The organism is Vibrio tasmaniensis, assembly GCF_024347635.1.
GTDB classification, from domain to species: domain Bacteria; phylum Pseudomonadota; class Gammaproteobacteria; order Enterobacterales; family Vibrionaceae; genus Vibrio; species Vibrio tasmaniensis.
Genome location: NZ_AP025510.1, coordinates 3,055,775 through 3,226,267, shown reverse-complemented (window position 1 = coordinate 3,226,267; position 170,493 = coordinate 3,055,775). Strand labels below are relative to the sequence as shown.

Genomic DNA, 170,493 nt, shown 5'->3' with positions numbered 1-170,493 from the left:
GGTGCCCCACTCTATTTAAGTTATATGAAATGACCGTTAATTTTACCTGTTGATAAGTCAGATCACCAGCAATTGATCACAGATCCAGTGAATAAGATCCAAGTTATTCACAATAATTTTGTAAATAATCGGTGGATCCACACATCTTGCCCCTAATTTACTCACACAATGATCCACTTATGCCCGGATCCTTGCTAGTTATCCCCAAATCGAGAATGCGATCTGGTTATGGTTAATAACATCTGGTTATTTATTCTATTGAGCATTTTCCCAGTAACATCCAACCCTATAAATATAAGGAGTTACCAAATGAATAACTGGATTAAGGCTGCAATTGCGGCTATCGCACTCTCTGCTGCTACTGTTCAAGCCGCGACTGAAGTTAAAGTCGGCATGTCTGGTCGCTACTTCCCGTTTACGTTCGTTAAACAAGACCAACTACAAGGTTTTGAAGTGGATTTATGGGATGAGATCGGTAAGCGTAACGATTACAAGGTTGAATACGTAACGGCAAACTTCTCTGGTCTGTTTGGTCTTCTTGAAACGGGTCGTATCGATACCATTTCAAACCAAATTACAATGACGGATGCACGTAAAGCGAAATACCTATTCGCAGACCCATACGTAGTAGACGGTGCACAAATTACCGTTCGTAAAGGTAATTACAGCATTAAGGGTATCGAAGACCTTGATGGCAAGACGGTTGCGGTAAACCTAGGTTCAAACTTTGAACAACTGCTTCGCAGCTACGACAAAGATGGCAAAATCAATGTAAAAACCTACGATACAGGTATTGAGCATGATGTCGCTCTTGGTCGTGCAGATGCATTCGTAATGGATCGCCTATCAGCACTAGAGCTTATCAAGAAGACAGGGCTACCATTACAGCTAGCAGGTCAGCCATTCGAAACCATTGAAAACGCTTGGCCTTTCGTGAACAACGACAACGGTAAAAAACTGCAAGCAGAAGTAAACCAAGCATTAGCAGCAATGCGCGCAGATGGTACGCTAGAGAGCATCTCTCAAAAATGGTTCGGTGCGGACATTACTCAGAAGTAATTACTCACTTTCTCCATTCAAGGCCCACTGCTTTACACAGCGGTGGGCTTTTTGCTTTTGTGCACTGATTAAAAGCCTGATAGAACAGTATTTCCAAATAGAACAACACTTCCAATATAAATACGAGATAGATTATGGGATTTGACTTTAATTACATGCTAGAGCTGTTGCCAATACTACTGAAGTATTTAGGCACCACGATGGAGATGGCGACTTGGGGCTTGTTCTTTGCTCTGATCCTGTCTCTGATACTGGCGAATATTCGTGTATTCAAAATCCCAGTACTCGACCAACTGAGCCAGCTGTACATTAGCTTCTTCCGAGGCACACCACTGTTGGTACAGCTGTTCCTTCTATACTACGGCCTACCGCAGGTATTTCCGTGGATGGTTGGACTCGATGCGTTTGGCGCGGCCGTGATTGGTTTGACCCTGCACTTTGCCGCTTACATGGCTGAAAGTATTCGTGCCGCGATTATCGGTATTGATCGCAGCCAAATGGAAGCCAGCCTTTCGGTCGGTATGACAACCAGCCAAGCGATGCGCCGAGTGATCTTGCCGCAAGCAACTCGCGTGGCACTGCCTTCTTTAATGAACTATTTCATTGATATGATTAAGTCTACTTCACTTGCCTTCACCCTAGGTGTAGCCGAAATCATGGCCAAAGCTCAAATGGAAGCTTCTTCAAGTTTCCGCTTCTTCGAGGCTTTCTTAGCGGTAGCGCTGATTTACTGGGGCGTGGTGGTTATCCTCACTCGTATTCAAATCTGGGCCGAAGTGAAACTGAATAAGGCGTATGTACGATGATCAAATTACAAAATATCCACAAGCAGTTTGGTGACACCGAAGTATTGAAAGGGATCGACCTCGAAATCAAGCAAGGTGAGATAATTGTCATCATAGGTTCAAGTGGTACGGGTAAATCTACCCTGCTGCGTTGTGTGAATTTTCTAGAGCAAGCTGATCAAGGTACTATTTCGGTTGATGATATCAGGGTTGATGCTCAGAAACACACCAAAGCAGAGGTGCTTGCACTGCGTCGTAAGACTGGTTTTGTATTCCAAAACTATGCACTATTTGCTCACCAAACCGCGAGACAGAATATAGCTGAAGGTTTGATTACCGTTCGTGGTTGGAAAAAGAAGCAAGCCCATGAAAAAGCACAACAAATACTCGACGACATTGGCCTAGGAGAGAAAGCTGATAGCTACCCTGTCGCGCTCTCTGGTGGCCAGCAGCAACGGGTTGGTATTGGCCGTGCAATGGCTCTACAACCAGAGCTTTTATTGTTTGATGAGCCGACTTCAGCGCTCGATCCTGAGTGGGTTGGCGAAGTGCTTAACTTAATGAAAAAACTGGCAAATCAGCATCAAACCATGCTGGTGGTTACGCACGAAATGCAGTTCGCTAGAGAGGTCGCAGACCGAGTGATCTTCATGGCTGATGGTCACATTGTCGAACAGGGATCTCCACAGGATATTTTTGGTAATCCACAGGATCCTAAATTAAAGAAATTCTTAAATAAGGTCGGGATCGAATAAGGATCCTTGTGATTTTAGTTATTCTACGTATAATCCCCCGACCGGAATTTTAGTTAACCCAATCATTGACACTTTTTGTGACAGTGATTACAATTCCGCCTCTTTGTTGAGAGGCGTCGGTTTTCCTTTCTTATATAAAGAAGAGAAAAAATGCCCACGCCGGGTTTAACAAAAACCTAAAACTACTGATCAGTAAGGTAATTACAATGAAACGCACTTTTCAACCTACAGTTCTAAAGCGTAAGCGTACACACGGTTTCCGTGCTCGCATGGCTACTAAGAACGGTCGCGCAACAATCAATGCACGTCGTGCAAAAGGCCGTAAGCGTCTTTCTAAGTAATCTTTGATTATTTTGAATAAGCTAGCCTTCGGTCGGGAGTTACGCTTGTTAACTCCCGAACATTATCAGAATGTCTTCAAGCAAGCTCATCGAGCAGGCTCCCCTCATTTCACCATCATTGCCCGAAATAACTCTCTTTCAAATCCTCGCCTTGGATTAGCTGTTCCGAAAAAGCAGATTAAAACCGCCGTTGGTCGTAACCGATTCAAGCGTCTTACTCGTGAAAGCTTTCGTAACACTCAACACAAACTTCCTAACAAAGATTATGTTGTAATCGCTAAGAAGAGCGCGCAAGATTTAAGCAATGAAGAAATGTTCAAGCTACTCGACAAATTATGGCTTCGCCTGTCTCGCCCTTCGCGTGGATAGCGCTAATACCCATCTATTTATATAGATGGTTTATTAGTCCACTCATCGGCCCACGCTGCCGATTTACTCCAACCTGCTCTTTATATGCGATAGAAGCGTTGAAAGCTCACGGTTTTGTAAAAGGGTGTTGGTTATCAGGCAAACGTCTATTAAAATGCCATCCTTTGAACGAAGGGGGCTTTGACCCCGTTCCACCAGTCCAAAAACAAGACAGAGATAAATAACGATGGATTCTCAACGTAATATCCTGTTAATCGCATTGGCTTTGGTTTCTTTCCTACTGTTCCAACAATGGAACGTAGCTCAGAACCCAGCTCCACAAGCGGTTGAGCAGGCACAATCTGGCAGCACCCTACCAGCGCCATCTTATGCAGATGATCTAGACCCGGCTCCTGGCCAAGTTGCTTCTGCTAAAACTATCACAGTAACAACTGATGTTCTGACTCTGTCAATTGATACGGTTGGTGGTGATGTCGTTACAGCAAACCTAAACGATTACTCTGCTGAGTTCGATTCTGAAGATACTTTTGTTCTTCTTAAAAACGAGCCTGGTCACCAATTTATCGCTCAAAGCGGTCTAGTGGGCCCTCAAGGTATCGACCTAAGCAGCACAAACCGCCCTAGCTACACAATTTCAGCAGACAGCTTCACACTTGCTGATGGTCAGGATGAACTACGCATCCCGATGACTTACCAAGCGAACGGCCTTGAGTACACGAAAACATTCGTCCTTAAGCGTGGCAGCTACGCAGTGGATGTTGAATACGATGTAGTCAACAACTCTGGTAACAACGCGACATTCGGCATGTACGCTCACCTACGTCAGAACGTTATGGATGACGGCGGTAGCCTAACAATGCCAACTTACCGTGGTGGTGCTTACTCTACGGAAGATACGCGTTACAAAAAATACAGCTTCGACGACATGCAAGATCGCAACCTGTCTCTTAACCTAGCAAACGGTCAAGGTTGGGCAGCGATGATTCAGCACTACTTTGCAAGCGCTTGGATCCCACGCGACGAAGCAGGCAGCAACCTTTACACTCGTGTCATTGGTAACCTTGGCGACATCGGTGTTCGCATGCCGAACAAAACCATCGCAACTGGCGACGAAGCAAGCTTCAAGGCAACGCTTTGGGTTGGTCCTAAACTTCAAGACCAAATGGCTGCTGTTGCACCAAACCTAGACCTAGTAGTTGACTACGGTTGGTTATGGTTCATTGCTAAACCACTTCATACTCTGCTTTCGTTCATTCAAGGCATCGTTGTGAACTGGGGTCTGGCAATCATCTGTCTAACTTTCATCGTTCGTGGTGCTATGTACCCACTAACGAAAGCTCAGTACACGTCTATGGCGAAAATGCGTATGCTTCAGCCTAAGCTGACTGCAATGCGTGAGCGTATTGGCGACGACCGTCAACGCATGAGCCAAGAAATGATGGAGCTTTACAAGAAAGAAAAAGTAAACCCACTAGGTGGCTGTTTACCTATCCTTCTTCAAATGCCTATCTTCATTTCACTATACTGGGCACTAATGGAGTCTGTTGAACTGCGTCACTCACCGTTCTTCGGTTGGATTACTGACCTTTCAGCACAAGACCCATACTACATCTTGCCACTTCTGATGGGTGCTTCAATGTTCCTAATCCAGAAGATGAGCCCGACAACTGTAACGGATCCAATGCAGCAGAAGATCATGACCTTTATGCCGGTTATGTTCACATTCTTCTTCCTGTTCTTCCCTTCAGGTCTGGTTCTTTACTGGCTAGTATCGAACATCGTAACTCTGATTCAGCAAACGCTTATCTACCGCGCGCTGGAAAAGAAAGGCTTACATTCTAAGTAAGTTCGATAATAGAAAGAGATAAAGAAAGGCGACCAAAAGGTCGCCTTTTTGTTTTTAGCTGATTACAATTCAGCTAATTGATTAATAGTGAACGCCCCTTTTTGGCTTTCACATGCTAGCAGGCACACCTATGACTACAGATACGATTGTTGCTCAAGCGACCGCGCCAGGCCGTGGTGGCGTCGGTATTATCCGCGTTTCCGGCCCATTGGCGACTCAGGTTGCCCTAGAAGTAACAGGAAAAACACTCAAGCCTCGCTACGCGGAGTACCTACCGTTTAAATCTGACGATGGCATCGAACTCGACCAAGGCATCGCGCTTTACTTCCCTAACCCGCACTCGTTTACCGGCGAAGACGTATTAGAGTTGCAAGGCCACGGCGGCCCAGTGGTGATGGATATGCTAATCAAACGCATCCTAGCCATTTCAGGCGTACGTGCAGCGCGTCCAGGTGAGTTTTCAGAACGTGCCTTCTTGAACGATAAGATGGATTTAACTCAAGCCGAAGCGATTGCTGACTTAATTGATGCCAGCTCAGAAGAAGCAGCAAAATCGGCGCTTCAATCGCTACAAGGCGAATTCTCTAAACGCATTAATACGCTTGTAGATTCTCTTATTTACTTAAGAATCTACGTTGAAGCAGCGATCGATTTCCCAGAAGAAGAAATTGATTTTCTTGCTGACGGTAAAGTCAGTACTGACTTACAGGCTATCATCGATAACCTCGAAGCTGTGCGCCAAGAAGCGAATCAAGGTGCGATCATGCGTGAAGGCATGAAGGTCGTGATTGCAGGTCGCCCAAATGCCGGTAAATCGAGCCTATTGAATGCATTGTCAGGCAAAGAATCTGCCATTGTGACAGATATTGCCGGCACTACGCGTGATGTACTGCGTGAACATATCCATATTGACGGCATGCCACTGCATATTATTGATACCGCAGGTCTACGTGATGCCTCTGATGAAGTAGAAAAAATCGGTATTGAACGCGCTTGGGAAGAAATTGCTCAGGCAGACCGAGTTTTATTTATGGTTGATGGCACAACAACAGACGCAACAGACCCGAAAGATATCTGGCCAGATTTCGTTGATCGTCTACCAGACAACATCGGAATGACGGTAATTCGTAATAAAGCGGATCAAACCAGTGAAGAGTTAGGCATTTGTCATGTTAACGATCCAACCCTGATTCGCTTATCAGCAAAAACAGGCCAAGGTGTCGACGCTCTGCGTAGCCATCTCAAGGATTGCATGGGCTTTGCTGGTGGTCATGAAGGTGGCTTTATGGCGCGCCGCCGCCACTTGGATGCACTAGAACGCGCATCGGAACACCTTGATATTGGGCAACAGCAGCTTGAAGGCTACATGGCCGGAGAGATATTAGCAGAAGAGCTTCGTATCACCCAACAGCACCTCAATGAGATCACGGGTGAGTTCAGTTCAGACGATCTTTTAGGTCGCATCTTCTCTTCATTCTGTATTGGTAAATAACCTTAAAAGGCCGGCTCATGCTGGCTTTCTTCTTTAGTAAGGACAGCTTAATGATCCACATTATTACAGGCAGCACCTTAGGTGGTGCAGAGTACGTTGGCGATCACCTTAATGATCTTCTTGAAGAGCAAGGTCATGAAATAACCCTTCATAATCAGCCTAAATACGATGATATCCCTCAACAAGGCTTTTGGTTGTTGGTGACTTCAACTCATGGTGCTGGTGAATTTCCAGATAATATTAAGCCGTTTGTCGACGCATTGACCCAGCAATCTCCAGATTTAAGCCAGGTTCGCTTTGCTGTCGTGGCGCTTGGAGATTCGAGCTACGATACCTTCTGTTTGGCAGGTAAATCAGTCCACAGCCAACTGGAAGAACTCGGAGCTCACCCTATTTCAGCCTGTTTTACCATCGATATACTTGAAACTCCGGTGCCAGAAGACGCCGCTGAAGAGTGGTTTAACGATCATAGTGACCAGTTTTAACCCCTCTCTTCTCTCAAAAAGCGGCTTATGCCGCTTTTTTTGTCTCTGTACATCGCAATTGTGAATAACTTTTTTTCAAAAATATCTAAAATTCGCGATCTATTTTCAATTTCTGCTGTGGATAAGATCATACATATACGGTGATTAACCTATAGTTATCCAAATAACAAGTTTTCGGACAATTTCCTCCTGTGAATAAGTAGCCATTTTGATCCCAGCTAATCCTCATCATGATCAAAGTTAGATCACATCATTTGATCCAAAAAAGATCCATGATCTTGTTGATCATTTTTGACTTATCCACAGATACTCTCGATCCTAATAATAGATCTAATAAAAGATCTCTTTAAAGATCTTATCTATATTAATTAAAAATCGCTTTTTCGAAAAATCCCAAAAACGTTTTCTCAGGCTATGAAAACAGGTAGAATATCGCTCCTTTTTATCAATCTAGAAAACGTTTGAATACCTGAGGTCGGTTCATGCTTTATCACGAAAAATTTGACGTCATCGTTGTTGGTGGTGGCCATGCAGGAACGGAAGCCGCACTCGCATCTGCACGTACTGGTCAAAGTACGTTATTACTTACTCATAATATCGATACATTAGGACAAATGTCCTGTAACCCAGCCATTGGCGGGATCGGTAAGGGCCACTTGGTAAAAGAGGTCGATGCTATGGGTGGATTAATGGCGCAAGCTATTGATCATGCAGGTATTCAGTTCAGAACATTGAACGCATCAAAAGGCCCTGCAGTTCGTGCAACTCGTGCACAAGCTGACCGCGCACTTTACAAAGCCTTTGTTCGTAACGTTCTTGAAAACACGCCAAACCTGACTTTATTCCAACAGTCGGTTGATGACTTGATCGTTGAGCAGGATCAAGTGGTGGGTGTGGTAACGCAGATGGGCCTTAAGTTCCGCGCAAGCGCTGTGGTCTTGACTGTGGGGACATTCCTAGGCGGGAAGATCCATATTGGTATGGAAAGTTCTTCAGGCGGCCGTGCTGGCGATCCACCATCGATCGCACTGGCTGACCGTCTTCGTGATCTTCCATTCCGAGTTGATCGCCTGAAAACAGGCACACCTCCTCGTATCGATGCTCGTAGCGTTGATTTTTCTGAGCTTGAGGTTCAGCACGGTGATAACCCTACGCCTGTTTTCTCATTCATGGGGAACCGAGCTCAGCAGCCGCGTCAGATTCCATGTTACATCACGCACACTAACGAAAATACGCATGACGTTATTCGTGCCAATCTCGATCGCAGCCCGATGTACGCTGGTGTGATTGAAGGTATTGGCCCTCGTTACTGTCCGTCGATTGAAGACAAAGTGATGCGTTTTGCTGATAAAAACAGTCACCAAATTTTCATTGAGCCTGAAGGCCTAACGACGCACGAGTTATACCCGAATGGTATTTCAACCAGTTTGCCATTTGATGTTCAGGTAAAAATCGTTCACTCAATGAAAGGTTTTGAGAACGCACATATCGTCCGTCCTGGCTACGCGATTGAGTACGACTTCTTTGACCCTCGCGATCTTAAACTGACTTACGAGACCAAGTTTATTAAGGGGTTGTTCTTTGCGGGGCAAATCAATGGCACCACTGGCTACGAAGAAGCTGCAGCACAAGGCTTAATGGCCGGTTTGAATGCGAGTTTGTTTACGCAAGGCAAAGAGGGCTGGAGCCCACGCCGCGATCAAGCTTACATGGGTGTACTTATAGATGACTTGTCGACAATGGGTACCAAAGAACCGTACCGCATGTTTACATCTCGCGCGGAATACCGCTTGTTGCTTCGTGAAGACAACGCTGATATCCGTTTGACTGAAAAGTCACGTGAACTTGGCTTGGTCGACGATGCTCGTTGGACGCGATTCAACGAGAAGATGGAAAACATGGAGAAAGAGCGTCAACGTCTTAAAGAAACATGGATTAATCCAAAATCTGAAGATATTGATCAATTGAACCAGATCCTGAAAACACCAATGTCTCGTGAAGCGAGTGGTGAAGATCTTCTTCGTCGTCCTGAAATGACTTATTCACAGCTAACGTCGTTGGATCGTTTCGGTCCTGCACTGGAAGATCAACAAGCCTCAGAGCAAGTTGAGATCCAAGTTAAGTACGATGGCTATATCCAGCGCCAACAAGATGAAATTGAAAAATCACTGCGTCATGAAAACACCAAACTGCCGGCTGACATCGATTACAGCAAGGTAAAAGGGCTTTCTAACGAAGTGGTTCTAAAACTAACTACCGCTAAACCAGACTCAATTGGTATTGCATCGCGAATCTCAGGTATCACACCAGCTGCAATTTCAATTCTGTTGGTTTACTTGAAAAAACACGGCCTGTTGAAAAAAGGTGAGGAAGCATAATGAGCGCATTACGCGAAAAACTGGATCACCTGATTGGCCAGACTGAACTTGAAGTATCTGAAAAGCAACGCAGCCAATTGGTTGGCTACGTTGAGTTACTAAACAAGTGGAACAAAGCATACAATCTGACGTCAGTTCGTGATCCGCAAGAAATGATGGTGAAACATATCTTAGATAGCATCATTGTTAGCACTCACTTACAAGGCAAGCGTTTTATTGACGTTGGCACTGGCCCAGGTCTTCCTGGGATTCCGCTCTCAATCATGAATCCTGACTGCGAGTTTTACTTGCTAGACAGCTTGGGTAAGCGTATTCGTTTTATCAAGCAAGTGATTCATGAGCTGGGTATCGACAACGTGGTGCCGATTCAAAGTCGTGTTGAAGAATTTCAACCAGAAGAAAAGTTTGATGCCGTGCTCAGTCGCGCATTTGCATCAATGACAGACATGGTAGAGTGGTGTCATCATTTACCTAAAGAGCAATCCGGTGTATTTTTGGCTCTTAAGGGACAACATCCTAGAGACGAAATCGACCTGTTACCTGAATGGTGTTCAGTGACAGACATTAAAGCTTTGCAAGTGCCAGAGCTTGATGGAGAGCGTCATCTAGTTACTTTATCGCGTCAGGGATAATCAGCGAGGCCATAGTGGGTAAAATCGTAGCAATTGCCAACCAGAAGGGTGGCGTAGGAAAAACAACAACTTGCATTAACTTGGCAGCATCAATGGCGGCAACAAAGCGCAAGATATTGGTTGTTGACCTCGATCCTCAAGGTAATGCCACGATGGCGAGCGGTGTTGACAAGTATCAGGTTGAAGCAACTGCTTACGATTTGTTGGTTGAAGACACCCCATTTGATGAGGTAGTTTGCCGAAGTACATCTGGCAACTATGACCTTATCGCCGCAAATGGTGATGTTACAGCGGCAGAAATCAAATTGATGGAAGTGTTTGCTCGTGAAGTTCGCCTAAAGAACGCGTTGGCACCCATTCGTAGTAACTATGATTTCATCTTTATCGATTGCCCACCGTCATTAAATCTTCTTACAATTAATGCGATGGCTGCGGCCGATTCCGTATTGGTTCCTATGCAATGTGAATACTTTGCTCTGGAAGGTTTGACTGCGTTGATGGATACCATCAGCAAGCTCGCTGCGGTGGTCAACGAGAATCTGAAGATCGAAGGTCTTCTGCGTACTATGTACGATCCTCGTAACCGCTTATCGAACGAAGTATCTGATCAACTCAAAAAGCACTTCGGTAGCAAAGTCTATCGAACTGTGATCCCTAGAAATGTGCGTCTGGCAGAAGCGCCGAGTCATGGCAAGCCAGCAATGTACTACGACAAATATTCAGCTGGAGCTAAGGCATATCTTGCTCTTGCTGGCGAAATGTTGCGTCGTGAAGAAGTCCCAGTATCGGTCTAACCAAAGGAATTCGCTCAATGTCTAAGCGTGGTTTAGGAAAGGGGCTAGATGCATTGCTTGCAACTAGCTCATTGGCTCGTGAAAAACAGCAAGTCGCTTCTTACAGTCAGGCGTTGTCGGCTGATGGTGAGCTTATCGAATTGGCTGTTGGTTGCTTAAAGCCAGGTGTATATCAACCGCGTAAGGATATTGCGCCGGAAGCGCTAGAAGAGCTGGCAGCATCAATTCAATCTCAAGGCATTATTCAGCCAATTGTTGTACGCCCACTAGCGCACGACCAGTTTGAGATTATAGCTGGCGAACGTCGTTGGAGAGCGGCTCGTCAAGCTGGCCTTAAGCAAGTGCCATGTCTGATCAAAAGAGTTGAAGACAAAGCTGCGATTGCGATGGCATTGATCGAGAATATTCAGCGTGAAGACTTGAATGCTATCGAAGAAGCACAAGCGTTAGAGCGCTTACAGAACGAATTTGAGCTGACACATCAACAAGTCGCTGAAGTGATCGGTAAGTCGAGAGCAACAGTTAGTAACTTATTACGTCTAAATCAGCTCGAAAATGAAGTAAAAGGTTTAGTTTCCAATAAACATCTGGAAATGGGGCATGCTAGAGCATTGCTTGCGCTTGAAGGCGATACCCAGGTTGAGGCAGCAAACACTGCGGCAACCAAAAAAATGACCGTGCGTCAAACTGAGCAACTTGTTAAAAAGTGCTTAAAGCCAGACGTTGAATCAGAATCGAAGCCTGAAGACACTGAAGCTATCGAACTTTCACGAAGACTCACGGAAAAATTGCAAGCAAACGTTTCAGTTACTCGTTCTGTTAGTGGGAAGTCAAAAGTGACAATTACTCTTGATGAGCCTCACAAATTAGATCAACTTATTGCTAAATTAGAGTACTAAGTGAGATAATTGATTTAGGTCAATTATGTAATGAACAAGTGACCTTGTACAAAAGTTGTCGGTTTGTATACAAAAATGTAAATGATTGCTGCATTCTTATTGCAATCAATTTGGCTGAACGTATAATTTTCGCCAATTTCTCAGCACGCTTTTAAGCGAGTATCAAAGTAGGCTTAAAAGAGGAACGAATACATGGTAGCGGCGTTAGCAAGACCAGGACGAGTGCTTGCAAAGCAAATGTTATTGATCGAGCTTAGCGCGGTTATATTAGTGGCGATAGGGTTAGGTTTAGCTGTTAATCCTGATTGGGGTTTTGCTGCATTAATTGGTGGCGGTATTTTTGTCATCGCGAATGTGGTTTTTTGTGTGTGTGCTTTCCTATTTTGTGGAGCTCGCGCAACTAAGTTAGTTGCGGCGTCGTTCTATGCAGGTGAAGCGCTAAAAATCTTAATCACAGTTCTACTATTCTCTATCGTCTACATGTATATGCAGGTGGAATTAATTCCCCTCAAACTGACCTATTTACTGGTTCTAGGTATTAATATCTTTGCGCCAGTGCTTTTCATTAACAATAAAAAATAGGATGAGTTATGGCTGCGCCAACAGCATCCGGATACATTGAACACCATTTACAAAACCTTTCTTTAGCTAAGTTTGGTCTTGTAGAGGAGACAAGTTTCTGGAACGTACATATAGACAGTCTGTTTTTTTCTGTGCTGACAGGGGTGTTATTCCTTTGGGTTTTTCGCTCAGTCGCTAAGAAAGCAACAGTAGGTGTACCTGGTAAGCTTCAGTGTTTTGTTGAAATGGTAGTGGAATTCGTTGGCGACAACGTTAAAGAAACTTTCCATGGCCGCAACCCTCTGATTGCCCCACTAGCACTGACTATATTCTGCTGGATTATCATTATGAACTTGATGGACTTAGTGCCTATCGATTTCTTACCGTATCCTGCAGAGCATTGGCTAGGTATCCCTTACTTGAAAGTGGTTCCTACAGCTGATGTTAATATAACAATGGCAATGGCTTTAGGTGTTTTTGCTCTGATGATCTACTACAGCATCAAAGTGAAAGGTCTGGGCGGATTTGCTAAAGAATTGGCACTGCATCCATTTAATCACCCAATCATGATTCCATTTAACTTGGTACTTGAGGTAATTTCGTTACTCGCGAAGCCACTATCTCTAGGTATGCGTTTATTTGGTAATATGTTTGCGGGTGAGGTGGTGTTTATTCTTATCGCGGCAATGCTACCGTGGTATTTACAATGGGTAGGTGCACTACCTTGGGCTATCTTCCATATCTTGGTTATTTTGATTCAAGCGTTTGTTTTCATGATGTTGACAATCGTTTACTTATCAATGGCTCATGAAGATAGTGATCACTAAAAAATTTTTAAGCTTTATTCTAACTATTAATGTTAATCGGAGAACGTAAATGGAAACTGTACTAAGTTTTTCAGCAATCGCTGTTGCTATCATTGTTGGTCTTTGTGCCGTAGGTACTGCAATTGGTTTTGCTATTCTTGGTGGTAAATTCCTAGAAGGCGCTGCGCGTCAACCTGAAATGGCTCCAATGCTACAAGTTAAGATGTTCATCATCGCTGGTCTATTGGATGCTGTTCCAATGATCGGTATCGTAATCGCACTACTATTCACGTTTGCTAACCCATTTGTTGGTCAACTAGCAGGCTAATTAACTTCTAAATAGTTAATTAAATTTTTGTAGTTGATTCTTAACGAGGGGTAGCTGTTGTGAATATGAACGCAACTCTGCTAGGTCAAGCAATTGCTTTTTCACTGTTTGTTTGGTTCTGCATGAAATATGTATGGCCACCAATCATGCAAGCAATTGAAGAACGTCAGAAGAAAATTGCTGACGGTCTAGTAGCCGCTGAACGCGCTGCTAAAGACTTGAACCTGGCACAAGCCAACGCTTCTGAGCAAATGAAAGAAGCAAAGCGCACTGCAACTGAGGTTATTGATCAGGCAAACAAACGTAAAGCTCAAATTATTGATGAAGCACGCGAAGAGGCTCAGGCAGAACGCCAGAAGATCTTAGCGCAAGCTGAAGCAGAAATTGAAGCAGAACGTACACGTGCCCGTGATGACCTGCGCAAACAAGTCGCAACTCTGGCTATAGCTGGTGCTGAGAAAATCCTTGAACGTACAATCGATAAAGATGTACACGATGATCTTCTTAACAACATTACTGCAAAACTTTAAAGCAAGGGGCTGTATATGTCTGATTTGACTACAATCGCACGCCCCTATGCTAAAGCAGCGTTTGACTTTGCGGTAGATAAAGGTGAGCTAGACCAATGGGGTCAAATGCTTACTTTTGCTGCCGAAGTGGCACAAAATGATGATGTTCACAATTTATTAAGCGGTTCTATGACTGCTGAAAAATTAGCTGAAGTATTCATTGTAATTTGTGGCGAACAATTTGATGAATTCGGTCAGAACTTAATTAAAGTGATGGCAGAGAACGGCCGCTTGATGGCTTTTCCTGATGTTTGTAAAGAGTTCTTTATACTCAAAAAAGAGTATGAGAAAGAGATCGACGTTGAAGTAACTTCAGCGGTAGAACTTTCTGAAGAACAACGTGCAGAGATCAGCAGCAAATTGGAACAGCGCTTAGCGCGCAAAGTTCAGCTGAATTGCAGTATAGATGAGACTCTACTTAGTGGAGTTATTATTCGAGCCGGAGACCTAGTCATCGATAACTCAGCGCGCAGTCGTTTAGACCGCCTGAGCGATGCATTGCAGTCTTAATGGGGATTGGAGCATGCAACTTAATTCCACTGAAATTAGCGATCTAATTAAACAACGTATTGAATCTTTCGACGTTGTTAGTGAAGCTCGCAATGAAGGTACTATCGTTTCTGTAAGCGATGGCATCCTTAGCATCCACGGCCTAGCGGACGTGATGCAAGGTGAAATGATCGAACTACCGGGTGGCCGTTACGCGCTAGCACTAAACTTGAACCGTGATTCGGTTGGTGCTGTTGTAATGGGCCCGTATGCTGACCTACAGGAAGGCATGAAAGTTACAGGTACTGGTCGTATTCTTGAAGTACCAGTAGGTCCTGAAATGCTTGGTCGTGTTGTAAACACGCTAGGTGAGCCAATTGATGGTAAAGGTCCTATCGAAGCGAAACTAACTTCGCCTGTAGAAATTATCGCACCAGGTGTAATCGACCGTAAATCGGTAGATCAACCTGTTCAAACTGGTTACAAGTCAGTTGACTCAATGATCCCTATCGGTCGTGGTCAACGTGAGCTCGTAATCGGTGACCGTCAGACTGGTAAAACAGCAATGGCGATCGATGCGATTATTAACCAAAAAGATTCTGGTATTTTCTCTATCTACGTAGCTATCGGCCAAAAAGCGTCGACTATTGCTAACGTAGTTCGCAAACTAGAAGAGCACGGCGCATTAGCAAACACTGTTGTTGTTGTTGCATCTGCTTCTGAATCTGCAGCGCTGCAATACCTTGCACCGTATGCTGGTTGTGCGATGGGCGAATACTTCCGTGATCGCGGTGAAGATGCACTGATTGTTTATGATGATCTATCTAAGCAAGCTGTCGCTTACCGTCAAATCTCGCTACTACTTAAGCGTCCACCAGGTCGTGAAGCGTTCCCAGGTGATGTTTTCTACCTTCACTCTCGTCTACTAGAGCGTGCAGCTCGTGTAAGCGAAGCATACGTAGAAAAATTCACTAACGGCGAAGTGACAGGCAAGACTGGTTCTTTAACTGCTCTACCTATCATCGAAACGCAAGCTGGTGACGTATCTGCATTCGTACCAACGAACGTAATCTCGATTACTGATGGTCAGATCTTCCTACAAACTGAGCTATTCAACGCGGGCGTACGTCCAGCTGTTGACCCAGGTATCTCAGTTTCTCGTGTAGGTGGTTCGGCGCAGACTAAAATCATCAAGAAGCTATCTGGCGGTATCCGTACTGCTCTAGCTCAATACCGTGAACTTGCAGCATTTGCTCAGTTCTCTTCGGATCTTGATGAAGCGACTAAGAAGCAGCTAGACCACGGTCAAAAAGTTACAGAACTGATGAAGCAGAAGCAATACGCTCCTATGTCTGTATTTGACCAAGCTCTAGTAATCTTCGCTGCAGAGCGTGGATACCTTCAAGACGTTGAACTTTCTAAAGTTCTAGATTTTGAAGCTGCTTTACTGTCGTTTGCTCGTGGTCAATACGCTGATCTAGCAACACAGATCGACGCAACGGGTGCTTTCAACAAAGAAATCGAAGCTGAGCTGAAGAAGCTTGTTGACGATTTCAAGGCAACCCAGACCTGGTAATTGGTAGGTGGTCTTAGGGCCACCTCATACCATTAACGGAGAGTAACGATGGCCGGCGCAAAAGAGATACGTAATAAAATCGGTAGTGTTAAAAGCACACAGAAGATTACGAAAGCAATGGAAATGGTAGCAGCTTCAAAAATGCGTCGTTCTCAAGACGCAATGGAAGCTACTCGTCCATATGCAGAAACAATGCGTAAAGTGATCGGTCATTTGGCTAATGGTAGCCTCGAGTATAAGCATCCTTATCTTGAGGAACGAGAAGCCAAACGTGTTGGTTATATCATCGTTTCTACAGACCGTGGTCTTTGTGGTGGTTTGAACATTAACTTGTTCAAAAAAGCCATGAATGACATGAAAGATTGGTCTGAGAAAGGTGCTGATGTAGAGCTTGCAATTGTAGGCTCTAAAGCAACAGCATTTTTCAATAACAGCGGCGCGAAAGTAGCAGCTCAAGTTTCTGGTCTGGGCGATCGTCCAAGCCTTGAAGACTTGATTGGCTCTGTAAGCGTTATGCTGAAGAAATATGATGAAGGCGAACTAGATCGCCTGTTCGTAGTGTTCAACAAGTTTGAAAACACTATGGTTCAAGAACCAACGATCGATCAATTACTTCCTTTGCCTAAATCAGACAGCGAAGAAATGAAACGCAGTCATTCTTGGGACTACATTTATGAGCCCGAGCCAAAACCACTACTAGATGCACTACTGGTTCGCTATGTCGAATCTCAAGTGTACCAAGGTGTGGTTGAGAACCTTGCTTGTGAGCAAGCGGCTCGAATGATTGCAATGAAATCAGCAACAGATAATGCTGGTGACATTATTGATGACTTAGAACTTGTGTATAACAAAGCCCGTCAATCGGCGATTACACAAGAACTTTCTGAGATCGTTTCAGGCGCAGCTGCGGTTTAAGCTTAGGTAAAACTAAATAGTTAGAGGATTAACGATGGCTACAGGTAAGATCGTACAGATCATCGGTGCGGTAGTCGACGTAGAGTTCCCACAGGGCGAAGTACCTCGTGTATACGATGCTCTGAATGTTAATGAAGTGAAAGAGCGTCTAGTTCTTGAAGTTCAGCAACAACTTGGCGGTGGCGTAGTTCGCGCAATCGTAATGGGTAGCTCTGATGGTTTACGTCGTGGTTTGACAGTTGAAAATACTGGCGCTCCAATCTCAGTACCAGTAGGTACTAAGACATTGGGTCGTATCATGAATGTCCTAGGTGACGCGATTGATGAGTGTGGCGAGATTGGTGCTGAAGAGCATTACGCCATTCACCGTGAAGCTCCAAGCTACGAAGAGCAGTCTAACGAGACAGCTCTTCTAGAAACTGGTGTTAAAGTAATCGACTTGATTTGTCCATTCGCTAAGGGTGGTAAAATCGGTCTATTCGGTGGTGCTGGTGTAGGTAAGACCGTTAACATGATGGAACTTATCAACAACATCGCACTTCAACACTCAGGCCTATCTGTATTTGCAGGTGTAGGTGAGCGTACTCGTGAAGGTAACGATTTCTACTTTGAAATGCAGGAAGCAGGTGTTGTAAACATCGAAAAACCTGAAGAATCAAAAGTAGCGATGGTTTACGGTCAGATGAACGAGCCACCAGGTAACCGTCTACGTGTTGCACTGACTGGTCTAACAATGGCAGAACGCTTCCGTGACGAAGGTCGTGACGTTCTACTGTTCGTTGATAACATCTACCGTTACACACTAGCAGGTACTGAAGTATCAGCACTTCTAGGTCGTATGCCTTCTGCGGTAGGTTACCAACCTACACTAGCTGAAGAGATGGGTGTTCTACAAGAGCGTATCACGTCAACTAAAGCTGGTTCTATCACGTCTGTACAGGCGGTATACGTACCTGCGGATGACTTGACTGACCCGTCTCCAGCAACAACGTTCGCTCACTTGGATGCAACGGTTGTACTTAACCGTAACATCGCATCTATGGGTCTATACCCAGCGATCGACCCGCTAGATTCTACTTCACGTCAACTGGATCCATTGGTAGTTGGACAAGAACATTACGACATCGCTCGTGGCGTTCAGTCTACTCTTCAGCGCTATAAAGAGCTGAAAGATATCATTGCTATCCTAGGTATGGACGAGCTATCTGAAGAAGATAAGCAAGTCGTATCTCGTGCTCGTAAGATTGAGAAGTTCCTAACTCAGCCTTACCACGTAGCGGAAGTATTTACAGGTGACCCAGGCGTTTACGTACCTCTTAAAGAGACTCTACGTGGCTTCCAAGGTCTTCTATCTGGTGAATACGATGACATTCCAGAGCAAGCGTTCATGTACTGTGGTGCAATTGACGAAGCTATCGAGAATGCTAAGAAGCTATAAGGCTAACTAGGAGGCGATATGGCAGCAATAACCTTTCACCTAGACGTTGTAAGTGCCGAGAAACAAATTTTCTCTGGTCTTGTTGAGACGTTTCAGGTGACCGGTAGTGAGGGTGAGCTTGGTATTTTCCATGGTCACACTCCACTGCTGACCGCTATCAAGCCTGGTATGGTGCGTATTGTTAAGCAGCACGGTCACGAAGAAATTATTTATGTTTCTGGTGGCATGGTAGAAGTTCAGCCTGGTACAGCGACTGTACTGGCTGATACAGCTATCCGTGGTGAAGAACTAGACGCAGCAAAGGCGGAAGAAGCTAAGCGCAAAGCTGTGGAGAATATCCAAAATCAGCATGGCGACATAGACTTCGCACAAGCGGCCGGTGAACTGGCTAAAGCCATTGCTCAGTTACGAGTTATCGAACTGACAAAACAGCGTCGTTAATCTTTTATAAGATTAGTGACTCTGAGATAAAGGCGACCTAAGGGTCGCCTTTTTGCATTTTTGGATTCTCAAAAATGTTCCTTTTACATATCAATACCTGTTAAATGGTTATTGCGATTTAATTTTTTGGCCAAAAACGGTTACAATATCGGCTTAATAAAAAATAATGTTGGATAGGTTTACAATGAAGTTTAGCGCGGTAATTCTCGCAGCGGGCAAAGGCACTCGCATGTATTCAAACACACCAAAGGTTCTGCATACGCTTGCGGGTAAGCCGATGGTTAAACATGTTATTGATACCTGTAACGGCTTAGGCGCTCAAAACATCCATTTGGTCTACGGCCATGGTGGTGAGCAGATGAAATCTACGCTAGCGAGCGAGACGGTTAACTGGGCACTGCAAGCTGAACAGCTCGGTACTGGTCACGCGGTCGATCAGGCTTCTGCGCATTTCGCTGATGATGAAAAAGTACTTGTACTATACGGTGATGTTCCGCTTATCTCGCCAGAAACCATTGAAAACCTATTAGACGCTCAACCAAACGGTGGTATCGCACTGCTTACTGTCGTTCTAGATAACCCTATGGGTTACGGTCGTATCATTCGTCGCAACGGTCCTGTTGTGGCAATCGTTGAACAGAAAGATGCAACCGATGAGCAGAAGCTTATCAAAGAGATCAACACTGGCGTTATGGTCGCAACAGGTGGCGATCTTAAGCGTTGGTTATCAGGCTTGAGCAATGACAACGCACAAGGTGAATACTACCTGACTGACGTTATTGCAGCCGCTCATGATGAAGGTCGTGCCGTTGAAGCGGTTCACCCTGTCAACCCAATTGAAGTTGAAGGCGTGAACGATCGCTCTCAACTGGCTCGTCTAGAGCGTGCTTACCAAGCTGAGCAAGCAGACAAGCTATTAAAGCAAGGCGTAATGCTGCGCGACCCAAGCCGCTTTGACCTACGTGGTGAGCTTCAGTGTGGTATGGATGTTGAAATTGATACCAACGTAATCATTGAAGGCAGCGTAAGCATTGGTGATAACGTGGTTATCGGCACTGGTTGTGTACTGAAAGACTGTGAGATTGATGACAACACTATCGTTCGCCCATACAGCGTAATCGAAGGTGCGACAATTGGTGAAGACTGTACGGTTGGTCCTTTCACTCGCTTACGTCCTGGTGCTGACATGCGTAACAACTCGCACGTGGGTAACTTTGTAGAAGTGAAGAACACCCGTCTTGGTGAGGGCTCTAAAGCCAACCATCTAACGTATCTAGGCGATGCTGAAATTGGTCAGCGCGTAAATGTGGGTGCCGGTGCTATCACTTGTAACTACGATGGCGCTAACAAGTTTAAGACCATCATTGGCGATGACGTATTTGTTGGATCAGATAGCCAACTCATCGCACCTGTTACTATTGGTAACGGAGCAACTGTTGGTGCAGGCTCAACGGTGACTCGTGATGTTGCTGAGAACGAGCTTGTTATTAGTCGTGCGAAAGAACGTAAAATTGCTAACTGGCAGCGTCCGACTAAGAAAAAATAGTCTCGCAATAAATAATATGACTTCAATGAAAGCCAGTAGCACCGCTACTGGTTTTTTTAGGTGTATATAAATAGCAAAAGAGCGAGTTATCTCGCTCTTTTTTGTTTTCTTAAGCTAGAAGCTAGAAGCTAGAAGCTAGTCTTGGTTGTCTTCTGTTACTACGCGAGAGTTATCTGGTGCAACAAAGTGGTCAGACAGTTCTTTGTTCGAAACAATATAGCCAACCCACAATGCACCTAAACAAATCATTACCGCGATACCTGTTGCGCTTAGTGCTTGGCTTGCCATTGCTGCCACCAATGCACTTGCTAGGCCACTAATACTTATTTGCAGGCTGTTTTGTAAACCAGCCGCTGTCGCAGGGCTCTGTTTCGCACTTGATAGAGCACGGTTTACTACGATTGGGTAAAGTGCGCCATTCGCTACGGCAATTAGACAGAAAGGTGCTAGTAGAGGCCAGATTGATGTCAGTTCCCACTGTGATGCAATGAAAATCAATAATGCGGCAACGCTGAATAAACCAATAAGATTTCTTAGTACCACACCATCGCCATACTTCTTCACCGCTTGCTTACCGAAGTAACCACCAGCCATAAAGGCGATTGTCTGTGGAATGAAGCTAAGGCCTATATCTTTTGCTTCATAACCCAGCTGAGCCATGATTTCTGGCATACCCGTTAGGTAAGCAAAGAACGCTGCTGACGCTGAAGCAAACATCAATACATTGCCCATGTAAGGCTTTGAATGAAACAGTGCTTTGATATCAGTTTTGATCGATGTTTGTTTTACTTCTGGCGCTTCTTTTGGTTGAGCCATGGTCGTTGCGATCAACAATGCGCCCATTAGCGTCAATGTAATAAAGATACTGTGCCAACCAAAGCTGTCTGCTAGCAACACACCCAGTTGAGGTGCTAATGCTGGAGATAGCGCTACTAGAGGCATGATAGTCGCAAAAATCTGCTGGCTGCTGCTTTGAGAGTAACGCTTAATAACCATTGCTTGCCAAATTACCGCAGGCGCACACACACCGATCGCTTGAATGAAGCGCAGCGTTAGTAGGTGCCATACCTCGGTACTGAATGCTAAGCCGAATGAAGCTGCAGTAAAGATAACAAGACCAACCGCTAGCGTATTACGGTGACCATACTTGTCACTCGCCAGACCCCAAAGAAGCTGACCCATTGCCATACCACCAAGGAACACGGTTAGAGACAGTGCGATTTGTTCTGGCCCGGTTGCAAAATCGACTTCCATTGCCTTAAATGCAGGAAGGTACATATCGGTCGCAATAAAGCCAAGCATGGAAAGAACTGCAAGGTAGACCAATTGAAATTTAGAAATATTCATAAGATGCCATTAAGCTAAAGGTAGTGATGTTTTTATCATCAAAAAAATTGTTAGATACTCAGGAGTAAGAACCCCTGTTTATTTATGCTGACATTCTATTTTTCAGAGATGATAAAATAAAACGCTAAAATATGTAGTTATCAATCAAAAAATTTGAAGGCTTATGTTCTCTAAATCCTCGTTAGAAATGCTTGATACCGTTGCTCGCTTGGGCAGCTTCACTGCGGCTGCAGAGCAATTGCACAAAGTACCATCGGCGATCAGCTATGGGGTTAGGCAGGTAGAGCAAGAGCTTGATGTTCTACTTTTCAGACGCTTACCAAGAAAAGTAGAGCTGACGCCTGCTGGGGAGTTGTTTATTGAAGAGGCTCGTCAACTGCTGAGACAGATGGAAGAACTCAGTGCGCAAACTCGCCGAGCTGCGCGTGGTTGGAAGAAAACCTTACGTCTAACCCTTGATAACGTGGTTAAGCTCGACAAGATGAAGCCTATGATTGAAGAGTTTTATCAAACCTTTGAGTTCGCTGAGCTGCAGATCAACATGGAAGTGTTTAATGGTTCTTGGGAAGCCATTGCACAGGGCAGGGCCGATGTCGTGATTGGAGCCACTTCGGCGATTCCGGTTGGCGGTGACTTTGAAGTTAAGGATATGGGGCGGTTAGATTGGGCATTTGTGATGTCACCCAGTCACCCGTGTGTGCGAGAGCAAAACCTTAATGAAGCCTTTGTTAGTCAGTATCCCGCGATCTGTTTGGATGATACCTCTAGCGTACTGCCAAAGCGACACACAGGGCACTTTTCGAATCAAAGACGACTGTTGTTACCTAACTGGTATAGTGCGATTGAATGCCTCAAAAATGGCGTTGGTGTAGGTTACATGCCAAGGCACATTGCTGCGCCTATTATCGAGCAAGGCTTGCTGGTGGAGAAAATACTGCCAGAACCAAGCCCGCAGAGTCATTGCTGTTTGGTGTGGCGAAAAGACGATAACCATAAATTGATCGAATGGATGGTGAAGTATTTAGGATCGAGTGAGCAACTTCACCAAGATTGGTTGGATCATCGAAAGGCGATCTAATGATCTCTTTATAATATGATCATTTTCAAGCTTGAGCAGAATATTCACCAATAAAAAGAGCGAGTAAATACTCGCTCTTTTTGGTGCGATATCTTAACTCTTAAGACAAGAAGAACTTGTAGGAAGGGTTATCGGTTTCATCTTTGCATTGGTAGCCAAGTTCTTCTAAGTGTGTAGAGAACTGAGCCAAATCGTCATCACCAAGCTCAAAACCACAAAGCACACGACCGTAATCAGCACCATGGTTGCGATAGTTGAATAGGCTGATATTCCAGTGAGTCCCTAAGGTATCAAGGAATTTAATCAATGCACCTGGATACTCTGGAAACTCAAAGCTGTAAAGGCGCTCTTTCAGTGGTTTCGATGGTTTTCCGCCAATCATGTAACGAATATGCAGTTTTGCCATTTCATCATCAGAGAGATCGACAACCGGGTAGCCGCCCTCACGTAGGTCATTGATGATGTGTTCGAGCTCTTCTTGACCACCTTGCAGACGTACACCAACGAAGATATTTGCTAGGCTTTCGTCGTTGTGGCGGTAGTTAAACTCAGTCACTGCTCGACCACCAATAATGTTACAGAACTCTAGGAACGCACCTTGTCGCTCTGGAATCGTCACCGCAAGTAGACCTTCTCGCTTCTCACCCAGCTCACAACGTTCAGAGACATAACGCAGACCGTGGAAGTTGGTGTTCGCACCAGAAAGGACCGTTGCCAATTGCTTATCTTGCAGTTTGTTTTGTTCAGCAAACTTCTTCAAGCCAGCCAGAGCAAGCGCTCCTGAAGGCTCGGCAATTGCGCGAGTATCTTCAAAGATGTCCTTTACCGCAGAGCAGATTTCATCGCTAGAGACGGTAATATGGCCATCGATGTACTGCTGGCAAAGGCGGAATGTCTCTTCACCAATACGCTTAACCGCAACACCATCAGCAAACATGCTGACCTGATCCAGTACCACAGGTTCACCAGCGTCGAGTGCCGCTTTCAAGCAAGCCGAATCTTCTGGTTCTACCGCAATCACTTTAATTTCTGGCATCAGTTGTTTGATTAATACAGCAACACCAGCCGCTAAGCCACCGCCACCAACAGGCACAAAGATATAATCCATGTGGCCGTTTTGCTGAAGCATCTCCATACCCATGGTGCCTTGCCCAGCAATCACCAATGGGTGATCGAAAGGAGGAACAAAGGTGTAGCCATGTTCAGCCGAAAGGCGTTCCGCTTCCGCTTTCGCTTCATCAAAGTTGCTGCCGTGCAGAACCACGTTACCGCCAAAGCTACGTACTGCATCAACCTTGATGTCCGGTGTGGTTTTTGGCATCACGATCGTGGTCTGAATACCTAGCTTAGAGCCGGACAGCGCCATGCCTTGAGCGTGGTTACCCGCCGATGCCGCAATCACACCTGCGGCTTTTTGCTGTTCAGAAAGGCTTGATACCATGTTGTAGGCACCGCGCAGCTTGAACGAGTGTACCGGCTGGCGGTCTTCTCGCTTAAGCTGAACCTGATTGCCAATTCGAGCACTCAAGCGTGGCATATCCTGTAGAGGTGTCACAATCGCCGCTTCGTAAACCGGCGCTCTCAGGATCTGACGCAGATAATCTGCGCCACTTTGTTTTTGGGGACTGGAGGTGTCATCACTCATAGTTAGCCCTCAAGCTTAGACTTATCACGCACAGCGCCTTTGTCGGCACTGGTTGCCATGCTTGCGTAAGCTTTCAGTGCGAACGACACTTCACGTTGACGGTTTTCTGGTTTCCAGCCTAATGCATCTTGTTTTTCACGACGAGCTGCTAGTTCATCTTCAGCCACATCAAGCGTGATAGAACGGTTAGGGATATCGATAGTGATGATATCGCCTGTGTTCACTAGACCAATCACACCGCCACTTGCTGCTTCTGGAGAAGCGTGACCGATAGACAGACCTGATGTACCACCAGAGAAACGTCCGTCAGTCAGTAGAGCACAAGATTTACCTAGACCCATAGATTTTAGGTAAGTGGTTGGGTAAAGCATTTCTTGCATGCCCGGACCACCTTTTGGACCTTCGTAACGAATAACAACTACTTCGCCTGCTTTAACTTTACCGGCTAAGATACCTTCTACCGCTGTATCTTGGCTTTCAAATACGATTGCTGGACCTTGGAATTTAAGGTTTTCTTCATCAACACCCGCAGTCTTAACGATACAACCATCAACCGCGATGTTACCTGAAAGTACCGCTAGGCCGCCTTCTTGGCTGAATGCGTTTTCTTTGGTACGAATACAACCTTCTTTGCGGTCGTCATCAAGACGATCCCAACGGCAATCTTGTGAGAAGGCTTTAGTGGTACGAATGCCTGCAGGACCTGCACGGAAAAACTTAAGCACGGCTTCGTCTTCTGTCTGCATGATGTCGTATTGAGCGAGCTGCTCTTGCATGCTTAGGCCAAGTACAGTGCGAGTTTGGTTGTTCAGTAGACCTGCACGATCAAGCTCACCTAGGATAGCCATTACGCCACCAGCACGGTGAACGTCTTCCATGTGGTATTTTGGTGTTGAAGGAGCAACCTTACATAGGTGTGGAACGCGGCGAGACATCTCGTCGATATCACCCATATCAAAATCAATCTCACCTTCTTGAGCCGCCGCTAAAAGGTGAAGTACCGTGTTACTCGAACCACCCATCGCGATATCTAGCGCCATTGCATTATCAAATGCTGCGCGGTTAGCGATGTTGCGTGGTAGTGCTGATTCGTCATCTTGCTCGTAGTAACGCTTGGTTAGATCAACGATGCGCTTACCGGCATTGATGAATAGCTCTTCACGGTCTGCGTGCGTTGCTAGCATAGAACCGTTACCTGGCTGAGAGAGGCCAAGCGCTTCTGTCAGACAGTTCATTGAGTTCGCTGTGAACATGCCTGAACATGAACCACATGTCGGACATGCAGAACGCTCTACTTGCTCACTTTGCTCATCAGAAATGGTTGGATCGGCACCTTGGATCATTGCATCAACAAGGTCGAGCTTGATGATTTGATCTGAAAGCTTAGTTTTACCCGCTTCCATTGGACCGCCTGATACAAAGATCACTGGGATGTTTAGGCGCATTGCTGCCATCATCATTCCCGGAGTGATTTTGTCACAGTTAGAGATACACACCATCGCATCCGCACAGTGTGCATTAACCATGTATTCCACTGAATCCGCGATAAGCTCACGTGATGGTAGTGAGTACAGCATGCCGCCGTGACCCATTGCGATACCATCATCAACTGCTATGGTGTTGAATTCTTTAGCGATACCGCCTGCTTTCTCGATTTCACCCGCAACCAGTTGACCCATATCTTTAAGGTGAACGTGGCCTGGTACGAATTGAGTGAAAGAGTTTACAACCGCGATGATTGGCTTACCAAAGTCATCATCTTTAACGCCAGTTGCACGCCATAAAGCGCGCGCACCAGCCATGTTGCGTCCGTGGGTAGTCGTTGCTGAACGATAGATTGGCATTGCTTAAATCCTTATAAAATATTTGGCTGTTGCTTACTTAGTTGTTTGCGTTTGGCTTGCTGAAACGTGGTCTGCTGGATAAACGTAATCTAACCAGCCCCACTTATCTTCAGTGGTTCCATTGAATAGACCAAAGTAAGCCGCTTGAACTTTTTCAGTGATAGGGCCGCGTTTGCCTTCACCAACTGTAATTTTGTCTACGCTACGAACCGGAACGATCTCGGCCGCTGTGCCTGTCATGAACACTTCATCGGCAAGATATAGCGCTTCACGAGCAATGTTCTCTTCACGGATCTCATAACCCATGTCTTTTGCTAGTGTCATGATCGAATCACGAGTGATACCCGGCAGTATTGCGCTGGTTGCAGGTGGTGTTGATAGCACGCCATTGCGAATCACAAAGATGTTCTCGCCTGCACCTTCTGAAAGGTAACCATCGACGCTCAGTGCGATACCTTCATCGTAACCATGACGACGAGCTTCACCACCAACCAGTAGTGAAGATAGGTAGTTACCTCCGGCTTTTGCTGCGGTTGGGATCGTGTTTGGTGCTGCACGGTTCCAGCTAGAAATCATCGCATCAACGCCATTTTCTAGCGCTTCTTCGCCCAGATAAGAGCCCCAAGGGAAAGCAGCGATGATCAAATCCATCTCAGTGTTTTCTGGCGGGCAGACACCCAAACCAACGTTACCAACGAAACCTAGAGGGCGGATGTACGCTGACTCTAGCTTATTTTGACGTAGCGTTTCGCGAGTCGCTTCCATAATTTCTTCCTCAGTGTAAGGAATAGGGAAGCGGTAGATTTTTGCTGAATCTTTTAGGCGTCTGGCATGCTCTGGGTGACGGAAGATAACCGGCCCTTTTGGCGTGTTGTAACAACGAACACCTTCAAATACAGAAGTACCGTAGTGCATTGCGTGAGTCAGGACGTGAACGTTCGCCTCTGCCCAAGGAACCATTTCACCGTTAAACCAAATATAGTCTGCTGTTTTAGCTGTCATGTTTGCGGTTCCTTATGCGTTTATCTTTTGTTGTAAGTTATTGTTTGGCAGTTCATTACGGCTGATAGAGATAACGTCAACGGTACGTACATCCCACAGCTTTTCGATTTGATTAACCAAGAAAGAGATCGGACGGTCACTGTCGACAATGATCTCAACACTCGCGACTTTACTTTCTTGGTTTTGGGTCCCTGCCACTTGTTTAACGATGAAGCCACGGTGGCGGATAACACGAAGAACACGCTCTAGTAGTACAGGCTTATCATCGGCTTTGATGTCTAGTAAGTATCTTTTCATGTTATGTGTTCTCCAACATCTCACTGTTTGAAGCACCTGGCGGTACTAGTGGCCATACGTTTTCTTCTTCATCGATTATGACATGAAGTAGGTAAGCCGTTTTGCTCTCTAGCATTTCTTTCAATGCTGGTTCTACTTCTTCTTTACGCGTGATGGTTTTACCCGGGATATCGAACGCTTTCGCGAGCATGACGAAGTCTGGGTTGTCATCCAAGATAGTTTCACTATGGCGACCATCAAAGAACAGCGATTGCCATTGGCGAACCATACCTAAGCGAGAGTTATTCAGAAGCACCATTTTTACTGGGATTTGGCGACGTTTCAGTGTGCCAAGCTCTTGTACGTTCATCATGAACGAACCGTCACCAGAGATAAGTATAGATTGGTCATCAGGACGGCCAACCGATGCTCCCATAGCAGCTGGTAAGCCAAAGCCCATGGTGCCTAATCCAGCAGAGGTGATGAAGTTTTGTGGATCGCGTGGTTGAATATGCTGAGCTGCCCACATCTGATGTTGGCCAACATCGGTAGAAACCATAGAACTCGCAGGCATCATGTCAGATAGTTGCTTCAACAGCAGTGGAGCAAAGATCAGATCGCCTGGGTGGTCGTAACGCCATTTAAACGAAGTACGTAGCCCTTCAGAGTGGTGAACCCAAGATGAGATGTCTTGGCTTAGCTCCAGTTGAGGCATGATCTTGTTGATGTCACCACGAATTGGCGCATCGGCCAGACGTAGTTTGCTGAACTCAGCTGCATCGATATCGATATGGATAACTTTCGCGTGTGGTGCGAAGGTATCAAGCTTGCCGGTTACTCGGTCATCAAAACGAGCGCCAACAACAATCAACAGGTCACTTTCTTGAACCACTAGGTTAGCGGCTTTGGTGCCGTGCATACCCAGCATACCCAGGTAGTGTGGGTCGTCACGTTCAATGGTGCCTAAGCCTTTTAGTGTGCTTACTGCAGGCATTGGATTTAGACGTAAAAACTCACGAACTGCATCGGTTGCTTTCGCCAGTTGAACGCCACCACCTACGTATAGAACAGGACGAGTCGCTTGAGATAGGAAGTGTTGTGCTTGTTCAATCGCGTCAGTTGTCGCAACAGGAATGGCTGGTGGCGTAAATTCAGGAAGAATTTTAACTGGGGACTCTGCTAATTGAACATCTTTGGCGATGTCGACAATAACCGGGCCTGGACGACCTGATTTTGCAACGATAAATGCTTCAGCGAGTGTTGGAGCAAGATCTTCAATATCGGTAACGAGGTAGCTGTGTTTAGTACATGACAGAGACATACCAATCACATCCATTTCTTGGAATGCGTCGGTACCGATGTGGGAGCTCGCAACTTGCCCTGTGATGGCAACCAGTGGGATGGAATCCATAAAAGCATCAGCAAGGCCTGTGACTAGGTTTGTTGCACCTGGGCCTGAGGTTGCCATACAAACCGCCACGTCTTGCGTTGCTCGAGCCATACCGATAGCGGCCATTGCAGCGCCTTGCTCATGGCGGCATAGGATATGTTCAACCCCGCCGTCATAGAGTGCATCGTAGATTGGCATGATGGCACCGCCTGGGTAACCAAATACGGTCTCAATGCCTTGTTGCTTGAGTGCGGATACGACCAGTTCTGCGCCTTTCATCGTAATTCCTCCGTATTACCTTTATTTTGGTAATTGTTTCCATTGTCTCTGCACATCTTGTGCTCCCATTCTTCCTGTAAATCGGCAAAGCCGAAAATGTTTCAAAATATAAAATCGAATGTTTAAATTAGAAAAAACCCCCGGACTTTTCAGTGCGGGGGTTTTTTCTAATTCGTGGTTACTTTTTTCCCACTCGCCCCCGCGCAGTCTCAATAATGACTACGATAATCAGGTTAATCAGTGCGTAAATGCGAGCGTTAAATGTCATAAAAGTCGAGTTTTCTCGTTTATTGTCTTAAGTAAAAGTCTACATCTCTAGTGTTATCACACAAATCTGCTGCATGACAAGGAAAATGTCATTCTTTTTTCACATTAAAACACCATTCCACCACGCTATATAACAACCTTATCGCTTTGGTGAGCAATGAATATCCAGAGCGAATACTTTTAAATCAAAGACAAAGGAAAGTTATGGGACTCGCGATAATTCATAGCCGAGCTAGTGTGGGTGTAGAGGCACCAGAAGTGACCGTGGAAGTGCATATTAGCAACGGAATGCCCGGTTTTACGCTGGTGGGTCTACCTGAAACGACGGTCAAGGAATCTAAAGATCGAGTGAGAAGCGCGATCATCAATTCTCGCTTTGAATTTCCATCAAAAAGAATCACGGTCAACCTTGCCCCAGCAGATTTGCCCAAAGAGGGAGGTCGTTTCGACTTGCCTATAGCGCTTGGGATTTTGGTGGCATCTGACCAGCTTCCTACATCAAAAATAGCTCAGCATGAATTCATCGGTGAATTGGCGTTGTCAGGAGAGTTGCGTTCAGTAAAGGGCGTGCTGCCAGCGACATTAGTCGCCGACAGTGTCGAACGATGCTTAGTGGTTCCACACCATAATGGCGATCAGGCAGCCTTAGTCGGTAAGGGTGCGCATAAATCAGCACAAACCCTGCTAGAGGTGTGTGCTGACATGTGTGGGCAGGCTCAGCTTGGCTTGTATCGAACGGAACATCATCAGCCTGATGTTTCAGAGCTCCGCGATCTACAAGATATTATTGGCCAGCAGCAAGGTAAGCGAGCATTGGAGATTGCCGCGGCTGGTAACCATAACCTGCTTTTTCTCGGTCCGCCCGGAACTGGAAAAACCATGCTGGCTTCTCGACTGCGTGACCTTTTACCCGAAATGAGTGATGACGAGGCGATGGAAACCGCTTCGGTGGCTTCTTTAACGCAACAAGAAATAAATCAGTACAACTGGAAGCAACGACCTTTCCGTTCCCCACACCATTCGAGTTCGATGGCAGCATTGGTCGGTGGTGGCTCGATACCTCGCCCCGGTGAGATCTCTTTGGCGCATAATGGCTTATTGTTTCTTGATGAGATGCCAGAGTTTGAGCGTAAGGTACTTGATTCACTGCGAGAGCCGTTAGAGTCGGGTGAAATCATTATCTCCCGTGTCGCGGGTAAGACGCGTTTTCCTGCGCGCTTTCAATTAGTCGGTGCACTTAACCCAAGCCCAACAGGTTATTACGAAGGCAATCAAGCGCGAGCGAATCCGCAAATTATCCTGCGTTACCTGAATCGCTTATCTGGGCCGTTGCTGGATAGGTTCGATATGTCATTGGAGATCCCATTGCTTCCCAAAGGCATGCTTGCGGAAGGCGGTGACCGCGGTGAAACCACTCAAGTGGTTAAGCAAAGGGTTAAGCAGGCTCGTGAGTTGATGTTATCTCGAAACCATAAATCGAATGCACTGTTAGGTAGCCGAGAAATTGAAAAGTATTGCCCGTTGCGACGCGAGGATGCGGAATTTTTAGAAACAGCGCTGCATCGATTGGGCTTATCGATTCGTGCTTATCATCGCATTATTAAGGTAGCACGAACCATTGCAGACTTAGAGGGGAACGAGCAGATAGAAAAGAAGCACTTATCGGAAGCGCTTGGTTATCGAGCTATGGATCGATTGTTGAAACAACTCTCTGCGCAAGCTGTGTAGTCATATCAATCACAGTAAAGAGCTGGTCATTTATTTACAGTGATTGATGTAAAAACAAGAAAGCCTGCTTAGGTGCAGGCTTTCATTTGATATTTAAATGGTGTCGGTTGGGTTAGAACTTGTAGTTCAGGCCGACGGAGACGATGTATTGCGACTCATCGTAGAAGGTAATATTCGAATCGCTGACACCATAACCGGCTAGAGAAATAAACGACCAGTTTTCCCAATCCATGAATTGCTCATACTCATAGGCGGCAAACAGGTTGATATTGTCGTCACTGCGTTTCTTATTGTAGATTGGGTTGCTTGCGTCGTAAGAGCGTTGGTTGTAACCCGCTGTCAGAGCGTACTGGTGACGGCCTATGCCACCAAATAGACTCACTTCACCACCAAACTGTTCGTAAGACTCAGCGTTACCGTCGGCATCCCTTGATTGGTAAATCAATGATGGCGCTAACATCATGGTGCGATTGATTGGTTGACGGTACTGACCTTTCAGGTAGAAAGTATTGGCATCACGCTGTAGTTCTTCTCTAACTCGATCATCTTTTACATCTTTGGTGGCGTAGGCCATGTCTAACGAGAAAGCTGAGCCCGCAATGCTACTTAGTTTCAAACGAAAGGCATTGCCTGCTTCATCCGTTTTGGTGCGACCTGAAGTGGTGTTGTACGGATCGGCCCAAGTCTCACCAGACATGATAGTCGGCAAAAGTGAAGCGTCGATGGTCATGCCAGACTCTAGTTGGTATTTATAACCAACCTCAAGCACGACAGTACCGGTTGCTACGTCATCACGAGTAGTACCTGTGTATACCTGATGATTTAATTTATCGCCGAAGGTGTAAGCAATACTGCCCAAAGGTGCGACAAGAAATGAGCTCTCAGATGAGGCTTTCTGGTTAATGGACGAAATGGTGCTATCTGCATCGGTATTAAAGTTTGAGGTGGAAGAGGTAACCCCTGTATTAATCGATATTTCACCACTGAAACCTTGTTGGTCTGCAAGCTTGGCAAAAGCCGGGGAGGCTGCAATGCTCAGTGCCAAAAGCGTTATTTTCATTTTCATTCAAAGGCTCCTTGCCTACCAGTTCTTAGGACTGGATATAAATATCAGTAAAGCACAACGTTTTCAGGATGATTGTTTATCTATGAAAATTTTTGAACTAGTGCAAAAAAGGAAGCCGAAGCTTCCTTTTATCAATACGTTACTTCTTAATTAGGAAGTTAACGAGCTCGAAGTACTCATCAAGAGAGCTGATACCTTGAGCGTCTACTAGGTAGCGGTTGTTAACTACGACCGCAGGAACACCAGAAAGACCGCTGTCTTTGAATGCTTTGTCGAAGCGGCGAACCATAGAATCGACTGCAAAGCCGTTGTATGCCGCATCGAATTTCTTAGCATCAACGCCTTCGTCTAGGAATATTTGACGCAACTCTGCTTCATCGCGTGGTGGCTTGTTCATGGTGTGGATACGGTTAAACATCACTGGCACCATTTTATCTTCAACTTTCAGAGCAATCATGGTTGCGTAAGCTTTGCTCATTGGTAGACCCATGTTGCCACCCATGAATGAAACATGGTTCTTCTGTAGCTTAGCGTCTTTTGGTAGCTGTTGTTTTAGCTGCTGGATGATTGGCTCAAAGCTATTACAGTGTGGGCAGTAAAAAGAGAAGAACTCTGTCACCATTGGTTTTTTTGATGCTTCTAGATCGAGAACTTTGTAGTGTTCACCTTCGTTAAATTTCGCAGCGTGAGCTGAAAGGCTCAACATGATCAATGAGAAAAATGCGAATAGCTTTTTCATTTATCCAATCTCCATTATGTTTGAATTTTTATCTAGTTGTGTTGCGATTGTTGTTACCACTGAGGCATTAACGAAAGTGGTGGCTCTTGCAGGGTAGCAATTTGCTCTTTACAAGCAAGTACTTGTTGCTCCCAATATTTTGGATCATTAAACCATGGGAAGGCTAGAGGAAATGCAGGATCGTGCCATCGTTTTGCCAACCATGCCATGTAATGCACCATACGTAGACCGCGCAGTGGTTCGATTAGTTTCAGTTGCGCGGTATTAAAATCGCAAAATTCTTGATAGCTCTCTAGCAGAATGTCCAGTTGCATTAGCTTATCTTGACGCTCACCGTTAAGCAGCATCCATAAATCTTGTATCGCAGGGCCGTTTCGTGCGTCATCAAGATCGACGAACATTGGCCCGTCGCGCCATAATATATTACCTGGGTGGCAGTCACCATGCAGGCGGATATTATCAATGTTGCTTGGCCACTGGCTCTCTAGCTCTTTGATCAGAAGGTCAACGTCATTGAAGAAAGCGTTCTCTAGGTGGGTCGGGATAAACTGAGAGTTCTCTAGAATCTTACGTGGCTGATAAAGGTATTCATCTAAGCTGATGGTCGGGCGATGCTGGAATGTTCTTCCCGCGCTGGCTTTATGAATACGACCAAGAAAACGCCCAACGCCTTCCAATTGGTCTAGATTGTCGACTTCGTACTGTCTGCCGCCAACACTTTCAAAGAGGGCAAATAGGTAGCCTTGATATTCATGTAAGGTTGCGCCGTTGACTCGCATAGGTGGAGCGACTGGCATCTCTTGTTCGATTAGCTCTAACGCGAAGTCGTGCTCTTCTTGGATCTGTGCTTTGTTCCAGCGCTGCGGACGATAAAATTTAACGACGTAGCGTTTACGGTCTTCATCGGTGAATTGATACACTCGATTTTCGTAACTATTGAGAGCGAGAAGCCCGGATTCAGCACGAACTCCAATGCTCTCCAGTGCGTACCACATGAAGTCAGGAGTCAGGTTATCAAAGTTAAAGGCTTGCATCGTCATAGAATAAAAAAGGCTCATTACTGAGCCTTTTTCCATTTATTGGGTTGTTATACCAAGCAGGTAAGGTGACTGGTATCAGAGCTTCTTGATAAAGCGGCTTTCGACTTCCATCGTAAACTCTTCATTATCCGAGAGTATAAACTGAATTGTCGAAACTGGTGAGCTCAGTTTTTCTGGATCAACGCCTAAACTGATAGGAAGATTTAAAACCTCACCTGGCTCTACGGTAATGGTTTGTTTACCGTACCAGATCGATTCTGGAAGCCCACTCACATCAAGTTTGTACTCTTGCTCTTGCTGAGTTTTGTTGATGACTTTCAAGTTGTAAGTATTTTCGACAAGCCCTTGGCTATTGATTCTAAATAGTTGGTTTCTATCGCGCAGAACGCTTAAGCCTGCAGGATCAACACTCGCTATCTGTGCAAAGAACAAACCCAGCATGATGATCAGTATGGCACCATAACCTAGCAGCTTAGGACGCATCACCTTGGTTGTGTGACCATCGAGCCTGTGTTCGGTGGTGTAATTGATTAGGCCTTTCTCATAACCCATACGTTCCATGGTGTTGTCACAAGCATCAATACACGCGCCACAGTTAATACACTCGTATTGCAGACCATCACGAATATCGATACCCGTTGGGCACACTTGAACGCATAAATTACAGTCAATACAGTCGCCTAGGCCAAGCTCTTTTGGATCGGCTTTACGAGAGCGAGGGCCGCGGTTTTCACCACGTTCTGTGTCGTAACCCACGATGAAGGTATCTTTATCGAACATAGCTGATTGGAAGCGCGCGTAAGGACACATGTGCAGACAAACAATTGAACGCATCCAACCTGCATTGGCATAAGTACAGCCCGCAAAGAACAGTACCCAAAATACAGGCCAGAAAGTCGAGTTAAAGGTAAAGAAGCCAACCACCAACTCTTTGATAGGGATGAAGTAGCCAACAAAGGTTAAGCCCGTCGCAATAGCAATCGCCCACCATGCGATATGTTTGAGGGTTTTTCTGATCATTAAATTGGTAGTCAGTTTGCCCGAGTCTTGTTTTCTTCGTTTATTGGCTGCACCTTCCAGTTTCTCTTCGAACCAGATGTACATGAAGGTCCACACAGTTTGAGGACACAGGTAGCCACACCAGACTCGTCCTAAGAAGGTGGTTATGAAGAATAAGCCAAACGCAGCAATCATAAATAGGATAGCGAGTAGGGTCAGATCTTGTGGGTATAACGTGGTGCCAAAGAAATTGAACTGCTGGCTACCGATATCGAGCAAGATCGCTTGTCGTTCACCAAATGGAATCCATGGGATAAGCGCAAAAAGTAAAAGTAAGAACCAACCGCCGTAACGACGAAGTTGTTGGAATTTACCTTTGCTTTCTCGAACATAGATTCGGTTACTTGGGTTAAATCGATCTCCATTACCTTTATGCGTTTTTGGGTTAAAGGTTTTAGGAGTCACATCTTTGATATCGATTTTATCCTGACTCATGGACTATCCTTTTTGTGGCTTGTTTGCCCGGTTAACTCGGGCATGACGACATTACTTGAAAGTATGGTTTAGAGAACCTGTAGAAATTGAGCTTGGTGCATTTGTTGGTATCGCACTCACTCTTATTATTTTAGAAGATTCTTATAGATGGCGATTATAGCGACAATCTTGTTCTCATTTCTTTAACGCTATCAACCTTTAACAACAAAAGTCATAACAGTTGTGACGAAAAAATAGCGAACAGAAACAAAAAAGCGACCGAGTGGTCGCTTTTAAACATTGAAAGTTTTATCTATACGGCAATTGAGCTCTAAATAAATAGGCGACTAAAGAAGGCCACGCGCTTTTAGAATTGCGGTTTTGAAATCATCTTCTTGGTCTTTTTTAAGACCCGGGATCATTTCATCTTTTTCGCTATTACGCATTTTTAGATGGTAGATAAGAACATCATCAGTCAATTCTTCAAGCTTACCTTGGTAGCCCGCTTCTTTTGATAGCTTAATGATGAACTCTAACAGGTTAAGCTCTTGATCTTTCTGCCACTCAGGCTCCATTAGTTCAAGCAGTTCCTCAATGCGATGACACTTCATACTTTTTCTCCACAAATTTTATAATGATTTGTGGTTAAGGTATCAAATTGGGTAGGGAATACCAATGCGTAAACACATTTCAAAGCGGGATAGAGAAAGAAAAAGCGCAGTAAAAACTGCGCTTTTTGTTAAGCGGCTTTAATCACTTTTGCTGTAGTCGGTGCTAATAAAGCAGCCTTCTCAACGAGAGTCATTGTAGGAGCCAATTTCTTAGCCGTTGGAGCAGCAACAAAGCCACTACGACGACGCATCGCACTACGGTTGGTGTGCGAGAACCTGACAGCTGTTGGGCGCATTAATTTACCTAACGGTCAGGCATATCCATTGCCAATCTAATGGCCTGATTTATCATGAGATCCTCCTCAATTGCTTGAAGAGTCACTCGTCTGGCTTTCGCCAATCCGAAAAATAAATCAGGATAATGATATGCATGCATATCAAGGCTTAGATTATCACTATCTAAGTTATCGATCGACGCCTGAGTGATAATTAAACGATATTAGAGCTAAAATAGTGTGAGCAGTATATTTGAGTTTGAACCTCTTTCAGGCTTAAGATGATGCTTTAAAGGAGGTGCATATGTCGTTCTTAAAGAAAACGTTAGCAAGTTTTGGAATTGGATCTGCCAAGGTGGATTCTGTATTGCAACAGGAAGTGCTTTATCCAGGTAAGAAGGCGAGCATTATTGTACATGTCTACGGAGGCGCTCAGCCACAGGAGATCGATAACATTGATCTCAACTTGTGCTGTCGCTACGTCAAAGAAGTTACCGCGAACTCGCAAGGGCAAGAGGGCGGTCATAAACGCCGAATGCACCAGACGTACTCGCTGGCAAAGTGGAGCTTGCCGTATGCTTTTGTGATTCAGCCGGGTGAAACCCGTGACTTTGAATGTGAGTTTGATGTGCCGTTGAACACACCGGTCACTATTGGTGATTCAAAGGTGTGGCTGGAAACTGGGTTGGATATTGCGATGGCGATTGACCCATCGGATAAAGACATCTTAACGGTTCGTCCCGATCCGCTGCTCGATGGTATTTTTAACGAGCTTGAAGCTCAAGGCCTACGCATTCGTCAAGTGGAATGTGAAGCGGTCAAAGGCTTTGAACTGCCGTTTGTACAAGAGTTTGAGTTTGTGCCGACGACGGGCCCTTATCATGGCCGTTGGCGTGAATTGGAAGTGGTGGCTCATCGTGATGAAACAGAGCTGAAGCTGTGGTTCGAGATTGATAGAAATCGTAATGGTGCCAAAGGTATGTTGGCGAGCTTACTCGGCGTTGGTAAGCTCCAGCGTCAATTGAGTGTGCCACTGGATACCTCACCACAAGATGCTGGCAAGATGGTACTTGAATATCTAGATAACGCCTCTTAGTTCCTATAACCCTTTAATTAACTCTTTGGTTATTTAGTTTTGGATCTTTTAGCCTCATTACATATTTCAGGCGTCATTAATGTCATAAAAGGTGTCATAAAAATTTAAGCTTACACGTGTAAGCTTAATGTGCAATACTGGGGCAATCGAACATTTACTCTAGTAGGATACTCATGTCTGCATCATCAGCCAGCGAATACAGTGACATCGAAGAGCGCGCTAATGCGATAACCCATGGTTTGGGCGTCGTACTTGGCGTAGTGGGCCTGATCTTGCTGCTGATTCGTGCGTTTGATTATCAAGCCGACATGCTTACTGTTGCTAGTATGGCGGTGTATGGCAGCAGTATTATTCTGCTCTTTCTCGCTTCCACGTTGTACCACTCGATAACCACTGAGAAAACCAAGCGCTTACTCAAAACCCTTGACCACTGTGCGATTTATTTGTTGATTGCGGGCAGTTACACGCCGTTTCTCTTAGTGGGCTTAAGAACTCCATTAGCGATGGGCTTGATGGCGGTGATCTGGGGGATTGCGCTAGTGGGCATCATAATGAAGATAGCCTTCGTTTATCGATTCAAGCGTTTATCACTGTTCATTTACTTAGCGATGGGGTGGCTATCTTTGATTGTTGTTTATCAATTAGCGATGAATATCGATATAGGTGGTTTGGTGTTACTGGCAGTTGGCGGGGTGATTTACTCGCTGGGTGTAATTTTCTATGTGGCAAAACGCATCCCTTATAACCATGCCATCTGGCACCTGTTTGTATTGGCGGGCTGCGCTTGCCATTTCTTCGCTATCTATCTGTTTGTGACACCGGTTTAGTTTGATTGAACCGGTATGCCCCTAACGGGTAGAAACGTCAGTGATCTCCACGTCTATTTTATATTCAGGATACTTATCAACATCGATCGCTAAGTATTTACCTTCTGCCGAAGTTTGTGGTCGAAGGTAGGTATCAGCTAGGCGCTTAATGGATTGCCAAGTGTTGATACTGCCTTGATGCAGCAGTTCACCCGTTGGTGAGTAGACTGTGATATTTAGCGTAACTAGCACAACGGCTTCTGTGCTTTGGTTAGTGACTGAAATAGGTAAGATTAGCTGTTCATTCTCGTAGAGTCCTGCCCCAATCAAAACGTCCACACCTGATTTGGAAAGCTGCATGCTTGGCTTGGTGTCTCCTATTTTGATTGTGGTGCCGCGTGTGTTTTTGGCTACAGGAATACTCGTCAATGCCAACTCTGCATTCGATGATGCGTTACTCACATACTGCCAAGTAAAATCATCTTTGAGTAACACTTGCTTGCCATCAGGCAATGTGACCATTTGATCAGCAAAGGCAGAATTTACGAATACTGAGTTTGCTAGCAATGCGCCAGCGAGAAGTACGTATGATTTCATCTGTGTTTCCTTGATTTTGTGCTTGGTTAGCGTCGCCAAAAGGCTGGAAAAAATAGAACAATGAGCGTCAGTATCTCGAGTCGCCCCATTAGCATGCCTAAACTTAGCAACCATTTAGCGGCGTCTGGCAGTGGGGCAAAGTTCCCGGTTGGACCGATCACGCTACCCATTCCCGGGCCCACGTTGGCAACAGCTGTGATAGCGCCAGATATACTGGTTACAGGATCAAGTCCCATCGCGCTCAAGCCGCCTGCAATTAAGATAATCGTGATAAAGAACATCAAACCAAATGCGACGAGTGAACGCACAATATCGTCATTCACAGGTCGCTGATTGTAGCGTTGAACAAACACGCCCGATGGGTGAATTAGCTTCATCATTTGTTTGTGGAGCATGGTCATCGCGATCTGGAAACGGAAGATCTTAATACCGCCAGAGGTTGACCCCGAGCAAGCTCCTGCCATCATCAGGAAGGCAAATAATGTGCTTGGCAGTGCGCCCCATGCAGTGAAGTCTTCTAAGCCAAAACCGGTTGTGGTGACGACTGATACAATGTTGAACATCGAAACGCGCATCGCATCCATGACAGTGTAGCCATCTCTAACCACCAACCATGTCGATATTACGGCACTAGTGACCAAAAATAGATACGTGAACCCTCTCACCTGTGCATCTTTATAGAGGATTGAGAGTTTTCTGCCTCGCAGTGCGCTAACGAACAATAAGAACGGCAGACCGCCAAGGAACATGAATAGTGTTCCCACCCAGTGAGCACTGTTGGAGAAGTGGTTCATTGATCCATCTGATGTTGAGTAACCCCCCGTCGACAGTGTTGTGAACGCGTGATTGATTGCGTCAAAGATGCCCATGCCAGCAAACAAATAGCTAATGATGCACAAACCAGTCAGAACCAGATAAACCGCCACGATGTTCTTCGCGACGGTTTTTGCTCGTGGGCTGCTTTTATCTGACCAATCAGATGATTCGGTTTGGAACAGGCGCATACCACCGACGTTGAGCATTGGTAGAACGGCTACTGCCATCACGATAAAGCCGATGCCACCTAACCATTGCAAGATAGAACGCCATAACAGGATGCTTGGTGCCATGCTGTCTAAGCCGCTTAATACCGTTGAACCTGTTGTGGTGATGCCCGACATGGTCTCAAAGTAAGCGTCAGTGAAGCTGATATGGTTGATGAACACAAACGGCAATGCAGCGAAGGCACTGGCAATGGTCCACACCAGAGAGGTGATAAGGAACATATCCCGCACCCCTAATCGAAACTCAGCAGAGCGGCCTAAACTCAAGCAGATGAACGCCACAATGTGCGTGATCACTACCGATTTTCCGAACTCGAGAAAGCCACCGGTGCCAGTAAAGAAGGCAACCAATGTGGGGATGTACATGAAAAGGGCGAGTTTTGATAACACTAACCCTATCACTAATAATATCGGACGAAAGTTGACCATAGCTTAATAGACCATAGCTTTAATAGATTACAGCTTTGTGCCGGAGCGTTGTTCTCACAAAAAGAAAGTTGCGAGAACGATGCTTACGAGAACAAGGCTATAAGAAGAACGGGCTCGGTTGGAATAGAGACTCAACATCCGGTACGTATTTCTTGTCCACCAGGAACATCACTACGTGGTCATCTTGTTCGATCACGGTTCTATCGTGCGCGATAAGTACTTCTTCTCCGCGAACAATCGCACCAATGGTAGTGCCCGGTGGCAGTTTGATGTCGCCAATCGCTCGGCCAACAACCTTAGAGGTGGTTTCGTCACCGTGAGCAATGGCTTCAATCGCCTCTGCAGCGCCGCGACGTAGAGATGATACGTTTACGATATCAGCACGACGAACGTGAGTAAGTAGCGCAGAAATGGTCGCTTGTTGTGGCGATATCGCAATATCAATCACGCCACCCTGAACAAGGTCGACGTAAGCACCACGCTGAATCAGCACCATTACTTTCTTGGCACCCATTCGCTTCGCCAGCATCGCTGACATGATGTTGGTTTCATCTTCATTGGTTAGGGCAATGAACACGTCCACCTGATCGATGTTCTCTTCGGTTAGCAGCTCTTGGTCGGCTGCATCGCCACAGAATACGATGGTGTTTTCTAATTCTTCAGACAGCTTCTCGGCGCGAGTGTAGCTGCGCTCGATAAGCTTGATGCTGTAGCTCTGCTCAAGGCGTTTCGCTAAGCTTGCACCAATGTTACCACCGCCAACAATCATGATGCGTCGGTACGGTTTCTCTAGGCGTTGCAACTCACTCATTACTGAGCGGATATGGTTACTCGCTGCCACAAAGAAAACCTCATCATCGGCTTCAATGATGGTAGTGCCTTGTGGGCGAATAGGACGACCTTGACGGAAGATAGCGGCAACACGAGTATCAATGTGCGGCATGTGCTCACGTAAAGCAGACAGTGCATTACCAACCAGTGGACCTCCGTAGTAGGCTTTTACCGCTACTAGGCTCACTTTTTGCTCAGCAAAGCTCACAACCTGCAATGCACCTGGATATTGAATCAGGCGCTCAATGTAACTGGTCACTAACTCTTCGGGTGCGATCAGATGATCGACTGGAATAGCTCCTGATTTGAATAGCGCTTCTTTCTCTTCCAGATATTCTGGAGAACGAATACGGGCAATTCGGTTTGGGGTATTAAACAGAGAGAAGGCAACCTGACATGCGGCCATGTTGGTTTCATCCATATTGGTTACGGCAACCAACATGTCGGCATCTTGCGCGCCCGCTTCACGTAGTGTGTTCGGGTGGCTGGCATAGCCGTTTACAACCCTAAGGTCGTATTTGTCTTGAAGTTCACGCAGTCGGTCGGCATTACGGTCGACGATCGTGATGTCATTGTTTTCACCCACTAGGTTTTCAGCAAGGGTACCGCCAACTTGTCCAGCACCTAGAATAATGATCTTCATAGCCTTTCTCTTATTTTTTGCCGTTGTAATTCTAGTGATCTCATTTCGCATTTGATAATGCACTAGAAAGAAACAGCGGCTAAGAAATTAATTCTTAGCCGCTGTTAATTGTTATGCCTGTTTTACTAGAACTGCGTAGTAGAAGCCATCCATATCTTCTTCACCAGGTAGTATTTGACGACCCGGTTTTTCGATATCAGACCCAACCAGCGTTGCGTTCTCGGTACGCTCTAAGAATGCTTTCACTTGCAGCACGTTTTCTTGCGGTGTGATAGAACATGTCGCATAAACCATGGTGCCGCCTTCTTTTAGCTGGCGCCACATTGCATCCAAGATCTCGCTTTGTAGCTCTGCTAGTGCATCGATATCAGAGGCACGGCGTAGCCACTTAATGTCAGGGTGACGGCGAATTACACCGGTCGCTGAACAAGGTGCATCAAGTAGGATGCGGTCGAACTGACTGCCCGTCCACCACTCTTCAGGGTAGCGAGCATCACCACAGATTACGTCGGCACGCAGTTGTAGGCGTTCAAGGTTATCGTAAACGCGGTCTAGGCGTTTAATATCACTGTCAATCGCAACCACTTCAGTGTCTTGAGTATGTTCAAGAATGTGTGCAGTTTTACCGCCAGGTGCTGCGCAGCAGTCTAGGATTAGCTCACCATCTTTTGGTGTTAGGTAATCAACAGAAAGTTGAGCTGCAGCATCTTGTACTGATACCCAGCCTCGGTCGAAACCAGGAAGCAAAGTAACATCACAAGGTGACGCTAATTTTATGGCATCAGCCGCTTCAGGGTGCAGTGTGTATTCAATGTTTTCGTTTTTAAGTAGTTCACCATACTCGTCACGAGTGTGGTGTTGGCGGTTTACGCGCAGCCACATTGGTGCCTTGCTGTTGTTTGCTTCAACCAATTGCTCCCACTGATCTGGGTAGCTTTCTTGAAGCATTTTTAGGATCCAGCTTGGATGGCTGTATTTGCCCGCATTGTGGCTAACGGCTTTCTCATCTAGCTCTTCTTGATCGCGCAGGTAGCTGCGAAGCACTGCGTTGATCAAACCACTCAGGCTTGGGCCGCGCAGTGTTTTGGTTGCTTCAACGGTTTCAGCAACGGCAGCATGCGAAGGAATGCGCATAAAGCTCAACTGGTAAATGCCTACTAAGATCAGGTGATGGAATACGCGCTTTTTACCTTTAAGCGAGTTTTCCATCAGTTCGTTAGCGATTGACTCTAAGCGAGGCAGGTAACGAAGTGCGCCGTAGCAAATCTCTTGCAGTAGAGCGTGGTCTCGCGGGCGGATCGTTTTTTGAGCCGCAGGGAGAGCGTGTGAAAGAGAGTGGCCTTTATCGACAACTTGGAATAGGACATTTGCAGCAGCAGCGCGAACATTCATGAGAGGGGTACCGAATATTTATTTGAATACATGAGGACATCTCTGCCCTCGTAAAGGTTTTCTAAACTGTGTTTTATAAGCTACACGTTTTTAAGTGCATATTGAGTAGCTTTAAAGCGGTTAAGAAAGTTGAGTACCAACTTCAAACCAGCTTGCACGTGAGTTCAAGATGTCTTGAACTGACATGGCTTTTTTACCTGGTACTTGTAGCTGTTCCAAAACCAGTACTTTGTCGCCAGTCGCAACATAGATACCTGTTTTATCTGCTTTGATGATTGAACCAGTTGGCGCAGACGTTGATTCTTGGTCAACACGTGTCTGCCAAACTTTAATGCTTTTTTCATCATTAGAGCTGCTATCAACAACCGCAAAGTGGCTCATTGGCCATGGATTGAAAGCGCGCACACAACGTTCGATGTGTTCTGCACTGTCATTCCAATTAATTTTAGCTTCGTCTTTGCTCAGCTTCTTCGCGTAGTTAGCAAGTTCGTCGTCTTGCTTTTCAGCAACGGCTTTACCAGAAGCGATGTCAGCTAAACATTCAACAAGAGCATCAGGGCCAAGGCCAGCTAACTTCTCGTACATTGACGCGCTAGTATCTGTCGCTTCGATTGGCAGCGTTGCGATGCTTAGCATATCACCGGTATCTAGGCCGATATCCATCTGCATGATCGTCACGCCTGTCTCTTTATCACCCGCCCAGATAGAGCGTTGAATCGGAGCAGCACCACGCCAGCGTGGCAGGATTGAACCATGCACGTTGATACAACCTAAGCGAGGTGTATCTAATACAGCTTGTGGTAACAGCATACCGTAAGCGACAACAACCATGATGTCAGCATTCAAATCTGTTAGCTCTTGTTTAGCTTCATCTGACTTGAAATTTTCTGGCTGGTAAACTGGAATGCCGTGCTCTAATGCAAGTTGCTTTACTGGTGGCGCAGACAGTTTTTTACCTCGACCGGCTGGGCGATCTGGGTTGGTGTAAACTGCAATAACTTCATGCTCCGAAGACAACAACGCCGCCAAATGACGGGCGGCGAAATCCGGAGTACCTGCGAAGACAATTCTTAAAGATTGACTCAAGGTAGACTTCCTTCTTAATTTAGTAATAGCAGCGGTTATTAACCTTGTTTCTCGTTGAAACGTTTAATCTTCGCTAGCTTATCTTGAATACGTTTGCGCTTTAGTGGCGATAGGTAATCAACAAACAACTTGCCTTCTAGGTGGTCAAGTTCGTGCTGAACACAGATAGCCAGAAGGTCGTCAGCGTCGAATGTGAATTCGTTGCCTTCACGATCTAATGCTTTAACCGTTACTTCTGCAGCGCGAGGTACTAGAGCTCGAGCGCCTGGTACAGATAGACAGCCTTCTTCGATACCATCTTCGCCACGTTTGTCGGTAATTTCAGGGTTGATCAGAACCATAGGCTCGTCACGTGTTTCTGAAATATCGATAACAACGATGCGCTGGTGGAAATCTACTTGCGTTGCAGCAAGGCCGATACCTTCTTCGTCGTACATGGTTTCAATCATGTCATCAACGAACTTTTGAATCTCTGGGGTAACTTCTTTTACCGGTTTCGCCACGGTACGTAGACGATCATCTGGTAATGTTAATACTTGTAATACAGACATATACACTCGAAATATTGAACTGTGCCGAAACAGCTTAAACCTTGTTGGCTCAATTCTAGACATTTTAGAGGTCAAATGACAGCATCCTGAAGGTAATTCTCTAATCAGATGTCATATATTCAGACCAAGGAACCTAGGTCATGCGTCATTTTTTCCCCGTTTTATCTCTTATTTGTGCCTCGCTTTCGTTCGCCACTATGGCTGAAAATAGTGAACAACCTTTAACCATTAAACAAGGAGCACCCGAAGCGTATGTGGTGGTTAAGGGGGATACCTTATGGGATATATCCGCTATGTATCTCGACAGCCCATGGCTGTGGCCAAGGTTGTGGCAGGTAAATCCTGAGATAGAAAACCCTCACCTTATTTACCCTGGAGATAAATTGTCTTTGGTTTGGATTAATGGCGAGCCTGTATTGAGCCTCAAACCCGTCATCAAGCTAAGCCCTAAGATTCGTGTCTCTGAGAAGAAAGCGGTGCCTACCGTGAATGAAGGGCTTGTTTTGCCATATCTACAATCTGATCGCTTGGTTGAGCAGCAAGATATCCAATCTGCTCAGCGAGTGTTGGGGACAAGTGATGGCAAACGTTTCTTATCGGGTGAAGACCGACTATTTATCTCGGGCAACCAGCAACATCAAAAATGGGGTATTTACCGTTCTGTCGAAACTTACCAACGACAGCAACCTCAAGCGAGTATGACTTCTTTGCGTTTAGTCGCCACGGCGCGCTTGAAAGAGGTGGATGCTGAGTTCAGTAGTTTACAGATAGAGACTCAACTGCAAGAGGTGTTACTTAATGACCTCGTGTTACCAGAACTTGGCGTTGGTCAGGTGAAGCTCTCAACTACGTTTTATCCTGCACCTAGTGCTGCGGGGCAGTTTGCTAATATCTTGGGTTCGTTGGATGGCAGCCAATACAGCGCAAAGAATCAGGTCGTGGTTATTAACAAAGGCTCGCAAGACAATCTTCGCCAAGGTTCCATGTTTACCCTCAGTGAAAGCGGCGCTGTGGTGTTTGGTAAGCAAGGTGAATACAGCTACAAAGAGTCTGCAGCGAGCGATAAGGTGCAGTTGCCAAGTACCTCACTCGGTAGTTTGATGGTCATTCGTCCTTATGAGTATTTTAGCTTGGCCTTGATCACTCAGAGCTCTAAGCCTGTTAGCAATGACATTCTGGCGGTATCGCCTTTGGACCTTGCTTTGACAGAAGAGGTTAAGGGCACCGAGTGAATGAGCAACAACTGAGCGCTTGGCTAACTCTAAGTTTTGTTCCGCAATTGGGTGGCAAGCGCCTTTCTCGTCTGCTGAGTATTGATTCCCCTTCGAATATTGCTGGTTACTCAAGTCAGCAACTGCAAGCGCTTGGTTTGTCTGCCAAGCAAATTGCCTATCTAAGAGAGCAGGCCCCAAGAGACATGGAGACTTGCCTAGAGTGGCAAGCAAGACAACCCAACCATCACATCATTACCCCGAATTGCTCGCATTATCCCAAACTGCTGAATGAGACCGCCTCTGCGCCAAGCGTGCTTTTCGTTAAAGGTCACGTTGAAAAACTGATTGAGCCTCAAATCGCGATGGTTGGTAGTCGTAACGCCAGTCTCGAAGGGCTGCAAACTGCGAAGTCCTTCGCCAAAGAGTTCGTCCAAAACGGTTTGATTGTCACCAGTGGCTTAGCGCTTGGTATCGATGGCTATGCTCATGATGGTGCTCTAGATAAAGGAGGGGAGACTTTTGCTGTGTTGGGTTCAGGTTTGGATTCCATTTACCCAGCGCGACACAGAAACTTAGCCGATAGGATCTGTGAAAATGGCGCATTGATTTCAGAGTTTCGCCCTAGTGCTAAACCTCGACCTGAACATTTCCCTCGCCGTAACCGTATTATAAGTGGGTTGTCGCTTGGAACTTTGGTGGTTGAGGCCGCTGAAAAGAGTGGCTCTTTGATTACAGCTCGCTATGCCATGGAGCAAGGCCGAGAGGTGTTTGCGTTACCAGGCTCTATTCATAGTCCAACCAGCCGTGGCGGCAATAGCTTAATTAAAGCTGGTGCATGTTTGGTGCAAAATGCTCAAGATGTTCTGATCGAAATAAAGAGTCTGTTAGACTGGTCTATAGATCAGCAGCCCAGTTTGTTCGAGCCTACGTCGAATGAGGGGGAAAATGAACAATTGCCATTTCCACAGCTGTTAGCTAACGTAGGATTAGAGGCGACACCCGTTGATATTTTGGCACAGAGAACCCATATACCTGTGCATGAGGTCATGATGCAGCTTTTAGAGCTTGAGCTCTCAGGGCATGTTGTTGCAGTTTCCGGTGGCTATATTCGAAAGGGGAGAGGCTAAGCTATGATGATGGACATACTGATGTACTTGTTTGAAACCTACATCCATAGCGATTCTGAATTGCAGGTGGATCAAGATGAGCTGGAAGATGAGCTTCTTCGAGCAGGGTTTCACCAAGATGATATTTATAAGGCCCTCCATTGGTTAGAAGATCTTGCGGCATTGCAAGATACCGAGAACCAAGCGGCGATTAGTGTGTGTTCCAATACCTCGATGCGTATTTATACCAGTCGAGAGATTTCACGCATTAATATGGAGTGTCGAGGTTTCTTACTGTTCCTTGAGCAGATCAACGTACTCACGACAGAGATTCGTGAAATGGTGATTGATCGTGTGATGGGGCTTGAGACAAACGAATTTGAATTGGATGATCTGAAATGGATTATCTTAATGGTGCTATTTAATGTGCCGGGTAATGAAAGTGCTTACACGCAAATGGAAGAGCTGTTGTACACCAAAGAGCAAGGTATCTTGCATTAATACAGGCTTGTCATGAGTAGTAAGATTGATAATCAGCTTTTTTCAGCACATGAACATGCATTAGAGCATGAACCATGTCCACAGTGCGGTGGAGAGCTTCAGCTTCGCCATGGTAAGCACGGCCCATTTTTAGGCTGTAAGCAGTATCCGAGCTGTGATTACATCAAGCCTCTGCATCAGAACGATGGTCACGTAGTGAAAGAGTTGGGTGTGCCGTGCCCTAAATGCCAAAACGAATTGGTATTAAGGCAAGGTCGCTTTGGGATGTTCATTGGTTGTAGCAGTTACCCAACGTGTAATCATATCGAATCTTTGGACCAACCAAAAGAACAACCTGAAGAGCAGCCACTTGTTGCTTGCCCTGAGTGTGGCAGAGGCCATTTGGTTGAGCGTAAATCTCGCTATGGCAAAACCTTCTATGCGTGTGATAACTACCCTAAGTGTAAGTTCGCAGTAAACCAACCACCTATTCTCGGTCGTTGTGAAGAGTGCCAGTTCCCGTTGTTACTTGAGAAGAAAACAGCCAGTGGAACCAAGAAACAATGTGCTGATCGCAAGTGTCACCACATTCAATCTCAATAACCTGCTGTTATAGACACAAAAACGGCGCTCAATGAGCGCCGTTTTTATATTAAATCCACAATGAAAGCTTACTTCAGTTGCTGTGCGAATTCATGCACAGCAGGGTAGGCTTGTTTGTCGAGAATGTCTGCCAGTGAGCATAACGCTCTTTGCAGCTCTGCGTTGTAGTCAGCGCTCACGTTAATGTGGCCCATCTTACGACCTGCACGCTTCTCTTTACCATACCAATGAACATGGCAACCACCTTGAGCAAGAATTGCTTCAGGTAGGGTATCTTCACCAAGGATGTTGATCATTGCGGTTGGACGAATCAGCTTAGTGCTGCCTAATGGCATCCCACATACGGCACGTAGATGGTTCTCAAACTGACAAGTTTCAGCGCCTTGTTGTGTCCAGTGGCCCGAGTTATGAACACGTGGTGCAATCTCATTCACCAGCAGCGAACCTTGAACATCAAAGAACTCTAGCGCGAGTACGCCAACGTAATCCAAACGCTCTGCAACTGCGATGAACATGGTTTTTGCTTGCTCTTGTAGTTCAATATCGTCAATGGCTGTAGATAAGCTCAACACGCCATCGGTGTGAACATTCTCAGCCAGTGGGTACACTTGAATCTCGCCATTGGTACCACGAGCACCAACCAGTGATACTTCGCGGTCAAATGGAACAAACTCTTCAGCCACAATGGCTTGGTTGTCTGTTGCGGCAATGCACTCAGCCATTTCTGTCCAAGTCGCGTCAACATTGTCTAATGTCTTTAAGCGCCATTGACCTTTGCCATCGTAGCCACCAAGTGTGCTCTTCAATACCATTGGTAAGCCAACGTGAGCGATCGCAGCGTCAAAGTCTTCGCGAGAGTTAATCACGTAGTACTTAGCATTTTTCACGCTTGCTTCGTCTAACAGCGCTTTTTCAAGGCGACGGTCACCACCGGCTTTGATTGCTTCTGTTGTCGGTAAGAATTTACCGCTGCGCTCGCATACCTCAAGAACATCGTGAGGGATATGCTCGAACTCGGCAGTAATCACATCCGCACGCTCAATCGCATTTTCTAAGCCGTTGCCCAGAATCGCTTGCGTTAATGGGTGAACAATATTTTTGCTGCCAACATCAAAAGCAGAAATTTCAATATTCAGCGGTGCCCCAGCTAGGGACATCATGCGAGCAAGTTGGCCCGCGCCTAACACAAGAACATGCATGGGAATTAGTCCTCTGCAGGGTTAGGATTAGCAAGAACCGTTTCTGTTTGCTCAGAGCGGAACGCTTCTACTTTTGCCATTACTTCTTCATTGTGTGTACCAATGATTTGAGCTGCTAGGATGCCTGCATTGGCAGCACCAGCTTCACCGATAGCCAAAGTACCTACCGCGATACCTTTTGGCATTTGTACGATAGAAAGCAGTGAGTCCATGCCCTTCAGTGCTTTAGACTGAACAGGAACACCTAAAACAGGTACGCTTGTGAAAGCTGCAGCCATGCCCGGAAGATGCGCAGCACCGCCAGCACCAGCAATAATTACTTTAATACCGCGCTCTTTCGCACTGGTTGCGTAGTCAGCAAGCAACTGAGGTGTGCGGTGAGCAGAAACCACTTTTGTTTCGTACGCCACGCCAAACTGATCCAACATTTCTGCAGCTAGCTTCATTGTTGGCCAATCAGATTTAGAACCCATGATAATACCGACAGTCATCTCAAACTCCTTCAGGTACGATTTAATTAGTGATTAGATATTTTGCGCGCATTATACGGGTAAAATTGCTCAAGGAAAACGTTTGCGTCAGTGTAAGTTGTTAATTGATACATTTTATAAACAAATAGCTTTAGTCACGGTGAATGATAATTTGTACACTTAGTGAGTTAGATAACTGAATTAATGAGGCAACCCGTGGATAACTTTCAACATACTTTGCAGGCATTACAACAAGGTGAAGTCATTGCTTACCCGACCGAAGGCGTTTTTGGGGTCGGTTGTGATCCTGATAATCCACAAGCCATCAAGAAATTGCTCGATTTAAAACAGCGACCGATGGACAAAGGGTTGATCCTAATTGCTGCGAGTTACGAGCAGTTGCTGCCCTATATTGACGAAAGCCAGTTGACGGAAGCGCAGTTAGCGACCGTAAAAGCAACATGGCCGGGCCCGGTCACTTGGATTATGCCAACCAGTAGTAAAGTAACTGATTGGGTCAGTGGCCAGTTTGATTCCATCGCGGTACGAGTGACGGATCACCCTTTGGTTCAAAGAATGTGTAATGAGTTCGGCAAGCCGTTAACCTCTACCAGTGCCAACCTGACTGGCGAGCCGCCTTGTATGACGACTGAAGAAGTTCAACAGCAGCTGGGTCAACATTTGGTGGCTATTCTCGAAGGTCAAACGGGTGGTCGTGAGAAGCCAAGCGAAATTAGAGATGCAAAAACGTCGAAAATATTAAGACAGGGTTAAACCCTGCAAAGGAAGAAAGATGTCAGCAATTGATAAAGAAGCAGTAAAACAGTTTTTACTGAGCCTACAAGATTCGATTTGCCAGCAGCTTGAGCAAGCTGATGGCACTGCACTGTTTGAAGAAGATGCATGGGAGCGTGAACCTGGCGAGCGCCTGGGTGGTGGTGGTCGAACTCGTGTGATGACCAACGGTGCGGTATTTGAGCAAGGTGGGGTTAACTTCTCTCACGTAGCGGGTAAGGCGATGCCTGCCTCAGCAACCGCTCACCGCCCTGAATTAGCCGGACGTAAGTTTGAGGCGATGGGGGTTTCATTAGTTATCCACCCTAAAAACCCATATATCCCAACCTCACACGCGAACGTTCGATTCTTCATCGCAGAAAAAGAAGGGGAAGACCCGATTTGGTGGTTTGGTGGTGGTTTTGACTTAACGCCATTTTATCCTTTCGATGAAGACTGCCAATCTTGGCATCAAACCGCTAAAGACCTGTGTGCGCCGTTTGGTGATGACGTTTATCAAGAACACAAGGAATGGTGTGATAAGTACTTCTATCTGCCTCACCGTGATGAAACACGTGGTGTTGGTGGTCTGTTCTTTGATGACTTAAATGAGTGGGGTTTCGATAAGAGCTTTGCTTATATGCAGGCTGTCGGTGAAGGTTTTGCAGCCGCTTATCTACCAATAGTTGAGCGTCGTAAAGCGACACCTTATGGTGAACGTGAGCGTGACTTCCAGCTTTATCGTCGTGGTCGCTATGTTGAGTTTAACTTAGTGTATGACCGAGGCACCTTATTTGGCCTGCAAAGTGGTGGTCGCACAGAGTCTATATTGATGTCGATGCCACCGTTGGCTCGTTGGGAATATCGCTATGAACCACAAGTGGGCTCACCAGAAGCTCTGCTTTATAGTGACTACCTAAAGCCTCGAGTTTGGTAGTTCTTCCTTCCTTATAGGGATAGTGATAGGGTCATCTATATAGAAGACCCTTTTTTATTTCTGTTAGGTAAGGATATGACACAGCAAGTAGATCGTTATGCCGTTTTCGGTAACCCTATTGGGCAAAGCAAATCGCCATTCATTCACACATTATTTGCTCGCCAAACCAGCCAACAACTTACCTATACAGCATTACAGCCAGAACATGGTGAATTTATCACTGCTGCGAAAGCCTTTTTCAGCGAAGGTGGTAGAGGATGTAATGTCACAGCACCTTTTAAAGAAGATGCGTATCAGTTCGCTAATCGCCTGACTGAAAGAGCTGAACTCGCAGGTGCCGTAAACACACTTAAGAAGCTCGATGATGGAGAGATCATTGGTGATAACACCGATGGTGAAGGTTTAGTTCAAGATCTTCTTCAACATCAAGTAGTCCTAGAAGGGGCTCGCGTTCTTCTACTTGGTGCTGGTGGTGCTGCTCGAGGAGTGATTCAACCTCTACTCGACCAAAAGCCACAACAGTTGGTAGTCGCTAATCGAACCAGTTCAAAGGCTCAACTTCTGGCTGAGATGTTTTCTTCACATGGAAACATCAAAGGAATGGGGTTAAGCGATGTTAATGAAGGGTTTGATGTCATCATTAACTCAACCTCGTCTGGTCTAAGTGGTCAACTTCCTGAAGTTTCTGAGATTATCTTCAATTCGAATAGCGCCGTTTATGACATGGTTTACGGATCGGGCACCACGGTATTCAATCAGTGGGCATTCGATAATGGTGTTCATACTGCTTATGATGGCTTGGGTATGTTAGTGGGGCAGGCAGCTGAGAGCTTTATGCTGTGGCGTGGTCTTCGCCCAGGAACAAAACAGATTTTAAGAGAACTACGCAAAAACCTAGAGATGTAACAAGGTATTTATAAAAAATGAATCAATCAATTCTATTTCCTGATATCCAAGATTGGGATGAAGAAAATCAATCAATCATCTTCCCAGCACAGCAGTCTGGCGCATTGATTGAGTGTGTTATGTCTATTGAAGAGCTGTCTCGATTGGCAGGTAAAGATATAGAAGAAGGCGATCAAGCTTTAGTTATCTTTTCAGAGTTACGTTTTGATATTGAAGAGCTAGCTGAAGAGTTAATAGAAGAAGAGGAGTATGACTCCTCTAATCGGATTCAGATCAAAGTGCTTTAGACTGGCAACACAGAATCTAAATAGTCGTTTTTATTCTGAACATAGTTGTCAGCTGACTTCTGTAAAAAGGCACGCTCTTTATCATTTAATGGGCGTGCTTGTTTTACTGGGCTTCCTACATATAGATAACCGCTTTCAAGTACCTTATTAGGCGGAACCAAGCTACCAGCACCAATCATCACATCTTCTTTAATAACCACGCCATCGAGCACGATAGCTCCCATACCAACAAGTACGCGATCTTCAATGGTGCAGCCGTGCAGCATTACTTTATGCCCGATAGTGACATCATTACCTATTAGTAGAGGATAACCCTCAGGGTTTTCTGCATTTTTATGGGTGACGTGCAAAACGCTACCGTCTTGGATATTCGTTCTATCTCCAATATGAATGTGGTTCACATCCCCTCGAGCTGCAACTAAAGACCACACACTAGAGTCGTCACCGATTTTGATATCACCAACCAGAACAGAACTTGTATCTATATAGACACCTTGTCCAATCTGAGGGGATATTCCTTTATAACTGCGTATTGAACTCATAAATCCTCCTTTATATAGGCACCTTAAGCCTTTAATTAAGAAGAATACTAGTGGAAATGGGGTGTTCTGAACAAAAAACGCTCGAACAATCAAAAAAGTAAGAAAAACTTCAAAAAGGGCTTGCCAGTGTGATCGAAATCTCTATAATGCGACCTCGTTGAAACGGGAAGGCTTCTTAGGAAACCAACACGAATCAGCAGGTCAAATTAGCCAAGCTAAGCGCTTGAAAAAAGTTTTGAAAATAGTGGTTGACACTAAAACTTAAATCGCTAAAATGGCCGTCCGATTTGAGCGAAGCTCAAAAAGGAAAAGCTCTTTAACAATTTAAACCTATCAATCTGTGTGGGCACTCGTTGATGAATATCAAAACGTTATTACTTAGGTAGTAACAGTTACTTCGGTAACAAAATTGATTTCAATGAACTGAGTGACCAATACGAATAACTTCGGTTATTTGGCACAGTCAATTCATTACCATTCTGTTGGAATGGTAATAGCTTTAGAATTACATGTTCATGTTTACATGAATATTAGTTTTGAAGTCAGTATTCGTTGAGTCACAAAATCTTAAATTGAAGAGTTTGATCATGGCTCAGATTGAACGCTGGCGGCAGGCCTAACACATGCAAGTCGAGCGGAAACGACACTAACAATCCTTCGGGTGCGTTAATGGGCGTCGAGCGGCGGACGGGTGAGTAATGCCTAGGAAATTGCCTTGATGTGGGGGATAACCATTGGAAACGATGGCTAATACCGCATAATGCCTACGGGCCAAAGAGGGGGACCTTCGGGCCTCTCGCGTCAAGATATGCCTAGGTGGGATTAGCTAGTTGGTGAGGTAATGGCTCACCAAGGCGACGATCCCTAGCTGGTCTGAGAGGATGATCAGCCACACTGGAACTGAGACACGGTCCAGACTCCTACGGGAGGCAGCAGTGGGGAATATTGCACAATGGGCGCAAGCCTGATGCAGCCATGCCGCGTGTATGAAGAAGGCCTTCGGGTTGTAAAGTACTTTCAGTTGTGAGGAAGGGTGTGTAGTTAATAGCTGCGCATCTTGACGTTAGCAACAGAAGAAGCACCGGCTAACTCCGTGCCAGCAGCCGCGGTAATACGGAGGGTGCGAGCGTTAATCGGAATTACTGGGCGTAAAGCGCATGCAGGTGGTTCATTAAGTCAGATGTGAAAGCCCGGGGCTCAACCTCGGAACTGCATTTGAAACTGGTGAACTAGAGTGCTGTAGAGGGGGGTAGAATTTCAGGTGTAGCGGTGAAATGCGTAGAGATCTGAAGGAATACCAGTGGCGAAGGCGGCCCCCTGGACAGACACTGACACTCAGATGCGAAAGCGTGGGGAGCAAACAGGATTAGATACCCTGGTAGTCCACGCCGTAAACGATGTCTACTTGGAGGTTGTGGCCTTGAGCCGTGGCTTTCGGAGCTAACGCGTTAAGTAGACCGCCTGGGGAGTACGGTCGCAAGATTAAAACTCAAATGAATTGACGGGGGCCCGCACAAGCGGTGGAGCATGTGGTTTAATTCGATGCAACGCGAAGAACCTTACCTACTCTTGACATCCAGAGAAGCCAGCGGAGACGCAGGTGTGCCTTCGGGAGCTCTGAGACAGGTGCTGCATGGCTGTCGTCAGCTCGTGTTGTGAAATGTTGGGTTAAGTCCCGCAACGAGCGCAACCCTTATCCTTGTTTGCCAGCGAGTAATGTCGGGAACTCCAGGGAGACTGCCGGTGATAAACCGGAGGAAGGTGGGGACGACGTCAAGTCATCATGGCCCTTACGAGTAGGGCTACACACGTGCTACAATGGCGCATACAGAGGGCAGCAAGCTAGCGATAGTGAGCGAATCCCAAAAAGTGCGTCGTAGTCCGGATTGGAGTCTGCAACTCGACTCCATGAAGTCGGAATCGCTAGTAATCGTGAATCAGAATGTCACGGTGAATACGTTCCCGGGCCTTGTACACACCGCCCGTCACACCATGGGAGTGGGCTGCAAAAGAAGTGGGTAGTTTAACCTTTCGGGGAGGACGCTCACCACTTTGTGGTTCATGACTGGGGTGAAGTCGTAACAAGGTAGCCCTAGGGGAACCTGGGGCTGGATCACCTCCTTATACGAAGATACCACGATGAGTGTCCACACAGATTGATTAGGTTTAGAAAAGCAAAGAGAAGAAGAACTCCCAAGGTTCTTCGAAGTTTGTTTCTACTTTTAAAGTGGAGATAAATTAGCAGTGTCCCGTTCGTCTAGAGGCCTAGGACACCGCCCTTTCACGGCGGTAACAGGGGTTCGACTCCCCTACGGGATACCATTGGGTCGTTAGCTCAGTTGGTAGAGCAGTTGACTTTTAATCAATTGGTCGCAGGTTCGAATCCTGCACGACCCACCATTTCCTCCCAAGGAAATAAAAATATGGGGCTATAGCTCAGCTGGGAGAGCGCCTGCCTTGCACGCAGGAGGTCTGCGGTTCGATCCCGCATAGCTCCACCATTCCTTCCATAAGGAATTAAAACTTTATGGGCGATTAGCTCAGTTGGGAGAGCACCTGCCTTACAAGCAGGGGGTCACTGGTTCGAGCCCGGTATCGCCCACCATCTTTAAGCATTCTCGTAAGAGAGTATTTAAAGATGGGTTTGAAAGTTTAATGCTTAAAACTCTTGCTCTTTAACAATTTGGAAAGCTGACTGATTAACTGACTTACGAGTCATATTAATCAAATTTAAAAGTTCTCAATGTTTATCTTTCATTAGATAAACACAACAAACACATTCAAGTGTCTTGTATTCGAATCAAACGTTAGTTTGATTCACAATTGAGTCCGGCAAACAGTCATTGAGAATTAACCCTTCTTAATGACAACCAAAAACCTTGGTTAGTTGCCATACACTAAGACCCTTTCGGGTTGTATGGTTAAGTGACTAAGCGTACACGGTGGATGCCTTGGCAGTCAGAGGCGATGAAAGACGTAATAACTTGCGATAAGCCCAGATTAGGTAGTAATAACCTTTTGAGTCTGGGATTTCTGAATGGGGAAACCCACGTGCATAAGCACGTATCCTGTTGTGAATACATAGCAACAGGAGGCAAACCGGGGGAACTGAAACATCTAAGTACCCCGAGGAAGAGAAATCAACCGAGATTCCGAAAGTAGCGGCGAGCGAAATTGGATTAGCCCTTAAGCTTTTAATGAGACAGATGAAGGCTCTGGAAAGTGCCGCAATAAAGGGTGATAGCCCCGTAATCGACATCTCATAATCAGTGAAAACGAGTAGGGCGGGACACGTGATATCCTGTCTGAATATGGGGGGACCATCCTCCAAGGCTAAATACTACTGACTGACCGATAGTGAACCAGTACCGTGAGGGAAAGGCGAAAAGAACCCCTGTGAGGGGAGTGAAATAGAACCTGAAACCGTGTACGTACAAGCAGTAGGAGCACCTTCGTGGTGTGACTGCGTACCTTTTGTATAATGGGTCAGCGACTTAATTTTAGTAGCAAGGTTAACCGTTTAGGGGAGCCGTAGGGAAACCGAGTCTTAACTGGGCGTACAGTTGCTAGGATTAGACCCGAAACCAGGTGATCTAGCCATGGGCAGGTTGAAGGTTGAGTAACATCAACTGGAGGACCGAACCGACTAATGTTGAAAAATTAGCGGATGACTTGTGGCTAGGGGTGAAAGGCCAATCAAACCTGGAGATAGCTGGTTCTCCCCGAAAGCTATTTAGGTAGCGCCTCGGACGAATACTACTGGGGGTAGAGCACTGTTAAGGCTAGGGGGTCATCCCGACTTACCAACCCTTTGCAAACTCCGAATACCAGTAAGTACTATCCGGGAGACACACGGCGGGTGCTAACGTCCGTCGTGGAGAGGGAAACAACCCAGACCGCCAGCTAAGGTCCCAAAGTATAGCTAAGTGGGAAACGATGTGGGAAGGCTCAGACAGCCAGGATGTTGGCTTAGAAGCAGCCATCATTTAAAGAAAGCGTAATAGCTCACTGGTCGAGTCGGCCTGCGCGGAAGATGTAACGGGGCTAAGCTATACACCGAAGCTGCGGCTACGTACCTTAGGGTATGTGGGGTAGGGGAGCGTTCTGTAAGCCGTTGAAGGTGGTCTGTAAGGGCTGCTGGAGGTATCAGAAGTGCGAATGCTGACATGAGTAACGATAAAGGGAGTGAAAAACTCCCTCGCCGGAAGACCAAGGGTTCCTGTCCAACGTTAATCGGGGCAGGGTAAGTCGACTCCTAAGGCGAGGCCGAAAGGCGTAGTCGATGGGAAACGGGTTAATATTCCCGTACTTCTTACAATTGCGATGGGGGGACGGAGAAGGCTAGGTGGGCCTGGCGACGGTTGTCCAGGTTCAAGTACGTAGGCGGAAAGTTTAGGTAAATCCGGACTTTCATTAACGCTGAGATACGATGTCGAGCTACTACGGTAGTGAAGTCATTGATGCCATGCTTCCAGGAAAAGCCTCTAAGCTTCAGATTGTAAGGAATCGTACCCCAAACCGACACAGGTGGTCGGGTAGAGAATACCAAGGCGCTTGAGAGAACTCGGGTGAAGGAACTAGGCAAAATGGTACCGTAACTTCGGGAGAAGGTACGCTCTTATCAGTGAAGTCCCTTGCGGATGGAGCAGACGAGAGTCGCAGATACCAGGTGGCTGCAACTGTTTATTAAAAACACAGCACTGTGCAAAATCGTAAGATGACGTATACGGTGTGACGCCTGCCCGGTGCCGGAAGGTTAATTGATGGGGTTAGACTTCGGTCGAAGCTCTTGATCGAAGCCCCGGTAAACGGCGGCCGTAACTATAACGGTCCTAAGGTAGCGAAATTCCTTGTCGGGTAAGTTCCGACCTGCACGAATGGCGTAATGATGGCCACGCTGTCTCCACCCGAGACTCAGTGAAATTGAAATCGCTGTGAAGATGCAGTGTACCCGCGGCTAGACGGAAAGACCCCGTGAACCTTTACTACAGCTTGGCACTGAACATTGAACCTACATGTGTAGGATAGGTGGGAGACTATGAAACCGCGTCGCTAGATGTGGTGGAGTCGTCCTTGAAATACCACCCTTGTAGTTTTGATGTTCTAACGTTGGTCCCTGAATCGGGATTACGGACAGTGCCTGGTGGGTAGTTTGACTGGGGCGGTCTCCTCCCAAAGAGTAACGGAGGAGCACGAAGGTGGGCTAAACACGGTTGGACATCGTGTGGTTAGTGCAATGGCATAAGCCCGCTTGACTGCGAGAATGACAATTCGAGCAGGTGCGAAAGCAGGTCATAGTGATCCGGTGGTTCTGAATGGAAGGGCCATCGCTCAACGGATAAAAGGTACTCCGGGGATAACAGGCTGATACCGCCCAAGAGTTCATATCGACGGCGGTGTTTGGCACCTCGATGTCGGCTCATCACATCCTGGGGCTGAAGTCGGTCCCAAGGGTATGGCTGTTCGCCATTTAAAGTGGTACGCGAGCTGGGTTTAGAACGTCGTGAGACAGTTCGGTCCCTATCTGCCGTGGGCGTTGGAAAATTGAAAGGGGCTGCTCCTAGTACGAGAGGACCGGAGTGGACGAACCTCTGGTGTTCGGGTTGTCATGCCAATGGCATTGCCCGGTAGCTAAGTTCGGAATCGATAACCGCTGAAAGCATCTAAGCGGGAAGCGAGCCTTGAGATGAGTTTTCCCTGGCACTATAAGTGTCCTAAAGGGTTGTCGTAGACTACGACGTTGATAGGCAGGGTGTGTAAGTGCTGCGAGGCATTGAGCTAACCTGTACTAATTGCCCGTGAGGCTTAACCATACAACACCCAAGGGGTTTTGTGGACTCAATAGAAAGACCAGACCTTGAATGCGTTTGAAGAGACTTTTAAATCAGTTTTCCGAATTATTAATTGCCGCTAGCGCGTCAATTAAACAAAATTTGCTTGGCGACCATAGCATTGTGGACCCACCTGATTCCATGCCGAACTCAGAAGTGAAACACAATAGCGCCGATGGTAGTGTGGGGCTTCCCCATGTGAGAGTAGGACATCGCCAGGCTTTAAATATCGTTACCTGTGTATACATGTAACAACATCTACAGTGTACTAATCTGTTGATGACAATTTGTTGGAGGGATGGCTGAGTGGTCGAAAGCACCGGTCTTGAAAACCGGCAACCGTTAATAGCGGTTCTAGGGTTCAAATCCCTATCCCTCCACCACCATTGAAAAGCCCGCTGAGAAATCAGCGGGCTTTTTTCTTATATGTAATATAAAAAGAGAAGAGCACTGACGTGCCCTTCTCTTTTTGTTTACCGGAACCTTATCATTGCTAGTCTGTTAAATATTTACCCTCTGCAACTTGCCAAAATGCTCTTATTAGAGGGTTATCTAGCTGAGAGCGTTTACAGCAAACGCCTAATTCAAAGGGTTTTATAGGTTCTATTTTTAAGCGATCGACTTTGTCTCTCACAGGGCTGTTGTTGATTACAACATCTGGCGCGATACCAACTCCACAACCTAGTGCCACCATACTTACGATGGCTTCATGACCTGATACCTGAGCGTAAATGTTGGGCTTTATCTTCATCTTTTTGAACCACGCGTTCGCACGTTCTCGTGCAGTACCTGCTTCTGGGATGATAAAAGGCACTTCATTCCAGTTTGGTTTATCTGATTGAAGCTGCTGGCTAAAACTACTCACACCGGATGGGATGATCACTGACAGTGGTATATCGCTGATGGTTTCAAATTCTAATCTTGAAGGCAAAATGTCAGGTTTAGCTGAAATAGCAATATCAGCCTCATCATTCAGTATTTTGTCGATGGATTGAGCTGGATCGCCTGTAGAGAGCTTAAATTCAATGTACGGATGAATAGCTCTGAATTCGGTTATGAGCTCAGGTAGGTGGCTGTAACTAGCGGTTACCGAGCAAAATATGCGGATCTCACCCTTAAGTTCTTGCTCACCACCTTTCAGGTGAAGATTGTATTGCTGCCACTCCCCTACAATGCTTAATGCTACTGGCAATAGGTGCTTTCCTGCTGGAGTGAGATCGACACTGCGATTATCCCTGATAAGCAGTTCTTGCCCTGTTTCTTCCTCAAGCTTTTGTATTTGACGACTAAGGGCAGAAGGACTGACGTGCATAGCTGCAGCGGTTTTGCTGAAACTCTTGCTGTCACATAAATGTATAAATAATTGTAGAGATTTTATGTTCATGTTCTGCGAACGTTTCCATGTTGCATTTATTGCAATAACTAATTGTGAATATATCACTTTCAGCAACGGAGTGTCTGTTTTAGTATGAAGTCATTCGGTAGACAGATATCGACCTTACGGACTTATTTTTAAAGGAGTGCCCTACAATGGCTAACTATTTCAATACATTAAACCTTCGTGAACAACTAGACCAATTAGGTCGTTGCCGCTTCATGGATCGTGAAGAATTCACGACTGAAGCTGAATATCTTGAAGGCAAGAAAATCGTCATTGTTGGTTGTGGTGCTCAAGGCCTAAACCAAGGTCTGAACATGCGTGATTCTGGTCTAGATGTATCTTACGCTCTACGCCAAGCGGCAATTGATGAAAAGCGTCAATCATTCAAAAACGCTGATGAAAACGGCTTTGTTGTGGGTAGCTACGAAACGCTAATCCCTCAAGCAGATCTAGTTATCAACCTTACTCCAGACAAGCAACACACTAATGTTGTTGAGACAGTAATGCCTCTAATGAAAGAAGGCGCTGCTCTTGGTTACTCTCACGGCTTTAACGTTGTGGAAGAAGGCATGCAATTACGTGCTGACCTTACTGTAGTTATGGTTGCACCTAAGTGTCCTGGTTCTGAAGTTCGTGAAGAGTACAAGCGTGGCTTCGGTGTTCCAACACTGATCGCTGTTCACCCAGAAAATGACCCTAAAGGCGAAGGCTGGGATATCGCTAAAGCTTGGGCTGCTGGTACTGGTGGTCACCGTGCAGGTTGCCTAGAGTCTTCATTCGTAGCTGAAGTTAAATCTGACCTTATGGGTGAGCAAACCATTCTATGTGGCATGCTTCAAGCAGGTTCTATCGTATCTTACGAGAAGATGATTGCTGATGGTATTGAACCAGGCTACGCAGGTAAGCTTCTACAATACGGTTGGGAAACGATCACTGAAGCACTTAAGTTCGGTGGCGTAACTCACATGATGGATCGTCTATCTAACCCAGCTAAAGTTAAAGCGTTTGAGCTTTCTGAAGAACTTAAAGACCTAATGCGTCCGCTTTACAACAAGCACATGGATGACATCATCTCTGGTCACTTCTCTAGCACAATGATGGCTGACTGGGCGAACGATGATGTGAACCTACTGGGCTGGCGTGAAGAGACAGGCGAAACGGCATTCGAAAACTACCCAGCTTCTGACGTAGAAATCTCAGAGCAAGAGTACTTCGATAACGGTATCCTAATGGTTGCTATGGTTCGTGCCGGTGTTGAGCTAGCATTTGAAGCTATGACGGCATCTGGCATCATCGATGAGTCGGCTTACTACGAATCTCTACATGAGCTTCCACTAATCGCAAACACAGTTGCTCGTAAGCGTCTTTACGAAATGAACGTTGTAATCTCTGATACTGCTGAGTACGGTAACTACCTATTCGCTAACGTAGCAACACCGCTGCTACGTGAGAAGTTCATGCCTTCAGTAGCAACAGACGTAATCGGCCGTGGTCTAGGTGAAACATCTAACCAAGTTGATAACGCTAAGCTAATTGAAGTAAACGAAGCTATCCGTAACCACCCTGTAGAGTACATCGGTGAAGAGCTACGTAGCTACATGAGCGACATGAAGCGTATCGCTGTAGGCGGTTAATTAGTCGCTTAGATACTGATAAATTTGCAGAAAAAGCGAAGCAGTATCACCAACTCCTTACAGGTTGGAGTTATAAATAAGCAACACAACATCTAATAAAAAGGCTTGGTCGCCGTTGACCAAGCCTTTTTGCTTTTAGTAACAAAGTCTTAAAAATCAATTAAATGAACATTGTTTGAACAGTCTTCGTCGACTTTCAGTTCTTGATTGATCTTCAGAAATACAAAAGGGTTGGTGCTTTCACACCAACCCTTTCAGTTTTCGCGCTTTACGCTTACTTGTCGGCAATCTTTGCTTCTAAGTCCGTTAGCTTTTGTTCCATTTCAGTCAGCTTTTGGCGAGTGCGCAGTAGTACTTGTGTTTGAACATCAAATTCTTCACGGCTTACAACGTCTAGCTTGTTCAGTTGGCCTTGGATAACCTGACGAACTTTTTGATCTACGTCTGAACCAAGCTCTTTTACTGGTTGAGGCATAGAATCGTGGATCTGCTTAGCAATCTGCTCTAGTTTTTTTGGATCAAACATATCAATTAAAACTCCTGAATATTTACCACTATTCTATTTAATCACACTTGAGATGTCGCCTATGGCGTACAAAAAAAGGCTACCGAAGTAGCCTTTTTATTGTTATTACGACTTAGTGATTACTTATTATCAGCTAATTCTCTGTGTGCTGCTTTTGCTTCATCGACGCGAGCTAGTTTTTCTAGGTCTTTGTCTTCAACAAATACAGGTAGAGGTTTGTGTTTTTCAGCCAAGTAGCTGTAAATCACAGGCAGTACAAATAGCGTGAAGAGAGTACCAATTGCTAAACCAGCAACGATTACGATACCAATACTGAAACGCTGAGCCGCACCCGCACCACTTGCGTACATCAGTGGGATTAGACCCGCGATCATCGCAGCGGTTGTCATCAGGATTGGACGAAGACGAACCTTCGCAGCTTCCATTACCGCTTCAATACGAGTTTTTTGATTGTGCAGCTGCTCTTCTTTTGCAACTTCACAGATCAAGATACCGTGCTTGGTAATCAGGCCGACTAAGGTGATCAAACCAACTTGCGAGTAGATGTTCATCGTTGCCGCGCCCCAAGCCAGAGCTATTAGGGCACCACAGATCGCCAGTGGTACAGATACCATGATAACCAGTGGGTCTTTCAGTGATTCAAACTGAATCGCCAATACCAAGAAGATGATTGCCAGTGCTAAACCAAAGGTCGCGTAAAGTGCGCTACCTTCTGTTACGTATTGGCGTGCTTCACCCATATAGTCATGGTTGTAGCCACTTGGAAGCTTATTCGCTGCCGTGTCTTCAAACCACGCAATTGCATCACCCATTGCAGCGCCTGGAGCCGGTACCGCACCAATCGTAGCCGAGTTCAATTGGTTGAAGTGAGGAAGAGAGCGAGGCTCTGCCACAACATCAATCGTAATCAAACTGCCTAATGGTACAGCATTACCGTCTGCAGCACGTACGTAGTAGTTGTTCATTGACTCTGGGTTCAAACGGAATTTACGTTCAACCTGAGGGATAACCTCGTAAGAACGACCATTCAAGTCGATACGGTTTACGTAGCCATCAGACATCATGGTACCGAGCGTGATACCGATATCTTGCATAGTCACACCGTATGCGCCCGCTTTATCCTTGTCGATGTTGATCTTCATGGTTGCTGAGTCGTAGTTCAGGTCGAGATCTGAATATACGAACAACGGGTTTGAAGAGACATCAGCCAGAATGTCTGTGGTAATTTGGAACAAGCTTTCAAAACTGTTTGGCGTTGTTATGACAAACTGAATCGGAAGGCCTGAACCCGCACCTGGTAGTTCTGGCATTTGGAATGCAGTTACCGCCATTCCTGGAACATCTTTCACCAAATTACCAACGCGGTTTGCTACGTCTGATTGGCTTGCTTCTCGTTCGCTCCAAGGAACCATAGATGCGATACCAAATGCTTGGTTTGCATTTGGCACACCTGTAAATACCTGTGCGTAAGCAACTTCTGGCTGATCAGACAGAATTTTGTTTACGTCGTTCATGGTATTTTGCATGAAGTCTAAGTTCGCATTCGACGGTGCTGTACCCATTAACATGATTACACCTTTATCTTCTGAAGGTGCTAGCTCACTAGGGATGAATTTGAACAACAACGGTAAACTTGCAAATACGATGATAGCAAAACCAATAAATACTGGACGATGTTGCATTACCGCACCAAGCATACGCTCGTAACGGTTAGTCATGCCATCCAGCACGCTATGAACTTTCTGCTCAAACTTACTCGGCTCAGCGTGAGCTTTCAGCATTTTTGAACACATCATTGGCGAGAGCGTTAGTGCCACAATGCCTGATACGAAAACCGAACCAGCTAGGGTTAATGCAAACTCTTTAAATAGTGAGCCTGTAATACCACCCATCATCGCAATTGGAGCATATACCGCACCTAGCGTTAACGTCATTGCGATAACAGGCACCGCAATTTCACGGGTACCGATAATCGCCGCACGGAAAGGGGACTCACCGAGCTTGATATGCCTGTCGACGTTTTCAAGTACTACGATCGCATCATCTACCACTAGACCGATGGCAAGTACCATTGCCAGTAGTGTCATTAGATTCCAAGAGAAGCCCATTGCCTGCATTACCATTGCCACACCAATCAAAGACAGTGGGATAGTAATGATAGGGATCAGTACCGCTCGGAATGAACCTAAGAATAAAGTAATCACGATCAATACGATTAATGCCGCTTCAAGGATAGTCTTAATAACTTCTTGAATTGACTCGTTAATCGCAATGGTTGAATCGTACATTACGTTCATTGAGATGTTGCTTGGTAGGTTCTTCTCTAGTTGAGGAAGAAGTTCCAGTACATCAGCAGCGATGTTGATTGGGTTCGCACTTGGCGCCGCATTGATCGCGGCTACAACCGCCTCTTGGCCGTTAGCACTTGCTCGGTAAACATCGTGACTTTTCTCAAGAGAAACCTTCGCGATATCGGATAGGCGAATGATCTCACCTTCTCCGCTTTTCACGACTAGATTCTCGAGTTCTTCAGTATTTGATACCTGAGTATCGGCACTGCCGTTGTAAAGCACGAACTCACCGGTCGCTTGACCCGTAGCTGATTGGTAGTTGTTAGCGTTCAGTACCGTCATTACATCAGATGCAGTCAGACCAATCGCCGCCATTTTTGATGGGTCTAGCCACACGCGCAGTGCGTATTTCATACCACCATATAGGTCAACTTTAGATACACCATTAACCGTAAATAGCTGCGGGTTGATTACACGCTCTAGATAGTCGGTAATTTGGCTAGACACCAACTCGTCACTGGTAAAACCAATATAGAGTACAGCGGTTGTTGAACCGGTAGACATGGTTACGGTTGGATCTTCAGCCTCTTTAGGTAGCTGAGAACGTACCGAGTTTGTCTTGGCCAGTATGTCAGACAATGCCGCATTCGGATCGGTGTTCAACTTCATGTTCACGGTAATCGTAGATTTACCTAGCACAGAAGAAGATGTCATATAATCGATATTATCCGCTTGAGCCACAGCCTGTTCGAGGGGCTGGGTGATAAAGCCTTGGATAAGATCGGCACTTGCACCATAGTAACCAGTTGAGACTGTCACCACGGTATTCGTCATTTCAGGGTATTCACGCACCTGCATTTTGAAGATTGCTTGTAAGCCAAGCAGAGCAATCAAAAAGCTGATGGATACCGCTAGAACTGGACGTTTAATAAAAACATCAGTAAAGCGCATTGTGCCTCCAGTTACAGCTTAGGTGTTTCAGATGGTGGAGTGATCGCATCACTTTCAACAATCTTAACTTTGGCACCGTTACTTAGACGTACTTGGCCAGAAGTTACAACCGTATCGCCAGCTTTAACACCATCAAGGATGTGTGCAATATCAGTAGTACGCTCACCTACTTTTACAACATGTTGAGCAACACGTTGAACGCCGTCTTCTTCAGTCAAGATGTAAACGTTGTCACCGTATAGAGTGAAAGTAATCGCGGTTTGAGGAAGAGTTACTTGGTTCTCTAGTTTAGGCAGAATGATGTTAGCGCGAGCGAACATACCGCTACGAAGCTTGCCATCATTGTTTGGAATGTCTGCTTGAACTTGGATAAGACCACTTTGAATGCTAACCGCTGGTTCAATTGCACTGATAGAACCTTCAAATGGCTTCTCTGGGTAGGCATCAACAAAGATGTCGATAGCTTGACCCACATGGATGCGAGAGATATCAGTTTGAGAAACCGTGAAGCGCAGGCGCATTACACTGGTATCTTCTAAACGAACGATATCCGTACCTGATTGCAGGTATTGACCTAGGTAAACGTTACGAATACCCACTTTGCCATCGAAAGGAGCTCGAATTTCACGACGTGCGATAGATGCTTTTAGGCTTTCAATATCAGCAGATAGAGAGTAGAAGTTTGCTTCCGCTTCATCGTATGCTTCTTTAGAAATAGAACCTTTCTTAAAAAGACCTTGGTAGCGTTTGTATTTTGCTTTTGCCGCAGGTAGGCGAGCTTCAGAGCTCTTTAGATTTGCCTTTTCTACGCCAGAATCAAGACGAACAAGAAGTTGGTCATTTTTAACATCAGTACCAGAACCAAAAGATATTTGGTCAATAACACCGCTGGTTTCGTTCGCTAGTGTCACACCTTGATTAGGTTCGATGAAGCCGATAGCTTCGATCACTGGAACCCAGTCGATAGGCTGAACTTCTGTTACCGTTACTGGAAACTCTGGCTCAGGTCGGTTAGCCATAAACTCAGCAATTTTTTGTTGTTTAAACATGTTAAACCCAATAACGCTGCCGAAAAGTAGTACAGCGATGAGTAACATGAAGAAAGTCCACTTTTTCATTCTAGTTAGAACTCCAAATTAGTGTGTAATAATCGCATCCCAACTTGCTTCAATCGCCGCTTCAATGGCTTTTTTATCAAGCTGGTAATATCCAAGAGATTGCTTACGGGCCAGCGTGACACTGACTTCTAAGCTAAGTGCTGCTAAAACAGGGTTTTCTAGAGGCTTAAACACCCCTTGCTCTCTACCTTCAGTAAAGAGTTGATCTATTTTGTGGAACATTTTTCGTTCAATCTCTTTGGTCTCATGGCTGCGAATACAAGGCAAAGAGTCGTATTGAGCTCTATTCTTTAAATTGCAGATGTTTGATCCCGAGAGCTCGAAAATGTTGAGCCACATTTTTCTAAATCGTTCTTTTAGACTCATCGAATCTTCAACACCTTGCTGAATTAAACCAGCATTTCGTTGAGAGACAGCTAAGCGAACTTGTTGTAATAGTTCTTCTTTGTCTGAGAAGTAGCGATAAATCGTTCCTGCCGCAACTCCTGCTTCTTTGGCTAGTTTATGCATAGAAAGACCGTGAAAGCCCGATTCAGCAATCAGTTTTTCGGCGGCATCTATAATTTGTTGTCTTTTATCTATCATAGAATAAGAACCAGACAGTGATAATATACTCACTAATGAATGAACGTTCATTCATTATAGCCTAAGACCCACACATATGTGCAACATAGTTTTTCATATGTGATATAAAATTCTTGCATAAGAGAGCGTAGCATTCGTGGTGTTGCAGCATTATTATAGGCGCGCAATTGAATTCGCTCCGATAGACCAAATTGAGAACCAAATGAAACTGAACCCAAGACAAGATGAAGCCGTGAAATATGTTTCGGGCCCCTGCTTAGTATTAGCGGGCGCTGGATCCGGTAAAACACGTGTTATCACGAATAAGATTGCTTACTTGGTTCAAGAGTGTGGCTATAAGGCGCGTAATATTGCAGCGGTAACCTTTACCAATAAAGCGGCACGCGAAATGAAAGAGCGTGTGGGGCAAACTCTGGGTAAAGGTGAATCGAAAGGTCTGATCGTTTCAACGTTCCATACCATGGGTTTAACCATCATTCGTCGTGAATATAAAGCGTTGGGTCTGAAAGCGGGCTTCTCTCTATTTGATGACCAAGACCAGCTAGCTTTATTAAAGGAACTAACAGAAAAGCAAATCGATGGTGATAAGGATTTGCTGCGCGCTTTAATGAGCACCATTTCGAATTGGAAGAATGACATGCTGACGCCTGATCAGGCCAAAGCACGCGCTCAAGGCGAACAAGAGCAGTTGTTTGCATTCTGTTTTGAGATGTACCAGAAACAGATGAAGGCATACAACGCGCTCGATTTTGATGATCTGATTGCGATGCCAGTATTACTTCTGAAAACCAATCAAGAGGTGCGCGAGCGCTGGCAGTCTCGTATTCGCTATTTACTTGTCGATGAGTATCAAGATACCAACACCAGCCAATATGAATTGGTGCGTCTGCTTGTGGGAGAGCGTGGTCGTTTGACGGTCGTAGGCGACGATGACCAATCTATTTACTCATGGCGTGGTGCAAAACCGCAAAACTTGGTGCTGTTAGGTGAGGATTACCCGAACTTACGCTTGATCAAACTAGAGCAGAACTACCGCTCAACGAGTCGAATTTTGCGTGCAGCGAATATCTTGATCGCTAATAACCCACACGTTTATGAAAAGTCACTGTTCTCAGAGATCCCGGACGGTGAAAAGCTCAAGGTACTGAATGCTAAGAATGAAGAGCATGAAGCAGAGCGTATTACCGGTGAGATCATCGCTCACAAGTTTTTGAACCGCACTGAATATAAAGATTACGCAGTGCTGTACCGTGGTAACCACCAATCTCGCTTGATTGAAAAAGCGTTGATGCAAAACCGTGTGCCTTACAAAATTTCTGGCGGTACGTCTTTCTTCGCTAGAGCTGAGATTAAAGACATCATGGCTTACCTCCGCGTGTTGGTGAACCCTGATGATGACAACGCGTTTCTACGTATTGTAAACACACCACGTCGTGAGATTGGCCCGGTGACGCTTGAGAAGTTAGGCAGCTACGCCAACATGCGTGGCAAGAGCTTGTTTGAAGCGAGCTTTGAGATGGGTTTAGAGCAAACTTTGACTGGTCGTGGTTTAGAAAACCTGCGCCGTTTCAGCGATTGGATTGTTCGTATTTCTGATAATGCTGAACGTGGCAATACCGTTGAGGCTGTTCGCTCTTTGGTTCGTGATATTAACTATGAAGATTGGTTGTACGAAACCTCGGCAAGCCCGAAAGCTGCAGAGATGAGAATGAAGAACGTTTCTGATCTTTATAGTTGGATCGTTGCTGACCTTGAGGGTGACAACTACGACAAAGAAGAGAAGACCCTACGAGAAGTGGTTCAACGTTTAACGCTACGTGACATGATGGAGCGTGGTGAAGATGATGACGATGCAGACCAAGTTCAATTAATGACATTGCATGCATCGAAAGGTCTAGAGTTTCCGTATGTGTTCCTGATGGGGGCTGAAGAGGGTATCTTGCCACACCAAACCAGTGTCGATGAAGGTAACGTAGAAGAAGAACGTCGTCTTATGTACGTAGGGATTACTCGAGCGCAGAAAGAGCTGACCTTCACTAAATGTCGTGAACGTCGTCAGTATGGCGAATTGATAAAGCCAACACAAAGCCGATTCCTTGATGAACTGCCGCATGAAGATGTGGAGTGGGAAAGCGTGAAGAAGCCTCAATCCGCAGAAGAACGAATGGAGAAAGGACAGGCACACATTGCCAACATTCGTGCGATGTTCAATAAGAAGTGATGTTTGGCTCTAAATCGAGACCAATAAAAAGGTGACCATAAGGTCACCTTTTTTGAATTTGGCATTTTTAATTACAGACCGGCAATCATGTGCTCGATAGCATCTTTGATTTCATCGTCTGAACAGTCCATACATGAACCTTTCGCTGGCATAGCATTGAAGCCGTTGATTGCGTGGTCAGCTAGGATGTCGCGACCTTGGGCAATACGAGGACCCCAGTCACCAGCATCACCTGTTTTAGGTGCACCACTTACGCCAGAAGCGTGACAAGCGATACAAAAGGTACCGTAAACTGCTGCGCCATCACGAGGGCCTGTTGGTTCTGCGGCTACTGGCTCGCTGCCGACTAGGTAAACTTGGCCAACTGGTTTGATGCGTTCAGCAATAGCATCTTGCTCTGCTTCGCTTAGGCCTGAAGCCATAGCGCCAGTTGAAAAGGTTAAAACTGCGATGACAACGCTTAAAATTCGACGAGACATATCCATTAAACTCACTTTACATTCCCAAGGTAAGTACATGCTTACCAATTTATAGTGTTGGAAGGGTGTTTTGGCTTTATCAGCAAAGAGCAACTGTTAAACCAATGTAAATAATGGGTGATTATATCCCGATAAGTTGTTGCAATAAACAACAACTTATAAGCTGCGGTGGGTTGTAGTACTCAAATAAGGGGTTTATCACATATTAACTGTCGAAAAAGAGACCAAACAGAAAAAAAAGTTAAAAAAGTACTAGACGGCATAAGGTGATATACGTATTATTCCACTCCGCCGACAGGGCATGCGCCTGTAGCTCAGCTGGATAGAGCGTTGGCCTCCGGAGCCAAAGGCCGAAGGTTCGAATCCTTTCAGGCGCGCCATCCGGTCTCTTACTTAGGTAAGTGAGAATTGGCAAAAAGAAATAATGGTGGCTATAGCTCAGTTGGTAGAGCCCTGGATTGTGATTCCGGTGGTCGCGAGTTCGAATCTCGTTAGCCACCCCATTCTTTCTTTACAAAATATCGGTAGCTTCGGCTTCCAGTGTTGATTCATTATTCCCAAGAGTCGATACAAAACTAGTCGGTGAATAGCGCAGCTTGGTAGCGCATCTGGTTTGGGACCAGAGGGTCGGGGGTTCGAATCCCTCTTCACCGACCACTATTTCAATAATCGCTTTTAAGCGGTTATATAAAAAATTAGTGGTGGCTATAGCTCAGTTGGTAGAGCCCTGGATTGTGATTCCGGTGGTCGCGAGTTCGAATCTCGTTAGCCACCCCATTAATTTTGGTAGCTTCTTTGAAGTTCCCAGTTTGAGAAATCAAACGAAACGTCTCGGTGAATAGCGCAGCTTGGTAGCGCATCTGGTTTGGGACCAGAGGGTCGGGGGTTCGAATCCCTCTTCACCGACCACCTTTAAGAAAGCTCATCAGAAATGATGAGCTTTTTTTTCATCTGTAGATCACTAGATTGGAACCCAAATGGGGTTCGCCTGATGTTCAAAGGATGTCTCTTCACTGGCCACCTTAAGAAGCCTCAACTAGCCGTCCGTGTCAGGAATGACGGGGCTTTTTTACATCTCTCATTTCAGTAATCCTCAATTTTTAATGCTGGGACCTCAACCGCTTCGACATCTTGCCTGATGTCACCTCCGTAAATCTCCTCCTTCCATACAATAAGATAGGCTTTTACCCTTTATCTCCATTATGGTGTTTATACGGAGCAGTTTGCTTTATCAAATGTGCAGATCGATATCTGATTTTATATAAAATTTACCACCAATCATTCGACAAATTAATAGGTTTGGTCTAAGGATTTTTATGAAAAGTGAAATTTGACGTTAAATATGTTCTCTAAGGCCTATATCTGACAGATTTCTTCGAATCTTGTTGTTTAAAAAATCCTTTGATTTATTAAGTCTTTCGTTTTTCTTGTTTGTATTTATCAAAATAATTCATATGGTTGAATGTGTGGTTAGGTTGGTTTTATCTGGTTGTTTTGTTTGCTTAAATTGGTAAAGTTAGCGTTTGTTTCTATAGTGTTAATTGTTTTTTGGAATAATTATTTGATCTTGGTGGCTGGTGGGGATATGTGCTTTGAATGATATGTTTAACTCTACAAGTACGCAGTAGTAAGGGGTTTGTGAGTATTTATTATTGGAAATATAATGCTGGTTTTCATTACTATATGCTCTTCGAGTGAATACTTATGTGGCATTTTTACTTGCTAAGCGTTTAATGTCGACTTTTTATCCTATTTTTGTTGCTTTTCTGTGAATTATTTGCCAAATTGTCAACCGTATAAAATATCAGAACAATATTCTGGTAAGAATGGATTCAATTTTGCAGACAGGGCAGAGAGCTGCCAAAGCAGTAGAGGTCTGGTAATGTCACTTTTAGAAGTAAAAAATCTTCGTATCGAATACCCATCACGTCATGGTGTACACGCTGCAGTAAAATCACTGTCGTTTAGCATTGAACGCGGCGAGATTGTCGGTGTTGTTGGTGAATCTGGCGCTGGTAAATCAACAGTAGGTAATGCTGTGATCGATTTGCTAAGCCCTCCTGGTCGTATTGCGAGCGGTGAAGTGTTCCTTGATGGCGAAAAAGTATCGGGTTTATCTCCGGAAGAGATGCGTAAAGTTCGCGGCTCTAAGATTGGATTTATCTTTCAAGATCCAATGACTTCTCTTAATCCTCTATTTACCGTAGAACAGCAATTAAAAGAAACCATCCATGCCAATATGAAGGTAACGGATGCAGAAGCTTATCAGCGTTCATTAGACTTAATGAACCAAGTGGGTATCCCACAACCTGAAAACCGCCTTAAACAGTATCCGCACCAATTCTCTGGTGGTATGCGTCAGCGTGTGGTTATCGCGATTGCATTGGCAGGCGAACCTGACCTGATCATCGCCGATGAACCTACAACCGCACTGGATGTTTCTATTCAAGACCAGATCTTGGGTTTGATTCGCGACCTATGTATTAAGAAGAATGTAGGTTGTATGCTGGTAACACACGATATGGGTGTGGTATCTAATGTTACCGATCGCGTAGCCGTTATGTATCGTGGTGATTTGGTTGAGTTTGGTCCGACGGCGAAAGTCCTTGGAACTCCTGAACACCCTTACACGCATAGCCTTATCTCCGCGGTTCCGCGTTCAGATCGTAAACTTGATCGTTTTCCTCTTGTGAGCTATATCGAAGAAGCACATGAGATGGAACCACTTGATGTGAAAAACCACTGGTTAGGTCAAAGCCAAGACCACCGTGATTACACTGGTCCACTGTTGAATGTTGAAAACGTAAACTTACGCTTTACTACCAAGGATTCTTTCTTTGAGAGTCGTCGTGAGTACGTTCAGGCGTCAAACAACGTGAGCTTTGAAGTACACGAAGGTGAAACTTTTGGTCTTGTTGGTGAATCTGGTTCGGGTAAATCAACGATTGCTCGTGTGATTGCTGGTTTGTACGCACCTAACTCAGGCAAGGTAACGTTTGAAGGCGTTGATCTTACGGGACTTAAATCTGAAAAAGAACGTCGCCCAATGCGTCGTCAAATGCAGATGGTTTTCCAAAACCCTTATACATCAATGAACCCTCGAATGAAGATATTCGACATCATTGCTGAGCCGATCCGATTCCATAAACTTACGCGTAACGAGAATGAAACTCGTCAGATCGTTCACGACCTGCTAGAGCACGTTGGTTTAGGCGTAATGGCAGGGGTTAAGTACCCACACGAATTCTCAGGTGGCCAACGTCAGCGTATTTCTATCGCTCGCGCCTTGGCAACTCGTCCCCGTCTTTTGATTTGTGATGAACCAACCTCGGCACTGGATGTGTCGGTACAGGCTCAGATCCTTAACCTACTAAAAGACTTACAAGACGAGCTCAACCTAACCATGCTGTTTATCAGTCACGATTTACCGGTTATTCGCCAAATGTGTGATCGTGTAGGTGTGATGCAAATGGGAGAACTATTGGAAGTAGCGCCAACCGAGCAGCTATTCCAATCGCCTCAGCATGAATACAGCAAGCATCTAATTTCTTTAATGCCTGAATTTACAGGTTTAAGAGAAGAAAAAGCAGTGGCACAAGCCGCGGTATAAAAATCAGCAGGCTGGAGTTTGGCTTGCTAAAAACAATAAACAGACGCAAATACAACAACTAGGGATCTGGATTCCCGCATGAAGGAGTTATGCAATGAAAACCATGAAAAGCAAATTAGCAGTAGCTTTAATGGCAGCTGGCCTAAGCTTTAGTGCAGCAGCAGCAGATATTACCGTTGGCTACGCAGCTGACCCGGTATCACTTGACCCGCACGAGCAGCTGTCTGGTGGCACACTGCAAATGTCTCACATGGTGTTTGACCCTCTAGTACGTTTCACTCAAGAGATGGATTTTGAAGGCCGCCTAGCATCTAGCTGGGAGCGTGTTGATGATACGACTTTCCGTTTTAACCTACGTGAAGGTGTGAAATTCCACTCTGGTAACGAACTGACTGCTGATGATGTTGTGTGGACTTTTGAACGTCTACAAGCTTCTCCAGACTTTAAGTCTATCTTCACGCCATACGAAAAAATGGTAAAAGTGGATGACTACACAGTTGAGCTAGTATCAAAAGCGGCTTACCCACTAGTACTACAAACAGCAACTTACATCTTCCCAATGGACAGCAAGTTCTACTCTGGTCAAACAGCGGAAGGTAATGACAAATCTGAGCTAGTTAAGCACGGTAACTCGTTTGCTTCGACTAACGTTTCTGGTACTGGTCCATTTATCGTAACGCAGCGTGAGCAAGGCGTTAAAGTAACGTTCGAGCGTTTCAACGATTACTGGGACACAGAAACTGAAGGCAACGTAGACAAGCTAACACTTGTGCCAATCAAAGAAGATGCAACGCGTGTAGCAGCACTTCTTTCTGGCGACGTTGATATGATTCACCCTGTTGCGCCAAACGATCACAAGCGTGTTAAAAAAGCGAAGAACATCGATCTAGTCACGCTACCTGGTACTCGTATCATTACGTTCCAAATGAATCAAAACAGCAACGAAGCACTGAAAGATGTGCGCGTTCGTCAAGCAATCGTTCATGCGATTAACAATGAAGGTATTGTTAAGAAAATCATGAAAGGTTTCGCGACAGCTGCTGGTCAGCAAAGCCCAACAGGCTACGCGGGTCACAACGAAGATCTAGTTCCTCGTTACGATCTGAAAAAAGCGAAAGAGCTGATGAAAGAAGCGGGCTACGAAGATGGCTTTACACTAACTATGGCAGCGCCTAATAACCGTTACGTGAACGATGCGAAAGTAGCGCAAGCGTCTGCGGCAATGCTGTCTAAGATTGGTATCAAAGTTGATCTTAAAACAATGCCTAAAGCACAGTACTGGCCTGAATTTGACCTATGTTCAGCAGACATGATGATGATCGGCTGGCACTCAGATACAGAAGATTCAGCTAACTTCAACGAGTTCCTAACAATGACTCGTAACGAAGAGACTGGCCGTGGTCAATACAACTGTTCTGGCTACTCAAACCCAGAAATGGATGCGATTGTAGAAGCTTCTAACACTGAAACTGACCCAGTTAAGCGTTCTAAGATGTTGAAAGGCGTTGAAGCAACACTTTACAACGACGCAGTATTCGTACCTCTACACTGGCAAAGTGAAGCGTGGGGCGCGAAATCTAACGTAGGTGCAGCAGACGTAGTAAACCCAATGGTTATGCCTTACTTCGGCGACCTAGTTGTAAAATAATCTAGCTTGCTAGAATCGAGAGCCTGAAGCTTTCAGGCTCTCAATATTATTAAGATATAGATTTAAGTTTCGGTATTTGGTCTTCCTTCAGTCTGGCTAAATACCTTTTTTAAGACTGAATTTTTTGTTGTCTAGTCGCGGATTTCGATTAGATAGTCATGGATAGATAAGGGGCAAGGAATGGTTACGTTTCTGGTCAAGCGCCTGTTTCAGGCACTGATAGTGATGTTTGTGATCAGTTTGGTGGCGTTTGCCATTCAGGATAACCTGGGCGACCCGTTACGTGAGTTAGTCGGTCAATCTGTTTCAGAGGCGGAGCGTCAAGCGCTACGCGATGAACTCGGCTTAAATGATCCCTTCGTTACAAAATACTCTCGCTTTGTAGGCGCAGCTCTACAGGGTGATCTTGGTACTTCATACTTCTTTAAGCGACCTGCAGTTGATGTGATTCTAGATAAACTAGTGGCAACTCTGGAGCTGGTATTTGGTGCTTCTTTAATTATTGTTTGTATGTCGATCCCACTCGGCGTTTACTCTGCGATTCACCCTAAAAGCTTTTTTACCAAATTGATTATGGCAGGAAGTAGTGTCGGTATCTCGGTGCCTGTTTTCTTAACTGCAATCATGCTGATGTATGTGTTCTCTATTGAGCTCGGTTGGCTGCCATCATTCGGACGAGGTGATACGGCCAACTGGTTTGGTTGGGAGTCAGGCTTCTTAACGCTAGATGGCCTTGCACACTTAGTACTGCCGAGTATTGCTCTGGCATCTATCATGCTGCCGCTGTTCATTCGTCTAGTGCGTTCTGAAATGCTAGAAGTTCTAAGTTCTGAATACATTAAGTTCGGTAAAGCGAAAGGCCTAGCGCTAAACAAAATCTATTACCAACACGCATTGAAAAACACCATGCTACCGGTTCTTACTGTTGGTGGTGTTCAGATTGGTACTATGGTGGCATACACCATTCTTACTGAAACGGTTTTCCAGTGGCCAGGTACAGGTTTCTTATTTTTGGAAGCGATTAACCGAGTGGATACTCCACTGATTACCGCATACGTTATTTTTGTTGGTCTTATTTTCGTAGTGACTAACACGATTGTTGATTTGCTTTACGGTGTTATCAACCCAACCGTTAACATCACAGGGAAAGGAGCATAATCATGGAACAGACATCGACAGTGCCGTCTCGCTGGGAACGTTTTAAGCAATCAGACATTGTGTATTACTTCTTACGCGACAAAGTGGCAATGGTGAGTTTCGCCATTTTCTCAATCTTCTTAGTGATGGCACTAGCAGCACCTATTCTAGCGCCAACAGACCCGTACGACGTGACATCGATTGATATCATGGATTCAGAGCTGCCACCATCATGGATGGAAGACGGCGAAGAACGTTTCTTGCTCGGAACGGATGAGCAAGGCCGTGATATTTTATCGACTATGCTTTACGGTTCGCGCTTATCTTTGACCATTGGTTTCTTGGCGGTAGGTCTACAACTGACGCTTGGTATTATCATTGGCTTGTCTGCGGGTTACTTCGGTGGCCGTATTGATAGCTTCTTGATGCGCTTCGCTGATGTTCAGCTTTCATTCTCAACCATGATGGTTGCGATCATTGTCTCGGCCATCTTTAAGGCAAGTTTCGGTAGTGATTTCTATGCACAATACGCTGTGGTGATGCTGGTGGTGATCATTGGTATCGCAGAATGGCCGCAGTATGCGCGTACTATTCGTGCATCAGTATTAGCAGAGAAGAAGAAAGAGTACGTAGAAGCGGCACGTGTGATGGGTTTTAGAGCTCCTCGTATCATGTTCCGTCATATTCTGCCTAACTGTTTATCACCGATTTTGGTTATCTCTACAGTACAGGTGGCAAATGCCATCATGTCAGAAGCGGCACTTTCTTTCCTAGGTTTAGGCCTTCCAGTCGACCAACCGTCACTGGGTGCTCTGATTAGTACTGGTTTTAACTACATCTTCTCAGGAGCATGGTGGATCACTGCATTCCCAGGTGTGCTTTTGGTGACATTGGTTCTAGTTATCAACCTACTAGGCGACTGGTTACGTGACGTGTTTAACCCGAAAATCTATAAAGGGTGATAGTTCAGTTTGATTTTTAGTAAAAAAAATCACTAAACTAAGAGTCGTAAGCAATTACGGCTCTTTTTTTGCTTAATGAATTTGGAACTTAGTACCATTGATAGAGTCAATAGTACTTAAAATGGAATTCATGTTTTATCGACATTTGTTCGGTAATAATTAACCCCTAGAGGGTTTAAGTGGTGGTTATGAAGTTGACAATGAATGTTGTATGTCGTGCTGTGGTTAGAAATTATCGTATGGGGCTTATTGCTGCATCCCTGTTGGTATCAAGCCAAGTTAATGCCGAATCGGTTCTATGCGATGCGACTCAGGCAAGCACCAATCAGTTACCACAGCTAGAACAATCATGTCCGATTGGTAAAGGTGTTTGGGGCAGTAAAGCGCCTAAACATCATTCAGATAATGAGCTGTTTTGGGTTCAATGTGGTTTGTTGAATAAGCCTTTGTCACTGAGCAAAGCAAAGCCATTGTATGAGAAGATTTCAACTAACGTATGGATGAAGCCCGAAGGTGGAGACTATCGCTGCCTAATTGGCCCTTATTCTACTTTTTCTGATGCGAGAAAAGACTTAGCTCAGGTACGTAAGGTTTCTGGGTATGGCGAAGCATTTATTCGTATGGTTGATAAATCGAAGACTTCTTCTTCGCAACCGGTCGTGACCAAAGCAATGAAGTCAAAAACGGCAGAGCCAAAAACGGTTAAGCATCAAGCCCCAGTTAAGGCTAAAGTAGCAGCGAAACCAGCGCCGAAGCCGATAGCTGCTGCTCAAAAAGCGGCAGTCGCGAGTGCTGCTGCCATTCAAGCTTTCCCTAGTCATGGTGCAAATTCAGACAATGATCTGAACATTGAAATACGCATGACAGCGAGTGTTGCGGGTAGTAAATATGCGATTCCTTATCTTTTAGGTGATGAACAACAGTTTTATATGGAGCAAGGGAAACCTTGGAGCCGACTCGATTACGACAGTGCCGAATTAGTATGTGATAAGATTAATATGACGCTGTTGAGTGAAAAGCAGTGGCAAAGTCTCTTAGGGTCGAAGGTCATGGAAAATCAGAACTGGCCAATGCATCTACCTTATTGGGGAGCGGATAAAAAAGGCCTGTTTACTAACGGTAACGTAAACCAGCTTAAAGGCTCCTCACTACTTAATGTGATGTGTGTGAAATAACGAAGACGTGCGTAATACCAAATAAGCCTCAGCCATTGCTGGGGCTTTGTTGTTTATACGCCTTTCTTTTCAATATCAGGTCTATTTCCGGATACTCGGATTTTCAATACAAATTTGATTAAAAATAGCTAAAAATTGTTCAAATAGAGCAGCTGGTGCGTAGAAAACCATAACTCAAGCAATAAGGTGATTGAGATTATGAGTTTGAAGAAACGATTAGAAGACGTAGCCCCGCGTTTTGAAGCCGGAGGTAAATACGAAAAGCTTTACCCTGTCTATGAGGCGTTTGCCACCATCTTTTATACGCCCGGCAACGTAAACCGAGGCTTGACCCATGTTCGAGATAGTATCGATCTCAAGCGAATTATGATTTTGGTGTGGCTAGCGACTTTCCCTGCTATGTTCTGGGGTATGTATAACGTCGGGCACCAAAGTGTCTCGGCACTAACATCCACTTATCAACTTAACGAACTTACCTCGGTTATCGAGAGTAGCTGGCGCTTGTCGTGGGCATTTGGTGATACGCAGTCATTGATAGTAAGTAGCTGGGGAAGTCAGATGCTGCTCGGGGCTCTCTACTTCTTACCCGTTTACGCGACAGTTTTCGTCGTCGGTGGTTTCTGGGAGGTGCTGTTTGCCGTTGTACGTAAGCATGAGGTCAACGAAGGATTTTTTGTTAGCTCGGTTCTCTTTGCCTTAATTCTTCCACCGACTATCCCGTTATGGCAAGCAGCGCTAGGTATCACCTTTGGTATCGTTGTCGCGAAAGAGCTGTTTGGTGGCACAGGGCGAAATTTCCTTAATCCAGCGCTTGCTGGTCGAGCCTTTCTCTATTTTGCCTATCCTGCCAATATGTCGGGAGGTTTAGTATGGGTGGCAGCCGATGGTTATTCTGGTGCAACACCTTTAAGCCAATGGTATGAAGGTGGTAGCGCGTCACTCATCAATAACATGACTGGCGAGGCGATCACTTGGATGGACGCCTTTATCGGTAATATTCCGGGTTCGATGGGCGAGGTTTCTTCATTGCTTATCATGTTGACGGGTCTGATTCTGATTGCCATGAAGATCGCCTCTTGGCGCATTGTTGCCGGTGTGATTATCGGTCTCGTCGTGACTTCGAGTTTGATGAACTGGATTGGCTCTGATACCAACTCGATGTTCTCGATGCCGTTCTACTGGCACTTTGTATTGGGCGGTGTTGCCTTTGGCACTTTCTTTATGGCAACCGACCCAGTTTCTGCCGCGTTTACTAATCAGAGTAAGTGGGCTTACGGGATTCTGATCGGTGTGATGACGGTCGGTATTCGAGTGCTCAACCCTGCTTATCCAGAGGGCATCATGTTGGCGATCTTGTTTGCTAACCTGTTTGCTCCGCTGTTCGACTTTGTAGTGAAAGAGCAGAACATCAAACGCAGGCAGAAACGAACATTACGCTGATTTCAATGCGGAACAGGGAAAGTTACTCCCATAAGAAAGGCTTGCATCATTGCAAGCCTTTCAATTTTTATCGCGATTGATTTGAAGTTGATTTAACTCCACTTCAAATCAATCTCGAACGGTTGGGTGTTACCACAATGCTCACCGCACATCTCGTCGTATGCACTGTTGTGTATCAGCATTGCTGACGATACGCCTTGATCACTGAAGTGATCGCGGGCTTGGTTAACACTCAAAAACTTCATTGGGTGCTGGTGGTCGTCTTTGATTAACTGCTTTTGCTCGCCAATGATTTGGTAAGCCAGGTAGATCCCGCCTTCAAATGATTCGATGAGTAGATTCATAACAAACTCCATGTTGTTCTCGATAGTTCTTTGTTTCTGTATCTACGTTGATGGTTGTTTGAAGGTTCATGTGTGTTAAAAATGAAAAAACCAGAAGCTCAGCTTCTGGTTTATTAATAAGTAATCAAATTAACTCAAAGGTTAGTTGATTTTTTGCATGATGCTCACACGGCCTGTTGTTGATCCGTCTGGAGTCATTTTACGGCGAGTTAGCAACCCTTCATCCCAGTTAGTACCTGCTGGCTGATACTCCCATTTAATGATGTATTCTTGATTATTACCTTTTGCATCAACAGGACATTTATCTCCTGAACCAGGAATATAACCATTGTCAGTATCATCACAGAAGCGCACAACTGAGTTTAGATCTGTCAGTGTTGCTTTTGATTCACGTCCTGAAATGTTAAACCACCAATAGTCAATCGCAGCAAGCTCTTCATAGGTATACTTCTTGCCTGAGTCTTCAAGATCTGCCGGTGAGTTTGCATTGCACTCTTTCCCTGATACGGTAGCGCCCTCAGAATCAAATACCATTCTCATGACAGCATTTTGTCCATCAGCGCAAATCTGAGTGGTATCCCAAGACCCAGTGAAGTCTACGTACCTTTCGTCATTAGGTGTTTCTACGTGATAGTAGAAATTCAAACTTTCTTCGATACGCTTTATTCGACTAGAGTCATCTGATGGGTCGTCTAGCTGTGTTTTTGAACGAATTTGTGTGTATATTTTTGTAATCGGGTCATAGCTGCCAGAAAGGGTTTCATATTGGTATGAAGGGTCTGCATCGCCTTCATTTCGGTCATCTTCCAGTTTGTTTGGCGTGTAGTGGTTGAGGACTTGTTGATTCCCTTCAATGAAAGGTACCCAATCGTAACTTTCTGGTTTAGGTGTGGTATTTTCTTTGCTTTTATCAAGCAGAAGGTAAGAAAACGGAGCGTTTAGGGTGAAGTCTGGGTGAGCTGTTTGACTGCAGCCTGAAGAACTTCCCGTCAATACACAGCTGATATACTCTTCAGCGTCTGAGCCTGACAATAAAGAGTCGCTGTCACTTACAGCAATAAGACCATTGGCTGAATCTTGATAAGTGAAGTAAGGCGTGCCACGTGTATGTTCAAACACAGCTTTAGGAAGCATTTTGTCAGCGTGAACTAACATTGTTTTGTCGTTAGGGCGGTTGTTTGGATCGTTAATATCATACTGTCTCACCATGATTGAGCGAATGAATTGCCCATTTTTCGCTACAAATGGATTGGCATCAGTGCTGCCGCGAACAGTCCCTGATTTTTCTCCGAATGCTTTCTCCATATGAGCCAATGCTTCAGATTCACTTGTAATTGAAGTGACTTCCATCGCTGTCAGGAAGTCTGTAACAGAATCACGGTCATCTAGACTTAGGTTTTTCATCTTCGCTAACGTCGCAGCATCAGGTTCGCGCAGCGCATCTGGAATTGTCAGTACTTCATCAGAAGCGTTACCAAATTGATTATCTAAAGACTGAAGCAGAATTGCTAAATTCAGAGCTCGGTCGTATTTGCCCGCCGCTTCAAATGGCGTCAGTACATCACGGTTTGATGCTGCCCCTACTTTCAAGCCATTTTCACCACCAATGAAGAAGGTCACCGTGTCGTTAGACTTAGCGGTAAATTCGCCCTCGCTGTTTGTGATGCCCTTTGAACCAGAGCTAGTGCTGTAGTAGATACCTTCTACAGCGGCATCGATAAATTTATTGGTTGTTGTGGATGGTTCAGTCGGTGTTGTGACACCTGAATTAGAACTGTCGCTACCACAACCGGTTAAAGCCACTGCAATCGCTGCTGCGAGAATACTCACTTTTTTCATTACTCGTACATCCTTCATGTATTAGAGCTAATTGTTTTTTTATGCGTGTATTTTTATAGCGCGCGATTGTAGTTTGATCTTGATTCCAAGTTAAGTATGTAAAATGCTGTTCGGTTAATAAATATCCCAACCATACGGTAAAAAACAAAAAAAGCCGACATAGGTCGGCTTTTGTTTAATATTTCTTTGACTTACAGTGGTTTAGCGCATAGTGACAAATTCTTCGCTGCCCGTTGGGTGAATAGCCACAACAGAGTCGAAGTCTGCTTTGGTTGCGCCCATTTTCATTGCAACGCCGAAGCCTTGAATCATTTCATCAACCGTGAAGCCGATGCCGTGTAGGCCGACGACTGTCTCTTCTTCGCCAGCACACACTAGCTTCATCTTACAAGGTTGACGGTGCTGAGTGACAGCAGTGTACATTGCAGTAAAACCAGACGTGTATACCTTGATGTTGTCTTTGCCGTATTGCTCTTCAGCTTCTTGAGTCGTTAGACCAATAGTGCCGATAGGTGGGTGGCTGAATACAACAGTAGGAACGAGCGTGTAGTCCATCTTTGCGTTTGTTTGACCGTTGAATAGACGCTCAGAAAGCTGACGACCGGCTTTAACAGCAACAGGTGTTAGTTCGATACCGCCTTCCATGATGTCGCCTACACAGTAGATACCAGGAACGTTGGTTGCTTGGAACTCGTCTACTTTGATGTAGCCACGGTCGTTGGTTGCAACACCCGTTGATGCTAGGTTGATAGCGTCAGTCGCTGGGTGGCGGCCGATAGCCCAAATTAGGTGGTCAACGTTTTGAGTGTTGCCGTTCTCTAGGTGCAGAGTCAGCGTGCCATCTGCTTCTTTCACTACTTCTTTAGGAACAGAGTGCGTGTGAAGTGTTGGACCTTCCGCTTCCATTACTTCAACCAGTGTTTCAACAATCATTGGGTCGAAGCTGCGAAGTGGTGACTCTTTACGACAGAACAGGTGTGTTTCTGTGCCAAGTGCACTTAGTACGCCTGCGATTTCTACTGCGATGTAGCCCGCGCCGATAACAGCAACACGTTTAGGTTGCTCCATCAGGTCGAAGAAACCGTTTGAGTCGATACCGTGCTCTGCGCCAGGGATGTTTGGAATGGTTGGACGACCACCTACTGCGATCAGGATGTGATCTGCAGTGTAGTGTTCACCGTTAACTTCAACGGTTTTTTCATCAATAAACTTAGCAAAGCCTTTGATTACGTTTATTTTGTTGTTACCCAAAACGCGATCGTAAGATTGGTGGATACGACCAATGTACGCTTGACGGTTTTCAACCAGTTTGCCCCAGTTGAAGCCTTTTACGTCAACGTCGAAGCCGTAGTCTTTTGAATATAGGTTGATCGCTTCAGCAACTTGAGCACCGTGCCACATAACCTTTTTAGGAACACAACCAACGTTTACACAAGTACCACCAAGGTCTTGAGCTTCGATAAGTGCAACTTTTGCACCGTGCATTGCTGCGCGGTTAGCTGATGCGATGCCGCCTGAACCGCCGCCGATACAGATGTAATCAAAATGAGTCGCCATTACTTTCTCCATTTATTGAAGGCTGTGGGTACAGTGAGCGCACTGAACACCTACGTCCTATAGATTCTTAAATTGTCTAATTATTATATTGAGGGCAGATCGGTTGAACTCAATCTCCCTGTTTAAAATTTATTCGTGTACGTCACAATCTGCTGAATATTCGTCAGAGCATGACGTTAAGTTCGAGATTACTCGGGTACGATCCACTCTACTTTGAAGTGACCGGTCGCCGGCGCAATTGCTTCCTTCAAGAATGGAAGAATTTCGTTCATTTGGCTTTCTAGCTTCCAAGGCGGGTTGATAACAATCATGCCTGATGCTGTCATGCCACGCTCATTAGTGTCTGGTGATACGCCAAGTTCGATTTGTAGAATCTTGTTAATGCCTAGGCCTTCAAGTCCTTCAATCATGTCTTCGATATCACAGCGGTTTACCACTGGGTACCAAATTGCGTAGATACCAGTTGCCCAGCGTTTATGACTCTGAGCAATAGCAGTCACAACATCACGATACTCTTTTGCAAGCTCGTAAGGCGGGTCGATCAGTACTAAACCACGACGTTCTTTTGGTGGCAGGCTACCCTTCAAGCGCTTAAAACCATCTTCTTTATAGATAGATACCTGACGATCGCGGTGGAACTCTTGCTCAAGCAGTGGGTGATCGGCTGGGTGAAGCTCGGTTAATACCATGCGGTCTTGGTCACGTAGGTGTGCGCGTGCAACACGTGGTGAACCTGGGTAGAAACGCAGTTTCTCGCCATTGTTGAGTGTTGAGATAGACTCAAGGTAGCTTTGAATGTCATTAGGAAGTTCTGTTTGTGCCCAGACGCGTGCAATACCTTGTTTGTATTCGCCGGTTTTTTCAGACCATTCATGCGTTAAGTCGTAACGACCTACACCAGAGTGAGTGTCATGATAAACAAAAGGCTTATCCTTTTGTTTCAAAGAATTAAGAATAAGGCTCTGTACGATATGCTTTACTACGTCGGCATGGTTGCCCGCGTGGAAGCTGTGGCGATAACTTAACAAATTAAACTCTCGTAACACTCTCGAATTAGAGTGTGGTTAGTGTAGGTGGGGTTAATCAGACTATTATAACCCTCAATGGACCATAAATTCTCGAACAATTCAGGAACAGTCGCTAGCAATATGCAGTTAGTTATTGGTTCTACTATTGAAATTTGCCTTCATGGGCACTATTTAATAACTATTCGCAGGTGATTTTTTTAGGGCGATCCTTAGCCTGATGACTGTAAGACGACCTCATTACAAAAAAGACGAAAGTCTCTAAAGCCAAAGGAATGTTTATATGTCTAATCCGCTATTAACCTTCACGGACTTACCTCCGTTTTCACAAATCAAACCTGAGCACGTTAAGCCAGCGGTTGAGCAAGTGATTGAAGAGTGTCGCAACAAGATAGAACAAGTACTTGAAGGTAATACTTCACCAAGCTGGGACAACCTTGTTGCTCCGATTGAAGAAGTGGATGATCGTTTAGGCCGTATTTGGTCACCAGTAAGCCATATGAATTCTGTGATGAACAGCGATGAGCTGCGTGACGCTTATGAGAGCTGTCTGCCTGTGCTTTCTGAGTACGGCACTTGGGTGGGGCAACACAAAGGTTTGTTTGAAGCGTATAAAGCGATCAAGGCGAGTGAAGCATTCCCGGCATTAGACCAAGCTCAACAGAAAACCATTACTGACGCACTGCGTGATTTCGAGTTGTCAGGTATTGGTTTACCTGCAGACGAGCAGCACCGTTACGGCGAGATCAGTAAGCGCCAATCTGAGCTGGGCTCTCAATTCTCAAACAACGTACTTGATGCAACCATGGGTTGGAGCAAGCAGGTAACAGACGTGACTGAACTGGCCGGTATGCCTGAATCGGCATTGGCAGCAGCACAAGCGGCGGCGGAAGCTAAAGAGCAGGAAGGTTACCTACTGACTCTGGATATTCCTTCATACCTACCAGTGATGACCTACTGTGATAACCAAGCGCTACGTAAAGAGTTGTACGAAGCTTACGTAACACGCGCTTCGGATCGTGGTCCAAATGCCGGTAAATGGGACAACACTGAGATCATCACTGAACAGCTTAAGCTGCGTCACGAGATCGCACGCATGCTTGGCTTTAGCACTTACAGCGAGAAATCTCTGTCGACTAAGATGGCAGAAACGCCAGACCAAGTACTTGGTTTCCTTAACGACCTAGCAGTAAAAGCCAAACCACAAGGTGAGCGCGAAGTAGAAGAGCTACGTCAGTTTGCAGAGAAAGAGTTTGGTGTCTCTGAGCTAAATCTGTGGGACATCGCTTACTACAGCGAGAAACAAAAACAGAACCTGTTCGAGATCTCTGATGAAGAGCTTCGTCCATACTTCCCTGAGTCGAACGCAGTTTCTGGTCTGTTCGAAGTACTAAACCGTGTGTTTGGTATGTCTGTGACTGAGCGTGAAGGCGTGGATACATGGCATGATTCAGTGCGCTTCTTCGACATCTTTGATGCAACAGGAACATTGCGCGGTAGCTTCTACCTAGACCTATACGCACGTGAACACAAACGTGGCGGCGCTTGGATGGATGACTGTCGTGGTCGTCGTATTACTCAATCAGGCGAACTACAGACGCCGGTTGCTTACCTAACGTGTAACTTCAACAAGCCTGTTGGTGATAAACCAGCACTGTTTACTCACGATGAAGTGGTCACTTTGTTCCACGAATTTGGCCACGGTATCCACCACATGTTAACGCAAGTTGAAGCGGGCGCAGTCGCGGGTATCAACGGTGTGCCTTGGGATGCGGTTGAGCTACCAAGTCAGTTCCTAGAAAACTGGTGTTGGGAAGAAGAGGCATTGTCGTTTATCTCTGGTCACTTCGAAACGGGTGAAGCGCTACCAAAAGAGATGCTAGAGAAGATGCTAGCGGCGAAGAACTTCCAGTCTGCAATGTTTATCCTACGCCAGTTAGAGCTTGGTTTGTTCGACTTTACGTTGCACACAGAATACGACCCAGAAGTGGGTGCTCGCGTACTAGAAACGCTAGCCGACGTGAAGTCTAAGGTTTCTGTATTGCCAAGCCTTGACTGGAACCGCTTCTCACACAGCTTTGGTCACATCTTTGCTGGTGGCTACAGCGCAGGTTACTACAGCTACCTGTGGGCAGAAGTATTGTCTGCAGATGCGTTCTCAGCATTTGAAGAAGAGGGTATCTTCAACACTGAAACGGGCAATCGCTTCCTGAACAACATCCTTGAGATGGGTGGCAGTGAAGAGCCTATGGAGCTGTTCAAACGCTTCCGTGGTCGTGAGCCTCAAATCGATGCGATGCTTCGTCATGCGGGCATTCAAGCTTAGGTTTGTGATTACCTTATTGCTAGCTGCATCGCTTATATTAGGTAACAGAGCTTAGATTCGAGACGACATAAACTAGATAAATTAAAGGCTGAACATTGTGTTCAGCCTTTTCTTTTTTGGTCACCTAAACATAATTCTAGTGTCTATAGATTATGGGTTCACGTTGCGGTTGATAGGGTTTTGCAGTGAAATCAAAGTCTCAGTTGATTGAACCTCGTCGATCGCCTGCAATTTATCAATTAGCACGAACTGTAACTCTTCTATCGATTTACACATCAACTTAACGAAGATGTTGTAGGCGCCAGTGGTGTAGTAAGCCTCAACAACTTCGTCTAAGGCGTTCAGTTTTGCAATGGCTGAATGGTAGTCGCGGGCTGCATTGAGGTTGATACCAATAAAACAACACACGTCGTAACCAAGCTTCTTGGTGTTTACCACAACCTCGGTTCGCTCAATGATGTCTGCCGATCTCATTTTTTCGATACGAACGTGAATCGTCGCGGGGCTGACATCAAATTTCTTTGCCATTTCAGCATAAGGTGTGCGCGCATCTTCCATCAAGGTTTTGAGAATGGCACGGTCTAGATCATCCAGACGAGCTGTAGTTGTGGACATGCATAATCCTTAAGGTGAATAAAAAACATACCGGCTTTAGTACACATCATAGCCAAGGGTGATAATATTAGCAGCAACTATAGTGTTAGGGTGAATTCAGTGCGATTTTCGTTGTTTTTGATTGTTATGTGTTGGAGTGTTTTCGTTTCAGCTCAAACAAAAGATGTGTTGGTTATTCATTCTTATCATCAAGGTTTTTTCTGGACTGATGATTTCCACAAAGGATTATCAGAAGAGCTAGATCGCGATGGGTTATCGTATCGAGTTGTTTATTTAGATAGTAAACGTACTCAAAACCCAGAATATTTAGAGCGCGTTTATCAGCTTTATCACACCAAGTTGATGCATGAAGAATTTGCAGCGGTTGTGGTGAGTGACAATAACGCCCTTAATTTAATGAAGCGTCTTGCGCCCGATCTCAAAGATACGCCAGTCATCTTTGGTGGCATCAACAATTTTTCCCCTGAAATGATTGAAGGATTGAACGCGACGGGTATTACTGAAGATATTGATTTAGTCGGTAATATTGAGCTAATTAAGCGCCTTCAAGCAAGTGTAAAGAAGATATACATAGTTACAGATCACTCAGTCACGGGTGATGCTATCCGCTCACAAGTCGATCGTTCTATTGAGGCCCACCCCAATTTTTCCGATTTGGTAGAGCATTATGTGCCTGACTCTTACCAAGAGTTAATAGCGTTTTCTCAGCGAACCGATCTGGATCAGAGTTTACTTTTTTGGGCCTATTATCAGCGATGCTGAAGGTAACGTGAGTAGCGTTGAAGACTGGCGAAAATTGAATATAAAAACCCAAATGCCACTGTATATGGTGCATGATTTGGGATTGGGTTTTGGTGCGATAGGCGGTGTTATTCAAAGCGGTGAAACGCAAGGTCGAGATACGGGACGTGTTTTATTGAAGGTACTTGCGAACCCAAATGCCCCTCTGCCTTTGGTCGCTCCTGGCGCATCGGAAATTAAACTCGACTACCAACAAATGTCACGTTGGGATCTGGGAGCTGAGACTGAAGCCTCTGTTACCTTCCTTAATAAACCTAAGTCATTTTTGATGCGCTATCGCGATGAAATTCGAACAATAGTTCTACTTTTTCTAGTGATGTCGAGTGTTATCGCGACCTTGATTTACTACCTCAACCGCCTGAAGAAAAGTGAGCGAGCCAGCCGACAGAGCCAACTGTTACTGGAGTCGATATTCGATCAAAGCCTACAGTACATGGGCATTCTTGATAAAGGTGGAGTCCTGCTGTCGAGCAACAGTAAGCTGCATGAGCTTCTTTATAATCAAGGTTATAAATTGGGAACACCTCTCCAAGAATATTGGGATGATGCCGCTGGCGAAGTGCTGAAGGAATACTTTGCTGAAAGGGATGAGTATCCAACCCTACGATTTGAGGCTGAGGTATGGTGCCGTGATCGTGGTGGAATGGTGCTAGATATCTCTTTGAAGCCGATGCCGAGCAGTGAAGAGGACACGATTCAGTTCCTATTTGAAGCTCGTGATGTTACCTCGCGAAAGCTTGCTGAGAACAAATTGTTCCAACGTGAAGCGAATCTCAAACTGTATTACGACAAGCAGCCGGTGATGATGATTACACTGGATGTCAATAATCGTATTCAGCAAGTGAACCAGTTTGCTGAAGAGTTACTAGGCTATCCACTTGATCAGCTTTTGGGACATCGCCCTAGAGAGTTCTATGTGGATGAAAATGCGATGATTCCACGTCATATTTTGTTGCAACCACAGCATAAAATACGCGGCGTGTGGCGTCGTGATATCGAGTATCGTCATGTGGATGGTAGAACGATCTGGATTCGTGAAAATATTCGTCCACTGGTCGACTCGGGTCAGCTGTTGATTGTTGGAGAGGATATTACTGAAACACGCGAACTTTCTGAAAAGTTAGAGTACCAAGCGCGTTATGACCTGCTTACTGACACTTTCAACCGCAACCACTTTGAGCAAGAGCTACAAAAGGCGCTGAAAGAGGTCGAAAGTCATATGAGAACTCATGCGATGTTGTTCTTAGATTTGGACCAATTGAAGGTACTGAACGATACAGCAGGGCATGAAGCGGGTGATGCCGCGATCTTATTTAGCGCTAATCTGATAGAAGATGTGCTTCCTTATAATGCTGTTTTAGCTCGAATGGGGGGAGATGAGTTTGCGGTATTAATCAAAGACTGTACTGAGCGAGATGCTGTTAATGTCTGTCACAGTATTATATCTATGATGAGTGAGAATCCATTCTTATGGGGTGATATTCATCTCAATCTTACCTGTTCTATCGGAATTCGATTGATTGATCATACTGCCGCTTCATCACAAATGGTGCATGCACAGGCAGATGCCGCTTGCCATGCCGCTAAAGAGGAAGGTCGTAATCGTTATCACCTTTATCATCTAGATGATGAAGATCTTCGCCGCCGCCATTTAGAAATGGAATGCGTTAACTTGGTACATGAAGCCTTAGCTAATGATCGTTTAGAGCTGTTTGCTCAACGTATTCTTGGCCTAGAGGAAAATAGCAACAAAATGCACTTTGAGATACTGGTGCGCATCAAGAACGTCCAAGGTGAGTACATTTCACCGGGGATCTTCATGCCAGCGTCTGAGCGCTATAACATCGCGCATTTGATTGATCGCCAAGTCGTCAGTCAAACGTTGAGTTGGTTGGAGCAACGCCCGCATCTCGTTGATGATTTGGGGATGTGTTCGATAAACCTTTCTGGTCACTCGATGGGTAACCGAGAGTTTGTTGAATTCTTGATTGAAAGTTTGGCGAACTCATCAGTGCCTTGCCATAAGATTTGTTTAGAGATCACTGAAACGGCCGCCATGAGTAATATGAAGCAGGCAATCAAGTTCTTTACTCGAATTAAAGAGCTCGGCTGTTTGATTGCTCTGGATGATTTTGGTTCAGGCCTATCGTCATTCGGATATTTGAAGGCATTACCCGTTGATATTGTGAAAATTGATGGCCTGTTTGTGCGTGATATTGATGTTAACGAGATGGACTATGTGATGGTTCGTTCGATCAATGATTTAGCGAAGCAGATGGGCAAGCACACGGTAGCTGAGTTTGTTGAAAATACTCAGGTTCTCGATAAGTTGATTGAACTCGGTGTTAACTATGCTCAGGGCTATGTTATTGGCCGACCGAAGCCATTGGGCGAGCTTGTTGAAGAGTTAAGGCAAGAAAGAGAGATCGAATAATCGGTTTAGGTAAGCCGACTTTAGCTGTGAATACTTTTCACCGTTAATATGTATTGTTGAGGCAATCAGGTAAACTGGTTGCCTCTTTTGTTTTGAATACTACTGTCTGTTGGAGACGACCTTGCAACTACAACTGATTTGCGAAGATGCTACCCAAATCGATCATTTAAATGACTTAGCGACCCGTTGGAATTTATCTCATGATGAAAGCAGCGATTTTGCTTTGGTACTGACTTGCGAGCGACTTGAGCTACGTAAAGTCGATGAACCTAAGCTTGGCGCTATTTTTGTTGATTTAGTCGGCGGAGCGGTTGGCCATAGACGTAAGTTTGGTGGCGGTAAAGGTCAGGCAATTGCCAAAGCAGCGGGTTTAAACAAAGGCGCAACGCCAACTATTCTTGATGGTACTGCAGGCTTAGGGCGTGACGCGTTTGTATTGGCTTCGTTGGGCTGTAAAGTGCAGATGGTCGAGCGACATCCAGTTGTGGCTGCATTATTGGATGACGGCCTGCAGAGAGCACAAAAAGACCCTGACATCGGCGGTTGGGTTAGCGAACGTATGAAGTTGATTCACGCTTCAAGTCACGACGCGCTGGATAAACTCAGCAACGACCCTCACTTCGAACAGCCTGATGTGGTGTACCTCGATCCAATGTACCCACACCCAGAGAACAAGAAAAAGTCGGCTTTGGTTAAGAAAGAGATGCGTGTATTCCAATCTTTGGTTGGCGCCGATCTGGATGCCGATGGTTTATTTGAGCCTGCGATGAAGCTGGCAACGAAGCGCGTTGTGGTCAAAAGACCGGATTACGCAGCATGGTTAGACGAGCAAAAACCGAGCATGGCAATCGAAACTAAAAAAAATCGTTTTGATGTGTATGTGAAAGCATCAATGACCTAGTTAAGACATCAATTGCTCAGTTAAAGCATCAATTACTCAATGAAAGCATCAATAACTTAGAGGCGCGCTAAGAAAATTTCCCGTCATAAATACGATAAATCACCATTTAACACTTGCGATAGTCGCGTTACGGATGTATATCTAACTAAGAATCATTATTATTCTTAGCTGGAGTTGTAGCATGGCTAAACGCTTTTGTAAGTTAAACCGTCGAGATATCACTGAACACCTAGGAGAGATCCACAGCTTGGTTACTGAACCTAAGTTTGTGTGTCGTTCTTGTGCGCGTTCTTCAGCGGATCAAGCGAACCTATGCAAACCAACAGCAATTCCACCTCTTGGTTGTCAAAACAAACCCGTTGAAGAAAAAGCCGCATGCGGCCTGTTAGCGGAAACCTTACCTGCACCCGAGCTATCACTTGCTGAAATCAACGAGACTCTTGAACCTGTTGTTCAAATGTTCGATCCGGCCGTTGCTGATATTGCCGCTGATGTCATAGATAAAAAAGCATCACAGAAAAAAGCCAAACTGAAAAAACGAATCGCTAATGCGAGTGGTGATGAAAAAGCCGATCTCAAGCGAGCGAAGAAAGCGGCCAAAAAACAAGAGAAGTACAACAAAAAGCTCGCGAAGATGATTAAGAAGCAGCAAAAGCTGTTTAAGAAAAGTCAAAAACTGGAAAGCGACCTTGAACGTATCAACCTACAACTTGATGACGTAGCTTTCACTGAAACCAAGACTCAGGTAGTGAGCCATAGTCACATTCACTGAAACAGATACAAATAGCTTATTGCTACAACGATGATTAAAAAAGAGCGACCTTATTAGGTCGCTCTTTTGCTTTTTGGGGTTATCCGAGCCAATTCATTTAGCTCTGTTCACTTAGCTTAGTTTAGTTCACTTAGCTCAGTGAAAGCGGTTAGGCGTTGCTTGTGGATCTCGCAACACGCTTTTTGACCCATGTCTCATTGACGAACAGAGAGAACAAGATAACCGCGCCGCCAATGGCCAATCGAACCAAATCGACGTCTCTGTTCCAAATCAGGATGTTCACCACAAGGCCAGCTGGAACTAAGGCGTTGTTCATTACAGCCAGTGCACCAGCATTCACCATGCATGCACCTTTATTCCACATAAAGTAACCTAGCCCTGAAGCAATCAAGCCAAGGTAAATCAGGATGCCCCATTGAAGCGTGGTTGTTGGCAGCTTCTCAGGGTTACCTAAGAGTATGAAAGCAACCGAAGCGACGCATAACGCACCCAAATAGAAGTAACCAAATACTGTGCGCTGAGGTAACTCTGTCGATTCCTTCTCCATCACTACTTTGTAAGCAACTTGGCCGATAGCAAAGCACAGGTTTGCACCTTGGACTACGAGGAAACCGACTAAAAAGTTTTCGTTGATACCCGCGAATTTAATGAATACAGCGCCCAATACAGCAATCGCCGCTGTCACTAAATACCACGGAGAGAATTGTCCTTTGAGGAAGTCATAAATAAGCGTGACGTAAATTGGGGTAAAAACGGTAAACAGAAGGACTTCAGGAACGGATAGCAGCAAGAAAGACTGGTAATAGAAGCAGTACATCAGCCCAAGCTGGATACCACCAATAGCCATCAACTTAGCGATCAGCTTGCGCGAGATACCTCGAAACTTCAGGAAAGGAAGAAATACAATGCCAGCAAGGGCAACACGCATTAATACAGAAAACCAAGAATCAACCTGACCAGCAAGGTACACGCCGATCAGGCTAAAAGAGAAGGCCCATAAGAGGGTAACACTAGCTAAATAGCTCATATAAAAACTTCGTTAATAAGATATGAGCTGTATGTTACCTAACCTTAATTCATTAGTCTTCTGAATCTCTTAGAGGCACGACCAGCATATCAACCGGCGAGGCATTGATCAGTTGTCGTGTTGAAGAGAGCAGCTTGCTCCAAAAATCTTGGTGGTGACCACAAACCACTAAATCAACATTGAATTCATTGATGGTGTCACACAGTTCATGGCTCAGGTCGCCGCTGCCCACTAAGGTGTGGGTAATAGGGTATTGAGCGTGTTCTGCGAAATTTTGCAGCTGAACTCGAGATGCTTCCATCGCGTTGTGCTGGGTTTCTGCCATGTTGATATCAATTAGGCCAGTATAGAGCTCTGCATAATTAATATCGATATGGATAAAAGAGACTTTGGCTTCCAATGGTTTAGCCAATGCTACCGCTTTATCCACAAGTAATTTGCTGTCATCTGATAAATCGACTGCGACCAAAATATGTTTGTAACTCATATCGCTACCTCTTCTATTCATTGCCTAACTAAAGATTAGCACTATGCAATGCCTTTTTTTGCTGAAGTGATCTCATATCCATTGTCTTGCGTAATGTTTGCTCGAAATATTGGTTAACTAATGGCCTGCGAGATATTCATAAAATAGTGATATAGTAGAGAAAACTGAAGATGTAATTAGGAGTCTTAAATGCTATCAAAAACTATGGTAGAGCAACTGAACGATCAAATTAATCTAGAATTTTTCTCATCCAACCTATACTTACAAATGAGTGCTTGGTGTGAAGACAAAGGATTTGAAGGTGCAGCAGAGTTTCTGCGTGTTCATGCAGTAGAAGAAATGGAACACATGCAGCGTCTTTTTACTTACGTAAGTGAGACAGGTGCAATGCCAATTTTAGGTGCGATTGAAGCGCCAAAACATGAATTTGATAGCCTTGGGGCTGTGTTCCGTGAAACTTACGAACATGAACAAATGATTACTCAAAAGATCAACAAACTGGCTCACGTTGCTTTCAGCACACAAGATTACTCTACCTTTAACTTCCTGCAATGGTACGTTGCAGAGCAACACGAAGAAGAGAAGTTGTTTAAAGGTGTATTGGATAAGCTAGAGCTTGTTGGTGAAGACGGTAAAGCACTGTTCTTTATTGATAAAGACCTAGCGCAATTGGCAAAAGATGGTTCATCTTCAATTATGGAAGCTCCTGCCGTTTAGGTAGTACGAGAAAGACACTGATTATCTTTTTCTTTTGAGTTTTCTTATGAAGATGTAGGGAGGAAAGGATGATCAGCGGCGACACTATTCTATTTGCACTAATGGTTGTGACTTGCGTGAACTGGGCGCGTTATTTTACTGCGCTAAGAACACTCATTTATATTATGCGAGAAGCGCATCCTCTGCTATATCAACAAGTAGACGGAGGCGGTTTCTTCACAACTCATGGCAATATGACCAAGCAGGTTCGACTGTTTAGTTACATCAAAAGCAAAGAGTATCACCATCATCACGACGAAGTTTTTACGTCGAAGTGCGATCGTGTAAGACAGTTATTCATACTTTCTTCTGCTCTGCTAGGTGTAACGTTGCTGTCTTCTTTCATCGTCTAAGTTATTTAGTACGTGTGAAGTAGAGCTTAGGTTTTTGGTGTAAAGCTTCGGTTGTTGATTCGCTGAGCTAAGTAGTGGTTTGCTGCTGTCTGCAAATTGTACAATTGAACATCAATTGCAAAGTTTAAAATTGCCGCTAAAATAGCGAGCAATTAGTAAGGATGTGCTGTTTATGCACATCCTTTTTTATTGATGGCATGTCGAGAACAGGGCGTACTCGGGGTGCAAAAGTGAAGAAAGCAGAACCCCAATGAGTGAAAAGTTTGATGTAATCGTAATTGGTGCGGGCGCCGCGGGCTTAATGTGTGCTGCGGAAGCGGGAAAACGCGGCCGACGAGTGCTGGTGGTTGATCATGCAAAGAAACCAGGCAGAAAAATTTTAATCTCAGGTGGCGGCCGTTGTAATTTCACTAACTATGATGTTTCAGCCAACAACTTCCTATGTAACAACCCTCACTTCGTGAAGTCTGCTTTATCTCAATACACCAACTGGGATTTTATCTCGATGGTGAGCAAGTACGGCATTGAGTTCGAAGAGCGCGATCATGGCCAACTGTTCTGTGTCAATGACCATACGGCAAAAGACATTGTGAGTATGTTGCTTGAAGAGTGTCAGCAGGCGAAAGTTGAACAGCGCTACCGTTGTGATGTTCACTCAATCGAAAAAACAGACGCTGGCTTTAAGATGCACCTTAATACCGACGAGGTTGAGTGTGACTCACTTGTTGTAGCAACGGGTGGTTTGTCGATGCCTAAACTAGGCGCAACCCCATTTGGCTATAAGATTGCTGAGCAGTTTGGTTTGTCTGTGATGCCGACTACTGCGGGTCTAGTGCCATTTACTCTGCATAAAGAAGACAAAGAAGCTTTCGCTGAGCTTTCAGGAATCGCGATTCCTGCGGAGATCACAGCGCAAGACGGTACCTTATTCAAAGAAGCGTTGCTGTTTACTCACCGCGGCTTATCTGGCCCTTCGGTACTGCAAATTTCTTCATTCTGGAAAGCGGGTCAGTCGGTTTCGATTAATCTAGTACCAGAAGTGGATGTGGCGGAGTTACTGGCTAACTCTCGCGAGAAGCACCCAAATCAGAGCCTGAAAAATACCTTAGCTAAAGCACTACCAAAGCGTTTCGTAGAGGTGCTGATTGATCGTAAAGAACTGGAAGACAAGCCGCTCAAACAGTTCAACGAAAAGCAGCTAAATGAAATTGTAGAACATCTAGAGAACTGGAAAATTGCGCCAAACGGAACCGAAGGCTACCGAACTGCCGAAGTGACTTTAGGCGGCGTCGATACTAACCACCTATCTTCAAAAACCATGGAGTGTAAGAGCGTGTCTGGCCTCTACTTCATCGGTGAAGTGATGGACGTAACAGGCTGGTTAGGAGGCTATAACTTCCAATGGTGCTGGAGTTCTGGCTTTGCAGCAGGCCAGTGGGTTTAAGCGTGTGTAGAGACAATAAAGTTCGCCCGTAAGCACTAAAGCTCGCCCGTAAGAACATTTTTAGACAATAAAGTTTGCCCGTAGTGGCCCTGCTTACTATGATTCATATAGGCAAACTTTGTTGGATTTAGCATGGGACGTGGACGAAAGCTAGAATCGTTTAAAGATTTTGAACGAGCATTAAAGAATAAATACGGGATTGGGCAAGGCTTTAATTACAAACCTTGGCTTAGGATTCAGGATGTAAAATCCAAAGGTACACGTTCACTGATCTATGGTAGAAAGTCTCAACGAGATCACCATATGATGTCTTCAATTGAAAGTGAGCATTTCTACCTTGCTGAGTTTTCAAATAGTGTGGTTGATATTAGAGAGCAATTTCCACTTCTTCCTTTAAATTACACGCAAAAAATAGCTAAAACACTTGGTGTAGAGCACCCTAAACACCCTCAATCTAAAGAGCCTATTATCATGACAACGGATCAGTTGCTCACGATAGACTCCCCTCAAGGCACTACATATCATGCAATTTCTGTAAAACCCGAAGATGACTCGGGTGATCTACGCGTACTTGAAAAAATAGATATCGAGCGAGTCTGTTGGGAATTGCTTGGAGTTAAGTTTAGCTACTTTACGGGAAATGAATTAACGAGAGTTCAAAGTAGTAACCTTCATTGGGCAACATCCCCTTTTCGTGAGAACCCGAAAGTTTTTTCTAGTGATCAGGTTGATTGTGCTCTCTCTGTTCTGGCTATTGGGCAACACTTTATTGAGGATCTATGTAATCAGCTAATATCAATGAATATTACATCTGATGATGATGCTCTATTGTTAATTCGTTTCCTCATAGCTGATAAATTTATTGATGTAGATCTATCGACTAACATCTCTGAATCTGGGCTTATTGATGTGAAGTATGTAGCCGAACACCAAGGAGGCATTCTATATGGAGCTTACTAGAAATAGCGTTTGGAGTGTGAATGATTCGGATCTGCTTGAAGATGGGCTCTATCGTTTGCTGGATATCATGCAAGATGTTGAGTCTGTCATTTTATATTCGCTTACTGATACTTCAACAACGGTAAGGCCTATAGCAGTTTCACTAGAAAGCTTTATTGAACTCGTTTCTAGCCGTAAAGCCAAAAAAGCACATTATGAGTTGCCAACGTATCTTTTGGTTGATGAAGGCAATATTTCAGATGCACATATTGGTCGCCGAGATAAAAATTATGGTTACATCAAAGGTATTGTATTCGATCGATCCTTTGTTTTTGATTATGCGACTAAGAAACGCGTACCTCAGCTTGCTGAATATGCTAAAGACGTGGGTGTCGACCGTAAATCTCTATCTAGATTACTGACCTTATATTGGCGAAATGGACAGGACAAAATGGCTCTCTTGCCTGCCTTTTCGAAAAGTGGTGGCTCTGGGCGAGACAGAGAGCCAACAACTAAACCCTTGGGAGCACCAAAACAACCAAGAACTATAGCTGTTAATCGAGCAGACAAGTTTATTGTCAGTGATGGCGACAAGAAAAAATTCAAAAAGGCGTTAAAGAAATATTACCTCAAAGAATCAGGACTGACGCTGGCAAAAACTTATGACAACTTGCTCAAGGATAGCTATTCAAAAGAGATAAAATTAGCTGTAGCTTGTGGTAAGCCTCCTTTAGTCCCAACCCAAAAGCAGTTTAGTTATTGGCGAACAAAGCTATTTAGTAAAGAACAAATAATCAAACTACGAACCTCAGAGAATGATTACCTCAGAAATAAAAGAGGGGTGCTAGGCAGTATAATTGATCGAAGTTATTTACCTGGAGCTCACTTTGAAATTGATGCAACAGTTGCTGATGTACATATTGTCTCCGAACTTAGATCTCAAAGTGTCTTAGGACGCCCGACGATATATATCGTTGCAGACAGAGCAAGTCGGATGATAGTTGGTATGCATGTGTCACTCTATCATGCTTCATGGAGAGCGGCGCGTCAGGCATTAACAAATAGTTTCTTACCTAAATCTGATTACTGTAAGGGCTTTGGTATAGATATAGAGGATTCAGAATGGCCTTGCGCGCATATCCCTAAAGAGCTGGTTTGTGACAATGGCGAAATGATTGGGGTACAACCCAAAAAAGCGCTGACGCCAATGACTCAATTATCATTTACTCCACCATATAGACCTGACTGTAAAGGGGTAGTAGAGAAGCGATTTGATATTATCAATAAAGAAGTTCTTCATGAGCTATTGGGTACAACTAGAGGTGGTCAAGTTGTTAGAGGTAGTGGAGACCCTAGAAAAGATGCGATTTATACACTCAAAGAAGTTACGGTTGAAATAATAAAAGCTGTACTAGAACATAACCGTTCGATTCTTGATGGTTTGGCTTATTCTAGCCCTTTACTTATCGAGAATGACTTATCACCAACGCCGCTCAATTACTGGAAAATACATGTCGCAAAACATAGGCATGAACTTCAATCAGCTAATAGTGATGATGTTATTGCTAGATTATTACCTTCAGCAGAAGTCAGCATGACTCTAAATGGAATATGCTTCAATAGGATGTACTATTCATGTTCAGAAGTCGAAGAGCTTAATTTGGCATCCGTTGCAAGGTCATCTGGACGTTGGAAATTAGAAGCTCGTATTGACGAGAACACAACTAATTACATTTATGTTCGCTTAGATAAAAACAGAGAATTTGTTAAATGTAAGTTGTTACCTCGGAGTCGAATGTTGAGTGATAAATCTATGTTTGAATCAGACTTTATTCAGGATTGGATCGATATTAAGAAAGAGGTAACGCCAATATCGACAGCCTCAATTGATGCTCACAAGCACCGTCAGGATGCTACTCGACAAGCAAAGCGCAGAAGCGAAGATGCAGAGAAAGTCTCTTTTAGAGATAAAACTGTTAATACTCGTCAACGTCGAAAAGGAGAGCTAGAAGCAACCACAAATATGATTGCATCAACACCAGAACCTTCAACCAAGAATAAAGTGTCTGCTCCCTTATCTACCGGTAACAAAGTTATTCCGTTGCCAAAAGGTAGAAAAAGAAGAACAAGCAAAGGTGAGTCATGAGAATTGAACCTGCTTCATATAAAGATGCAATTCTTCCTGAGCATCGAGGCAATCCACTTATAGAAGCTCTCCCAGTTAAGGAAACCTGGGAAAGTGTCATGGAGGTCTTTAGCAATTACCCTGACTATTCAGAAGAAATTGCTGAACACCCAGATCCATTGGTTCGCGATGAATACCTAAATCGTATTGAAGAAATCAGGCAGCCGCTGACCGATTATGAAGAATGCTTCCGTGCTGTTGAAAGAGCTATAAAAAAGGGCTACTCGGCCAAGAATCCATTGAGCCCTTCAACTGCCCAATTCTTGCATTATTTGGTTGATGAACGACCTAATATAAAGCCGAGAACTGGGTACTTTAAACCCAAAGGAGATGGACTTACTCTAATTGGCGAAAGTGGTGTTGGTAAAACCTCAATGGTGGAGCAAGTCCTAGAATATTTTCCTACAGTAATTGTGCATGAGTCTTATAAAGGCCATCCACTCGAACTAAGAAAACAAGTTGTCTGGATAAAAGTAGACTGCCCTAGCAATTCCAGTGTTAGGGATCTCTGTGAGGAGATACTCTCTACACTCGACTTAACCCTAGATAGGGAAAGAACAAAACCAGCAGGGACAATTGGAGAGTTAATTAGGCAGCTAGAGCGGTCAATCAAATCAAGTTTTCTAGGTATGCTCGTGATTGATGAAATGCAAAATCTAAAGTTTAAAAGAACAGGTGGAGAGAACAATCTATTAAAATTCTTACATCGACTAATGAACAAGTTAGGTGTTCCACTTTTCTTTGTCGCAAACCCCCCGTTTGACAAGTCTCTAATTAAAGAGCTCAAAGCTGCTCGCCGCGCTGAAAGCGGTTATCACCATACTATGTCTGTTTTGACAAGAAACAGCATTTCATGGAACGCGTTTATAGACCAACTCTGGCAATACCAATGGACCAACGTTTATACAGAGCTTACAGAAGAGCTTAATGATGCACTTCATACACTTTCGGTTGGCAATATAGATATGGCGAGCCGTACTTACCGAGAAGCACAACGGTTAGTTATTGGAGCTGATGATGAGCGTATTACGCCTGCAACATTAGAATCAGGTAATGCTGTTGCATGCGGGCTTTCAAGACAAACTGAAGAAGTGAAAAATCTCAAAGTGGCCATTTCGCTACCCAAGGGTAGGAAACGTAGTACTCGGAGTATAGAAAACCCAGTGGTAAAAACTGTCGATAAAACAGGTGATATCACCAAACCACAGCACCCCGAGTTTACTTCTAAGCTTATTGAATTAGTTGAAGCTGTTGATTTAAAAGCTCGAATTGATGACCCTAACCTGTTCCAGCAAGCTGCAGGATTAGAGGACCCTATGCGTTACCTAAGATCTCGAAATATCGTTCTTGACGATCCACTCTCAGAACTCGCCTATAGTTAATTAATAGGTCTTATCTAAACAGGAGGTTCATCATGCAGCTGCCTAAAGCACTACCTGATGAGTCTCTCTTTAGCCGTATATGCCGTTATTTGGCTATTTGTGAATGTACCCTTGAACAAGCTCTGCAACAACTTGTAGGTGATGGGAGAGCTTCCATTCATCCTTACTTAACATCAAACATTCGAACCACTGCTCAGTTCACAGAAGAATCACCAGAAGTGCTTTTATCACGTCAAACTCTCCGCCCTCTATTTGCTTATTATTTACCACAATATTGTACTGTTATTGAGGACGTCACTGCTGGTTCAAATGACATCATAAGAGCGAGCCAACTCTCTACATTTCGTGATAAAGAACGTTTATCTGTAAAGCACTGCCCTTTATGCGCTAAAGATGATGTATACAATTTTGGTGTTGCTTATTGGCACCTTACTCATCAGGTTCCAGGTGTCGAGGCGTGCCCAAAACATGGCACTTGGTTAGTTCACAATGAGCTCTCAGATCGTAGCCATGCTAATGGTCATTTACTTCCTGATACCGGAATACAACCTATTAGTTGTAATGAGCTAGCGAGTGCGTTCTCACTGTTTGTATTCAACAAAGTAAAAAGTATTCAGCGTGAGAAACGAAGCGGTGAGGTTTGGTCTGATACTTACCTTCGACAGCTGCATACCAATGGTGGTTTAACACAAAGTGGTCGAGTCAAAAGGAAAAAGATAGCCAAAGAGTTATTTGAATTATCAGAAGAGTTGTTCCCCACTGATTTCGATCTCTCCCCCAAGTTTTCAGAAGACTATCGTTTTGTTTCATCTCTGCTTTCTGCGCAGTACCCTCAACATCCATTTAAGCATCTATTGTTCGAGTTCTATTTATCTCGCTGTCAGTCCGAAGATGAATCTGAAGCTAGTATCTTGAACGTTCAGGAAGTTCAAACAAACAAAGAGGAACAATGTTGTGATTTGTTGAAGTCTGGATTATCAATGGCAGCAGTAAGTCGAGAGATTAATAAAAGTAGGTGTTATGTGAAAAGCATCGCTTTGAAGAACAACATTCCGGTTAACTTGAAACCTAAGATAATCACCCCAAGCCTTAAAGCTGCTGTAGTTAAGTTGGCTAAAAAAGGTTTTCATCGTGATGTATTGGCTAAACGTCATGGTATTTCAACAGGTAGTATAGAGCTGATTATCTCTACGACAGCAGGGCTAGTTGAATGTCGAAAAAGGTTTAAGGCTGAATCTTTACGGCGTAGATATCGTTGTCAAATATTGCGATTTATTGCTGCAAATCCGAATGCTTTCCGACAAGAAGTTAAACGCGCTCTTGAAGCTGCATTTTATTGGTTGTATACCCATGAGCGCGACTGGCTTGAAAGTGTACTTCCTGCTGCTATTCAAACTCAACATGTAGACCGAGTAGATTGGCATCTGCGAGATGAGGAACTTGTTGGAGAGGTTCGCGAGTTGATAATTTCTTCAAATTCTAAATTGTCCCGTACCGAATTGGATAGATGCTTAGGTGGGCACGGTTGGTTGACCTCCAAGCTTACAAAGCTGCCTCAGACTAGTGCTTTCCTTCGAGAGGAAGGCTTAATTCCATTGAATAAGTAGTTCGGTGATTCTGAATGGAAGTCTTGCATGAAGGTCAGTATTGTATTGTGCTATACATTATTGAGAACCATGCCTGAATGAGAGTTAGATCATGACTAAAAATAAATTGTCAGAAAGCAAATCGCTCGAGCCAAATGAAACTTTTAAGGTCATGGTGATAGACTACTGTGCATCGGGTGAAGGCAGACATGTATTCATCAAAACAGGCACGGAAGAATCACTCAGAGAGAACGTTGATGAATGGCTTTATCAAGGAGCAGATGTATGCACTATAGAGTTCTGGTTAGAGCTTGATCAAAACCCAGACAGTAGTAATTATCAGAGCTCTAATATAGTTACACTTAAAACCTTTGCTCCGGTTTTGTGGGGGGCAATGAAAGAGGGGGTGGCAATGACTGCCGATATTGAATATCACTGGAATGAGAGTTAATGGTCATCTGACTAGAGATAATTTGATGGTATATCACTTAATGATGTAACTTGGCATTCCTCTTATCTGAGATAAGCCCCACTAGTGTTACCTTTCCCCAAGAATTATTGCTAAATACTTCTCTTCTTAATTGAACTAAGAAATCTTTTAACTCTCAAATCATCCATGTGACTTAATGCAATGTAATCTAACGCATATTTGATACCATCCATTCATTTGTCGAATGTGAGTCGGTGCTATGTTTATTAGTGAGCTTTGTATAGAAAATTTTAGATGTTTCGGGCAAGGGCAAGATAAGTTGGTTATGCCTTTACAGCTGGGGCTTAATACTTTGGTTGGTGAAAATGATGCAGGTAAAACCGCAATTATTGACGCCATTCGTATGCTTTTAGGTACTAGGGATCAGGAAAGTTTTAGGCCTAGTATCGATGACTTCCATTACTCTGAGTCAAAAGAGCAAGCTAAAAGTCTCTCTATTAGTGTTACTTTTTTAGGTCTAACACTTTCTGAACAGGTTAGCTTTGCTGAATACCTTACTTATCAGCCTGAGGACATAGAGCACCCTGTCGTATTGAAGGTTACCTTACAATCAGTGTTACGAAACGATAAAGTTCGTACGACTATATTCTCTGGCCTTCCGACTAGCTCCAATGGTCTTAAAGAAATTGATATAGATACAAGGGATAAGCTGCGCTCAACTTATCTTCGACCATTGAGAGATGCAGAAAAAGAAATGGATGCGGGAAAGAGTTCGCGAATTTCTAAGATATTAAGAAGGCAAGCGGCGATTGATGAAGGAAAGTCGATACTAGACTTTTCAGCGGTGTCAGAAGATAAGTTTGGTGAAGTAATAGAAACGCTAGGTGTTGTCGGCATTGCACGATTAGTCAACCAGCTACTAGAAGGTCATCCCGCTGTAAATTCGACCACAAATGATTTAAACGTTAACTTTCTCAGACCTCTTCAAATGCTGGGAGATAATCTTCAAGCAAATCTGGGTATTGGTCCCAATGCTGATGATGAAATGATGAAGAAGCAGATGCTTGAGAAAATAGGCATAGCTTTAGATAACGTTGGTGGTAAGCGTGGACTTGGCTCGAATAACTTATTATATATAGCATGTGAAATGCTATTACTTTCTGATTCTAAAGATGAAATTGCGTTATTGATTATCGAAGAGCCGGAGGCGCATTTACACCCTCAAAGACAATTGAAGTTGATTCAATATCTACAAGATAAAGTGAACAAGCATAAGCAAGATCACGAGGTTCATCTACAAGTTTTATTGTCAACCCACAGTCCGACTCTAGCTTCTAAACTACCTATAAAGTGCATGACAATGGTACATAAAGGTAAGGTGTTACCTCTTAGCATGGCTGGTAGTACAGACAGTGACTATACATTTCTTGAACGCTTTATAGATGCGACAAAGTCGAATTTATTTTTCTGCAGGGGCCTGATGATTGTAGAGGGAGATGCAGAAAACCTGTTACTACCTTCAGCTGCGAAAATACTAGGCCTCGACTTTACAGAAAACGGTGTATCAATAGTGAACGTAGGTCACACTGGCCTCAGTCGCTACGCTAATGTTTTTTCGGGTACGATCGAGTATCCAAACCCTGGAATTAAAGTGGCGTGTTTACACGATTTAGATTTAATTCCTTATACAGCAGCACGGGAACTTGACCTGAAGTCGGTAAAAGGAAAACTTGATCTCTCTGCATTGTGGGATAGCTCTAAACTTTCTTCAGAGGCTGAGGAACCTGTTGATTTTGAAAGCCTTAATTCATTGTTGCCTAAGAATGTTATTTCTTTCTTCGAACAAGACCCCTTTGACACAAACAAGATGCTCAATGCCAATAGGGACTATCAAGGGGATTTTGTTAAAGGGTTTTACTCTGGTCCTTGGACGTTAGAGTATTCACTTGCATTTCATGGCTTAGGGAAGGAGGTTACGACCGCAGCTTGCCTTGCCAAAGCTGAACCATCTGCACGCTACGACCCATCTCAACATGAACAAATAGTTTCAGTTGCCGAAGATTATTATGAGTACTTGACCAGGACATACAGTGAAAGTGAAGTCTTGGCAGGTAAGGTTTATGAACTCTTTCTATCATCTGTTAACGTTTCAACGCATATTGAAAACGAACATGCTGGTTTAGTTCTTAGCGGTAAAGCATCTAAAGCCGCAGCTGGACAACACCTTGGTCAGTTGCTCGAAATGATGGACCAAAAGTTAGAAAGTGATGGTTACACACAAAGGGATCGAATCGAACATTGGAAGGGTTTACTTCCAATTGCAGTGGTGGAAGCAATTGAACATGTAATCCCATTAGTGTTTTCGGAGACTGAAAGTGAGTAATATTCGAGAGCTTTTGAGCTGCAATCAAGATTTAGGCGCAAATCCATTTACGGATGATGATATCCAGTGGGTTGAAGGTATTCTCGGTCTGAATAATGGGTTTGACGAGCATCAGTTGCGTGTTCTACAAAGGCTTGATGATTTAGATGTAGAGGCATGCCCTGGGAGCGGAAAAACCACAGTATTAGTGGCAAAGTTAGCGTTATTAGCTAGGTACTGGAACTCAAAAACACAAGGTATTTGTGTGTTGTCTATGACTAATGCCGCTAGAGAGGAGATTCAGGAGAGACTTGGGGGGACTGCAGAGGGCCAAAAATTACTAAGTCGCCCACATTTTATTGGGACGATACACAGTTTTTTCAGTGATTTCTTAGCGAAGCCGTATTTGAACTCTAAAGGTATTGCGATTGTTAATATTGATGACGATTTCTGCCGCTCTCAGCGGCTTAGAACACTTCAGAAAGATAATTACAGTGAGGTGGCAGATTATCTTGTAGCTCAGCAGGTTGAGAAGAAGACTCGCATCGTGACAACTAAAAGAGAGCATACTCAGGAGCATAAAAAAGCCGCTGCATGGCTAGCTGAGTATGAAGCGAAACCTCTAGAAGAAAGGAGGTATGGAATTCCTTCAAGTTGGAAAATTACTGATGAGGCATATAGCTTGGTCAGCGTTAACTTTGGCAAGGAATCTGCTCTTGATCTGCCAGAGCCAATGGAGAGCTTGCTAAAAGAGTGTATTAAGGAAGTAGCTCACAAGGGGATATTTTGCTTCAGTGATTTATTTGTATATTCAAAGGCTCTGATGAAGTCTTCGAGGAATGTATTCCAAATTCTTAGGAAACGATTCCCATTGCTGTTTATAGATGAAGCCCAAGATACATCTAGCTCACAAGCTCTTATGCTACATGAATTGTTCTCGTCCTACATTCATGAGCTAGAACCGGTTACTAGACAGCGATTTGGTGATGCCAATCAGACAATTTATACATTTGAGCCACCAATGCCAGCGGATGGAATAGATCCATACCCATCACCTGACATTGGTAGGCTCACGCTTCCAGTGAGTCATCGATTTGATATGAGTGTGTCTGATATAGCATGTAAGTTCGAAACTCACCCTCTTAACCCTAAAATGCAAGGTGTAAGGCAGGATGATAAAGGGGGAAGAGGTCATTGTATCTTAGTATTCAATGAGGACTCTAGAATGGCTGTGATTCCGGCATTCGCAGAACTTGTTGCTAGAGAAATGGAAGAGCTTAACCTTGACCTAGCAAAATTAAGAATTTGTTCTCATATACAGAAGGAAAAAGATACAGCGGTTTCTGAAGGTGACTACGCTAGAACGATTAGAGATTACTTTACCCCTTATATAGCGGACAAGATGACGAAAGATTACCAGCAACATAAAGATCTGATTAGTTATTTGCGTCATGCCCGATATTTGGTTAGAGAGACTAAATGCTTAAGTTCTGGTCTCGAAAAAGTATCGGAAGGCATCTTAAAAGGGTGTTATTTAATAAGTGTAGATGGTGCACAAGCTAAACGGACTCGTTTCGCCAGAATTAAATCAGCTCCTAATAAGTACAGGGCACTCGTTAGAGAGCTTAATGAAGATTGTGCAAACGATTTTTCAAGTAAAGTTATTAGAGCACTTACAGCAAAAACGGGCATACCTGAAGCGGAGTGGGCTGCAATTACCTTAATTGTGACTGATATTATTCAATCGCTATTAGGGATCGAAGAAATTGACTCGTCTTTTGAGTTCCTAAAATGGGAAGGTGAAGATGACACCCCTCAGAGCTGTGATACTGGAGAAGTTGATAGAACCAATATCTATAGACATCAGCTTCTGCCATCGAGGAAAATATTAGATTTCAAATTAGGCACTATCCACTCTGTTAAAGGGCAAACACATACAGCTACATTGTTGTTAGATTGTACAAATAGAGGGCCTATTTTAGGCCAGCTCAAACCATTCTTTCTTGGTTCAAAACTAACATCAGAAGCAACCACTCAGCAAAAAAGCTGGTTAAACACTTTATACGTAGGCTTAACTCGACCGACACATTTGATTTGTGTTGCGATTCCCGAATCGCATAAAGGGATAAGAGGGAGTACGCTTTCTTGGGGGGAAGATGATTTTAATATACTAAAGGGTAATGGGTGGAAAGTTGCAAGAGTGCGAGAAGATTCATCTTTGGAATACATCTGAGCGTTTGGTTTTGGAGATAACTATCAAAAAATACCCCGGAAGCCCGGGGTATTAGAGTTAACGCTAAAGGAAGCCTTTTATTGCTAGCTTCATAGTTTCTGCGACACCAGTGGCTAATGCCTTGGCGGGCGATTTTTTAATTTCATCAATTAAGTTATCCCTCACCTCACTTTGAGTTAGATCTTCTAAACGTTTATGACCGATAGTTGTTAGCCAAAGCATTTTACAATTAAGGTCAATGTCGTAAGCATCTCCAAACTCATCAAACAAAATACCGATATCTTCCATTGTCTTAAAGAGGGTCAAGTCATGGTCGACAATCAATTCTTCCTCAACTAGAAGTTGGATGTGAAACATAAATTTTGAATCCAACCGGCATTCGTGTTTTTCATTGTTTACATAAACCTGAATGCCTCGGGCAATAAGGTCGAAAACGGTTAAGTAAGGTTTGTCGTTTTCTTCGAAAGCTACAAATAGCTTCAATAGGTAGTTTTTATCAATGTGCATATTAATTTTTTATTTGCACAGATTTAATAGTGATTTTTTGGTGCCGCTGTCAAACAGATCGGCAAAAAAATGAAAAAAAATTTTGTAACGATCACTGAGAATTTTTATTGAAGACTGCTAACTTGCAAAAAATTGTAGGGGATTTTTTTAGTGCTGCCTAGAGGTGTAAGCGTGACGTTTTGTAGTGACTGTGACATAAGTGTCTCATTTATCTATTCCCATATCTCGTTAGCTCCCTATCTACAAGGTACTGTTAACTAAGAGCCTTTTAATGTTCTTAGTCCATAAAATGGAAATATATATAGCGCAGTGTGACATTATGAGTTTGTTAGAAGATATATTGAAGAAAACAGGACCGTGTTTAAGCTCGGATTTGGTACAGGAATTGGTCGAAAACCACCACTTGTCTCATGATGCCGCTCGGAAAAGAGTTTCACGGGCAGGGAAGGATATTTATCGCCTTGAAGGCTTGCCTTTGCCTAGGAATATTAAGTTTGTTTACTTAAGAAAAGATTACCGTTCTCCTTTTTTCTGGGCCGCATTGTATAAGGCATTTAAAGATACAAATTCTGCCTACTGGCATGCTATTGCTGCGCTTGAGGAGCGTGGTGGAGTAATGCTTTATGAGCATTTTCTTATTTCATGTGGAGCGCCATTAAGACAGAAAAAACATACCCCACCAGAAAAAATTTTAGAGCGTTTAGAGATGCATGAGATTTTATCAGTGAGAGATATTGATGGCTTTGGGCGATGTGTCCTTCTTACTCAGTACGAACAAGAGCTTTCATTTATCCTTCCAGAGATCAGAGCGCGGCTAGTAGCAGAGAAAATCTTGATGAGTGCTATTTCTCAGTGGGCTAAAAACCTTGGTTTGGTGAGTTACCATCTGTTTAGAGATCGAGATGCTGAAGACCTACCCTCAGTGAGTACTACGCTATGGGATATGGCGGGGCCATCATATATATACCCATTAGTTAATATTGGGCAGGACGAAGCTTCCAAGATTAAGCCTGGCTTTTTTGCCTGTGATATTTTGTTAAACAAGAAAATTAGTGAGGATGGAATACAGCCTTTTCTTCGAAAATGTAGAACGCTACGTGGATTGCCTAATGTTGGGCGATGTATACAAATGTTTGTTGCTAATGAATACCACAAAGAAGCGTTCAAGCAGGCAAAAGAAGCTGGCGTATTACCTGCGACTATAGAAACACTTTTTGGGCATGACGTTGCTAAGGGGTTAACAACCCTACTTCGAACATTGGAGAGTGCAGCTCATGCTGTAAGCATAGAGCCGGAAAGGTTTAATGAGTTGTTTGACCAACTAGGAAAGATAGAGGGAGCTGTTGGTAATCTAAGAGGAGTATTATTTGAGTATTTTTCAGCTAGTGTAGTTGAGAAAGCCTATCGTACTTATGGTGTTCGGCTCAATGAGTTATGTAAGACTCTTGATGGAAGCAGTGCTGAATCAGACATTATTGCCGAATTGAATACAGGGCAAATATTATTTATTGAATGCAAAGGTCATCAACCAAACGGGACTGTTTCGCATGATGAAGTGAAGCGATGGCTTCAGGTGAGGGTACCAACACTCAGAAAGTACGCTTTGGAGCATCCTGAGTGGAAGAAGAAGGAGCTTTGCTTTGCTTTGTGGACTTCTGGCGGTTTTTCGGAGGATTCCATTGAGTTACTGTCACAAGCAAAGGGAAATATTAATAAATACAAGTTAGATTACTGTGATGGAGAAGAAGTCCTCAAGATTGTTAGAAGTTGTCACGACAAAGAAATGCTTAAGACTTATTTCAAGTGCTTTCTTGATTACCCGTTGAAGAAGTTAGAAAAAGATTGGTTGGTAGCCTTTGATAGTAAGCTCATCGAAGGTTAAGTGCTTATAGTTATTCATATTCAACTTTATGGTTATCTAAGCTTTATTTTGGTGATGCCCTCGTAGCTTTGAGCTGGTAGACGTAAAGGCTGTATTGGTAAGTAAGATGCTTTGTGATTCAATGGTTATAAAACCTATGCCAGAAGAATGTGTGTTGAGCTATATTCTGCGTATAAATATGGTACTGGGACCAGGCAGGATGCCTAATGTATTCAATGAAAAAGGAAAATGGTCTGAGTACTTAATGCTGCCTGAACGGTATCAAGGTATTTTTATAAATAATTTTGACTCTCAAGTGTTTAATTTACTTTTGGATTCAGGGTTCATTGAGTATCAAGCAGATATACTTAAAAGTCCTACGTCGTACACGATATTTATGGGTGCTTTTTTGAAAGGCCAAAAAGTAAAAAGAAGCTCCTCACCTCAAGTTAAATATTGTTCAAAGTGTATTGTAGATTCCATTAAGAAAAACGGATTCGCATACTTTAAAGCAGATTGGGCATCTTGGATGTCAGGTGATAATTGTAGGATCCACAAGGAAGCTTTTCATGTTATTAAAGCTGGTAACAGAAAAGATACTATTAAAGCTGTTGAACTCGTTATGATAGGAAAGCGTTCTAAGTTTTGTAAAAGTTTGAGAGATCTACCTTACTATCGAGAGGTTTCTGATGATTTATATTACTCAAAAGCCTCTATGTTAAATGAACCTCATTTAGCTCCATGCCTCGTAAACAAACTAAAGATGTGGCTACTATATGAGAACCATATCTTCCCTGATAGCATCGTGGAGGCACTTGGAAGTGCTAGTCACGACTCCTTGGTTAGGAGTATGGAGAGTCATATCTTCAGAGATTATATGTTTAAGAAAGCGTATTACGCTCTTCATGACTCCAGCTATTTAAAGTTTCATGAATTTTGGCAACGTTGCTCAAAGCTTCACACGTTTTATTGTGGGGTTATTGAAAAGCAAGGTCTTAATGAAACAGTCTTCAAAGCACAAGGTGCTAACTGTTCGAAATGTCACGGTGTTGATTGTTCCGCAAATATACTAATCATAAAGCCTCGACAACATTTATTTTCTAGTTTTCAAGGTTATAGGTGTTGTGGGGAGCGGATGCTCTGATGTTAAATCTAAAAATTACGGGCAAACTTTATTGTCTAAACATACTCTTACGGGCAATCTTTATTGGTGCTACACAAAGCGTTTCGCTTATCCATTAGTTCAGATTACATAAAAATGGCGAGTCATATGACTCGCCATTTTTGTATCTAACATCTAATTGAGAAAACTTGACTATATCGACAGCTTTTTGTGCTCAATCGAGTCTTTTAGCTCATTTATTCATTTACTCATTTACTCAGTCACGCAGGTTTGTTTTTTGAAAACTTGATCTGTTGAATCACCAAACCAGCAATAATTAGCAGTAAACCAAACAGTGTCGCAGGGTGAATCTCTTCACCAATAATGGTCGAAAGTAGCATCAACGAGATAAACGGTGAGGCAAAAATTAGGTTGCTGATACGTGCCGTATTGTTGGTTAGTTTGAGTGCTGAGAGCCACAACACAAAGGTAATACCCATCTCGAACAGGCCAACGTAAGTCACGGCCATCCAACCTTTCGCCGTGATTTGGCTAAAACTCTCGCCTTCATAAAGGGTTAAACCAATCGCGAATGGCAATGCCACTAAGAACCCAAGCAGTACGCCAACCACAGGGTCAGCTTTGTTTTTGGTATTGAGAATCCAGTAGCCCGCCCAAAGCAAGGTTGAAAGCAGCGCCAGTGCCACACCGAGTGGACTATCGAATTGCATTCCCAGAACATCGCCTTTGGTGGCAATAACTACCACACCTGCATAACTGAAGGTACAAGCAATCCAATCTTGTTTACGAATCTTTTGCCCCAGAAAAACCGCCGCCATTAAGGTTAGCGTGATCGCCCAACTGTAGTTGATGGCTTGCGCTTGAGATGCAGGCAGCAGGTCGTATGCTTTGAATAGAATCAGGTAATAGGCCAGTGGGTTGACCAAGCCGAGTAGTAGGTAATACCAAGGGTTTGAAAGAAACGTGGTACTCAGCTGAGAAAGCTTGCCTTGAAACGCGCAAACCGCGATCAGTGCAATCGACGACACAATGCTGGCGATGGTCAGCATTTGAATTGGTGAAAACTCAGCAAGGGTCAGCTTAAAAGCAGTAGCGACTGTTGACCACAGCAATACCGCAGCAAGGCCAAAGCCCAAGGCACGACGTTCGTTCATAGCAACTCATTCTAATTTGATGGGGCAGAATACGGAGCGCTTAGTCTATCTGTCGAATTTTAATACGGCAAACTGGACATTTATCCAGTATCAAAATACCATTTAATGAGTTATCTCCAATTAGGCTAAATCATTATCATGCAATGGATTATCGAACATCAGGCAACGCTTATTGCTGCAATTTCTGGCGCGCTCGTCAGCGGCGGTGTGGTGGGCTGGTGGGTTAAACAGAAGTTCTCTTTTCAGCAGCGATTGCTCGAGCAGCAGCTAGAGTCCGATCGTTTGTTGCATGAATCTCAGCAAGCTCAGCTCAAATCCTCACTCGCAGAGGCGCAACAAGAACTCAATGAGTTAGATGATGATCGAGACAAAGCGGCATTTGAACTTAAGCAGGCGCATGGGAAGGTGATGGCTGCGATGGAGAAGCTGCGCTATTTTGAAGCCGTGAAGCAAGAGCGTCAGCAGTATGCCGATGATATCAATGTTCTTAAGGAGCATAAGTCTGAGTTGGAGGCTGAGCTTCGCGAGCAAGAAGCTAGGCACGACCAAGAAAATCTCGCCAACAGTGAAAAACTGCAATTGTTAGAGCAAGCAGAATCTCGACTTAAGCAGCAGTTTGAACTGTTAGCGAATCAACTGTTTGAGAGCAAAACCGCTAAGGTCGATCAGCAGAATAAGCAAAGCCTAGAAGGTTTGTTGTCTCCGCTGAGAGAACAGCTGGAAGGCTTCAAGAAACAAGTGAACGATAGTTTCAGCCAAGAGGCCAAAGAGCGTCATACCTTAGTTCATGAGCTTAAAAATCTACAACGTCTCAATGAGAGCATGACGCGTGAAGCGGTGAACCTGACTCAAGCGTTAAAAGGCGATAACAAACAGCAAGGTAATTGGGGCGAAGTGGTATTGGCTCGCGTGCTTGCTGAATCAGGGCTGCGCGAAGGCCACGAATACCAAACGCAAGTGAACCTGCAAAACGATGCGGGCAAGCGTTATCAACCGGATGTGATTGTTCATCTACCACAAGATAAGCAAGTGGTGGTCGATTCGAAAATGGCGTTGGTAGCATTTGAACGCTACTTTAATGCCGAAACCGATCAGCAACGTGACGCTGCGCTGCGTGATCACTTGGTGTCGCTGCGAGCGCATATCAAAGGGTTAAGCCAGAAAGATTATCATCAGCTTAAAGGCATTCAGAGCTTGGATTATGTGTTGATGTTTATTCCGGTAGAGCCTGCGTTTCAGGTGGCGATTCAAGCCGACCCTAGCTTAGTCAAAGATGCGATGGAGCAAAACATTATTTTGGTCAGTCCTACGACCCTGCTGGTGGCCCTGCGTACCATTGATAACCTTTGGCGTAATGACAGACAGAACCAGAACGCGCAAGTTATCGCTGAACGCGCGAGCAAGCTTTACGACAAATTACGCCTGTTCGTTGATGATATGGAAAGTCTTGGTAGCTCATTAGATAGAGCCAACCAAAGCTACCAAGGTGCCATGAATAAGCTAGTGACTGGGCGTGGCAATGTGATTCGTCAAGCTGAAAGCTTCAAACACCTTGGTGTTGAAGTGAAAAAATCGATCTCGATTGGGATAGCTGAAATGGCTCAAAATGAGGCTTTTTCAGAAAATGCCTCCTTAGTAGAAAGACAACCCGCTGAGGATAAAGTAAACTAATCGGCCGCAGCGCCTCTAAATAGAGAGTGTACTGTCGATGAGAACTTACCATGGTAGATAACAGCATTATGGACACAAGCGTGCAGACAAATTCAGCAGTAGAGTCAGAAACCACACACTTTGGTTTCGAAACAGTCGCAAAAGACCAGAAAGTCGCGAAAGTAGCAGAGGTATTTCACTCTGTAGCCGCTAAATACGACATCATGAATGACTTAATGTCGGGTGGTGTTCACCGCTTGTGGAAGCGATTCACGATTGATTGCAGTGGCGTTCGCCCTGGTCAACGTATCCTAGACCTAGGTGGTGGTACTGGTGACCTTACTGCGAAATTCTCACGCATCGTTGGTGAAAAAGGCCACGTGGTTCTTGCTGATATCAACAACTCAATGCTGAATGTTGGCCGCGATAAACTGCGTGATAGCGGTATTGTTGGCAATGTACATTACGTTCAAGCGAATGCTGAAGAACTGCCGTTCCCAGACAACTACTTCGATTGCATTACCATCAGCTTTTGTCTGCGTAACGTAACCGACAAAGACCAAGCACTGCGTTCAATGTACCGCGTACTTAAGCCGGGTGGTCGTCTGTTGGTCCTTGAGTTTTCTAAGCCAGTACTTGAGCCTTTATCAAAGGTTTACGATGCCTACTCTTTCCACCTATTGCCAAAAATGGGTGAACTGATTGCTAACGATGCAGACAGCTATCGTTACCTTGCAGAATCTATCCGCATGCACCCGAACCAAGAAACCTTGGAAGGTATGATGCAAGAAGCGGGTTTTGAAAATACGAAATACTTCAACCTAACGGGCGGCATTGTAGCGCTGCACCGCGGTTACAAGTTCTAGTCGAACTTGGTAGCAGGCTCGTAGAGCACGCTAAAAATAAGAATAAAGACAGAACGGATAGGTTAACGCTTATCCGTTTTCAAAGGTAAGGACAGTCATGCCATTTGATCCATTGGTCACCGCGGTTATTGAAACCTCTTTAAATACTTTCGTGAACGATGATCCAGCTTTGGTTCGTCGTTTGTCTCGTTTAAAGGGGCAGATCATTCAAGTTAATTTGAAAGAGCTGAATAAAACTCTCACTTTCGTTTTTAGCCAACAAATCGATGTGTTGTCTGAATACGAAGGGCAACCTGATTGCTACCTATCTTTGAATCTATCGGTACTTCCAGAACTGCGTGAGCAATCGAACATCACCAAACTGATCAAGCAAGATAAGCTGATCTTAGAGGGTGATATTCAACTGGCTCAGAAATTTGCTCAGCTAATGACAGACTGCAAGCCTGACTTGGAAGAGTGGCTATCGCGCGTGACGGGTGATGTGGTTGCTCATACCTTGGTACAAGGCGTTAAGAATGTCGGTGGCCTTGTGGCTAAGCAAGCGACTAAGCATCAAAACCATCTCGCTCAGGTATTAACTGAAGAGTGGAAGATTGCACCAGCACCCTTAGAAGTGGCACATTTTTGCGATCAGGTTGATGACGTGAAAAGCTCAGCTGCACGCCTTGAAGCTAAATTGAACGCTCTGTTGGAGAAAGCATGACCCCAACAGAACTGAAACGTCTTTATCATATTATCAAGGTACAGTTGGAATACGGCCTTGATGAATTGATGCCTGAGCACCAGTTGACCAAAGCCCCTTTGTTGGCCCGAAAGTCACTGTTTTGGCTCAAGAATAAGCATCAAGATAAAGAATTAGGCCACCGCTTGCGCTTAGCATTGCAAGAGTTAGGGCCTGTTTGGATTAAGTTTGGTCAGATGATGTCAACGCGTCGCGACCTATTTCCTCCTCATATCGCGGATCAGCTGGCGCTATTGCAAGACCAAGTGGCGCCGTTTGATGGTCAATTGGCTAAGCGAGATATGGAAAAAGCCCTCGGTGGCAGCCTAGATAACTGGTTTACCGACTTTGATATCGAGCCACTGGCCTCAGCTTCTATCGCTCAGGTGCATACTGCGAAACTCAAAGAGAACGGCCGTGAGATTGTTCTGAAGGTAATTCGCCCTGATATTCGCCCGGTGATTGATGCAGATCTAAAACTGATGCACCGAATGGCGCGTATAGTCGCTAAGTCGCTTCCTGAAGCACGTCGTTTGAAACCTGTTGAGGTAGTTCACGAGTACGAAAAAACGTTACTGGATGAACTAGACCTGCGCCGTGAGGCGGCCAATGCGATTCAACTTCGACGTAATTTTGAAGGCAGTGAAGAGCTGTATGTTCCAGAGGTTATCCCTGATTTAAGCAGTGAAACCTTGATGGTGTCAGAGCGAATCTATGGTATTCAGGTTTCGGATATAGAGACGCTAAACGCCAACGGCACTAACATGAAATTGCTCGCGGAACGTGGTGTGACGGTATTCTTCACCCAAGTATTCCGAGATAGCTTTTTCCATGCAGACATGCACCCAGGCAACGTATTCGTTAACCCCGAAAATCCAGATAACCCGCAGTGGATTGGCTTGGATTGTGGCATTGTCGGCACGCTTAACAGCGAAGATAAGCGTTATTTAGCCGAAAACCTGCTGGCTTTCTTTAATCGAGATTACCGAAAAGTCGCCGAGCTTCACGTGGATTCGGGGTGGGTTCCACATGACACCAACGTCAACGATTTCGAATTCGCGATTCGTATGGTGTGTGAGCCGATTTTTGCAAAACCACTTGGCGAGATCTCATTTGGCCATGTGTTGCTAAACTTATTTAATACAGCAAGACGTTTCAACATGGAGGTTCAACCTCAGTTGGTGCTTCTGCAGAAGACCTTGTTGTATGTGGAAGGCCTAGGCCGCCAGTTGTATCCGCAACTTGATTTGTGGGCAACGGCTAAACCTTTCCTTGAAACCTGGATGATGAATCAGGTGGGGCCGCAAGCTGTGATTAACGCAGTAAAAGAGCGTGCGCCATTCTGGGCAGAAAAACTGCCAGAGCTGCCAGAGCTACTTTATGACAGCTTGCGCCAAGGTAAAGCCATGAACCACAGAATGGATCAGCTTTATCAAGGCTATAGAGATAGTAAGCGTCAGCAAGCAACTGGAAAGTTTTTGTTTGGCGTTGGAGCAACTTTAGTCGTATGCTCCGCAATATTAGTTTCAAGCCCTTATGAGCAGCTATCTATGGGCTGTGGCATCGCAGGTGTCACATTTTGGCTGCTTAGTTGGCGAGCTTACCGTCGTTAGACAGTAGACTCTCTTAATATTTTTTATGTGTAGACAGACCCGAGGACAATGACAATGGGTGGTATCAGTATTTGGCAACTTCTAATCATTGCTGTAATTGTAATTTTACTTTTCGGAACAAAGAAACTGCGCGGTATGGGTGGTGACTTAGGTTCAGCGGTGAAAGGCTTCAAGAAAGCAATGAGCGATGAAGACAAGCCTGCAGATAAGAAAGACGCAGACTTCGAACCAAAGAATATTGAACAGCAGAAGACAGAAGCTAGCGCTGAAACAACTGCTGAAACAAAGAAAGACAAAGAGCAGGCGTAAATCGTGTTTGATATCGGTTTTTGGGAACTGGTATTAATATCTGTCGTTGGGTTAGTGGTTTTAGGACCTGAGCGTTTGCCCGTTGCGATTCGTAGTATTTCCAAGTTTGTTGGACAAGCGAAAAGCATGGCAAACAGTGTGAAAGATGAACTTTCTCACGAGCTTAAGGTGCAAGAGCTGCAAGAAAACCTACGCAAGGCGGAAAAAATGGGTATGGAAGATTTATCTCCAGACCTAAAAGCGTCAGTCGATGAACTCAAGCAGGCCGCTGCTCAAGTTCAACGTCCGTATGCTAAGCCTGAGTCTGATAAGCCAAGTGAGACTGAACCTAGTGTCACGGAAACTGTGGAATCTGAAACCATTCAGGTCAACAGCGAAGCTTCAGCATCGTCAGATAAGAAAGCCGAATAGTCTCGCAAGGAGGAGTCGCCAGATACTTGAGTCGCTAGATGTTTAAGTAGATAGCTATTCAAGTAAATAACTATTCAAGTGGATACCAATTCAACTGGATAGATACACGCGACTCCTTTTCGATCTTCCTGTTTAAGAGGTTTGACATGTCTTCGACTGAGCAGACACAGCCTTTAATTAGCCATCTTCTAGAATTACGTAATCGCCTACTACGTGCGATTGTCGCGGTGCTAGTGATATTTGTCGGGCTAATTTATTTTGCTAATGATATTTATGAATTCGTATCAGCACCTTTGGTAGATCGTCTGCCTGAAGGGGCGACGATGATCGCAACAGATGTTGCATCGCCATTTTTTACACCGCTAAAATTAACCTTAATCGCGTCTATTTTTGTCGCTGTGCCGTTTATTTTGTATCAGGTGTGGGCCTTTGTTGCTCCGGGTTTGTACAAGCATGAAAAACGCTTGATCATGCCGCTATTGGCTTCAAGTTCTTTGCTGTTTTACTGTGGTGTGGCGTTCGCTTACTTCGTAGTATTCCCATTGGTATTTAGTTTCTTCACGGCTATTTCCTTAGGGCAAGTAGAGTTCGCAACAGACATATCAAGTTATCTCGATTTTGTACTCGCGCTGTTCTTTGCTTTTGGTATTGCTTTTGAAGTACCAGTCGCGATTATCTTGTTATGTTGGACGGGGGCGACAACGCCTAAGGCTCTGTCTGAAAAGCGTCCGTACATTGTTGTCGGTGCTTTTATCGTCGGTATGATGCTGACACCTCCCGATATGATCTCGCAGACACTGTTGGCGATTCCAATGTGTATTCTGTTTGAGATTGGTCTGTTCTTCGCGCGTTTCTATGTGCGTAAGCCAGATGCGGATGAAGAGGAAGAAGCTGAGTCTTGATTCTGCTGTAAGAACATAATTGCTAGAGTCCTTCAGCAAAAATCACACAATAAAAAAGCGGCCCGAGGCCGCTTTTTTATTGTGTCTGTTTATCGAATGTCGATTATACCATTGTCATAAATAACGGGTTACGCTCACTTGTTTTAAAGCTCGATCACTGCGTTACTTCTGATGACTTACTGTGATTGGATATTATAAACCAAACAGTAATTTAGCGTTGCTGGTCGTTATACTGTCGACTTCTTCAAGGGTAATCCCGCGCAATTCAGCGATGCGTTTTGCTACCAATTCCGTGTAGGCTGGCTCATTACGTTTACCGCGATTGGGTGTTGGTGCTAAATACGGGCAATCTGTCTCTAGAATGACGTAATTCATATCAAGATGTGGAATCACCTTGTCCATTCCTGAGTTCTTAAAGGTCGATACACCGCCTAAACCTAAGTGAAAGCCTAGCTCGTTGATTGCTTGGGCCTCCTCTAAGCTGCTGCCAAAGCAGTGGAATACGCCACGTAAGCTGCCGTCTTGTTCTTTACGAAGTAGAGTCAGTGTCTCTTCAATGGAATCACGAGTGTGGATCACCACAGGCAGATCGAGCTCTTTTGCCCATTGCAGTTGAGTCACGAAAGCCATCTCTTGTTCAGCCTTGAAGGTTTTATCCCAGTACAAGTCGATACCAATCTCACCCACGGCGATAAAGTCATGTTTATCAAACCAAGCTCTAATCGTTTTGAGGGTTTGCTCGATATTCGCATCCACATAACAAGGGTGTAAGCCCATCATTGAACGGCACACATCAGGAAACTGAGCTTCCGTCGCTAGCATTGGCTCGATAGATTCTAAATCGATGTTCGGCAATAGAATGGTATCAATACCTTGAGCCAGTGCGCGCTGCACCACTTGTTCACGGTCTTCATCGAATTCGCTCGCGTAAATATGAGCATGGGTGTCGATCATTATTTTGTCCTGAAAGCAGTCTTTACTGAGTTGTCATGAGTATACGGCAGTGTGAGGAGAAGGTCATTTTTTGCCATTTATCCCTGTTTTTGAGTGGGTTTTATATTTTACTGCTAGCGTCCTGAGCCATCAGTGATATGCTTTTGCCTGTATTTAGCACTTTTCATATCTAAGCATTTCGGTGCTTAGACTAGGCAAGGAGAATCTAGTGTCTGTTTCAATTCAAGGTCAATTCCCAGGTCGCCGTATGCGCCGTATGCGTAAGCACGACTTTAGCCGTCGCCTAATGGCAGAAAATCAATTGTCTGTGGATGACCTCATCTACCCAATGTTTATCCTGATGGGTAAAGACCGCCGCGAGCCTGTCGAGTCAATGCCGGGTGTTGAACGCTTGTCGATCGATCTGATGCTTGAAGAAGCGGATTACCTGTCAAAATTGGGTGTTCCGGCGATTGCTCTGTTTCCGGTCGTGAACCAAGATGCTAAAAGCTTATGCGCGGCTGAAGCTCATAATTCAGAAGGTTTGGTGCAGCGTGCGGTACGTTCATTAAAAGAGCACGTGCCAAATATGGGTGTGATTACTGATGTTGCACTGGACCCATTCACTACTCACGGCCAGGACGGCATCATCGATGAAGATGGTTACGTGATGAATGATGAAACGACTGAAGTGTTGATTCAGCAGGCGTTATCGCATGCTGAAGCCGGTGCAGATGTGGTTGCTCCGTCGGATATGATGGATGGTCGTATTGGTAAGATCCGTGAAGCATTAGAAGAAGCGGGCTATATTCATACTCAGATTATGGCGTACTCTGCGAAATACGCATCGTGCTATTACGGCCCATTCCGTGATGCAGTCGGTAGTGCTTCGAACCTGAAAGGTGGTAATAAAAAGAACTACCAGATGGATCCTGCGAACAGCGATGAAGCGATTCATGAAGTGGCGATGGATCTTAATGAAGGTGCAGACATGGTGATGGTTAAGCCTGGCATGCCTTACCTTGATATCGTGCGTCGTGTGAAGTATGAACTTCAAGCGCCAACGTATGCTTACCAAGTGTCTGGTGAGTACGCGATGCATAAAGCGGCGATTCAAAACGGTTGGCTGAAAGAGCGCGAAACCGTAATGGAATCACTGTTGTGCTTTAAGCGTGCTGGCGCGGATGGCATCTTGACTTACTTTGCTAAAGATGTGGCAGAGTGGCTTGCTGCAGACAATGCACAAGCAGCCAAGCACTTAAAAGAAAAGTAATGATTTAGCGTTCAATTAGATGAATCAATTAAAGGGTTGGCCATTGTGTCAGCCCTTTTGTTTATGAGGAGAACAAGTATGTCTGTAATCGTGCGTGAAGGTTCACTGGAAGAGGTTGTGTCTGTTGCCGAGCAGATCTCTGAGTTTGCTCGAAAAGAGAGTGTCGCTTCACTGACAGCTCGACTTGAAGGGAAAAAGAGCCTGATCTTAGTGGCTGAAGAGGCGAACGTGTTACTCGGCTTTAAAATTGGTTATGAGCTTAACTCAAATACTTTCTATAGCTGGTTTGGTGGTGTGTCACCGTTTGCAAGAAATAAGGGTGTCGCACAGGCTCAATTAGATGTTCAGGAGCTGTGGGCACAAGAGCGGGGTTATGAGCATCTGAAAGTAAAATCTCGTAACCAGTTTCCTGCGATGCTGTGTTTACTATTGAAAAATGGCTATCGAATAGAAAAACTGGTAGAAAAAGAAGAGATTAATGAAAATCGAATCCATTTCGTGAAGCAATTATCAGCTTAATGATTTGCTTTATTGGGGGGATAAATCATTTTAAATGAATTTAATGAGATTTATTATCATTTAGTTGTTGACTATTAAATGAGAATCATTATTATTAACCCTGTCTTAGGGAATGAGGAAATGTTCACAAGGATGTTAAGTACTCAAGTATCAACTTGGTTACCCAACAGAATTCTCGCGAACTTGTACTAAGTTCTTTTTGACACGACATTGCTCACATTGCTTCCAGTGTAATTTATAGCTTTTAGGTAAAGCTGTGGTATTCAATTTGAATGGCTTTACCAGTTTTTGCTAGGCGACATCTTCGGGTGTCGCTTTTTTTATACCTCCAATTCAACAATATGCATATTTAGTGGCACGTTTTTTTATGAATAAAACACCATCAGCATTCTTTTCCACAATGCAGGATCGTAAAAAGATCGTTGATCATCTGTTCGATCTGTAAAATTGTTCTTTATTTTCAGTGTGTTGTTGGTGTTTTTTGATTTGTTAACCTTACTTCTCAACAGGGTGGATAAATAATATAAACAGAGTTATCCACAGAACGCTTGCGTCTAAGAACAAAAAACAACAACAAATCGATTATAACGAATACAACCGAGTGAACGGATACAGATCGACAACATGGAATCCAACCAACAGACGTGGCATTCTTAACAGATAATTTCTGTACTTATTGGATACACAAACATTATGGCTCGTATTCCTGATAATCCATTGATCCTGATCGATGGCTCTTCTTACCTATATCGCGCGTTCCATGCTTACCCTGGCACCATGAGTAATGGTGATATCCCAACCAACGCTGTTTACGGCGTGGTTAACATGCTACGCAGCATGATGCGTCAATTTGCTTCTGATCGTATTGCGGTAATTTTTGATGCGAAAGGAAAGACGTTCCGTGATGACATGTACCCAGAGTACAAAGCAAACCGTCCACCAATGCCCGATGACCTTCGTTGCCAAATAGAACCATTGCACAATGTGATTCGAGCAATGGGCTTGCCACTTATCTCTATTCCCGGTGTTGAAGCGGATGATGTGATTGGTACGCTTGCTTCTCAAGCTTCTGCGATGGGGATGCCTGTACTTATCAGTACTGGTGATAAAGATATGGCGCAGTTAGTTGATGACAACGTTACTCTGATCAACACCATGACCAACGTGGTAATGGATCGCGAAGGTGTGATTGAGAAGTTTGGTATCCCACCAGAACTGATCATCGATTATTTGGCACTGATGGGCGATAAAGTCGATAACATCCCTGGTGTTCCGGGTGTGGGTGACAAGACAGCGACGGCTTTACTACAAGGCATTGGTAGTATCGAAAAGTTGTATCAGAATCTTGATGATATTGCGGCGCTTGGTTTCCGCGGTTCGAAGACGATGGCTAAGAAGCTGGCTGATAATAAAGCCAATGCTGACATGTCCTACGAGCTTGCAACAATCAAGCTAGATGTTGAGCTTGAAGAGACGCCTGAGTCATTGGTAAAAGCACAACCCAATATCGATGAGTTGATCAAGTTATACGGTCAACTGGTCTTTAAATCTTGGTTGAACGAGCTGCTTGAAGGCGGCAGTGGTGTGGTTGAAGCTGATGAAAAATCGGGATCAGTACGCAGCAGCGCTTCTGCAACAACGTCTACTGTAGAGATGAATACGTCTGCTGTGACGATTGATCGCAGTAACTACGAAACGATTCTAGATGAAGCGTCATTCAATGTTTGGTTAGAAAAGCTTAAAGCAGCTGAATTGTTTGCTTTTGATACTGAGACAGACAGCCTTGATTACATGGTCGCGAATCTAGTCGGTCTATCATTTGCGACGGAAGAGGGCGTTGCCGCTTACGTACCAGTTGCTCATGATTACCTAGATGCACCGCAACAGCTGGATCGTGATTGGGTACTTGAACAACTTAAACCGATTCTTGAAGATGATGCTCAAGCTAAAGTGGGTCAAAACCTGAAGTACGATATGAGTGTGCTAGCGCGCTATGGTATCGAGATGAAAGGCATCAAACACGATACCATGCTGGCTTCTTACGTTTTCAATAGTGTAGGTGGCAAGCACGATATGGACAGTCTAGCGCTACGCTTCCTACAGCATAGCTGCATCTCATTTGAGCAAATCGCAGGTAAAGGTAAGAAACAGCTTACTTTCAACCAGATTGAGCTAGGTGAAGCCTCTCCGTACGCCGCAGAAGATGCTGACGTGACACTACGTCTGCATAACCGCCTGATGGAAAATATTGAGCAAGATGAAAAGCTTAAAACCATCTATGAAGAAATCGAAGTACCGCTGATCCCTGTTATGTCTCGCATTGAACGCACTGGTGTATTCATTGATGACATGTTGCTAGGCGCTCAATCGCAAGAGATTGCGGTTCGTCTGGATGAGCTAGAGCAGAAAGCTTACGAGATTGCAGAGCAAGAGTTCAACATGAAATCGCCAAAACAACTGCAAGCGATCCTGTTTGAGAAAATGGGTCTGCCAGTTATCAAGAAAACGCCATCAGGTGCGCCTTCAACTAACGAGGAAGTGTTGCAAGAGCTGGCGCTTGATTACCCGTTGCCTAAGCTGATCATTGAGTATCGTGGTCTTGCTAAGCTGAAGTCGACTTACACCGATAAACTGCCGAAGATGATCAACGCTGAAACGGGTCGCGTTCATACTTCTTACCACCAAGCGGTAACGGCAACCGGTCGTTTGTCTTCTACTGATCCAAACCTCCAGAACATCCCAATTCGTAATGAAGAAGGTCGTCGTATTCGCCAAGCATTCGTTGCACAACATGGTTGGAAGATTCTAGCAGTCGATTACTCTCAAATTGAATTGCGTATCATGGCGCACCTTTCGGGTGATAAAGCGCTGCTGGAAGCATTCCAACAAGGCAAAGATATCCACGCGGCAACGGCTGCTGAGATTATCGGCGTGGCTATTGATCAAGTTACCACTGAACAGCGTCGTCGTGCTAAAGCCGTTAACTTCGGTCTTATCTACGGCATGAGTGCCTTTGGCTTGGCTAAGCAATTGGGTATTCCTCGTGGCGAAGCACAACACTACATGGATACTTACTTCGAACGTTACCCTGGCGTGATGCAGTATATGGAAGACACACGTAGTGCGGCTTCAGAGCAAGGCTTTGTTGAAACCATTTACGGTCGTCGATTGCATCTTCCTGAAATTCAATCTCGTAATGGCATGCGTCGTAAAGCGGCTGAACGTGCGGCGATCAACGCACCAATGCAAGGGACAGCTGCTGACATTATTAAGAAAGCGATGCTGCTAGTGGATGAATGGATTCAAGCGGAAGGTGATGGTCGTGTGAAACTGCTTATGCAAGTACACGATGAATTGGTCTTCGAAGTGGAAGAGTCAGCTTTAGCCGAAATTGAAAGTAAAGTACAACAATTGATGGAATCCGCTGCAGAGCTTGAAGTACCGCTGGTCGCGGAAGCTGGCCACGGTGACAACTGGGATCAAGCCCACTAATCAGTTTTTGACCTTATTGAGTAAATTAGTATGAGCCAGTGCACAAACACTGGCTTTTTTTTGTCTCGAATAAAGTTGAGCTACAAGAAGAGCTTGGGTGTTTTAATAAAACATTCATGAAAAAAAACTACAAAAACGGTTTTCATTTCTGAGCAATTGTTGTACATTAAATCTTGTAGGGTACAGAGGTAAGATGTTCTATCTTTCAGACCTTTTGTTTCACGTTATTGGATTAGGCTGATTCAGCCGCCCCAGTCAGTATTTGACTGGGGCGTTTTTTCTTGTGCCAAAGAAAAATATGTCCAACCTACTATTACCCCCGTAAATCTCCCATTTTTAGTGCCTTTTGTTACACTTATCCAAACTCCGCGATAAACACCTGATTACCTTAGATCTGGAATTCGATCAGCATTTGGTAATTTAAATTCGCCTCTAAGTTGATTGTTTTATTCTTGAAAATAACTTTTATTTTACAAGTAACTCATAATGCATTGATCACTTACGTCTTACTTATCAGTATATTGAGTGGGTGAATGCTCAATGTAATCCATGATTTCTTGTTGTTTCTCGGTGCTGTATTTCAGAGCTTCGGCGGTGATCTGGATAGATTGCGCCATAGAAGAGATATTGTTGGTCGCTTTCACTAAGGTTTGCTGCATGGGTTTTAGGATAACTAGGTAGATAGCAGTCAAAGCGATAACAATGACAGCGATAACGGCTGCTAACGCAATGATGATCTTGGTCTGAATATCATCCAACAGCATTTGACTGGTCTTTTTAAAGGCGAGTCGAGATTGGTCTAAGGCTTGTGGGAGTTGATTGAGTGATGTCTTGGTAGAGCTCGCAAGCTGATTGATGCTTTCAACGGTTTGATTTAGGGCTTGTTGTTGGTCGTCGCTGAGGTTGGGGTTGTTGACGATCGCCTGCAAAGATTGCGATATCACCTCAAGAGACTCACTCGCTTCTTGGGCGTACTTTTCCATGCCTTCTAGGTCTAAGGTCATATCGACATTGATTAATGGGGCTTGTTCTTGTTCTGCTTCAGAGGCGAACCCTGTCAATGAGACCAGCATGAGTGCAATTATGGCCAACGGTGTTTTCCACATGAGTATTCCTTTCTCATTGTTCTGTTTATTTAGATGTGTCTTTTAGTATGGTTCACTTCTAGTGGCTTTAGTGGGTAAATCCGATCTTTAACACTAAAAACTTAGGCTTAACTCACTAATTTTTGGGCAAAAAAATACCCCATCTATAAAAGGCAGGGTATTAATAAGGCTAAACCACGTGTTGTGAGTGCTTTAACCTCTAATTATAGATAAAGCTCTATATAGAAGAACTACTCTGAGTCGTTTTGCTCTTCGTCTGCTAGCTCATCAATGATCTGATCAGCAAACACAGGTGCAAACCACTCGTCCATCTTGGCACGCAGTTGATCAACACCGATGCCCTTCATTGAAGAGAAGACATCAACGGCAACATCACCACCGAAAGATTTCGCATCATTACGAATTTTTAGTAGCTGTGCTTTACGCGCGCCACTTTTCAGTTTGTCTGCTTTTGTTAACAAAACTTGTACCGGGATACGGCTATCGATAGCCCAGTAGATCATTTGTTGGTCAAGGTCTTTCATTGGGTGACGGATATCCATCAATACCACTAAACCTTTTAGGCTTTCACGTCGTTGTAGGTATTCGCCTAGCGACTTCTGCCATTTTTTCTTCATCTCAAGCGGTACTTGAGCAAAGCCATATCCAGGTAAATCGACGATATGACAGCCGTCGGTAACCTTAAATAGGTTAATTAGCTGAGTTCGACCGGGTGTTTTACTGGTTTTCGCCAAGCTTTTTTGGTTTGTAACGCGGTTTAGTGCGCTAGATTTACCAGCATTGGAGCGTCCTGCAAACGCAATTTCGATCCCTTCGTCTTCTGGTAAGTGACGAATATCAGGTGCACTGGTAATGAAATGCGTGTTTTGATAATGAATTTTTACGCTCACTGTTAACTCCATCTCGACTTTGTGTAGTCGATTGATTACTTTTTTGTGAATTTGTGTAAAATAACCGTGCTCGGCATAAGGTCGCCTATTGTACCATGAGTGGCAACATAGAGTGGTACTGGAAGCTTGATAATTATAATGGAATGTCATGAAGAAATTAGCGCTAATTTTGAGTCTTTTAGCCAGCTGCTCAGTATGGGCTCAAGGTAGTATTGAAGCTGGTAAAGCCAAATCACAAACATGTGTTGCCTGCCACGGTGCTGACGGCAACAGTCTGATCACTCAGTACCCTAAGCTGGCTGGTCAACACGAGAAATACCTAGAGAAGCAGTTAAAAGAGCTTAAGCTAGGTATGACGAGTGGTGGTAAGCAAGGTCGTTACGAGCCTGTAATGGGTGCAATGGCGATGCCTTTATCTGAAGAAGATATGGCTGACCTAGCGGCATACTACGCATCTCTCCCTATCTCTAGTAACTCTACTCCTGAAAATGTAGTAGATGAAGGTAAGGTTCTTTACACAGCGGGTAACGCAGAACGCGGCGTAACGGCTTGTATTGCTTGTCACGGCCCTCGTGGTAATGGTACCGAACTTTCTGGTTTCCCTAAGATTTCAGGTCAGCACGCAGATTACATCAAGGCTCAACTTGAGAAATTCCGCGATGGTAACCGTAATAACGACATGAATGCGATGATGCGTGATGTAGCTAAAAAGTTAACAGACGCAGATATTGATACCTTATCGAAGTACGTTGGTGGTTTACACTAATATGTCGGTTTCTTGCTCTTAGCCAGGGCAATGAAATGTACGTTCGAGCGAGATTGAAGAGACGCCCCGATCAGTAATGGTTGGGGCGTTTTCTTTTGTATTGATTTCATTTATGCGTTTTGTGTTAATGTCAAATTTATCAATGTGTGTTCGAATTGTGTACAAAAGTGTGAGCTCGCACTCTTGTAGTCTTTTTGTAAAAAGGTAAAGTAGCCGCCAACAGCTAGGAGCTGACTTAGATACGGATGGTCATCTAGTCTAACGGTATAGACAGAAACGGATCAGGCTAGGACAGCCCAGTAACAAGGTGTTAGAAAAGGATAGCCAAAACTCATCAGGACGATGAACAACAAACAAATTTGGCATGGAAAGCACCAATAACAAATGGAGATTTGTGTACCAAGTTGAGTATGCAAATTTTGGCCGATATAGGCAGATTTAGAGAGCGATAGGTTTTCCTATCGCTTTTTTTATTGATTTGATGAAAAAACACCCAATACCTCTCCACTATAAACTCAGTTTCTGGTATGTTTCGCATCCCTGTTTAAGGATGTGCTATGTATACTTGTCCCTTATGCCATCACCAAGGCGTGAATCACTATTTTGAAGACAAACGCAGAGCCTATCTGCAATGTCAGCAATGTGAACTGGTATTTGTTAAACCTGAACAAAGGTTAGAAGCAAAAGAAGAGAAAGCACACTATGATCTCCATGAGAACGATCCTAGTGATGCAGGTTATCGCCGTTTTCTATCTCGCATCGCGGATCCACTAACAGACAAAATTTCATCTAACTCACACGGGTTGGATTTTGGTTGTGGCCCAGGCCCTACGCTATCTATTATGTTAGAAGAAGCCGGACACACCATGGAGTTGTACGATATCTATTACCACCCAGAAGCTTCTGTGTTGGAAAAAACGTATGACTTTATGACTGCCACGGAGGTGATAGAGCATCTTTATCACCCAGACAAAGTGTGGCAGCAATGGTTGAATTTAGTTAAACCCAAGGGCTGGATTGGTCTTATGACTAAGCTAGTAATAGACGTAGACGCGTTTGCTGGTTGGCACTACAAGAATGACCCGACACATGTCGTCTTCTTTAGTCGTCAAACATTCCAGTTTTTGGCAGAGCGGGATAAGCTCGAACTAGAATTTTTTGGAAATGATGTAATTTTACTGAGGAAAGTGCAGTAATGGGTCGTAGTAAGAAATCAAGAAAGCCGGGAGCACTTGGCGCTCCGGAACCTATGGTTACTCGTAACCGTAGTGAATCTGATGTTGAAGGTCGTGAACGTAAGCGTGTTAAAAAGCGTAAAGGCCTTAAGTCTGGCAGCCGTCACTCAGATGGTAGCGAAGCAAAACAGCGTAAAGCTGCACTAGCTCGCGACCCTCGTTTAGGCAGCAAGAAAAAAATCCCGCTGATTGTTGAACCAGCGAAGAAGCCGACGAAACAAGAGCGCAAGCTATCTAACGAGCAAGAGTTAGAGATGCTTGAGAATGATGCTCAACTGAACACACTGCTAGATCGTATCGAAAATGGTGAAAACCTAGGTGCAGGTCTACAGAAGTTTGTTGATGAGAAACTTGATCGTATAGAACACCTAATGGGCCGCTTAGGTCTACTAGAGCCAGAAGACGATGAAGAAGAGATCTTCGAAGAAGCACCGGTTGCCTCTAAGAAGAAAGCGAGCTCTGACGAAGACTTGCTATCTCAATTCGAAGATTTCGATTTAGACAGCTTTAAAGGTTAATAGCCAATGAACGTAACCTTATTAGCAATTGCTGGTGGAATTATCATTCTCGGCTTGGGCTCTTACGCAGGTTACCTTCTACTTCAAGTGAAGAAGCAGACGGAGTTGCAAAAGCAGCATCAAACACTTGCCATTGAAAAACGTAACGCGACGATTTACGAAAACGTAAATACTTTGTGCTTAGCGGGTATTCAAGGCCAGTGTGATTTACCTGAGATCAGTATCCGAGTGTGTATCATTATGGATAATGTTCAGGGTGATGAGCGTGTCGATTTTGATTCTGAGTATCCTGCTCTTTCTGAGCTGTACCATATCGTAAAAGATATGGCTCGCGGAGATGCAAGGCAGGAACTGACCAAGAAAGAGCGCATGCAGCAGAATCTCACACGCCATAAGGCGGAGACTCGCTTGAATGATGCGGTCATCGAAGATTTGAAAAGGTTGCAGGAGAAGGTTAAACCGCTCAACAACCAAATCAATATTCAGATGATCTAGTCACTAAGACTATTTAATATAGAGGCTTGTCTAACATTCCGTGTTTAAGACGCTCTGCTTTTAATCTCTATGCCTTTAAGACGCTTTGTCTTAAAGGCATATTGTTTTTAAGTCGCCTTGTCTTTAATAGACGATGTTAAATGAGCCTTCTTACCTTTTGCGTCTCGTTAATCCCGACGCTTTGTTAGTGATCAAGCTAGCAGTTCTGAGTTTTTGTCTGAAAAATTGATTTTGTCTTGGAACGACCTTACTGGTCGTGTGGCAAAATAACCCGTCTATATTTTAATGTATGTAAAATGATTTGAGAGACCTTAGGTTCTCGCGGATCTAAATTGGAAGTACCGCTATGTCGAGCAAGCCAGTAACAACGAATCAGCAAATCGTTTGGGATCAAGAAATCTTAAACAAGTACAACTATTCGGGACCTCGTTACACCTCATACCCAACTGCGTTGGAGTTTCATGAAGCGTTTACTGTCGCTGATTACGACATGGCGTGTACTCAATATCCTGATCGTCCACTCTCTCTTTACGTGCATATCCCATTTTGTCACAAGCTTTGTTACTACTGTGGTTGTAATAAAGTCATTACTCGTCACTCGCATAAAGCGGATGAGTACTTGGATGTGATTGAACATGAAATCCGCCAGCGCGCCTCTTTATTGAATGGCCGTAAAGTGACTCAACTGCACTTCGGTGGTGGTACACCAACGTTCTTGACCAAAACACAAATCACTCGTTTGATGGGTATTTTGCGTGAAGAGTTTAACTTCACCGCTGACGCCGAAATCAGTATTGAAGTTGACCCGCGTGAAATTGAGCTAGACGTACTTGACCACCTTCGTAATGAAGGCTTCAACCGCCTGAGCATTGGTGTGCAAGACTTCAATAAAGAAGTACAGAAATTGGTTAACCGTGAGCAAGATGAAGAGTTCATCATTGCCATGGTTCAACGTGCGACAGAGTTAGGCTTCCGTTCAACTAACCTGGATTTGATCTACGGCCTACCAAAGCAGACTCAAGCTTTGTTCGCTGAAACATTGAAGCAAGTGTTAGAAATGAAACCGGGTCGTTTATCTGTATTTAACTACGCACACATGCCGCAACTGTTTGCTGCGCAGCGTAAGATTAAAGATGAAGATCTACCTGAAGCTAAAGAGAAGATGGCTATCTTACAAGATACTATCGAGACGCTAACCGGTGCGGGTTACCAGTTTATCGGTATGGATCACTTCGCATTACCTGAAGATGAGCTAGCAGTAGCACAACGTGAAGGTATTCTGCATCGTAACTTCCAAGGTTACACCACTCAAGGTGAAGCTGACCTAATTGGTTTCGGTGTTTCTGCGATTTCTATGGTTGGGGATGCTTACGCACAAAACCAGAAAGAGCTGAAGAAGTACTACGCTCAGGTGAATGATCTGCGTCATGCACTTTGGAAAGGTGTGGCACTAGACAGTGACGACTTACTACGTCGTGAAGTGATTAAGCAGCTTATCTGTAACTTTAAGCTTGATAAAACCATGATCGAATCTGAGTTCTCGGTTAACTTTAATCGCTACTTCAAAGAAGATTTAGAGCTTCTACAAACCTTTATCAACGATGAGTTGGTTGAAGTCGATGATAAAGAAATCCGCGTGACTTTGCGTGGCCGTTTGCTGATCCGTAACATCTGTATGTGTTTTGATAAATACCTACGAGCCAAGGCTCGCCAACAGCAATTCTCTCGCGTCATTTAATAGCTCGATAGAGAATAGAAAAATAAAAATGCCAGCATTATGCTGGCATTTTTGTATCTGACTCATTCGATTTCTGCTTGATTTAGGCAAGGCTCTCTTTGGTGCTCTGTTTGGCCTCTGCGCTTTGTTCGACTTTGTTATTCGCTTTAAACTTGGTGTTTTTCTTGGTGCCGAGGTCGGTAGGCCATTGGTCAAACGGAACTGGACGACTGTATAAGAAACCTTGAGCTAATGGGCACTGTAGCTGCTTGAGCAGTTCAGCTTGCTGTTGTGTTTCAACGCCTTCTGCCACCAAACTCACTTTGAAACCCTTGGTAATGTTGACGATGGCCGCGACGATGGAGCTGTCTAGGTTCTCTTTTTCCAATTTACTGACGAAGCTGCGATCGATCTTTAAGCAATCAAATGGCAGTTTGTGTAAGTAAGCCAGTGACGAATAGCCGGTACCAAAGTCATCAATTGCAATCGAGATGCCTAGTGCTTTTAGCGTCAGCATATTATCGATGATGGTTTGGTCATTGTCGACGATGCGTGATTCAGTGATCTCTAGTGTCAGGTTTTGGGCTGGTAACTTGGTGTCACGCAGCGTGGTTTTAACCAATTCAATGAATCCGCTTTCACTCAGTTGGTCGACAGATAAGTTAACGTGAATAGAGAAGTCTTTATCCCATTTTCCTGATTCAATCGCAATTGCAGTATCTCGACACGACTTGTGCAAGATCTGCTTACCAATGTCGTAGATCAATCCTGTTTCTTCTGCTAAAGGAATGAACTCCAAAGGTGAGATTATACCCTCGTCCGTTACCCAACGAGCCAAAGCCTCGGCACCTATGGTAGCTCCAGATTCCAGGTCGATTATAGGCTGATAGAAGGGCTCGAACTGCTGAAGCTCAATTGCCTTGTTAAGACGTGCCAGCATCTTGGTACGATATCTCGATGCTTTGCCCATTTCTGGGTTGTAAATACTGACGCTGGTTTTGTCTTGCTTTGCGTTGCTCAAGGCTATGCTGCTGTTGCGTAGCAGCAGTGTAATGTCGTTGACGTTCGAGACATTCACAACACCCATTGATACTTTGATGACCACGCTTTCTGATTCCATGGCAAATGGGGAGGTAAAGATTCGAAGTAAGCGACTCGTCAGTAGTTGAACGTCATCTATTTGATTGATGTTAGGAGCGTAAATCGCAAATTCATCCCCGCCAGTTCGAGCTAACAGGAAGTTCGATGGTAGCGTACCTCTTAAACGAGCGGCCGCAATGATAAGCAGTTGGTCACCATTGTAATGGCCGAGGCTATCATTAATATCTCGAAAGCGGTCAATACCAATTAAATAAAGTGTACCTTTTTCGTTTTCAGGGTTTTTCTTGGCTGTATCAATAAAGCCTTCGCGACTATACAGTTTGGTTAATGAGTCATAGGTAAGTTGAGCCTGTAGCGCCTGAAAAGAAGCCTTTAAGTTGTTGGTCATTTCATTAAATGACTCAGTTAACATGCTAATTTCATAGATATTGCCCGTTTTGGGCATGCTCGTATCCCAGTCACCTTTGGCGAGGCGCTTTGCTGCTCCTGCAGTTGAAGTGATGGGTTGAGTTACGCGATTAAAGGCAATTAATCCAGCGATAATACCAATGCAACTGAGCATTAGACCGAGTAACCAGCTGTTTCTTTGGTTTTCTGGTAACTCACCAAGCAGACTGCTTTCCGGGATCGACATACCAATAACCCAAGTGATGCCGTATTCATCTTCATAGGGCGTGATCTGGCTGAAGTAGCGTTCGTTATCTAAATGAAAGCTAAAGCGCTGTACACCCAAGTTATCGATGAGATGAAACTTGTCTACGTAATGGGCACTTTCACGTATTACAGAATTAGTGCTCTCTGTCGCTAATAAGCGCTGACCTTTATCTGTTTTTCCCGTTCCCCAAGATACCACGCTGCCTCCGCCCGAATGAGCGATTAAGCGCTGTTGCTTATCAATAATATAGACAGAGGCATCCGTTTTATCTTTGAGATCCTTGAGAAAAGCATTAAAGGTGTTGATTTTGATATCACTGGCGAGGACACCTTTGAGCTCGTTATCACTATAGATAGGAGCGAGAGCCGATAAAGTGATCTCTTGTCGTTCATCTGCATTGGCATAAATTGATGACCATACAGCCTTGTTCTGTGTCACTACTGGAGTGTACCAAGGGCGAATTCTAGGGTCATAACCTGAAATTATGGTTCGAATGTCTCCGCTAATCGTATTACCACGATAAATGACAAGTTTGCCTTGAGTTCGATCATCCCGGGCCATTAAAGTTAAGCCATGATTCGTTTCTTTGCGAAAGCCGACATAGTTACCATCTTTGGAACCAAAGCCGATCACATCAAGCTGAGGGATAGCTTGAAAATGCGCAGAAAACTTATAAAGAATATAGTCTTGAACCTGACTAAGATTTCCCTCTTTATAAAGGTTGTGATAACCGATGTTATGACTTAGTGAAAGGTTAGCGTGAAACGGCTTGTCTAAAAAATCGGCAAGGCTTTGATGAACGTTATCAGTGAGTGATGCTAGTTGGCGTGCACTAATATCACTCACCATCTCCTTGTAGCTTTGCTTTTGAGTGAAAATCATTACGCCCATAGTGAAGAGAAATATCATCACGAATGGCAGAACCACTGCGGTTCTCAAGGTAATTTGTGTTTTCAAAGACATCTTTAGCTACAGTTTGGATAGATAGTGTACTGTAATTGTACCGATACTATTCAAAGCAAGCGACACTTTTTTAGCATTAAAAAATATGTATCTAGAGGCATATAAGGATCAGTACAACTCTTTGAGTTTACGAGTAAGGGTATTTCTTCCCCATCCTAAAACTTTCGCTGCATCTTGTTTATGGCCATTAGTATGGTTGAGTGCGGCCTCTAATAATATACGTTCAAACTCGGGTAGAGCATAAGTCAGCAGCTCTTTTTCGCCGGAATCAAGCGCACTCTTGGCCCAATTAGCCAGCAGTTGTTGCCAATTACCATCAGTACCTTCGCTGATCACAACCTTCTCTTCCAATAACTCAGGAGGCAGATCCGAAGGAAGTATTTCACTACCACTCGCCATTACTGTTAACCAACGACAAATGTTCTCAAGCTGACGAACGTTACCCGGCCAATTGAGTTGATTGAGCTTCAAAATAGTCTCTGGATGCAGTGTCTTCACTTCAACACCGAGCTCTTCAGCGGCTGATGCTAGGAAGTGGTGAGTCAGCTTTTCGATGTCCTGTTTACGTTCGCGTAGTGCCGGAATATGGATTCGGATAACATTGAGTCGATGAAAAAGGTCTTCACGGAAACCACCGTCATGCACCAAACGTTCAAGATCTTGGTGGGTTGCGGCAACGATACGAACATCGACCTTAACCGCAGAATGTCCACCTACGCGATAAAACTGGCCATCAGACAGCACGCGCAGTAGTCGAGTCTGAATATCGAGTGGCATGTCGCCAATCTCATCAAGAAACAGAGTACCGCCGTTGGCTTGCTCGAAGCGTCCTTGGCGAACGCTGTTGGCTCCAGTAAACGCGCCTTTTTCGTGGCCAAACAGTTCTGACTCGATGAGATCTTTGGGAATCGCCGCCATGTTCAGGGCGATAAAGGGCTTTTTCGCTCTTGGGCTGTGACGATGTAAGGCGTGTGCGACTAGTTCTTTACCTGTACCTGATTCACCATTGATCAGTACGGAAATGGATGACCGAGACAAACGACCAATGGCGCGGAAGACTTCCTGCATCGCAGGCGCTTCGCCAATGATTTCTGGCGCGTTGGTGTCTTCTACTGCTTCACTCGCCTGTTCGCGTTTTTGCTCTTGGCTGTGGGCGATTGCTCGCTCTACTAAAGTCAGTGTCTCATCGATATCAAACGGCTTAGGCAGATACTCAAAAGCGCCTTTTTGATAAGCATTCACCGCTGCATCAAGGTCTGAGTGCGCGGTCATAATGATCACTGGCAGGTCGGGAGAGCGTTGATGAACCTGATGCAAAAGCTCAATACCGTCAATGCCGGGCATGCGAATATCAGATACCAGTACATCTGGCGTCTCGCGCTCAAGAGCAAGTAATACGCTCTCTGCATCAGCAAATGTTTCACACTTTATATCCGCAGATGAAAGTGTTTTCTCTACTACCCAGCGGATAGAGCTGTCGTCATCGACGACCCAAACGTATCCCTTACTCATAATTCAATTCCTTTGCAGCCAAATCTATTGTGATAATCATTGTTGTTTTTATTGTTCGGTATTCAGTGTTGCCAATGAAACGTTGTTTCCAGTGGGAGACACAGCTTTGCTTATATCGGCAAATAAATCGTGAATGTGGTGTTGCCCGGCCAGCTTTCAACATCAATTTTGCCATTGTGCTGATCGATCAGGTTTTGAGATATCGATAGCCCTAAGCCAGTGCCTCCTTCTCGTCCGCTGACCATTGGGTAAAACAGGGTGTCTTTCAATTCATCGGGGATACCCGGGCCGTTGTCGCAGATCTCAATGCGAGCGGCGAGTTTGTGTCGCTGACCATGAATGTTTGCTTGATGCACCGTTCTGGTGCGAATGGTGATTTTTCCTGATTCTTGAGTCTTCAGAATCTGAGCTGCGTTGCTCACTATATTGAGCATGGCTTGTTCTACCTGTGCTGAATCCATCAAGATGTCCGGTAAGCTCGGGTCGTAGTCTCGTTCGATGACGAGTGTTGAACCTGATTCAAGCTCGACGAGTTGCCTTACTTTTTCAAGTATTTGGTGAAGGTTCTCTTCCGATTTGGTCCCCGGTTTCTGTGGGCCAAGCAGGCGATCGACCAGAGCTCTCAGGCGGTCGGCTTGTTCAATAATGATCTGCGTATATTCATTAAGGGACTGATCAGGGAGCATTTTACCAAGTAGCTGCGCGGCTCCTCTTAATCCGCCCAATGGATTCTTAATCTCATGGGCTAATCCGCGCACCAATAGTTTAGCCGCTTGTTGTTGTGCGTGTTGGTTGAGCTCTTGGCTGAGGCGTCTTTGTTGGTCTATCTTGCGCATCTCAACCAATAACAGCGTTTCTCGCTGCCAAGAGATTGGGCTCACCGTGACTTCAAGCATTAGTGGGCGGTTATCAACCACAAAGGTAACGTCACTGTCGGTAATGCTCTGGCCACTTTGTAGCGGTTGAGTTAACAGCGCTAAATCCAGTGAGGCGTGCTGGATAAGTTGGCTCAGAGGATGATCAACGATACGTCGTGCACTTTGCGAAAAGAGTTGTTCAGCCGCCGGGTTGGCGTATCGGACATACAGTTGCTCATCGAGCATCAATGTTGAGGTCACCATATTGTCGAGAATGGCGCTGGAAAGATGATGTGTATCTATGCTGTCGCTTTTGGCTGATCGATTCACTATTTCGTCCTTGAACTGGTGTTTTTCTCACTGCACCAAATTGGTGCGAAGCTAAGTTCAAGTATGGCGCATATCAACCAGAAGCTAAAGATAATTCATTAGAGTCGCTGAAAGCTGCTTCGATCAGGTGAAAAGTAGAGGTAATTTGGCCTCTTTTAACACATTGGCTTACTTGAGCGTCGCTCGATGTAAATACACGGTGACAGGACTAGTAGATGCAATAAGCTTGCCGCTTCTATGTGCTTGAATTGCAATGGTGTGAGTGCCTCGATCGATACCTTTCAATTCCCAATTAGGTTGGGTTTGTGGAGCGCCATAACGACGACCATCGAGCATCAATTGCAACTGCTCTCCAATACCAAGCTTGCGGTTGAGTTCTATTTTTATTGGGATTAAGCCACGGTTGCTGCGGATGGTTTGATCATGAACTGGAGTCAGCATGCTGAGGGCTAACTGAGCGGGTACCTCTCGTTTCGTGTTATCTGTTTTTTCCTGAGCTTGAGTTGGTGTTGTCGTTTTAGTTGGAGATGAATCTGTTGAGTCAACAGGCGTTGAGGTTTCAAATTCAGGGGCAGGCGCGGAAGCTTGTACGTCAGGCAAGCGAAGAGCTTTAGCATCGGCAGCGGTAGGAGTATCACTAAAGTGGAGCACACCATTTTCATCTTCCCAGGTGTACACCGTTTGAGCCGAGCACGATAGTGTGACTATTAAACCGAAAAATAACAGTATGTTTTTCATATCGTTAGCCTATTTTTTATCGCAAGGTTGCTTCACGTGTGCCGCTAGTTTTGTTGTGCTTGATATCGAGTATGTTACGAGGGTTCAGGGGGAGGGAGAATAGAAAAAAGGCCCGCCTGCGAGGCGAGCCTAATATTTTTTAGTGCTTCTTACATGTTGCAGTAGCTTTTACTGTAGTAAGAATTACATGCTAACCGACTGAGGATTAAACTGAGTAGTACAGTTCAAACTCAAGTGGGTGTGTTGCCATGTTCACGCGTTGTACGTCGTCAGATTTCAGTGTGATGTAAGAATCGATGAAATCGTCAGAGAATACGCCACCAGCAGTTAGGAACTCACGGTCTTCGTTAAGTGCTGCTAGAGCACCTTGTAGAGATTCAGCAACTGTTGGGATTTCAGCCGCTTCTTCTGCAGGAAGGTCGTATAGATCTTTATCCATAGCTTCGCCTGGGTGGATCTTGTTCTTGATACCGTCAAGGCCAGCCATCAGCATTGCTGAGTAGCATAGGTATGGGTTAGCTGCTGGGTCACCAAAACGTAGCTCGATACGACGTGCTTTCGGGCTTGGTACTACTGGGATACGGATAGAAGCAGAACGGTTACGTGCTGAGTAAGCAAGCATCACAGGTGCTTCAAAACCAGGTACAAGACGCTTGTACGAGTTCGTTGATGGGTTAGCAAATGCGTTGATTGCACGAGCGTGCTTGATTACACCACCGATGTAGTAAAGCGCCATTTCAGATAGGCCGCCGTACTTATCACCAGCAAACAAGTTTTGGCCATCTTTGTTCAATGACATGTGAACGTGCATACCAGAACCGTTGTCACCAACGAGTGGCTTAGGCATGAATGTCGCTGTTTTGCCAAATGCGTGAGCAACGTTGTGCACAACGTACTTGTAGATTTGAGTCTCATCCGCTTTTGTTGTTAGCGTGTTGAAGCGAGTTGCGATTTCGTTTTGACCCGCAGTTGCAACTTCGTGGTGGTGAGCTTCAACAACTAGGCCCATCTCTTCCATTACTAGACACATTGCTGAACGGATGTCTTGAGATGAATCTACAGGAGCTACTGGGAAGTAACCGCCTTTAACGCCAGGACGGTGGCCTTTGTTACCGCCTTCGATGTCAGAACCTGTGTTCCAAGCTGCTTCTACGTCATCGATCTTGAAGAAAGAACCAGACATGTCGTTTGAGAACTTAACGTCGTCAAATAGGAAGAATTCTGGCTCTGGACCCACTAGAACTGTGTCTGCGATACCCGTAGAACGTAGGTATTCTTCAGAACGTTTAGCAATAGAGCGTGGGTCACGGTCGTAGCCTTGCATTGTTGCAGGCTCAAGGATGTCACAACGGATGTTTAGTGTTGCATCTTCTGTGAATGGGTCCAGTACAGCAGAAGCTGCGTCTGGCATCATTACCATGTCAGATTCATTAATGCCTTTCCAACCAGCTACTGAAGAGCCGTCAAACATTTTGCCTTCTTCGAAGAAGTCTGCGTCAACTTGGTGAGAAGGGATAGAGATGTGCTGCTCTTTACCTTTTGTATCAGTAAAACGTAAGTCGATAAATTTAACTTCGTTCTCTTGGATCAGGGATAGTACATTTTCTACTGACATCTTGGATAACCTCCAGTGTTATTAATTCGGTATTAGCTCGATTCGGTTGAAACCAGCATTGATTAATGTCTATACGTGCATTAATCGATGCTGATTTATCTATAGCCAAAAACGTGCCAAAAAAATTATTCCATTAATTTCAATGATTTACTCATTTGTTTGTTTTGCTTACTTTGCTTTTTGCACCAAAATGATCTGTTGTTGCACTGCATTGGTGCAATGATTTATCTGTGCACCAATATGAGACATAAGCGAACACCATTCAGCAATGAATTGCCTAAGTTGTCAATCCACTTTTGTTATTTTGCCGGAGATTTGATTGCCCACTTCGCGGGTGATGCTTTTCGATAACCCTGAGAATTAGTCGACTAGACACTGTGCGGAACCAAAGTTAAGCGGATATGAATCGCTAATAAAGAAAAAAGCCTTGGTTGAGATCACATATTTCTGGGTTTTTGTCTAGAATCTGGTATATTATTGACCGTTTTTTAAATCAAGCTAGCGGTTATTATCCAAACTTTTGAGATAAGTGACGGCTACTTTTATGAGTGAATCGAGAATCCATGTCTACTCCACAGATTGATAAGTTAAGAAATATCGCGATCATCGCGCACGTTGACCACGGTAAAACGACTTTGGTTGATAAACTACTACAACAGTCAGGCACTCTTGAGTCTCGTGGTGAAGCTGAAGAGCGTGTCATGGATTCGAATGACATCGAAAAAGAGCGTGGCATTACAATCCTTGCTAAGAACACAGCAATCAACTGGAATGATTACCGCATCAACATCGTAGATACTCCGGGACACGCGGACTTCGGTGGTGAAGTTGAGCGTATCATGTCTATGGTTGATTCTGTTCTGCTTATCGTTGACGCAGTTGATGGCCCAATGCCTCAAACTCGTTTCGTAACGCAAAAAGCATTCGCACACGGTCTTAAGCCAATCGTTGTAATCAACAAGATTGACCGCCCAGGCGCTCGTCCTGATTGGGTTATGGATCAAGTATTCGACCTTTTCGACAACCTAGGTGCTACAGATGAGCAACTAGACTTCACCGTTGTTTACGCTTCAGCTCTAAACGGTTGGGCAACAATGACTGAAGGCGAAACTGGCGAGAACATGGAACCATTGTTCCAAGCTGTTGTTGATACAGTAGAAGCGCCAGCAGTTGACCTTGACGGTCCACTACAAATGCAAATTTCGCAACTTGATTACAGCTCTTACGTAGGTGTTATCGGTGTTGCTCGTGTTACTCGTGGTTCGGTTAAGCCAAACCAACAAGTAACTATCGTGAATGCTGAAGGCAAGAAACGTAACGGTAAAGTAGGTACTGTACTTGGTTACCTAGGTCTTGAGCGTCACGAAGTAGAACAAGCTAACGCTGGTGACATCATTGCAATCACTGGTCTTGGTGAGCTGAAAATTTCAGACACTATCTGTGACGTAAACACTGTTGAAGCAATGGAACCTCTATCTGTTGATGAACCAACAGTAACAATGACTTTCCAAGTAAACACTTCTCCGTTCGCGGGTAAAGAAGGTAAGTTTGTAACTTCACGTAACATCCTTGAGCGTCTTGAAAAAGAATTGGTTCACAACGTTGCACTACGTGTTGAAGAAACTGAAAGTCCAGACCGTTTCCGTGTATCAGGCCGTGGTGAACTTCACCTTTCTATCCTGATCGAAAACATGCGTCGTGAAGGTTTCGAGCTAGCAGTATCTCGTCCAGAAGTAATCATCAAAGAAGAAGATGGTCAGAAAATGGAACCGTTCGAAACGGTTACTATCGATGTAGTTGAAGAGCACCAAGGTGCGATCATGGAAAGCATCGGTCTACGTAAGGGTGAGCTAACAGATATGGCACCAGATGGTAAAGGCCGTGTTCGCATGGACTTCATGATGCCTTCTCGTGGTCTTATCGGTTTCCAAACTGAATTCCTTACAATGACGTCTGGTTCTGGTCTTATTTACCACTCGTTCGATCACTACGGTCCTTACAAAGGCGGTATCATTGGTCAACGTAACAACGGTGTTCTAATCTCGAACGCGACTGGTAAAGCACTGACTTACGCATTGTTCTTCCTTCAAGCTCGTGGTCGTCTATTTACAGAGCACGCTGATGAAGTTTATGAAGGTCAAGTAATCGGTATTCACAACCGTTCAAACGACCTGACAGTAAACTGTCTGAAAGGTAAGCAACTAACGAACGTTCGTGCATCTGGTACTGATGAAGCACAAGTTCTTTCTCCACCGATCAAGCACACTCTAGAGCAAGCTCTTGAGTTTATCGATGAAGATGAACTAGTAGAAGTAACGCCACTAAACGTACGTATCCGTAAGAAGCTTCTTACTGAAAACGAACGTAAGCGTGCAGCACGTCCAGCTAAGGCTTAATTGCCAGTTGACTAGCTTCTAGCTATTCAAGCAATACGTTTTAGAATAAATAAGAAAGCCCCGTGTAGCCTAGCTGCTCGGGGCTTTTGTTTTATATGGTGTTGGAGTAGATACGGGTAAACGAGATGCAGGATACGAAGGGCGTTCAAGTATTCGTCATCCTCAAGAGGGAGCAACGACCGAGTTGGGGATCTAGCTTTTGATACCTAAGTAACGCTCAACGAATTGAAGCCGCTCATCGACCGACATAAATGGCACTTCGATCACCTCATAACCTAGCTTTTGATAGACTCTGACTAGCGCGTGGTGAATCTCTAATGCCTCCTCAAACGGATAAGGTCTCACATCATCTTGTACGTAAATCGATGCCTCAGGACGACAGAACAGCACTTGGGGGTGGTAGCCTTGGCTCGCTTCTCGGTAGTTCGCATCAATCTCAAGATTAGCCTGAGCTAAGTAACCACAGATATCTGGAATCGCACGGTCAAGAAAAGCAATTTGGTGCTGCTTCGCTTGCTCTTTTTGCTCGCTCATCACGTCTAAACACAAGCGAGCAAAGCCCGGTAGGTCTAACCAAGGTAAGATACCGTTCTCAAGTTGGCTCTGTTGTTCTATCAATTGGCGAGAGGATTCTGCGAAGGTTGGGTAACCTATGTCACCCAAGGCATTAATCAGAGTTGTTTTTCCGGCTCCGGGGCCGCCAGTAATAATGATTGGCTTCATCGTGTTCTGTCTCTGAAGCGTTATTTTTGGTTGAGTTGTGCTAAGAACTTATCCGACTCAGCTATCGCAGCATTCATCTGTGTTATCGCGTAGGCGATGTCTTTTTCTAAGCTCATAAACTCTCCCTGCAATGAACCAACGGCACTCGCATTGAGGTTGTGTTTGAGATAAAGCGTGTTGTCGCGAAGAGTGTTGAGTACCGGATCCATTTTCTTCTCAGCCCGTTTCATCGCTGAAAGCATAGTCTGGTAAGACGATTTGGTTTCACGCAGCTTTTTCTCACTTGAACGACGCAGTGAATCGCTGGTGTAAAGGTCCAACTCTCCCTGCCATTCTGCAAATAGCGCATCCGACACATCTTCAATCGCAGCAATGCGGTCACTGACATTTTGTGCGGCTTTTTCACTGTCTTGGTATTTATCATTAATCTTGTTGTACATGTCTTCAAGGTCGCCGCCACTAAAATTAGTTAGGCTACTCAAAGCTTCAAGTGCGCTAGTAAACTCTTCCTGAGCGTCCTGTTGCGACTCTTTAGCGTCTTCCACTCTATCAACCATAATGTCACGCTTGTGGTAACCCACTTGCTCCATGGCGGAGTAATAAGCTGATTGGCATCCAGTAAGAGTAAAAATAGAGAGGACTATAACTATTAAATAAGGCATCCTAGTTTCCTATAGTTAAATAATATCAATCGTAGTAAATAACTGCTCAACCTAGCTTGTTAAAATGCTCGATAACGGCGTTAGAGTTTTTGATTGTAGAATAACTACTTATCACAAAACTCTGCCTTGTTCTCAAGCCTTTTTCCTACGCTATTTTTGAACATTTACTTACTGTGATTAATATAACGGAATATTAATTAGGACTATGAACGAGTTACCAGGGAGTTACAAGTTGAAGATAAAAAAGGCAGCTACAGGAAGCATCCAGTTTTCCCGCTATCTTCTTACGCGGATGACGCACGATAGAGTTAATGTGAATGCAGGGTACTTGGCGTACATTACTTTGCTCTCGATCGTACCGATGTTGACGGTTTTGCTCTCTATTTTGTCGTCATTTTCAGTTTTTGCTGATGTTGGTTTAGTGATTCAAAACTTCGTTATTACCAACTTTGTTCCCGCTTCCGGGGATGCGGTGCATGGTGCTTTACTGGAGTTTGTTGCTAATACCGGCAAGATGACGGCGGTGGGCAGTGTGTTCTTATTCATTGCCGCTCTGATGCTGATCTCCAATATTGATAAAAACCTAAACTACATCTGGCGAGTAACGGAAAAGCGACGTGCTGTGTTGTCTTTTTCGATGTATTGGATGGTGCTAACACTTGGGCCTATTTTGATCGGAGCGAGCATTGCTGCAACGTCGTATGTGACATCATTAAACTTGTTACAAAACGAAGTCGTGTCGAGTGCTTTTAATACCGTGATTCGCAAGCTCCCTTTGATTACCTCATTCTTTGCGTTTTTCGGTCTGTATCTGTTGGTTCCCAACAAAAAGATTCACTTTTCTCATGCGGCAGCTGGCTCTCTAGTGGCGGCTCTGTTGTTCGAACTCAGCAAGAAAGGCTTTGCAGCTTACATTACTCAGTTTCCGTCTTACCAGTTGATTTATGGCGCATTAGCGGCGATTCCCATTCTTTTTGTTTGGGTCTATTTGTGCTGGTTGATTGTGTTAGTGGGTGCTGAAGTGACGGCCGCGTTGGGCGAGCAGGAACAGTGGAGTGACTCTCAAGAAATGGTACACTCGTCGGATAAAGACAAAATTACAGAGCAAGGAAACAACAGTGATAGCACTGATCCAGAGAGTAAGTGAAGCTGCCGTCCGTGTTGATGGCGAAGTAGTGGGTGAGATTGAGCAAGGCTTATTAGTTCTGTTAGGTGTAGAAAAAGGTGATGACGAAGCCAAAGCCAAACGTTTGATGGAACGAGTGACCACTTATCGTGTCTTTGGAGATGAAGACGATAAAATGAACCTTAACGTGAAGCAGGTAGAAGGTAAGGTATTAGTGGTGTCTCAATTCACTTTGCCAGCTGACACCAAGAAAGGGACACGAGCTGGATTTTCTCGCGGTGCTCACCCAGAAGATGCAGAGCGTCTTTACAACTACTTCTCTGACCAATGTGAATCAGTGTTGCCAACGGAACGTGGCCGATTCGCAGCCGACATGAAAGTGTCTTTGGTTAATGATGGCCCAGTGACATTCTGGCTGCAGGTTTAGGCTTAAAGGAATAAGCATGTTTAAACTCATAACCCCGACCACCGAAAATCAACTGAACAAGTATTACCATTTTCGTTGGCAAATGCTCCGTGAACCTTGGCGAATGCCGGTCGGTTCAGAGCGCGATGAATATGACCCAATGAGTCACCATCGCATGATTGTTGATGGTCGAGGTCGCCCGATGGCGATTGGTCGTCTCTATATCACCCCAGATCTAGAGGGGCAGATTCGCTATATGGCGGTGAAGAACTCTCGCCAAAGCAAAGGCATGGGCTCACTTATCTTGGTTGCGCTAGAGTCACTGGCACGTCAAGAAGGTGCGAAGCGTTTGGTGTGTAATGCTCGTGAAGATGCGATCTCATTCTATGAGAAGAATGAGTTTGAGCGTCGTGGTGAGATTAACGACCAACGTGGGCCTGTGCGTCACCAACAGATGGTAAAACCTCTTGATCCAATGGCTGATGTACTGCGCAAACCAGAATGGTGTAATGAGCTTCAGCAGCGCTGGGAGCATCAGATCCCGATCAGTGACAAGATGGGCATCAAGATTAACCAATACACGGGTTATCAGTTCGAGTGTAGTGCTCAGTTGAATCCAAACCTTAACCCTCATAACACCATGTTTGCTGGCTCAGCCTTTACCTTGGCGACCTTAACCGGTTGGGGTATGACTTGGTTACTAATGAAGGAGCGTGGGTTGACAGGTGATATCGTACTAGCAGATAGTAATATTCGTTACCGTCATCCAGTTGAGCAAAACCCAGTGGCATCCACGTCATTGGATGGGATCAGTGGCGATTTAGATCGCCTCGCGTCTGGAAGAAAAGCTCGTATCATCATTCACGTGACCATTAACAGTGGCGACGTGGAGGCGGTTGAGTTTACGGGAACCTATATGCTGATCCCTGACTACAAAAAGAGATTATCAACAGACTCCAACGTAAGCGTATAGCTGACAATGGCTAGCAGATAAAGATACAGATAGAAGGCGCTACTCTTGTGGAGTGGCGCTTTTTTGTTGGCAGTCGTTAATCTCGGAATACTCAGCTTGGGTGAGCTTTCCTGATATTTGGTGGCATGGGTCGGATAGTGAAATAGAGAGAGTGTGTTGCTCGGTTTTTAGCAAGTCGAGCTCTCCAGAAATTTCGCCATTTAACGTTTGAATCCTTTGTTCGCTTTGCTCTGCTGCCGATGCACCAATAATGTGCACTGGTTCAAGTGTGAAGCGTCCACGGTCAAAATTCGCATTGAGCTCTGGGATTTCAAATACGTTATCAGTCGATGTTTCAGAAAGCTTATCATTAAAGGTCATCACACCTTGGCGAACGCTACCAGTGAGTTGACCTGTTGTGGAATAGCCGAGCATTAATGAATCGCCGTATAAACCCGCAGCTTGAAGTTCAAATTCGCCATAACCGGTTGCGTCGAGCGGTAGTTCAAGTTGCTGCAGCATGGGCGCAATGGGTAACCCATCGGCAGAAATATCTATGCTCCATGGCTTACTGATTTGGTTGAAGTCGAGTGTTGCGTTGGCTTCAATATAGCCGTGTTTTAGTGGGACAAACAGGCGTGTCAGCGTCCATTTTCCTTGCTCGCTATTCATTTCAAGCACAGGTTGAGCGCTAATAATGTTTTGGTAGCTGGCATCATTCGCACTGGCCATCAGCTTTCCTTGCCACAGACCTAGCTTTCTATCCTGAAGAAGTTGAACTTGATCCCCCTCGATATGTAATCCTGAGACCTGCCAGTAAGGCTTTTGTGCGAGTTGGATAAGTTGGCTGCGTTCTATGTTAAGTCGGCTAATTTCGACATTCTGGAGCTGCGTGAGCCAAGGTATTAGGCGAGAGGCGGGTAGAGAGCTATCTTGGCTTTCTGTAATCCACTTGATGCTTTGCAGGTCGAGCTGTGCTAATTCAATGCTGTTAGGGGTGACTTGGCCATTCAGTTGAACCGTGCCTTGTAGGAACTGTGTATAGAAGTCTTCAATTAGAATCTGGTTCGGGTCTAAATTGAGCTTGATACTTGGCTCGATGAACATGTCATCATCAATGGTCACTCCTTCTGCTTGCAGAGAGAAAATGGCTTTCTGTTGTTTCCATAGCTCAAAAGGCAGTTGGACATTTTCTAGTGAGGCATCAAAGGCTGCGAGATGACCATCTTGCCACTCCACATCGCTGCGCAAAATATCCAAGCTGTTGATGTGATTGATCTGAATACCGGCTACATCCCACTCTTTGCTTAGGAGGCTTTGGGTCTGTTTCTGATTGATTCGTAAGCCATCGACGGTCACATTCACCAACGACCAATCTTGCTGATACTGCTCTGCTTGACCAGAAATTTTGGCACCACGCCAGTCAAACGAAGCGCCATACAGGGTGCTATCACTTGATTTAAGATCTAGGTCAATCAACAGGTTATCGAACGCTTCGCCTTGCCAATACAGCTGTGAGGCAGAAAGTTGGGTTTTTCCATAAGGTAGAAGTGAGTTGTCGTTGTTCCACGTTGGGTCGGAGATCTGAAGGTCGATGCCTCGCGCGTTAAAGTCTGGGGTTGAAAAGTCGAGATTGTTGATGGCCAGCTGGTGGATCTTAATGCTTGGCTGGGTAAATAAAGAGGTGAGCGTTTCTAGGTCGTCGGCTTCTAACTGTAGGCCACTGATCAAAACAGATTCAAAGACCAGTTTGGCCTCCGTAATCGAGCTGGAGCTGAACCAAAGGTCAATCTTGTCGATATACAGCGGTGTTTGTTTTTCAGGTTGGCTTTGGGTAATGCCCATTAAGGTGATGTGATAAGGCGACTGGTACTCAACATCTTCAATGAGCACAGGTTGTTCAATCGCATGTTTGATAAAAAAGTTAGTAATATCCGTACGGTATTGGGTTTGCAGGCTTAATAGCAATGCTGCGATAGTTGCAACGGCGATAGCCAACGCAATGCCGAACACCATGAATACCTTTTTCATTCCCTGAAAGCCTTAAATTTCAATCGTCTTAAAACAGAGTGGAACAAAAAGGGTCAAGCATCAACAAAAAAGCCCCTCAAAAGAGGGGCTTGCTACAAAAATATCATTTTAAATTGGGCGTTCGCTTTTGGCTTGGCCCGAGCAGATGATTGGGTTAGTCCAGTTGAGGGCCAGCCGCAACCAGTGACTTACCTTCAGCGTTGTCTGTGTACTTATCAAAGTTGTTGATGAAGCGCTCTGCTAGATCTTTCGCTTTGCTTTCCCATTGTAGAGGGTCAGTGTACGTGTCACGTGGATCAAGAATCGCTGGGTCAACATCGTGCAACGCTAGTGGTACTTCTAGGTTAAACATAGGGATAACCTTAGTCTCAGCTTGGTCGATTGAGCCATCTAGGATAGCGTCGATGATGCCACGAGTATCTTGGATTGAGATACGTTTGCCAGTGCCATTCCAACCAGTGTTCACAAGGTAAGCTTCAGCGCCAGCTGCTTCCATACGCTTCACAAGTACTTCAGCGTACTGAGTTGGATGAAGAGTTAGGAATGCCGCCCCAAATGCCGCAGAGAACGTTGGTGTTGGTTCAGTAATACCACGCTCTGTACCTGCTAGTTTCGCAGTGAAGCCAGATAGGAAGTGGTACTTCGTTTGCTCTGGAGTCAGTTTAGAAACAGGTGGTAACACACCAAATGCATCAGCAGTCAGGAAGATAACCTTTTGAGCGTGACCGGCTTTTGATACTGGCTTAACGATGTTGTCGATATGGTGAATCGGGTAAGAAACACGAGTGTTCTCGGTTTTTGAGCCGTCATCAAAATCGATAGAACCATCGCCACGAACCGTTACGTTTTCTAGTAGCGCATCGCGACGGATAGCATTGTAGATTTCAGGTTCTGCTTCTTTAGATAGGCGAATGGTCTTGGCGTAACAACCACCTTCGAAATTGAAGATACCATCGTCATCCCAACCGTGCTCATCATCACCGATTAGCTCACGTTTAGGGTCGGTTGAAAGGGTTGTTTTACCTGTGCCTGATAGACCGAAGAAAATCGCCACATCGCCTTCTTCACCGACGTTAGCACTACAGTGCATTGAAGCAATGCCTTGCAGAGGAAGTAGGTAGTTCATCATTGCGAACATGCCTTTCTTCATCTCACCGCCGTACCAAGTACCACCGATGATTTGAACGCGTTCTGTTAGGTTGAAAGCAACGAAGTTTTCAGAGTTGAGACCCTGCTTTTCCCAGTTAGGGTTAGTTGTTTTAGCACCGTTCATTACCACGAAATCAGGTTCGAACGTTGCTAGCTCTTCGTCTGTTGGACGAATGAACATGTTCTTAACGAAGTGCGCTTGCCATGCTACTTCAGTGATAATACGTACACTTAAGCGCGTATCAGGGTTAGCACCACAGTAACCGTCAATGACAAACAGGCGCTTGCCAGATAGCTGAGTTGTCACAAGCTCTTTAAGCTCATCCCATACTTCAGTTGTAATCGGTTTGTTGTCGTTTTTGCCTTGATCTGACCACCACATGGTATCGCGCGTGGTGTCATCTTTAACAATGTACTTATCTTTTGGTGAGCGGCCAGTAAAGATACCAGTGTCAACCGCAACAGAGCCTAGTTCCGTTACTACGCCTTTTTCGTAGCCTTCCAAACCTGGCAGTGTCTCTTCAACGAATAACTGCTCGTAGCTAGGGTTACGAAGAACTTCAGTAACGCCAGTCAGTCCGTGCTTAGTTAGATCAATTTGTGCAGCCTTAGTATGTTCCATAACGGTCATAGGTGCTCCTTGTAGGATATTTTGTAGGGATTTTGTATTAATTTTTTATTGTTATCTGCTCACCATGCTAGCAACGAGGCTCGGGGGAAACAGGGATATAGCTCAAAAAATATCCATATTAACCATGGGGTTTTAAGCGCCTCATCACATATTGGCCTGACTAGTCTATCCTGTACGCAAACCTTTGCGCTAGAGGAGAGAACATTATTAATTGATTAAAATTAAGAGGTGATTTTATTACGAGATGTTACGGAGTTTGCGATATTTTGATCACAAAAAAGGCCAGCGTAGTGCTGACCTTTTTGGGGTAAATTACGTGTTTTTGGTACGCCGTAAATTAATGAACCGTATTGCTGCCTTTATCTGCCGCTTCTGCATACAGAGCATCAACATCATTCTTGTCGAACGAGTAGTTTGTGCCACAGTAATCGCAGTGTAGAGCAACGCTGCCTTCAGTGCTAAGGATGTCGTAGATCTCTTCTTGAGCGACAGTAATGATAGCGGCACCGCTTCGGTCACGTGAACAACCACAGAAGAATTCAACCGGTTGTGGTGTGAACAGTTGTACTTTCTCTTGGTTGTACAAACGGTAAAGCAGTTCGTTTGCTTCTAGAGTGAATAGCTCTTCATTTTTAACTGTGTCAGTTAGCTGCTCTAGGTGCTCGAAGTCGTCTGGCGTACCAGTGCCGTCTGGCATCACTTGTAGCAACATACCAGCAGCGTGTGCTTTACCTTCATGCTCGCCAGTGCGCAACCATAGACGTGTCTTTAGCTGTTCAGAGTTTGCGAAGTAACCTTCAAGGACTTCAGCTAAAGTGTCACCTTCAAGACCAACGATACCTTGGTAACGCTCACCTTTTTTAGGATCGATAGTGATCACTAGGTGACCTTTACCTATTAGATCGTGCAGGCCAGCGTCGTCGGCAATGTCACCATCAAAGCGAGCAACGCCACGGATCTTCTGATCGTTATCGCCATTGATAACAGCTAGAGATACAGGGCCATCACCTTGCAGTTGCATGGTGATAGAGCCTTCAAACTTTAGAGTCGCTGTTAGTAGCGTCGTTGAAACCAGTAGCTCACCCAACAGCTTTTGTACTGGCGCTGGGTATTCCTTGCTAGAAATAATCTGTTGGTATGCTTCGTCCATCTGTACCAATTCACCACGAACTGATAGGTCTTCAAATAGGTAGCGATTTAAAACATTACTTGTAGACATTGGGTTGGCCATTTGGCTATTCCTTCTAGCTTATTGAGTCTTGAACTTGATGATGTCACGACGTTGCTTTTTATCTGGGCGACGTTCTGGTGCTGGGTTATGAGCGTTCAGTTTACGTTGTGTTGCAAACTCTTCTCTCTTTGCCAAGCTCTCGGTGGTTTCTTCATAGAGGGTTTGAGCTATAGGAGCTCCACCACGATGGGCCGAGATTTTCTCGATTGTCACCGTCTTTTCTTCATTACCTTGGCGCAGGGTAATCACTGCTCCAAGTTCGACAATTTTACTTGGTTTGCTGCGCTGACCATTATAGTGGACTTTGCCACCATCGACCATATTGCGAGCAATAGACCGGGTTTTGTAAAAACGAGCTGCCCACAACCATTTATCGAGTCTGACAGCTTCATTAGTAGTTTTCATATAGGGCTGCGCCTTATTAAGTGAGAAATGAATGCGGTTTAACTGTAATGAACAGTGCGCAACATGCTTTTAATTACATTAAGTAGAAGCTTAAAGTGGAGGCGGTTGGCATTTTTTTCAAGTCATAATACAAAATAGCCATGTAATGCCGCTTTATAGATTTGCTATGATATAGTTCAGGATCTTATGCTTAAATAAGCTTGGTATCGAACGAATGAATAAAAAAGCTGAAAGTTTAATGATTTGCAGCATTTGTCGTCATGAAAAGGGGCAAGGAAAGTGAACTTTTTAGAGCTCAAAAATCGCGCAGGAAATTCTCCTGTGTTGAGCCGCTTATTAGAAAATGGATTTGTACTTCAGCAGAAACTAAGCCTAGCGATGTGTTGTATGTTGATTGCAGCTTCCGCATGGATTTTAGGGCAGCTTGCATGGTTTATTGAACCTGCTGAGCAAACCGTCGTGCCTTGGAAAGCAACAGCTTCATCATTTTCTACTCCTCAATCGACCCTTGATATATCTTCTTTGCAGCGGAGCAACCTTTTTGGTGCCTATAACCCAACCACGCCAGTTGTGGTTGAACAGCAAGTTATCCAAGATGCGCCAAAGACACGATTAAATCTAGTTTTGGTCGGTGCTGTTGCCAGTTCTAATCCAAAACGGAGCTTAGCGGTGATCGCTAATCGCGGTACGCAGGCGACCTACGGAATTAATGAAGAGATAGAAGGCACTAGAGCTAAGCTTAAAGCCGTATTAGTCGACCGTGTCATTATTGATAACTCAGGTCGAGACGAAACCTTGATGCTTGAAGGTATTGAGTACAAGCGTTTAGCTGTCTCAGCCCCTGCGCCACCTCGCGCTTCTTCTTCGGTTCGTGGTAATAACCCTGCTTCAGCAGAGCAAAAGCTAGATGAAATTAAAGCGAAGATAATGAAAGATCCGCAACAAATCTTCCAATATGTTCGACTGTCCCAGGTCAAGCGCGACGATAAAGTGATTGGTTATCGAGTGAGTCCAGGCAAAGATTCAGAACTTTTTAACTCAGTAGGGCTCCAAAACGGAGATATCGCGACTCAGTTAAATGGGCAAGACCTGACAGACCCCGCTGCTATGGGCAACATATTCCGTTCTATCTCAGAGCTGACAGAGCTAAATCTCGTCGTCGAGAGAGATGGTCAACAACATGAAGTGTTTATTGAATTTTAAAACTTTGCGTCTAACGAAGGACGAAAGTGTAGGAGAAGTACGTGAAGCATTGGTTTAAGAAAAGTGCATGGTTATTGGCAGGAAGCTTAATCTGCACACCCGCCGCCATCGCGAGTGATTTTAGTGCCAGCTTTAAAGGCACTGATATCCAAGAGTTTATTAATATTGTTGGCCGTAATCTAGAGAAGACGATCATCGTCGACCCTTCGGTGCGCGGAAAAATCGATGTACGCAGCTACGACGTACTCAATGAAGAGCAATATTACAGCTTCTTCTTAAACGTATTAGAAGTGTACGGCTATGCAGTCGTTGAAATGGACTCAGGTGTTCTTAAGATCATCAAAGCGAAAGATTCTAAAACCTCGGCAATCCCAGTTGTTGGCGACCGTGATTCGATCACAGGCGACAGCGTTGTGACACGTGTTGTGACGGTTCGTAATGTCTCGGTTCGTGAGCTATCTCCTCTGCTTCGTCAACTGAATGACAACGCGGGCGCGGGCAACGTGGTGCACTACGATCCTGCAAATATCATCTTGATTACCGGCCGTGCGGCGGTTGTAAACCGTTTAGCAGAGATCATCAAGCGTGTAGACCAAGCGGGTGATAAAGAGATTGAGGTCGTTGAACTAAAGAATGCTTCCGCCGCGGAGATGGTGCGTATAGTCGATGCACTAAGTAAAACCACAGATGCTAAAAACACCCCTGCCTTCCTACAGCCTAAATTAGTTGCCGATGAGCGTACCAATGCAATTCTTATCTCAGGCGACCCTAAAGTACGCAGTCGTTTAAGAAAGTTGATTGAACAGCTTGATGTGGAAATGGCGACTAAGGGTAACAACCAAGTTATCTACCTTAAATACGCAAAAGCGGAAGACTTAGTCGATGTGCTGAAAGGCGTGTCTGACAATCTGCAATCAGAGAAACAAACATCAACTAAAGGCAGTTCATCGCAGCGAAACCAAGTGATGATTTCCGCTCACAGCGATACTAACTCGTTGGTGATTACCGCACAGCCAGACATCATGAACGCGCTGCAAGACGTGATCGCTCAACTCGATATCCGTCGTGCTCAAGTTTTGATTGAAGCCTTAATTGTTGAAATGGCAGAAGGTGACGGCGTTAACCTAGGTGTGCAGTGGGGCAACCTAGAAACGGGTGCCATGATTCAGTACAGCAATACCGGTGCATCGATTGGCGGTGTGATGGTGGGTCTAGAAGAAGCAAAAGACTCGACAACAACTAAAGCGGTTTACGATAAGGATAATAATTTTCTACGTAATGAAACCACGACAGAAAAGGGTGACTATTCAACGTTAGCATCTGCTCTTTCTGGCGTTAATGGTGCTGCAATGAGTGTGGTTATGGGCGACTGGACTGCCTTAATCAGTGCGGTTGCGACCGATTCAAACTCAAACATTCTGTCTTCTCCAAGTATCACGGTGATGGATAACGGCGAAGCGTCGTTTATCGTTGGTGAAGAGGTGCCCGTTCTAACCGGTTCTACAGCAGGTTCAAGCAACGATAATCCATTCCAAACGGTTGAACGTAAAGAAGTGGGTATTAAGCTAAAAGTCGTGCCGCAAATCAATGAAGGTGACTCGGTTCAACTGCAAATAGAACAAGAAGTATCGAACGTATTAGGGGCAAACGGGGCAGTAGATGTTCGTTTTGCTAAGCGTCAGCTAAATACGTCAGTGATTGTTCAAGATGGTCAAATGCTGGTGTTGGGGGGCTTGATTGACGAGCGTGCACTGGAGAGTGAGTCTAAGGTCCCATTCTTGGGTGATATTCCTGTTCTTGGACACCTGTTCAAATCAACCAGTACTCAGGTTGAGAAAAAGAACCTAATGGTATTTATCAAGCCAACCATTATTCGTGATGGCATGACAGCCGATGGTATCACGCAACGCAAATACAACTTTATCCGTGCTGAGCAACTGTACAAGGCAGAGCAAGGCTTGAAACTAATGGATAACGATAATATTCCAGTACTTCCTAAGTTTGGCGATAGCATGAATCATCCTGCTGAAATCCAAGCCTTCATCGATCAAATGGAAGCAGAATAATGGCTGAATTGGTAGGGGCGGCACGTACTTATCAGCGCTTGCCGTTTAGCTTTGCGAATCGCTACAAGATGGTGTTGGAATATCAGCACCCGGAGCGCGCGCCAGTACTTTATTATGTTGAACCTCTGAAATCGGCGGCGATCATTGAAGTGAGCCGTGTTGTGAAAAATGGCTTCACGCCACAAGCGATCAGCGCAGACGAATTTGATAAAAAACTGACGGACGCGTATCAGCGTGACTCGTCGGAAGCTCGACAGTTAATGGAAGATATTGGTGCCGACAATGACGACTTTTTCTCGTTAGCGGAAGAGTTGCCACAAGACGAAGACTTGCTTGAATCAGAAGACGACGCACCGATCATCAAGTTAATTAATGCGATGTTGGGTGAGGCGATTAAAGAAGGCGCTTCGGATATTCATATCGAAACCTTCGAAAAGTCACTGTCTATCCGTTTCCGTATTGATGGCGTGTTACGTGATGTGTTGGCGCCGAGCCGTAAACTGGCTCCGCTGTTGGTTTCGCGTGTAAAGGTTATGGCTAAATTGGATATTGCGGAAAAACGCGTGCCACAAGATGGTCGTATTTCTCTGCGTATCGGTGGCCGAGCGGTTGATGTGCGTGTATCTACCATGCCTTCTTCACACGGTGAACGTGTGGTAATGCGTCTGTTGGATAAAAACGCCACTCGTCTAGATCTACACAGTTTGGGTATGACGGCAGAGAACCACGAGAACTTCCGTAAACTTATTCAGCGCCCACACGGTATTATCTTGGTTACCGGTCCTACGGGTTCGGGTAAATCAACGACCTTGTACGCTGGCCTGCAAGAACTCAACAGTAACGAACGCAACATCCTTACCGTTGAAGATCCAATCGAATTTGATATTGATGGTATTGGTCAAACACAGGTAAACCCTAAGGTTGATATGACCTTTGCGCGCGGCTTACGCGCCATTCTTCGTCAAGACCCGGATGTGGTAATGATTGGTGAGATCCGTGATTTAGAGACTGCTGAGATCGCTGTTCAAGCCTCTTTGACGGGTCACTTAGTCATGTCGACTCTTCACACCAATACGGCAATCGGTGCGATCACGCGTCTGCGTGATATGGGCATTGAACCTTTCTTGATCTCTTCTTCTCTGCTGGGTGTTTTGGCTCAGCGCTTGGTTCGTACTCTGTGTAACGACTGTAAAGAACCTTACGAAGCCGATAAAGAACAGAAAAAGCTGTTTGGTATGAAGAAGAAAGAGAGCCTCACACTTTACCATGCAAAAGGTTGTGAAGAGTGTGGCCATAAAGGTTATCGAGGTCGTACCGGTATTCATGAGCTACTGATGATTGACGATTCGGTACAAGAGCTGATTCACAGTGAAGCTGGAGAACAGGCAATTGAGAAAGCGATTCGTGGCACAACCCCAAGTATTCGAGATGATGGCTTGAGCAAAGTTCTGAAAGGGGTAACTTCCTTAGAAGAAGTGATGCGAGTGACTAAGGAAGTCTAGTATGGCGGCATTTGAATACAAAGCGCTGGATGCCAAAGGTAAGAGCAAAAAGGGTTCGATTGAAGCGGATAATGCTCGTCAGGCTCGCCAACGTTTAAAAGAACAAGGTTTAATGCCGGTTGAGATGACCGAAGCTAAGGCGAAAAATGCGAAAGGTACTCAGCCTTCGACCAGCTTTAAGCGTGGTATCAGTACGCCAGATCTTGCGTTGATTACTCGTCAAATATCCACGCTCGTTCAATCAGGTATGCCGCTAGAAGAGTGCTTGAAAGCGGTAGCTGAGCAGTCTGAAAAGCCACGTATTCGAACGATGTTACTGGCAGTCCGATCTAAAGTGACAGAAGGTTATTCGCTAGCGGATAGCTTGTCTGATTATCCACACATCTTCGATGAACTGTTTAGGGCCATGGTTGCGGCGGGTGAGAAGTCTGGTCACTTAGATGCGGTATTGGAGCGACTGGCCGATTACGCAGAAAATCGTCAGAAGATGCGCTCTAAGCTGCTACAAGCGATGATCTACCCTGTGGTGCTGGTGGTGTTTGCGGTGACGATTGTTTCGTTCCTGTTGGCAACCGTGGTACCTAAGATCGTCGAGCCTATTATCCAAATGGGCCAAGAGCTTCCTCAGTCGACACAATTTTTATTGGCATCGAGTGAATTTATCCAGAATTGGGGCATCCAATTACTGTTGTTGATCATTGGTGTGATTGTGTTGATTAAGACCGCGCTAAAAAAGCCGGGTGTTCGCATGAACTGGGATCGCAAACTATTAAGTATTCCGCTGATCGGCAAGATTGCGAAAGGGATCAATACCTCTCGTTTTGCACGAACACTCTCAATTTGTACCTCGAGTGCGATTCCAATCCTTGAAGGGATGAAGGTCGCGGTTGATGTGATGTCGAATCAACATGTGAAACAACAAGTATTACAGGCTTCAGACAGTGTTAGAGAAGGCGCAAGCCTACGTAAAGCGTTGGATCAAACCAAACTCTTTCCACCGATGATGCTGCATATGATTGCCAGTGGTGAGCAGAGTGGTCAGTTGGAACAGATGCTGACAAGAGCGGCAGACAACCAAGACCAAAGCTTTGAGTCGACGGTCAATATCGCGTTAGGCATTTTCACCCCAGCGCTTATCGCGTTGATGGCCGGTTTGGTGCTGTTTATCGTGATGGCGACACTGATGCCGATGCTTGAAATGAACAATTTAATGAGTGGATAACGTATTGCTCATCAGACGTTAGTTTTTGGATTATCGAGAAGAAGGGCATTATTACCTTCAACTCGCTATCTGTAATTTGGAGAAAATAATGAAAAATAAAATGAAAAAACAGTCAGGCTTTACTCTATTGGAAGTGATGGTTGTTGTGGTTATTCTTGGTGTTTTAGCTAGCTTTGTTGTTCCTAACCTTTTGGGTAACAAAGAGAAGGCGGATCAACAGAAAGCCATCACGGATATCGTGGCGCTAGAGAACGCGCTAGATATGTACAAACTGGATAACAGTGTTTACCCAACAACGGATCAAGGCCTTGATGGATTGGTTTCTAAGCCAAACAGTCCAGAGCCTCGTAACTACCGTGACGGTGGCTACATTAAGCGTCTGCCTAACGACCCATGGGGCAATGAGTACCAATACCTAAGCCCAGGTGATAACGGTACTATCGATATCTTTACGCTTGGTGCTGACGGCCAAGAAGGTGGTGAAGGTATCGCTGCGGATATCGGTAACTGGAACATGCAAGATTTCCAATAAGCTTCGGTTTATTGTCGCTTGATAAGTTCCTGTTGGTTGAACAGTTCGTGTTAGTTGATACGTTATTGATGGTAAGACGTATACAGATGGAGTCTCCAAGGTGAAAACTAAGCAAACACAGCCAGGTTTCACCTTGATTGAGATTCTTTTGGTGTTGGTATTACTGTCAGTAACTGCGGTCGCGGTGATAGCGACTATTCCGACCAATAGCAAAGATGTCGCCAAAAAATACGCTCAAAGCTTTTATCAACGAGTTCAATTACTCAATGAAGAGGCTATTTTGAGTGGCTTGGATTTTGGCGTTCGGGTTGATGAAAAGAAATCGACTTACGTTCTGATGGCGCTTAAGTCAGAAGGTTGGCAAGAAGTCGAATTTGAAAAAATCCCCTCTTCAACTGAATTACCGGAAGAACTCGCGTTGTCACTGACTTTAGGTGGTGGCGCATGGGAAGACGATGATCGTTTGTTCAATCCCGGAAGCTTGTTTGATGAAGATATGTTTGCGGATCTTGAAGAGACAAAAAAGCCCAAGCCACCTCAGATATACATTTTGTCGAGTGCTGAAATGACGCCATTTGTATTGTCGTTTTATCCAAATACCGGAGACACCATACAAGATGGTTGGCGTATTCGCGTGTTGGATAATGGTGTGATTCGACTGCTAGAGCCGGGAGAAGAAGATGAAGAGGAATAACCGTTCTCCTTCTCGTGGTATGCCTCTTGGTTCTCGAGGAATGACTCTGCTTGAAGTATTAGTTGCGCTTGCTATCTTCGCTACGGCGGCGATCAGTGTGATTCGTGCTGTCACCCAACACATTAATACCCTCAGTTATTTAGAAGAAAAAACCTTCGCGGCGATGGTTGTTGATAACCAGATGGCCTTAGTCATGCTGCATCCTGAGAAGCTTAAAAAAGCGCAGGGCACGCAAGAGTTAGCGGGAAGAGAGTGGTTCTGGAAGGTGACTCCCATCGATACCAGCGATAATTTATTAAAGGCGTTTGATGTGAGTGCAGCAACCAGTAAGAAAGCTTCTCCAGTGGTCACGGTGCGCAGTTATGTGGTCAATTAAAAGCGTGTCGTTAGCTAAGAGCAAGTCGCCAAGCGAGAGCATGTCCGCCAATAAGCGAGAGCCTCGTAAACAAGGTCTATCTTCAAAAGGGAGAGGCTTTACTTTAATCGAAGTTTTGGTTTCGATTGCCATCTTTTCCACGTTAAGCATGGCGGCTTATCAGGTGGTAAATCAGGTCCAACGAAGCAACGAACTCTCTATTGAGCGCAGTGCTCGTTTAAATCAACTGCAACGCAGTTTAGTCATTTTAGATAATGATTTTCGCCAGATGGCGGTACGACAATTTCGTACCAATGGTGAAGAAGCATCATCTAAGCTGATCCTAATGAAAGAGTATTTACTGGATTCCGACAGTGTTGGCATCATGTTTACTCGCCTTGGTTGGCACAACCCACAGCAGCAGTTCCCTCGCGGAGAAGTCACCAAAGTAGGCTACCGCATAAAAGAGGAAACGCTTGAGCGTGTATGGTGGCGTTACCCCGATACACCTGCCGGTCAACAAGGTGTGATTACTCCTCTGGTTGATGATGTTGAGAACCTGGAGTTCGAGTTTTATGACGGAAGCCGCTGGGGCAAAGAGTGGCAAACCGATAAATCACTGCCTAAAGCGGTGAGACTTAAGCTGACACTGAAAGATTACGGTGAGATAGAACGTGTTTATCTCACACCAAGTGGCGCCTTAGATCAGGTCGATGATTCTTCAAACAGTGACTCTTCAGGCAGTAATGAGGGGAATAATGATTCATCAAACTAATAAGCCTGCACTGACAAAATCTGCTGTGGGGCGTAAACAGCGTGGTGTCGCGCTGATCATTATTCTGATGCTTTTGGCGATCATGGCAACCATAGCTGGCAGTATGTCGGAGCGTCTGTTTACGCAATTCAAACGCGTTGGCAATCAACTGAATTACCAACAGGCTTACTGGTATAGCATTGGTGTAGAAGCACTTGTCCAAGACGGTATTAGGCAAAGTTATAAAGATAGTGATACGGTGAACTTAAGCCAGCCATGGGCGTTAGAGGAGCAGGTATACCCATTGGATTATGGCCAAGTTAAAGGGCGTATCGTTGATGCGCAGGCTTGTTTCAATCTTAATGCGCTCGCTGGGATTACGACGACATCAAGTAACCAACCCCCTTATTTAGTGAAGGTTTGGCAAACCTTACTGGAAAACCAAAATGTGGAGCCTTATCAGGCTGAGGTTATCGCAAATTCAAGTTGGGAATTTCTGGACTCTGATACTCGAGCCACCTCTTCTACGGGGGTAGAAGACAGCACTTATGAGGCGATGAAGCCAGCTTATTTGGCGGCGAATGGCTTAATAGCAGATGAATCGGAGCTGCGAGCCGTTTATCAGGTCTCTGGTGAGGCAATGGAAAAGGTACATCCATTTATTTGCGCTTTGCCCACTGATGATTTCCGATTAAACGTGAATACCATCTCGGAAAAGCAGGCATCTTTACTGGAAGCAATGTTTGCACCCGGTCTAAGTGAATCGGACGCCAAACAGCTGATAGACAAGCGCCCATTTGATGGCTGGGATTCGGTGGATGCGTTTATGGCTGAGCCTGCTATTGTTGGTGTGAGTGCAGAAGTCAGCAAACAAGCGAAAGCATATTTAACTGTAGATAGCGCCTATTTTGAGCTAGATGCAGAGGTATTAGTTGAGCAGTCTCGTGTACGTATACGAACGCTTTTCTATAGTAGTAATAGAGAAACAGTGACGGTAGTACGCCGTCGTTTTGGAGGAATCCGTGAGCGAGTTTCTGACCGTTCGACTGAGTAGCGAGCCACAAAGCCCAGTGCAGTGGTTGGTTTGGTCGACAAGCCAACAAGAAGTGATAGCAAGTGGTGAGCTGTCTAGCTGGGATCAGCTTGATGAGTTAACGCCTTACGCTGAAAAGCGTAGCTGTATCGCTTTATTGCCGGGAAATGAGTGCTTAATTAAGCGTGTTGAAATTCCGAAAGGTGCTGCTCGCCAGTTCGACTCTATGCTGCCATTTTTGTTAGAAGACGAAGTGGCACAAGATATCGAAGACTTACATCTAACCATTTTAGATAAAGATGCAACGCACGCTACTGTGTGTGGTGTAGATCGCGAGTGGTTAAAACAAGCTTTAGACCAGTTTCGCAAAGCCAATATTATTTTCCGTAAGGTGCTACCAGATACACTAGCCGTGCCTGTTGAAGATCAAGGCATCAGTGCATTGCAAATCGACCAGCATTGGCTATTACGTCAAGGTCACTCTCAACGTCAAGGTAACTATCAAGCCGTATCAATCAGCGAAGCATGGTTAGCGATGTTTTTGCAAAGTGATTGGGTTGTGGCTGACGACGAAGACCAACCTACGACTATCTTCAGCTATACCGCAATGCCGAGCGACGATGTACAGCAGCAAAGCGGTATGGAATGGCAAGCAAAGCCTGCGGAATTGGTGATGTCCTTATTGAGCCAACAAGCGATCACCAGCGGCGTAAATTTACTGACGGGCACCTTTAAAACCAAATCTTCTTTCAGTAAATATTGGCGTGTATGGCAGAAGGTGGCGATCGCTGCTTGCTTGCTGGTGGCCGTGATTGTGACTCAACAAGTGTTGAAGGTGCAGCAATACGAAGCACAAGCACAAGCCTATCGCATGGAGAGTGAGCGTATCTTTAGAGCCGTTCTGCCAGGTAAACAACGAATTCCGACAGTAAGCTACCTTAAACGTCAGATGAATGACGAAGCTAAGAAATACGGTGGCTCAGGCGATGGTGACTCCTTACTTGGTTGGTTAGCATTGCTGCCAGAAACGTTAGGACAAGTGAAATCGATCGAAGTCGAAAGCATTCGCTATGATGGCAATCGTTCTGAAGTTCGATTACAAGCTAAAAGCGCTGATTTTCAACATTTTGAGACGGCTAAAGTGAAACTTGAAGAGAAGTTTTCCGTTGAACAAGGGCCATTGAACCGTAATGGCGATGCCGTATTTGGTAGTTTTACCCTTAAGCCCCGTCAGTAACTGCGCAAGGAGATCAGTGATGAGAAATATAATTGAACCACTCCAAGCGTGGTGGACTTCAATAAGTCAAAGAGAGCAACGATTAGTCGTTGGTTGCTCAATTTTATTGGTAGTAGGTATCATTTATTGGGGGCTAATACAGCCCCTCAGTCAGCGAGCTGAACTGGCACAGAATCGCATTCAAAGTGAAAAACAACTACTGGCTTGGGTTACTAATAAAGCCAATGAAGTGGTTGAACTAAGAGGCAATGGTGGCATTAGTGCTAGTCAGCCTTTGAATCAATCCGTGCCTGCATCTATGCGTCGCTTCAAGATCGAATTGATACGAGTGCAACCACGTGGCGAGATGCTGCAAGTGTGGATTAAACCTTTGCCATTTAATCAATTTGTTGATTGGCTGACATACCTGAAAGAAAAGCAGGGTGTTGAGGTTGAGTTTATGGATATTGATCGCTCTGATAGCCTTGGGGTTATTGACGTCAACCGACTACAGTTTAAATGAGGTTAATGTGAAACGCGGTTTATCTTTTAAGTATGGTTTGTTATTTAGCAGCATCTTTATCGTTTTTTTCTCGGTAAGTTTGTTGCTGCACTTGCCGGCTTCTTTTGTTCTTAAACATGCGCCCGTTGTACGTGGTTTAAGCATTGAAGGCGTTGAGGGCACCGTTTGGCAAGGTCGCGCTAACAATATTGCGTGGCAGCGTGTCAATTACGGCTCAGTGCAGTGGGACTTCCAGTTCTCTAAACTATTCCAAGCCAAAGCAGAACTTGCAATTCGCTTTGGTCGTAACAGCGACATGAACTTATCTGGTAAAGGGCTTATCGGGTATAGCATGAGCGGTGCTTACACGGAAAACTTAGTGGCATCAATGCCAGCTAGCAACGTGATGAAGTATGCGCCAGCGATACCTGTGCCAGTGTCTATTGCAGGACAAGTTGAACTGACTATCAAACATGCGGTTCATGCTCAACCTTGGTGCCAATCGGGTGAAGGTACGCTTGCTTGGTCGGGCGCTGCGGTTGATTCTCCGGTTGGCTCGTTAGATTTTGGCCCTGTGATTGCTGACATCAGTTGTGAAAACAGCACTGTTTCAGCGAAAGGTAATCAGAAGAGTGCTCAAGTTGATAGTGAGTTTTCTGCGAGCGTAACGCCAAATCAAAGCTACACCTCGGCCGCATGGTTTAAGCCGGGCGCTGAATTCCCATCTGCGATGCAGAGTCAGCTTAAGTGGTTGGGCAACCCTGATAGCCAAGGTAAATACCAATTTACTTATCAAGGCCGTTTTTAATCCGGTATCTACTTCTGAACTAGCATCCGCTGGTTATCAAATAACGAGATATAAAAAATGGGCACCTCAATGAGGTGCCCATTTTGTTTGAATGCTTAACTGCTTAACTGCTTAACCGCGACCAAAGCCGTCGAGTTTAGTCTTTGCCTTGTAAGATTTCTGCCCACGGTAAGTCAGCATCACCAAGCACAATGAAGTTCGGGTTCTCAAGCGTCTCTCTTTCATTGTACGAAAGCGGCTCTAACTGGGTGCTTAAGATTCGTCCGCCAGCTTCTTCAACAATGCACTGGGTTGCTGCGGTATCCCACTCTCCGGTTGGTCCAATACGTAGATAACAATCGACAGCTCCTTCTGCGACTAAACATGCCTTAAGCGCAGCAGAGCCAAGAGGAACTAAGTCGTAGTTCCAAGCAGAGCTCATACGGTTAGTGATTCGATTGATGTCTTGGCGACGGCTGATTGCCATCGCGATCGATTGGTTTGGTAGCTCGTGACGATGCGTTTTGATTTTAACGCTGTCATTAAGGTCTGGAATTTTCCAAGCGCCTTTACCACTGTAAGCGTAATAGCTCACACCTGAAACCGGTGCGTACACGACGCCCATTACCGGCTTGTTGTGTTCGATTAGGGCAATGATTGTCGCGAAATCGCCACTTCGTGCGATGAACTCCTGTGTACCGTCCAGCGGGTCAACCAACCAGTAGCGATCCCATTGAGAACGTTGCTCTAGGCTGATATCAGCGGCTTCTTCCGATAACACCGGAATATCAGGTGTCAGTTCGCTAAGTTTTTTCGAGATCAGTTTATGAGCGGCGAGATCAGCACTAGTGACGGGCGTATCATCACTCTTGGTGAACTCTTCGTAATCTTTTTTCTCGTAGATCTCTAAGATCAGTTGCCCAGCAGAGCGAGCAATCTCAATGACAGAGGGCAGCAGGTGAGACAAATCTTTTGTTATTGGCATAAATATTCTCTTACTCTTCGAGTGATTCTGACTGTTTTAATTATTGTTTAATACGCGAAGGGCTAATAGTAGGGCGGTAATACTGCGAGCCTCACAGAAGTCGAGATGCGTTAACAGTTCTTCGGCTTGAGCAAGTGGCCAGCGCACAATGTCTAGTGGCTCTGGTTCATCACCTTCTAGTTTCTCTGGGTAGAGTTCTTCTGCGATAAACAGCGTCATTTTGCTAGAGAAATAAGAGGGTGCAAGGATCACTTCTTTTAGAGGAGTAAGCTTGTTGGCACCAAAGCCAATCTCTTCTTTTAGTTCACGAACGGCGGCTTCATTTGGTTGTTCGCCTGGATCAATTAGACCTTTTGGGAAGCCGAGTTCATAGCGCTCTGTACCCGCAGCGTATTCACGTACTAACAGAATATCGCCTTGTTCCGTAATCGGAACCATCATGACTGCGTTTCGGCCGCTGGGCTTCATACGTTCGTAAGTGCGCTCTTCACCGTTTGAAAAGCGTAAATCGAGAGACTCGATAGAGAACAGTTTTGATTGAGCGACAGTTTGCTGAGCCAAAATTTCTGGTTTGGTCCTTTTTGTCATTGCGCTCACTCCTTAACTCATTGGAATTCTTTCTTATAAAGTCATTCTAATATAGGGGAAATGACGGTGAGTTCCTAGATCCTAGCTTTCATATCCTAGAATTATTGGAGCAGGAACCGATTGCGATCACTTGAATACCTTACTGCAAATGGTAACGCCTCACTATTGTTGGCATTGAACGGGAAATATACGGTTCAGGAGTGCTTCTGCTGTTTTAAACACAAAAAAGGTTGATGCTTGCGCATCAACCTTTTGATTGAATCTTTAACTATCTACTGGCTAAGACTGTATGAGTGCTTAGTCGTAAAAGAGCTTAGTAGTAAGAGTGCTCACCACGATCGTGTTCAGTTGCATCACGAACGGCTGTCAATTCACCTTCGAATTGTTGAAGAAGTTCTTTCTCGATGCCTTCTTTTAGCGTTACATCAACCATAGAACAACCGTTACAACCACCGCCGAATGCAACGATAGCAGCACCTTCTTCAGTGATCTCTACTAGGCTAACGTGACCGCCGTGGCCAGCAAGCTGTGGGTTCACTTGGGTTTGGATTGCATACTCAACACGCTCTATCAGAGTTGCGTCGTCTGATACTTTACGCATTTTAGCGTTTGGTGCTTTAAGCGTTAGTTGAGAGCCCATTTTGTCAGTCACGAAGTCAATCTCAGCTTCGTCTAGGAATGGCAGGCTTAACTCGTCTACGTATGCCGAGAAAGCGTCGAAAGAAAGCTTAGTGTCAGACGCTTCGATAGCATCTGTTGGGCAGTAAGAAACACCACACTCAGCGTTTTGTGTGCCTGGGTTTACCACGAACACACGAATGTTTGTACCTTCAGGCTGCTGTGACAGCAGATTGGCAAAGTGAGTTTGAGCTGTTTCTGTAATAGTAATATTTGACACGACGAATACCTGAGTAGATTTGTAGGTTATTAGCGCCATTCTACTCCTGTCAGACTTGTAATTCAGCCCTTTTTTGTTGGATTGCTGTACAAGTAGCGATTCACAGCTTTTATCCAGAGGGCTCAGGAGTGCGGCAGATGCAGTAAATATCAATCCTTTTCACGCCCACTTCAAGTAGTAATTGGCATAATTGATACACTGTACTGCCTGTGGTTACAACATCATCAATTATCGCGACGTGAGAAGGGATAGCTCCTTGAAAGTCTTGTTTTCGAAGCGTAAAAGCGCTCTTTAGATTGTGTAATCGTGCGGATTTAGTCAGTCCTTGCTGAGAAGCCGTTGAGCGAATTCGACGGAACAGCACCTCAGCTTCAACGCCAAGTTCTTGAGCCGTGTAATTAGCAAGCAGCTGACTTTGATTAAAGCCACGATGAATATATCGACGCCAATGCAAAGGGACACAGGTGATCAGCGGAGCAGGGTGCTCGATACGTGAAGCCAATAACTTTGACAGATCGCGTGCAAACCAAAACTTATCGGCGTATTTCATTTGTTGGATATAACGTGCCGTTGGGAAGGTGTAGTCCCCAACGCAATAGAGACGATGCCAAGGTGGAGGCTGTGATAAACATTGCCCGCACTGATCTACTGTGATCAGTGTTTTTAAGCCACATCGTTGGCAGCGAGGAACTGGCTCAAAGAGTTTGAGACAAGAATTGCACCATCTAGGGTGATCATCGTCGGCAAGCTTATCTAGCTTACACAGGTGGCATTGAGGTGTGACCAGACGCGGTGTGTGTTTTTGTAGCCAATCGGATAACATAGCTCGTGATGCTTTTGGGTTAGGGTGTTCCTTTTACTCACAATACTGAAAAGCGCGGATTATCGCTGATGGAAAAAGTAGGGAATATCGAGAATGAGTGACACGTTATATTGGCATGTTTCTGGGCAAGGGCCTGATTTAGTGTTGGTTCACGGCTGGGGAATGAACGGTGCGGTATGGCAACAAACCGTTGATGCGTTAGAAGCTGATTTTCGAGTGCATGTTGTCGATTTACCAGGGTATGGACACAGCGCGCACAGCCACGCTCAAGATCTTGAAGAGATAGCTCAGCAACTATTGGCCGACGCGCCCAAGCAAGCGATTTGGGTTGGTTGGTCACTCGGTGGTTTGGTCGCGACGCACATGGCGTTGCATCACTCAGATTACGTAAGCAAATTGGTGACTGTTGCCAGTTCTCCTAAATTCGCCGCTGCAAAAGAACCCGTGTTATGGCGAGGCATTCAGCCAAACGTATTAAGCGCATTTACCGAACAGCTGGTTGAAGATTTCCAAACCACTATCGAACGCTTTATGGCACTGCAAGCCATGGGCAGCCCTTCTGCAAGGCAAGATGTAAAACAACTCAAGCAAGCGGTACTGTCTCGTCCGCTTCCGAATCCTGATTCTTTATTGGCCGGCTTAAAGATGCTGTCTGATGTTGACTTGCGTGAACAACTGCCGGAGATTTCAGTGCCTATGCTGCGTTTATACGGGCGACTGGATGGATTGGTGCCAATCAAGGTAGCAAAAGATCTGGGTAGAGCGCTGCCTCATACCGAGCAATATATATTCACGCAGTCTTCACATGCGCCGTTTATGACAGAAGCCGATGCCTTTTGCAGTGAACTAGTTAGCTTCGCGCAAAAATAATCACTAAATTTATTGCCGGATTGGTCGATATATAACCTAACCAAGGCATTGCATGATACTCAGACCTAACTCTCTCATGAGTTGATTGCGGTAAGTTGGGCTATGCCTGTTGTGCTGACTCAGTACGACAGCGTTATGGCAACAGTGATGGGCGATTCTTGAGGAGAGTTCGCGATGATTGTGTCACCTGCAACTGCAGTAAGTGTGCCACTAATCGCCCCGTCCGTTAATGTGCAAACAGAGCAAGTTGCGCGTGATAATAGAGTCCGAGAACCTGTTGCTCCCGCAGTAGCATTGGCGAGAACCAATGCAGAGCGTAAGGTAAAATCAGACGATAAACGAAGGCAGCAGTCGGCTTGGGATCCTTCAGACCATCCAGGTTATGAAATGGAGAACGAGTCAGAGGCCAATTCGGTTAGCCATGAAGAACCACAAGATCCTTTTGATCGGTTATTCAGTTTGTTGGCACTGAAAACATACAGTGCTGACCAAGGAAAAGGCTATACCATGCGTTTCCGCCTGCCAAAGCATGTTTTAGATGCGGCGATTCAGGAGGGACAGATGGAGAAACGACGTAAGGTCATAAAGTATCATTATGGTCATGCTGTTGCGCCTCATGCTCCGTCAGAGATGTTAGTCGTATTATAGTTATACTCTTCATACTTGAAGCTGCAGCGTTGTTAACTGCGTAAGTTCACCCTAATCACATAGAACCTCTATGCTCATAGGGATGAACTTACTTGTTGCCTAGCTGCAACTCCAATTATTTTGAGTATAAGCACGAAGAATACAACCAAGCTTCGATGTCTCTTTTGAACACATAATAAAAAAACCTGCATACCCTAAGGGATGCAGGTTTTCTGTTTTAAGCATATCTGTTTTGCAGACGAGCTAACGGATTACTTTTTCGCTTTAGCGAAGGCAGCTGCGAAAGCACCGCCCATCGCAGCGTTTTGTTGCGGCTCCTCACGACGGCGTTGTCCACCTTGTGAGTTTTGATTTGGTCGGCTTTGCGTACGAGGTGCACTTGAACGTTGTGCGCGGTTGTCTTGGCCTGGTTCATCTTTCATGCGCATGCTTAGTGCAATACGTTTACGCTGAACATCCACTTCCATCACCTTCACTTTCACGATATCACCCGCTTTCACCACTTCACGTGGGTCAGCGACAAAGCGATCGGTCAGCGCTGAAATGTGTACCAAGCCGTCTTGGTGAACACCAATATCGACGAACGCACCGAAGTTAGCCACGTTTGAAACCACGCCTTCTAAGATCATACCGGGTTCTAAGTCAGACATGCTATTTACGCCATCGGCGAACGTTGCCGTCTTGAACTCAGGACGAGGATCTCGACCCGGTTTATCCAGCTCTTTGATGATGTCGGTTACTGTCGGTACACCAAAATTTTCATTCGTGTAATCAACCGCATGTAAGCCACGTAAGAAGTCTGTGTTACCTACCAGAGATTTGATGTCTTTATGGTTTTTCTCGGCGATGGTTTTCACCAATGGGTAAGCTTCTGGGTGAACCGATGATGCGTCTAGCGGGTTCTTACCATCCATGATACGCAGGAAGCCAGCACACTGTTCAAAGGCTTTTGGCCCTAAACGAGCGACTTTCTTCAAGGTAGTACGGGCTTCAAAGCGACCGTTTTCATCACGGAAATCCACGATGTTCTGAGCGATGGTGCTAGAAAGGCCTGCTACGCGAGTAAGTAGCGCGGCAGACGCGGTGTTCACATCAACACCTACGGCGTTTACACAGTCTTCGACAATTGCGTCTAGGCGCTTAGCAAGCATGGTTTGGCTCACATCGTGTTGGTATTGGCCCACACCGATCGATTTAGGGTCAATCTTCACAAGCTCTGCCAGTGGATCTTGTAGACGACGCGCAATAGACACCGCACCACGAATCGAGACATCCATATTCGGGAACTCTTTTGCCGCTAGCTCAGAAGCAGAATAAACCGATGCGCCCGCTTCGCTAACAATGATTTTCTGCGCTGTTAGGTTGCCACGCTTAATCACATCAGCCACAAAGCTGTCTGTTTCGCGCGAAGCCGTACCATTACCAATCGCAATCAAATCAACATTGTATTGGCGAACCATCTGCTCAACCACGTGCGCAGATTTGTCGTATTGCTTCTGTGGTGGGTGAGGGTAAATGGTCTCTGTTGCCAGAACCTTACCGGTTGAATCTACAACGGCGATTTTTGAACCGGTACGTAAACCCGGATCCAAGCCTAAAGTTGCTCGAGGGCCAGCAGGCGCAGCCATCAACAAGTCTTTAAGGTTGGTTGCGAACACCCCAATCGCTTCGATTTCACCGCGTTCTTTCATCGCGCCCATCAACTCAGTTTCCATGTGCATAGAAACCTTGATACGCCATGCCCAGCTAATCACTTGCTTACGCCATACATCTGCAGGTGCGCTGCTTAGGGTAATACCGTAGTGATCAGAGATGATGTTTTCGCAGTATGAACCGCGTACACCTTCTTCTTGTTCAGGATCAGCATTCATTGCCAACGTTAAGAAGCCTTCATTACGGCCGCGCAACATGGCAAGGGCACGGTGAGA

147 protein-coding genes, 10 tRNA genes, 3 rRNA genes and 1 pseudogene (1 of these 161 running past the window's edge) are annotated in these 170,493 nt (G+C 44.9%); 106 read left to right on the top strand and 55 right to left on the bottom strand.

The features are described 5' to 3' along the window. Positions 1 to 309: 309 nt before the first annotated feature. The 23 genes from OCV44_RS14420 to glmU all read left to right on the top strand — a co-directional run bounded on the left by OCV44_RS14420 (position 310) and on the right by glmU (position 20,504). Complete coding sequence (locus OCV44_RS14420) at positions 310 to 1,059, top strand: amino acid ABC transporter substrate-binding protein (protein ID WP_139685484.1); 750 nt, start codon at positions 310 to 312, stop codon at positions 1,057 to 1,059. A gap of 134 nt (positions 1,060 to 1,193) precedes the next feature. Beyond that, positions 1,194 to 1,865: an amino acid ABC transporter permease gene (locus OCV44_RS14415; RefSeq protein WP_086050366.1), complete on the top strand. Its 672-nt coding sequence runs from the start codon at positions 1,194 to 1,196 to the stop codon at positions 1,863 to 1,865. Beyond that, entirely contained in the window at positions 1,862 to 2,599 is a 738-nt protein-coding gene (locus OCV44_RS14410; RefSeq protein ID WP_139685483.1) for an amino acid ABC transporter ATP-binding protein, read from the top strand. Before OCV44_RS14415 ends, OCV44_RS14410 begins: the two co-directional genes overlap by 4 nt. 206 nt (positions 2,600 to 2,805) lie before the next feature. Continuing rightward, complete coding sequence (gene rpmH, locus OCV44_RS14405; protein ID WP_004735800.1) at positions 2,806 to 2,940, top strand: 50S ribosomal protein L34; 135 nt, start codon at positions 2,806 to 2,808, stop codon at positions 2,938 to 2,940. Between the two features lie 45 nt (positions 2,941 to 2,985). Beyond that, the gene (gene rnpA / locus OCV44_RS14400) at positions 2,986 to 3,309 is read left to right on the top strand and encodes a ribonuclease P protein component (protein ID WP_029223763.1); all 324 of its coding nucleotides are present in this window, start codon (positions 2,986 to 2,988) and stop codon (positions 3,307 to 3,309) included. Then, positions 3,276 to 3,533, top strand: a complete 258-nt coding sequence (gene yidD / locus OCV44_RS14395; protein ID WP_086050364.1) for a membrane protein insertion efficiency factor YidD — start codon at positions 3,276 to 3,278, stop codon at positions 3,531 to 3,533. Before rnpA ends, yidD begins: the two co-directional genes overlap by 34 nt. 2 nt (positions 3,534 to 3,535) lie before the next feature. Then, on the top strand, positions 3,536 to 5,155 hold the full coding sequence (gene yidC / locus OCV44_RS14390; RefSeq protein WP_086050363.1) for a membrane protein insertase YidC: 1,620 nt from the start codon (positions 3,536 to 3,538) through the stop codon (positions 5,153 to 5,155). A gap of 130 nt (positions 5,156 to 5,285) precedes the next feature. Further along, a complete protein-coding gene (mnmE, locus tag OCV44_RS14385) occupies positions 5,286 to 6,647 on the top strand; it encodes a tRNA uridine-5-carboxymethylaminomethyl(34) synthesis GTPase MnmE (RefSeq protein ID WP_004735804.1) in 1,362 nt (453 codons plus the stop codon). Between the two features lie 50 nt (positions 6,648 to 6,697). Beyond that, the gene (gene mioC, locus OCV44_RS14380; protein WP_139685482.1) at positions 6,698 to 7,132 is read left to right on the top strand and encodes an FMN-binding protein MioC; all 435 of its coding nucleotides are present in this window, start codon (positions 6,698 to 6,700) and stop codon (positions 7,130 to 7,132) included. 482 nt (positions 7,133 to 7,614) lie between these two features. Further along, positions 7,615 to 9,510: a tRNA uridine-5-carboxymethylaminomethyl(34) synthesis enzyme MnmG gene (mnmG, locus tag OCV44_RS14375; protein ID WP_139685480.1), complete on the top strand. Its 1,896-nt coding sequence runs from the start codon at positions 7,615 to 7,617 to the stop codon at positions 9,508 to 9,510. Next, positions 9,510 to 10,142: a 16S rRNA (guanine(527)-N(7))-methyltransferase RsmG gene (gene rsmG / locus OCV44_RS14370; RefSeq protein WP_009848127.1), complete on the top strand. Its 633-nt coding sequence runs from the start codon at positions 9,510 to 9,512 to the stop codon at positions 10,140 to 10,142. The genes mnmG and rsmG overlap by 1 nt, the downstream gene beginning before the upstream one ends. 14 nt (positions 10,143 to 10,156) lie before the next feature. Continuing rightward, entirely contained in the window at positions 10,157 to 10,936 is a 780-nt protein-coding gene (locus OCV44_RS14365; protein ID WP_139685479.1) for a ParA family protein, read from the top strand. 17 nt (positions 10,937 to 10,953) lie between these two features. Beyond that, positions 10,954 to 11,835, top strand: a complete 882-nt coding sequence (locus OCV44_RS14360; RefSeq protein ID WP_139685478.1) for a ParB/RepB/Spo0J family partition protein — start codon at positions 10,954 to 10,956, stop codon at positions 11,833 to 11,835. Between the two features lie 192 nt (positions 11,836 to 12,027). Beyond that, on the top strand, positions 12,028 to 12,417 hold the full coding sequence (locus OCV44_RS14355; protein ID WP_008221392.1) for a F0F1 ATP synthase subunit I: 390 nt from the start codon (positions 12,028 to 12,030) through the stop codon (positions 12,415 to 12,417). Positions 12,418 to 12,425: 8 nt separating this feature from the next. Next, on the top strand, positions 12,426 to 13,223 hold the full coding sequence (gene atpB / locus OCV44_RS14350) for a F0F1 ATP synthase subunit A (RefSeq protein WP_050711646.1): 798 nt from the start codon (positions 12,426 to 12,428) through the stop codon (positions 13,221 to 13,223). A 49-nt stretch (positions 13,224 to 13,272) separates the two neighbouring features. Then, positions 13,273 to 13,530 (top strand): F0F1 ATP synthase subunit C, encoded by a 258-nt coding sequence (gene atpE / locus OCV44_RS14345; RefSeq protein ID WP_004411110.1) that lies wholly within the window; start codon positions 13,273 to 13,275, stop codon positions 13,528 to 13,530. A 59-nt stretch (positions 13,531 to 13,589) separates the two neighbouring features. Next, positions 13,590 to 14,060, top strand: coding sequence for a F0F1 ATP synthase subunit B (gene atpF, locus OCV44_RS14340; protein ID WP_010433231.1), 471 nt, complete (start codon positions 13,590 to 13,592; stop codon positions 14,058 to 14,060). A gap of 15 nt (positions 14,061 to 14,075) precedes the next feature. Next, positions 14,076 to 14,609, top strand: coding sequence for a F0F1 ATP synthase subunit delta (gene atpH / locus OCV44_RS14335; RefSeq protein ID WP_009848122.1), 534 nt, complete (start codon positions 14,076 to 14,078; stop codon positions 14,607 to 14,609). Between the two features lie 13 nt (positions 14,610 to 14,622). Next, positions 14,623 to 16,164, top strand: a complete 1,542-nt coding sequence (atpA, locus tag OCV44_RS14330) for a F0F1 ATP synthase subunit alpha (protein ID WP_004735737.1) — start codon at positions 14,623 to 14,625, stop codon at positions 16,162 to 16,164. A gap of 48 nt (positions 16,165 to 16,212) precedes the next feature. Further along, complete coding sequence (atpG, locus tag OCV44_RS14325) at positions 16,213 to 17,079, top strand: F0F1 ATP synthase subunit gamma (protein WP_009848120.1); 867 nt, start codon at positions 16,213 to 16,215, stop codon at positions 17,077 to 17,079. A gap of 34 nt (positions 17,080 to 17,113) precedes the next feature. Beyond that, complete coding sequence (atpD, locus tag OCV44_RS14320; protein WP_009848119.1) at positions 17,114 to 18,517, top strand: F0F1 ATP synthase subunit beta; 1,404 nt, start codon at positions 17,114 to 17,116, stop codon at positions 18,515 to 18,517. Between the two features lie 18 nt (positions 18,518 to 18,535). Further along, positions 18,536 to 18,958, top strand: coding sequence for a F0F1 ATP synthase subunit epsilon (locus OCV44_RS14315; RefSeq protein ID WP_004735742.1), 423 nt, complete (start codon positions 18,536 to 18,538; stop codon positions 18,956 to 18,958). Between the two features lie 184 nt (positions 18,959 to 19,142). Then, the gene (glmU, locus tag OCV44_RS14310) at positions 19,143 to 20,504 is read left to right on the top strand and encodes a bifunctional UDP-N-acetylglucosamine diphosphorylase/glucosamine-1-phosphate N-acetyltransferase GlmU (RefSeq protein WP_139685477.1); all 1,362 of its coding nucleotides are present in this window, start codon (positions 19,143 to 19,145) and stop codon (positions 20,502 to 20,504) included. Between the two features lie 135 nt (positions 20,505 to 20,639). On the opposite strand, the gene punC is transcribed toward glmU, so the two are convergent. Next, positions 20,640 to 21,851: a purine nucleoside transporter PunC gene (gene punC / locus OCV44_RS14305; protein WP_139685476.1), complete on the bottom strand. Its 1,212-nt coding sequence runs from the start codon at positions 21,849 to 21,851 to the stop codon at positions 20,640 to 20,642. A gap of 163 nt (positions 21,852 to 22,014) precedes the next feature. Here punC and punR point away from each other — a divergent pair, with 163 nt between their 5' ends. Continuing rightward, positions 22,015 to 22,929, top strand: a complete 915-nt coding sequence (gene punR / locus OCV44_RS14300) for a DNA-binding transcriptional activator PunR (protein ID WP_009848116.1) — start codon at positions 22,015 to 22,017, stop codon at positions 22,927 to 22,929. 100 nt (positions 22,930 to 23,029) lie between these two features. Here punR and ilvA read toward each other — a convergent pair whose 3' ends face one another. The 5 genes from ilvA to ilvG are packed head-to-tail and all read right to left on the bottom strand — an operon-like array spanning position 23,030 to position 29,365. Next, positions 23,030 to 24,574, bottom strand: coding sequence for a threonine ammonia-lyase, biosynthetic (gene ilvA, locus OCV44_RS14295; protein ID WP_139685475.1), 1,545 nt, complete (start codon positions 24,572 to 24,574; stop codon positions 23,030 to 23,032). A gap of 2 nt (positions 24,575 to 24,576) precedes the next feature. Further along, positions 24,577 to 26,418, bottom strand: coding sequence for a dihydroxy-acid dehydratase (gene ilvD, locus OCV44_RS14290; protein WP_139685474.1), 1,842 nt, complete (start codon positions 26,416 to 26,418; stop codon positions 24,577 to 24,579). Positions 26,419 to 26,451: 33 nt separating this feature from the next. After that, positions 26,452 to 27,420 carry a branched-chain amino acid transaminase gene (locus tag OCV44_RS14285; protein ID WP_139685473.1) on the bottom strand — a complete coding sequence of 323 codons (969 nt, stop codon included), beginning with the start codon at positions 27,418 to 27,420 and terminating at the stop codon, positions 26,452 to 26,454. A 12-nt stretch (positions 27,421 to 27,432) separates the two neighbouring features. Beyond that, on the bottom strand, positions 27,433 to 27,717 hold the full coding sequence (gene ilvM, locus OCV44_RS14280; RefSeq protein ID WP_017073841.1) for an acetolactate synthase 2 small subunit: 285 nt from the start codon (positions 27,715 to 27,717) through the stop codon (positions 27,433 to 27,435). Between the two features lies 1 nt (position 27,718). Beyond that, on the bottom strand, positions 27,719 to 29,365 hold the full coding sequence (gene ilvG, locus OCV44_RS14275; protein WP_139685472.1) for an acetolactate synthase 2 catalytic subunit: 1,647 nt from the start codon (positions 29,363 to 29,365) through the stop codon (positions 27,719 to 27,721). A gap of 471 nt (positions 29,366 to 29,836) precedes the next feature. On the opposite strand from ilvG, the gene OCV44_RS14270 reads away from it, so the two are divergent. Beyond that, positions 29,837 to 31,360 (top strand): YifB family Mg chelatase-like AAA ATPase, encoded by a 1,524-nt coding sequence (locus OCV44_RS14270; RefSeq protein ID WP_139685471.1) that lies wholly within the window; start codon positions 29,837 to 29,839, stop codon positions 31,358 to 31,360. A gap of 112 nt (positions 31,361 to 31,472) precedes the next feature. Here OCV44_RS14270 and OCV44_RS14265 read toward each other — a convergent pair whose 3' ends face one another. The 6 genes from OCV44_RS14265 to OCV44_RS14240 all read right to left on the bottom strand — a co-directional run bounded on the left by OCV44_RS14265 (position 31,473) and on the right by OCV44_RS14240 (position 36,585). Next, complete coding sequence (locus tag OCV44_RS14265) at positions 31,473 to 32,426, bottom strand: DUF2860 domain-containing protein (protein WP_139685470.1); 954 nt, start codon at positions 32,424 to 32,426, stop codon at positions 31,473 to 31,475. Between the two features lie 139 nt (positions 32,427 to 32,565). After that, entirely contained in the window at positions 32,566 to 33,165 is a 600-nt protein-coding gene (locus tag OCV44_RS14260; RefSeq protein ID WP_086050347.1) for a thiol:disulfide interchange protein DsbA/DsbL, read from the bottom strand. Between the two features lie 53 nt (positions 33,166 to 33,218). After that, positions 33,219 to 34,205: a serine/threonine protein kinase gene (locus tag OCV44_RS14255; protein ID WP_139685492.1), complete on the bottom strand. Its 987-nt coding sequence runs from the start codon at positions 34,203 to 34,205 to the stop codon at positions 33,219 to 33,221. Between the two features lie 75 nt (positions 34,206 to 34,280). Further along, on the bottom strand, positions 34,281 to 35,699 hold the full coding sequence (gene ccoG / locus OCV44_RS14250; protein WP_139685469.1) for a cytochrome c oxidase accessory protein CcoG: 1,419 nt from the start codon (positions 35,697 to 35,699) through the stop codon (positions 34,281 to 34,283). A gap of 326 nt (positions 35,700 to 36,025) precedes the next feature. Further along, positions 36,026 to 36,289, bottom strand: a complete 264-nt coding sequence (locus tag OCV44_RS14245; protein ID WP_009848104.1) for a YihD family protein — start codon at positions 36,287 to 36,289, stop codon at positions 36,026 to 36,028. Positions 36,290 to 36,417: 128 nt separating this feature from the next. Next, positions 36,418 to 36,585: a hypothetical protein gene (locus OCV44_RS14240; protein WP_170213738.1), complete on the bottom strand. Its 168-nt coding sequence runs from the start codon at positions 36,583 to 36,585 to the stop codon at positions 36,418 to 36,420. A 283-nt stretch (positions 36,586 to 36,868) separates the two neighbouring features. Here OCV44_RS14240 and OCV44_RS14235 point away from each other — a divergent pair, with 283 nt between their 5' ends. Continuing rightward, entirely contained in the window at positions 36,869 to 37,660 is a 792-nt protein-coding gene (locus tag OCV44_RS14235) for a sporulation protein (protein WP_139685468.1), read from the top strand. Between the two features lie 173 nt (positions 37,661 to 37,833). Next, on the top strand, positions 37,834 to 38,487 hold the full coding sequence (trhA, locus tag OCV44_RS14230) for a PAQR family membrane homeostasis protein TrhA (RefSeq protein ID WP_004735763.1): 654 nt from the start codon (positions 37,834 to 37,836) through the stop codon (positions 38,485 to 38,487). Between the two features lie 21 nt (positions 38,488 to 38,508). Here trhA and OCV44_RS14225 read toward each other — a convergent pair whose 3' ends face one another. The 6 genes from OCV44_RS14225 to def form a co-directional block, all read right to left on the bottom strand. Then, a complete protein-coding gene (locus OCV44_RS14225) occupies positions 38,509 to 39,063 on the bottom strand; it encodes a DUF3157 family protein (protein WP_139685467.1) in 555 nt (184 codons plus the stop codon). Positions 39,064 to 39,089: 26 nt separating this feature from the next. Beyond that, positions 39,090 to 40,535 (bottom strand): TrkH family potassium uptake protein, encoded by a 1,446-nt coding sequence (locus OCV44_RS14220; protein ID WP_139685466.1) that lies wholly within the window; start codon positions 40,533 to 40,535, stop codon positions 39,090 to 39,092. A gap of 97 nt (positions 40,536 to 40,632) precedes the next feature. Next, on the bottom strand, positions 40,633 to 42,009 hold the full coding sequence (gene trkA, locus OCV44_RS14215; RefSeq protein ID WP_004739332.1) for a Trk system potassium transporter TrkA: 1,377 nt from the start codon (positions 42,007 to 42,009) through the stop codon (positions 40,633 to 40,635). Between the two features lie 111 nt (positions 42,010 to 42,120). Then, positions 42,121 to 43,401 carry a 16S rRNA (cytosine(967)-C(5))-methyltransferase RsmB gene (rsmB, locus tag OCV44_RS14210; protein WP_139685465.1) on the bottom strand — a complete coding sequence of 427 codons (1,281 nt, stop codon included), beginning with the start codon at positions 43,399 to 43,401 and terminating at the stop codon, positions 42,121 to 42,123. Between the two features lie 120 nt (positions 43,402 to 43,521). Next, positions 43,522 to 44,487, bottom strand: a complete 966-nt coding sequence (gene fmt / locus OCV44_RS14205; RefSeq protein ID WP_139685464.1) for a methionyl-tRNA formyltransferase — start codon at positions 44,485 to 44,487, stop codon at positions 43,522 to 43,524. A 38-nt stretch (positions 44,488 to 44,525) separates the two neighbouring features. Then, the gene (def, locus tag OCV44_RS14200) at positions 44,526 to 45,038 is read right to left on the bottom strand and encodes a peptide deformylase (RefSeq protein WP_004735769.1); all 513 of its coding nucleotides are present in this window, start codon (positions 45,036 to 45,038) and stop codon (positions 44,526 to 44,528) included. Positions 45,039 to 45,178: 140 nt separating this feature from the next. On the opposite strand from def, the gene OCV44_RS14195 reads away from it, so the two are divergent. The 4 genes from OCV44_RS14195 to OCV44_RS14180 are packed head-to-tail and all read left to right on the top strand — an operon-like array spanning position 45,179 to position 48,441. Beyond that, a complete protein-coding gene (locus OCV44_RS14195; protein ID WP_139685463.1) occupies positions 45,179 to 46,270 on the top strand; it encodes a LysM peptidoglycan-binding domain-containing protein in 1,092 nt (363 codons plus the stop codon). After that, a complete protein-coding gene (dprA, locus tag OCV44_RS14190) occupies positions 46,267 to 47,379 on the top strand; it encodes a DNA-processing protein DprA (RefSeq protein ID WP_139685462.1) in 1,113 nt (370 codons plus the stop codon). The genes OCV44_RS14195 and dprA overlap by 4 nt, the downstream gene beginning before the upstream one ends. A 3-nt stretch (positions 47,380 to 47,382) precedes the next feature. Further along, positions 47,383 to 47,859, top strand: a complete 477-nt coding sequence (locus OCV44_RS14185; RefSeq protein ID WP_009848094.1) for a DUF494 family protein — start codon at positions 47,383 to 47,385, stop codon at positions 47,857 to 47,859. 12 nt (positions 47,860 to 47,871) lie between these two features. Further along, a complete protein-coding gene (locus tag OCV44_RS14180; RefSeq protein WP_139685461.1) occupies positions 47,872 to 48,441 on the top strand; it encodes a DNA topoisomerase family protein in 570 nt (189 codons plus the stop codon). Between the two features lie 68 nt (positions 48,442 to 48,509). Here the strand turns inward: OCV44_RS14180 and OCV44_RS14175 are convergent, their stop codons facing one another. Then, complete coding sequence (locus OCV44_RS14175; RefSeq protein ID WP_139685460.1) at positions 48,510 to 49,640, bottom strand: 5-(carboxyamino)imidazole ribonucleotide synthase; 1,131 nt, start codon at positions 49,638 to 49,640, stop codon at positions 48,510 to 48,512. Positions 49,641 to 49,645: 5 nt separating this feature from the next. After that, entirely contained in the window at positions 49,646 to 50,131 is a 486-nt protein-coding gene (gene purE, locus OCV44_RS14170) for a 5-(carboxyamino)imidazole ribonucleotide mutase (protein WP_004735777.1), read from the bottom strand. 195 nt (positions 50,132 to 50,326) lie between these two features. Here purE and OCV44_RS14165 point away from each other — a divergent pair, with 195 nt between their 5' ends. From OCV44_RS14165 to OCV44_RS14150, 4 genes are all read left to right on the top strand, one after another. Next, the gene (locus tag OCV44_RS14165) at positions 50,327 to 50,884 is read left to right on the top strand and encodes an L-threonylcarbamoyladenylate synthase (RefSeq protein ID WP_139685459.1); all 558 of its coding nucleotides are present in this window, start codon (positions 50,327 to 50,329) and stop codon (positions 50,882 to 50,884) included. A 19-nt stretch (positions 50,885 to 50,903) separates the two neighbouring features. Then, positions 50,904 to 51,821, top strand: a complete 918-nt coding sequence (hemF, locus tag OCV44_RS14160) for an oxygen-dependent coproporphyrinogen oxidase (RefSeq protein WP_139685458.1) — start codon at positions 50,904 to 50,906, stop codon at positions 51,819 to 51,821. Positions 51,822 to 51,896: 75 nt separating this feature from the next. Continuing rightward, entirely contained in the window at positions 51,897 to 52,727 is an 831-nt protein-coding gene (aroE, locus tag OCV44_RS14155) for a shikimate dehydrogenase (protein WP_139685457.1), read from the top strand. A 17-nt stretch (positions 52,728 to 52,744) separates the two neighbouring features. Further along, the gene (locus tag OCV44_RS14150; RefSeq protein WP_139685456.1) at positions 52,745 to 53,014 is read left to right on the top strand and encodes a DUF1488 family protein; all 270 of its coding nucleotides are present in this window, start codon (positions 52,745 to 52,747) and stop codon (positions 53,012 to 53,014) included. On the opposite strand, the gene OCV44_RS14145 is transcribed toward OCV44_RS14150, so the two are convergent. After that, positions 53,011 to 53,556 (bottom strand): gamma carbonic anhydrase family protein, encoded by a 546-nt coding sequence (locus OCV44_RS14145; protein WP_139685455.1) that lies wholly within the window; start codon positions 53,554 to 53,556, stop codon positions 53,011 to 53,013. The two genes, OCV44_RS14150 and OCV44_RS14145, sit on opposite strands and share 4 nt — an antisense overlap. Before the next feature lie 569 nt (positions 53,557 to 54,125). Here OCV44_RS14145 and OCV44_RS14140 point away from each other — a divergent pair. From OCV44_RS14140 to OCV44_RS14105, 8 genes are all read left to right on the top strand, one after another. Further along, positions 54,126 to 55,680 (top strand): 16S ribosomal RNA (locus OCV44_RS14140). Positions 55,681 to 55,802: 122 nt separating this feature from the next. Then, positions 55,803 to 55,878 (top strand) — tRNA-Glu (locus OCV44_RS14135). A gap of 2 nt (positions 55,879 to 55,880) precedes the next feature. Then, positions 55,881 to 55,956: transfer RNA gene (locus OCV44_RS14130), tRNA-Lys, on the top strand. Between the two features lie 25 nt (positions 55,957 to 55,981). Further along, a tRNA-Ala gene (locus tag OCV44_RS14125) sits at positions 55,982 to 56,057 on the top strand. Positions 56,058 to 56,085: 28 nt separating this feature from the next. Next, positions 56,086 to 56,161, top strand: a tRNA-Val gene (locus OCV44_RS14120). A gap of 314 nt (positions 56,162 to 56,475) precedes the next feature. Then, positions 56,476 to 59,369: ribosomal RNA gene (locus tag OCV44_RS14115) — 23S ribosomal RNA — on the top strand. A gap of 123 nt (positions 59,370 to 59,492) precedes the next feature. Then, positions 59,493 to 59,608: ribosomal RNA gene (gene rrf / locus OCV44_RS14110) — 5S ribosomal RNA — on the top strand. Together the 16S, 23S and 5S rRNA genes with 5 tRNA genes alongside form the textbook arrangement of a ribosomal RNA operon. Positions 59,609 to 59,679: 71 nt before the next feature. Next, positions 59,680 to 59,770, top strand: a tRNA-Ser gene (locus OCV44_RS14105). A 110-nt stretch (positions 59,771 to 59,880) separates the two neighbouring features. On the opposite strand, the gene ilvY is transcribed toward OCV44_RS14105, so the two are convergent. Continuing rightward, positions 59,881 to 60,771, bottom strand: a complete 891-nt coding sequence (gene ilvY / locus OCV44_RS14100) for an HTH-type transcriptional activator IlvY (RefSeq protein ID WP_139684822.1) — start codon at positions 60,769 to 60,771, stop codon at positions 59,881 to 59,883. Between the two features lie 146 nt (positions 60,772 to 60,917). On the opposite strand from ilvY, the gene ilvC reads away from it, so the two are divergent. After that, positions 60,918 to 62,402 carry a ketol-acid reductoisomerase gene (gene ilvC, locus OCV44_RS14095; protein WP_017096410.1) on the top strand — a complete coding sequence of 495 codons (1,485 nt, stop codon included), beginning with the start codon at positions 60,918 to 60,920 and terminating at the stop codon, positions 62,400 to 62,402. 274 nt (positions 62,403 to 62,676) lie between these two features. Here the strand turns inward: ilvC and ubiK are convergent, their stop codons facing one another. From ubiK to OCV44_RS14075, 4 genes are all read right to left on the bottom strand, one after another. Beyond that, entirely contained in the window at positions 62,677 to 62,928 is a 252-nt protein-coding gene (gene ubiK, locus OCV44_RS14090; protein WP_004735787.1) for a ubiquinone biosynthesis accessory factor UbiK, read from the bottom strand. Positions 62,929 to 63,047: 119 nt separating this feature from the next. Continuing rightward, positions 63,048 to 66,170 carry a multidrug efflux RND transporter permease subunit gene (locus tag OCV44_RS14085; protein WP_139684821.1) on the bottom strand — a complete coding sequence of 1,041 codons (3,123 nt, stop codon included), beginning with the start codon at positions 66,168 to 66,170 and terminating at the stop codon, positions 63,048 to 63,050. Between the two features lie 11 nt (positions 66,171 to 66,181). Further along, a complete protein-coding gene (locus tag OCV44_RS14080) occupies positions 66,182 to 67,288 on the bottom strand; it encodes an efflux RND transporter periplasmic adaptor subunit (RefSeq protein ID WP_139684820.1) in 1,107 nt (368 codons plus the stop codon). Positions 67,289 to 67,306: 18 nt separating this feature from the next. Continuing rightward, the gene (locus OCV44_RS14075) at positions 67,307 to 67,924 is read right to left on the bottom strand and encodes a TetR/AcrR family transcriptional regulator (protein WP_139684819.1); all 618 of its coding nucleotides are present in this window, start codon (positions 67,922 to 67,924) and stop codon (positions 67,307 to 67,309) included. 151 nt (positions 67,925 to 68,075) lie between these two features. On the opposite strand from OCV44_RS14075, the gene rep reads away from it, so the two are divergent. Continuing rightward, entirely contained in the window at positions 68,076 to 70,094 is a 2,019-nt protein-coding gene (gene rep / locus OCV44_RS14070) for a DNA helicase Rep (protein ID WP_139684818.1), read from the top strand. A 71-nt stretch (positions 70,095 to 70,165) separates the two neighbouring features. Here rep and OCV44_RS14065 read toward each other — a convergent pair whose 3' ends face one another. Continuing rightward, positions 70,166 to 70,579 carry a c-type cytochrome gene (locus OCV44_RS14065; protein ID WP_009848079.1) on the bottom strand — a complete coding sequence of 138 codons (414 nt, stop codon included), beginning with the start codon at positions 70,577 to 70,579 and terminating at the stop codon, positions 70,166 to 70,168. Positions 70,580 to 70,876: 297 nt separating this feature from the next. On the opposite strand from OCV44_RS14065, the gene OCV44_RS14060 reads away from it, so the two are divergent. The 11 genes from OCV44_RS14060 to OCV44_RS14010 all read left to right on the top strand — a co-directional run bounded on the left by OCV44_RS14060 (position 70,877) and on the right by OCV44_RS14010 (position 80,545). Further along, positions 70,877 to 70,953 (top strand) — tRNA-Arg (locus tag OCV44_RS14060). A 47-nt stretch (positions 70,954 to 71,000) separates the two neighbouring features. Further along, positions 71,001 to 71,076, top strand: a tRNA-His gene (locus OCV44_RS14055). A gap of 77 nt (positions 71,077 to 71,153) precedes the next feature. Beyond that, positions 71,154 to 71,230 (top strand) — tRNA-Pro (locus tag OCV44_RS14050). A 44-nt stretch (positions 71,231 to 71,274) separates the two neighbouring features. Then, positions 71,275 to 71,350 (top strand) — tRNA-His (locus OCV44_RS14045). A gap of 55 nt (positions 71,351 to 71,405) precedes the next feature. Continuing rightward, positions 71,406 to 71,482, top strand: a tRNA-Pro gene (locus OCV44_RS14040). Positions 71,483 to 72,455: 973 nt separating this feature from the next. Next, positions 72,456 to 74,183: a dipeptide ABC transporter ATP-binding protein gene (locus OCV44_RS14035; RefSeq protein ID WP_139684817.1), complete on the top strand. Its 1,728-nt coding sequence runs from the start codon at positions 72,456 to 72,458 to the stop codon at positions 74,181 to 74,183. A gap of 94 nt (positions 74,184 to 74,277) precedes the next feature. After that, the gene (locus tag OCV44_RS14030) at positions 74,278 to 75,831 is read left to right on the top strand and encodes an ABC transporter substrate-binding protein (RefSeq protein ID WP_139684816.1); all 1,554 of its coding nucleotides are present in this window, start codon (positions 74,278 to 74,280) and stop codon (positions 75,829 to 75,831) included. 180 nt (positions 75,832 to 76,011) lie between these two features. Next, on the top strand, positions 76,012 to 76,989 hold the full coding sequence (locus OCV44_RS14025) for an ABC transporter permease (RefSeq protein WP_009848074.1): 978 nt from the start codon (positions 76,012 to 76,014) through the stop codon (positions 76,987 to 76,989). A 2-nt stretch (positions 76,990 to 76,991) separates the two neighbouring features. Continuing rightward, positions 76,992 to 77,930, top strand: coding sequence for an ABC transporter permease (locus tag OCV44_RS14020; protein WP_004735541.1), 939 nt, complete (start codon positions 76,992 to 76,994; stop codon positions 77,928 to 77,930). 188 nt (positions 77,931 to 78,118) lie between these two features. Beyond that, entirely contained in the window at positions 78,119 to 79,105 is a 987-nt protein-coding gene (locus tag OCV44_RS14015; protein WP_139684815.1) for an SPOR domain-containing protein, read from the top strand. A gap of 198 nt (positions 79,106 to 79,303) precedes the next feature. After that, positions 79,304 to 80,545, top strand: a complete 1,242-nt coding sequence (locus OCV44_RS14010) for an NADH:ubiquinone reductase (Na(+)-transporting) subunit B (protein ID WP_139684814.1) — start codon at positions 79,304 to 79,306, stop codon at positions 80,543 to 80,545. A gap of 92 nt (positions 80,546 to 80,637) precedes the next feature. On the opposite strand, the gene OCV44_RS14005 is transcribed toward OCV44_RS14010, so the two are convergent. The 4 genes from OCV44_RS14005 to OCV44_RS13990 all read right to left on the bottom strand — a co-directional run bounded on the left by OCV44_RS14005 (position 80,638) and on the right by OCV44_RS13990 (position 85,313). Further along, positions 80,638 to 80,889, bottom strand: a complete 252-nt coding sequence (locus tag OCV44_RS14005; protein WP_017103429.1) for a DUF6482 family protein — start codon at positions 80,887 to 80,889, stop codon at positions 80,638 to 80,640. A gap of 141 nt (positions 80,890 to 81,030) precedes the next feature. After that, positions 81,031 to 82,728 (bottom strand): hypothetical protein, encoded by a 1,698-nt coding sequence (locus OCV44_RS14000; RefSeq protein ID WP_139684813.1) that lies wholly within the window; start codon positions 82,726 to 82,728, stop codon positions 81,031 to 81,033. Positions 82,729 to 82,929: 201 nt separating this feature from the next. Continuing rightward, positions 82,930 to 84,285, bottom strand: a complete 1,356-nt coding sequence (gorA, locus tag OCV44_RS13995; RefSeq protein WP_009848069.1) for a glutathione-disulfide reductase — start codon at positions 84,283 to 84,285, stop codon at positions 82,930 to 82,932. A gap of 188 nt (positions 84,286 to 84,473) precedes the next feature. After that, positions 84,474 to 85,313 carry a 23S rRNA (adenine(2030)-N(6))-methyltransferase RlmJ gene (locus OCV44_RS13990; protein ID WP_139684812.1) on the bottom strand — a complete coding sequence of 280 codons (840 nt, stop codon included), beginning with the start codon at positions 85,311 to 85,313 and terminating at the stop codon, positions 84,474 to 84,476. A gap of 280 nt (positions 85,314 to 85,593) precedes the next feature. Between OCV44_RS13990 and prlC the strand changes: the two genes are divergently transcribed. Beyond that, the gene (prlC, locus tag OCV44_RS13985; protein WP_139684811.1) at positions 85,594 to 87,636 is read left to right on the top strand and encodes an oligopeptidase A; all 2,043 of its coding nucleotides are present in this window, start codon (positions 85,594 to 85,596) and stop codon (positions 87,634 to 87,636) included. A gap of 150 nt (positions 87,637 to 87,786) precedes the next feature. Here prlC and asnC read toward each other — a convergent pair whose 3' ends face one another. After that, on the bottom strand, positions 87,787 to 88,251 hold the full coding sequence (gene asnC, locus OCV44_RS13980; RefSeq protein WP_009848066.1) for a transcriptional regulator AsnC: 465 nt from the start codon (positions 88,249 to 88,251) through the stop codon (positions 87,787 to 87,789). A gap of 126 nt (positions 88,252 to 88,377) precedes the next feature. On the opposite strand from asnC, the pseudogene OCV44_RS13975 reads away from it, so the two are divergent. The 3 genes and pseudogenes from OCV44_RS13975 to OCV44_RS13965 all read left to right on the top strand — a co-directional run bounded on the left by OCV44_RS13975 (position 88,378) and on the right by OCV44_RS13965 (position 93,159). Beyond that, positions 88,378 to 91,486, top strand: a pseudogene (locus OCV44_RS13975) (EAL domain-containing protein). Positions 91,487 to 91,607: 121 nt separating this feature from the next. Next, entirely contained in the window at positions 91,608 to 92,387 is a 780-nt protein-coding gene (locus OCV44_RS13970; RefSeq protein WP_139684810.1) for a class I SAM-dependent methyltransferase, read from the top strand. Between the two features lie 181 nt (positions 92,388 to 92,568). After that, positions 92,569 to 93,159, top strand: coding sequence for a hypothetical protein (locus OCV44_RS13965; protein WP_139684809.1), 591 nt, complete (start codon positions 92,569 to 92,571; stop codon positions 93,157 to 93,159). 148 nt (positions 93,160 to 93,307) lie between these two features. On the opposite strand, the gene OCV44_RS13960 is transcribed toward OCV44_RS13965, so the two are convergent. Together OCV44_RS13960 and uspA are read right to left on the bottom strand one after the other, a co-directional pair. Next, positions 93,308 to 94,186: a carboxylate/amino acid/amine transporter gene (locus OCV44_RS13960; RefSeq protein WP_086050313.1), complete on the bottom strand. Its 879-nt coding sequence runs from the start codon at positions 94,184 to 94,186 to the stop codon at positions 93,308 to 93,310. A gap of 52 nt (positions 94,187 to 94,238) precedes the next feature. Then, positions 94,239 to 94,673 (bottom strand): universal stress protein UspA, encoded by a 435-nt coding sequence (gene uspA / locus OCV44_RS13955; RefSeq protein WP_009848061.1) that lies wholly within the window; start codon positions 94,671 to 94,673, stop codon positions 94,239 to 94,241. A gap of 189 nt (positions 94,674 to 94,862) precedes the next feature. Here uspA and ftnA point away from each other — a divergent pair, with 189 nt between their 5' ends. The 10 genes from ftnA (at position 94,863) to OCV44_RS13905 (ending at position 108,343) form a co-directional block, all read left to right on the top strand. Continuing rightward, positions 94,863 to 95,390: a non-heme ferritin gene (gene ftnA, locus OCV44_RS13950; RefSeq protein ID WP_004735556.1), complete on the top strand. Its 528-nt coding sequence runs from the start codon at positions 94,863 to 94,865 to the stop codon at positions 95,388 to 95,390. Positions 95,391 to 95,458: 68 nt separating this feature from the next. Then, the gene (uspB, locus tag OCV44_RS13945) at positions 95,459 to 95,782 is read left to right on the top strand and encodes a universal stress protein UspB (RefSeq protein ID WP_009848060.1); all 324 of its coding nucleotides are present in this window, start codon (positions 95,459 to 95,461) and stop codon (positions 95,780 to 95,782) included. Positions 95,783 to 96,032: 250 nt separating this feature from the next. Then, on the top strand, positions 96,033 to 97,226 hold the full coding sequence (locus OCV44_RS13940) for a BaiN/RdsA family NAD(P)/FAD-dependent oxidoreductase (protein WP_139684808.1): 1,194 nt from the start codon (positions 96,033 to 96,035) through the stop codon (positions 97,224 to 97,226). 132 nt (positions 97,227 to 97,358) lie between these two features. Next, positions 97,359 to 98,186, top strand: a complete 828-nt coding sequence (locus OCV44_RS13935) for a TnsA endonuclease N-terminal domain-containing protein (protein WP_139684807.1) — start codon at positions 97,359 to 97,361, stop codon at positions 98,184 to 98,186. Then, complete coding sequence (locus OCV44_RS13930) at positions 98,173 to 100,311, top strand: DDE-type integrase/transposase/recombinase (protein WP_139684806.1); 2,139 nt, start codon at positions 98,173 to 98,175, stop codon at positions 100,309 to 100,311. Before OCV44_RS13935 ends, OCV44_RS13930 begins: the two co-directional genes overlap by 14 nt. Beyond that, on the top strand, positions 100,308 to 101,732 hold the full coding sequence (locus OCV44_RS13925; RefSeq protein ID WP_139684805.1) for an ATP-binding protein: 1,425 nt from the start codon (positions 100,308 to 100,310) through the stop codon (positions 101,730 to 101,732). Before OCV44_RS13930 ends, OCV44_RS13925 begins: the two co-directional genes overlap by 4 nt. A 32-nt stretch (positions 101,733 to 101,764) precedes the next feature. Continuing rightward, positions 101,765 to 103,339, top strand: a complete 1,575-nt coding sequence (locus OCV44_RS13920; RefSeq protein ID WP_139684804.1) for a TnsD family Tn7-like transposition protein — start codon at positions 101,765 to 101,767, stop codon at positions 103,337 to 103,339. A 91-nt stretch (positions 103,340 to 103,430) separates the two neighbouring features. After that, entirely contained in the window at positions 103,431 to 103,769 is a 339-nt protein-coding gene (locus OCV44_RS13915) for a hypothetical protein (protein WP_139684803.1), read from the top strand. A 238-nt stretch (positions 103,770 to 104,007) separates the two neighbouring features. After that, positions 104,008 to 106,131 (top strand): ATP-dependent nuclease, encoded by a 2,124-nt coding sequence (locus OCV44_RS13910; RefSeq protein WP_139684802.1) that lies wholly within the window; start codon positions 104,008 to 104,010, stop codon positions 106,129 to 106,131. Further along, entirely contained in the window at positions 106,124 to 108,343 is a 2,220-nt protein-coding gene (locus OCV44_RS13905; RefSeq protein WP_139684801.1) for a UvrD-helicase domain-containing protein, read from the top strand. Before OCV44_RS13910 ends, OCV44_RS13905 begins: the two co-directional genes overlap by 8 nt. Positions 108,344 to 108,406: 63 nt before the next feature. On the opposite strand, the gene OCV44_RS13900 is transcribed toward OCV44_RS13905, so the two are convergent. Further along, complete coding sequence (locus OCV44_RS13900) at positions 108,407 to 108,850, bottom strand: hypothetical protein (protein ID WP_016784096.1); 444 nt, start codon at positions 108,848 to 108,850, stop codon at positions 108,407 to 108,409. A 319-nt stretch (positions 108,851 to 109,169) separates the two neighbouring features. Here OCV44_RS13900 and OCV44_RS13895 point away from each other — a divergent pair, with 319 nt between their 5' ends. Both OCV44_RS13895 and OCV44_RS13890 read left to right on the top strand, forming a co-directional pair. Then, on the top strand, positions 109,170 to 110,732 hold the full coding sequence (locus OCV44_RS13895) for a hypothetical protein (protein ID WP_241814385.1): 1,563 nt from the start codon (positions 109,170 to 109,172) through the stop codon (positions 110,730 to 110,732). A gap of 136 nt (positions 110,733 to 110,868) precedes the next feature. Next, entirely contained in the window at positions 110,869 to 111,855 is a 987-nt protein-coding gene (locus OCV44_RS13890) for a hypothetical protein (protein WP_246091744.1), read from the top strand. Between the two features lie 239 nt (positions 111,856 to 112,094). Here the strand turns inward: OCV44_RS13890 and OCV44_RS13885 are convergent, their stop codons facing one another. Continuing rightward, positions 112,095 to 112,988, bottom strand: coding sequence for a DMT family transporter (locus tag OCV44_RS13885; RefSeq protein WP_139684799.1), 894 nt, complete (start codon positions 112,986 to 112,988; stop codon positions 112,095 to 112,097). Between the two features lie 138 nt (positions 112,989 to 113,126). On the opposite strand from OCV44_RS13885, the gene rmuC reads away from it, so the two are divergent. From rmuC to tatC, 7 genes are all read left to right on the top strand, one after another. Continuing rightward, on the top strand, positions 113,127 to 114,659 hold the full coding sequence (gene rmuC / locus OCV44_RS13880) for a DNA recombination protein RmuC (protein WP_139684798.1): 1,533 nt from the start codon (positions 113,127 to 113,129) through the stop codon (positions 114,657 to 114,659). Positions 114,660 to 114,724: 65 nt separating this feature from the next. Beyond that, a complete protein-coding gene (ubiE, locus tag OCV44_RS13875; RefSeq protein ID WP_029222994.1) occupies positions 114,725 to 115,504 on the top strand; it encodes a bifunctional demethylmenaquinone methyltransferase/2-methoxy-6-polyprenyl-1,4-benzoquinol methylase UbiE in 780 nt (259 codons plus the stop codon). A 97-nt stretch (positions 115,505 to 115,601) separates the two neighbouring features. Continuing rightward, positions 115,602 to 116,207, top strand: coding sequence for a ubiquinone biosynthesis accessory factor UbiJ (locus OCV44_RS13870; protein WP_017631979.1), 606 nt, complete (start codon positions 115,602 to 115,604; stop codon positions 116,205 to 116,207). Beyond that, on the top strand, positions 116,204 to 117,838 hold the full coding sequence (gene ubiB, locus OCV44_RS13865) for a ubiquinone biosynthesis regulatory protein kinase UbiB (RefSeq protein WP_139684797.1): 1,635 nt from the start codon (positions 116,204 to 116,206) through the stop codon (positions 117,836 to 117,838). The genes OCV44_RS13870 and ubiB overlap by 4 nt, the downstream gene beginning before the upstream one ends. Positions 117,839 to 117,892: 54 nt before the next feature. Beyond that, positions 117,893 to 118,147 (top strand): Sec-independent protein translocase subunit TatA, encoded by a 255-nt coding sequence (tatA, locus tag OCV44_RS13860; RefSeq protein ID WP_009848052.1) that lies wholly within the window; start codon positions 117,893 to 117,895, stop codon positions 118,145 to 118,147. Positions 118,148 to 118,150: 3 nt separating this feature from the next. Then, positions 118,151 to 118,558, top strand: a complete 408-nt coding sequence (tatB, locus tag OCV44_RS13855; protein ID WP_139684796.1) for a Sec-independent protein translocase protein TatB — start codon at positions 118,151 to 118,153, stop codon at positions 118,556 to 118,558. 146 nt (positions 118,559 to 118,704) lie between these two features. Beyond that, a complete protein-coding gene (gene tatC, locus OCV44_RS13850; protein ID WP_009848051.1) occupies positions 118,705 to 119,460 on the top strand; it encodes a twin-arginine translocase subunit TatC in 756 nt (251 codons plus the stop codon). Between the two features lie 192 nt (positions 119,461 to 119,652). Here tatC and OCV44_RS13845 read toward each other — a convergent pair whose 3' ends face one another. Next, complete coding sequence (locus tag OCV44_RS13845) at positions 119,653 to 120,414, bottom strand: TatD family hydrolase (protein ID WP_139684795.1); 762 nt, start codon at positions 120,412 to 120,414, stop codon at positions 119,653 to 119,655. Between the two features lie 208 nt (positions 120,415 to 120,622). Here OCV44_RS13845 and hemB point away from each other — a divergent pair, with 208 nt between their 5' ends. The 4 genes from hemB to OCV44_RS22330 all read left to right on the top strand — a co-directional run bounded on the left by hemB (position 120,623) and on the right by OCV44_RS22330 (position 125,918). Beyond that, positions 120,623 to 121,666: a porphobilinogen synthase gene (hemB, locus tag OCV44_RS13840; protein WP_139684794.1), complete on the top strand. Its 1,044-nt coding sequence runs from the start codon at positions 120,623 to 120,625 to the stop codon at positions 121,664 to 121,666. A 78-nt stretch (positions 121,667 to 121,744) separates the two neighbouring features. After that, positions 121,745 to 122,185, top strand: coding sequence for a GNAT family N-acetyltransferase (locus OCV44_RS13835; protein ID WP_139684793.1), 441 nt, complete (start codon positions 121,745 to 121,747; stop codon positions 122,183 to 122,185). Positions 122,186 to 122,878: 693 nt separating this feature from the next. Next, positions 122,879 to 125,677, top strand: coding sequence for a DNA polymerase I (gene polA, locus OCV44_RS13830; RefSeq protein ID WP_139684792.1), 2,799 nt, complete (start codon positions 122,879 to 122,881; stop codon positions 125,675 to 125,677). A gap of 193 nt (positions 125,678 to 125,870) precedes the next feature. Next, positions 125,871 to 125,918: a hypothetical protein gene (locus tag OCV44_RS22330; protein ID WP_438356636.1), complete on the top strand. Its 48-nt coding sequence runs from the start codon at positions 125,871 to 125,873 to the stop codon at positions 125,916 to 125,918. A gap of 265 nt (positions 125,919 to 126,183) precedes the next feature. Here OCV44_RS22330 and OCV44_RS13825 read toward each other — a convergent pair whose 3' ends face one another. Both OCV44_RS13825 and yihA read right to left on the bottom strand, forming a co-directional pair. Then, a complete protein-coding gene (locus OCV44_RS13825; RefSeq protein ID WP_139684791.1) occupies positions 126,184 to 126,783 on the bottom strand; it encodes a GTP-binding protein in 600 nt (199 codons plus the stop codon). Positions 126,784 to 127,013: 230 nt separating this feature from the next. Beyond that, positions 127,014 to 127,673, bottom strand: a complete 660-nt coding sequence (gene yihA / locus OCV44_RS13820) for a ribosome biogenesis GTP-binding protein YihA/YsxC (protein ID WP_009848045.1) — start codon at positions 127,671 to 127,673, stop codon at positions 127,014 to 127,016. Positions 127,674 to 127,821: 148 nt separating this feature from the next. On the opposite strand from yihA, the gene OCV44_RS13815 reads away from it, so the two are divergent. From OCV44_RS13815 to hemN, 5 genes are all read left to right on the top strand, one after another. Further along, complete coding sequence (locus OCV44_RS13815; RefSeq protein ID WP_009848044.1) at positions 127,822 to 128,439, top strand: c-type cytochrome; 618 nt, start codon at positions 127,822 to 127,824, stop codon at positions 128,437 to 128,439. A 557-nt stretch (positions 128,440 to 128,996) separates the two neighbouring features. Next, on the top strand, positions 128,997 to 129,635 hold the full coding sequence (locus OCV44_RS13810) for a class I SAM-dependent methyltransferase (protein WP_004735576.1): 639 nt from the start codon (positions 128,997 to 128,999) through the stop codon (positions 129,633 to 129,635). Then, positions 129,635 to 130,192 carry a Der GTPase-activating protein YihI gene (gene yihI, locus OCV44_RS13805; RefSeq protein WP_102394314.1) on the top strand — a complete coding sequence of 186 codons (558 nt, stop codon included), beginning with the start codon at positions 129,635 to 129,637 and terminating at the stop codon, positions 130,190 to 130,192. The genes OCV44_RS13810 and yihI overlap by 1 nt, the downstream gene beginning before the upstream one ends. A 6-nt stretch (positions 130,193 to 130,198) precedes the next feature. Next, positions 130,199 to 130,687 (top strand): DUF2489 domain-containing protein, encoded by a 489-nt coding sequence (locus tag OCV44_RS13800; RefSeq protein ID WP_139684790.1) that lies wholly within the window; start codon positions 130,199 to 130,201, stop codon positions 130,685 to 130,687. 346 nt (positions 130,688 to 131,033) lie between these two features. Beyond that, positions 131,034 to 132,425, top strand: coding sequence for an oxygen-independent coproporphyrinogen III oxidase (gene hemN / locus OCV44_RS13795; RefSeq protein ID WP_009848042.1), 1,392 nt, complete (start codon positions 131,034 to 131,036; stop codon positions 132,423 to 132,425). 82 nt (positions 132,426 to 132,507) lie between these two features. Here hemN and OCV44_RS13790 read toward each other — a convergent pair whose 3' ends face one another. From OCV44_RS13790 to glnA, 5 genes are all read right to left on the bottom strand, one after another. After that, positions 132,508 to 135,123 (bottom strand): phosphodiesterase GepA, encoded by a 2,616-nt coding sequence (locus OCV44_RS13790; RefSeq protein ID WP_139684789.1) that lies wholly within the window; start codon positions 135,121 to 135,123, stop codon positions 132,508 to 132,510. Positions 135,124 to 135,231: 108 nt separating this feature from the next. Beyond that, positions 135,232 to 136,635, bottom strand: a complete 1,404-nt coding sequence (gene glnG, locus OCV44_RS13785) for a nitrogen regulation protein NR(I) (RefSeq protein ID WP_009848040.1) — start codon at positions 136,633 to 136,635, stop codon at positions 135,232 to 135,234. Positions 136,636 to 136,745: 110 nt separating this feature from the next. After that, positions 136,746 to 137,822, bottom strand: coding sequence for a nitrogen regulation protein NR(II) (glnL, locus tag OCV44_RS13780; protein WP_167855784.1), 1,077 nt, complete (start codon positions 137,820 to 137,822; stop codon positions 136,746 to 136,748). Positions 137,823 to 137,990: 168 nt separating this feature from the next. After that, positions 137,991 to 138,560, bottom strand: coding sequence for a DUF4124 domain-containing protein (locus OCV44_RS13775; RefSeq protein WP_139684788.1), 570 nt, complete (start codon positions 138,558 to 138,560; stop codon positions 137,991 to 137,993). 205 nt (positions 138,561 to 138,765) lie between these two features. Beyond that, complete coding sequence (gene glnA / locus OCV44_RS13770; RefSeq protein WP_009848037.1) at positions 138,766 to 140,175, bottom strand: glutamate--ammonia ligase; 1,410 nt, start codon at positions 140,173 to 140,175, stop codon at positions 138,766 to 138,768. A 563-nt stretch (positions 140,176 to 140,738) separates the two neighbouring features. Between glnA and typA the strand changes: the two genes are divergently transcribed. After that, positions 140,739 to 142,571, top strand: a complete 1,833-nt coding sequence (gene typA, locus OCV44_RS13765; protein WP_009848036.1) for a translational GTPase TypA — start codon at positions 140,739 to 140,741, stop codon at positions 142,569 to 142,571. A gap of 192 nt (positions 142,572 to 142,763) precedes the next feature. Here the strand turns inward: typA and OCV44_RS13760 are convergent, their stop codons facing one another. Both OCV44_RS13760 and OCV44_RS13755 read right to left on the bottom strand, forming a co-directional pair. Next, positions 142,764 to 143,294 carry an AAA family ATPase gene (locus OCV44_RS13760; RefSeq protein ID WP_009848035.1) on the bottom strand — a complete coding sequence of 177 codons (531 nt, stop codon included), beginning with the start codon at positions 143,292 to 143,294 and terminating at the stop codon, positions 142,764 to 142,766. Positions 143,295 to 143,314: 20 nt separating this feature from the next. Continuing rightward, positions 143,315 to 143,956 carry a DUF2959 domain-containing protein gene (locus OCV44_RS13755; protein WP_017099568.1) on the bottom strand — a complete coding sequence of 214 codons (642 nt, stop codon included), beginning with the start codon at positions 143,954 to 143,956 and terminating at the stop codon, positions 143,315 to 143,317. Positions 143,957 to 144,161: 205 nt separating this feature from the next. Between OCV44_RS13755 and OCV44_RS13750 the strand changes: the two genes are divergently transcribed. Genes OCV44_RS13750 through OCV44_RS13740 form a run of 3 tightly spaced genes read left to right on the top strand, consistent with a single transcriptional unit; the run spans position 144,162 to position 146,461 of the window. Beyond that, complete coding sequence (locus tag OCV44_RS13750; protein WP_012603002.1) at positions 144,162 to 145,103, top strand: virulence factor BrkB family protein; 942 nt, start codon at positions 144,162 to 144,164, stop codon at positions 145,101 to 145,103. Next, on the top strand, positions 145,075 to 145,509 hold the full coding sequence (gene dtd, locus OCV44_RS13745; RefSeq protein ID WP_004735590.1) for a D-aminoacyl-tRNA deacylase: 435 nt from the start codon (positions 145,075 to 145,077) through the stop codon (positions 145,507 to 145,509). Before OCV44_RS13750 ends, dtd begins: the two co-directional genes overlap by 29 nt. 16 nt (positions 145,510 to 145,525) lie before the next feature. Next, positions 145,526 to 146,461: a bifunctional GNAT family N-acetyltransferase/hotdog fold thioesterase gene (locus tag OCV44_RS13740; protein WP_009848032.1), complete on the top strand. Its 936-nt coding sequence runs from the start codon at positions 145,526 to 145,528 to the stop codon at positions 146,459 to 146,461. Between the two features lie 39 nt (positions 146,462 to 146,500). Here the strand turns inward: OCV44_RS13740 and OCV44_RS13735 are convergent, their stop codons facing one another. The 4 genes from OCV44_RS13735 to hslR form a co-directional block, all read right to left on the bottom strand. After that, on the bottom strand, positions 146,501 to 148,471 hold the full coding sequence (locus OCV44_RS13735; RefSeq protein WP_139684787.1) for an AsmA family protein: 1,971 nt from the start codon (positions 148,469 to 148,471) through the stop codon (positions 146,501 to 146,503). A gap of 154 nt (positions 148,472 to 148,625) precedes the next feature. Next, the gene (gene pckA, locus OCV44_RS13730) at positions 148,626 to 150,251 is read right to left on the bottom strand and encodes a phosphoenolpyruvate carboxykinase (ATP) (protein WP_009848030.1); all 1,626 of its coding nucleotides are present in this window, start codon (positions 150,249 to 150,251) and stop codon (positions 148,626 to 148,628) included. A gap of 337 nt (positions 150,252 to 150,588) precedes the next feature. Then, positions 150,589 to 151,482: an Hsp33 family molecular chaperone HslO gene (gene hslO / locus OCV44_RS13725; RefSeq protein ID WP_009848029.1), complete on the bottom strand. Its 894-nt coding sequence runs from the start codon at positions 151,480 to 151,482 to the stop codon at positions 150,589 to 150,591. Between the two features lie 18 nt (positions 151,483 to 151,500). Then, the gene (gene hslR / locus OCV44_RS13720) at positions 151,501 to 151,887 is read right to left on the bottom strand and encodes a ribosome-associated heat shock protein Hsp15 (RefSeq protein WP_009848028.1); all 387 of its coding nucleotides are present in this window, start codon (positions 151,885 to 151,887) and stop codon (positions 151,501 to 151,503) included. A 279-nt stretch (positions 151,888 to 152,166) separates the two neighbouring features. Between hslR and gspC the strand changes: the two genes are divergently transcribed. From gspC to OCV44_RS13660, 12 genes are all read left to right on the top strand, one after another. Next, a complete protein-coding gene (gspC, locus tag OCV44_RS13715; RefSeq protein ID WP_009848027.1) occupies positions 152,167 to 153,090 on the top strand; it encodes a type II secretion system protein GspC in 924 nt (307 codons plus the stop codon). Positions 153,091 to 153,131: 41 nt separating this feature from the next. After that, positions 153,132 to 155,156 carry a type II secretion system secretin GspD gene (gene gspD / locus OCV44_RS13710; RefSeq protein WP_009848026.1) on the top strand — a complete coding sequence of 675 codons (2,025 nt, stop codon included), beginning with the start codon at positions 153,132 to 153,134 and terminating at the stop codon, positions 155,154 to 155,156. Further along, the gene (gene gspE / locus OCV44_RS13705; protein ID WP_009848025.1) at positions 155,156 to 156,658 is read left to right on the top strand and encodes a type II secretion system ATPase GspE; all 1,503 of its coding nucleotides are present in this window, start codon (positions 155,156 to 155,158) and stop codon (positions 156,656 to 156,658) included. The genes gspD and gspE overlap by 1 nt, the downstream gene beginning before the upstream one ends. Before the next feature lies 1 nt (position 156,659). Further along, complete coding sequence (gspF, locus tag OCV44_RS13700) at positions 156,660 to 157,880, top strand: type II secretion system inner membrane protein GspF (protein ID WP_017099562.1); 1,221 nt, start codon at positions 156,660 to 156,662, stop codon at positions 157,878 to 157,880. A gap of 88 nt (positions 157,881 to 157,968) precedes the next feature. Beyond that, positions 157,969 to 158,412, top strand: a complete 444-nt coding sequence (gspG, locus tag OCV44_RS13695; protein WP_017102442.1) for a type II secretion system major pseudopilin GspG — start codon at positions 157,969 to 157,971, stop codon at positions 158,410 to 158,412. A 100-nt stretch (positions 158,413 to 158,512) separates the two neighbouring features. After that, complete coding sequence (gene gspH, locus OCV44_RS13690) at positions 158,513 to 159,106, top strand: type II secretion system minor pseudopilin GspH (RefSeq protein WP_102257545.1); 594 nt, start codon at positions 158,513 to 158,515, stop codon at positions 159,104 to 159,106. Then, positions 159,093 to 159,482, top strand: a complete 390-nt coding sequence (gene gspI, locus OCV44_RS13685) for a type II secretion system minor pseudopilin GspI (RefSeq protein WP_076667666.1) — start codon at positions 159,093 to 159,095, stop codon at positions 159,480 to 159,482. The genes gspH and gspI overlap by 14 nt, the downstream gene beginning before the upstream one ends. Next, positions 159,469 to 160,236, top strand: a complete 768-nt coding sequence (gene gspJ / locus OCV44_RS13680) for a type II secretion system minor pseudopilin GspJ (protein ID WP_102257546.1) — start codon at positions 159,469 to 159,471, stop codon at positions 160,234 to 160,236. The genes gspI and gspJ overlap by 14 nt, the downstream gene beginning before the upstream one ends. Next, complete coding sequence (gspK, locus tag OCV44_RS13675; RefSeq protein WP_102257547.1) at positions 160,220 to 161,269, top strand: type II secretion system minor pseudopilin GspK; 1,050 nt, start codon at positions 160,220 to 160,222, stop codon at positions 161,267 to 161,269. The genes gspJ and gspK overlap by 17 nt, the downstream gene beginning before the upstream one ends. Beyond that, positions 161,238 to 162,485, top strand: a complete 1,248-nt coding sequence (gene gspL / locus OCV44_RS13670) for a type II secretion system protein GspL (protein WP_102249014.1) — start codon at positions 161,238 to 161,240, stop codon at positions 162,483 to 162,485. Before gspK ends, gspL begins: the two co-directional genes overlap by 32 nt. 19 nt (positions 162,486 to 162,504) lie before the next feature. After that, entirely contained in the window at positions 162,505 to 162,987 is a 483-nt protein-coding gene (locus tag OCV44_RS13665; RefSeq protein ID WP_102257548.1) for a type II secretion system protein M, read from the top strand. 7 nt (positions 162,988 to 162,994) lie between these two features. After that, positions 162,995 to 163,774: a type II secretion system protein N gene (locus OCV44_RS13660; RefSeq protein WP_139684786.1), complete on the top strand. Its 780-nt coding sequence runs from the start codon at positions 162,995 to 162,997 to the stop codon at positions 163,772 to 163,774. 136 nt (positions 163,775 to 163,910) lie between these two features. Here OCV44_RS13660 and cysQ read toward each other — a convergent pair whose 3' ends face one another. From cysQ to OCV44_RS13640, 4 genes are all read right to left on the bottom strand, one after another. Then, complete coding sequence (gene cysQ / locus OCV44_RS13655; protein WP_009848015.1) at positions 163,911 to 164,738, bottom strand: 3'(2'),5'-bisphosphate nucleotidase CysQ; 828 nt, start codon at positions 164,736 to 164,738, stop codon at positions 163,911 to 163,913. Between the two features lie 36 nt (positions 164,739 to 164,774). After that, positions 164,775 to 165,326 carry an ADP compounds hydrolase NudE gene (gene nudE, locus OCV44_RS13650; protein ID WP_009848014.1) on the bottom strand — a complete coding sequence of 184 codons (552 nt, stop codon included), beginning with the start codon at positions 165,324 to 165,326 and terminating at the stop codon, positions 164,775 to 164,777. A gap of 313 nt (positions 165,327 to 165,639) precedes the next feature. Beyond that, positions 165,640 to 166,224 carry a Fe-S biogenesis protein NfuA gene (nfuA, locus tag OCV44_RS13645; RefSeq protein WP_004735612.1) on the bottom strand — a complete coding sequence of 195 codons (585 nt, stop codon included), beginning with the start codon at positions 166,222 to 166,224 and terminating at the stop codon, positions 165,640 to 165,642. 109 nt (positions 166,225 to 166,333) lie between these two features. Continuing rightward, a complete protein-coding gene (locus tag OCV44_RS13640; protein ID WP_170213720.1) occupies positions 166,334 to 167,047 on the bottom strand; it encodes a ComF family protein in 714 nt (237 codons plus the stop codon). Positions 167,048 to 167,140: 93 nt separating this feature from the next. Between OCV44_RS13640 and bioH the strand changes: the two genes are divergently transcribed. Beyond that, positions 167,141 to 167,917, top strand: a complete 777-nt coding sequence (bioH, locus tag OCV44_RS13635; RefSeq protein ID WP_139684785.1) for a pimeloyl-ACP methyl ester esterase BioH — start codon at positions 167,141 to 167,143, stop codon at positions 167,915 to 167,917. Positions 167,918 to 168,091: 174 nt separating this feature from the next. Then, positions 168,092 to 168,565 carry an ATP-dependent Lon protease gene (locus OCV44_RS13630; protein WP_139684784.1) on the top strand — a complete coding sequence of 158 codons (474 nt, stop codon included), beginning with the start codon at positions 168,092 to 168,094 and terminating at the stop codon, positions 168,563 to 168,565. 251 nt (positions 168,566 to 168,816) lie between these two features. On the opposite strand, the gene OCV44_RS13625 is transcribed toward OCV44_RS13630, so the two are convergent. Then, positions 168,817 to 170,493, bottom strand: the 3' portion of a protein-coding gene (locus OCV44_RS13625) for a Tex family protein (RefSeq protein WP_139684783.1). 654 nt of this gene lie beyond the right edge of the window; 1,677 of the gene's 2,331 nt are visible here — the last part of the coding sequence; its start codon lies off the right edge, out of view; its stop codon occupies positions 168,817 to 168,819.

Coding starts and splice junctions, on each gene's coding strand:
- OCV44_RS14420 (WP_139685484.1), top strand. CDS start 310: ATGAATAACTGGATTAAGGCTGCAATTGCGGCTATCGCACTCTCTGCT.
- OCV44_RS14415 (WP_086050366.1), top strand. CDS start 1,194: ATGGGATTTGACTTTAATTACATGCTAGAGCTGTTGCCAATACTACTG.
- OCV44_RS14410 (WP_139685483.1), top strand. CDS start 1,862: ATGATCAAATTACAAAATATCCACAAGCAGTTTGGTGACACCGAAGTA.
- rpmH (WP_004735800.1), top strand. CDS start 2,806: ATGAAACGCACTTTTCAACCTACAGTTCTAAAGCGTAAGCGTACACAC.
- yidD (WP_086050364.1), top strand. CDS start 3,276: ATGGCTTCGCCTGTCTCGCCCTTCGCGTGGATAGCGCTAATACCCATC.
- yidC (WP_086050363.1), top strand. CDS start 3,536: ATGGATTCTCAACGTAATATCCTGTTAATCGCATTGGCTTTGGTTTCT.
- mnmE (WP_004735804.1), top strand. CDS start 5,286: ATGACTACAGATACGATTGTTGCTCAAGCGACCGCGCCAGGCCGTGGT.
- mioC (WP_139685482.1), top strand. CDS start 6,698: ATGATCCACATTATTACAGGCAGCACCTTAGGTGGTGCAGAGTACGTT.
- mnmG (WP_139685480.1), top strand. CDS start 7,615: ATGCTTTATCACGAAAAATTTGACGTCATCGTTGTTGGTGGTGGCCAT.
- rsmG (WP_009848127.1), top strand. CDS start 9,510: ATGAGCGCATTACGCGAAAAACTGGATCACCTGATTGGCCAGACTGAA.
- OCV44_RS14360 (WP_139685478.1), top strand. CDS start 10,954: ATGTCTAAGCGTGGTTTAGGAAAGGGGCTAGATGCATTGCTTGCAACT.
- OCV44_RS14355 (WP_008221392.1), top strand. CDS start 12,028: ATGGTAGCGGCGTTAGCAAGACCAGGACGAGTGCTTGCAAAGCAAATG.
- atpB (WP_050711646.1), top strand. CDS start 12,426: ATGGCTGCGCCAACAGCATCCGGATACATTGAACACCATTTACAAAAC.
- atpE (WP_004411110.1), top strand. CDS start 13,273: ATGGAAACTGTACTAAGTTTTTCAGCAATCGCTGTTGCTATCATTGTT.
- atpH (WP_009848122.1), top strand. CDS start 14,076: ATGTCTGATTTGACTACAATCGCACGCCCCTATGCTAAAGCAGCGTTT.
- atpA (WP_004735737.1), top strand. CDS start 14,623: ATGCAACTTAATTCCACTGAAATTAGCGATCTAATTAAACAACGTATT.
- atpG (WP_009848120.1), top strand. CDS start 16,213: ATGGCCGGCGCAAAAGAGATACGTAATAAAATCGGTAGTGTTAAAAGC.
- atpD (WP_009848119.1), top strand. CDS start 17,114: ATGGCTACAGGTAAGATCGTACAGATCATCGGTGCGGTAGTCGACGTA.
- OCV44_RS14315 (WP_004735742.1), top strand. CDS start 18,536: ATGGCAGCAATAACCTTTCACCTAGACGTTGTAAGTGCCGAGAAACAA.
- glmU (WP_139685477.1), top strand. CDS start 19,143: ATGAAGTTTAGCGCGGTAATTCTCGCAGCGGGCAAAGGCACTCGCATG.
- punC (WP_139685476.1), bottom strand. CDS start 21,851: ATGAATATTTCTAAATTTCAATTGGTCTACCTTGCAGTTCTTTCCATG.
- punR (WP_009848116.1), top strand. CDS start 22,015: ATGTTCTCTAAATCCTCGTTAGAAATGCTTGATACCGTTGCTCGCTTG.
- ilvA (WP_139685475.1), bottom strand. CDS start 24,574: ATGAGTGATGACACCTCCAGTCCCCAAAAACAAAGTGGCGCAGATTAT.
- ilvD (WP_139685474.1), bottom strand. CDS start 26,418: ATGCCAATCTATCGTTCAGCAACGACTACCCACGGACGCAACATGGCT.
- OCV44_RS14285 (WP_139685473.1), bottom strand. CDS start 27,420: ATGACAGCTAAAACAGCAGACTATATTTGGTTTAACGGTGAAATGGTT.
- ilvM (WP_017073841.1), bottom strand. CDS start 27,717: ATGAAAAGATACTTACTAGACATCAAAGCCGATGATAAGCCTGTACTA.
- ilvG (WP_139685472.1), bottom strand. CDS start 29,365: ATGAAAGGCGCAGAACTGGTCGTATCCGCACTCAAGCAACAAGGCATT.
- OCV44_RS14270 (WP_139685471.1), top strand. CDS start 29,837: ATGGGACTCGCGATAATTCATAGCCGAGCTAGTGTGGGTGTAGAGGCA.
- OCV44_RS14265 (WP_139685470.1), bottom strand. CDS start 32,426: ATGAAAATGAAAATAACGCTTTTGGCACTGAGCATTGCAGCCTCCCCG.
- OCV44_RS14260 (WP_086050347.1), bottom strand. CDS start 33,165: ATGAAAAAGCTATTCGCATTTTTCTCATTGATCATGTTGAGCCTTTCA.
- OCV44_RS14255 (WP_139685492.1), bottom strand. CDS start 34,205: ATGACGATGCAAGCCTTTAACTTTGATAACCTGACTCCTGACTTCATG.
- ccoG (WP_139685469.1), bottom strand. CDS start 35,699: ATGAGTCAGGATAAAATCGATATCAAAGATGTGACTCCTAAAACCTTT.
- OCV44_RS14245 (WP_009848104.1), bottom strand. CDS start 36,289: ATGAAGTGTCATCGCATTGAGGAACTGCTTGAACTAATGGAGCCTGAG.
- OCV44_RS14240 (WP_170213738.1), bottom strand. CDS start 36,585: ATGCGCCCAACAGCTGTCAGGTTCTCGCACACCAACCGTAGTGCGATG.
- OCV44_RS14235 (WP_139685468.1), top strand. CDS start 36,869: ATGTCGTTCTTAAAGAAAACGTTAGCAAGTTTTGGAATTGGATCTGCC.
- trhA (WP_004735763.1), top strand. CDS start 37,834: ATGTCTGCATCATCAGCCAGCGAATACAGTGACATCGAAGAGCGCGCT.
- OCV44_RS14225 (WP_139685467.1), bottom strand. CDS start 39,063: ATGAAATCATACGTACTTCTCGCTGGCGCATTGCTAGCAAACTCAGTA.
- OCV44_RS14220 (WP_139685466.1), bottom strand. CDS start 40,535: ATGGTCAACTTTCGTCCGATATTATTAGTGATAGGGTTAGTGTTATCA.
- trkA (WP_004739332.1), bottom strand. CDS start 42,009: ATGAAGATCATTATTCTAGGTGCTGGACAAGTTGGCGGTACCCTTGCT.
- rsmB (WP_139685465.1), bottom strand. CDS start 43,401: ATGAATGTTCGCGCTGCTGCTGCAAATGTCCTATTCCAAGTTGTCGAT.
- def (WP_004735769.1), bottom strand. CDS start 45,038: ATGTCTGTATTACAAGTATTAACATTACCAGATGATCGTCTACGTACC.
- OCV44_RS14195 (WP_139685463.1), top strand. CDS start 45,179: ATGCGTCATTTTTTCCCCGTTTTATCTCTTATTTGTGCCTCGCTTTCG.
- OCV44_RS14185 (WP_009848094.1), top strand. CDS start 47,383: ATGATGATGGACATACTGATGTACTTGTTTGAAACCTACATCCATAGC.
- OCV44_RS14180 (WP_139685461.1), top strand. CDS start 47,872: ATGAGTAGTAAGATTGATAATCAGCTTTTTTCAGCACATGAACATGCA.
- OCV44_RS14175 (WP_139685460.1), bottom strand. CDS start 49,640: ATGCATGTTCTTGTGTTAGGCGCGGGCCAACTTGCTCGCATGATGTCC.
- purE (WP_004735777.1), bottom strand. CDS start 50,131: ATGACTGTCGGTATTATCATGGGTTCTAAATCTGATTGGCCAACAATG.
- hemF (WP_139685458.1), top strand. CDS start 50,904: ATGTCAGCAATTGATAAAGAAGCAGTAAAACAGTTTTTACTGAGCCTA.
- aroE (WP_139685457.1), top strand. CDS start 51,897: ATGACACAGCAAGTAGATCGTTATGCCGTTTTCGGTAACCCTATTGGG.
- OCV44_RS14150 (WP_139685456.1), top strand. CDS start 52,745: ATGAATCAATCAATTCTATTTCCTGATATCCAAGATTGGGATGAAGAA.
- OCV44_RS14145 (WP_139685455.1), bottom strand. CDS start 53,556: ATGAGTTCAATACGCAGTTATAAAGGAATATCCCCTCAGATTGGACAA.
- ilvY (WP_139684822.1), bottom strand. CDS start 60,771: ATGAACATAAAATCTCTACAATTATTTATACATTTATGTGACAGCAAG.
- ilvC (WP_017096410.1), top strand. CDS start 60,918: ATGGCTAACTATTTCAATACATTAAACCTTCGTGAACAACTAGACCAA.
- ubiK (WP_004735787.1), bottom strand. CDS start 62,928: ATGTTTGATCCAAAAAAACTAGAGCAGATTGCTAAGCAGATCCACGAT.
- OCV44_RS14085 (WP_139684821.1), bottom strand. CDS start 66,170: ATGCGCTTTACTGATGTTTTTATTAAACGTCCAGTTCTAGCGGTATCC.
- OCV44_RS14080 (WP_139684820.1), bottom strand. CDS start 67,288: ATGAAAAAGTGGACTTTCTTCATGTTACTCATCGCTGTACTACTTTTC.
- OCV44_RS14075 (WP_139684819.1), bottom strand. CDS start 67,924: ATGAACGTTCATTCATTAGTGAGTATATTATCACTGTCTGGTTCTTAT.
- rep (WP_139684818.1), top strand. CDS start 68,076: ATGAAACTGAACCCAAGACAAGATGAAGCCGTGAAATATGTTTCGGGC.
- OCV44_RS14065 (WP_009848079.1), bottom strand. CDS start 70,579: ATGGATATGTCTCGTCGAATTTTAAGCGTTGTCATCGCAGTTTTAACC.
- OCV44_RS14035 (WP_139684817.1), top strand. CDS start 72,456: ATGTCACTTTTAGAAGTAAAAAATCTTCGTATCGAATACCCATCACGT.
- OCV44_RS14030 (WP_139684816.1), top strand. CDS start 74,278: ATGAAAACCATGAAAAGCAAATTAGCAGTAGCTTTAATGGCAGCTGGC.
- OCV44_RS14025 (WP_009848074.1), top strand. CDS start 76,012: ATGGTTACGTTTCTGGTCAAGCGCCTGTTTCAGGCACTGATAGTGATG.
- OCV44_RS14020 (WP_004735541.1), top strand. CDS start 76,992: ATGGAACAGACATCGACAGTGCCGTCTCGCTGGGAACGTTTTAAGCAA.
- OCV44_RS14015 (WP_139684815.1), top strand. CDS start 78,119: ATGAAGTTGACAATGAATGTTGTATGTCGTGCTGTGGTTAGAAATTAT.
- OCV44_RS14010 (WP_139684814.1), top strand. CDS start 79,304: ATGAGTTTGAAGAAACGATTAGAAGACGTAGCCCCGCGTTTTGAAGCC.
- OCV44_RS14005 (WP_017103429.1), bottom strand. CDS start 80,889: ATGAATCTACTCATCGAATCATTTGAAGGCGGGATCTACCTGGCTTAC.
- OCV44_RS14000 (WP_139684813.1), bottom strand. CDS start 82,728: ATGAAAAAAGTGAGTATTCTCGCAGCAGCGATTGCAGTGGCTTTAACC.
- gorA (WP_009848069.1), bottom strand. CDS start 84,285: ATGGCGACTCATTTTGATTACATCTGTATCGGCGGCGGTTCAGGCGGC.
- prlC (WP_139684811.1), top strand. CDS start 85,594: ATGTCTAATCCGCTATTAACCTTCACGGACTTACCTCCGTTTTCACAA.
- asnC (WP_009848066.1), bottom strand. CDS start 88,251: ATGTCCACAACTACAGCTCGTCTGGATGATCTAGACCGTGCCATTCTC.
- OCV44_RS13965 (WP_139684809.1), top strand. CDS start 92,569: ATGGCTAAACGCTTTTGTAAGTTAAACCGTCGAGATATCACTGAACAC.
- OCV44_RS13960 (WP_086050313.1), bottom strand. CDS start 94,186: ATGAGCTATTTAGCTAGTGTTACCCTCTTATGGGCCTTCTCTTTTAGC.
- uspA (WP_009848061.1), bottom strand. CDS start 94,673: ATGAGTTACAAACATATTTTGGTCGCAGTCGATTTATCAGATGACAGC.
- ftnA (WP_004735556.1), top strand. CDS start 94,863: ATGCTATCAAAAACTATGGTAGAGCAACTGAACGATCAAATTAATCTA.
- uspB (WP_009848060.1), top strand. CDS start 95,459: ATGATCAGCGGCGACACTATTCTATTTGCACTAATGGTTGTGACTTGC.
- OCV44_RS13940 (WP_139684808.1), top strand. CDS start 96,033: ATGAGTGAAAAGTTTGATGTAATCGTAATTGGTGCGGGCGCCGCGGGC.
- OCV44_RS13935 (WP_139684807.1), top strand. CDS start 97,359: ATGGGACGTGGACGAAAGCTAGAATCGTTTAAAGATTTTGAACGAGCA.
- OCV44_RS13930 (WP_139684806.1), top strand. CDS start 98,173: ATGGAGCTTACTAGAAATAGCGTTTGGAGTGTGAATGATTCGGATCTG.
- OCV44_RS13925 (WP_139684805.1), top strand. CDS start 100,308: ATGAGAATTGAACCTGCTTCATATAAAGATGCAATTCTTCCTGAGCAT.
- OCV44_RS13920 (WP_139684804.1), top strand. CDS start 101,765: ATGCAGCTGCCTAAAGCACTACCTGATGAGTCTCTCTTTAGCCGTATA.
- OCV44_RS13915 (WP_139684803.1), top strand. CDS start 103,431: ATGACTAAAAATAAATTGTCAGAAAGCAAATCGCTCGAGCCAAATGAA.
- OCV44_RS13910 (WP_139684802.1), top strand. CDS start 104,008: ATGTTTATTAGTGAGCTTTGTATAGAAAATTTTAGATGTTTCGGGCAA.
- OCV44_RS13900 (WP_016784096.1), bottom strand. CDS start 108,850: ATGCACATTGATAAAAACTACCTATTGAAGCTATTTGTAGCTTTCGAA.
- OCV44_RS13895 (WP_241814385.1), top strand. CDS start 109,170: ATGAGTTTGTTAGAAGATATATTGAAGAAAACAGGACCGTGTTTAAGC.
- OCV44_RS13890 (WP_246091744.1), top strand. CDS start 110,869: ATGCCAGAAGAATGTGTGTTGAGCTATATTCTGCGTATAAATATGGTA.
- OCV44_RS13885 (WP_139684799.1), bottom strand. CDS start 112,988: ATGAACGAACGTCGTGCCTTGGGCTTTGGCCTTGCTGCGGTATTGCTG.
- rmuC (WP_139684798.1), top strand. CDS start 113,127: ATGCAATGGATTATCGAACATCAGGCAACGCTTATTGCTGCAATTTCT.
- OCV44_RS13870 (WP_017631979.1), top strand. CDS start 115,602: ATGCCATTTGATCCATTGGTCACCGCGGTTATTGAAACCTCTTTAAAT.
- ubiB (WP_139684797.1), top strand. CDS start 116,204: ATGACCCCAACAGAACTGAAACGTCTTTATCATATTATCAAGGTACAG.
- tatA (WP_009848052.1), top strand. CDS start 117,893: ATGGGTGGTATCAGTATTTGGCAACTTCTAATCATTGCTGTAATTGTA.
- tatC (WP_009848051.1), top strand. CDS start 118,705: ATGTCTTCGACTGAGCAGACACAGCCTTTAATTAGCCATCTTCTAGAA.
- OCV44_RS13845 (WP_139684795.1), bottom strand. CDS start 120,414: ATGATCGACACCCATGCTCATATTTACGCGAGCGAATTCGATGAAGAC.
- OCV44_RS13835 (WP_139684793.1), top strand. CDS start 121,745: ATGTCTGTAATCGTGCGTGAAGGTTCACTGGAAGAGGTTGTGTCTGTT.
- polA (WP_139684792.1), top strand. CDS start 122,879: ATGGCTCGTATTCCTGATAATCCATTGATCCTGATCGATGGCTCTTCT.
- OCV44_RS13825 (WP_139684791.1), bottom strand. CDS start 126,783: ATGTGGAAAACACCGTTGGCCATAATTGCACTCATGCTGGTCTCATTG.
- OCV44_RS13815 (WP_009848044.1), top strand. CDS start 127,822: ATGAAGAAATTAGCGCTAATTTTGAGTCTTTTAGCCAGCTGCTCAGTA.
- OCV44_RS13810 (WP_004735576.1), top strand. CDS start 128,997: ATGTATACTTGTCCCTTATGCCATCACCAAGGCGTGAATCACTATTTT.
- yihI (WP_102394314.1), top strand. CDS start 129,635: ATGGGTCGTAGTAAGAAATCAAGAAAGCCGGGAGCACTTGGCGCTCCG.
- OCV44_RS13800 (WP_139684790.1), top strand. CDS start 130,199: ATGAACGTAACCTTATTAGCAATTGCTGGTGGAATTATCATTCTCGGC.
- hemN (WP_009848042.1), top strand. CDS start 131,034: ATGTCGAGCAAGCCAGTAACAACGAATCAGCAAATCGTTTGGGATCAA.
- OCV44_RS13790 (WP_139684789.1), bottom strand. CDS start 135,123: ATGTCTTTGAAAACACAAATTACCTTGAGAACCGCAGTGGTTCTGCCA.
- glnG (WP_009848040.1), bottom strand. CDS start 136,635: ATGAGTAAGGGATACGTTTGGGTCGTCGATGACGACAGCTCTATCCGC.
- OCV44_RS13775 (WP_139684788.1), bottom strand. CDS start 138,560: ATGAAAAACATACTGTTATTTTTCGGTTTAATAGTCACACTATCGTGC.
- glnA (WP_009848037.1), bottom strand. CDS start 140,175: ATGTCAGTAGAAAATGTACTATCCCTGATCCAAGAGAACGAAGTTAAA.
- typA (WP_009848036.1), top strand. CDS start 140,739: ATGTCTACTCCACAGATTGATAAGTTAAGAAATATCGCGATCATCGCG.
- OCV44_RS13760 (WP_009848035.1), bottom strand. CDS start 143,294: ATGAAGCCAATCATTATTACTGGCGGCCCCGGAGCCGGAAAAACAACT.
- OCV44_RS13755 (WP_017099568.1), bottom strand. CDS start 143,956: ATGCCTTATTTAATAGTTATAGTCCTCTCTATTTTTACTCTTACTGGA.
- OCV44_RS13750 (WP_012603002.1), top strand. CDS start 144,162: ATGAACGAGTTACCAGGGAGTTACAAGTTGAAGATAAAAAAGGCAGCT.
- OCV44_RS13740 (WP_009848032.1), top strand. CDS start 145,526: ATGTTTAAACTCATAACCCCGACCACCGAAAATCAACTGAACAAGTAT.
- OCV44_RS13735 (WP_139684787.1), bottom strand. CDS start 148,471: ATGAAAAAGGTATTCATGGTGTTCGGCATTGCGTTGGCTATCGCCGTT.
- pckA (WP_009848030.1), bottom strand. CDS start 150,251: ATGACCGTTATGGAACATACTAAGGCTGCACAAATTGATCTAACTAAG.
- hslO (WP_009848029.1), bottom strand. CDS start 151,482: ATGGCCAACCCAATGTCTACAAGTAATGTTTTAAATCGCTACCTATTT.
- hslR (WP_009848028.1), bottom strand. CDS start 151,887: ATGAAAACTACTAATGAAGCTGTCAGACTCGATAAATGGTTGTGGGCA.
- gspE (WP_009848025.1), top strand. CDS start 155,156: ATGGCTGAATTGGTAGGGGCGGCACGTACTTATCAGCGCTTGCCGTTT.
- gspF (WP_017099562.1), top strand. CDS start 156,660: ATGGCGGCATTTGAATACAAAGCGCTGGATGCCAAAGGTAAGAGCAAA.
- gspG (WP_017102442.1), top strand. CDS start 157,969: ATGAAAAATAAAATGAAAAAACAGTCAGGCTTTACTCTATTGGAAGTG.
- gspI (WP_076667666.1), top strand. CDS start 159,093: ATGAAGAGGAATAACCGTTCTCCTTCTCGTGGTATGCCTCTTGGTTCT.
- gspJ (WP_102257546.1), top strand. CDS start 159,469: ATGTGGTCAATTAAAAGCGTGTCGTTAGCTAAGAGCAAGTCGCCAAGC.
- gspK (WP_102257547.1), top strand. CDS start 160,220: ATGATTCATCAAACTAATAAGCCTGCACTGACAAAATCTGCTGTGGGG.
- OCV44_RS13665 (WP_102257548.1), top strand. CDS start 162,505: ATGAGAAATATAATTGAACCACTCCAAGCGTGGTGGACTTCAATAAGT.
- cysQ (WP_009848015.1), bottom strand. CDS start 164,738: ATGCCAATAACAAAAGATTTGTCTCACCTGCTGCCCTCTGTCATTGAG.
- nudE (WP_009848014.1), bottom strand. CDS start 165,326: ATGACAAAAAGGACCAAACCAGAAATTTTGGCTCAGCAAACTGTCGCT.
- OCV44_RS13640 (WP_170213720.1), bottom strand. CDS start 167,047: ATGTTATCCGATTGGCTACAAAAACACACACCGCGTCTGGTCACACCT.
- bioH (WP_139684785.1), top strand. CDS start 167,141: ATGAGTGACACGTTATATTGGCATGTTTCTGGGCAAGGGCCTGATTTA.
- OCV44_RS13630 (WP_139684784.1), top strand. CDS start 168,092: ATGATTGTGTCACCTGCAACTGCAGTAAGTGTGCCACTAATCGCCCCG.